This window comes from Pseudomonas sp. PVC-3-1 (genome assembly GCF_057444315.1).
Genome location: NZ_CM172023.1, coordinates 1482564 through 1713249 on the forward strand (window position 1 = coordinate 1482564; position 230686 = coordinate 1713249).

Annotated in this window: 190 protein-coding genes and 2 riboswitches; of the genes, 108 read left to right on the top strand and 82 right to left on the bottom strand. The window is 65.3% G+C overall.

Annotated elements, in window-relative coordinates:
* Nucleotides 1-222 precede the first annotated feature (222 nt).
* On the top strand, nt 223-978 hold the full coding sequence (locus AC2T4A_RS06960; protein WP_416749146.1) for a substrate-binding periplasmic protein: 756 nt from the start codon (nt 223-225) through the stop codon (nt 976-978).
* Nucleotides 979-1130: 152 nt separating this feature from the next.
* The gene (locus AC2T4A_RS06965) at nt 1131-1886 is read left to right on the top strand and encodes a substrate-binding periplasmic protein (RefSeq protein ID WP_416749148.1); all 756 of its coding nucleotides are present in this window, start codon (nt 1131-1133) and stop codon (nt 1884-1886) included.
* Nucleotides 1887-2002: 116 nt separating this feature from the next.
* Here the strand turns inward: AC2T4A_RS06965 and AC2T4A_RS06970 are convergent, their stop codons facing one another.
* The 4 genes from AC2T4A_RS06970 to gpmI all read right to left on the bottom strand — a co-directional run bounded on the left by AC2T4A_RS06970 (nt 2003) and on the right by gpmI (nt 7090).
* Nucleotides 2003-2785: a divergent polysaccharide deacetylase family protein gene (locus AC2T4A_RS06970; protein ID WP_486742968.1), complete on the bottom strand. Its 783-nt coding sequence runs from the start codon at nt 2783-2785 to the stop codon at nt 2003-2005.
* A 3-nt stretch (nt 2786-2788) separates the two neighbouring features.
* Complete coding sequence (locus AC2T4A_RS06975; RefSeq protein ID WP_416749098.1) at nt 2789-4099, bottom strand: S41 family peptidase; 1311 nt, start codon at nt 4097-4099, stop codon at nt 2789-2791.
* Between the two features lie 27 nt (nt 4100-4126).
* Nucleotides 4127-5416: a murein hydrolase activator EnvC family protein gene (locus AC2T4A_RS06980; RefSeq protein ID WP_416749100.1), complete on the bottom strand. Its 1290-nt coding sequence runs from the start codon at nt 5414-5416 to the stop codon at nt 4127-4129.
* Nucleotides 5417-5554: 138 nt separating this feature from the next.
* The gene (gene gpmI / locus AC2T4A_RS06985) at nt 5555-7090 is read right to left on the bottom strand and encodes a 2,3-bisphosphoglycerate-independent phosphoglycerate mutase (protein ID WP_486742969.1); all 1536 of its coding nucleotides are present in this window, start codon (nt 7088-7090) and stop codon (nt 5555-5557) included.
* A gap of 145 nt (nt 7091-7235) precedes the next feature.
* Here gpmI and AC2T4A_RS06990 point away from each other — a divergent pair, with 145 nt between their 5' ends.
* The 3 genes from AC2T4A_RS06990 to secB are packed head-to-tail and all read left to right on the top strand — an operon-like array spanning nt 7236 to nt 8434.
* A complete protein-coding gene (locus tag AC2T4A_RS06990) occupies nt 7236-7658 on the top strand; it encodes a rhodanese-like domain-containing protein (protein ID WP_024762248.1) in 423 nt (140 codons plus the stop codon).
* A 1-nt stretch (nt 7659) separates the two neighbouring features.
* Complete coding sequence (grxC, locus tag AC2T4A_RS06995; protein WP_045215790.1) at nt 7660-7914, top strand: glutaredoxin 3; 255 nt, start codon at nt 7660-7662, stop codon at nt 7912-7914.
* A gap of 37 nt (nt 7915-7951) precedes the next feature.
* Entirely contained in the window at nt 7952-8434 is a 483-nt protein-coding gene (secB, locus tag AC2T4A_RS07000) for a protein-export chaperone SecB (RefSeq protein WP_416749105.1), read from the top strand.
* 856 nt (nt 8435-9290) lie between these two features.
* Here the strand turns inward: secB and AC2T4A_RS07005 are convergent.
* Entirely contained in the window at nt 9291-9689 is a 399-nt protein-coding gene (locus tag AC2T4A_RS07005) for a hypothetical protein (RefSeq protein ID WP_486742970.1), read from the bottom strand.
* A 52-nt stretch (nt 9690-9741) separates the two neighbouring features.
* Between AC2T4A_RS07005 and trmL the strand changes: the two genes are divergently transcribed.
* Nucleotides 9742-10203, top strand: coding sequence for a tRNA (uridine(34)/cytosine(34)/5-carboxymethylaminomethyluridine(34)-2'-O)-methyltransferase TrmL (trmL, locus tag AC2T4A_RS07010; RefSeq protein ID WP_081515348.1), 462 nt, complete (start codon nt 9742-9744; stop codon nt 10201-10203).
* A gap of 419 nt (nt 10204-10622) precedes the next feature.
* On the opposite strand, the gene ntrC is transcribed toward trmL, so the two are convergent.
* The 4 genes from ntrC to AC2T4A_RS07030 all read right to left on the bottom strand — a co-directional run bounded on the left by ntrC (nt 10623) and on the right by AC2T4A_RS07030 (nt 14462).
* Nucleotides 10623-12053, bottom strand: coding sequence for a two-component system response regulator NtrC (gene ntrC, locus AC2T4A_RS07015; RefSeq protein ID WP_416749109.1), 1431 nt, complete (start codon nt 12051-12053; stop codon nt 10623-10625).
* A gap of 2 nt (nt 12054-12055) precedes the next feature.
* Nucleotides 12056-13132 carry a nitrogen regulation protein NR(II) gene (gene glnL, locus AC2T4A_RS07020; protein ID WP_024766655.1) on the bottom strand — a complete coding sequence of 359 codons (1077 nt, stop codon included), beginning with the start codon at nt 13130-13132 and terminating at the stop codon, nt 12056-12058.
* A 206-nt stretch (nt 13133-13338) separates the two neighbouring features.
* Entirely contained in the window at nt 13339-13908 is a 570-nt protein-coding gene (locus tag AC2T4A_RS07025) for a DUF4124 domain-containing protein (protein ID WP_416749150.1), read from the bottom strand.
* An 11-nt stretch (nt 13909-13919) separates the two neighbouring features.
* Complete coding sequence (locus AC2T4A_RS07030; protein ID WP_478377742.1) at nt 13920-14462, bottom strand: DUF4124 domain-containing protein; 543 nt, start codon at nt 14460-14462, stop codon at nt 13920-13922.
* Nucleotides 14463-14656: 194 nt separating this feature from the next.
* Here AC2T4A_RS07030 and AC2T4A_RS07035 point away from each other — a divergent pair, with 194 nt between their 5' ends.
* Nucleotides 14657-16864 carry a mechanosensitive ion channel family protein gene (locus AC2T4A_RS07035; protein ID WP_486742971.1) on the top strand — a complete coding sequence of 736 codons (2208 nt, stop codon included), beginning with the start codon at nt 14657-14659 and terminating at the stop codon, nt 16862-16864.
* Nucleotides 16865-17058: 194 nt separating this feature from the next.
* Here the strand turns inward: AC2T4A_RS07035 and glnA are convergent, their stop codons facing one another.
* The gene (gene glnA, locus AC2T4A_RS07040) at nt 17059-18468 is read right to left on the bottom strand and encodes a glutamate--ammonia ligase (protein ID WP_045215805.1); all 1410 of its coding nucleotides are present in this window, start codon (nt 18466-18468) and stop codon (nt 17059-17061) included.
* Between the two features lie 332 nt (nt 18469-18800).
* Between glnA and thiI the strand changes: the two genes are divergently transcribed.
* The 9 genes from thiI (at nt 18801) to AC2T4A_RS07085 (ending at nt 32467) form a co-directional block, all read left to right on the top strand.
* Entirely contained in the window at nt 18801-20255 is a 1455-nt protein-coding gene (thiI, locus tag AC2T4A_RS07045; protein ID WP_486742972.1) for a tRNA uracil 4-sulfurtransferase ThiI, read from the top strand.
* Nucleotides 20256-20425: 170 nt separating this feature from the next.
* Entirely contained in the window at nt 20426-22246 is a 1821-nt protein-coding gene (typA, locus tag AC2T4A_RS07050) for a translational GTPase TypA (protein WP_024766660.1), read from the top strand.
* Nucleotides 22247-22596: 350 nt separating this feature from the next.
* Entirely contained in the window at nt 22597-26313 is a 3717-nt protein-coding gene (locus AC2T4A_RS07055) for a DUF2339 domain-containing protein (protein ID WP_486742973.1), read from the top strand.
* Nucleotides 26310-27674, top strand: coding sequence for a DUF3999 domain-containing protein (locus AC2T4A_RS07060; RefSeq protein ID WP_486742974.1), 1365 nt, complete (start codon nt 26310-26312; stop codon nt 27672-27674). Before AC2T4A_RS07055 ends, AC2T4A_RS07060 begins: the two co-directional genes overlap by 4 nt.
* 101 nt (nt 27675-27775) lie before the next feature.
* Nucleotides 27776-29683: an esterase EstP gene (estP, locus tag AC2T4A_RS07065; RefSeq protein ID WP_486742975.1), complete on the top strand. Its 1908-nt coding sequence runs from the start codon at nt 27776-27778 to the stop codon at nt 29681-29683.
* Nucleotides 29684-29916: 233 nt separating this feature from the next.
* The gene (locus AC2T4A_RS07070) at nt 29917-30930 is read left to right on the top strand and encodes a class 1 fructose-bisphosphatase (RefSeq protein WP_138523651.1); all 1014 of its coding nucleotides are present in this window, start codon (nt 29917-29919) and stop codon (nt 30928-30930) included.
* On the top strand, nt 30930-31535 hold the full coding sequence (locus AC2T4A_RS07075) for a DUF924 family protein (protein ID WP_416749121.1): 606 nt from the start codon (nt 30930-30932) through the stop codon (nt 31533-31535). Before AC2T4A_RS07070 ends, AC2T4A_RS07075 begins: the two co-directional genes overlap by 1 nt.
* 75 nt (nt 31536-31610) lie before the next feature.
* Nucleotides 31611-31865 carry an outer membrane protein assembly factor BamE domain-containing protein gene (gene bamE / locus AC2T4A_RS07080; protein ID WP_138523647.1) on the top strand — a complete coding sequence of 85 codons (255 nt, stop codon included), beginning with the start codon at nt 31611-31613 and terminating at the stop codon, nt 31863-31865.
* A 35-nt stretch (nt 31866-31900) separates the two neighbouring features.
* Nucleotides 31901-32467: a lipocalin family protein gene (locus tag AC2T4A_RS07085; RefSeq protein ID WP_416749123.1), complete on the top strand. Its 567-nt coding sequence runs from the start codon at nt 31901-31903 to the stop codon at nt 32465-32467.
* Between the two features lie 142 nt (nt 32468-32609).
* Here the strand turns inward: AC2T4A_RS07085 and AC2T4A_RS07090 are convergent, their stop codons facing one another.
* On the bottom strand, nt 32610-33974 hold the full coding sequence (locus AC2T4A_RS07090) for a formimidoylglutamate deiminase (RefSeq protein WP_416749125.1): 1365 nt from the start codon (nt 33972-33974) through the stop codon (nt 32610-32612).
* A 260-nt stretch (nt 33975-34234) separates the two neighbouring features.
* On the opposite strand from AC2T4A_RS07090, the gene hutC reads away from it, so the two are divergent.
* Together hutC and AC2T4A_RS07100 are read left to right on the top strand one after the other, a co-directional pair.
* Entirely contained in the window at nt 34235-34945 is a 711-nt protein-coding gene (hutC, locus tag AC2T4A_RS07095; protein WP_416749152.1) for a histidine utilization transcriptional repressor HutC, read from the top strand.
* Nucleotides 34942-35532, top strand: coding sequence for a HutD/Ves family protein (locus tag AC2T4A_RS07100; RefSeq protein WP_486742976.1), 591 nt, complete (start codon nt 34942-34944; stop codon nt 35530-35532). Before hutC ends, AC2T4A_RS07100 begins: the two co-directional genes overlap by 4 nt.
* 237 nt (nt 35533-35769) lie before the next feature.
* Here the strand turns inward: AC2T4A_RS07100 and hutH (AC2T4A_RS07105) are convergent, their stop codons facing one another.
* A complete protein-coding gene (hutH, locus tag AC2T4A_RS07105) occupies nt 35770-37299 on the bottom strand; it encodes a histidine ammonia-lyase (protein WP_478377748.1) in 1530 nt (509 codons plus the stop codon).
* Between the two features lie 236 nt (nt 37300-37535).
* On the opposite strand from hutH (AC2T4A_RS07105), the gene AC2T4A_RS07110 reads away from it, so the two are divergent.
* The 9 genes from AC2T4A_RS07110 (at nt 37536) to hutG (ending at nt 48820) form a co-directional block, all read left to right on the top strand.
* A complete protein-coding gene (locus AC2T4A_RS07110; protein ID WP_478377749.1) occupies nt 37536-38552 on the top strand; it encodes an ABC transporter substrate-binding protein in 1017 nt (338 codons plus the stop codon).
* Nucleotides 38553-39013: 461 nt separating this feature from the next.
* Nucleotides 39014-40681, top strand: a complete 1668-nt coding sequence (hutU, locus tag AC2T4A_RS07115) for a urocanate hydratase (RefSeq protein WP_486742977.1) — start codon at nt 39014-39016, stop codon at nt 40679-40681.
* Between the two features lie 111 nt (nt 40682-40792).
* Nucleotides 40793-42205 carry a purine-cytosine permease family protein gene (locus AC2T4A_RS07120; RefSeq protein WP_486742978.1) on the top strand — a complete coding sequence of 471 codons (1413 nt, stop codon included), beginning with the start codon at nt 40793-40795 and terminating at the stop codon, nt 42203-42205.
* A 142-nt stretch (nt 42206-42347) separates the two neighbouring features.
* Nucleotides 42348-43256: an ABC transporter substrate-binding protein gene (locus tag AC2T4A_RS07125; protein ID WP_486743655.1), complete on the top strand. Its 909-nt coding sequence runs from the start codon at nt 42348-42350 to the stop codon at nt 43254-43256.
* A gap of 206 nt (nt 43257-43462) precedes the next feature.
* Nucleotides 43463-44317, top strand: a complete 855-nt coding sequence (locus AC2T4A_RS07130; RefSeq protein ID WP_038803328.1) for an ABC transporter permease — start codon at nt 43463-43465, stop codon at nt 44315-44317.
* Entirely contained in the window at nt 44314-45129 is an 816-nt protein-coding gene (locus tag AC2T4A_RS07135) for a quaternary amine ABC transporter ATP-binding protein (protein ID WP_478379771.1), read from the top strand. The genes AC2T4A_RS07130 and AC2T4A_RS07135 overlap by 4 nt, the downstream gene beginning before the upstream one ends.
* 49 nt (nt 45130-45178) lie before the next feature.
* On the top strand, nt 45179-46711 hold the full coding sequence (hutH, locus tag AC2T4A_RS07140; RefSeq protein ID WP_486742979.1) for a histidine ammonia-lyase: 1533 nt from the start codon (nt 45179-45181) through the stop codon (nt 46709-46711).
* Nucleotides 46708-47904, top strand: a complete 1197-nt coding sequence (gene hutI / locus AC2T4A_RS07145) for an imidazolonepropionase (protein ID WP_486742980.1) — start codon at nt 46708-46710, stop codon at nt 47902-47904. Before hutH (AC2T4A_RS07140) ends, hutI begins: the two co-directional genes overlap by 4 nt.
* Before the next feature lie 112 nt (nt 47905-48016).
* A complete protein-coding gene (gene hutG, locus AC2T4A_RS07150; protein WP_486742981.1) occupies nt 48017-48820 on the top strand; it encodes an N-formylglutamate deformylase in 804 nt (267 codons plus the stop codon).
* Between the two features lie 98 nt (nt 48821-48918).
* Here hutG and AC2T4A_RS07155 read toward each other — a convergent pair whose 3' ends face one another.
* Nucleotides 48919-49899 carry a LysR family transcriptional regulator gene (locus AC2T4A_RS07155; protein WP_486742982.1) on the bottom strand — a complete coding sequence of 327 codons (981 nt, stop codon included), beginning with the start codon at nt 49897-49899 and terminating at the stop codon, nt 48919-48921.
* 63 nt (nt 49900-49962) lie between these two features.
* Here AC2T4A_RS07155 and AC2T4A_RS07160 point away from each other — a divergent pair, with 63 nt between their 5' ends.
* Genes AC2T4A_RS07160 through AC2T4A_RS07170 form a run of 3 tightly spaced genes read left to right on the top strand, consistent with a single transcriptional unit; the run spans nt 49963 to nt 52521 of the window.
* The gene (locus AC2T4A_RS07160; RefSeq protein WP_486742983.1) at nt 49963-51207 is read left to right on the top strand and encodes a D-amino acid dehydrogenase; all 1245 of its coding nucleotides are present in this window, start codon (nt 49963-49965) and stop codon (nt 51205-51207) included.
* 24 nt (nt 51208-51231) lie between these two features.
* Nucleotides 51232-51582: a RidA family protein gene (locus AC2T4A_RS07165; RefSeq protein WP_486742984.1), complete on the top strand. Its 351-nt coding sequence runs from the start codon at nt 51232-51234 to the stop codon at nt 51580-51582.
* Between the two features lie 39 nt (nt 51583-51621).
* A complete protein-coding gene (locus AC2T4A_RS07170) occupies nt 51622-52521 on the top strand; it encodes a transporter substrate-binding domain-containing protein (RefSeq protein ID WP_416751046.1) in 900 nt (299 codons plus the stop codon).
* A 4-nt stretch (nt 52522-52525) separates the two neighbouring features.
* Here AC2T4A_RS07170 and AC2T4A_RS07175 read toward each other — a convergent pair whose 3' ends face one another.
* Both AC2T4A_RS07175 and AC2T4A_RS07180 read right to left on the bottom strand, forming a co-directional pair.
* Nucleotides 52526-52990 carry an NUDIX domain-containing protein gene (locus tag AC2T4A_RS07175; protein WP_486743656.1) on the bottom strand — a complete coding sequence of 155 codons (465 nt, stop codon included), beginning with the start codon at nt 52988-52990 and terminating at the stop codon, nt 52526-52528.
* A 7-nt stretch (nt 52991-52997) separates the two neighbouring features.
* Nucleotides 52998-53426: a hypothetical protein gene (locus AC2T4A_RS07180; RefSeq protein ID WP_486742985.1), complete on the bottom strand. Its 429-nt coding sequence runs from the start codon at nt 53424-53426 to the stop codon at nt 52998-53000.
* A 178-nt stretch (nt 53427-53604) separates the two neighbouring features.
* On the opposite strand from AC2T4A_RS07180, the gene pip reads away from it, so the two are divergent.
* The 7 genes from pip (at nt 53605) to AC2T4A_RS07215 (ending at nt 62134) form a co-directional block, all read left to right on the top strand.
* Entirely contained in the window at nt 53605-54576 is a 972-nt protein-coding gene (pip, locus tag AC2T4A_RS07185; RefSeq protein WP_416751040.1) for a prolyl aminopeptidase, read from the top strand.
* Entirely contained in the window at nt 54573-55010 is a 438-nt protein-coding gene (dtd, locus tag AC2T4A_RS07190) for a D-aminoacyl-tRNA deacylase (RefSeq protein ID WP_416751037.1), read from the top strand. The genes pip and dtd overlap by 4 nt, the downstream gene beginning before the upstream one ends.
* Before the next feature lie 201 nt (nt 55011-55211).
* Nucleotides 55212-56780, top strand: a complete 1569-nt coding sequence (locus tag AC2T4A_RS07195) for a glucan biosynthesis protein G (protein WP_416751035.1) — start codon at nt 55212-55214, stop codon at nt 56778-56780.
* Nucleotides 56773-59346, top strand: coding sequence for a glucans biosynthesis glucosyltransferase MdoH (gene mdoH / locus AC2T4A_RS07200; RefSeq protein WP_416751033.1), 2574 nt, complete (start codon nt 56773-56775; stop codon nt 59344-59346). The genes AC2T4A_RS07195 and mdoH overlap by 8 nt, the downstream gene beginning before the upstream one ends.
* A gap of 227 nt (nt 59347-59573) precedes the next feature.
* Nucleotides 59574-60371: a transporter substrate-binding domain-containing protein gene (locus AC2T4A_RS07205; RefSeq protein ID WP_138213898.1), complete on the top strand. Its 798-nt coding sequence runs from the start codon at nt 59574-59576 to the stop codon at nt 60369-60371.
* Between the two features lie 73 nt (nt 60372-60444).
* Nucleotides 60445-61407, top strand: coding sequence for an amino acid ABC transporter permease (locus AC2T4A_RS07210; protein WP_486742986.1), 963 nt, complete (start codon nt 60445-60447; stop codon nt 61405-61407).
* Nucleotides 61400-62134 carry an amino acid ABC transporter ATP-binding protein gene (locus tag AC2T4A_RS07215; RefSeq protein ID WP_486742987.1) on the top strand — a complete coding sequence of 245 codons (735 nt, stop codon included), beginning with the start codon at nt 61400-61402 and terminating at the stop codon, nt 62132-62134. Before AC2T4A_RS07210 ends, AC2T4A_RS07215 begins: the two co-directional genes overlap by 8 nt.
* A 224-nt stretch (nt 62135-62358) precedes the next feature.
* Here AC2T4A_RS07215 and rhlE2 read toward each other — a convergent pair whose 3' ends face one another.
* The 6 genes from rhlE2 to AC2T4A_RS07245 all read right to left on the bottom strand — a co-directional run bounded on the left by rhlE2 (nt 62359) and on the right by AC2T4A_RS07245 (nt 70372).
* Nucleotides 62359-64431 carry an RNA helicase RhlE2 gene (rhlE2, locus tag AC2T4A_RS07220; RefSeq protein ID WP_486742988.1) on the bottom strand — a complete coding sequence of 691 codons (2073 nt, stop codon included), beginning with the start codon at nt 64429-64431 and terminating at the stop codon, nt 62359-62361.
* Nucleotides 64432-64585: 154 nt separating this feature from the next.
* Nucleotides 64586-65434: a methylenetetrahydrofolate reductase [NAD(P)H] gene (gene metF, locus AC2T4A_RS07225; protein ID WP_416751023.1), complete on the bottom strand. Its 849-nt coding sequence runs from the start codon at nt 65432-65434 to the stop codon at nt 64586-64588.
* A 54-nt stretch (nt 65435-65488) separates the two neighbouring features.
* Nucleotides 65489-66019 carry an HD domain-containing protein gene (locus AC2T4A_RS07230; RefSeq protein WP_486742989.1) on the bottom strand — a complete coding sequence of 177 codons (531 nt, stop codon included), beginning with the start codon at nt 66017-66019 and terminating at the stop codon, nt 65489-65491.
* A gap of 65 nt (nt 66020-66084) precedes the next feature.
* Complete coding sequence (ahcY, locus tag AC2T4A_RS07235) at nt 66085-67491, bottom strand: adenosylhomocysteinase (protein ID WP_416751019.1); 1407 nt, start codon at nt 67489-67491, stop codon at nt 66085-66087.
* An 8-nt stretch (nt 67492-67499) separates the two neighbouring features.
* Nucleotides 67500-67612: riboswitch (S-adenosyl-L-homocysteine riboswitch) on the bottom strand.
* Nucleotides 67613-67828: 216 nt separating this feature from the next.
* Nucleotides 67829-69052, bottom strand: coding sequence for a CaiB/BaiF CoA transferase family protein (locus tag AC2T4A_RS07240; protein ID WP_486742990.1), 1224 nt, complete (start codon nt 69050-69052; stop codon nt 67829-67831).
* A gap of 138 nt (nt 69053-69190) precedes the next feature.
* Nucleotides 69191-70372, bottom strand: coding sequence for an acyl-CoA dehydrogenase (locus tag AC2T4A_RS07245; protein WP_038803335.1), 1182 nt, complete (start codon nt 70370-70372; stop codon nt 69191-69193).
* 229 nt (nt 70373-70601) lie between these two features.
* On the opposite strand from AC2T4A_RS07245, the gene gcvA reads away from it, so the two are divergent.
* The 5 genes from gcvA (at nt 70602) to AC2T4A_RS07270 (ending at nt 74925) form a co-directional block, all read left to right on the top strand.
* Complete coding sequence (gcvA, locus tag AC2T4A_RS07250) at nt 70602-71510, top strand: transcriptional regulator GcvA (protein ID WP_486742991.1); 909 nt, start codon at nt 70602-70604, stop codon at nt 71508-71510.
* A 138-nt stretch (nt 71511-71648) separates the two neighbouring features.
* On the top strand, nt 71649-72056 hold the full coding sequence (locus AC2T4A_RS07255) for an acyl-CoA thioesterase (RefSeq protein ID WP_138213907.1): 408 nt from the start codon (nt 71649-71651) through the stop codon (nt 72054-72056).
* 195 nt (nt 72057-72251) lie between these two features.
* A complete protein-coding gene (locus AC2T4A_RS07260; protein ID WP_416751012.1) occupies nt 72252-73259 on the top strand; it encodes an ABC transporter substrate-binding protein in 1008 nt (335 codons plus the stop codon).
* 83 nt (nt 73260-73342) lie between these two features.
* Entirely contained in the window at nt 73343-74149 is an 807-nt protein-coding gene (locus AC2T4A_RS07265) for an ABC transporter permease (RefSeq protein WP_184588097.1), read from the top strand.
* Nucleotides 74149-74925 carry an ABC transporter ATP-binding protein gene (locus AC2T4A_RS07270; RefSeq protein ID WP_416751009.1) on the top strand — a complete coding sequence of 259 codons (777 nt, stop codon included), beginning with the start codon at nt 74149-74151 and terminating at the stop codon, nt 74923-74925. Before AC2T4A_RS07265 ends, AC2T4A_RS07270 begins: the two co-directional genes overlap by 1 nt.
* Nucleotides 74926-74938: 13 nt before the next feature.
* Here the strand turns inward: AC2T4A_RS07270 and AC2T4A_RS07275 are convergent, their stop codons facing one another.
* Both AC2T4A_RS07275 and AC2T4A_RS07280 read right to left on the bottom strand, forming a co-directional pair.
* Nucleotides 74939-75922 carry a TPM domain-containing protein gene (locus tag AC2T4A_RS07275; protein WP_486742992.1) on the bottom strand — a complete coding sequence of 328 codons (984 nt, stop codon included), beginning with the start codon at nt 75920-75922 and terminating at the stop codon, nt 74939-74941.
* Nucleotides 75919-76533 (bottom strand): LemA family protein, encoded by a 615-nt coding sequence (locus AC2T4A_RS07280; protein ID WP_416751005.1) that lies wholly within the window; start codon nt 76531-76533, stop codon nt 75919-75921. Before AC2T4A_RS07280 ends, AC2T4A_RS07275 begins: the two co-directional genes overlap by 4 nt.
* 146 nt (nt 76534-76679) lie before the next feature.
* On the opposite strand from AC2T4A_RS07280, the gene AC2T4A_RS07285 reads away from it, so the two are divergent.
* From AC2T4A_RS07285 to AC2T4A_RS07295, 3 genes are all read left to right on the top strand, one after another.
* Entirely contained in the window at nt 76680-77510 is an 831-nt protein-coding gene (locus AC2T4A_RS07285; protein WP_416751003.1) for an EamA family transporter, read from the top strand.
* A gap of 100 nt (nt 77511-77610) precedes the next feature.
* Nucleotides 77611-77997, top strand: coding sequence for an MAPEG family protein (locus AC2T4A_RS07290; RefSeq protein WP_478379566.1), 387 nt, complete (start codon nt 77611-77613; stop codon nt 77995-77997).
* A gap of 144 nt (nt 77998-78141) precedes the next feature.
* The gene (locus AC2T4A_RS07295; RefSeq protein ID WP_486742993.1) at nt 78142-78609 is read left to right on the top strand and encodes a c-type cytochrome; all 468 of its coding nucleotides are present in this window, start codon (nt 78142-78144) and stop codon (nt 78607-78609) included.
* A gap of 133 nt (nt 78610-78742) precedes the next feature.
* On the opposite strand, the gene AC2T4A_RS07300 is transcribed toward AC2T4A_RS07295, so the two are convergent.
* Nucleotides 78743-79141: a DUF1090 domain-containing protein gene (locus tag AC2T4A_RS07300; protein ID WP_416750997.1), complete on the bottom strand. Its 399-nt coding sequence runs from the start codon at nt 79139-79141 to the stop codon at nt 78743-78745.
* 178 nt (nt 79142-79319) lie between these two features.
* On the opposite strand from AC2T4A_RS07300, the gene AC2T4A_RS07305 reads away from it, so the two are divergent.
* Nucleotides 79320-80288 carry a CE1 family esterase gene (locus AC2T4A_RS07305; RefSeq protein WP_416750995.1) on the top strand — a complete coding sequence of 323 codons (969 nt, stop codon included), beginning with the start codon at nt 79320-79322 and terminating at the stop codon, nt 80286-80288.
* Here the strand turns inward: AC2T4A_RS07305 and AC2T4A_RS07310 are convergent.
* The gene (locus tag AC2T4A_RS07310) at nt 80285-81031 is read right to left on the bottom strand and encodes a metallophosphoesterase (RefSeq protein WP_416750993.1); all 747 of its coding nucleotides are present in this window, start codon (nt 81029-81031) and stop codon (nt 80285-80287) included. The two genes, AC2T4A_RS07305 and AC2T4A_RS07310, sit on opposite strands and share 4 nt — an antisense overlap.
* A gap of 173 nt (nt 81032-81204) precedes the next feature.
* On the opposite strand from AC2T4A_RS07310, the gene AC2T4A_RS07315 reads away from it, so the two are divergent.
* Nucleotides 81205-82509: a ferredoxin reductase family protein gene (locus AC2T4A_RS07315; RefSeq protein WP_478379563.1), complete on the top strand. Its 1305-nt coding sequence runs from the start codon at nt 81205-81207 to the stop codon at nt 82507-82509.
* Nucleotides 82510-82514: 5 nt separating this feature from the next.
* Here AC2T4A_RS07315 and ligB read toward each other — a convergent pair whose 3' ends face one another.
* The 3 genes from ligB to AC2T4A_RS07330 all read right to left on the bottom strand — a co-directional run bounded on the left by ligB (nt 82515) and on the right by AC2T4A_RS07330 (nt 86681).
* The gene (gene ligB, locus AC2T4A_RS07320; RefSeq protein ID WP_486742994.1) at nt 82515-84182 is read right to left on the bottom strand and encodes an NAD-dependent DNA ligase LigB; all 1668 of its coding nucleotides are present in this window, start codon (nt 84180-84182) and stop codon (nt 82515-82517) included.
* A gap of 289 nt (nt 84183-84471) precedes the next feature.
* Complete coding sequence (gene metK, locus AC2T4A_RS07325; RefSeq protein WP_486742995.1) at nt 84472-85662, bottom strand: methionine adenosyltransferase; 1191 nt, start codon at nt 85660-85662, stop codon at nt 84472-84474.
* 17 nt (nt 85663-85679) lie between these two features.
* A complete protein-coding gene (locus tag AC2T4A_RS07330) occupies nt 85680-86681 on the bottom strand; it encodes an ArsR/SmtB family transcription factor (RefSeq protein WP_478379561.1) in 1002 nt (333 codons plus the stop codon).
* 225 nt (nt 86682-86906) lie between these two features.
* Here AC2T4A_RS07330 and tkt point away from each other — a divergent pair, with 225 nt between their 5' ends.
* From tkt to AC2T4A_RS07370, 8 genes are all read left to right on the top strand, one after another.
* Entirely contained in the window at nt 86907-88904 is a 1998-nt protein-coding gene (tkt, locus tag AC2T4A_RS07335) for a transketolase (protein WP_486742996.1), read from the top strand.
* Between the two features lie 92 nt (nt 88905-88996).
* On the top strand, nt 88997-90043 hold the full coding sequence (epd, locus tag AC2T4A_RS07340) for an erythrose-4-phosphate dehydrogenase (RefSeq protein WP_478379560.1): 1047 nt from the start codon (nt 88997-88999) through the stop codon (nt 90041-90043).
* A 28-nt stretch (nt 90044-90071) separates the two neighbouring features.
* Complete coding sequence (locus AC2T4A_RS07345; protein ID WP_416750978.1) at nt 90072-91235, top strand: phosphoglycerate kinase; 1164 nt, start codon at nt 90072-90074, stop codon at nt 91233-91235.
* 423 nt (nt 91236-91658) lie between these two features.
* Entirely contained in the window at nt 91659-91994 is a 336-nt protein-coding gene (locus AC2T4A_RS07350) for an MliC family protein (protein ID WP_478379559.1), read from the top strand.
* A 119-nt stretch (nt 91995-92113) separates the two neighbouring features.
* Entirely contained in the window at nt 92114-93178 is a 1065-nt protein-coding gene (gene fba, locus AC2T4A_RS07355) for a class II fructose-bisphosphate aldolase (protein WP_024764154.1), read from the top strand.
* Nucleotides 93179-93246: 68 nt separating this feature from the next.
* The gene (locus tag AC2T4A_RS07360; protein WP_478379570.1) at nt 93247-93666 is read left to right on the top strand and encodes a hypothetical protein; all 420 of its coding nucleotides are present in this window, start codon (nt 93247-93249) and stop codon (nt 93664-93666) included.
* Between the two features lie 37 nt (nt 93667-93703).
* On the top strand, nt 93704-94474 hold the full coding sequence (locus AC2T4A_RS07365; protein WP_478379558.1) for a class I SAM-dependent methyltransferase: 771 nt from the start codon (nt 93704-93706) through the stop codon (nt 94472-94474).
* Between the two features lie 49 nt (nt 94475-94523).
* Nucleotides 94524-95018, top strand: coding sequence for a YgjP-like metallopeptidase domain-containing protein (locus AC2T4A_RS07370; RefSeq protein WP_017520518.1), 495 nt, complete (start codon nt 94524-94526; stop codon nt 95016-95018).
* On the opposite strand, the gene AC2T4A_RS07375 is transcribed toward AC2T4A_RS07370, so the two are convergent.
* Entirely contained in the window at nt 95012-95479 is a 468-nt protein-coding gene (locus tag AC2T4A_RS07375) for a hypothetical protein (protein WP_486742997.1), read from the bottom strand. The two genes, AC2T4A_RS07370 and AC2T4A_RS07375, sit on opposite strands and share 7 nt — an antisense overlap.
* A gap of 173 nt (nt 95480-95652) precedes the next feature.
* On the bottom strand, nt 95653-98082 hold the full coding sequence (locus AC2T4A_RS07380; RefSeq protein ID WP_416750966.1) for a penicillin-binding protein 1A: 2430 nt from the start codon (nt 98080-98082) through the stop codon (nt 95653-95655).
* Nucleotides 98083-98267: 185 nt separating this feature from the next.
* On the opposite strand from AC2T4A_RS07380, the gene AC2T4A_RS07385 reads away from it, so the two are divergent.
* The 11 genes from AC2T4A_RS07385 to hemE all read left to right on the top strand — a co-directional run bounded on the left by AC2T4A_RS07385 (nt 98268) and on the right by hemE (nt 114239).
* Nucleotides 98268-99332: a pilus assembly protein PilM gene (locus tag AC2T4A_RS07385; protein ID WP_017520515.1), complete on the top strand. Its 1065-nt coding sequence runs from the start codon at nt 98268-98270 to the stop codon at nt 99330-99332.
* Nucleotides 99332-99925 carry a type 4a pilus biogenesis protein PilN gene (pilN, locus tag AC2T4A_RS07390; RefSeq protein ID WP_416750964.1) on the top strand — a complete coding sequence of 198 codons (594 nt, stop codon included), beginning with the start codon at nt 99332-99334 and terminating at the stop codon, nt 99923-99925. Before AC2T4A_RS07385 ends, pilN begins: the two co-directional genes overlap by 1 nt.
* Nucleotides 99922-100584, top strand: a complete 663-nt coding sequence (gene pilO, locus AC2T4A_RS07395; RefSeq protein WP_416750962.1) for a type 4a pilus biogenesis protein PilO — start codon at nt 99922-99924, stop codon at nt 100582-100584. The genes pilN and pilO overlap by 4 nt, the downstream gene beginning before the upstream one ends.
* Nucleotides 100581-101105, top strand: a complete 525-nt coding sequence (gene pilP, locus AC2T4A_RS07400) for a type 4a pilus biogenesis lipoprotein PilP (protein WP_416750960.1) — start codon at nt 100581-100583, stop codon at nt 101103-101105. Before pilO ends, pilP begins: the two co-directional genes overlap by 4 nt.
* A 53-nt stretch (nt 101106-101158) precedes the next feature.
* Complete coding sequence (locus AC2T4A_RS07405) at nt 101159-103234, top strand: type IV pilus secretin PilQ (RefSeq protein WP_486742998.1); 2076 nt, start codon at nt 101159-101161, stop codon at nt 103232-103234.
* Between the two features lie 35 nt (nt 103235-103269).
* Nucleotides 103270-103761, top strand: coding sequence for a shikimate kinase AroK (gene aroK / locus AC2T4A_RS07410; protein WP_486743657.1), 492 nt, complete (start codon nt 103270-103272; stop codon nt 103759-103761).
* Between the two features lie 50 nt (nt 103762-103811).
* Nucleotides 103812-104918, top strand: a complete 1107-nt coding sequence (gene aroB, locus AC2T4A_RS07415) for a 3-dehydroquinate synthase (RefSeq protein ID WP_416750954.1) — start codon at nt 103812-103814, stop codon at nt 104916-104918.
* Between the two features lie 6 nt (nt 104919-104924).
* On the top strand, nt 104925-106613 hold the full coding sequence (locus tag AC2T4A_RS07420) for an AAA family ATPase (RefSeq protein ID WP_486742999.1): 1689 nt from the start codon (nt 104925-104927) through the stop codon (nt 106611-106613).
* A gap of 462 nt (nt 106614-107075) precedes the next feature.
* Nucleotides 107076-111521 carry a glutamate synthase large subunit gene (gene gltB, locus AC2T4A_RS07425; RefSeq protein ID WP_416750950.1) on the top strand — a complete coding sequence of 1482 codons (4446 nt, stop codon included), beginning with the start codon at nt 107076-107078 and terminating at the stop codon, nt 111519-111521.
* 27 nt (nt 111522-111548) lie between these two features.
* A complete protein-coding gene (locus AC2T4A_RS07430; RefSeq protein ID WP_045215981.1) occupies nt 111549-112967 on the top strand; it encodes an FAD-dependent oxidoreductase in 1419 nt (472 codons plus the stop codon).
* 207 nt (nt 112968-113174) lie between these two features.
* The gene (hemE, locus tag AC2T4A_RS07435; RefSeq protein WP_478379554.1) at nt 113175-114239 is read left to right on the top strand and encodes a uroporphyrinogen decarboxylase; all 1065 of its coding nucleotides are present in this window, start codon (nt 113175-113177) and stop codon (nt 114237-114239) included.
* A gap of 272 nt (nt 114240-114511) precedes the next feature.
* On the opposite strand, the gene gabP is transcribed toward hemE, so the two are convergent.
* Nucleotides 114512-115906 (bottom strand): GABA permease, encoded by a 1395-nt coding sequence (gabP, locus tag AC2T4A_RS07440; protein WP_486743000.1) that lies wholly within the window; start codon nt 115904-115906, stop codon nt 114512-114514.
* Between the two features lie 243 nt (nt 115907-116149).
* Entirely contained in the window at nt 116150-117493 is a 1344-nt protein-coding gene (locus AC2T4A_RS07445) for an MFS transporter (RefSeq protein WP_486743658.1), read from the bottom strand.
* 393 nt (nt 117494-117886) lie between these two features.
* Here AC2T4A_RS07445 and AC2T4A_RS07450 point away from each other — a divergent pair, with 393 nt between their 5' ends.
* Nucleotides 117887-118780: a LysR family transcriptional regulator gene (locus tag AC2T4A_RS07450; protein ID WP_486743001.1), complete on the top strand. Its 894-nt coding sequence runs from the start codon at nt 117887-117889 to the stop codon at nt 118778-118780.
* A 168-nt stretch (nt 118781-118948) separates the two neighbouring features.
* Here AC2T4A_RS07450 and AC2T4A_RS07455 read toward each other — a convergent pair whose 3' ends face one another.
* Genes AC2T4A_RS07455 through AC2T4A_RS07560 form a run of 22 tightly spaced genes read right to left on the bottom strand, consistent with a single transcriptional unit; the run spans nt 118949 to nt 137901 of the window.
* The gene (locus AC2T4A_RS07455; RefSeq protein WP_486743002.1) at nt 118949-119389 is read right to left on the bottom strand and encodes an excinuclease; all 441 of its coding nucleotides are present in this window, start codon (nt 119387-119389) and stop codon (nt 118949-118951) included.
* A 27-nt stretch (nt 119390-119416) separates the two neighbouring features.
* On the bottom strand, nt 119417-119815 hold the full coding sequence (locus AC2T4A_RS07460) for a hypothetical protein (RefSeq protein ID WP_486743003.1): 399 nt from the start codon (nt 119813-119815) through the stop codon (nt 119417-119419).
* A 60-nt stretch (nt 119816-119875) separates the two neighbouring features.
* On the bottom strand, nt 119876-121102 hold the full coding sequence (locus AC2T4A_RS07465) for a beta-ketoacyl-ACP synthase (RefSeq protein ID WP_486743004.1): 1227 nt from the start codon (nt 121100-121102) through the stop codon (nt 119876-119878).
* Nucleotides 121102-121830: a 3-oxoacyl-ACP reductase FabG gene (gene fabG / locus AC2T4A_RS07470; protein WP_416750936.1), complete on the bottom strand. Its 729-nt coding sequence runs from the start codon at nt 121828-121830 to the stop codon at nt 121102-121104. Before fabG ends, AC2T4A_RS07465 begins: the two co-directional genes overlap by 1 nt.
* Nucleotides 121823-122323 (bottom strand): hotdog family protein, encoded by a 501-nt coding sequence (locus AC2T4A_RS07475; RefSeq protein WP_416750934.1) that lies wholly within the window; start codon nt 122321-122323, stop codon nt 121823-121825. The genes fabG and AC2T4A_RS07475 overlap by 8 nt, the downstream gene beginning before the upstream one ends.
* Entirely contained in the window at nt 122320-123528 is a 1209-nt protein-coding gene (locus AC2T4A_RS07480; RefSeq protein ID WP_478379547.1) for a beta-ketoacyl-[acyl-carrier-protein] synthase family protein, read from the bottom strand. The genes AC2T4A_RS07475 and AC2T4A_RS07480 overlap by 4 nt, the downstream gene beginning before the upstream one ends.
* Complete coding sequence (locus AC2T4A_RS07485) at nt 123525-124016, bottom strand: hypothetical protein (RefSeq protein ID WP_478379546.1); 492 nt, start codon at nt 124014-124016, stop codon at nt 123525-123527. The genes AC2T4A_RS07480 and AC2T4A_RS07485 overlap by 4 nt, the downstream gene beginning before the upstream one ends.
* A 2-nt stretch (nt 124017-124018) precedes the next feature.
* Complete coding sequence (locus tag AC2T4A_RS07490) at nt 124019-124741, bottom strand: class I SAM-dependent methyltransferase (protein ID WP_478379545.1); 723 nt, start codon at nt 124739-124741, stop codon at nt 124019-124021.
* Complete coding sequence (locus tag AC2T4A_RS07495) at nt 124738-125994, bottom strand: NAD(P)/FAD-dependent oxidoreductase (protein WP_486743005.1); 1257 nt, start codon at nt 125992-125994, stop codon at nt 124738-124740. The genes AC2T4A_RS07490 and AC2T4A_RS07495 overlap by 4 nt, the downstream gene beginning before the upstream one ends.
* Entirely contained in the window at nt 125981-127150 is a 1170-nt protein-coding gene (locus tag AC2T4A_RS07500) for a cation:proton antiporter (RefSeq protein ID WP_486743006.1), read from the bottom strand. Before AC2T4A_RS07500 ends, AC2T4A_RS07495 begins: the two co-directional genes overlap by 14 nt.
* Nucleotides 127144-129474 (bottom strand): MMPL family transporter, encoded by a 2331-nt coding sequence (locus AC2T4A_RS07505; RefSeq protein ID WP_486743007.1) that lies wholly within the window; start codon nt 129472-129474, stop codon nt 127144-127146. Before AC2T4A_RS07505 ends, AC2T4A_RS07500 begins: the two co-directional genes overlap by 7 nt.
* Nucleotides 129464-130072 (bottom strand): outer membrane lipoprotein carrier protein LolA, encoded by a 609-nt coding sequence (locus AC2T4A_RS07510; RefSeq protein ID WP_486743008.1) that lies wholly within the window; start codon nt 130070-130072, stop codon nt 129464-129466. Before AC2T4A_RS07510 ends, AC2T4A_RS07505 begins: the two co-directional genes overlap by 11 nt.
* Nucleotides 130066-130503 carry an acyl-CoA thioesterase gene (locus tag AC2T4A_RS07515; protein ID WP_478379540.1) on the bottom strand — a complete coding sequence of 146 codons (438 nt, stop codon included), beginning with the start codon at nt 130501-130503 and terminating at the stop codon, nt 130066-130068. Before AC2T4A_RS07515 ends, AC2T4A_RS07510 begins: the two co-directional genes overlap by 7 nt.
* Nucleotides 130496-132037: an HAL/PAL/TAL family ammonia-lyase gene (locus AC2T4A_RS07520; RefSeq protein ID WP_486743009.1), complete on the bottom strand. Its 1542-nt coding sequence runs from the start codon at nt 132035-132037 to the stop codon at nt 130496-130498. The genes AC2T4A_RS07515 and AC2T4A_RS07520 overlap by 8 nt, the downstream gene beginning before the upstream one ends.
* Entirely contained in the window at nt 132021-132899 is an 879-nt protein-coding gene (locus tag AC2T4A_RS07525; RefSeq protein WP_486743659.1) for a lysophospholipid acyltransferase family protein, read from the bottom strand. Before AC2T4A_RS07525 ends, AC2T4A_RS07520 begins: the two co-directional genes overlap by 17 nt.
* A gap of 47 nt (nt 132900-132946) precedes the next feature.
* Nucleotides 132947-133690 carry a glycosyltransferase family 2 protein gene (locus tag AC2T4A_RS07530; protein ID WP_486743010.1) on the bottom strand — a complete coding sequence of 248 codons (744 nt, stop codon included), beginning with the start codon at nt 133688-133690 and terminating at the stop codon, nt 132947-132949.
* Nucleotides 133687-135363 (bottom strand): ApeI family dehydratase, encoded by a 1677-nt coding sequence (locus AC2T4A_RS07535; protein ID WP_486743011.1) that lies wholly within the window; start codon nt 135361-135363, stop codon nt 133687-133689. The genes AC2T4A_RS07530 and AC2T4A_RS07535 overlap by 4 nt, the downstream gene beginning before the upstream one ends.
* Entirely contained in the window at nt 135360-135905 is a 546-nt protein-coding gene (locus AC2T4A_RS07540) for a COG4648 family protein (RefSeq protein ID WP_478379536.1), read from the bottom strand. Before AC2T4A_RS07540 ends, AC2T4A_RS07535 begins: the two co-directional genes overlap by 4 nt.
* Complete coding sequence (locus tag AC2T4A_RS07545; protein WP_478379535.1) at nt 135902-136150, bottom strand: acyl carrier protein; 249 nt, start codon at nt 136148-136150, stop codon at nt 135902-135904. Before AC2T4A_RS07545 ends, AC2T4A_RS07540 begins: the two co-directional genes overlap by 4 nt.
* 11 nt (nt 136151-136161) lie before the next feature.
* Nucleotides 136162-136422, bottom strand: a complete 261-nt coding sequence (locus tag AC2T4A_RS07550) for a phosphopantetheine-binding protein (protein WP_205337846.1) — start codon at nt 136420-136422, stop codon at nt 136162-136164.
* Complete coding sequence (locus tag AC2T4A_RS07555; RefSeq protein WP_478379534.1) at nt 136397-137209, bottom strand: lysophospholipid acyltransferase family protein; 813 nt, start codon at nt 137207-137209, stop codon at nt 136397-136399. The genes AC2T4A_RS07550 and AC2T4A_RS07555 overlap by 26 nt, the downstream gene beginning before the upstream one ends.
* A complete protein-coding gene (locus AC2T4A_RS07560; protein ID WP_416750903.1) occupies nt 137185-137901 on the bottom strand; it encodes a beta-ketoacyl synthase chain length factor in 717 nt (238 codons plus the stop codon). Before AC2T4A_RS07560 ends, AC2T4A_RS07555 begins: the two co-directional genes overlap by 25 nt.
* Nucleotides 137902-138195: 294 nt before the next feature.
* Between AC2T4A_RS07560 and AC2T4A_RS07565 the strand changes: the two genes are divergently transcribed.
* Nucleotides 138196-138963, top strand: coding sequence for a ParA family protein (locus AC2T4A_RS07565; RefSeq protein ID WP_416750901.1), 768 nt, complete (start codon nt 138196-138198; stop codon nt 138961-138963).
* Nucleotides 138964-138967: 4 nt separating this feature from the next.
* Here the strand turns inward: AC2T4A_RS07565 and AC2T4A_RS07570 are convergent, their stop codons facing one another.
* The 10 genes from AC2T4A_RS07570 to AC2T4A_RS07615 all read right to left on the bottom strand — a co-directional run bounded on the left by AC2T4A_RS07570 (nt 138968) and on the right by AC2T4A_RS07615 (nt 154204).
* Nucleotides 138968-139777: a universal stress protein gene (locus AC2T4A_RS07570; RefSeq protein ID WP_486743012.1), complete on the bottom strand. Its 810-nt coding sequence runs from the start codon at nt 139775-139777 to the stop codon at nt 138968-138970.
* A 77-nt stretch (nt 139778-139854) separates the two neighbouring features.
* Nucleotides 139855-140301 carry a YiiD C-terminal domain-containing protein gene (locus AC2T4A_RS07575; RefSeq protein WP_486743013.1) on the bottom strand — a complete coding sequence of 149 codons (447 nt, stop codon included), beginning with the start codon at nt 140299-140301 and terminating at the stop codon, nt 139855-139857.
* An 83-nt stretch (nt 140302-140384) separates the two neighbouring features.
* Nucleotides 140385-140819, bottom strand: coding sequence for a thioredoxin TrxC (gene trxC, locus AC2T4A_RS07580; protein ID WP_478379532.1), 435 nt, complete (start codon nt 140817-140819; stop codon nt 140385-140387).
* 112 nt (nt 140820-140931) lie between these two features.
* The gene (locus AC2T4A_RS07585) at nt 140932-142851 is read right to left on the bottom strand and encodes a methyl-accepting chemotaxis protein (RefSeq protein ID WP_486743014.1); all 1920 of its coding nucleotides are present in this window, start codon (nt 142849-142851) and stop codon (nt 140932-140934) included.
* A 369-nt stretch (nt 142852-143220) separates the two neighbouring features.
* Nucleotides 143221-144498 carry a bifunctional O-acetylhomoserine aminocarboxypropyltransferase/cysteine synthase gene (locus AC2T4A_RS07590; protein WP_478378574.1) on the bottom strand — a complete coding sequence of 426 codons (1278 nt, stop codon included), beginning with the start codon at nt 144496-144498 and terminating at the stop codon, nt 143221-143223.
* Nucleotides 144499-144763: 265 nt separating this feature from the next.
* Complete coding sequence (selO, locus tag AC2T4A_RS07595) at nt 144764-146224, bottom strand: protein adenylyltransferase SelO (protein WP_486743015.1); 1461 nt, start codon at nt 146222-146224, stop codon at nt 144764-144766.
* A 58-nt stretch (nt 146225-146282) separates the two neighbouring features.
* On the bottom strand, nt 146283-149639 hold the full coding sequence (gene mscK / locus AC2T4A_RS07600) for a mechanosensitive channel MscK (RefSeq protein ID WP_486743016.1): 3357 nt from the start codon (nt 149637-149639) through the stop codon (nt 146283-146285).
* An 85-nt stretch (nt 149640-149724) separates the two neighbouring features.
* Nucleotides 149725-151467 (bottom strand): potassium/proton antiporter, encoded by a 1743-nt coding sequence (locus AC2T4A_RS07605; protein WP_138524004.1) that lies wholly within the window; start codon nt 151465-151467, stop codon nt 149725-149727.
* 98 nt (nt 151468-151565) lie between these two features.
* Nucleotides 151566-152216 (bottom strand): hypothetical protein, encoded by a 651-nt coding sequence (locus tag AC2T4A_RS07610; protein ID WP_416750885.1) that lies wholly within the window; start codon nt 152214-152216, stop codon nt 151566-151568.
* Nucleotides 152217-152401: 185 nt separating this feature from the next.
* On the bottom strand, nt 152402-154204 hold the full coding sequence (locus AC2T4A_RS07615; RefSeq protein ID WP_486743017.1) for an acyl-CoA dehydrogenase: 1803 nt from the start codon (nt 154202-154204) through the stop codon (nt 152402-152404).
* 178 nt (nt 154205-154382) lie between these two features.
* Between AC2T4A_RS07615 and AC2T4A_RS07620 the strand changes: the two genes are divergently transcribed.
* The gene (locus tag AC2T4A_RS07620; RefSeq protein ID WP_486743018.1) at nt 154383-155219 is read left to right on the top strand and encodes a 23S rRNA (adenine(2030)-N(6))-methyltransferase RlmJ; all 837 of its coding nucleotides are present in this window, start codon (nt 154383-154385) and stop codon (nt 155217-155219) included.
* Between the two features lie 300 nt (nt 155220-155519).
* Here the strand turns inward: AC2T4A_RS07620 and msrA are convergent, their stop codons facing one another.
* From msrA to aceE, 4 genes are all read right to left on the bottom strand, one after another.
* Nucleotides 155520-156167, bottom strand: a complete 648-nt coding sequence (gene msrA, locus AC2T4A_RS07625; protein ID WP_486743019.1) for a peptide-methionine (S)-S-oxide reductase MsrA — start codon at nt 156165-156167, stop codon at nt 155520-155522.
* Nucleotides 156168-156277: 110 nt separating this feature from the next.
* Nucleotides 156278-158977, bottom strand: a complete 2700-nt coding sequence (locus tag AC2T4A_RS07630) for a putative bifunctional diguanylate cyclase/phosphodiesterase (RefSeq protein WP_416750877.1) — start codon at nt 158975-158977, stop codon at nt 156278-156280.
* 265 nt (nt 158978-159242) lie between these two features.
* The gene (gene aceF / locus AC2T4A_RS07635; RefSeq protein WP_416750875.1) at nt 159243-160898 is read right to left on the bottom strand and encodes a dihydrolipoyllysine-residue acetyltransferase; all 1656 of its coding nucleotides are present in this window, start codon (nt 160896-160898) and stop codon (nt 159243-159245) included.
* 11 nt (nt 160899-160909) lie between these two features.
* Complete coding sequence (gene aceE, locus AC2T4A_RS07640) at nt 160910-163558, bottom strand: pyruvate dehydrogenase (acetyl-transferring), homodimeric type (protein WP_045216080.1); 2649 nt, start codon at nt 163556-163558, stop codon at nt 160910-160912.
* Between the two features lie 244 nt (nt 163559-163802).
* On the opposite strand from aceE, the gene glnE reads away from it, so the two are divergent.
* The 15 genes from glnE (at nt 163803) to AC2T4A_RS07715 (ending at nt 182114) form a co-directional block, all read left to right on the top strand.
* Nucleotides 163803-166748, top strand: a complete 2946-nt coding sequence (gene glnE, locus AC2T4A_RS07645; protein ID WP_486743020.1) for a bifunctional [glutamate--ammonia ligase]-adenylyl-L-tyrosine phosphorylase/[glutamate--ammonia-ligase] adenylyltransferase — start codon at nt 163803-163805, stop codon at nt 166746-166748.
* Nucleotides 166749-167050: 302 nt separating this feature from the next.
* Entirely contained in the window at nt 167051-168088 is a 1038-nt protein-coding gene (waaF, locus tag AC2T4A_RS07650; protein WP_416750870.1) for a lipopolysaccharide heptosyltransferase II, read from the top strand.
* A 266-nt stretch (nt 168089-168354) separates the two neighbouring features.
* A complete protein-coding gene (gene waaC / locus AC2T4A_RS07655; RefSeq protein WP_416750868.1) occupies nt 168355-169428 on the top strand; it encodes a lipopolysaccharide heptosyltransferase I in 1074 nt (357 codons plus the stop codon).
* Nucleotides 169425-170546, top strand: coding sequence for a glycosyltransferase family 4 protein (locus tag AC2T4A_RS07660; RefSeq protein WP_486743021.1), 1122 nt, complete (start codon nt 169425-169427; stop codon nt 170544-170546). The genes waaC and AC2T4A_RS07660 overlap by 4 nt, the downstream gene beginning before the upstream one ends.
* 105 nt (nt 170547-170651) lie before the next feature.
* Nucleotides 170652-171458: a lipopolysaccharide core heptose(I) kinase RfaP gene (gene rfaP / locus AC2T4A_RS07665; protein WP_486743022.1), complete on the top strand. Its 807-nt coding sequence runs from the start codon at nt 170652-170654 to the stop codon at nt 171456-171458.
* The gene (locus tag AC2T4A_RS07670; protein ID WP_478378582.1) at nt 171458-172192 is read left to right on the top strand and encodes a lipopolysaccharide kinase InaA family protein; all 735 of its coding nucleotides are present in this window, start codon (nt 171458-171460) and stop codon (nt 172190-172192) included. The genes rfaP and AC2T4A_RS07670 overlap by 1 nt, the downstream gene beginning before the upstream one ends.
* Nucleotides 172189-172944 carry a lipopolysaccharide kinase InaA family protein gene (locus tag AC2T4A_RS07675; RefSeq protein ID WP_416750859.1) on the top strand — a complete coding sequence of 252 codons (756 nt, stop codon included), beginning with the start codon at nt 172189-172191 and terminating at the stop codon, nt 172942-172944. Before AC2T4A_RS07670 ends, AC2T4A_RS07675 begins: the two co-directional genes overlap by 4 nt.
* On the top strand, nt 172941-174428 hold the full coding sequence (locus tag AC2T4A_RS07680; protein ID WP_486743023.1) for a lipopolysaccharide kinase InaA family protein: 1488 nt from the start codon (nt 172941-172943) through the stop codon (nt 174426-174428). Before AC2T4A_RS07675 ends, AC2T4A_RS07680 begins: the two co-directional genes overlap by 4 nt.
* Before the next feature lie 5 nt (nt 174429-174433).
* On the top strand, nt 174434-176191 hold the full coding sequence (locus AC2T4A_RS07685; RefSeq protein ID WP_054909987.1) for a carbamoyltransferase family protein: 1758 nt from the start codon (nt 174434-174436) through the stop codon (nt 176189-176191).
* Nucleotides 176175-177308, top strand: coding sequence for a glycosyltransferase (locus AC2T4A_RS07690; protein ID WP_486743024.1), 1134 nt, complete (start codon nt 176175-176177; stop codon nt 177306-177308). The genes AC2T4A_RS07685 and AC2T4A_RS07690 overlap by 17 nt, the downstream gene beginning before the upstream one ends.
* 86 nt (nt 177309-177394) lie before the next feature.
* Nucleotides 177395-178291 (top strand): lipopolysaccharide core biosynthesis protein, encoded by an 897-nt coding sequence (locus tag AC2T4A_RS07695; protein ID WP_416750851.1) that lies wholly within the window; start codon nt 177395-177397, stop codon nt 178289-178291.
* Entirely contained in the window at nt 178291-178845 is a 555-nt protein-coding gene (locus AC2T4A_RS07700) for a serine acetyltransferase (protein WP_486743025.1), read from the top strand. The genes AC2T4A_RS07695 and AC2T4A_RS07700 overlap by 1 nt, the downstream gene beginning before the upstream one ends.
* A 178-nt stretch (nt 178846-179023) precedes the next feature.
* Nucleotides 179024-179980 (top strand): glycosyltransferase family protein, encoded by a 957-nt coding sequence (locus AC2T4A_RS07705; protein ID WP_416750847.1) that lies wholly within the window; start codon nt 179024-179026, stop codon nt 179978-179980.
* A gap of 35 nt (nt 179981-180015) precedes the next feature.
* A complete protein-coding gene (locus AC2T4A_RS07710) occupies nt 180016-180882 on the top strand; it encodes a glycosyltransferase family 2 protein (RefSeq protein WP_416750844.1) in 867 nt (288 codons plus the stop codon).
* A gap of 11 nt (nt 180883-180893) precedes the next feature.
* Entirely contained in the window at nt 180894-182114 is a 1221-nt protein-coding gene (locus AC2T4A_RS07715; protein ID WP_486743026.1) for an O-antigen ligase family protein, read from the top strand.
* Here AC2T4A_RS07715 and AC2T4A_RS07720 read toward each other — a convergent pair.
* Nucleotides 182098-182748: a lipopolysaccharide kinase InaA family protein gene (locus AC2T4A_RS07720; RefSeq protein ID WP_478378587.1), complete on the bottom strand. Its 651-nt coding sequence runs from the start codon at nt 182746-182748 to the stop codon at nt 182098-182100. The two genes, AC2T4A_RS07715 and AC2T4A_RS07720, sit on opposite strands and share 17 nt — an antisense overlap.
* 100 nt (nt 182749-182848) lie before the next feature.
* Here AC2T4A_RS07720 and msbA point away from each other — a divergent pair, with 100 nt between their 5' ends.
* The 6 genes from msbA (at nt 182849) to AC2T4A_RS07750 (ending at nt 191553) form a co-directional block, all read left to right on the top strand.
* Nucleotides 182849-184681 (top strand): lipid A export permease/ATP-binding protein MsbA, encoded by a 1833-nt coding sequence (msbA, locus tag AC2T4A_RS07725; RefSeq protein ID WP_486743027.1) that lies wholly within the window; start codon nt 182849-182851, stop codon nt 184679-184681.
* Nucleotides 184682-184694: 13 nt separating this feature from the next.
* Nucleotides 184695-185591: a GNAT family N-acetyltransferase gene (locus AC2T4A_RS07730; protein ID WP_478378589.1), complete on the top strand. Its 897-nt coding sequence runs from the start codon at nt 184695-184697 to the stop codon at nt 185589-185591.
* A gap of 150 nt (nt 185592-185741) precedes the next feature.
* Nucleotides 185742-187154, top strand: coding sequence for a PIG-L deacetylase family protein (locus tag AC2T4A_RS07735; RefSeq protein ID WP_486743028.1), 1413 nt, complete (start codon nt 185742-185744; stop codon nt 187152-187154).
* Between the two features lie 87 nt (nt 187155-187241).
* Entirely contained in the window at nt 187242-188666 is a 1425-nt protein-coding gene (hldE, locus tag AC2T4A_RS07740; protein WP_416750834.1) for a bifunctional D-glycero-beta-D-manno-heptose-7-phosphate kinase/D-glycero-beta-D-manno-heptose 1-phosphate adenylyltransferase HldE, read from the top strand.
* A gap of 249 nt (nt 188667-188915) precedes the next feature.
* Complete coding sequence (locus AC2T4A_RS07745; protein ID WP_486743029.1) at nt 188916-190199, top strand: acyl-CoA dehydrogenase family protein; 1284 nt, start codon at nt 188916-188918, stop codon at nt 190197-190199.
* A gap of 148 nt (nt 190200-190347) precedes the next feature.
* On the top strand, nt 190348-191553 hold the full coding sequence (locus tag AC2T4A_RS07750; protein ID WP_486743030.1) for an acyl-CoA dehydrogenase family protein: 1206 nt from the start codon (nt 190348-190350) through the stop codon (nt 191551-191553).
* 142 nt (nt 191554-191695) lie between these two features.
* Here AC2T4A_RS07750 and AC2T4A_RS07755 read toward each other — a convergent pair whose 3' ends face one another.
* The 4 genes from AC2T4A_RS07755 to AC2T4A_RS07770 form a co-directional block, all read right to left on the bottom strand.
* On the bottom strand, nt 191696-192607 hold the full coding sequence (locus AC2T4A_RS07755) for a metal ABC transporter ATPase (RefSeq protein WP_486743031.1): 912 nt from the start codon (nt 192605-192607) through the stop codon (nt 191696-191698).
* Nucleotides 192608-192963: 356 nt separating this feature from the next.
* Nucleotides 192964-193767, bottom strand: coding sequence for an aldo/keto reductase (locus AC2T4A_RS07760; protein WP_486743032.1), 804 nt, complete (start codon nt 193765-193767; stop codon nt 192964-192966).
* Nucleotides 193764-194939 carry an NAD(P)/FAD-dependent oxidoreductase gene (locus AC2T4A_RS07765; RefSeq protein WP_486743033.1) on the bottom strand — a complete coding sequence of 392 codons (1176 nt, stop codon included), beginning with the start codon at nt 194937-194939 and terminating at the stop codon, nt 193764-193766. Before AC2T4A_RS07765 ends, AC2T4A_RS07760 begins: the two co-directional genes overlap by 4 nt.
* A gap of 165 nt (nt 194940-195104) precedes the next feature.
* Entirely contained in the window at nt 195105-195437 is a 333-nt protein-coding gene (locus AC2T4A_RS07770; protein ID WP_024764290.1) for a DMT family transporter, read from the bottom strand.
* A 142-nt stretch (nt 195438-195579) separates the two neighbouring features.
* Between AC2T4A_RS07770 and AC2T4A_RS07775 the strand changes: the two genes are divergently transcribed.
* Together AC2T4A_RS07775 and waaA are read left to right on the top strand one after the other, a co-directional pair.
* On the top strand, nt 195580-196464 hold the full coding sequence (locus AC2T4A_RS07775; protein ID WP_416750822.1) for a LysR family transcriptional regulator: 885 nt from the start codon (nt 195580-195582) through the stop codon (nt 196462-196464).
* A 225-nt stretch (nt 196465-196689) separates the two neighbouring features.
* On the top strand, nt 196690-197961 hold the full coding sequence (gene waaA, locus AC2T4A_RS07780; RefSeq protein ID WP_486743034.1) for a lipid IV(A) 3-deoxy-D-manno-octulosonic acid transferase: 1272 nt from the start codon (nt 196690-196692) through the stop codon (nt 197959-197961).
* 320 nt (nt 197962-198281) lie between these two features.
* Here the strand turns inward: waaA and AC2T4A_RS07785 are convergent, their stop codons facing one another.
* The 3 genes from AC2T4A_RS07785 to AC2T4A_RS07795 all read right to left on the bottom strand — a co-directional run bounded on the left by AC2T4A_RS07785 (nt 198282) and on the right by AC2T4A_RS07795 (nt 201517).
* Nucleotides 198282-198875 (bottom strand): helix-turn-helix domain-containing protein, encoded by a 594-nt coding sequence (locus AC2T4A_RS07785; protein ID WP_416750817.1) that lies wholly within the window; start codon nt 198873-198875, stop codon nt 198282-198284.
* A gap of 178 nt (nt 198876-199053) precedes the next feature.
* A complete protein-coding gene (locus tag AC2T4A_RS07790) occupies nt 199054-201003 on the bottom strand; it encodes an oxidoreductase (RefSeq protein WP_486743035.1) in 1950 nt (649 codons plus the stop codon).
* Nucleotides 201004-201166: 163 nt separating this feature from the next.
* Entirely contained in the window at nt 201167-201517 is a 351-nt protein-coding gene (locus AC2T4A_RS07795; protein WP_416750813.1) for a cupin domain-containing protein, read from the bottom strand.
* A gap of 335 nt (nt 201518-201852) precedes the next feature.
* On the opposite strand from AC2T4A_RS07795, the gene AC2T4A_RS07800 reads away from it, so the two are divergent.
* On the top strand, nt 201853-202926 hold the full coding sequence (locus AC2T4A_RS07800) for an ABC transporter substrate-binding protein (protein ID WP_416750811.1): 1074 nt from the start codon (nt 201853-201855) through the stop codon (nt 202924-202926).
* A gap of 66 nt (nt 202927-202992) precedes the next feature.
* The gene (locus tag AC2T4A_RS07805) at nt 202993-203781 is read left to right on the top strand and encodes a class II aldolase/adducin family protein (RefSeq protein WP_045216149.1); all 789 of its coding nucleotides are present in this window, start codon (nt 202993-202995) and stop codon (nt 203779-203781) included.
* A 392-nt stretch (nt 203782-204173) separates the two neighbouring features.
* Here the strand turns inward: AC2T4A_RS07805 and AC2T4A_RS07810 are convergent, their stop codons facing one another.
* Nucleotides 204174-205628 carry a TolC family outer membrane protein gene (locus AC2T4A_RS07810; protein ID WP_486743036.1) on the bottom strand — a complete coding sequence of 485 codons (1455 nt, stop codon included), beginning with the start codon at nt 205626-205628 and terminating at the stop codon, nt 204174-204176.
* Nucleotides 205629-205800: 172 nt separating this feature from the next.
* Nucleotides 205801-205908: riboswitch (TPP riboswitch) on the top strand.
* A gap of 112 nt (nt 205909-206020) precedes the next feature.
* Here AC2T4A_RS07810 and thiC point away from each other — a divergent pair.
* The gene (gene thiC / locus AC2T4A_RS07815) at nt 206021-207901 is read left to right on the top strand and encodes a phosphomethylpyrimidine synthase ThiC (protein ID WP_486743037.1); all 1881 of its coding nucleotides are present in this window, start codon (nt 206021-206023) and stop codon (nt 207899-207901) included.
* Nucleotides 207902-208035: 134 nt separating this feature from the next.
* Nucleotides 208036-209322, top strand: coding sequence for a putative hydroxymethylpyrimidine transporter CytX (gene cytX, locus AC2T4A_RS07820; RefSeq protein ID WP_486743038.1), 1287 nt, complete (start codon nt 208036-208038; stop codon nt 209320-209322).
* A gap of 180 nt (nt 209323-209502) precedes the next feature.
* Here cytX and AC2T4A_RS07825 read toward each other — a convergent pair whose 3' ends face one another.
* Nucleotides 209503-210255, bottom strand: coding sequence for an RsiV family protein (locus AC2T4A_RS07825; protein WP_416750802.1), 753 nt, complete (start codon nt 210253-210255; stop codon nt 209503-209505).
* Between the two features lie 216 nt (nt 210256-210471).
* On the opposite strand from AC2T4A_RS07825, the gene AC2T4A_RS07830 reads away from it, so the two are divergent.
* From AC2T4A_RS07830 to AC2T4A_RS07880, 11 genes are all read left to right on the top strand, one after another.
* A complete protein-coding gene (locus tag AC2T4A_RS07830) occupies nt 210472-211089 on the top strand; it encodes an NUDIX domain-containing protein (RefSeq protein ID WP_416750800.1) in 618 nt (205 codons plus the stop codon).
* On the top strand, nt 211080-211538 hold the full coding sequence (locus AC2T4A_RS07835) for a DUF1249 domain-containing protein (RefSeq protein WP_045216166.1): 459 nt from the start codon (nt 211080-211082) through the stop codon (nt 211536-211538). Before AC2T4A_RS07830 ends, AC2T4A_RS07835 begins: the two co-directional genes overlap by 10 nt.
* 159 nt (nt 211539-211697) lie before the next feature.
* Nucleotides 211698-212507 (top strand): 3',5'-cyclic-AMP phosphodiesterase, encoded by an 810-nt coding sequence (cpdA, locus tag AC2T4A_RS07840; protein WP_478378598.1) that lies wholly within the window; start codon nt 211698-211700, stop codon nt 212505-212507.
* A gap of 75 nt (nt 212508-212582) precedes the next feature.
* A complete protein-coding gene (locus AC2T4A_RS07845; RefSeq protein ID WP_416750795.1) occupies nt 212583-213212 on the top strand; it encodes a YqiA/YcfP family alpha/beta fold hydrolase in 630 nt (209 codons plus the stop codon).
* Nucleotides 213213-213223: 11 nt separating this feature from the next.
* Nucleotides 213224-215119 carry a DNA topoisomerase IV subunit B gene (gene parE, locus AC2T4A_RS07850; RefSeq protein ID WP_416750793.1) on the top strand — a complete coding sequence of 632 codons (1896 nt, stop codon included), beginning with the start codon at nt 213224-213226 and terminating at the stop codon, nt 215117-215119.
* On the top strand, nt 215119-216159 hold the full coding sequence (locus AC2T4A_RS07855; protein ID WP_416750791.1) for an esterase-like activity of phytase family protein: 1041 nt from the start codon (nt 215119-215121) through the stop codon (nt 216157-216159). Before parE ends, AC2T4A_RS07855 begins: the two co-directional genes overlap by 1 nt.
* Entirely contained in the window at nt 216156-216680 is a 525-nt protein-coding gene (locus tag AC2T4A_RS07860) for a retropepsin-like aspartic protease family protein (protein WP_486743039.1), read from the top strand. The genes AC2T4A_RS07855 and AC2T4A_RS07860 overlap by 4 nt, the downstream gene beginning before the upstream one ends.
* 7 nt (nt 216681-216687) lie before the next feature.
* The gene (parC, locus tag AC2T4A_RS07865; RefSeq protein ID WP_486743040.1) at nt 216688-218952 is read left to right on the top strand and encodes a DNA topoisomerase IV subunit A; all 2265 of its coding nucleotides are present in this window, start codon (nt 216688-216690) and stop codon (nt 218950-218952) included.
* Between the two features lie 151 nt (nt 218953-219103).
* Nucleotides 219104-219826, top strand: coding sequence for a PqiC family protein (locus tag AC2T4A_RS07870; RefSeq protein WP_416750785.1), 723 nt, complete (start codon nt 219104-219106; stop codon nt 219824-219826).
* Between the two features lie 244 nt (nt 219827-220070).
* The gene (locus AC2T4A_RS07875; RefSeq protein ID WP_486743660.1) at nt 220071-221627 is read left to right on the top strand and encodes an ArnT family glycosyltransferase; all 1557 of its coding nucleotides are present in this window, start codon (nt 220071-220073) and stop codon (nt 221625-221627) included.
* Nucleotides 221627-222865 carry a metallophosphoesterase family protein gene (locus tag AC2T4A_RS07880; protein WP_416750783.1) on the top strand — a complete coding sequence of 413 codons (1239 nt, stop codon included), beginning with the start codon at nt 221627-221629 and terminating at the stop codon, nt 222863-222865. Before AC2T4A_RS07875 ends, AC2T4A_RS07880 begins: the two co-directional genes overlap by 1 nt.
* A 1-nt stretch (nt 222866) precedes the next feature.
* Here AC2T4A_RS07880 and AC2T4A_RS07885 read toward each other — a convergent pair whose 3' ends face one another.
* Together AC2T4A_RS07885 and AC2T4A_RS07890 are read right to left on the bottom strand one after the other, a co-directional pair.
* The gene (locus AC2T4A_RS07885; protein ID WP_486743041.1) at nt 222867-223403 is read right to left on the bottom strand and encodes a metal-dependent hydrolase; all 537 of its coding nucleotides are present in this window, start codon (nt 223401-223403) and stop codon (nt 222867-222869) included.
* Between the two features lie 49 nt (nt 223404-223452).
* A complete protein-coding gene (locus AC2T4A_RS07890; protein ID WP_416750779.1) occupies nt 223453-225009 on the bottom strand; it encodes an AhpA/YtjB family protein in 1557 nt (518 codons plus the stop codon).
* Between the two features lie 234 nt (nt 225010-225243).
* Between AC2T4A_RS07890 and serB the strand changes: the two genes are divergently transcribed.
* Nucleotides 225244-226464, top strand: a complete 1221-nt coding sequence (serB, locus tag AC2T4A_RS07895; protein ID WP_416750777.1) for a phosphoserine phosphatase SerB — start codon at nt 225244-225246, stop codon at nt 226462-226464.
* A 179-nt stretch (nt 226465-226643) separates the two neighbouring features.
* On the opposite strand, the gene AC2T4A_RS07900 is transcribed toward serB, so the two are convergent.
* Both AC2T4A_RS07900 and AC2T4A_RS07905 read right to left on the bottom strand, forming a co-directional pair.
* The gene (locus AC2T4A_RS07900; protein WP_478378601.1) at nt 226644-228728 is read right to left on the bottom strand and encodes an EAL domain-containing protein; all 2085 of its coding nucleotides are present in this window, start codon (nt 228726-228728) and stop codon (nt 226644-226646) included.
* 65 nt (nt 228729-228793) lie between these two features.
* Nucleotides 228794-230602, bottom strand: coding sequence for a molecular chaperone (locus tag AC2T4A_RS07905; protein WP_416750773.1), 1809 nt, complete (start codon nt 230600-230602; stop codon nt 228794-228796).
* Nucleotides 230603-230686: the final 84 nt, after the last annotated feature.

Genomic DNA, 230686 nt, shown 5'->3' on the forward strand with positions numbered 1-230686 from the left:
CCGGGGTTCTCCCGGCCCGATGGCTCTAATCCGGGCGGTCCTTCTCCCTGCGTCCGGTGGCCGCATACCCTTTCTGCGCACGAAGCTTGCTAGCCGAAGGCTTCAGTCAAGGTAATGGCAGTTCCATGTCCCATTGCCACATTCATAGGGTTTATTGGCGTCAATTCTCCGAGTAAGCTCTGCGCCTTCTCAGAAATGTCATACGCAGGAAATATCTCGATGCTGAAGCGCATTCTGCTTGCATGGCTAGGCTGCGGCCTGCTTCTGGCCAGCGCGGCAAGGGCTGAAACGGATTCTTCGGACTACAGCGTGGTGCTGCTCACCGAGAACTTCCCTCCCTACAACATGGCCATCAACGGCAAGAACTTCGCGCAGGAAGACAGCATCGACGGCATCGCCGTGGATATCGTCAAGGAGATGTTCAAGCGCGCCGGCGTGCAGTACAGCCTGACTCTGCGCTTCCCCTGGGACCGTATCTACAAGCTGGCGCTGGAGAAGCCCGGCTACGGTGTGTTCGTCACCGCGCGCCTGCCCGAGCGCGAAAGCCAGTTCAAGTGGGTCGGCCCGATCGGTCCGGACGACTGGGTTCTGCTGGCCAAGGCCGATAGCCCCATCAGCCTGAACAACCTCGACGAAGCCAGGAAATATCGCGTTGGCGCCTATAAGGGCGACGCCATGGCTCAGTACCTGGGCGAGCACGGCTTCGAGCCGGTGCTGGCGCTGCGCGACCAGGAGAATGCCGCCAAGCTGCGCGACGGCCAGATTGACCTCTGGGCCAGCGGTGACCCGGCGGGCCGCTACCTGGCCAAGCAGGTCGGCGTCACCGGCCTGAAGACCGTGCTGCGTTTCAACAGCGACCAGCTGTTCCTCGCGCTGAACCGCGAGACCCCGGACGCCGTGGTGCAGAAGCTGCAAGGGGCGCTGGACAAGATGCGCGCCGAAGGTTTCGTCGACGACGTGCTCAACAGTTACCTGTAACACCCGAAGGCCGGCCACTCGCCGGCCTTTGTGTTTGGCGCCGACATCCCTCGGCGCCGGTTTTGCCACGGAAGGCAGACGAGCGAAGTATTCCGTCCCCTCTGCAGGGATGCCGCAAGCCCAATAACGATAACCAAGCGAGCGGTATGACCATGCTGAAAGTCCTGATCAAGACCCTGACCCTGGGTCTGCTGTTGGGGGCCGCCACGGCCCGCGCCGAGTTGCCCGCCGATTACAAGATGGTGCTGCTCACCGAGAACTTCCCGCCCTTCAACATGGCGGTGGACGACAAGAACTTCGCCCGCGACGAGGGGATCGACGGCATCAGCGCCGACATCGTCCGCGAGATGTTCAAGCGCGCCGGCATCCAGTACAGCCTGAGCCTGCGTTTCCCCTGGGATCGCCTCTACAAGCTGGCCCTCGACAAGCCTGATTACGGGCTGTTCTCCACCACCTACACGCCCGAGCGGGTGCCGCTGTTCAAGTGGGTCGGGCCGATCGCCAAGACCAACTGGGTCCTGCTGGCGCCGCCAGGCAGCACCATCAAGGTCAAGGACCTCAAGGACGCCGCGAAGTACAAGCTCGGCGCCTACAAGAACGACGCCGTCAGCCAGAACCTGGAAAGCCAGGGTATCCCGGTGCTCAACGCGCTGCGCGACCAGGAAAACGTGAAGAAGCTGACCACCGGCGAGATCGACCTGTGGGCCACCACCGACCCGGTGGGCCGCTACCTGGCCAAGCAGGAAGGCGTGTCCGGCCTGCAGACCGTGCTGCGCTTCAACGAGGCCCAGCTGTACCTGGCGATCAACAAGGACACCCCGGACGAGGTGGTGGCGAAGCTGCAGAAGGCGCTGGATGAAATGCGCGCCGACGGCTTCATCGAGCAGGCGACCAATAACTACCTCTAAGGCCGGCTTTTCGTTGTAGGAGCGAGCTTGCTCGCGAACCATGCCTCCGGGGATTTCGGTGCCGGGCGTCGTTCGCGAGCAAGCTCGCTCCTACAAACGGCTCATCCTGATTGCATCTATCGGTAGATACCGTTCCGCCCATGCCCCGCCATGGCGCGGTTGCCGCGCTCGGCGATCATCAATGGCGGTTGCACCAGCTCGAAGCCCTGGGCCTTCAGGGTCGGCAGCACGCGCTTGAGCACGGCCAGGGTCGCCGGCTTCGGGTGGCCGATCATCACCACTGTGCCCTGCTTGCGCGCCAGTGCCAGGCCGCGCTGCATTTGCTCCATCACCGCCGCTTCGCTCGGGTCGTCGTCGAGGAACACATCCCGCGACAGGCTGGCGAGCCCGATCTTCTGCGCCTCGGCGGCAGCCACGGTGGCCGCGCTGGTACGGCTGTCGAGCAGGAACAGGTGGCGCCGCTGCAGTTCGGCGGCCAGCCAGGCCATGGCCGGGCGGTCGGCCGTCATGCGGCTGCCTTCGTGGTTGTTCAGGCCCTGCACATAAGGCACCTTCGCCAGCGCGGCGTCGAGGCGGCGCGCGCGTTCTTCCTGGGTCAGCTCCGGGCGCCAGGCGAAATCGCCGCCGGCCGGGTCCATGGGCATGTGCAGCATCACGGTGCGCCCGCGCTGGTGCGCCTCGCGCGCCAGTTCGGCGGCGTGGGGTGTGTCAGGAATGATCGCCAGGGCGATAGCGGGGGAGATGTCGAGCACCTGGCGGTCGCGCGCCAGGTTCTGCCCGAGGTCGTCGATGACGATGCTGACCAGCGGCTTGCTGCTGTCCGGCCGGGGCGCAGCGGCCACCGGCAGGCACAGCAGTGCGCCCAGGCACAGGCTCAGTAGCAGCCGGGCCGGGCGCATCGGTCAGTTGTTGCCGCGGCTGACGCTGAGTCCTTTCAGCAGGCTGAGGGCTTGGCTGAGCTGGTAGTCGCCATCCTGCGGGCGATCCACCGGGGGCTTGCCGGAAGTGGTCGGACGATCCTGGCCGCCATTGCCGTTGGCCAGGTGGCCCTGCAGGTCGGCTTCCTTGAAGCCGTCGAACTCGCTCTTCTCGCGCGTCACCTTGGCACGTTCCACCTCGATATCCGGGGTGATGCCCTGGGCCTGGATGGAGCGGCCGTTGGGGGTGTAGTACAGCGCGGTGGTGAGCTTGAGGGCGCGGTCGTTGTTCAGCGGCAGCACGGTTTGCACCGAACCCTTGCCGAAGCTGTCGGTGCCCATGAGGATCGCGCGCTTCTGGTCCTGCAGGGCGCCGGCGACGATTTCTGCCGCCGAGGCGCTGCCGCCGTTGATCAGCACCACCAGCGGCACGCCGTCGCTCGGGTCGGCCGGGTCAGCGGAGAAACGCAGCTCGGAGTTCGGGATGCGGCCCTTGGTGTAGACGATCAGCCCCTTGGTGAGGAAGGCGTCTGCCACCTCAACCGCGGACTGCAGCACGCCACCGGGGTTGTTGCGCAGGTCCAGCACCAGGCCCTTGAGCTTGCCCTTGTTGTCGTTGCGCAGCTTGGACAGTGCCTTGACGGTTTCTTCGCCGGTGTTCACCTGGAACTGAGTGATGCGCAGGTAGCCGTAACCGGGTTCCAGCATCTGGCTCTTGACGCTCTTGACCTTGATGATGGCTCGCTTGAGCGTCACGTCGAACGGCTTGCCGCCGCCGCGCACGATGGTCAGGGTGATTGGCGAGCCGGCCTTGCCGCGCATGCTGTCCACCGCCTCGTTCATCGACTGGCCCTTGGTCGGCTTGCCGTCGATCTTGACGATCAGGTCGCCCGGCTGGATGCCGGCGTTGGCCGCCGGGGTGTCGTCGATCGGCGAGATCACCTTGACGAAGCCATCCTCGCTGCCGACTTCTATGCCCAGGCCGCCGAATTCGCCGCTGGTGCTTTCCTGCAGTTCGGCGAACTCTTCCGGGCCGAGGTAGGCAGAGTGCGGGTCGAGGTTGCTGAGCATGCCCTTGATGGCATTTTCCAACAGCGTCTTGTCGTCCACGGGTTCGACGTAGGCCGCCTTCACCCGGTCCAGGACCTCGGCAAAGGTGCGCAGCTCGTCGAGCGGCAGCGGAGCCTCCTTGCCGTTGGCCGCGGGGGATGCGGCCGGCGCGTCGGCGGCCTGGACCGCACCGACACCGAGCAGCAAGGCCAGGGCCAGGGTAGTGAGACGGAAAGCTTGCGACATGTTTGGCTCCTAATGCGTGTTCGCCGCTTATCCCTGCGTGCGACACCAGGTCGAAGGGTCCGCCGGGCGGCCCTGATGGCGAATGGCAAAATACACCGCCGGGGTACTCTGACCCCCGCTGGCTCCCACGGTTGCAATGGGATCGCCCGCTTTGACGGTATCGCCGGCGTCCTTCAGAAGACTTTGATTATGCCCATAAAGGCTGAGGTAGCCACCACCGTGGTCGAGAATCACCAACAGCCCTGAGCCGCGCAGCCAATCGGCAAAAACCACTCGGCCGCCATGCACGGCACGCACGGTGCTGCCGGCCGAAGCGCCGATCAGCACACCGTCCCAGGTGGCGCGGGGGTCGTCGCCGCGCGGGCTGCCGTAGCGCGCCAGGACGCGACCATCCACCGGCCAGGGCAGCTTGCCCTTGGTGGCGGCAAAGGCGCCACCGAAGCCAGCGCCGCTGGAGACCAGCGGGCCGCTGTAGTCGGCGCGCTTGGACGGCGTTTCGGGCTTCTCGCCGCGAGCGGCCAGCTCCTGCTCACGCTTGACCCGCTCGCGCTCGGCGGCCAGGGCGCGCTGGCGCGCTTCCTCGGCTTCGCGGGCCTGGCGGGCGAGGGTTTCCTCGATGGTCTTGAGGACCTTGTTCAGGTCTTCCTGGCTCTGCTCGCGATCCTTGAGCTTGCTGCTGCCGTCCTTCAGGTCGCTGTTGAGCTTGGCCAGGGTCTCCTGGCGCGCCTTGCGGGCATCGGTCAGTTCCTGGCGGCGGGCTTCGAGAGCGCTCTGCTGGGCGACCTGCTCGTCCTTCTGCGAAGTGATTTCCTGCTCGACGTTGCTCAGCTGGCGCAGCGTTTCGTTGAATGCCGAGAGCTGCTCCAGGCGCGCCTTGTTGATGTAGTCGTAGTAGGTGAGGGTGCGGCTGAACTTCTCAGGGTGTTCCTGGTTCAGCAGCAGCTTGAGGTATTCCTGCCGGCCGCTCTGGTAGGCGGCGCGGGCCTGGATGGCGATCAGGCGCTGCTGCTCAAGGCGCGCGCCCTGGAGTTTTTTTTTCTCCCCGTCGAGGCGCTGCAGCTCTTCCTCGTTCTTCTTCATCTCGTCCTGGATCTGCTTGATCTGCTTTTCCAGGTCGCCCATCTGGGTCTCGGTGGACTTGAGCTGCTTCTGCACCCCGGACTTTTCGTCCTGGATGCTCTTCAGGTTTTTCTTCAGCTCATTGATGTCTTTCTGCGTCTGTTCCAGCTGACGCTGGGCGTCGGCGCGTTCGTCGGCAACGACCGCGAGCGGGCTCAGGAGGCAGATCAGCAGCAGCGGGAGGAGGGCGCGAGGCATTGGGCGGCGGGGACCTGAAGTCTGGACGGCCTAGTATGCCCGTGGCGGACATTAAAAAAAACGCCCCAGGCCGCATGGCGTGGGGCGTTTGCTCTGACCGGCGGGAGACGGCTCACGTTCCCGCCAAATCGATACCCATTAAAGCAGGGTAACGATGGATTTGCCGGTCATCTCTTTTGGCTGCTCCAGACCCATCAGGTTCAGCAGGGTCGGGGCCACGTCGGCGAGTACGCCGCCCTCGCGGATGCTCAGCTTGCGCTTGCCGACGTAGACGAAGGGCACCGGCTCGCAGGTGTGCGCGGTGTGCGCCTGGCCGGTCATGGCGTCTTCCATCTGCTCGACGTTGCCGTGGTCGGCAGTGATCAGGGCTTCGCCGCCGACCTTGTCCAGCGCCTCGGCGATCCGACCGACGCAGGTATCCAGGCACTCGACGGCTTTCACCGCCGCTTCGAACACGCCGGTGTGGCCGACCATGTCACCGTTGGCGTAGTTGACGATGATCACGTCGAAACGCTGGTTCTCGATGGCGTCGACGATCCTGTCGGTGACTTCCGGCGCGCTCATTTCCGGCTGCAGGTCATAGGTGGCGACCTTGGGCGAAGGAATGAGGATGCGCTCTTCGCCTTCGAACGGCTCTTCGCGGCCGCCGGAGAAGAAGAAGGTCACGTGGGCGTATTTCTCGGTCTCGGCGATGCGCAGCTGGGTCTTGCCGTTCTTGGCAAGGTATTCGCCCAGCACATTGTCCAGGGACTCGGGCTTGAACGCGCTGGGCGCCGGGATGCTTGCCGCGTACTGGGTCAGCATCACGTACTCGGCCAGGTGCAGTTCGCGCTGGCGCGGGAACTCCTTGAAGCCCGGCTCGACGAAGGCGCGCGACAGTTCGCGGGCACGGTCGGCACGGAAGTTCATGAAGACCACGGCGTCGCCGTCTTCCACGCGTACCTGTTCGCCAATGCGGGTTGCCTTGACGAATTCGTCGCTCTCGCCGCGCTCATAAGCGGCGTTCAGCGCGCCCACGGCAGTGTCGGCAGTGAATTCGGCGGCGCCATCGGTGATCAGGTTGTAGGCGGCTTCGACGCGGTCCCAGCGGTTGTCGCGGTCCATGGCGAAGTAGCGGCCAATGATGCTGGCGGTGCGTCCCTTGCCGATGCGGGCGAAGGCGTCGTCGAGCAGTTTCAGCGAAGGCTCGGCGCTCTTGGGCGGCGTGTCGCGGCCGTCGAGGAAGGCGTGCAGGTAGATTTTCTCGGCGCCACGCTGGGCGGCCAGCTCGGCCATGGCGATCAGATGGTCCTGGTGGCTATGCACGCCGCCGTCGGAGAGCAGGCCGAGGATGTGTACGGCCTTGCCGGCATTCGCGGCCTTGTCGACCGCGCCGGTCAGCACGGGGTTCTGGAAGAACTCGCCGTCGCGGATGGCCTTGGTGACGCGGGTGAAGTCCTGATAGACGACGCGGCCGGCGCCCAGGTTCATGTGACCGACCTCGGAATTGCCCATCTGGCCGTCGGGCAGGCCGACGTCCATGCCGGAGCCGGAGATCAGGCCATTGGGCTGGCTGGCCAGCAGGCGGTCCCAGTTGGGCTTCTTCGCGGCATAGATGGCGTTGTATTCGGGGCTCTCGCTATGGCCGAAGCCGTCCAGAATGATCAGGACCAGCGGTTTGGGCGTTGCAGTCATAGTTACGGCTCTTTCCGAGAATAGGGGTCAGAAAAGGACACACATTTTACCTTTTGGTGCCGACAGACGCCATGATCCCTAGGGTTCAGCCGTCAGATACGCGCGTGTATACTGGCCGGCATTTTTACGTCTGGATGTCCTGCGCATGTCTTCGTTTCTTCCTCGTCTGATCGAATTCGCCACCCACCACTACCTGCTGGTTGGTGCCCTGGTCATCCTGCTGGTGCTGCTGGCGCTGCACGAAATGCGCAAGGGCGGCCGCGCGCTGTCCACCCGCGAACTGACCGCCATGGTCAACGCCGAACAGGCCGTGGTGCTGGATATCCGCCCGACCAAGGAATTCACCACCGGCCACATCGTCGGCGCGCTGAACATCCCGGCGGACAAACTGAACGCCCGCATGAGCGAGCTGGACAAACACAAGGCCAAGACCATCATCGTGGTCGACGGCATGGGCCAGCACTCGGGCACCTGGTGCAGCGTGCTGCAGAAGGCCGGCTACACCGCCGCGAAACTCTCCGGCGGCATCGGCAGCTGGCGTGGCGATAACCTGCCCTTGGTGAAGTGAGATGTCGTCGACCTTGATCTACACCAGCGCGTGGTGCCCTTATTGCATCCGCGCCAAGGCCCTGCTGGACAAGAAGGGAGTCGCCTACGAGGAAATCTCCGTGGACGGCAAGCCTGGCGTACGCGCCGAAATGGCCAGCAAGGCGGGTCGCACTTCGGTGCCGCAGATCTGGATCGACGGAACCCACATCGGCGGCTGTGACGATCTTTACGCGCTGGAACGCGCGGGCAAGCTGGATACGCTGCTCTCGGCGTGATCCCACATTCTGAAACGATGCACAAGAAGGTCCCGAAATGACTGAACAAGCCAGCAACGGCGCAGCCGAGCAAGACAACAACCCGCAGTTCTCGCTGCAGCGCATCTACGTGCGCGACCTCTCCTTCGAGGCCCCCAAGGCTCCGGAAATCTTCCGTCAGGAGTGGCAGCCGAGCATCGCCATGGACCTCAACACCCGTCAGAAGCAGCTCGATGGCGACTTCTACGAAGTGGTCCTTACCGTTTCGGTAACCGTGAAGAACAACGAAGAAACCGCTTTCATCGTTGAAGTGCAGCAGGCCGGCATCTTCCTGATCAAGGGCCTGGACGCTTCCAGCATGAGCCACACCCTGGGTGCCTTCTGCCCGAACATCCTCTTCCCGTACGCCCGTGAAACCCTGGACAGCCTGGTTGTCCGTGGTTCCTTCCCGGCGCTGATGCTGTCCCCGGTGAATTTCGATGCGCTGTACGCGCAGGAAATCGCCCGCATGCAGGCTTCCGGCGAAATCCCGACCCCGTAATCGCTGCGGTCGTGGAATAAAGGCGCCCTCGGGCGCCTTTTTCTTTGCCCGCAGATTGGCGCGGCGCCGAACGTAGGGCGGATAACGTTCGACGTTATCCGTCGATTGACCTCGGTTTCCGACACCTCGGGATTGGCTTGGACACTCGTTCCAGCGTGCTCCGGGGGGCGGGCATGGAGCGGCGATATCGGCGTACAACCGCGAACGGTTGTACGCCCTACGTTTCGCAAATGCTCAAGCGTGAAAGGGTGAAGCTTTTTGTAGGAGCGAGCTTGCTCGCGAACCGTTTGTGGTGATGCGCTCGATGCCACGACTGTTCGCGAGCAAGCTCGCTCCTACAGGGGCGGTGAAGCCACCGTCCCACGTTCAAGTTTGGTGCGTGCGCACTAGAGGGGCGCAGGCGGGTGGCACTCCGCCGCCTCGGCATTTGCCCTTCGGATGCCGCCATGCGGATGCTTGATAAATCGCCGAAAGCCCCGCCATTACAGGTCTGTAGCCGTTCGATTGGTGTGCCGTTCGAGGTCGGCAGCGACTTTGGCACGCCCTCTGCAATACCCCTGGTAACAGCAATTTCAGGGGCCTCGGTACAGGCAGGCTGGGGAACCCCTCTTTTACATCTTGCGAGCGCGCCGCCCGAAGCGGTGGCCGTCGCAGCCGGTTCGGGGGTCCTGGTACAGGCAGGCCGGGAAAGCCCCCTTTTTATGCCCGCAGGCGCGCCACGGCGCGCCGCGCACCCGTTAGGGGTCCTGGTACAGGCAGGCCGGGTAAACCCCTCTTTTATGCCGCGATTCTCCGTCTGGAGGACTCGCTTCCCGCTTCGGGGCCCCGGACCAGGCAGGCCGGGAAAACCCCGCTTTTATTCGGGCCGCGCGCTGACGTTCAGGCGCCACCGGCCCTGGACCTCTGCGCTGTCCCAGGTGCCCTGCAGGCGCCGGGTCGACAGCAGCGTCAGCAGAACCCCCTTGTCCCGTGGCTCCAGTTTCCAGCGCACTGGCGCGTCGCCGATTCGCAACTGGCCCTGCTGTGCCGCGCCGCTGGCGTCGATCTGCAGCGCCAGGGCGCCGTCCAGCTGGCCGGCGCGCACGGCGGGCTGGGCGTTCAGGGTGAGCATCAGACCATCCGCCGAAGGCTCTACAGCAAGGATTTGCGGCGGCCCCTCGTGCGGTGGATTGAGCAGGCGGCCGAGCATCAGGCCCAGCAGCAGGCCGAGCACGCACAGCGAAACCATCACCTTCAGCCAGGGCCTGGGCCGCATTTGCTCCTGCGCGGGGGTAGAATGCCCGCCGTTCTCAGGCTCGGAGCGCTGCATGTTCCACGTAATCCTTTTTCAACCGGAAATCCCCCCAAACACCGGCAACATTATCAGGCTGTGCGCCAATGCGGGCTGCAGCCTGCATCTGATCGAACCGCTGGGCTTCGAGCTGGACGACAAGCGCCTGCGCCGCGCCGGGCTGGATTACCACGAGTACGCCAGCGTGCGCCGCTACGCCAGTCTCGAGGAGTGCCTGGAGCAGCTCGGCCAGCCGCGCCTGTTCGCCTTCACCACCAAGGGCTCGCAACCGTTCCATGAAGTGGCCTACGAGCGCGGCGACGCCTTCCTGTTCGGCCCGGAAAGCCGTGGCCTGCCCGAAGAGGTGCGTGACGCCCTGCCGCCCGAGCAGCGTGTACGCCTGCCGATGCGCCCCGGCTGTCGCAGCTTGAACCTGTCCAACACCGTGGCGGTGACTGTCTACGAAGCCTGGCGCCAGCACGGCTTCGCCATGGATTGAACGTTTTCTGATCGATCCGCGCAAACCCGCGCCCGGCGCGGAGCGCAGCGGCTTGCCCCAAGCTTATCCACAGGCGGGCGCACAGTGGATGTGGGCAAGCCGGAAATTCCTGCACAGAAACCAGGCAAACCCGCAGACCGCGCGTGCTCTGGGCTGTAGCACGTTCCTTCCCCGTTCCGTGCACAGTGTTATCCACAGGTTTTGGGGATAGATGTTGCCAAGGCATGACAGGGCTGGCCTGCACACAGTTGCGCCCTTGTAGGAGCGAGCTTGCTCGCGAACAGCATCACCGGATGGCACGGAAGTTGGGGCGTTCGCGAGCAAGCTCGCTCCTACAGGGGGTGTCGGCAGAGAACGCGTTTCGGGTAATGGTTGGGTATGAAAAAGGGGCCTTTCGGCCCCTTTTTCATGGAAGGACTTCAGTCCTCGCCATCCTCGTCGGGGCCGTCGATCTTCATGCCCAGCTCCTTGATCTTGCGGGTCAGGGTGTTGCGCCCCCAACCCAGCAGCACCGCTGCATCGCGACGGCGGCCGGCGGTATGCTTGAGCGCGGTCTCGATCATGATCCGTTCGAAGGCCGGCACGGCGGTATCCAGCAGGCTCGACTGCCCGCGCCCCAGCGCCTGGTCGGCCCAGTGGCGCAGGGCCTGTTCCCAGTTCGCGGCCGGCACACTGTCCTGTGGCTGGGTCATCAGCTCCGGCGGCAGGTCATCGATGTGCACTTCGCGGCCGGAGGCCATGACGGTGATCCAGCGGCAAGTGTTCTCCAGCTGGCGCACGTTGCCCGGCCAGCCGAGGTTCTTCAGGTATTCCTCGGTTTCCGGCTTGAGCAGCTTGGGCTCCACCGCCAGTTCCTGTGCAGCGCGGGAGAGGAAGTGCCGGGCCAGCGCCGGGATGTCCTCGCGGCGGTCGGCCAGGCGCGGAATATGTACGCGGATGACGTTCAGGCGGTGGAACAGGTCTTCGCGGAACTTGCCCTCGCGCACCAGGTTCTCCAGGTTCTGGTGGGTCGCGGCGATGATCCGCACATCCACTTTCACCGGGGTGTGCCCCCCCACGCGGTAGAACTCGCCGTCGGCCAGCACACGCAGCAGGCGAGTCTGGGTATCGGCCGGCATGTCGCCGATTTCGTCGAGGAACAGCGAGCCGCCGTCAGCCTGTTCGAAGCGGCCGCGGCGCTGGTTGGCCGCACCGGTGAAGGCGCCTTTCTCGTGGCCGAACAGTTCGGACTCCATCAGGTCCTTGGGGATCGCCGCCATGTTCAGCGCGATGAACGGCGAGGCTGCGCGCGGGCTGTGGCGGTGCAGGGCGTGGGCCACCAGCTCCTTGCCGGTGCCCGATTCGCCGTTGATCAGCACGGTGATGTTGGAGTGCGAGAGACGGCCGATGGCGCGGAACACCTCCTGCATCGCCGGCGCTTCACCGATGATTTCCGGGGTACGCGTCTGGTTGGTCGGCGCTTCCAGGCCCTGCTGCTCCTGGGCGTGCTGGTTGGCGCGCTTGACCAGGGAGACGGCCTCGTCGACGTCGAAGGGCTTGGGCAGGTATTCGAAGGCACCGCCCTGGTAAGAGGCCACGGCGCTGTCCAGGTCCGAGTGCGCGGTCATGATGATCACCGGCAGGCGCGGGTGCACCTCGCGGATCTGCGCCAGCAGGTCCAGGCCGCTGGAGCCGGGCATGCGGATGTCACTGATGATCACGTCCGGCTGCTGCCGGCCCAGGCGACTCATCACACTGTCGGCGCTGTCGAAGCTGACGGTGGTCATGCCTTCCTGCTGGAGGGCTTTTTCCAGTACCCAGCGGATGGAGCGGTCGTCGTCGACGATCCAGACAGTCTCTGATCGGCTCATGGTCAATGCACTCCTTGTTCCAGGGGCAGGAACAGACTGAACACGGTGTGGCCGGGATGGCTCTCGCATTCGATCAAGCCCTGGTGCTGGCTGATGATGTTCTGGGTGATGGCGAGGCCCAGGCCGGTGCCGTCGGCACGGCCGCTGACCATGGGATAGAAGATGGTGTCCTGCAGTTCAGCCGGAATGCCTGGGCCGTTGTCGATGATCTCGACCTTGCACACCAGACGATGGCGCGTGTGGCCGATGGTGAACTGGCGCAGGGTTCGGGTGCGCAAGGTGATGCGCCCCAGCTTGAGTTCGTTCTGCGCGGCGATCGCCTGCATGGCGTTGCGCACGATGTTGAGCACCGCCTGGATCATCTGCTCGCGGTCGATCAGCAGGTCAGGGATGCTCGGGTCGTAGTCGCGCACCAGCGGGATGGTGCCCTGGGTCTCGGCCTCCACCAGGCTGCAGACGCGCTCCAGCACTTCGTGGACATTGGTCACCGAGAGCTGCGGCAGCTTGTTCGAGCCGAGCATGCGATCCACCAGGTTCCTCAGGCGGTCGGCTTCTTCGATGATGACGTTGGTGTAGTCCTTGAGCGATTCATCCGGAAGCTCGCGGGAAAGCAGCTGTGCCGCGCCACGAATACCACCCAGTGGGTTCTTGATCTCATGGGCCAGGCCGCGCACCAGCAGCTTGGTGGTTTCCTGCTTGGACAGCTGCGCCTCTTCCTTGGTGATCCGCAGCAGCCGGTCGCGTGGGTGGACTTCGAGCAGCAGCAGGGTATCGCGGCGGTCGAGGATCGGCGTCACCGCGTAATCGACGGTGATGGTCTGGCCGGTCAGCGAAGTCAGGGTCGCCTCGCGCTTGGTGAACGGATGCGCCTCTTCCACCGCTTGGCGCAGCGACTGCAGCGCCTCGGGCGATTCGGTGAACAGCTCGCTGATGAACTGCCCGTGGCTGCGCTGGCCGCTGACCGCCAGGAGCATTTCCGCCGCCGGGTTCATGTACTCCAGGCGCAGCTCGGCATTGAGCAGGATCACCGCCGTGGTGAGGTTGTCGAGCAACAGGCGGAGCTGGGTTTCTGTAGGCATGGCGTAAGGAATGTCCCAAGACTGTGCGGGAAAATGCAAAAAGCAAACCAGGCCCTGAAAAGACGCGTATTTCGCGGCATTGCGCTGATTTGCTGCGCGCAGACGGCCAGATTGGCCAGCAGGAGTGACCTGAAATGGGGAGAGTATAGAAAGTGGTGCAGGCATATGCACCGATATGGTGCATTTGTACCGGCCGCCGCACGGACTCAGCGGCTGGCGGCGTTGAACTCTGGCGTGGCGTCCAGGGTGGCCGCTTCGGCGACCGAGACGCGGAACATGTGGAAGGGCTGGTTGGGCGTCTGCTCGATGGTGCGGCCGAGGGTGTCGACGATCTCGATCGACAGCTGGTGAGTCCCGCGATCGATGTTGTAGAGCGGGAATACCGGGCTGCGGCCGGGATCGCCCACCGGCTTGCCGTCCAGCAGCAGGCGGTAGAGATGGCCGGGGAGCAGCGCCGGGTCGCTGGTGGCGGAAACGATCAGCGCACCATCGTTGGCGCGCACGGTGGCATCGGGCTCCGGCACGATGATGCGCAGCAGTTGGTACGCCGGCGGGCCGGCCGGCAGCGCGGGTGTTGTCGGTGCGTAGAGCGGCGGCGGCATACGCACGCCGTTGGGCGAACCGGGCTGGGAGTTGATCGGCGCCAGTTGCAGCTTCTGTGCGTTGCCGCGCGGTGGCTGATCGGTGAAGACGCGATTACCTTCCTTGTCGATGTAGGTGTAGACCTCGGCGCTGGCCGACAGGCAGAACAGCGCCGACAACAGGAGCATCACCAGATAGCGCATCGTCAGCCGCCCGTCCTGGGTTGGACCTTGGGCCGTTGCGGGCTGTTGGTGCTGATACGTTGCAGAGTGAAACTCACCGGCGAGCTGGCCTGGATCACGCGACTGCCCTGCAGCACCTGGACCGCCAGGGTGTGGTCGCCGCGGTCAATTTCCTGCAGGCCGATGCTGGTGCTGCTGGTCGGTGCACCGTAGGGCTGGCCGTCAAGCACCAGTTGCAGCAGATGGCCGCCCGCCAGGGCTGGCTGCACCACGACATTCACGGTGAAGGTGCCGTTGTTCTGGCGCAGCGATTCGTCGTCCGGCAGGTTGCTCAGGGCGAGAATCTGGTAGGTCGTGGTCGCCTGGCTAGTGCTGTCGGCGGGCGCGGCGACGGGCGCCTGCGGGCCGACGGTGTTGGTCGGCGGCAGTTCCACGGGCTTGGCGTCGACGTTGGTCGGCGGCTGGTTGGTGAACACCGTCTTGCCGTTGGCGTCGGTGTACTTGTAGATCTGCGCGCTGGCTGGCAATGCGGCGGCGAGCAGCAGGGCGGTGAGGATCAGGCGCATGAAGAATCTCCGGATGGTCATGCCAAGCCTTGCACCGCCGACGGCGGCTGGCAAGTTGCCTATTGTCTTTCAGCAGGGCGCTGCGCGTTGTGCGCTGCTGCTCGCGCAAGGACCTTTCCTGCGCAGGACGGGTCCGAGCCTGGCGTCGGCGTCTGTATGATGCGGGCGAGCGTCATTTTCCATCGTTGTGGGGTGTGCCTGTGATTCCAATTCGTTACCTGCTTCGTCAGTGGCTGCTGCTGTGCTGCCTGGGCCTCGGCTTGTCCGTCGCCGGGCCCGCACTGGCGGCGCTTCCCGGGCCGCTGGCCGGGGTGACGGGTGGGGGCGAGGCCAAGGTCAGCGACGCCCAGCTGGAGCAGTCGCTGAACCAGGTGATCAAGACCCTGGAGAGCGACCAGCAGCGTGCCGATCTGCTGAAGAAGCTCAAGCAGCTGCGCGATGCGACGAAGAAGAGTTCGGACGAGCAGGGCGGCGTGCTCGGCCTGATCGGCGACACCCTGGGCAGCCTGGAGAAGCAGTTCGAAGGGGCCAACAGCCCGATGGTGCGCTGGGCCGAGCTGTTCCAGGGGGCGGGTTTCGAACTGGAGGCGCGCACGCCGTCGCTGGCGGAATGGCCGGGAATGATCCTCGACTTCGCCCTGGTCATCCTCATCTGGGCCTGCGTTGCCCTCGGCCTGCGCTGGTTCGCCGGGCGCATGCGCAAGCGCTTCGGCCTGGAAGACGAACTGCCGCAGCATCCCAAGACCCGCGACCTGTTGCTGTTCGCCCTGCGCAAGCTCGGCCCCTGGCTGGTCGCCTTCCTGATCACCGTCTACCTGTCCGTGGTGTTGCCCAGCTCGCTCGGCAAGCTGGTGGCCATGGTGATCGCCTACACCCTGGTGTGCGGCACCCTGTTCTCCGCGCTGTGCGTGATCTCCCTGTCGCTGCTCAGCGGCCCGCACCGCATGCGTGCGCTGGATATCCTGCGCCGCCGCGCCTTCCGCCCCCTCTGGCTGATCGGCAGCCTTGCCGCGCTGGGTGAGGTGATGCACGACCCGCGCGTCATCGAGAGCCTGGGGATGAACATCTCGCTGTTCGTCGGCTCGGTGGCGAACATCTGCGCGGCACTGCTCACTGCACTGTTCGTCCTGCAGTTCCGCCGGCCCATCGCCCACCTGATTCGCAATCAGCCGCTGGAACGCCGCCTCAAACGCCGCGGGCTGAGCGACCTGGTCGAACTGATCGGCTCGATCTGGTTCCTGCCGGTGCTGGTGCTGGTGGGCATTTCGCTGTTCGCCACAATAGTCACGGCCGGCGACAGCAGCTATGCCCTGCGCCGCGCCCTGGTCTGCGCCGTCGTGGCAGTGGTGGCGATGACCGCCAACGGCCTGATCCGCCGCGCCCACCAGCGCTCTACCCGGCGCGGTGCCCGCCGCCACGCGCCGTACATCGAGCAACTGCAGAGCTTCGGCTACACCCTGCTGCACATCGCCAGCCTGCTGTTCTTCCTGGAGATCGGCCTGCGCGTCTGGGGCATGTCGCTGGTGCGCTTCGCCGAGGGCGACGGCTCGCAGATCAGTCTCAAGTTGTTCAGCTTCGGCACCACCCTGCTGGTCGCTTGGCTGGTCTGGATTCTCACCGACACCGCGGTGCAGCACAGCCTCGGCCTGGGCGGCAAGAAGAGCGCCAACACCCGTGCGCTGACCATGCTGCCGCTGATCCGCAACGTGCTGTTCGTGACCATTGCGGTGATCGCCCTGATCGTCGCCCTGGCCAACATGGGGATGAACGTCACGCCGCTGCTCGCCGGTGCCGGCGTGATCGGCCTGGCGATCGGTTTCGGCGCGCAGTCGCTGGTGGCGGACCTGATCACCGGTCTGTTCATCATCATCGAGGATTCGCTGTCGATCGACGACTATGTCGATGTTGGCGGCCATCTCGGTACGGTGGAAGGCCTGACCATCCGCACTGTGCGCCTGCGCGACCTGGATGGCGTGGTGCACACCATCCCGTTCAGCGAGATCAAGAGCATCAAGAACTACTCGCGGCAGTTCGGTTACGCCATGTTCCGCTGGCCGGTGCCGGCGAGCATGCCGATCGACGATGCGCTGGCGCTGGTCAAGGAAGTTTCCGGCGAGCTGCGCACCGATCGCACCATCAACCGCGCCATCTGGTCGCCGCTGGAAATCCAGGGCATCGAGAGCTTCGACGCCGGCCAGGCGATCCTGCGCTTCCGCTTCAAGACCGCGCCGATCCGTCAGTGGGAAGTGCAGCGCGCCTTCAACCTGCGCTTGCGACAGAAGCTCGACAAGGCCGGGCTGGAACTCTCCATGCCGCGCCTGAATGTGCAGCTCTCGCGCATGCGCAAATCGCGCCGCGAGGACGACGAGGAGCAAGGCGCACCGGCCGACGGCGGGATCTGAAACCGGCCTTCCGTTGTAGGAGCGAGCTTGCTCGCGAACGAGTTATCCGGTGACTCCAGTGCTGTGCGATTCGCGAGCAAGCTCGCTCCTACAGGCACAGGCACAGGCACAGGCGCCAGCGGTTTTCTCCAGCCCATAAAAAAGGCCTCCCGAAGGAGGCCTTAATGCTGTCGCTATTTATAGGTATTCGTGGATCAGACGCTGTAGTACAGGTCGTATTCCAGCGGGTGCACGAAGGTGCGCACCTTGATTTCTTCTTCCGACTTCAGCTCGATGTAGGCATCGATGAACTCGTCGGTGAACACGCCGCCCTTGGTCAGGAACGCACGGCCCTTGTCGAGTTCTTCCAGCGCCTCTTTCAGGCTGCCGCAAACCTGCGGGATTTCCTTCGCCTCTTCCGGCGGCAGGTCGTACAGGTTCTTGTCGGCGGCGTCGCCGGGGTGAATCTTGTTCTGGATGCCGTCCAGGCCCGCCATCAGCAGCGCGGCGAAGCACAGGTAGGGGTTGGCAGCCGGGTCCGGGAAGCGCGCTTCGATGCGGCGGGCTTTCGGGCTGGATACGTACGGAATACGGATCGAGGCGGAACGGTTGCGGGCCGAGTAGGCCAGCATGACCGGGGCTTCGAAGCCCGGAACCAGACGCTTGTAGGAGTTGGTGGCCGGGTTGGTGAAGCCGTTCAGCGCCTTGCCGTGCTTGATGATGCCGCCGATGAAGTACAGGGCGGTATCGGACAGGCCGGCATAGCCTTCGCCAGCGAAGGTGTTCTTGCCATCCTTGGAGATGGACATGTGAACGTGCATACCCGAGCCGTTGTCGCCGTACAGCGGTTTCGGCATGAAGGTCACGGTCTTGCCGTAGGCGTCGGCGACGTTGTGGATGCAGTACTTCAGGGTCTGAACTTCGTCAGCCTTGGCAACCAGGGTGTTGAACTTCACGCCGATTTCGTTCTGGCCGGCAGTCGCCACTTCGTGGTGGTGAACTTCGATGACCAGGCCCATTTCTTCCATGGCGTTGCACATGGCGGTACGGATTTCGTGGTCGTGGTCGACCGGCGGTACCGGGAAGTAGCCGCCCTTGACGCCCGGACGGTGGCCTTTGTTGCCGGTCTCGATGTCAGCGTCGGTGTTCCAGGAAGCCTGCTCGGAGAAGATCTTGAACATCGAGCCGGAGATGTCGGACTTGAACTTCACTTCGTCGAAGATGAAGAACTCCGGCTCCGGGCCAACGAATACGGTGTCACCGATACCGGTGGACTTCAGGTATTCCTCGGCGCGCTTGGCGATGTTGCGCGGGTCGCGCTCGTAGCCTTGCATGGTGCTCGGCTCGATGATGTCGCAAACGATGATCAGGGTCGGCTCTTCGGTGAACGGGTCGAGCACGGCGGTGCTGTCGTCCGGGAGCAGGATCATGTCGGAGGCTTCGATGCCCTTCCAGCCTTCGATGGAGGAACCATCGAACATCTTGCCGGCTTCGAAGAACTCGTCGTCCAGCGCGTCGCGGGCGGGCATGGTGACGTGCTGCTGCTTGCCTTTGGTATCGGTGAAGCGCAGGTCAACCCACTTCACGTCATGATCTTTGATCAGTTGTTGCGACTTGTACGACATGCTGTCCTCCAGGAGGGATTAGAGCTGGGAGCTTTTTCGTGCCCCAGTATCGGGTGATGCCGGCCGGAATACTCCGCCAGGGCAACCTGCCTCACAAGAGAGCAAGTTGCGTGCCAGTGCCCGTAAACGGGCAGGGGCCCTGAAATCACGGGCTCTGGCGTGTGTTACGGACAATTGCACGGAAATAGTGCACCGCTTTGGTGCTCCGTCGTGGTGCATAAGTCCATTTTGGTGCACCAAAAAGAAAGTCTCCGATTTCTGCTCAAGTCTTGAGCAATTTCGGATATAATTCCGCCCCTTTTTTTCAGTCCCATGGCAATCGGCCGGTTCGCATGAAACTCATCGTCAAGGTCTTCCAGGAAATCACCATCAAGAGCCGGCCGGTGCGCAAGCGCTTCATCCGCCAGCTGGCGAAGAACATTCGCACGGTGCTCCGCGATCTCGACCCTGAGTTGCTGGTCGAGGGCGAGTGGGACAACCTCGAGGTCGAGACCAAGGTCACCGACCCGAAAGTCCTGCGCGAGATGATCGAGCGCCTGACCTGCACGCCAGGCATCGGCCACTTCCTGGAAGTGCACGAATACCCGCTGGGCGATTTCGACGACATCCTCGAGAAGTGCAAGGCCCACTTCGGCGACAAGCTGCCGGGCAAGGTCTTCTCCATGCGCTGCAAGCGCGCCGGCAAGCACCCCTTCACCTCTATAGATGTGGAGCGTTACGTCGGTGGCGGCCTGCGCCAGCACTGCGGTGCGGCGGGCGTCTCGCTGAAGAACCCGGAAGTGGAAGTGCGCGTGGAAATCCGCCACGACCGCCTCTACGTGATCCACGCCCAGCACGATGGCCTGGGCGGCTACCCGCTGGGCGCGCTGGAGCAGGTGCTGGTGCTGATGTCCGGTGGCTTCGACTCCACCGTGGCGGCCTACCAGATGATGCGCCGCGGCATGATCAGCCACTTCGTGTTCTTCAACCTCGGCGGCCGTGCCCACGAACTGGGCGTGATGGAAGTCGCGCACTACCTGTGGAAGAAGTACGGCAGTTCCCAGCGCGTGCTGTTCGTCAGCGTGCCCTTCGAGGAAGTGGTCGGCGAGATTCTCACCAAGGTCGACGACAGCTACATGGGCGTGACCTTGAAGCGCATGATGCTGCGCGCCGCCAGCCGCGTGGCCGAGCGCCTGGAGATCGACGCGCTGGTGACCGGCGAGGCGATTTCCCAGGTGTCCAGCCAGACCCTGCCGAACCTCTCGGTGATCGACCGGGTGACCGACACCCTGGTGCTGCGTCCGCTGATCGTCAGCCACAAGCAGGACATCATCGACACCGCCACGCAGATCGGCACCGCCGAGTTCGCCAAGCACATGCCAGAATATTGCGGCGTGATTTCGGTGAACCCGACCACCCAGGCCAAGCCGTACCGCGTCGACCACGAAGAAACCAAGTTCGACATGGCCGTGCTCGACCGCGCCCTGGAGCGTTCCACCCAGATGACCGTCGACCGCGTGATCGACGAGCTGGGCAAGGACCTGGCGGTGGAAATGGTCGACGAAGTGCTGGCCGGCCAGATCGTGGTGGACATCCGTCACCCGGATGCCCAGGAAGATGAACCGCTGGCCATCGAGGGCATCGAAGTCCTGGCCATGCCGTTCTATGCGATCAACAGCAAGTTCAAGGAACTGGACGCCAACCGCCAGTACCTCCTGTATTGCGACAAGGGCGTGATGAGTCGCCTGCACGCCCACCACCTGGTCAACGAAGGGCACACCAATGTGCGTGTTTACCGTCCGCAATAAAGGCGCGGACCAACGCCGCCAGCCCGGACTGTTCGGCGGCAGTATCCGCCACCGACCTCCCGACACATTCGGTGCGTAGGCTCACGCCCTGACCTTTTGCACCGCCGCGCCACGGCCCGGCCCCCGCTGCCGACAACGGCAGCCGAAGATTCACTATCGAGACTGACACTGTGATCGAAAAACTGCGCAACATCGCCATCATCGCCCACGTCGACCATGGCAAGACCACCCTCGTAGACAAGCTCCTGCGCCTGTCCGGCACCCTCGACCGCAAAGAAGCGGAAAACGAGCGCGTAATGGACTCCAACGACCAGGAAAAAGAGCGTGGCATTACCATTCTGGCGAAGAACACCGCCCTGAAATGGAACGACTACAGCATCAACATCGTCGACACCCCCGGCCACGCCGACTTCGGTGGCGAGGTTGAGCGCGTAATGTCCATGGTCGACTCCGTACTGCTGGTGGTCGACGCCCAGGACGGCCCCATGCCGCAGACCCGCTTCGTGACCCAGAAGGCGTTCAAGGCCGGCCTGCGTCCGATCGTCGTGGTGAACAAGATCGACCGTCCGGGCGCGCGCCCTGACTGGGTCATCGACCAGATCTTCGACCTGTTCGACAACCTCGGCGCCACCGACGAGCAGTTGGACTTCCCGATCGTCTACGCCAGTGCCCTGAACGGCATCGCCGGCATGGACCACGAGAAGATGGACGACAACATGGACGCGCTGTTCCAGGCGATCATCGACCACGTTCCGGCGCCGAAAGTCGACGTCGACGGTCCGTTCCAGATGCAGATCTCCCAGCTGGACTACAACAGCTTCCTCGGCGTGATCGGTATCGGCCGTATCGCCCGCGGCAAGGTCAAGACCAACACCCCGGTCGTGGCCATCAGCGACGACGGCACCAAGCGCAACGGTCGTATCCTGAAGATCATGGGTCACTCGGGCCTGCAGCGCATCGAAGTCGCTGAAGCCGAAGCCGGCGACATCGTCTGCGTCTCGGGCATGGACGAGCTGTACATCTCCGACACCCTGTGCGACCCGCAGAACGTCGAGGCCCGCCCGCCGCTGACCGTTGACCAGCCGACCGTGAGCATGACCTTCCAGGTCAACGACTCGCCGTTCGCCGGTAAAGAAGGCAAGTTCGTCACCAGCCGCAACATCAAGGACCGTCTGGACAAGGAACTGCTGCACAACGTGGCCCTGCGCGTCGAGCAAGGCGACTCCCCGGAGAAATTCAAGGTTTCCGGCCGTGGCGAACTGCACCTCTCGGTACTGATCGAAACCATGCGCCGTGAAGGCTTCGAGCTGGCCGTAGGCCGTCCGGAAGTGGTCATCATCGAGACCGCCGAAGGCGAGAAGCAGGAGCCGTACGAGAACGTCACCATCGACATCGAAGAGCAGCACCAGGGCTCGGTGATGGAGCAGATGGGCCTGCGCAAGGGCGATCTGACCAACATGATCCCCGACGGCAAGGGCCGCGTCCGCCTGGAATACACCATCCCGGCGCGTGGCCTGATCGGCTTCCGTAACAACTTCCTGACCCTGACCTCGGGCACCGGCATCCTGACCTCGACCTTCAGCCACTACGGCCCGATCAAGGCAGGCGAAGTGACCAACCGTCAGAACGGCGTACTGGTCTCCATGGCCACCGGCACCGCGTTGACCTACTCGCTGGAAACCCTGCAGAGCCGCGGCAAGCTGTTCCTCGGCCCAGGCGACGAGATCTACGAAGGCCAGCTGGCCGGCATCAACAGCCGCGACAACGACCTGGTGATCAACCCCACCAAAGGCAAGAAGCTCGACAACATGCGCGCTTCGGGCAAGGACGAAGTCATCGCCCTGGTTCCGCCGATCCGCTTCACCCTGGAGCAGGCGCTGGAATTCATCGCCGATGACGAGCTGGTGGAAGTGACGCCGAAGTCGATCCGTCTGCGCAAGAAAATGCTCAACGAGAACGACCGCAAGCGCTACGAGCGCGCCAAGGTCTAACTCGACCAGCAGTACGAAAAAAGCCGGGCATCTGCCCGGCTTTTTTTTGCCCTTCTTCCGCGCTGGAGAGTTGTTCTTCGTAGGAGCGAGCTTGCTCGCGAACGAGTGACCCTAAAACGCCGAAGCCGGGCGGTTCGCGAGCAAGCTCGCTCCTACAGCTAAATGTCACCCTTTAGGAAATTTCTGACTTTTTCATGGAGCGTGGCCGAATTACCACCTTCTGACGTCTTATCCTTCGAAGCTGTGAGATCGTGGACGCAGGCCAGGGAGCCGGGCCGATATACTCAGCTTTCCGGGCGCTCGCGTCCGGTTCGGGATGGATTCGCAAAGAACCTCAAGGATTCGAAAGCATGCAATGGATTTTCATGCTGGTCGGCCTGGTCATCGGCGCCGCTGCGGGCGAGTCGATCACCGGGGCGGTGTTGGGCGCGGTAGTGGGCCTTGCTCTGGGGCAGACACTCGCGCTGCAGAGCCTGCAGCGGGAGAACGCCAGCCTTCGAGCTGAGCTGAAGGCCTTTGGCGAGCGCTTCGACCAGGGCACCAAGGCCCTCTACGAACGGTTGCTGCAGGTGGAGCGTGGCGCCGCCGCGCAGTCACTGCCGCCCAGCGTCGAGTCCGTTGCGCCGGAAACCACGGTCGCGCCGGTTGAAGCCGAGCCCGAGGTCGAAGCTCCCGCCAGCGAAACCGCAGCTACCGAACTGGACTGGAACATCGAACTGCCCGCTGACGAGCTGGCGCCGGCCCCTGCGGCGGCTGCGCGTGTCGAGGCGCCCATCGAGTGGTCCGACCTGGTGCTCGAGCCGATGGAGAGGCCCGCTGCCCAGGCCCGCGTCGAAAAGCCCGAAGTCCAACCGCCGCAGGTCCCTGCTGCGCCTCCGGTTCCGCCGTCTCCACCCGTTCCGTCACTGTTCGACCGTGCCTTCGGCGCCGCCCGCGACTGGCTGCTGGGCGGCAATACCGTGCTGCGCGTCGGCGTGGTGCTGCTGTTCCTCGGCCTGGCTTTCCTGCTGCGCTACGCCACCGAAGGCATGACCATGCCGCCGCAGGGGCCCTATATCGGCACCGCCGCTGCTGCGCTGGCGCTGCTGGGCCTTGGCTGGTGGCTGCGTCACCGGCGCCCGGCTTATGCATTGATTCTCCAGGGTACCGGCATCGCCGTGCTCTACCTGACCGTGTTCGCCAGCATCAAGCTGTACCCGGCGATGAACCACGGCGAAGTGCTGATCGACCCGAAGGCCGGCTTCGTGCTGCTGGTGGCGGTCACCCTGTTTTCCGCGATCCTCGCCATCCTGCAGGACGCCCTGGGTCTCGCCGCTGCGGCGGCGCTGGGCGGTTTTGCCGCGCCGATCCTGGCGTCCACCGGTGGCGGAAGCCATGTCGCGCTGTTCAGCTACTTCGCCCTGCTCAACGCCGGCATTTTCGCCATCGCCTGGTTCAAGGCCTGGCGACTGCTCAATCTGATTGGCTTCTTTGGCACCTTTGGCATCGGCCTGGCGTGGGGGTTGCGCTCGTACAAGCCTGAGCTGTTCGCCAGTACCGAACCGTTCCTGCTCCTGTTCTTCCTGACCTACGTCGCCATCGGCCTGCTGTTCGCCCGCCGTCGTCTGCGCGAGGCAGCCGGGGCGCCGGAGGATGATTCCCGCGAAGCCATGCTGCGCTGGTCGGCACGGCAGACCGACTACGTCGACGGCACGGTGCTGTTCGGCACGCCGCTGGTGGGCTTCGGCCTGCAGTACGGAATCATCCAGCACCTGGAATTCGGTGCGGCGTTCAGTGCCCTGGCGCTGGGCCTGTTCTACATGGTGCTCGCCCGCCTGCTGGCCGGGCGCACCGCCGGCCGTGCGCTGCTGCTGGTGGAAACCTGCCTGGCGCTGGGCGTGGTGTTCGGCACGCTGGCGATCCCGCTGGGCCTGGACGCACGCTGGACCTCCGCCGCCTGGGCCGTGGAAGGCGCCGGTATCTTCTGGCTCGGCTTGCGCCAACAGCGGCCCCTGGCGCGAATTTTTGCGCTGCTGCTGCAAGGCGGAGCGGCTTGGGCCTTTGTCACCAGCCTGGGCTGGACGCCGTGGATCACGTCCCCCTTGCTGGATGGCGCGCCGCTCGGCGCCCTGATGCTCGGTGCCGCACTGCTGTTCAGCTTCTGGAATCTGCGCACTGTTGATCCGCTGGTGCTACGAAGCTGGGAACCGACGGTCCGCCCACTGCTGGCGACGCTGGGCTTGGCCTTCCTCTACCTGATTGCGCCGTTGTGTCTGGGCACGGAGGGTACCGCCATCGCCTGGGCCCTGGCGGGGCTCGCCACGCTCTTCGCCGGTCTGCGCCTGCGTTCGCGGACCTTCCTCGCTTGCGCTTTTGCCGTGCAATTGCTGGGAGGGGCAATCTTCCTGCTACGGCTGCACGGCGCGGACTCCGGTAGCGGTGTGCTCGGCTCAGGCTGGCGCGGGCTGGTCACGGCCTCCCTGATTGGCCTCGCGCTGATCGCTGGCATGCTGATCGCTGCTCGCGATTCGATGGTGCGAGATGACCGCCGACTGATGCTCGGCCTGAGCGTGGTCCTGCTGCTGGGCCTGGCCTTCGTCAACCTCGCAGTGCTCTTCGTGCTGCCGTGGCAAACGGCGGCGGCGGTGTGGGCGGGCAGCGGCCTGCTGATCCTCTGGCTGAGCCTGCAATTGCAGCAGCGCGCGGCGTTCGTCTTCGGCCTGGTGCTGCAGGTGGTCGGTGCGGGCGCTTTCCTCTTCGGTGGCGCGGCGCTGTTCGGTGACCTGCCCAGCGAAGGCCTGAAGCCTCTGGCACACATGGGCTTCTGGACACCCGCCGTGCTGGCACTGGCGGCGCTGGTCGGCGCCTGGCGCCTGCACCGGGCCAGCGAGCGCGAACGCAATCTGGCATTGGCTGGCCTGGGCCTGGAGCAGCTGTCGCAACTGCTGCTGGTCTGGGGCGCCGGCTGGTGGGCGTTGACCGCGGTCTGGGAGATTACCCGCTTCGTTCCCGGCGAGATGCGCGAACATGTGGCGCTGCTGGTGGCGGCGATCAGCGTCGGCCTCTGGTCGCTGCTGGCGCGCCGCGAGCAATGGCGCGCGCTGGCGCTGCTTTGCCTGGCGCTGGTGCCGGTGTCGCTGGTGGCCCTGGCCAGTGCCTGGAACCTGCAATACCACCCACTGGCGGAGTTGGGCTGGCTTGGCTGGCTGGCCGTGTTCGCCGCGCACTTCCTCGTGCTGCGCCGCCTCGATGCGCTGCTGCCGCGCCTTGCTGCGCGGGCGGCCCATGTGCTGGGCTGTTGGCTGATCCTCGGCGTGCTGGCGCTGGAGCTGCGCTACCTGTTCTTCGCCCTGGCCGAGCATTACAACGCCTGGCGCTGGCTGGGCTGGGCGCTGGTGCCGAGTCTGTTCCTGATCCTCATGGGCGGCGTCGCGCGGCTACCGTGGCCGGTGGCGGCCTTTGAGCGCGAGTACCGTGCTATCGCTGCCGCTCCCGTGGCCGTGGCGCTGCTGGGTTGGTTCTGGCTGGTCAACCTGTTCAGCAACGGTGCGGCCGACCCGCTGCCGTATCTGCCGCTGGTGAACCCGCTGGAATTGGGCATGCTCATCGTGCTGGCGGCGATCTTCCAGTGGACGCGCCTTGGCCTGCCGCAACTGGGCGTGGCCGAATCCACCCTGCGCCTGCCGGTGCAGGCGCTGTTGGGCGCCTCGCTGTTCGCCCTGCTGACCATGGCGGTATGCCGCACCGCGCACCACTGGGGCGGTGTGCCGTTCGAGTTCGACGCACTGAGCCAGTCCATGCTGGTGCAGGCCGGGCTGTCCATCGTCTGGGCGCTGATTGCCCTGGGCCTGATGATCGTCGGGCACCTGCGCGGTCGTCGCGATTTCTGGCTGGTCGGCGCGGTGTTGCTGGTCGTGGTGGTGATCAAGCTGTTCCTGGTCGACCGCGCCAGTGGCGGCAGCCTGGAACGCATCATTTCCTTCATCGGCGTCGGCGTGCTGATGCTGATCGTCGGCTACTTCGCGCCGCTGCCGCCGCGCCGGTCGGCGCCCGAAGAGCCATCGCAACAGGAGCAACCCTCCGCATGAAGCTCAATACCCTCGTCCTGCTCGCCGGTGCGTGCCTGCTGGGCAACCAGGCCAGTGCCGCACCCACTCCGGCGGACTTTGCCCATCGCGTGCCACTGGAAGTTTCCGGCAACGGCCCCTGGTACCGTGCGCAACTGCCCATCGAAGTGTTGTTCGCCGCACGCCATGGCGACCTGCGCGATGTGCGCGTCTTCAATGCCGAGGGTCAGGTGCTGCCCTACAGCCTGCGCAGCAGCGCGGCGAGCGAGAAGGAGGTGCGCAGCGACGTGCAGGCGCGCATCTTCCCGTTGCGCGGTGCCTCTGGCAGTGCCGCCGGGGACAACCTGAAGATCGTCCGCAGCACCACCGGCACCATCCTGGAAATCGCTCCGAATAATCCGGCGCAGGACAAGACCCAGGTTCTGCGCGGCTGGCTGCTGGAGACCGGTTCCGGCGACCTGCCGCTGGACCGCCTGCGGCTTGACTGGACCGCCGACAGCGACGGCTTCCAACGGCTGCGCATCGAGGCCAGTGATGACCTGGAGCATTGGCGTTCCCTGGGCGAAGGGCAACTGGCGCGGCTGGACTTCAACGGCCAGCGCATCGAGCAGAACGATATCGCGCTGCCTGGCACGACAGCGCGCTATCTGCGCCTGTGGTGGGAGTCGCCTGAGCAGGCGGCGCAACTGGTGGGCGCCACGCTCAGCGGCAGCCGCAGCAGTACCGGTCCGGTGCCGATGCTCTGGTCCGAGCCGCTGGCGGCCAAGGCCGACAGCAATGGTGATTTCAGCTGGAGCCTGCCGTTGTCGCTGCCGGTGGAGCGCGTGCGGATTCCGCTGCAACAGGACAACACACTGGCGCCGGTAGTGATCTCCGGTCGTCACGACGGCAACGTGCAGTGGACGCCGCTGGCGCGTGGCGTGCTGTATCGCCTGCCGGGGCAGGGCGGTGAGATTACCCAGGAAGAGCTGGAGCTGCCTGGCACCACGCTGGGTCAATTGCGCCTGCAGGTAGATTCGCGCGGCGGTGGCCTGGGCGGCTCGACCGCGCACCTGAGCGTGGGTGTGCGTGCCAGCGAGCTGGTGTTCCTCGCGCGCGGCGGCGCACCTTACGAATTGGCAGTGGGCAGTGGTTCGATCACCGATGGCAGCCTGCCGCTGAGCACCCTGGTGCCGGGCTACGAGCCCAAGCGGCTGGCGAGCATGGGCGAGGCGCGGCTCAAGGGCACCTTGCAGGCGCCGCTGACACAACCGCCGGCGAATGCGGCCACGGCCGATACAGACTGGAAACGCTACGGTCTGTGGGCACTGCTGCTGGCGGGCGTCGGTCTGCTCGCGCTGATGGCGCTGAGCTTGTTGCGGAGTAATCGTCAGGCGAGCTGATCGGCGCGGATCGCCGCAAGATAGGGGTGTCGCCTGTAGAAATTCTGATACTGTCTTGGTTGTTCTGATTACCGAATAACAACAAAGCATGGAGTAGCAGAATGATCAGAAAGGCGCTCACCCCGCTGGCGGCTGCGTGCGCGATGGCCATTGCCACACAGGCCTCCGCAGCCCCTTCGCCGTATTCCACCATGGTCGTCTTCGGCGACAGCCTGAGCGATTCCGGACAGTTCGCCGATGCCGGCGGCCCCGCCGGTGCCAGCACCCGCTTCACCAACCGCGTCGGCCCGACCTACCTGGACGGCAGCGGCGAGATGTTCGGCCCCACCGCGCCGATGATCCTGGGCGGCAAGCTGGGTATCAGTGGCACCGACCTGAACCCCTCGACCTCGTTGGTCCCCGGCACCGTGGACGGTAACAACTGGGCTGTCGGCGGCTATCGCACCGACCAGATCTACGACTCCATCACGGCTGCAGGCGGCTCGGTGGTCACCTCCGGCTCCAGCAGCCGTACCCGCGACGGCTACCTGGTGAACAACCGCGCCGACCCGAACGCGCTCTATTACCTTACCGGCGGCGGCAACGACTTCCTCCAGCTGCGCATCACCAACGACCCCACCGCCCGCGCGGCGGCCGGCCGTCTGATGGACAGCGTGGATGCGCTGCACAACGCCGGCGCGCGCTACATCATGGTCTGGCTGCTGCCCGACCTCGGCCAGACGCCGGCCACCAACGGCACCGCGCTGGAGTCCTTCGGCACTCAGCTGTCGGGCATCTTCAACGAGGAACTGGTCACCCAGCTGGCCGCCTCCGATGCCGACGTCATCCCGCTGAACATCCCGGCGATGTTCAAGGAAGTGCTGGCCAACCCGGGCGCCTATGGCCTGGCCACCGGCCAGAACCTGATCGGCACCTGCTTCAGCGGCAACAGTTGCCCCGAAAACGCCGTGTACGGTCGTCACGGCACCAATCCCGATCCGACCAAGCTGATCTTCAACGATGGCGTGCACCCGACCATTGCCGGCCAGAGCCTGATCGCCGACTACGCCTACTCGGTGCTCTCCGCCCCGTGGGAAGCGACCATGCTGCCGGAGATGGCCCTGGGCACGTACAACGCCTACCAGGACCAGCTGCGCAGCCAGTGGCTGGCGGACTGGGAAAACTGGCAGGGGGTGAACCAGTGGCGCGGCTTTGTCACCGGTGGCGCACAGCACCTGGACTACGACGACCAGGACAGCGCGGCCGACGGCTCCGGCTATGGCGCCAACCTGACCCTGGGCACCAGCTACCGCCTCGATGACGCCTGGCGCGTCGGCGGCTCGCTGGGCTTCTACCGGCAGAAGCTGGAGCTGGGCTCGGACGACTCCGACTACAAGCTCAACAGCTACCTGGGCAGCCTGTTCGTACAGTTCCAGCAGAACCGCTGGTGGGCCGATGCTTCGGTGACCGGCGGCAAGCTCGACTACGACGAGGCCAACCGCAAGTTCAGCATCGTCAACCACGAGGTCGAGGAGAAGGCCGACACCGACGGCAGCCTGCTGGCCTTCAGCGGTCGACTGGGCTACGACATTGCCCAGGGCGGCGAGAACTGGCACCTGTCGCCCTTCGTCAGCGCGGACTGGGCGCGGGTGAAGGTCGATAGCTACGAAGAGGACAGCGGCCGCTCCACCGCGTTGGCCTTTGAAGAGCAGAATCGCTACTCACGCCGCCTCGGCGTCGGCCTGCAGGGCAAGCTGGACCTGTCCCAGGAAACCCAGCTGTTCGGTGAGGTCGCCGTGGAGCGTGAATACGCCGACGACACCCAGAACGTCGGCATGAACTTCACCAGCCTGCCGGACGTCGGCTTCAGCCTGCAGGGCTACACCCCGCAGAGCCACCTGCAGCGCGCCACCATCGGCTTCGCCCAGAAGCTGACTCCGGAGCTTTCGCTGCGCGGCGGCTACAGCGCGCACCGCAGCAGCGATGATCTGGCGCAGGGCGTGAACCTGGCCCTGAGCCTGGACTTCTGATCGTCTGATGCGAGCGTCGCGGGGTGACGGGCGGTGGCGGCCGTCACCCCGCTTTCTTTCCAGTGGAGTGCTCGCCGCGCGGCCGAAGGTCGCGGGGCCGGTCGTCTCTGGGGAACTGCCCGTGCACGGCGGGCTCCAAGCATTCGGTGAGGCCTGCGCACAAGGAGGCATCGCCCTCGTTTCCACGCTAGAATGCGCCCTGATTTTTTCTATCTTCTCCCCCGGAGCCTTCCATGTCCCGCGTTACCCTGAGCCGCTACCTGATCGAGCAGACCCGCAGTCACAACACCCCGGCCGACCTGCGTCACCTCGTGGAAGTGGTGGCCCGCGCGTGCAAGGAAATCAGCCACGCCGTGTCCAAGGGTGCGCTGGGTGGCGTGCTCGGCAGCATGGAAACCGAGAACGTGCAGGGCGAGGTGCAGAAGAAGCTGGACGTGCTGTCCAACGAAATCCTCCTGGAAGCCAACGAGTGGGCTGGCAACCTGGCCGGCATGGCCTCCGAGGAAATGGACCACCCCTACCAGATTCCGGGCAAGTACCCGAAAGGTGCTTACCTGCTGGTCTTCGACCCGCTGGACGGCTCCTCCAACATCGACGTCAACGTCTCGGTCGGCACCATCTTCTCCGTGCTGCGTTGCCCGCAGGAATACCTGAGCCAGAACGACAGCCTGCGTGAAGAGGCTTTCCTGCAGAAGGGCACCACCCAGGTCGCCGCCGGCTACGCCATCTATGGCCCGCAGACCATGCTGATCCTGACCCTGGGCAATGGCGTGAAAGGCTTCACCCTGGACCGCGAGCTGGGCAGCTTCGTGATGACCCACGACAACATCACCGTGCCGACCAGCACTGCCGAATTCGCCATCAACATGTCCAACCAGCGCCACTGGGAAGCTCCGGTGAAGCGCTATGTCGACGAGCTGCTGGCCGGCAAGGAAGGCCCGCTGGGCAAGAACTACAACATGCGCTGGATCGCCTCCATGGTGGCCGACGTGCACCGCATCCTGACCCGCGGTGGCGTGTTCATGTACCCGCGTGATTCCCGCGAGCCCGAGAAGCCCGGCAAGCTGCGCCTGATGTACGAAGCCAACCCGATGTCCTTCATCATCGAACAGGCCGGCGGCGCTGCCACCAACGGCCGCCAGCGCATCCTCGACATCCAGCCCGACAGCCTGCACCAGCGTGTTGCGGTATTCCTGGGCTCGAAGGAAGAAGTCGAGCGCGCCACCGCCTACCACCAGGAAGGCTGATGACCACCACGCCCTGGCAGAGCCTGCTCGACTGGTGGTTCGGCAACGCGCTGGATGCCAACGACGTCGCTGATCAGCGCAATGCGCTTTGGTTCGGCAAGAGCGCCTGCCAGGACATGGACTCGGAAAACCGTTTCGGCGGCCTGGTGCGCCAGGCCCTGGACGGTGGTCTGCAGGAGTGGGAGCGCGAGCCGCAGAGTTGGCTGGCGCTGATCCTGCTGCTGGACCAGCTGCCGCGCATGATCTTCCGTGATTCGCCGCGCGCCTACGCCGGCGATGCCCGCGCCCAGCAACTGGTGCGCCAGGGGCTGGAGGCCGGTTTCGATCGCCAGTTGCCGCGCATCGAACGAGTGTTCGTCTACATCGTGCTGGAGCACGCCGAGAACCTGGCCAGCCAGAATGAAGCGGTGCGCCTGTATGAGGAATTGCAGGGCGAATCCAGCGAGAGCGAGAAGGTGCTGTTCGCTGGTTACCTCGCCTATGCGCGCAAGCACCAGGTGGTGATCGAGCGCTTTGGCCGCTTCCCCCACCGCAACGCCATTCTCGGCCGCGAATCCACGGTCGAAGAAGTACAGTTCCTCACGGAACCTGGCTCACGTTTCTGACTCCAACCCGGCGGCCGAACCGGTCGCCCTGTGCCAAGCTTGTTGGCCTGCCCCCCCAATACAATGGAGTTGTCGATGTCCTTCCGCCGCCTCGCGCTCGTCGCGTTCTGTGTCGTCCTGGCCGCTTGCAGCAAAGTGAACCAGGAGAACTATTCCAAGATCAAAACCGGCATGACCAAGGCCGAAGTCGAGGACCTGCTCGGCAAGCCTGCCGAATGCTCCGGCGCACTGGGCGTTTCCAGCTGCACCTGGGGTGACGACAAGGCCTTCATCAGCATCCAGTATGCCGGCGACAAAGTGCTGCTGTTCTCCGCCCAGGGCCTGAAGTAACTGCCCTGGCAGGGCCGGCGGCCAAGGAGGAGCGAATGCGTCGATACATCAATCGATCCATGACCTGGCTGGCCTGCCTCGCCGTTCTGAGTGGCTGCGCGGGCTCTGCCCAGCAGCCGCCGGAGACCGTTCAGGTCGACCTCAAGCGCTATGAAGGCACCTGGTACGAGCTGGCGCGCAAGCCGATGTTCTTCCAGCGTCACTGCGCGCAATCCGAAGCTCATTACCAACTGCAGACTGACTCCAGCATCGCGGTGACCAATCGCTGTCTGACCACCGACGGCGAATGGGACCAGGCCACCGGTCGCGCCGAAGCACAGGTGGCGGGCCGTACCGACAAGCTCTGGGTGCGTTTCGATAACACCTTCTCGAAGATTTTCCCCGGTATCGCCAAGGGCGATTACTGGGTGCTCTACGTCGACGACGATTACCAGACGGCGCTGGTGGGCAACCCCAACCGCGAGTATCTCTGGCTGCTCTCGCGCAAGCCGGTGGTGCCGGATGCGACGCGGGACAAGATGCTGGAGCTGGCGCACGCGCGGGGTTATCAGACTGATGACCTGATCTGGCGGGCAGCCGATTCCACTTCAGCGGCCCAATGAAAAAACGCCCCAAGGGGCGTTTTTTCGTGGCGGCTATTTCGCTGGTACTGCCTGTGTGGGCTGTTTGTAGGAGCGAGCTTGCTCGCGAACCAGCCCCGCTGCGGAGATTGTTCGCGAGCAAGCTCGCTCCTACAGGGGCCTGTCAGTCCAGCAGTTCGCGCAGCACGCCAGCGAACGCCTGGGTGCTTTGCTCCTCAAGAGCATGCCGGCCTTCGCGCACCCGCCATTGTCCGGCGACCATCACATCGCGCACCTGGCGATCCCCGCCGGCGAACAGCCAGCGGTTGAGAATGGCGTCACCACGGGCGGTCTGCAGGTAAGGGTCGCCGCCGTCGAGCACCAGCAGGTCGGCGCGCTTGCCCACCGCCAGCTCTCCGGTGGGCTGGCCGAGGGCCTGGGCGCCGCCGGCGAGGGCGGCGTCGAACAGGGTGCGCCCGACCATGGGTTGATCCTGCCCGTACAGGCGATTGCGACGCTGGTCGCGCAGGCGCTGGCCGTATTCCAGCCAGCGCAGTTCCTCCACCACGCTCAGTGACACGTGGCTGTCCGAACCGATACCGAAGCGACCGTGCTGGGCGAGGTAATCCACCGCCGGGAAGATGCCGTCGCCCAGGTTCGCCTCGGTGGTCAGGCAAAGGCCGGCCACCGCTCCGCTGCGGGCCATGGCGGTGACTTCGTCGGCTTCGGCATGGGTGGCGTGGACCAGGCACCAACGCTCATCCACCGCCACGTTCTCGTACAACCACTGCAAGGGCCGGCGGCCGCTCCAGGCCAGGCAGTCGTCGACTTCCTTCTGCTGCTCGGCGATGTGGATGTGCACCGGGCAACCGCTGGAATCGGCGCCCAGCACCTCGGCGATCTGCTGCGGCGTTACCGCGCGCAGGGAGTGGAAGCACAGGCCGAGACTCTGCTGCGGTTGTGTGGCCAGGTGTGCGCGTAGCCTGTCGATCAGCTTCAGGTAATTCTCGGTGCTGTTGATGAATCGGCGCTGGCCTTCGTTGGGGGCCTGGCCGCCGAAACCGGCATGGGAATAGAGCACCGGCAGCAGAGTCAGGCCGATACCGGCTTCAGTCGCGGCCTGGCTGACGCGCAGGGCCAGTTCCGCCGGGTTGGCGTAGGGCTTGCCATCGACGTCGTGGTGCACGTAGTGGAATTCGGCAACGCCGGTGTAACCGGCCTTGAGCATCTCGATGTACAGCTGGCGGGCGATCACCCCGACCTGCTCGGGCGACAGGCGGCCGACCAGGCGATACATCAGGTCGCGCCAGGTCCAGAAGCTGTCGTTGGGGTTGCCGGCGACTTCCGCCAGGCCCGCCATGGCGCGCTGGAAGGCGTGGGAGTGGAGGTTCGGCATGCCCGCCAGGACCGGCCCGGCGAGGCGCTCGGCGCCCTCTGCGACGGCATCCGGGATGATCGCGGTGAACAGGCCGTCGGCATCGATCTCGAAGCGGACATTGCGCGCCCAGCCGGAGGGCAGCAGGGCGGATTCGGCGAACAGGACGGACATGCGCGGGGCCTCGCGGGTTTCTTGTGATAATAAGCGGGGAATTTGTATATACATATACAGACGTTTGCCGGGACCGTAAACTGCAAGACAACCCGGCGGTCGTCAGAGGGCTTGTATGCACCGGTCGAATCCGGTACATGCCGGAGTCAGACCGCAGTCGCCCTCCAAAGAAAGAATACCGTCGCCACGACAAGGAGTTTCCCGTGCCCGCATCGCCCACGCCTACCCCGCCCGCCGAGGGTTCGTCGCTCGCCGCGCAGATGGGGGAAATTCCCGCGCCGCTGTATGCCCGGGTCAAACAGCTGATCATCCAGCAGATCCAGTCCGGCACCTGGCCGCCGCACCATCGTGTGCCGTCCGAAGCGGAATTGGTCGATGAGCTGAGCGTCAGCCGCATGACCATCAACCGGGCGCTGCGCGAGCTGACCGCCGACGGCCTGCTGGTGCGCATGCAGGGCGTGGGTACTTTCGTTGCCGAGCCCAAGGGCCAGTCCGCGCTGTTCCAGGTGCAGAACATCGCCGAGGAAATCACAGCACGCGGCCACAAGCACCACCTGGTGGTGGTCAGCCTGGTCGAAGAGCTGGCCAGCGCCGAGCGTGCGTTGGCGCTGGACGTGCGCGAAGGGCAGCGCATCTTCCACTCGGTGATCGTGCACTACGAGAACGATATCCCGGTGCAGATCGAGGATCGCTACGTCAACGCGGCCGTGGCGCCGGACTACCTCAAGCAGGATTTCACCGGGCAGACGCCGTTCGCCTACCTCACCCAGGTCGCGCCGCTGAGCGAGGGTGAGCACGTGGTCGAGGCGGTGCTGCCCAGCCCCGAGGAATGCAAACTGTTGTCCGTCGACCGCCACGAGCCGTGCCTGCTGATCCGTCGGCGCACCTGGTCGGGACGCAATACCGTGACCAGCGCGCGCCTGCTGTATCCGGGCTCGCGCTACCGCCTGGAAGGACGTTTCAGTTCATGAGTGAAGTGCGAATTCTGCGCGCCGCCGACTATCCGGCGATGCCCTGGAAGAACGGCGCGGGCACCACCCGCGAGATCGTCCGTGACGCCGGCGACGGCCTGGAAGGTTTCGGCTGGCGCGTCTCCATTGCCGACGTTGGTGCCCCGGGCCCATTCTCCGCGTTCACCGGCTACCAGCGCGTCATCAGCGTGCTGGAAGGCGAAGGCATGCGGCTGAAGGTAGATGGCGTCGACTCCCGCGACCTGCGCGCACTCGATGCCTTCGCCTTCGATGGCGCCAGTGCGGTGGACTGCACGTTGTTGGGCGGTGCGATCCGCGACTTCAACCTGATCTATTCGCCCACTCGCTATCGGGCACGCTTGCAGTGGCTGCGGTTGGACTGCGAGACGCATTTCTTCAGCAGCGCGTCGACAGTACTGCTGTTCAGTGCGGGTGAGGGGATTCACGCCCGTCTGAACGGCACGGCCGCCGGTGTGCTGGGCCTGCATGACACCTTGATCGCAGAGGGCGAAAGCTCGCTGCGGGAGTGGCGATTGAAGGTGGCGGGCAAGGCGGATATCTGTGTGATCGAACTTCAAGCAGGTTAAGCAGGAAAGGGCGCCTTCGAGGTGCCCTTTGTATTTTTGGTCAGCTCCAACATTGTGCTTGGCGCCGACCTTCCCCTCTCCCTAACCCTCTCCCTGAAGGGAGAGGGGACCGCTCGGCGCAGGATAAAACGTTGGCGTCAGCCGGTACGGACAGCGCCCTCTCCCTTCGGAGCGGGGCGCGCAGCCAGGGCGGGGGAGAGGGGCCTTTGTGGCTTGGTCGCGACAATTCCGGCCCCGTTACTCGTACAACCTCGAGTAATTGATCCACCGACTCATCACCCCCTCTTCGACCCATGCCCGCGCCGCGGCAATGTCCGGGGCGAAGTAGCGGTCCTGCTCGTAGTGCGGCACTTCGCTGCGTATCAGCGTGCGCACTTCCTGCAGCTGCGGCGAGCTTTGCAGTGGTGCGTGGAAGTCCACGCCCTGCGCGGCGGCCAGCAGTTCGATGGCGACCACCCCGGCGCTGTTGCCGGCCATGTCCTGCAGGCGGCGGGCGGCGAAGGTAGCCATGGAGACGTGGTCTTCCTGGTTCGCCGAAGTCGGCAGGCTGTCCACCGAGGCCGGGTGCGCCCAGGTCTTGTTCTCCGAGGCCAGCGCCGCCGAGGTGACCTGGGCGATCATGAAGCCGGAGTTCAGCCCGCCTTCCTTGACCAGGAACGCCGGCAGGCCGGACATGGCCGGGTCCACCAACTGGGCGATGCGCCGCTCGGACAGCGCGCCGATCTCCGAGATCGCCAGCGCAAGTACATCCGACGCCATGGCCACCGGCTCGGCATGGAAGTTACCGCCTGACAGAACATCGCCGTCAGCGCTGAATACCAGCGGGTTGTCGGAAACCGCATTGGCCTCGCGCAGGAAAACGCCTGCAGCGAAACGCAAATGATCCAGGCAAGCACCCATCACCTGCGGCTGGCAGCGCAGCGAATACGGATCCTGCACGCGCTTGCAGTCGATGTGCGACTGGTTGATAGGACTGTCGTGGAGCAGCTCGCGGTACAGCGCGGCCACCGCGATCTGCCCCGGCTGGCCACGCACTTCCTGGATGCGTGCATCGAAGGGCACGAACGAGCCTTTCAGCGCTTCCACGGTCAGGCTGCCGGCGACCACCGCCGAGATGAACAGCCGCTCTGCCGCGAACAGCCCGCGCAGGGCCAGCGCGGTGGAGACCTGGGTGCCGTTGATCAGCGCGAGCCCTTCCTTGGGGCCCAGCACCAGGGGTTCGGCGCCAGCGATGGCGAGACCTTCGCGGGCCTCGAGGATACGTCCTTCGTGGCGCACCTGGCCGACGCCCAGCAGGGTCGAGGACAGGTGCGCCAGCGGCGCGAGGTCGCCCGAGGCCCCCACCGAGCCTTGCGACGGGATACATGGGTAGACCCGCGCCTGGTACAGCTTGAGCAGCGTTTCGATGACCGGCAGGCCGACGCCGGAGAAGCCGCGCGCCAGGGAGCCGATCTTCAGCGCCATGATCAGTGCCACGCTGGCGTCGTCCAGCAGCGGGCCGGTGCCGGTGCAGTGGGAGAGGATCAGGTTGCGCTGCAGGGTGGCGAGCTGGTCCTCGGCGATGGAGGTGCGCGCCAGCAGGCCGAAGCCGGTGTTGATGCCGTAGACGGTGCGTTGGTCGGCGATGATCTGGCTGACCGTCTGCGCGCTGCGCAGGATGGCGTCGCGGCACTCTTCGGCGAGCTGCAGGTCGGGTTGGTGCTGGTAGATGGCGCGCAGTTGGTCGAGGTCGAACTGGCCGGGCGTCAAGAGCAGGGTTTCGGACATTTCAGCATCCTGGATTCGGTGAAGTGTTACCGTGGATTGTGTTCCTGTATATACAGGTATAGCAATCGCTGTGCCATGGCGCGCCAGGGCCGGTTCCACGGTGATTCACTTGGCTGTGCGGCGGTTCAGGGTTGAGTGAATGTCACCGCCGGTGGCATTTCCAGTCCGATGGTCGTGGGCAAACCGTGGATCGGCGGCTAAACCCATAGGGACATCGCCGCGCCTGGAGCTACCCAATGCCTGCCATCCGTTGCCTGTTCGCCCTGCTGCTGGCCTTCGGGCTCTGTGCCCAGACCTTCGCCGCCGGCTGTCCCTATCCGAAACCCGTGGTATTCGCCGGGTTGAACTGGGAAAGCGGCATGTTCACCACCGAGGTGCTGCGCTTCATCCTGGAGAAAGGTTACGGCTGTGAGACTGATGCCGTGCCGGGTAACACCGTGACCATGGAGAACGCGCTCAAGCAGAACGACATCCAGGTCACCGGCGAGCAGTGGGCCGGGCGCAGCACCGTGTGGCAGGAGGCGGAGAAGGCCGGCCAGGTGTTCTCCGTCGGCGAAACGGTGAAGGGCGCCAGCGAAGGCTGGTGGGTGCCCGACTACGTGGTGCACGGCGATGCCAAGCGCGGTATCAAGGCCTTGGCGCCGGGGCTGAAGTCCGTCAGCGATCTGCCCAGGTACAAGGCGCTATTCAAGGATGACGAGGAGCCGGCCAAGGGCCGCTTCTATAACTGCCCCACCGGTTGGACCTGCGAAATCGTCAACACGCAGAAGCTCAAGGCCTACGGGCTGGACGACAGTTACGTGAACTTCCGTACCGGCGCCGGGCCCGCGCTGGACGCAGCGATCAGTTCGGCCATCGCCCAGGGCCGGCCAGTGCTCTTCTATTACTGGGCGCCGACGCCGCTGCTGGGGCGCTTCAAGCTGGTGCAGTTGGAGGAACCACCGTTCGACGAGGCGGCATGGAAGACCCTGACCGATGCCAACGACCCTAACCCCAAGGGTTCGCGCTCGCTGCCGGCGAAGATCAGCATTGGCGTGTCCCGCGACTTCCACGACAAGGCGCCGGCGCTGGTGCAGGTATTCGAAAAGGTCGAGCTGCCCTTGCCGATGTTCAACGCGCTGCTGGCAGACATGGCCGAGCACCACCGTGATGTGGCGGACGTGCGGGCGACGTTCTTCCGCGAGCACCGGGAGTTGTGGTCGAAGTGGGTGACGGCGGAGGCGGCGGGGAGGATCGATGCAGCGTTGAAGTAGGCACCGGGTTTGCAGAGGTTCGCGAGCAAGCTCGCTCCTACATAAAAGCGCTACCCCCGAACCTGTAGGAGCGAGCTTGCTCGCGATCATCGCCGCCGCGAACTTCCCATTCCTGCGCAAGAAGAGCTTGTCTATACAACCTGTGTCCCTTCGTAGCGAGCGGTGTTACCGAACGCAACGAAACGGTGCACGCAAGCCTTCTTCTGGTGCGCTTGTCTGTCAGACGGCAGTTTCTGTCAGTCGCCCGAGCTTTCCGCTATTTCGTTTTTTATCCTTACAAATCAAGTAGTTGATTATTGGCCTGGGTGAGCGAAAGGCTCCGTCAGGCAAGGTTGGCCTTTCCTTTGCTTATACTTGTACATACAAGCATAGACATGATGGTGGCGAGTCCCTCGGCACCGTCCAACGAACCGCCAAAGCCCTCACCGGCTTAACGATCCGAGCAAGCGAAGGAGCCTTCCGTGACCAAATTCCGCGACGTCGAAATCCGTGCCCCGCGCGGCACCCAACTGAACGCCAAGAGCTGGCTGACCGAAGCGCCGCTGCGCATGCTGATGAACAACCTCGACCCGGAAGTCGCCGAGAACCCGAAGGAGTTGGTGGTGTACGGCGGCATCGGTCGTGCTGCGCGCAACTGGGAGTGCTACGACAAGATCGTCGAGACCCTGAAGCAACTGAATGATGACGAGACCCTGCTGGTGCAGTCCGGCAAGCCGGTCGGCGTGTTCAAGACTCATTCCAACGCCCCGCGCGTGCTGATCGCCAACTCCAACCTGGTGCCGCACTGGGCCAACTGGGAACACTTCAACGAACTCGATGCCAAGGGCCTGGCCATGTACGGCCAGATGACCGCAGGCTCGTGGATCTACATCGGCAGCCAGGGCATCGTTCAGGGCACCTACGAAACCTTCGTCGAAGCCGGCCGCCAGCACTATGACGGCAACCTGAAAGGCAAGTGGGTGCTCACCGCCGGCCTCGGCGGCATGGGCGGCGCCCAGCCGCTGGCCGCGACCCTGGCCGGTGCCTGCTCGCTGAACATCGAATGCCAGCAGAGCCGCATCGACTTCCGCCTCGCCAGCCGCTACGTCGACGAGCAGGCCAAGGACCTCGACGACGCCCTGGCGCGCCTCGCGAAATACACCGCCGAAGGCAAGGCCATCTCCATCGCCCTGCTGGGCAACGCCGCAGAAATCCTCCCGGAACTGCTCAAGCGCGGTGTGCGCCCGGACATGGTCACCGACCAGACCTCCGCCCACGACCCGCTCAACGGCTACCTGCCGGCCGGCTGGACCTGGGAACAGTACCGCGACCGCGCGCAGACCGACCCGGCCGCCGTGGTGAAGGCCGCCAAGCAATCCATGGCCGTGCACGTCCAGGCCATGCTGGAATTCCAGAAGCAGGGCGTGCCGACCTTCGACTACGGCAACAACATTCGCCAGATGGCCAAGGAAGAAGGCGTCGCCAACGCCTTTGACTTCCCCGGCTTCGTCCCGGCCTACATCCGCCCGCTGTTCTGCCGTGGCGTCGGTCCGTTCCGCTGGGCGGCGCTGTCCGGTGATGCCGAGGACATCTACAAGACCGACGCCAAGGTCAAGGAACTGATCCCGGACGACGCCCATCTGCACAACTGGCTGGACATGGCCAAGGAGCGCATCAGCTTCCAGGGTCTGCCGGCACGCATCTGCTGGGTCGGCCTGGGCCAGCGCGCCAAGCTCGGCCTGGCGTTCAACGAGATGGTCCGTCGCGGCGAGCTGAAGGCGCCGATCGTGATCGGCCGCGACCACCTCGACTCCGGCTCGGTGTCCAGCCCGAACCGCGAAACCGAAGCCATGCGCGACGGCTCCGACGCCGTGTCCGACTGGCCGCTGCTCAACGCCCTGCTGAACACCGCCAGCGGCGCCACCTGGGTCTCGCTGCACCACGGCGGCGGCGTGGGCATGGGCTTCTCCCAGCACTCGGGCATGGTGATCGTCTGCGACGGCACCGACGAGGCCGCCGCGCGCATCGCCCGTGTGCTGACCAACGACCCAGGCACCGGCGTAATGCGCCATGCCGATGCCGGCTACCAGATCGCGATTGATTGCGCCAAGGAGCAGGGCCTGAACCTGCCGATGATCACCGGCAAGTAATCCAGCAGTTCAGGACCAGGGAGAGGGCCGCCGCACGGCGTGGTGCGGCGGCCCGGTCCGTAAAGCAGCAGTACATCGACCGACAAGAATCCCTTCGGGAGAACAATAACGATGTCCCAGGCCAGTGATAGCTCCAAACCCCTGATCGAGGTGCGCTCGATCAACTACATCCCCGAGGCCGAGCGCCACGGCAAGCTGTACAGCCAGTTCACCCTGTGGCTGGGCGCCAACCTGCAGATCACCGCCATCGTCACCGGCGCCCTGGCCGTGGTGCTGGGCGGCGATGTGTTCTGGTCGCTGATCGGCCTGCTCATCGGTCAACTGCTCGGTGGTGGCGTGATGGCGCTGCACGCCGCCCAGGGACCGAAGCTCGGCCTGCCGCAGATGATCTCCAGCCGTGTGCAGTTCGGCGTCTACGGCGCGGCCATCCCGATCGTGCTGGTATGCCTGATGTACCTGGGCTTCACCGCCACCGGCACCGTGCTGTCCGGCCAGGCGCTGGGCCAGCTGTTCGGCGTCAGCGACAGCGTCGGCATCCTGATGTTTGCCAGCGTCATCGTGCTGGTGACCGTGCTCGGCTATCGCGTCATCCACGTCATCGGCCGCATCGCCAGCGTCATCGGCGTGATCGCCTTTGTCTACCTGTTCAGCCGCCTGATGAACCAGACCGATGTCAGCGCGCTGCTGCAGATTCGTCATTTCAGCTGGAGCAGCTTCCTGCTCGCGGTGTCCCTGGCCGCGTCCTGGCAGATCGCCTTCGGGCCGTATGTCGCGGACTACTCGCGCTACCTGCCGAGCAAGACATCGTCGGTGAAAACCTTCCTCGCCGTGGGCGCAGGCTCGGTGATTGGCGCGCAAGTGGCGATGATCTTCGGCGTGTTCGCCGCGGCCGGGGCCAACGGCCAATTCGCCGGCCATGAAGTGGCCTACATCGTCGGCCTGAGCGGCAGCGGCGCCGTCGCCGCGCTGCTGTACTTCAGCATCGCCTTCGGCAAGATCACCATCTCGACGCTCAACTCCTACGGCAGCTTCATGTGCATCGCCACCGTGATCAGCGGCTTCCGTGGTCACCTGGAAGTGAGCCGTGTGCAACGCCTGGTGTTCGTCCTGTTGATCGTCGGCGCCGCGACCCTGATCGCGCTGCTCGGCCAGCATTCGTTCCTCGGCGCGTTCAAGTCCTTCATCCTCTTCCTGCTGGCCTTCTTCACCCCGTGGAGCGCGGTCAACCTGGTGGACTACTACTGTGTCACCCGCGAGCACTACGACGTGCCGGCGCTGGCCGATCCCGACGGCCGCTACGGCCGCTGGAACGTTGCCGGCATCGGCGTCTATGTGATCGGTGTGCTGGTGCAGTTGCCGTTCATCTCCACCAAGTTCTACACCGGCCCGCTGGTGGAAGCCCTGGGTGGCGTGGATATCTCCTGGATCATCGGCCTCGTGGTTCCGGCCGTTCTCTATTACTTGGTCGCCCGCCGCGTCACGCGGGCAGTACCGGACCGGCTGATCCTGCCGGCCCGCACCTGAACAGACCGGCCCGGCCGCGCGGCCACAAGCCCGCGCGGCCCTTGCACTGCCCAACCTCATTCACGTTTAGGAGCATCAGATGAACAACACCAAGAAGACGCTGCTGGGCCTGTTCCTGTCCGCCGGTCTGCTGGGCGGCACCATGGCATCGGCCCAGGCCGCCGGCTGGTGCGAGAGTGGCAAGCCGGTGAAATTCGCCGGGCTGAACTGGGAGAGCGGCATGCTGCTCACCGACCTCATGCAGATCATCCTGAAGAACGGCTACGGCTGCGAAACCGACAGCCTGCCGGGCAACTCCATCACCATGGAGCAGGCCCTGGCCAACAATGACATTCAGATCTTCAGCGAAGAGTGGATCGGCCGCAGCGACGCCTGGAACAAGGCCGCCGCCGCGAACAAGGTGGTCGGCGTGGGCGCGCCCATCGTCGGCGCCACCGAGGGCTGGTACGTACCGCGCTTCGTGATCGAGGGCGACAAGGCGCGCAATATCGAAGCCAAGGCGCCGAACCTGAAGGCCGTCACCGACCTTGCCCAGTACGCCGAAGTCTTCCGCGACCCGGAGGAGCCGGGCAAGGGCCGCTTCTACAACTGCCCGGCCGGCTGGACCTGCGAGCTGGAAAACTCCGAGATGCTGAAGAAGTACGGCCTCGAGGACAAATTCACCAACTTCCGCCCCGGCACCGGCCCGGCCCTGGATGCCGCCGTGCTGTCGAGCTACAAGCGCAAGGAGCCTATTCTCTTCTACTACTGGTCGCCGACGCCGCTGATGGGCCAGGCCGACCTGGTGAAGCTGGATGAGCCGGGCGTGAACAAGGACGTGAAGATCCAGGTCGGTCTGTCCAAGGCCTTCCACGATCAGGCGCCTGAACTGGTGGCGGTGCTGGAGAAGGTCAACCTGCCCATCGACCTGCTGAACCAGAACCTGGCGAAGATGGCCAAGGAGAAACTGACCTCCGAGCAACTGGCCAAGGCCTTCCTCAAGGAACACCCGGAAGTGTGGACCACCTGGGTCAGCGAGGACGCTGCGAAGAAGGTCCAGGCCGCGCTCTGAGCACCTGAGCCCTGATCGTCGCGAGCGACGGCCAGGCAAGGCGAAAGGCGGTGAGGACGCGGAGTTTACTCGCAGTAAATGAGCAGTCCGAACCGGCTTTCAACGCCGCCTGGCCTAGCGCAGCAGATCAGGGGCAGGTGCTCACGCTGCCGATTTCGGGGATGCACGATATCCCCGGTGATGCCCACTCCTGACGAGTACGTGCCATGTTTCCCGAACGCTTCACCTTCTCCATCGCCGACTGGGTCAACGGTTGGGTCGATGCCCTGGTTACCAACTACGGCGACGTGTTCCGCCATATCTCCGACACCCTGCTGTGGGCCATCGTCAACCTGGAGAGCGTGCTGCGGGCCACTCCCTGGTGGCTGATGCTGGCCATCGTCGCGGGCATCGCCTGGCATGCCACGCGGCGCATCCTGCCGACCGTGGTGATCGTCGGGTTGCTGTTCCTGGTGGGCGCCGTGGGCCTGTGGGACAAGCTGATGCAGACCCTGGCACTGATGATGGTCGCGACCATCATCTCGGTGCTGATCGGCATTCCGCTGGGCATTCTCGCCGCACGCAGCGACCGCTTCCGGGCGATCCTGCTGCCGCTCCTGGACATCATGCAGACCATGCCCAGCTTCGTGTACCTGATTCCGGTGCTGATGCTGTTCGGCCTGGGCAAGGTACCGGCGATCTTCGCTACCGTGATCTACGCCGCGCCGCCGCTGATCCGCCTGACCGACCTGGGCATCCGTCAGGTCGACCGCGAAGTGATGGAAGCCATCACCGCCTTCGGCGCCAACCGCCGCCAGCAGCTGTTCGGCGTGCAGCTGCCGCTGGCGCTGCCGAGCATCATGGCCGGCATCAACCAGACCACCATGATGGCCCTGTCGATGGTGGTCATCGCCTCGATGATCGGTGCCCGTGGCCTGGGCGAGGACGTGCTGGTGGGCATCCAGACCCTCAACGTCGGCAAGGGCCTGGAAGCGGGTCTGGCCATCGTCATCCTCGCCGTGGTCATCGACCGCATCACCCAGGCTTACGGCCGCTCGCGCCACCATGAGGCCAGCAAATGAGCAAGATCCAGGTCAAGAACGTCTACAAGATATTCGGCGCCAAGGCCGACCAGGCGCTGGCGATGATCCGCCAGGGCAAGAGCAAGGCCGAGGTGCTGGCCGCCACCGATTGCGTGGTCGGGGTGAACGACCTCTCGCTGTCCATCGAGGCCGGGGAAATCTTCGTCATCATGGGCCTCTCCGGTTCCGGCAAGTCGACCCTGGTGCGCCACTTCAACCGCCTGATCGACCCCACCAGCGGGCAGATCCTGGTCGATGGCGAGGACGTGCTCGGCTACGACGCCGCCGCGCTGGAGAACTTCCGCCGGCGAAAGATCAGCATGGTGTTCCAGAGCTTCGGCCTGCTGCCGCACAAGAGTGTGCTCGACAATGTCGCCTACGGCCTGAAGATTCGTGGCGAGAGCAAGGCGCTGTGCCAGGAGCGCGCGCTGCACTGGATCAACACCGTGGGTCTGAAGGGCTACGAGAAATCCTACCCGCACCAGCTCTCCGGCGGCATGCGCCAAAGGGTTGGCCTGGCCCGCGCGCTGGCGGCGGATACCGACATCATCCTCATGGACGAAGCCTTCAGCGCCCTCGACCCGCTCATCCGCGCCGACATGCAGGATCAGTTGCTGGAGCTGCAGAAGACTCTGCACAAGACCATCGTCTTCATCACCCACGACCTCGATGAAGCCGTGCGCATCGGCAACCGCATCGCCATCCTCAAGGACGGCCAGTTGATCCAGGTCGGCGCGCCGACCGACATCCTGCACAAGCCTGCCGACGAGTACGTCGACCGCTTCGTTCAGCGCCGCGTCGCCGCTATCTAACGCCATTCACCGGCGGGGAAGGGGGCTTCCCCGCCTACAGGAGTTCTGCATGTCGTCCTCTTCCACCATCACCCTCGGCAACGGCCCGCTGCGCTGGCAGGACCTGGTCGCGGTGGCGCGCCACGGCGCGCGCCTGCAACTGTCGGCGGCGGCCTGGGCGCGTATCGACAACGCCCACGGCATCGTCGAACGCATCGTCAGCCGAGGTGAACGGGCCTATGGCATCAGCACCGGCCTGGGCGCGTTGTGCAATGTGGTGCTGCAGGGCGAGCAACTGGCGCAGCTGTCGCGCAACACCCTGCTCAGCCATGCCTGCGGTGTGGGCGAACCGCTGAAGGTTGAGCAGACCCGCGCGATCATTGCTGCCGCCATCACCAACTACAGCCACGGCAAATCCGGCCTGCACCGCCGAGTAGTGGAAGCGCTGCTGGCGCTGCTCAACCACGGCATCACCCCGCGCGTGCCGTCCCAGGGTTCGGTCGGCTACCTGACCCACATGGCCCACGTCGGCGTGGCGCTGCTGGGCATTGGCGACGTGAGCTACCGCGGAGAGATCGTTCCTGCTGCCCGCGCGCTGGCCGCCGAAGGACTGGAACCGGTGCAGCTGGGTGCCAAGGACGGGCTCTGCCTGGTCAATGGCACGCCGTGCATGACCGGCCTGAGCTGTCTTGCCCTCGACGACGCAACGCGCCTCTCGCAGTGGGCCGATGTCATCGGCGCCATGAGCTTCGAAGCCCTGCGCGGGCAGATCGATGCCTTCGACGCCGAGATCATCGCGCTCAAGCCACACCCGGGCATGCAGAAGGTCGGTGCCAACCTGCGGGCGCTGCTCGAAGGCAGTGAGGTCATCGCCAGCAGCAAGGGCATTCGCACCCAGGACGCCCTGAGCATTCGCTCCATGCCGCAGATCCACGGTGCGTGCCGCGACCAGCTGGAGCACGCGGCCAAGCAGATCGAGACCGAACTCAACTCCGCCACCGACAACCCGCTGGTGCTGGGCACGCCGGACGACTACCGCGTCGTCTCCCAGGCCAACCCCCACGGCGAATCCGTCGCCATGGCCGCCGACCTGCTGGCGATCGCCGTGGCCGAACTGGGCGGCGTTGCCGAGCGCCGCCTGGACCGTCTGATCAACCCGCTGGTCAGCGGCCTGCCGGCTTTCCTGGTCAGCCAGCCGGGCGTCAACTCGGGGATGATGATCGTGCAATACGTCGCCGCCTCCCTGGCCGGCGAGAACCGCCAGCTGGCGCAGCCGGCGGTGGTGGACAACTTCGTCACCTCCGGCCTGCAGGAGGATCACCTGAGCCTGGGCACCAGCGCCGCTCTCAAGCTCGGCCGCGCCATCGACAATACCCGGCGCATCTTCGCCATCGAATACCTGCTGGCTGCCCAGGCCTTTGAATTCCTCAAGCCACAACGTTTCGGCGCCGGCACCGACTGCGCCTGGAGCCTGTTGCGCGAACAGGTGCCGGCCTATGACAGCGACCGCTGGCTGGCGCCGGACATCGACCGTGCCACCGCACTGCTGGCCGACCCGGCAGCGCTGGAGAGCATCGGCGCGAGCATCGGGAGGCTGCAATGAAACACCTCTGGCACCACTGCCACGCGGCGACCATGAAGGATGGCCGCTACGCCATCATCGAGGATGCCGCGATCATCACCGAGGGCGAGCGCATCAGCTGGATCGGTCCGCGCGCCGAGCTGCCCGAGCGCCCGGTACAGAGCACTGACCTGGGCGGCGCCTGGGTCACGCCCGGATTCATCGACTGCCACACCCACCTGGTGTTCGGCGGCGACCGCAGCGGTGAGTTCGAGCAGCGCCTGAACGGCGTCAGCTACGCGGACATTGCGGCGGCCGGCGGCGGCATCGCCAGCACCGTGCGCGCCACCCGCGAGGCCAGCGAGGAAGCGTTGTTGGCCAACGCCATCAAGCGCGCCCGCCCATTGCTGGCCGATGGCGTGACAGTGCTGGAAGTGAAATCCGGCTACGGCCTGGACCTGGACAGCGAACGCCGCATGCTGCGCGTGGCACGCCGCCTGGAACAGGAGCTGCCAGTGACGGTGCGTACCACTTGCCTGTCCGCCCACGCGCTGCCGCCGGAATACGCCGGGCGTGCGGATGAGTACATCGATCAGGTCTGCAGCCACATCCTTCCGGCCCTGGCCGAGGAAGGTCTGGTGGACGCGGTGGATGCCTTCTGCGAGCACCTGGCGTTTTCCCCGGCGCAGGTCGAGCGGGTATTCCAGGCTGCCCAGCGCCTGGGCTTGCCGGTGAAATTGCATGCCGAGCAGCTGTCGTCGCTGCATGGCTCCAGCCTCGCCGCGCGGTATGGCGCACTGTCCGCCGACCACCTGGAGTTCATGGACGAGAGCGACGCCATTGCCATGGCCGAAGCCGGCACCGTTGCCGTGCTGCTGCCCGGCGCCTTCTTCGTCCTGCGCGAAACCCAGCTGCCGCCGATGGATGCCCTGCGCAAACACGGCGTGAACATTGCCATCGCCAGCGATCTCAACCCCGGCACCTCGCCAGCGCTGTCCCTGCGCCTGATGCTGAACATGGCCTGCACCGCCTTCCGCCTGACCCCGGAAGAAGCACTGGCCGGCGTGACCCTCAACGCCGCACGAGCGCTGGGCATGGCCGACAGCCACGGCAGCCTGGAAGCGGGCAAGGTCGCCGACTTCATCGCCTGGGACATCCAGCGTCCTGCCGAGCTTGCCTACTGGCTCGGTGGCGACCTGCCCAAACGCGTCATTCGTCACGGCGAAGAACTGTGAGTTTGGTTCTTGTAGGAGCGAGCTTGCTCGCGAACCTGGCTCCGCAGCGGATCTGTTCGCGAGCAAGCTCGCTCCTACAGGTTCTTCTTCGCCAGAGTTGGATATAGACCCCATGGATAACGTTCTCGAATTCAAACGCGGCCGCGTCCCGCTGCTGGTCAGCATGCCGCACCCCGGCATCCGCCTGACTCCGACTGTGGAAGCCGGCCTGGTGGATGAAGCCCGCGAGCTGGCCGACACCGACTGGCACATCCCGCGGCTCTACGCCTTCGCCGAGGAACTGGGCGCCAGCACCCTGGCTGCCGGCTTCTCGCGCTATGTCATCGACCTCAACCGCCCGGCCGACGACAAGCCGCTGTACAGCACCGCCACCACTGGCCTCTACCCGGACACCCTGTTCGACGGCCGCCCGCTGTTCAAGGACGGCCAGGCGCCGTCGCCGGAGGAGCGCGCGCGTTACCTTGCCGAAGTCTGGACGCCGTATCACCGCACCTTGGCCGACGAGCTGGCGCGCCTGAAGGCAGAATTCGGCTACGCGCTGCTGTGGGATGCCCACTCGATCGCCTCGGTGATCCCGCACCTGTTCGACGGCAAGCTGCCGGACTTCAACATCGGCACCAACAGCGGCGCCAGCTGTGACGTGGAGTTAGCCGAGCGACTGGTGGCGGTCTGTGCCGACGCACCGGCCTACCGCCACATCCTCAACGGCCGCTTCAAGGGCGGCCACATCACCCGTCAATACGGCCAGCCGCAGGACAACGTTCACGCGGTGCAGCTGGAACTCGCCCAGTGCAACTACATGGATGAGCACGCGCCCTTCGGCTACCGTGAAGACCTCGCCGCACCGACCGCCCAGGTACTCCGGCGCATGCTGGAAACATTCATCGCCTGGGGCCGCGAACGCTACGGTCGCTGAGTTTTACACAGCCTCCTGCCGCGCCAGGGCTTGTCGGCGCGGCGCCGCCGGACCACGCATCCCGGCGGCGCTTCCCTGGTTCGGCAGGGGGCTGTCTTTTATGCGAAGCGGTGCTGCGCCAGTTGTCCCTCGGCGTGACGCACCAGCATCTCCAACAGCAGCGCCTGGGTGTGTGGCGGCGTCTCGTCGGCGCGGGTGAGGGCGTAGAGCGTGACCTTCACCGGTGGTGACAGCGGGCGCAGCGCGGTGAGTTTCTCGTCCGCGCCCAGGGCGGTGAAGGGATCGACCAGCGCCAATCCCGTTCCGGCTTCCACCAGCGTGCGCGCCAACGCGTAGGTCTGTACCGCGATGCGCACGCGTGGCGGTGGTTCGACGTTGGCCAGGTGGCTTTCCAGACGTGCTGAGAGCGGGTCGGAGGTGGACAGGCCGATCATCGGCTCGCCGGCCAATTCGCCCAGCGTCAGCGCCTTGCCCAAGCGACCTTCCGGCCAGTGCCCGCGCGGCGCCAGGGCTACCAGCGGGCCGCTGGCGATGGGCTGCGAGCGCAGGCCGGGATGGTCGGTCTGCTGCAGGGTCAGGGCGAGGTCGAGCTCGCGCATCAGCAGGTTCTGGATCAGCTCGCGGGAATGCTGAGTGGCCAGTTCGCAGCTGCTCTGCGGGTAGCGGTCGGTCCATTCGCGGATCACCGGTGGCAGCAGCGACAGTGCCAGGGCTGGCGTGGCGCCCACGCGCAGGCGGTTCTCCGGCTGGCCGCGCAGGCTCTGTGCGAGGCGGCGAACGCCCTGCAGGCTTTCCGTCACTTTCGCTACCTCACGCTCCAGTTCCAGCGCTTCGGGCGTTGCCTGCAATTTGCCGCGCACGCGCAGGAACAGCGGGAAGCCCAGTTGCTGCTCGGCGTGCTGCAGCACCTTGGTCACCGCCGGCTGGGAGACGTGCAGCAGTTGCGCGGCGCCGCTGACCGAACCGGTCTCGCGGATGGCCTGGAACACTTCGATATGGCGCAGGCGCATGGTCGGCTTCCCTTGTGTGAATCTTCTGCGCGTATAACGCAAGGTTATGGGGTGCCCATGTTTATTCATTGTTCGCCGCCTGTCACCCGGGCCTAAGGTCGAGGCCAGGATTGAACGGGCAGTGAGGCGGCAATGGCACAGCGGGTTTGCATCATCGGCGCGGGCGTGGTCGGGCTGGCCACAGCGCATGCGCTGGTCCGGGAAGGCTTCGACGTCACCGTGCTGGAGGCGCGAGATCAGGCGGGGCTGGAAACCAGTTTCGCCAACGGCGGCCAACTGTCCTACCGCTATGTCGCGCCGCTGGCCGATGCCGGCGTGCCGCAGCAGGCGCTGGGCTGGCTGCTGCGCGGGGATTCGCCGCTGCGTCTGCGCCCGCGCCTGGACCCAGCGCAGTGGCGCTGGCTGATGGAGTTCACCGCGGCCTGCAGGCGTTCGGTAAACCAGGCCAACGCGAAGCACCTGCTGCGCCTCGCCCTGTTCAGCCAGACCACGCTGGCGCAGTGGCGCGAGGACGGGCTGGCGGGTTTCGACTGGCGGCGCAACGGCAAGCTGGTGGCCTTCCGTGACGAAGGCAGCTTCCGCAGCGCGCGGCAGAACCTGTCCGATCCTGCCGCGCAATTCGTGTTGTCCGCGCAACAGTGCCGCGAGCTGGACCCGGCGCTGGAGCGCGCGCCCTTCGTTGGCGGCATCCATACGCCGGACGAGGAGGTCGCTGACTGCTACCTGTTCTGCCAGCGGCTGGCCGAGGGGCTCCAGGCGTCCGGCCGTTGCCGCCTTGTCTATGGACATCCGGCATCGAAGCTGCTTCTGCGCAACGGCGCCGTGGCTGGAGTAGAGGCGGGCGGTCAGAGCTTCGAGGCCAATCATGTCGTCCTCGCCGCCGGCTATCGCAGCGCCGCGTTGCTGCCGGGCGGGCCGCGCCTGCCGCTCTATCCGCTCAAGGGCTACAGCCTGACCGCGCCGATCCGCGCCGGTGACCACGCGCCGGACGTGAGCCTGACGGACTACGACCGCAAGGTGGTCTACGCACGCATCGGCAACCAGCTGCGCATCGCCGCCATGGTCGACATCGTCGGTTTCGACCCGCGCCTGGAACCCAAGCGCCTGGCGCTGATCCGCCAGCAGGCGGCGGACACGTTGCCCGACGCCTGCGACTACAGCGCCGCCATCGAATGGGCCGGCATGCGTCCGGCCACGCCCACCGGCGTGCCGCTGGTGGGCGCCTGCGGGCCGCGCGGCCTGTGGTTGAACCTCGGTCACGGCGCGCTCGGTTTCACCCTGGCCTGTGGCAGTGCGCAACTGATCGCCGCGCAGATCGGTGGGCGCAAGCCCGGCATCGACACCAGTGGCCTGACGCCCGAGCGGCTGGCCGGCTGATTCCATCGAATTGGGAGACTCACCATGCAACTCACACGCATCGCCACCAACGACCGCCTTTCCGGCGCTATGGTCTTCGGCTCGCTGGTGTTCCTCTCCGGGCAGGTACCCGGTCAGGCCACCGATATCCAGGGCCAGACCCGCGAAGTGCTGGCGAAGATCGATGCACTGCTGGCTGAAGCTGGCACCGACAAGGCGAATATCCTCAGCGCGACCATTTACCTCAAGGACATCGGCGCCGATTTCGAAGCCCTGAACAGCGTCTGGTGCGCCTGGCTGCCCGAAGGCTGTGCACCGACCCGTACCACGGTACAGGCGCTGCTGGCGCGGCCGTCGGTGCTGGTGGAGATCACTGTGATTGCCGCGCGGCCCTGAACCTCAATCCGACTCACAACAACAAGAGGGATCGAACCGATGAAACGACTTGCACTGGGATTGCTGGCGGCGTCCAGCCTGGTTTGCGCTTTGGCGCAGGCGAACGAAGCACTGGACGGCACGCTGAAGAAGGTCGCTGACCGAGGTGCGATAACCCTGGGTTATCGCGATGCCTCGGTGCCATTCTCGTACCTGGGCGATAACAGCGGCCAGCCCATGGGCTACTCGGTGGACTTGGCCGGCAAGGTGGTCGAACGTATCAAGCAGAAGCTCGACAAGCCGGACCTTGCCGTGAAGTACAACCTGGTGACTTCGCAGACGCGCATCCCGCTGGTGCAGAACGGCACCGTGGATCTGGAATGCGGCTCCACCGGCGTGACCGCTGAGCGTCTGAACCAGGTCGCCTTCTCCTATGGTTTCATCTACGTGAAGGGCCAGTTGCTGACCGCCAAGGACAGCGGCATCCGGGACTTCGCCGATCTGAAGGGCAAGAACGTGGTGACCACCGCCGGCACCACCAATGAGCGCTATCTCAAGGCCTACAACGCCGAGCACAAGCTGGGCATGAACGTGGTCAGCGCCAAGGATCACGGCGAGGCCTTCCTCATGTTGCAGTCCGGCCGTGCCGTGGCCTTCTACATGGACGATGCGCTGCTCTACGGCGAAAAGGCCAAGGCGCGCGACCCGCACCACTGGGTGGTGGTGGGCGAGCCGCAGTCGCGGGAGATCTACGCCTGCATGGTGCGCAAGAACGATCCGCAATTCCTCGCACTGGTCAATGAGACGCTGGCGCAGTTGTACTCCTCGGGCGAGATCAAGGGCATCTACCAGCGTTGGTTCGAGCAGCCTATTCCGCCGAAGAACCTCAACCTGGAGTTCCCCATGACCGCCGAGTTGCAGGCGATCATCGCCAAGCCCACCAGCGAACCGGTGCAGTAATCCGCTAGCGTTGCAGGCCGAGGTGGCGGATCAGTGGTTGCGCCTCGGCCAGACGTTCCCATACATCGTCGAGCAATTCGGCGGGGTAGTAGGAGGGCAGGCGCGCCAGTTCCTGGCGCGGTACCCAGGCGACTTCGCGGATATCGAATTCGTCGCCACCCAGGCCGCGCAGGTTGTCCAGGCTGACGCGGCCATCCCAGGCATCCACGCGGTAGAACAGCTCCATGTGGAAGCGCCCGGCCACCGGCTCGGCGAACTCGCGCACATAGACCAGCGGGCCGACTTCCACGGCGAGCCCGGTTTCCTCCCGGCACTCGCGGCGCACCGTGTCGCGGGTGGATTGGTCCTTGTCCGACTCGAAGCCGCCGCCCGGCGGAATCCAGTACACATCGCCGGCGACCTCGTGGCGCACCAACAGGATTTCGTCGTCGCGCACCAGCAGCCCGGCTGCGCGGATACGATGTTGCAGGGGGAAGTCATTGCCAGTCGAGCCTCGCCAGTTTCCATTCCGATCCCTCGCGCCACCATTCCAGCTTTACCGAGTAATGCCCGGCGCTATCGGGGATGAGGTTCTCGGCGCCGGTAAGGGCGACCTGCGCGTCAGTATGTCCGCGGTTGGCATAGGTCGGGTCGATCCGGCTCTCGCTGCTGAGCAGGATCACCTTGACCTGCTGGTGACGCAGGAACATCAGCGTCATGGTGCGCCTGGCCCAGTCGCGGTCGAACTCGCCGTTGGCGCGGAAATCGCCGGCCAGCTGTTCGATCACGGCCCCGCTATTCTTGGCTTCGAGGTTGTCCTGCAATTGCTTGACGGCCGCGTCCAGTTGCGCGCGCGGGTCGTCCCGGCCGCAGCCGGCCAGGGTGAGCAGCATCAGCAATAGAGAAAGAAACAACTTCCGTGGCATGGCTCACTAACTCCCTTATCGGTTTTTCGCTGGCCCGAGTATCATGCCCGACACCGTGGGGGCCGAAGACTTTCAATGGAAGTTGCGCCGCGGCAACGCGACTTTCTATTAGGTGGCGACAGGCCCTAGGATGGTTACTGGTCCGGAGCGACCGTACGTACTGATCCAGGAGCGAGCCATGCAAACTTTGTATCCGGAAATCAAGCCTTACGCGCGCCATGAACTGGCCGTCGAGGAACCGCACGTCCTCTATGTGGACGAGAGCGGTACGCCCGACGGATTGCCGGTTCTGTTCATCCATGGCGGCCCGGGCTCCGGTTGCGATGCCATGTCGCGGCGTTTCTTCGATCCCAATATCTACCGCATCGTCACCTTCGACCAGCGTGGCTGTGGCCGCTCCACGCCCTACGCGAGCCTGGAGAACAACACCACCTGGCACCTGGTGCAGGATATCGAGCGCATCCGCGAACTGCTGGGTATCGACAAGTGGGTGCTGTTCGGCGGCTCCTGGGGCTCCACCCTGTCGCTGGCCTACGCCCAGACCCACCCTGAGCGCGTGCTGGCGCTGATCGTGCGCGGTATCTTCCTCTGCCGTCCGCAGGAAATCCGCTGGTTCTACCAGGAAGGCGCGAGCCGCCTGTTCCCCGATTACTGGGAAGACTACCTGGCGCCGATTCCCGCCGACGAACATGACGACCTGCTGCACGCCTTCCATCGCCGCCTGAGCGGCCCTGACCAGATCGCGCAGATGCACGCCGCTCGCGCCTGGTCCACCTGGGAAGGACGTACCGCCACGCTGCGGCCGAACCCGGCAGTGGTCGAGCGCTTCTCCGACCCGCATCGCTCGCTGTCCATTGCGCGCATCGAGAACCATTATTTCGTCAACGACGGCTTCCTCGAGCCCGACCAGTTGCTGCGCGACATGCACAAGATCGCCCACCTGCCGGGTGTGATTGTCCATGGCCGCTACGACGTGGTCTGTCCGCTGGACAACGCCTGGGCATTGCACAAGGCCTGGCCCAACAGCGAGCTGCAGATTGTCCGCGACGCCGGCCACGTGGCGGGCGAGCCGGGCATCACCGACGCGCTGGTGCGCGCCACCAACGAAATCGGCCGGCGCCTGCTGAACCTGCCGCCGGAGGCTGAATGAAGGGTTTGATCCAGCGGGTGCGTGGCGCCCGTGTCGAGGTCGAGGGCGAAATCGTCGGCGCCATCGACCATGGGCTGCTGGCCCTGGTGGGCGTCGAGCCCCAGGATGATGAGGCTTCAGTAAACCGTTTGTTGCACAAGCTGCTTAACTATCGAGTGTTTGGCGACGATGAAGGTAAAATGAACCTTTCATTGAGCGATGTCGGCGGCGGCCTGCTGCTGGTTTCGCAGTTCACCCTGGCCGCGGATACCCGAAAGGGGCTGCGGCCGAGCTTTTCCAGCGCGGCGCCACCTGAAAAGGGCGCCGCGTTGTTCGATCTACTCGTGGAACAGGCGCGAGAGCGTCATCCGCTGGTCGCCACTGGCCGTTTTGGCGCCAACATGCAGGTCCACCTGGTCAATGACGGCCCGGTGACCTTTCTACTGGAGGCTTGAACGCGCGGCAGCTTGTCATATCGCCGTGGGATGATGGTTAGGGCTTATGCACTTAGAACAATGCGCCTCCGGGAGCCGGAAGTACCCGTGGAAAATATCGGGGAATCATTCAGGCTCACCGGGGTCGGAATTCAATCGCCAGCAGATTGGCATCGCCTTTGCTGGCTTTAATCGTTTTGTGTTCACGGACGAGGGGGACTCGTGATTTTCCGTTCCGTTCAACAACCGCTTTCGCGCCAAATCCTTCGCGGACTGGTCGGCTCCGCCCTGTTGGCGTTGAGCGCTACCCATGCCTGGGCCTTCAATCTCGACGACGTTGGCGAAAAGGCCAAGGCGCTGGCTGCTGAGAAGTACAGCGCACCGACGAGCAACCTGCCATCGGAATTCAGCGAAATGAAGTTCGCCGATTACCAGCAGATTCGCTTCCGCAACGAGAAGGCTTACTGGGCCGACGAGAAGACCCCCTTCAAGATCAGCTTCTATCACCAGGGCATGCACTTTGACACCCCGGTGAAGATCAATGAAGTCACGGCAACCGACGTCAAGGAAATCAAGTACGATCCCTCCCGTTTCGACTTCGGATCGTTGAAGTTCGACGCCAATGCCACCAAGGATCTGGGCTATGCCGGCTTCCGCCTGCTGTACCCGATCAACTCCCCCGACAAGCAGGACGAGATCGCCACCTTCCTGGGCGCGAGCTACTTCCGCATCATTGGCAAGGACCAGTGGTGGGGCCTCTCCGCCCGTGGCCTGGCGCTGGACACCGCGCTGCCGTCGGGTGAGGAATTCCCGCGCTTCCGCGAGTTCTGGATCGAGAAGCCCAAGCCCAAGGACAAGCACCTGGTGATCTTCGCGCTGCTGGATTCGCCCCGTGCGACCGGCGCTTACCGCTTCACCATCCGTCCGGGCAACGACACCGTGGTCGACGTAAAGGCCCGCGTGTTCCTGCGTGACAAGGTGAGCAAGCTGGGCCTGGCGCCGCTGACCAGCATGTTCCTGTTCGGCTCCAACCAGCCGTCCGCGGAGCACAATTTCCGTCCGGAACTGCATGACTCCAACGGCCTGCAGATTCATGCTGGCAACGACGAGTGGATCTGGCGTCCGCTGAACAACCCGAAACACCTCTCCGTCAGCGCCTACAGTGTCGAGAACCCGCGTGGCTTCGGCCTGCTGCAGCGCGGTCGTGAGTTCTCCCGTTACGAAGACCTGGACGACCGCTACGACCTGCGTCCGTCTGCCTGGGTCGAGCCGCAGGGCGACTGGGGCAAAGGTACTGTCGAACTGGTGGAGATCCCGACTCCGGACGAAACCAACGACAACATCGTGGCCTTCTGGAACCCGGAGAAGCGCCCGGAAGCCGGCGAGCCGCTGGACTTCGCCTACCGCATGCGCTGGACCAAGGACGAGGAAGCCCTGCACGACGCGAAGAACGCCTGGGTCATGCAGACCCTGCGCTCGGTCGGCGACGTCAAGCAGAAGAACCTGATCCGTCAGCCTGACGGCAGCGTCGCCCTGGTCGTCGACTTCGTCGGCCCGACCCTGAAGGCGCTGGCCGGTGATGCCCCGGTAAGCACCCAGGTGAGCACCGACGACAATGCCGAGGTGAAGGAAAACGCACTGCGCTACAACGCAGTGACCAAGGGCTGGCGTCTGACCCTGCGAATCAAGGTCAAGGATCCGAAGAAGCCGACGGAAATGCGCGCTGCGCTGGTAAACGGCGGCCAGACCATTTCCGAAACCTGGAGCTACCAGCTGCCTGCCGATGAATAACTCCACCGCTACCACCGCGCCGGTGGCCGACTACCTCGCGCACCTGCCCCTTTCGGCGCAGGAGCGTGAGCGGCTGGCCCAGGCCGGTTCCATCAGCGAGCTGCATGAGCAGCTCGCTGGCGATGTACAAGGCGAAGACGCTGCGCTGGCTTCGGTCGGTGCGCGACTGCGCCATGGGTATGGCCAGGACCTCGACGATGCCCAGATGCTGGGCATGGACGACAACGGCCGCACGTACCTCAAGGCCGCGCCGCCGATTCAGCGCACCAAGGTGATCCCCGAACCCTGGCGGACCAACCCGATCATGCGCGGCTGGCGCCGCCTGACCGGACGCAGCAACCCCGCCAAGCCCTCCCGCGACCTGCCCAAGGCGCGCTGGCAGCGAGTGGGTTCGCTGCGCCGGTTCATTCTGGTCCTGCTCATGCTCGGCCAGACCACCGTCGCCACCTACTACATGAAAGGCATCCTGCCCTACCAGGGCTGGGCCTTCGTCGACCTGGAAGAAATCAATCGCCAGACCTGGCTGCAAACCCTGGAACAGGTGGTGCCGTACGCCATCCAGTTCGGCGTGCTGGCGCTCTTCGCGATCCTCTTCTGCTGGGTCTCGGCAGGCTTCTGGACCGCCCTGATGGGCTTCTGGGAGCTGCTCACCGGCCGCGACCGCTACCGCATTTCCGGCAGCAGCGCGGGTAGCGAGCCGATTGCCGCCGATGCGCGTACCGCCATCGTCATGCCGATCTGCAACGAGGACGTTCCGCGCGTCTTCGCCGGCCTGCGGGCGACCTACGAGTCGGTGGCAGCCAGCGGTGAGCTGGATCGCTTCGACTTCTTCGTGCTCAGCGACACCAACCAGCCCGATATCGCCATGGCCGAAGAAAAAGCCTGGATCGAGCTGTGCAAGGAAGCCCTGGGCTTCGGTCGCATCTTCTACCGCCGCCGGCGGCGCCGGGTGAAGCGCAAGAGCGGCAACATCGACGACTTCTGCCGTCGCTGGGGCGGCCAGTACAAGTACATGGTCGTCATGGACGCCGACAGCGTGATGAGCGGCGACTGCCTGACCAAGCTGGTGCGCCTGATGGAGGCCAACCCCGAGGCTGGCATCATTCAGACCGCGCCCAAGGCGTCGGGCATGGACACCCTCTATGCGCGCATGCAGCAGTTCGCCACCCGCGTCTACGGTCCGCTGTTCACCGCCGGCCTGCACTTCTGGCAGCTGGGCGAATCCCACTACTGGGGCCACAACGCGATCATCCGGGTGAAACCCTTCATCGAGCACTGCGCCCTGGCGCCGTTGCCGGGCAAGGGCTCCTTCGCTGGTGCGATCCTCTCCCACGACTTCGTCGAAGCTGCGCTGATGCGCCGCGCCGGCTGGGGCGTTTGGATCGCCTACGACCTGGAGGGCAGCTACGAGGAGTTGCCGCCCAACCTGCTGGACGAGCTCAAGCGCGACCGTCGCTGGTGCCACGGCAACCTGATGAACTTCCGCCTGTTCCTGGTCAAGGGCATGCACCCGGTGCACCGCGCGGTGTTCCTCACCGGTGTGATGTCCTACCTGTCGGCGCCGCTGTGGTTCTTCTTCCTGGTGTTGTCCACCGCACTGCTGGCGGTGCACCAGTTGATGGAGCCGCAGTACTTCCTGGAGCCGCGCCAGTTGTTCCCGATCTGGCCGCAGTGGCACCCGGAAAAGGCCATCGCCCTGTTCTCCACCACCCTGACCCTGTTGTTCCTGCCCAAGCTGCTGAGCGTCATGCTGATCTGGGCCAAGGGCGCCAAGGGCTACGGTGGCGTGATCAAGGTCACCCTGAGCATGCTCCTGGAGATGTTCTTCTCCGTGCTGCTCGCGCCGGTGCGCATGCTCTTCCACACCCGCTTCGTGCTGGCCGCGTTCCTCGGCTGGGAAGCGCAGTGGAAGTCGCCGCAGCGTGACGACGATGACACGCCGTGGAGTGAGGCGATCCGCCGCCACGGCCTGCAGACCCTGCTGGGCCTGTGCTGGGCGCTGCTGGTGGCATGGCTGAACCCGCGCTTCCTGTGGTGGCTGTCGCCCATCGTCGGTGCCCTGATGCTGTCGATCCCGGTCTCGGTGATCAGCAGTCGGGTCAAGCTCGGCCTGGCGTCGCGCGACGAGAAGCTGTTCCTGATTCCTGAGGAATACGACACCCCGCGCGAGCTGCGTGCCACCGACGAGTACACCTATCAGAACCGCTGGCAGGCGCTGAAGGACGGCTTCGTCCGCTCCGCCGTTGACCCGGTGCTCAATGCCCTGGCCTGCGCCATGGGCACTGCCCGCCACGGTCAGTCCGCCGCTATCGAATCGACCCGCACCGCGCTGGTCGAGAAGGCGCTGGAAGCCGGCCCCGAGCAGCTCGACGGCAACCGCCGCCTGGCACTGCTGAGCGACCCGGTGGCGCTGTCGCGCCTGCACCTGGCGCTCTGGCAAGGTGACAAGGAGCAGTGGATCGGTCCCTGGCGGCAATCGCTGAAGGCCGATGCCCATGCCCCGGCCGTACCCCTGGCTCCGGTCGCGGAGCAGGGCGCCATGGCGCTGCCCGCCGCGCAATCCTGAGCCGAGTCGCCCTCATCCCCGCTGCGGGGATGAGGGCGACTCGCCGGTTTCCCCTGTTTTCCCCGCGCACCGCTGCTGGTACCCTGCGCCAGCTATCCAGAAAAGATTGAGATATCCGCCGCATGGGGTACGCTTCGCACCCTTTTGCGCGCAGGGCATGCTTTGGCGCGCCCGGTTCGATCGCTGGAAAAAACAACAAGTTCTTTCACTTGCTTGGGAGTATGGGGATGAAAAAGTACCTGGCATCGCTGGTGATGGGCGTCTGCGCCCTGGTCAGCGTGAGCGCGGCTCAGGCCGGCGCCATCGATGAAGCGGCCAAGCGCGGCACCCTGCGCGTGGGCATGGACCCGACCTACATGCCGTTCGAGATGACCAACAAGCGTGGTCAGATCGTCGGTTTCGAAGTGGACCTGCTCAAGGCCATGGCCAAATCCATGAACGTCAAGCTGGAGCTGGTCTCCACCGCCTATGACGGCATCATCCCGGCCCTGCTCACCGACAAGTTCGACATGATCGGCTCGGGCATGACCCTGACCCAGGAACGCAACCTGCGCCTGAACTTCTCCGATCCCTTCATCGTGGTTGGCCAGACCCTGCTGATCCGCAAGGAGCTGCAAGGCGAGATCAAGTCCTACAAGGACCTGAATGACGCCAAGTACCGCATCACCTCCAAGATCGGCACCACTGGCGAATTCGTCGCCAAGAAGCAGCTGTCCAAGGCCCAGTACCACGGCTTCGACAACGAGCCCGAAGCGGTCATGGACGTGGTCAACGGCAAGGCCGACGCCTTCATCTACGACTCGCCCTACAACGTCGTTGGCGTGAGCAAGTTCGGCGCCGGCAAGCTGGTGCACCTGGACCAGCCGTTCACCTACGAGCCGCTGGCCTTCGGCCTGAAGAAGGGCGACTACGACTCGATCAACTTCATCAACAACTTCCTCAAGCAGATTCGTGAAGACGGCACCTACGATCGTCTGCACGACAAGTGGTTCAAGAGCACCGACTGGCTCAAGGACATGGAATAATCCACGTCTGACGCTGGTTGACCCGACGCGCAGGCCCTGAGCCTGCGCGTTCGCATTTTCACGGTAGAGATTCGTGGCTAGAACGAAACGCGCAACCTGGCCCTGGCACGGGCTGACCGGACTGATCCTGCTGTTGATCGGCCTGGCCCTCTGGTACTCCACTTCGCTGATCTCCTACGAATGGCGCTGGAATCGCGTCCCGCAGTACTTCGCCTACCAGGCCGAAGAGCCCCTGCGCGCGGACGCCATCTCGCGGGTAGAGAAGATCGAGGAACAGGGCGGCAACGCTCGCGTCACCCTGGTGGACGAAGACGGCAAGCAGCAGGTGCTGACGGTGGCTGCCGACAGCCTGCAGTTCTCCGAGAACGACGATGTCGCCGAAGGCGATGTGGTCGGCGCGACCCGCCACTGGGCCGCCGGCCCGCTGGCCTGGGGCCTGTGGACCACGGTGTGGATCTCTTTCGTCTCCGGCGCGCTTGGCCTGGTTATCGGCCTGTTCACCGGTCTCTGCCGGCTCTCGAAGAACCCGACCCTGCACGACCTTTCGACGCTCTACGTCGAACTGGTGCGCGGCACGCCGCTGCTGGTGCAGATATTCATCTTCTACTTCTTCATCGCCACCGTGCTGAACCTCTCCCGTGAGTTCGCGGGCGTGGCGGCGCTGGCGCTGTTCACTGGCGCCTACGTGGCCGAGATCGTCCGTGCCGGCGTGCAGTCCATTGCCCGTGGTCAGGACGAAGCTGCGCGCTCCCTGGGGCTGAACGCCGCGCAGTCGATGCGCCACGTGATCCTGCCGCAGGCCTTCAAGCGCGTGCTGCCGCCACTGGCCGGGCAGTTCATCAGCCTGGTGAAAGACACTTCCCTGGTCTCGGTGATCGCCATTACCGAGCTGACCAAGAGCGGCCGCGAGGCGATCACCACCTCGTTCTCCACCTTCGAGATCTGGTTCTGCGTCGCCGCGCTCTACCTCGTGATCAACCTGCCGCTGTCGCATCTGGCGGGGCGCCTGGAGCGGAGGCTCGGCCAAAGTGATTGAAGTCCGTAACCTGACCAAGGTTTTCGATACCCGCGGGCAGGTCGTGCGCGCGGTGGATGACGTCACCACCGGCGTAGCCAAGGGTGAAGTGGTGGTGGTGATCGGGCCGTCCGGCTCGGGCAAGTCCACCTTCCTGCGCTGCCTGAACGGCCTGGAAGAATTCGACGAAGGCTCGGTGAGTATCGATGGCCTCGATCTCGCCGATCCGAAGACCGACATCAACGCCTACCGCCGCGAAGTTGGCATGGTGTTCCAGCACTTCAACCTGTTCCCGCACATGACCGTGCTGGAGAACCTTTGCCTGGCGCAGAAAGTCGTGCGCAAGCGCGGCAAGGCCGAGCGCGAAGCCAAGGCAAAAGCATTGCTGGAGAAGGTCGGCATCGGCCAGAAGGCCAACGAATACCCGTCGCGTCTCTCCGGCGGCCAGCAGCAGCGCGTGGCCATTGCTCGTGCGCTGTGTATGGACCCGAAGGTGATGCTGTTCGACGAGCCCACCTCGGCGCTCGACCCGGAGATGGTCGGCGAGGTGCTGGACGTGATGAAGACCCTCGCGCTGGAGGGCATGACCATGGTCTGCGTGACCCACGAGATGGGCTTTGCCCGTGAAGTGGCGGACCGCGTGCTGTTCTTCGATCACGGCAAGCTGCTGGAAGACGCCCCTCCGGCGGAGTTCTTCGCCCAGCCCAAGGATGCGCGTGCGCAGACCTTCCTGCGGCAGGTGCTGTGAGGGCATCGTCAGCGTTAAAAAAGCCGCCTTCGGGCGGCTTTTTTGTGCTTGTTCGGTGTGCGAGGGCGCGGCTCTTGTAAGAGCGCGGTTGCTCGCGAACAAGCTCCGCTGCGGACCCGGTTCGCGAGCAAGCTCGCTCCTACCAAAAACCTTCCGGTATCCAGGGAGCCCCACAACTCCCAGGCAAAAAGAAACCGCCCCGAAGGGCGGTTTCTTTTACGGCATCACTCGCGGTTGCGGGTCAGCAGCGCGGGACGCTCGGTCTTGCGGCGCGGCTCCAGCTCTTCCAGCTGCTCCGGCGTCGGGAAGCGATCAGTGCGGACCAGGTCGCGCTTGTTGATCACCACCGGCTGGCGGGTCGGCTTGGCGGCGCCATATTCGCTCGGCTCACGCAGCGGGGCGTCGTTCATGCGGGAAGCCGGAGCCTTGCCACCGCGCTTGCGCTGGCCGGCCTTGCCCTGAGCGTTGCCGCCCTGGCCTTGGCCCTGAGGACGACCACCGCCGTTAGGCTTCTTGGCGGCGCGCCCCTGACCTTGTCCTTGACCCTGGCTACGGCCCTGGCCGCTTCCGCCCTGGCCACCGCCCTGGGCACCCTGGCTGCGAGGGCGCTGCTGGCCCTGGTTCTGGCCCTGGCCTTGCCCCTGGCCCTGACCGCCACGGCGGCGCTGGCCACGCTGCTGGTCCTTGTCCGGGAAGGGGCTGACGTAATCAGCGCGGTTGCCGAAGTTGTCGAAGTCGTCGTCGAGGAATTCTTCAGGGTCGCGATTGCCGTCGGCCTTCGGCGCGCGAGCCGGCCTGGCCTGCTGCTGACGACCCTGGCCCTGCTGGTCCTGCTGGCGGGGCTGGCGCGGTTGACGAGGCTCGCGCGGCTGATCGCTGGCGCTGGCGTTCGGCTGAGCATCACTGCCCTGGCCATCACCCTTCTTCTTGCCACGGCCGCCACGACGGCGGCGTTTGCCGGCGGGCTTGTCGCCGTCAGCGGATTCGCCTTCAGCGGCGGGGGCGGCGTTCTGTTGCTCTTCGCCCTGTGCCTGCTGCGGTTTGTCCTTGTTACGGTCCTTGCGCTCGCCGCGCTTGGCCTTGTCCTTGCGCGGCTGGCGCTGGGGAGCTTCCTTCGCTTCGGGCTGCTGGACTTCCGGCAGCACTGTGTCGGGGTCGAAGCCCTGCATGTCGCCATCGGGGATGCGCTGCTTGGTCAGGCGCTCGATGGCCTTGAGCAGCTTGTCCTCGTCCGGCGCCACCAGCGAGATGGCTTCACCGGTGCGACCGGCGCGGCCGGTACGGCCGATGCGGTGGACATAGTCTTCCTCGACGTTAGGCAGCTCGTAGTTGACCACGTGGGGCAACTGGTCGATGTCCAGGCCGCGGGCGGCGATGTCGGTGGCGACCAGGATGCGCACGTCGTTGGCCTTGAAATCGGCCAGGGCCTTGGTGCGCGCGTTCTGGCTCTTGTTGCCGTGGATCGCTGCAGACGGCAGGCCGTGCTTGGTCAGGTACTCGGCCAGGCGATTGGCGCCGTGCTTGGTGCGGGTGAACACCAGCACCTGCTCCCAGGCGCCCATGGTCACCAGGTGCGCGAGGAGGGCGCGCTTCTGCACGGACGGAATGCGGAACACACGTTGTTCGATGCGCTCGACCGTGGTGTTCGGCGGGGTGACCTCGATGCGCTCCGGGTTGTGCAGGAGCTTGTTGGTGAGGTCGATGATGTCCTTGGAGAAGGTCGCCGAGAACAGCAGGTTCTGGCGCTTGGCCGGAAGCTTGGCGAGGACCTTCTTGACGTCGTGGATGAAGCCCATGTCGAGCATGCGGTCGGCTTCGTCGAGGACGAGGATTTCCACGCGGGACAGGTCGACGCTGCCCTGGCCGATCAGGTCGAGCAGGCGACCGGGGCAGGCGACCAGGACGTCGACGCCCTTGGACATGGCCTGCACCTGCGGATTCATGCCAACGCCGCCGAAGATGCAGGCGCTTTTCAGTGGCAGGTCACGGGCGTAGACCTTGAAGCTGTCGTGCACCTGGGCAGCCAGCTCACGGGTCGGAGTCAGTACCAGGACGCGGGCCTGGCGTGGGCCATGGCGGTGTTCGCGGTCCGGGTGGCCTTCGGGGAACAGGCGCTCGAGTACCGGGAGGGCGAAGCCGCCGGTCTTGCCGGTGCCGGTCTGGGCGGCAACCATGAGGTCGCGGCCTTGCAGTACAGCGGGGATGGCGCGTTCCTGAACGGGAGTGGGGCGCGCGTAGCCAGCGGCTTCAACGGCGCCAGCCAGGGCCTCGGAGAGACCGAGGGAGGAAAAGGACATGCGGGGTTCCTGTAGGCCGGCGACCTGCCGGCTCGAGGGCGCGTGATTTCAAGCTCGGGGCGAGTGCTCGGCCGATGGCTGGAAGCACCCCGTCCACGATACGCCGGCGTTGCGCTGGCCGGGATCGCGGACGGTAAGCCCGGAGCAATGATCCTCAGCGGGGGAGCTTGAGGTTGTTCCAGAGCGCCAGGCTGGGTTCAGCCTGGTTCAGGGTGTAGAAATGCAGACCGGGTGCGCCGCCTTCGAGGAGGCGTTCGCACATGTCGGTGATGACCTGCTCACCAAAGGCCTGGATGCTGGCGATGTCGTCGCCGTAGGCTTCCAGCTGCTTGCGAATCCAGCGGGGGATTTCCGCGCCACAGGCGTCGGAGAAGCGGGCCAGTTTGGTGTAGTTGGTGATCGGCATGATACCCGGTACGACCGGAATGCTGACACCGAGTTTCTCCGCACGCTCGACAAAATGGAAGTAGCTGTCGGCGTTGAAGAAGTATTGTGTGATGGCAGAGTCGGCGCCGGCTTTGACCTTGCGCACGAAATTCGCCAAATCATCCTCGAAATTGCGCGCTTGCGGGTGAACTTCCGGATAGGCGGCAACTTCGATGTGGAAGTGATCACCGGTTTCGGCGCGGATGAACTCCACCAGTTCGTTGGCGTACCGCAGCTCGCCGCTGGCCATGCCCATGCCCGAGGGCAGGTCGCCGCGCAGGGCGACGATGCGACGGATGCCGGCGTCCTTGTAGTGCGCCAGCAAGGCGGAAAGCTCGGCCTTGGTGTCGCCGACACAGGACAGGTGCGGCGCGGTCGGCACCTGCACGTCGCCGTCCAGTTGCAGCACGGTGGTCAGGGTACGGTCGCGAGTGGAGCCGCCGGCACCGTAGGTGCAGGAGAAGAAGTCGGGCTTTTTCGCGGCCAGCTGGCGTGCGGTGGCCAGCAGTTTTTCATGGCCGGCTTCGGTCTTGGCGGGGAAGAACTCGAAGCTGAAACGGCGTTCTTTCTGACTCATGGTCGTTCCTTCGGCGCCGCGTCATCGCGTGGCTGCCGGCATGTGCCGTCGACTTCAGAAGTAACGGCGGTAGTGGTCTATCTTCGTGCGCAGTCGCTCGGCGCTGGGCTCGTGCGCATGGCCGAGGACGGCCAGGATGCGCTGCGACTGAACATGGTATTCGGCAATCTTGCTCCGCGCCCAGGTCGAGGGTGGCGGCTGCAGGTTGGTGATCCGGTCGCACAGCTTGACGATCGCATACTGCGAGGCGCCGGTCGCCAGCCTTTGGAGGTAGATGTCGAATGGCAGTTTCTCGCCATTCACCACCTTGCTCAGGCACTGGGCGCCTTCGGCAACGAACTCGCCGAAACGCGTCTGCAGTTCCTCGAAGGGCACCGGGGTGTCTTCGAGCACGTCGTGCAGCAGGGCGATCTGAACGGTTTCCGCCAGGCGCTCGATGGGCGCTTCGCGGTCGGCCGCCATCACTTCATTGGCCACCATTGCCAGGTGGACCGCGTAGGGCAGCGTCGAGGCGGTCAGGGTCTGCCCGGCGTGAGCGCCGGCGGCGAAGATCCAGGCCTGGCTGTAGCTGTCCTGCAGGTCCATGCAAGTTTTCCAATGACGCCCAATGGCAAAGAGGGCAGACGATTGCTCGTCTGCCCTCTGGCACATCAGTAGCGGTAGGTGTCCGGCTTGAACGGGCCTTCCACGGTCACGCCGATGTACTCGGCCTGTTTCGGGGTCAGCTGGGTGACGACGCCACCGAAGCCTTTCACCATCTCCAGGGCCACTTCTTCGTCCAGCTTCTTCGGCAGCACTTCGACGGTCAGACGCTCGGCTTTCTTCTCGGCGGAGAGGTCAGCGTACTTCTGCTCGAACAGGAAGATCTGCGCCAGCACCTGGTTGGCGAAGGAGCCGTCCATGATGCGGCTCGGGTGGCCGGTAGCGTTGCCCAGGTTCACCAGGCGGCCTTCGGCCAGCAGGATCAGGTAGTCATCGTTGGCCGGGTCGAAGTCGCCAGCGCCGGTGCGGTGAATCTTGTGCACCTGCGGCTTGACCTCTTCCCAGGCCCAGGTTTTGCGCATGAAGGCGGTGTCGATCTCGTTGTCGAAGTGACCGATGTTGCACACCACGGCGCGCTTCTTCAGCGCTTTGAGCATGCCGGCGTCGCAGACATTGACGTTGCCGGTGGTGGTGACGATCAGGTCGATCTTGCCCAGCAGGGCGGCGTCAACGCTGGCCTCGGTGCCGTCGTTCAGGCCGTTCTTGTAGGGGGAAACCAGCTCGAAGCCGTCCATGCAGGCCTGCATGGCGCAGATCGGGTCGATTTCGGAGACCTTCACGATCATGCCTTCCTGACGCAGGGACTGGGCGGAGCCCTTGCCTACGTCGCCGTAGCCGATCACCAGGGCCTGCTTGCCCGACAGCAGGTGGTCGGTGCCGCGCTTGATGGCGTCGTTCAGGCTGTGACGGCAGCCGTACTTGTTGTCGTTCTTGCTCTTGGTGACCGCGTCGTTGACGTTGATCGCCGGGACTTTCAGGGTGCCGGCCTTGAGCATGTCGAGCAGGCGGTGCACACCGGTGGTGGTCTCTTCGGTGACGCCGTGGATGCGCTCGAGCATCTGCGGGTATTTCTTGTGCAGGATTTCGGTCAGGTCGCCGCCGTCGTCCAGCACCATGTTGGCGTCCCACGGCTGGCCATCCTTGAGGATGGTCTGCTCGATGCACCACTCGTACTCGGCTTCCGTCTCGCCTTTCCAGGCGAACACCGGGATGCCGGCGGCGGCGATGGCGGCAGCGGCCTGATCCTGGGTGGAGAAGATGTTGCAGCTCGACCAGCGCACTTCGGCGCCCAGCGCAGTCAGCGTCTCGATCAGTACGCCGGTCTGGATGGTCATGTGGATGCAGCCGAGGATTTTTGCGCCTTTCAGCGGCTGGCTGGCGGCGTATTTGCGGCGCAGGCCCATCAGAGCCGGCATTTCGGACTCGGCGATGATCAGCTCGCGGCGGCCCCAGGCGGCCAGGGAAATGTCGGCGACTTTGTAGTCAGTAAAAGCAGCGCTCATGTGTAACTCCATTCGTTGTCTGCGAATGGGCGCCGTTGATGCGTTTGGCGATCGGCGGCAGCCGACCGTGACGCGCCCCGTCCGAGCCTGACAAGCCGAAGCGAATCGACCTGCTGCAGCGCCCCTCGGACAGGTGGCGGGAACGACCGGGCAGCGCCGGCCGTTATTGAAGCTCGCGGATTATAGCCATGGCGCATGACAAGCCAAAGGCTTTTGGTCGCGTTCGCGCAGTGAGTCGCGGCCAGGCTCCCCGTCGCGCCCGCGCCAGGGGCCGTGAAAACCCTGGCGCGGGCGTCGTTTCGGGGATCGTCGGGCACCCGCAGGGCACGGGTGCCGGTTGTCAGGAGGCTTAGATGACGCCGCCGTCGCGCAGTTTGCCAATGGCCGCCTGGTCCAGGCCCAGCACGCCTTCGAGGATTTCCTGCGTGTGCTGACCGAGGGTCGGCGGGGCGTTGCGGTATTCCACCGGCGTCTCGGACAGGCGGATCGGGCTGGCGACCTGCGGCACTGTGCCGGCCAGCGGGTGCGGCAGGTCCACGCGCAGGCCGCGGGCAATCACCTGCGGATCGGCGAACACCTGGGCCAGATCGTTGATCGGCCCGCACGGCACGCTGGCCTGCTCCAGCACGGTGATCCACTCGGCAGTGGTGCGCATCACGGTGGCCTGGCGGATCAGTGGGATCAGCACCTCGCGGTGCGCCACGCGCGCCTGGTTGGTGGCGAAACGCTCGTCGGTGGCCCATTCCGGGTGGCCCGCCAGTTCGGCGAACTTGCGGAACTGGCCATCGTTGCCGACGGTGAGGATCAGGTCGCCATCGGCGGTCGGGAAGTCCTGGTACGGCACGATGTTCGGGTGCGCGTTGCCCAGGCGACGCGGCGGGTTGCCGGTGGTCAGGTAGTTCAGGGTCTGGTTGGCCAGGCAGGCGACCTGCACGTCCAGCAGCGCCATGTCGATGTGTTGGCCGATGCCGCTGACGTCTCGGTGGGCGAGGGCGGCGAGGATCGCGGTGGACGAGTACAGGCCGGTGAGGATGTCGGTCAGCGCCACGCCGACTTTCACCGGGCCGGCGCCTTCCTCGGCGTCGGAGCGGCCGGTCAGGCTCATCAGGCCGCCCAGGCCCTGGATCATGAAGTCGTAGCCGGCGCGCTTGGCATAGGGGCCGAACTGGCCGAAGCCGGTGATCGAGCAGTAGATCAGCTTCGGGTTCAGCGCTTTCAGCGACTCGTAGTCCAGGCCGTAGGCTTTCAGGCCGCCGACCTTGAAGTTCTCCAGCACGATGTCGGCCTTGGCGGCGAGTTCGCGCACCAGGCGCTGGCCTTCGGGCTGGGTGAAGTCGATGGTCAGGGATTTCTTGTTGCGGTTCGCCGACAGGTAATACGCCGCTTCGCTGGTGTCGCGGCCGTCGGCGTCCTTGAGGAACGGCGGGCCCCAGGCGCGGGTGTCGTCGCCGCTGCCGGGACGCTCGATCTTGATCACTTCCGCGCCGAGGTCGGCGAGGATCTGCCCGGCCCAGGGGCCGGCAAGAACGCGGGAGAGGTCGAGGACACGGATGTGCGAAAGGGCGCCGGACATGCAATCACCTGCAACGTGAATAGGGGCGGGGAGGACGCGGTGCGGGGACTCCACGGTCCTCCCCGGGGCCTCTCGGGCGAGAGGTAAAGCGTGCGCTGACTCGCTCTCCCGATGAGGCGGGCCAGCGCGGGGCGTTACTTAGAAGAACGCCTGGATGCCGGTCTGGGCGCGGCCGAGGATCAGCGCGTGGACGTCGTGGGTGCCTTCGTAGGTGTTCACCACTTCCAGGTTGACCAGGTGGCGGGCCACGCCGAACTCGTCGGAGATGCCGTTGCCGCCGAGCATGTCGCGGGCCAGGCGGGCGATGTCCAGGGCCTTGCCGCAGCTGTTGCGCTTCATGATCGAGGTGATTTCGACGGCGGCGGTGCCTTCGTCCTTCATGCGGCCCAGGCGCAGGCAGCCTTGCAGGGCGAGGGTGATGTCGGTCTGCATGTCGGCCAGTTTCTTCTGGATCAGCTGGTTGGCGGCCAGCGGGCGGCCGAACTGCTTGCGGTCCAGGGTGTACTGGCGAGCGGTGTGCCAGCAGGCTTCGGCGGCACCCAGAGCACCCCAGGAAATGCCGTAGCGAGCGGAGTTCAGGCAGGTGAACGGACCACGCAGGCCGCGCACGTCGGGGAAGGCGTTTTCTTCCGGGCAGAACACGTTGTTCATCACGATCTCGCCGGTGATCGAGGCGCGCAGGCCGACCTTGCCGTGGATCGCCGGGGCGGACAGGCCTTCCCAGCCTTTTTCGAGGACGAAGCCGCGGATCTGGCCTTCGTCATCCTTGGCCCAGACCACGAAAACGTCGGCGATCGGGCTGTTGGTGATCCACATCTTGGCGCCGGTCAGACGGTAGCCGCCGTCGACTTTCTTGGCGCGGGTGATCATCGAGCCCGGGTCGGAGCCGTGGTCCGGCTCGGTCAGGCCGAAGCAGCCGATGTATTCGCCGCTGGCCAGTTTCGGCAGGTACTTCTGCTTGGTGGCTTCGTTGCCGAATTCGTTGATCGGCACCATCACCAGGGAGGACTGCACGCTCATCATCGAGCGGTAGCCGGAGTCGATGCGCTCGACCTCACGGGCGATCAGGCCGTAGCACACGTAGTTCAGGCCGCTGCCGCCGTATTGTTCGGGGATGGTCGCGCCGAGCAGGCCGGTTTCGCCCATCTCGCGGAAGATCGCCGGGTCGGTCTGCTCATGGCGGAAAGCTTCCAGCACGCGAGGGGCCAGCTTGTCCTGGGCGAACTGCTGGGCGCTGTCACGCACCATGCGCTCTTCTTCGGTGAGTTGCTGATCCAGCAGCAGCGGATCTTCCCAGTTGAAGCTTGCTTTGGTCGCCATGGAGAAACCTCGAACGCAGACAGTGAATGACCCGCACAAGTCTAGGCGGGCTCGGTGTGGGCCATCCTAGTCAGCCGTCGGGAAGCCGAGCAACCGACTAATTCGCACGCTGTTGTGCTATTTTGTCACTCCGTAATTGTGGGTTTGATGCATTTTTCTATAGGGATTGCCTCTATATCAGGCGTTCCTGGCGAATTCTGCGCATCACGATATTCCGAAGAGGCATTCGATGCGACGCAAGATCCCGACCACCGCGGCGCTTGTCGCCTTCGAATCCGCCGCCCGCCACGAGAGCTTCACCAAGGCCGCGGATGAGCTGTCGCTGACCCAGAGCGCGATCTGCCGGCAAATCGCCACGCTCGAGGATTTCCTCGGCGTCGAGCTGTTTCGCCGCTCGCGGCGCGGGGTGAAGCTGACCGAGGCCGGGCTCAACTACAGCCGTCGTGTCGCCCAGCGTCTGGATGCCGTGGAGCGTGACACCCTGGCGGTGATGGGCCAGCAGGGAGGCGGCACGCTGGAGCTGGCGGTGGTGCCGACCTTTGCCACCCAGTGGCTGCTGCCACGGCTGAAGGACTTCAAGCGGCTTCATCCGGAGGTCACGGTGAACATGACCAACCGCACGCGGCCTTTCCTCTTCGCCGACACCGAGTTCGATGCCGCGCTGTACTTTGGCGATGGCGTGTGGTCCGGCACCGTGGCCAACTTCCTCATGCACGAGAACCCGGTGCCGGTGTGCAGCCCGGAACTGCTGGGTGGGCACCGGGAGCTGTCTGCCGCGCAGATCGCCGAGCTGCCGCTGATGCAGCAGACCACCCGGCCCTATGCCTGGCGCCAGTGGTTCGGCTCGCTGGGGATGAGCGTGGCGCACGACATGAGCGGTACCCGCTACGAGCTGTTCTCCATGCTCGCCCAGGCAGCCATGCATGGCATGGGCGTCGCGCTGATCCCGCCGATGCTGATCCAGCAGGAGCTGGCCGACGGCAGGCTGATCGTGGCGATGCAACATGCCTATTTGAGCGAAAATGCCTATTACCTGATGATTCCCGAACGCAAGGTGGAGTCGGCGACCCTGGGCGCTTTCCGCGACTGGCTGGTGGATGAGGCGGCACGATACCGCGCCGAAGCCGGCCTCGGCTGAACATCTGCTCGCAAGATGTTGAATAGGCTCTGAGTCATGGCAAGGTCTCTGGCGCCGGCCAGGTCCACACTTGCATAGCCGGCGGGGCTTTCCCCGTCATCGCGCTCACGAGGCGCAACCTCCCAAGAAGGAGCTTCCATGAATTTCCATACCCGCAAATGGGTCAAACCTGAAGACCTCAACCCGAACGGCACCCTGTTCGGCGGTAGTCTTCTGAAGTGGATCGACGAAGAAGCGGCGATCTACGCCATCGTCCAGTTGGGCAACCAGCGTGTGGTCACCAAGTTCATTTCGGAGATCAACTTCGTCAGTTCCGCGCGCCAGGGCGACATCATCGAGCTGGGCATCACCGCCACCGAGTTCGGCCGCACCTCGATCACCCTGAGCTGCGAAGTGCGCAACAAGATCACCCGCAAGAGCATCCTCACGGTCGACAAGATGGTCTTCGTCAACATCGGTCCGGATGGCCAGCCGGCGCCGCACGGTCGCACCGAGATCCTCTACATCAAGGATCAGTTCAAGGACGACGCCATTCCCCAGCCCTGACGGCTGATTCGCCCAGGCGATTGCCAGCGTGCCCGGAGCCAAGCCGAGCCGCGGCGAAAGCCTTTGCATTTGCGTCGATTGAATGTGAGCCTGTGCCCGCCCACGGCGGGCATGGGCCGACGCGAGCTCCCCGCCGATCCTGCAGTACTTCATTCGCCAGGAATGCAGCTGCAAAACAATGACCGGGGAGAGATCATGCACACCACCTTCGCATCCGCGCTGCGCCAACTGGCCGTGGCCACCTGCGCCAGCCTGCTGCTGGCCGGCACCGCGCACGCCGCCGCGATCAAGGCCGACACCAAGCCCGAGGCCGGCACCTTCAAGATGGGCATGCAGCCCTGGCTGGGCTACGGCCAGTGGTACGTCGCCGAGCAGGCCGGAGCCTTCAAGGCCAATGGCCTGGAGCAGGTCGAGCTGGTCAACTTCACCGAAGACAAGGACATGAACGCCGCCCTGGCCAGCGGCCAGATCGACGGTGGCAACCTTGCTACCCACACCGCCATGGCCATGGTCGCCGCCGGGCTGCCGGTGAAGATCGTCCTGCTGCTGGACCAGAGCACCAGCGCCGATGCGCTGATCGTCGATCCGTCGATCAAGACCCTGACCGACCTCAAGGGCAAGCAGGTCGCCTACGAAGAAGGCACCACCAGCGACATCCTCCTGCACAGCGCCCTGCGCAAGGCCGGCCTGACCATCGCCGACGTGCAGCCGGTACCGATGCCCGCCGCCAACGCCGGCAGCGCGCTGATCGCCGGCCAGGTACCGGCCGCGGTGACCTACGAGCCTTACCTGTCCGCCGCCAAGCAGCAGAACCCCAAGGTCAACCTGCTGTACAAGGGCTCGGATGACCCGGGCATCATCAGCGACGTATTCGTGGTGCGCGACGAAGTCCTGAAGGAGCGTCCCGGCCAGGTGCTGGCGCTGATCAAGAGCTGGGAGGCGGGTCTCAAGCACTACAACGAGAAGAGCGCCGAAGGCCGTGCTGCCATCGCCAAGGGTGTGGGTGCCGACGAGTCCGAGCTGACCAGCGCCTTCGACGGCGTGCACTTCTACTCGGTGAAGGAGAACCAGGCCGAGCTGAAGGGCGCCTTCCAGAAGGGTTCCTTCGAGCACATCCAGAAGGCCGCCAGCGAAGCCGGCATCCTGCAGCAGCCGGTCACCCCGGCGCAGGCCATCGACGCGCGCTTCGTCGAGGCACTCTGATCCTCTGATGCCCTGATCTTCTGATACATGGCGCGCGCCGGCCCCGAGCCGGCGCGCGTCTTTCTCCGTTCGACGAGCCCGACATGAAAGCCCGTAAATCCAACCCGCTGTTCACCATCGGCAAGCCGATCGCGCAGCGCCATTTCCTGCTCATCGGCGGTGCCGTGTTCGTCCTGCTGGCACTGCTGTGGTGGCTGGCCGGCGCCAGCGGCGCGGTACCGAAGATCTTCCTGCCGGCGCCCGGCGATGTCTGGGCGCGCATGCTCAAACTGGCCGCTGATGGCACGCTGTGGTCGGACCTGAAGGTCAGCGTGTACCGCATTGCCGTGGCCTTCCTGGTGTCCTCGGCGATGTCCATCGTGATCGGCGTGTTCGCCGGCTGCTACGGCTTCTGGAAGGCCGCCACCGAGCCGCTGGTGGACTTCGTGCGCTACATGCCGGTGGTCGCCTTCGTCCCGCTGACCATCCTCTGGGCGGGCACCAGCGACTTCCAGAAATTCCTCATCATCTGGATCGGCACCTTCTTCCAGCAGGTGCTGATGGTGATGGACGCGATCAAGCGCGTGCCGGCGGACTTCGTTGGCCTTGGTCGTACCCTCGGCATGCCGGATCGCCGCATCCTCCTGAAGATCGTCCTGCCCAGTGCGCTGCCAGGCATCTGGGACGCCCTGCGGATCAGCCTTGGCTGGGCCTGGACCTGGCTGGTGCTGGCCGAGCTGGTGGCCGCGACCTCGGGCCTGGGCTACCGCATCACCGTGTCCCAGCGCTTCTTCCAGACCGACACCATCATCGGCTACATCCTCCTGCTCGGCTTCCTCGGGCTGGTCACCGACCAGGCCATGCGTGCCGGCGAGAAGGTTCTGTTCCGTTACAACCGGAGGCGCAGCTGATGGCGACTTTGGAAATTTCCGGCCTGAACAAGAGTTTCGCGGTCGGCAAGGAGCGCCGCGAGGTACTGCGCAACATCGACCTGACGTTGGCGGACAACGAGTTCGTTTCCATCGTCGGCACCTCGGGTTGCGGCAAGAGCACGCTGTTGTCCATCGCCGCTGGCCTGGAGGAATTCGACAGCGGCAGCGTGAAGGTCGACGGCGTGCCGATCACCGGGCCGGGTCTGGACCGCGGCGTAGTGTTCCAGTCCTATACCTTGCTGCCCTGGCTCACCGCGCGGCAGAACGTCGAGTTCGCCCTCAAGGCGGCCGGCCTGTCCCGCGCGCAATGCCGCGAGATCGCCGATGAGCACCTTGAACTGGTGAAGCTGACGAAGTTTGCCGACGCCTATCCGAACGAGTTGTCCGGCGGCATGAAGCAGCGCGTGGCGATTGCCCGCGCGCTGTCCTACCGGCCGAAGATCCTGCTGATGGACGAGCCTTTCGGTGCGCTGGACGCCATGACCCGCCACCAGATGCAGGAACTGCTGACGCGCATCTGGGAAACCCACCGTTTAACGGTGATGTTCGTCACCCACGACGTGGAAGAGGCGGTCTACCTGTCCGACCGCATCGTGGTGATGGGGCTCGGCCCTGGACGGATCAAGACCACCTTCGACGTGAAGCTCGGTCGCCCGCGCCACGAGGACATGGCCGCCAGTGCTGAGTTCATCGACCTGCAGCGCCAGGTGCTGCGCTCGATCCGCGAGGAAGAACAGGGCGTCGCCGCCCTGTAACTCTCAGCGGTCGTTACCAGCGGCCGGAGGCACCGCCGCCGCCGCTGGAACCACCGCCGCCCCGAAAGCCGCCGCCCCCTCCACCGCCACCGCGACCACCTCGGCCGATGGAGCTGAGGATGCTCATCAGCAGTTGCAGCACGCCCATGGTCAGCCACATCGGCGGCAGGAAGAAGATGTACAGCACCAGCGGGATCGAGAAGGCGCCGATCATCTGCTGTTGCAGCGCCGCAGGGTTCGCCTCGCTGAGCAGCAGCACGCCGGAGGCCGCCGCACCCACTACGGCGCTGCACAGCAGGTAACGGCCCATGCTGCGCTGGCGCATCCACGACACCGGCAGCAGCATGCCCAGCAGCGGTACGCCGATCAGCAGGCCGAACATCGCCGCCAGGCGCGTGGGCGGGATTTCCTCGCTGGCCGCGGCATTGCGGTTGGAGTAGGTGTCGCTGTAGTTCTCGGCCGGGCCGGTGCGCGGCAGCTCGTCATCGGTGCTGTCCGGTGCGGCAGCGTTGGCCGGAGGCTCGATCAGGGCGACCAGGCTGTTCACGCCGGCCTGGACGCCGCCTGCGAAGTCGCCTTTCTGGAAGAAGGGGACGATCTGTTCGCGAATGATCCGTCCGGCCTGCACGTCAGTGATGGTGCCTTCCAGCCCGTAGCCAACTTCGATGCGCAGCGTGCGGTCGTTCTTGGCGATCACCAGCAGCACACCATCATCCACACCTTTGCGGCCCAGCTTCCACTGCTCGAAAGCGCGTACCGCGTAATCCTCGATGCTGTCCTCGCCGGTGGTGGGAATCAGCAGCACGGCGATCTGCGCGCCCTTGCGTTGCTCCAGGCCAGCGAGCTGGCTTTCGAGCTGAGTGCGCTGGCCCGCGTCGAGGGTCTGGGTGAGGTCGGTGACACGCGCGCTGAGCGGCGGGATGGCGACCGGCGCGGCCTGCAGCACGGCCGCCCAGCACAGCAGCAGGGCGGCCAGCAGCCAGCGCGGCAGGGTCATTGCGCGGGCTGCGCCGGCGCGTTGCCGAAGTCCACTTTAGGCGCGGTGGAGATGGCGGCTTCGTTCTCGACGCTGAAGTTGGCCTTGGGTTTGTAGCCGAAGATCTTCGCGGTGATCACCTGCGGGAACTGGCGAATCATCACGTTGTACTCCTGCACGGCTTTCACATAGCGGCCCCGAGCGACGGTGATGCGGTTCTCGGTACCTTCGAGTTGGGTGAGCAGGTCCTTGAACAGGCCGTCAGCCTTGAGCTGCGGGTAGTTTTCCGAGACCACCAGCAAGCGTGACAGCGCGGAGCTGAGCTGGCCCTGGGCCTGCTGGAAGCGCTTGACGGCTTCCGGGTCGTCGAGCTGGTCGGCATTCAGGGTGGTGCTGCCGACCTTGGCGCGGGCCTCGGTCACCTGGGTCAGCACGCTGGCTTCGTGGGCGGCGTAGCCCTTCACAGTGCTGACCAGGTTGGGGATCAGGTCTGCGCGGCGCTGGTATTGGTTGAGCACTTCCGACCAGGCGGCCTTCACTCCTTCATCGCCGGACTGCATGGCGTTGTAGCCACAACCCGAGAGCAGAGTGACGAGGATGTAAGCGGTCAGGAATTTGAACAGGCGTGGCATGGCAGGCGCTCGTGCTGGTGAAAAGGCCCAGTCTAGGCCAGTTCCGGCTGAGGAGTCAGATGGAAATGTCCGAAACAGGCCGTGCTTGCCGGCAACGGGGTGGCTCGGGGTAGAATCTTCCTGGTCTATACCAGGAGTTCGCTTTCGTGCTCGCCACTACCCTGGTGCTGCTGGCCGCCCTGCTGCACGCCACCTGGAACACCCTCGTCAAATTCAGCAATGACCGCCTGCTGGTGGTCGCCTGCATGGACATGGTTGGCCTGGCCGCCGCGCTGGTCCTGCTGCCCTGGATCGAGATTCCCCCGGCCGAGGTCTGGCCCTGGCTGCTGGCCGCCGTGTCATTGCAGCTGGTCTACCGCGTGCTGCTGATCCAGGCCTACAAGGTCGGCGACCTGGGGCTGGTCTACCCGCTGATGCGCGGGCTGTCGCCGCTGGTGGTCCTGGCGCTGACTCTCTACTTCGGCGGCGAGCATCTGACCGACAAGCAGATCCTCGGCATCCTGCTGATCCCGGTCGGCATGCTGTTCCTGCTCAAGGGCGGCGGTGGCTCGAAGCTGCCCTGGATCGCCTATCCCACCGTGCTGCTGATGGGCCTGTGCATCGGCAGCTACACCTGGACCGACGGCAACGCGCTGAAGCTCTGGCCCAAGCCCCTGGACTACCTGGTCTGGCTCTCGCTGCTCTCCGGCTTGCCGTTTCCGTTGCTGGCGTTGTTTGGCCGGACGCGGGCCTTCGCCAAGTTCTGGATCAATGACTGGAAGCTGGGCCTGAGTGTTGGCTTCTGCGTGCTGCTCAGCTACGGGCTGGTGCTCTGGGCCATGCAATTGGGTTCCATCGCCGAGGCCGCCGCGCTGCGTGAAACCAGCGTGTTGCTGGTGGTGTTGTTCGGCATGCGCTTTCTCAAGGAACCCTTCGGCCTGCCGCGCCTGGCCGCGTGCAGCCTGGTACTGGCGGGCATGCTGGTGATGAAGCTCTGAGGATTGGCTCCGGCTACGGCGCACGCCGCCAAGCCGGTCAAGGACGCCGCGTGCGGCCATGGCCTAAGCTGCGGGCTTTCCCCACGACGAGACTTTCTCCATGCCCATTGCCTTCTGGTGCGTCCTGATCGCGATCTTCCTGCCCTACGTCGGCACCAGCATCGCCAAGTTCACCGGCGGCGGCTTCGGCCCCCGGCAGAACCACGACCCGCGCACCTTCCTCGCCACCCTGGAGGGCTACCGCAAGCGCGCCAACGCCTTCCAGATGAACAGCTTCGAGGTCACCCCGGCCTTCGCCGCTGCGGTGATCATCGCCTACCTGGTGAATAACGCCGATCCCGCCACTATCGACCGCCTGGCCATCGCCTGGGTCACCAGCCGGCTGCTCTACCTGATCTTCTACATCGCCGACCTGGCGCTGCTGCGCTCGCTGGCGTGGTTCCTTGGGATGGGGCTGATCATCGCGATCTTCGTCGTTTCGGCCTGACCCGAGCCCACCTGAACCGCAGCTGAACGAACGGCGTGGCGCTGCGGCGGATGGCCGCAGCGACCGGCGCGCGGTCTGGATCATTCGGGGAACGGGGCGGATAATCCGGCGCTTCCGTGTCCAGCCGTCCTACAAGAGTTCCCCATGAAGTTGAAGACCCTGCTCGTTCTGCTGCTTGCCGGCACGGCGCTCGCCGGCTGCCATCGCCAGGACCCCAACTCGCCGGAGTACAAGCGCCAGGCGGTGTTCAAGGAAATGCTCAAGACCAGCGAGGACATGGGCGGCATGCTGCGCGGCCGTATTCCGTTCGATGCGGACAAGTTCCGTGCGAACTCGACCAAGCTCGGTGAACTGGCCGACAAGCCCTGGCAGTACTTCCCCGCCACCCAGCCGCCGGCGGACCAGGTGGAAAGCGACGACACCCGCGCCAAGGCGGAAATCTGGCAGCGCCAGCTGGAGTTCCAGGCCGACGCCAAGACGTTCGAGCAGGCCGTCCGCGCGCTGGGCGAAAACACCCGCAACGCTGTGCCGACGCCTGAGGGCGTGCGCAAGGACTTCGCTGCGGTGGAAGATGCCTGCGAAGCCTGCCACAAGAAATTCCGCGCGCTCTGACAGACGCTTTTCGTAGGAGCGAGCTTGCTCGCGAACATGGCAGGCCCGTTTGCGGTCCTGCTAAGGCCTTGCTGCAAAGCGCTTCGCGAGCAAGCTCGCTCCTACAGTCAGCGCGATCCGCGAAGCAGGGTCTTTACTCCTCCAGCTCGCGCTTGGCCTGCTCCAGTTCGGCGCGGGCCTCGGCCAGCTTGTCCTTGCGCTTCTCGATCTTCTCCGCGTCGCCCTTGTTCATCGCCTTGCGCAGGTCCTTCTCGCGCTGGGCGACTTCCTTCTCGGCATCCAGCACGTTCTGCTTGCGCTCCTGCGTGAGGCTGGCGTCGGTGCAGTAAGTCTTCACCTTCTCCAGGGCGGTCTGCAGGCCGGCGACGCGATTGCCGTTGCCCTGGGCCTTGGCCTGTTCGAGCTGGGTTTCGATGGCGGCGCGCTTGGCGGCGCAGCCGGTCAGCGGTTGCATCGCGGCCTCGGCGGCAAACAGCGGAGTTGCGCAGCCAAAGGCGAGAACGGCGGCCATCAGGGCAGAGCTTCGGAACATTTTTGGATTCCTTGGTTACCAAACACTATGACGTCGGAGTCAACGGCTAGAGTGTGCCATGGACGGGAGGACCAGAGGCTGCCTCAGGACAATTGCCTCGGAACACCGGCATCAGGACAGGTGCAGCAGGACAGGGCCGGGACTCGCAAGGCTCGCCGGGCGGGCAAGGAGAAGCGGTATGCGGGTGGCGATACGTATCGTGCAGGCACTCATCGCGCTGTTGGTGCTCCTACTGCTGGTGGGCGGCTGGTGGTATGTGCCCGGCGAGCTCACGCAGCGGCCGCAGCTGAGTGGCAGCAGCGAAGATGCCTCGGTGCGCCAGGGCGAGCGGCGGCGTAGCTACGTGCTGTATGTCCCGCAGAAACTCGCCGAGCACCCGGCGCTGCTGGTGGTGCTGCACAGCTCGCAGAGCAATGGTGAGCGCATGCGCCGCGACAGCGGTTACCGCTTCGACGCCCTGGCCGATCGCGACGGCTTCCTGGTGCTCTACCCCGATGGTTTCGAGGGGCACTGGAATGACTGCCGGCGGGTCGCTTCCTACAGCGCACGGCGTCTGAATATCGACGATGTCGGCTTCCTCTCGGACATGATCGAACGCCTGCAACGCGAGCGCGGAGTAGACCCCGCACGGGTGTTCGTTACCGGCTACTCCAACGGTGGCCAGATGGCCCTGCGCATGGCTGCCGAAGCCCCGGACAAGGTCGAAGGCGTCGCCGCCGTGGCCGCCAGCCTGCCCAGCCCTGACAACAATGCCTGCCGCCCGGCCGAGCAGCCCAAGGCTGCGCTGTTGATGAACGGCACGCGCGACCCGATCAATCCCTACGCGGGCGGCCGGGTGACCCTGTTCGGCTTCGGCGATCGCGGCAACGTCCTCTCCGCTGAGGAGTCTGCGCTGGCGCTGGCCAGGCGCAATGGCCAGGACGGTGAGCCGCAGGTAGACAAGCTGACCCAGCCGGGGCCGGTGTGGACGCAGCGGCAGCGCTGGGCTGCCTCCGGCGGGCCAGCGGTGGAGCTGGTGACGGTGTTTGGCGGCGGACACCTGATCTCGCAGCCGTTGTACCGGCCGCCGCGTCTGCTCGGTCAGGTCGACCCGCAATTGGATGGGCCCGCTGAAATCTGGCGTTTCTTCAGCGAGCTGTCGCCTTAAAGCTGGATCACCCGGCAGGGGTCGAATCCACTGTCCTCGCCGGGATAGGCGCCTGGGTTGGCGATGATCCGCGCCTTGCCGATGCGGTAGTCAAGGCACTCATGGACGTGCCCGTGAATCCACAGGTCGCAGCGCTCGGCCAGGCCTTCCAGGTTCGAGGCGAAGGCAGGTGACAGGGCATCGCCGACATAGTGCGAGGGAATAGAGCGGGCGCTGGGCGCATGGTGCGTCACCACCACCGTCGGGCCCGCGAAGGGGTGGGCCAGCTCCGCGTCCAGCCATTCGCAGCTGGCGCCACACAGCTCGCGACTCATGTCCGGTGTAAAGGGCTGGGTAAAGTAATCCACCGTGTTGAAGTCGGGCATCAGCAACTGCGCCTGCTCACAGGCCAGCTCCGATGCGCGCTCGCCATAGAGCTGGAAATCCGTCCACAGCGTGGTGCCGAGGAAGCGCACGCCGCCCAGGACCACGGCATCCTTCTCGAGGAAATGGATATCCAGCGCCTGGGCCAGATTGCGCATGGCCTGGGTCAGCTCGGGCAGATCGGAGTGGTAGAACTCATGATTGCCGGCAACGTAGATGATCTCGCTGTCCGGGAACTCCTCGCGCGCCCAGTGCAGGCCTTGCAGGTGCTCGTGAATGTCGCCGGCCAGCACGACGACATCCGCAGCGGCATACGGCAATTCGCGGTGGCCGTTGGGGAAGTATTCGTGGTGCAGGTCGGAAAGCACTCGCAGGCGCATGGCAAATAACTGGTCTGTAGGAATGTGCCGAGCATAACGAAGGACGATGCATTTGACATGGGTCATGGCATTGCTGATGGCGGCCTAAAGACCCTTCGAAATTAAGGGATGATTCAGAAGTTTCCTTCAGCTTCCCGTCTGGGCTCGCTGCTTTGGCGCCCCAAGGAGGACTCATGAAACTGATCTGGATCGTACTCTTGGCCGTAGCGGCCACCTTCGGGTTGGCGTTGTTCGTCGACCCACCGGCAACGCTGGATATCTGGGTCGTGCGCAAGCAGGCCATTCTCTTCACCGGCGTCGCATCCTTCGCGTTGATGTCGCTGATCATGCTGCTGGCCGTGCGCCCGGTCTGGCTGGAAAAGCCCCTCGACGGCCTCGACCGCATGTACCGCGCACACAAATGGGCGGGCATCCTGGCCATTGTGCTGGGCCTGCTGCATTACCTGATGGAGCTGGGCGGGCCGCTGCTCGCCGAGTTCATCGCCAAGCCGGCCAAGGGGCCGCGGGTGGAAACCTTCCTCGACGCGTTCCGCGGTTCGGCCAAGGACCTGGGCGAGTGGTCGGCTTGGCTGCTGGCGGCGATGCTGGTCATCACCCTCTGGCAACGCTTCCCGTATCACCTGTGGCGTTACGTTCACAAAACCCTTGCGGTGGTTTACCTGGTGCTCGCCTTCCATGGCGTGGTGCTGGCGCCGGCGGGTTACTGGGCGCAGCCGGTCGGCTGGCTGGTGGCGCTCTGCGCCGCGGTGGGCAGCCTGTGTGCACTCTGGTCGCTGACCGGGCAGATCGGTCGCCGGCGCACCCATGAGGGTGTCGTGGTTGCAATTGAGCGCCCCGGCGAACGCATGCTGGAAGTGACCTGCAAGTTGCAGGGTCGCTGGCAGCATCGCGCTGGCCAGTTCGCCTTCCTCACCTGTGATCGACTCGAAGGGCAGCATCCCTTCACCCTTTCCAGTGGCGACCAGGGTAACGGCGAGGTGCGCTTCAGCATCAAGGCACTAGGGGACTACACCCAGCGCCTTCAGGACAGCCTGAAAATCGGTGATCCGGTGAAGGTGGAAGGGCCCTACGGGCGCTTCGACTTCCGCCGCGACAAGGGGGAACGGCAGGTCTGGATCGCCGGCGGTATCGGCATCACGCCGTTCCTGTCCTGGCTCGAGTCGTTGCAGGCGCGGCCGGATGACTGCCCGGAAGTGACGCTGCTGTACTGTGTGCGCTCACCGTCCGATGCAATTTACGCCGGGCGCCTGCGCGAGTTGTGCGCGAAGTTGCCGCGTATCGATCTGCGCGTGCATTACAGCGAGAGCGAAGGCTACCTGCAGGCGTCCGACCTGGGCCTGCAGCCCAGTGCGCAGGGGCGTTGGCCGAGTGTCTGGTTCTGCGGCCCGCAGGCGCTGGCTGAGCTGCTGCGCCGTGACTTGCGTCGCCAGGGCATGCCGAGCGGGCGCTTCCATCAGGAAGCCTTCCAGATGCGCTGATGCGCTCAGAAGCCGGCGACGCCGAGGTCGTGCAACCGCTCGCGCAGTTGCACGACCTCCGGCGCCTGGAAAAAGGCGACCCATTGCGCCGCACGCACCTTGCCGATGCCGGGTTGCTCCTGCCATTGCTGCGCGCTTCGGGCGGCGAGCGCGGCCCAGGTTTCTCCCGCTGGAAGGGTTTTGGTGGAAGGTGCGCCCAGAGCGCGCAACCAGGCAGCAAACGAGCGCTCGCGAGCCTGTTGAAACTGTTGGTGGAGACTGGCAGCGCTGCGCTCGCCCAGGCCGGGAACCTGGCTCAATTGTTCCGGTGTCAGTGTCATCCAGCCGAGCATCCCGCTCAGCAGTCCAGCCTCCTGCAGGCGCCGCCAGGTGCCTGGGCCAACGCCGGAGAGTGCAAGCCCGTTCTTGCCGCCGAGCCATTCCAGGCGGGCGAGAAATTGCTCCTCGCAGCCCGCCGTAGGCCGCCAGCAGGAGAGGGCGTCGTACTGCCCGTCCGTGGGGGCATCGACCTCGGACCGGTTCGGTGAGCGCCAGACCACGCCGTCCAGGCGCGGGATGGTCAGCCCGGCCAGGGCGATAGCGACCTGATCGCCGGGGCGGATGTCCAGGCTGCGCCAACGCTTGAGCGAGCCAACGCCGACGCGCTGGATGGTCCTTCCATCCAGCTCCACAGGGGCCAGGTACAGCACGGGGGTCACCCGCCCGCTGCGGCCGACCTTGAATGCCACGCGATGAACTTCGGCCAGCGCCTGCTGATGCGGATACTTCCATGCCACCGCCCAGCCGGGCGCCTGTGCGCTCCAGGCCTTACCCGACGGCCGCCGGCCCTGGCGGATGACGATGCCATCGCTGGCGAAGGGCAGCGGCTGGCGATACCAGCGCTCGCGCCACGTTTCGATTTCGCTCAGGTCGGTCACTGCTTCGGTCAGCTCGGCGCTATCGTTGAAGCCCAGTTGCCTCAGGCGTTGCAGTCGTTCGGGCATTTCCAGTGGGCCATCCGGCAGTTCCCAGACGAACAACCCGATCTGCGCCCCTTCATCGCCGAGCTCGTTGCGCGCCATCAGCCCCGCGACCTTGCCGCGCGCGCCCAGTCCACCCTGTTGCGCCTGCACGTGCTCCGGCAGGCGCCAGTAGAGCTCGCCTTGCAGCACCAAACGCCCGGACGCGTCGGGTAGCGTTGGGGGAATGGCGGCAATCTTCCGGGCGTTGGCCGTCCAGTCCTGGCCTGCGGTGCCATCGCCGCGACTGATCGCCCGGATGAGCCGGCCATCCTGATAGACAAGGCTCACGGCCACGCCATCCACTTTCGGCTGCACCCACAGATCGCTGCGGTGGGCCAGCCATTCGCCCACGGCTTGGGCATCGGACAGCTTGTCGAGCCCGGTGTGGGCGACAGGGTGACGGACTTCCCCGGCGCTACTGGCCAGCGGTGACGCGGGGATGGCCAGCACTTGCGGGAAACAGGCTTGCCACAATTGCAAGCGTTCGCGTGCCTGGTCGTAGAGTTCGTCGGCGACCGGGGATTTTCCTTCACGGTGGTAGGCGTCATCCCACTGCGCGAGTTGGGTCTGCAGGGTGCGCAGCTCGCTGGTGGCCCGTTCGGGCGTCCACGGCGGACACGCGAGCACGGCCAGCGGCAGGCAAAACAGTACGACGAGAATCAGGCGCGACATGGCGAAGGTCCGTGCTGCGGGGGCGCTCGTCAGCCTAGAGGGGCTTGCTGGTGAGGGATGCTGATCGACGTTGCGGATTGTTCGCTGTGATGGGTCGGAAGGCGGCAGTCGAGAGGGGCAATGGATCGCAGTCTGGCGCCGTTTCGGGAGCATCGGCCTGTAGGAGCGAGCTTGCTCGCGAGCCTTTCAGCTCCGGTGCCGAATCTGTTCGCCAGCAAGCTCGCTCCTACAAAAGCCTCCGGAAATGAAAAAGCCCCGCCGAGGCGGGGCTTTTTTCCTACTACCGGTCTTACAGGCCGGCGGCGTCACGCAGGGCGGCGGCCTTGTCGGTGCGCTCCCAGGTGAAGGCGGTGAAGGTGTCACCGTCGTAGGTCATTTCGAACGGGTTGCGACCGAAGTGGCCGTAGGCCGCGGTCGGCTGGTACATCGGGTGCAGCAGGTCGAGCATCTTGGTGATCGCGTACGGACGCAGGTCGAAGTGCTCGCGGACCAGCTGGATGATCTTCTCATCGCTGATCTTGCCGGTGCCGAAGGTGTTGATCGAGATGGAGGTCGGCTGGGCCACTCCGATGGCGTAGGACACCTGGATCTCGCAACGCTCGGCCAGGCCGGCGGCAACGATGTTCTTGGCGACGTAGCGGCCGGCGTAGGCAGCGGAACGGTCGACCTTGGACGGATCCTTGCCGGAGAACGCGCCGCCGCCGTGACGGGCCATGCCGCCGTAGGAGTCGACGATGATCTTGCGGCCGGTCAGACCGCAGTCACCCACCGGGCCACCGATGACGAAGTTGCCGGTCGGGTTGATGTGGAACTGGGTGTCCTTGTGCAGCAGCTCGGCCGGCAGCACCTGCTTGATGATCAGCTCCATCACGCCTTCGCGCAGGTCCTTGTAGCTGACTTCCGGGTTGTGCTGGGTGGACAGAACGATGGCGTCGATGCCGACGACCTTGCCGTTCTCGTAGCGGCAGGTGACCTGGGACTTGGCGTCCGGGCGCAGCCACGGCAGCAGGCCGGACTTGCGGGCCTCGGCCTGGCGCTCCACCAGACGGTGGGAGAAGCAGATCGGCGCGGGCATCAGCACGTCGGTTTCGTTGCTGGCGTAGCCGAACATCAGGCCCTGGTCGCCAGCACCCTGGTCTTCCGGCTTGGCGCGGTCGACACCCTGGTTGATGTCCACCGACTGCTTGCCGATGATGTTCAGCACGCCGCAGGTAGCGCCGTCGAAGCCGACGTCGGAGCTGTTATAGCCGATGTCGATGATGACCTTGCGCACCAGATCTTCCAGGTCGACCCAGGCGGAGGTGGTGACTTCACCGGCGATGATCGCGACACCGGTCTTCACCAGGGTTTCGCAGGCCACGCGGGCGTATTTGTCCTTGGCGATGATGGCGTCGAGCACCGCATCGGAGATCTGGTCCGCGATCTTGTCGGGATGGCCTTCGGAGACGGACTCAGAGGTGAAAACAGAGTATTCGCTCATCTAACGGTTCCTATCATTTACCGGTGGGTGAGGACGCTTCGCGAATCCGGCTTGGCGAAGTGCCGCACCTGGATCTGAAAGCCATTACGTAAACCGATGTACACACTTTCGCCGGACGCGAGCCCGGCGGCGTCGGCCCAGCGGGCCAGGTCTTCCTGTTCGAAACCCAGCCACAGATCGCCGCAGGCCTCGCGGGCCCAGCTCTGGTCGTGGCTGCAGAGTTCGGTCACCAGCAGGCTGCCACCGGGTTTCACCAGGTGCGCCAGCTGCTTAACGGCCTCCGCTGGTGCGGCGAAGTGGTGCAGCACCATGTTCAATACCACGCAGTCCGCCGCGTCTCCGACATCCTGCAGGGCGTCGCCCAGCCGCAGCCGGACATTGTTCAAGCCTTCGCTGGCGCAACGTTGCCGCGCCATGTCGAGCATGGTCTCGCTGTTGTCCAGCGCCGTGACCTGATCGAAACGTCGGGCCAGCTCGGGGAGGAAACCACCGTCGCCGGGGCCGACTTCCAGCGCCGTGGCACCGGGGGCGAAGCTCAGTGCATCGAGCAGCGCCAGCACGCTTTCGCGGTATTGCGGCAGTCCTGCGATCAGGTCCTGGGTCGCCTGGAACTTCTCCGCACTGCGGGCGAAGTAGTCGCGGCTCACGGCGGCACGCTGGGCATGCACGCCATCGATGCGGGCGCTGACGTCATCGGCCAGCGCCAGCTCGTCGACCTCTTCGAGCAACGCCCCGTGCAGCGTGCCACCCAGGCTTTCGCCCTGGGGCAGGGCGCGGCGATAGAAGATCGCGTTGCCTTCGCGGCGCGTAGCGACCAGGCCGGCCTGGGCCAGCACCTTGAGGTGGTGACTCATGCCCGACTGGCGCACGCCGAAGATATGCGCCAGCTCCAGCACGCCGAACGAATCGTTGGCCAGCACCCGCAGGACGTTCAGCCGCAGCGGATCGCCGCCGGCCTTGCACAGGGCAGCCAGCTGGTCGCAATCGTCGTGGCGGATTTCGGGCAGGCGCAGACTCATAGGTCGGGCAGTCTAGTCGCGGCTTTCAGGGCGATCAATAGCTGTATCAAAAAGTTTTGATATTGGCTGATGAGTGGTTTTTGACCAGTTGCACCACCCAAGCGCGTGCCTTGCATCAGGCATCTGCCGATCTGTCATTGCCCCGCAGGGCCAGGCTGGGCGAAAATACCGGCCTTTTTTCATTCCCTTCGATCTTTCGAAGCAGCCCCCGCAGGAGATTCAGCGATGCCCAGCCGTCGTGAGCGAGCCAACGCCATCCGCGCACTGAGCATGGATGCCGTGCAGAAAGCCAACAGCGGCCATCCTGGCGCCCCCATGGGCATGGCGGATATCGCCGAAGTCCTCTGGCGCGACTACCTCAAGCACAACCCGAGCAACCCGCAGTGGGCCGACCGCGACCGCTTCGTGCTGTCCAACGGCCACGGCTCGATGCTGATCTACTCGCTGCTGCACCTCACCGGCTACGACGTCACTGTCGATGACCTGAAGAACTTCCGCCAGATGCACTCGCGCACCCCGGGCCACCCGGAGTACGGCTACACCGCCGGCGTCGAGACCACCACCGGCCCGCTGGGCCAGGGCATTGCCAACGCCGTGGGCATGGCGCTGGCCGAGAAGGTGCTGGCTGCGCAGTTCAACCGCGACGGCCACAGCATCGTCGACCACTACACCTACGCCTTCCTGGGCGACGGCTGCATGATGGAGGGCATCTCCCATGAAGTCGCCTCGCTGGCCGGCACCCTGCGCCTGAACAAGCTGATCGCCTTCTACGACGACAACGGCATCTCCATCGATGGCGAAGTCCACGGCTGGTTCACCGACGACACCCCGAAACGTTTCGAAGCGTACGGCTGGCAGGTGATCCGCAACGTCGACGGTCATGACGCCGACGAGATCAAGACCGCCATCGACACCGCCCGCAAGAGCGACGCGCCGACCCTGATCTGCTGCAAGACCATCATCGGCTTCGGCTCGCCTAACAAGCAGGGCAAGGAAGAAAGCCACGGCGCCGCGCTGGGCGTCGACGAAGTGGCCGCCACCCGCGCCGCGCTGGGCTGGAACCACGCTCCGTTCGAAATCCCGGCGGACATCTACGCCGAGTGGAGCGCGAAGGACAACGGCGCCACCCGCGAAGCCGAGTGGAACAAGCGCTTCGCCGCCTACCAGGCCGCGCATCCGGAACTGGCCGCCGAGTTCGAGCGCCGTGTTGCCGGTGAACTGCCGGCCGACTTCGCCGAGAAGGCCGCTGCCTACGTCGCCGACGTCGCGCTGAAAGGCGAGACCATCGCCAGCCGCAAGGCCAGCCAGAATGCCCTGAACGCCTTCGGCCCGCTGCTGCCGGAACTGCTCGGCGGCTCCGCCGACCTCGCCGGTTCCAACCTGACCCTGTGGAAAGGCTGCAAGGGAGTGAGCGCCGATGACGCCAACGGCAACTACCTGTTCTACGGTGTGCGCGAGTTCGGCATGAGCGCCATCATGAACGGCGTGGCCCTGCACGGCGGTTTCATCCCCTACGGCGCAACCTTCCTGATCTTCATGGAATACGCCCGCAACGCGGTGCGCATGTCCGCCCTGATGAAGCAGCGCGTGCTGTACGTGTTCACCCACGACTCCATCGGTCTGGGCGAAGACGGCCCGACCCACCAGCCGATCGAACAACTGGCCAGCCTGCGCCTGACCCCGAACCTGGACACCTGGCGCCCGGCGGATGCCGTGGAATCCGCGGTGGCCTGGAAGTACGCCATCGAGCGCGCCGACGGCCCGTCGGCACTGATCTTCAGCCGCCAGAACCTGCCGCACCAGCCGCGCGACGCCGCCCAACTGGCCGACGTGGCCCGTGGCGCCTACGTGCTGAAGGACTGCGATGGCGAGCCGGAACTGATCCTGATCGCCACCGGCTCCGAAGTCGGTCTGGCCGTCCAGGCCTTCGACGAGCTCAGCGCCGAAGGTCGCAAGGTGCGCGTGGTCTCCATGCCGTCCACCAGCGTCTTCGACCAGCAGGATGCCGGCTACAAGCAGGCCGTGCTGCCGGTACAGGTTGGCGCGCGCATCGCCATCGAAGCCGCCCACGCCGACTACTGGTACAAGTACGTGGGCCTGGAAGGCCGCGTGATCGGCATGACCACCTTCGGTGAGTCGGCCCCGGCTCCGGCGCTGTTCGAGCACTTCGGCTTCACCGTCGAGAACGTGCTGGAAGTCGCCGCCGAGCTGCTCGAAGCCTGACGAGGCTTCATTGTAGGAGCGAGCTTGCTCGCGAACCGCTTCGCTCGACTCACGGGCAGGCCCGCTCCTATGAAGATCACCAAGGGATAACAATGTCCAAGCGCCCTTACCGAGTTGCCCTCAATGGCTACGGCCGGATCGGTCGCTGCGTATTCCGTGCCCTGCACGAACGCGGCGCCAATGCTGATTTCTCCATCGTCGCGCTGAACGACCTGGCGGACCTGGCCAGCCTGGAATACCTGACCCGCTTCGACTCCACCCACGGCCGCTTCCCCGGCGAGGTGAGCGTCGCCGACGGCTGCCTGCATGTCGGTGGCGACTGCGTGAAGGTGTTCCGCGAAGCCGAACCCGAGGCCATCGACTGGCGCGCCCTGGACGTCGACCTGGTGCTGGAATGCTCCGGTGTCTACAACACTCGCGCCGACGGGGAGCGCTTCCTCGCGGCCGGCGCGCCGCGGGTGCTGTTCTCCCAGCCGATGGCCAGCGAGGCGGACATCGATGCCACCGTGGTCTTCGGCATCAACCAACAGGGCCTTTCCGGCGCCGAGATGCTGGTTTCCAACGCCTCCTGCACCACCAATTGCAGTGTGCCGCTGCTCAAACTGCTGAACGAGGCGGTGGGCATCGAGTACGTCTCGATCACCACCATTCACTCGGCGATGAACGACCAGCCGGTGATCGACGCCTACCACCACGAAGACCTGCGCCGTACGCGCTCGGCCTTCCAGTCGGTGATCCCGGTGTCCACTGGTCTGGCGCGCGGCATCGAGCGCCTGCTGCCGGAACTCGCCGGGCGAATCCAGGCCAAAGCCATTCGGGTGCCGACGGTAAATGTCTCGGCCCTGGACATCACACTGCAGGTCTCCCGCAATACGTCCGCCGAGGAGATCAACCGCGTGCTGCGCCAGGCCGCCACCGAAGGCCCGCTGAAAGGCCTGCTGGCGTACACCGAGCTGCCCCACGCCAGCTGCGATTTCAATCACGACCCGCACTCGGCCATCGTCGATGGCAGCCAGACCCGCGTTTCCGGCCCCCGCCTGGTGAACGTGCTGGCCTGGTTCGACAACGAGTGGGGTTTCGCCAACCGCATGCTCGACACCGCAGGACACTTCCTGCGTGTCGCCGCTACCGAACGTTAATCAAACAGCCCCAACAGGACTGACTGTCATGACCGTGTTGAAGATGACCGACCTCGACCTCCAAGGTAAGCGCGTGCTGATCCGCGAAGACCTCAACGTTCCGGTGAAGGACGGTGTGGTCAAGAGCGACGCGCGCATCCTGGCCTCGCTGCCGACCATCAAGCTGGCCCTGGAGAAGGGCGCGGCGGTGATGGTCTGCTCGCACCTGGGCCGCCCGACCGAAGGTGAGTTCTCCGAAGAGAACAGCCTGCAGCCGGTTGCCGACTACCTGTCCAAGGCCCTGGGTCGCGCCGTGCCGCTGGTCAAGGACTACCTGGGCGGCGTCGAAGTGAAGGCCGGTGAAGTCGTGCTGTTCGAGAACGTGCGCTTCAACAAGGGCGAGAAGAAGAACGCCGACGAACTGGCCCAGCAATACGCCGCCCTGTGCGACGTGTTCGTCATGGACGCCTTCGGCACCGCCCACCGCGCCGAGGGTTCCACCCACGGCGTGGCCAAGTTCGCCAAGGTCGCTGCGGCCGGCCCGCTGCTGGCCGCCGAGCTGGACGCCCTGGGCAAGGCCCTGGGTAATCCGGCCCGCCCGATGGCTGCCATCGTCGCCGGCTCCAAGGTGTCCACCAAGCTCGACGTGCTGAACAGCCTGGCGCTGATCTGCGACCAACTGATCGTTGGCGGCGGCATCGCCAACACCTTTCTCGCCGCGGCGGGCCACAAGGTCGGCAAGTCGCTGTACGAGGCTGATCTGGTCGACACCGCCAAGGCTATCGCCGCCAAGGTCAGCGTACCGCTGCCGGTGGATGTCGTGGTTGCCAAGGAGTTCGCCGAGACCGCCGTCGCCACCGTCAAGGACATCGCTGACGTGGCTGACGACGACATGATCCTGGACATCGGCCCGAAAACCGCCGCCCAGTTCGCCGAGCTGCTGAAGACCTCCAAGACCATCCTGTGGAACGGTCCGGTCGGTGTGTTCGAGTTCGACCAGTTCGGTGAAGGCACCAAGACCCTGGCCAAGGCTATCGCCGAAGGCTCGGCCTTCAGCATCGCCGGCGGTGGTGACACCCTGGCCGCCATCGACAAGTACGGCATCGGCGAGCAGATTTCCTACATTTCCACCGGTGGTGGTGCCTTCCTCGAGTTCGTTGAGGGCAAGGTCCTGCCGGCCGTGGAAGTGCTGGAGCAGCGCGCCAAGGCCTGATCCAGGTGTCTGTCGGGCGACAGTAAAGCAAACCTCTGCGGCATCCCTGGGTCACAAGCCTTGTACGGATGCCAAGGAGAAAGGTCATGCGAGCTGTCACGCCCTTGTTGTCGTTTTGCCTGGTTCTGGGGGGATGCGCCGGTGGCGGTGGTTCCCCCAGTACCTGTGAAGTGATGAGCCCGCCCGCGGTCATGGTGCCTTCTGACCAGAACCGCGAGCGTGTGGAAAGCCAGAGCAGCGGCGATCCGACTCCTGACCAGAAGCCGGTGAATTGCCCCTGAGGCAGCACCCCGGTGGTCGGGATCACGATCTGACAGTGTCGCCCGCGCCTGAGCGTAGGCGACACTGGCGTTCCTGCGGCGGGACGGGCAATCTGGCGCATTGGATATCCGGCGGCGCGTCCGTCCGAAGGAGAGTCGCCCAATGCTGCGTTATCTCGTCCCGGCCCTGGCGCTCTCGCTGGTGGCGGGCTGCTCCAGTCAGTCGACAGGCGGCCAGTCCGCTTCGGGGAGTGGCTGGAACCACTGGGTCTGCGACAGCAAGGCCGAGGTACAGTGGCGCTACGTCGATCCCAGCAAGTCGGTCGTCGACCTGAAGCTGGGTGAGGACGACGTGGTGCATCACCTGGAAGAGGAACCCGGCGGCTCCGGCGCTTTCTATAGCGACGGGCTGATCGGCTTGAGCATCAAAGGCGACCAGGGCCTGGTCTACTGGGTCGAGAGCAACGACCTGATCGGCCGCGGTTGCAAAGCGCGCTGAGCGCCGATTGTCCGGCCTGTGCTGGAAGACTTGAACACGGCCTGCCCCTGCGGCAGGCTTCCAAACATGTAGTTAAGGGGCTCGTGCAACCGAGCCTGACTTCTGGAGAAGCGAAAACCATGGCACTCATCAGCATGCGCCAAATGCTGGACCACGCCGCCGAGTTCGGCTACGGCGTTCCGGCCTTCAACGTCAACAACCTCGAGCAGATGCGCGCCATCATGGAAGCGGCCGACAAGACCGATTCCCCGGTGATCGTGCAGGCCTCCGCCGGTGCCCGCAAATACGCCGGCGCGCCGTTCCTGCGCCACCTGATCCTCGCGGCCATCGAAGAATTCCCGCACATCCCGGTGTGCATGCACCAGGACCACGGCACCAGCCCTGATGTCTGCCAGCGCTCCATCCAGCTGGGCTTCTCCTCCGTCATGATGGACGGCTCGCTGAAGGAAGACGGCAAGACCCCGGCCGACTACGAGTACAACGTCCGCGTCACCCAGCAGACCGTTGCCTTTGCCCACGCCTGCGGCGTGTCCGTGGAAGGTGAACTGGGCTGCCTGGGCTCCCTGGAAACCGGCATGGCCGGCGAGGAAGACGGCGTCGGCGCCGAAGGCGTGCTGGACCACAGCCAGCTGCTGACCGACCCTGAAGAAGCCGCTGACTTCGTGAAGAAGACCCAGGTCGACGCCCTGGCTATCGCCATCGGCACCAGCCACGGCGCCTACAAGTTCACCAAGCCGCCGACCGGCGACGTGCTTTCCATTGAGCGCATCAAGGAAATCCACAAGCGCATCCCCAACACCCACCTGGTGATGCACGGCTCTTCCTCGGTGCCGCAAGAGTGGCTGAAGGTGATCAACGAGTTCGGCGGTGACATCAAGGAAACCTACGGCGTGCCGGTCGAGGAAATCGTCGAAGGCATCAAGCACGGCGTGCGCAAGGTCAACATCGACACCGACCTGCGCCTGGCTTCCACCGGTGCCATTCGCCGCATGATGGCCGAGCAGCCGAGCGAGTTCGACCCGCGCAAGTTCTTTGCCAAGACCATCGTCGCCATGCGGGATATCTGCATCGCTCGCTATGAAGCCTTCGGCACCGCCGGTCATGCCTCCAAGATCAAGCCGATCTCCCTGGAAGGCATGTTCCAGCGTTACGCCAAGGGCGAGCTGGTGTCGAAGGTCAACTGATCTCGAGCCCGGTACGTCCCTGAAGAGCCCCGCCCTGCGGGGCTCTTTCGCATCCGCTAGAAGGAAACATCCGGATGTTTCGTGCGTTGCTTCCCGCTTTGCTGTTGATCCTCCTGGCTGGCTGTTCATTGCGTCCGGTCGCCCCCTCCGGTCCGCCGCCCAAGCCGCCGCTGGATTTGCCGGCCGACGCGCAGAACTGCCTGACTCACCAGGAGTGCACGCTGAAGACTTCGCGCACCTTGCTGTTTGTCTTTGCCTATGCCGATGCTGGCGCGCCTCTGGTGGTAAACGACAACCGCGTGCTCAAGACCCCGGATAAGGTGCCGCGGAACAACTGGCCCGCGATCCGGATTCAGTTGGCTGATCCGGACGGCGGTCGCTTCGAATTTTCCAGCGATTGCTCGCAGAAGGGCTGCCGTATCAAGGCTTCTCGTCTGCTGGCCTGCTACCGTAGTTATCTCGAAGGCAAGGCCTGCCGGCTCCGCTGAGCGCTGGTGCTCGGGCCGGGCAGGCTCTGGAGGCACGATGACGGATGTACATGGCAGTGCGCAGGAGGGTTTCTCCCGCGAAGCGAAGGCCTACGCCCACGGCCGACCGGATTATCCCGACGAGCTGTTGGGCTGGCTCGGCGAGGAGTTGGAGATTGGTGCCGGCAAAGAGGTAGTCGACCTTGGTGCAGGCACCGGCAAGTTCACATCGCTGCTGCTGCGCACCGGTGCGCAGGTCACTGCCATCGAGCCAGTGGCGGCGATGCGTGAGCAGCTCAGCGCGTCGCTGCCCACGGTGAAGGTACTCAGCGGCACGGCCCAGGCGATGCCTCTGGCGGCGGAAAGCGTCGATGCGCTGACCTGCGCCCAGGCCTTCCACTGGTTCGCTGACGAGCGGGCGCTGGAGGAAATCCATCGCGTGCTGCGGCCGGGCGGCCATCTCGGGCTGGTCTGGAACGTGCGCGACGAACGGGTCGACTGGGTCGCCCAGGTGACACGCATCCTCGAGCGCTACGAAGGCAGTACGCCGCGCTTTCACACCGGGCAATGGCGCCGTGCCTTTGCCGGCTCGCGCTTCGAAGACCTGCGCCTGCGCGAATTCAGCTACCAGCACATAGGCCCGCCGGAGCAGGTGATTGTCGCGCGGACCCTGTCAGTGAGCTTCATCGCGGCACTGCCCGAGGAGCAGAAGCAGCGCGTCTCCCAACAACTGCGCGAGCTGATCGCCACACACCCTGCGCTGAAGGGGCGTAGCGAAGTCGCCTTCCCCTATCGCACTGAGGCCTACAGCACCCGCGCGCTGGCCTGATCGGGGAATGCGGTAGACTGGCGGACGTTTCCTCCGCCAGTCGTTTCCCATGCAGCCGCTTCGCTATCTCCAAGCCTATCCGCCACAACTCCAGGACCAGGTGCGTCAGCTCATCGAGCAGGACCGCCTCGGCGAGTACCTGGAGCGCCGCTATCCCGGTCGTCACGATGTGCAGAGCGACAAGGCACTGTACAGCTACGCAATGGACCTCAAGCAGCAGTTCATGCGCACCGCGCCGGCGGTCGACAAGGTGCTCTACGACAACAAGCTGGATGTGGTGCAACGCGCGCTGGGCCTGAACACGGCGATCTCGCGCGTACAGGGCGGCAAGCTCAAGGCGAAGAAGGAAATCCGTGTCGCCTCGTTGTTCAAGGATGCCGCCCCCGAATTCCTCCAGATGATCGTCGTTCACGAGCTGGCGCATCTGAAAGAACGCGACCACAGCAAGGCCTTCTACCAGCTCTGCGAGCATATGCTGCCCGGCTATCACCAGTTGGAATTCGACCTGCGCGTCTACCTGACCTGGCGCGACCTACCTCAGTAGTAGAGGCGTCCGAGGTAGAACAGCCCCAGGCACCACGGCAGCAGCAAGGCGAGCCCCAGGTAGCGCAGTGCCTTGCGCGGACCGCGCTCGCTTTGGTTCAGCCAGTGGATACCCGCCAATATCAGCGCATAGACCGCCAGGCCCGCCAGCAGCCACTCGTATTGCTCCGTCGTGGGCGAAACCGGGCCGAGATGGGTGTGGGTCAGATGCCACGCGCAAAGGATGATGGCCGGCACGAGCAGTACCAGTGCCACCAGGACTCGCCCGGCTAGGCGCAGCAGGAAGGCGATGAACAACCCGGCCAGGCCCGCGCTGGCAATCAGCACGGTAAACACTTGGTCCAGATAGACGATGTCGGGTGCTGGCTCGAGTGAGCGTGGCAGTGCAAGCAAGCGCAGCAGGGGCGCGCCGAGCAGAAGGGCGATCAGGCAGAACAGCCAGCCAAGCAGGGGGCGGGGCATCCGGAACTCCTGATGAAGTTGCTGCGGGAAGCCCCTGACGCGCCGGATGGGGTCGGTCGCCTGGGGTTGTTCGCCGCCGCAAAGCCCAGATTAATCAATGATTTGGCTAAATGCCATGATTTTGTGGGAAGGATTCTCGCAAATGAGAAGGCCCCTCCGGGAGGGGCCTTTCATCAGAACAGATCGATCGGCGCTTCTTCGTCCGCCGGCATGCCGCTGCCGGGAGCGCTGCCGGGCGCCAGTTCGTTGATCGAGGGCGGTGTGTCCTCGTTCTTGAACAGCTCGAAGTATGCACCCGGGGTGCCTGGAGGCGCCGCGCGGCCGGTGACCGGGTCGATGCGCAAGCTGACCAGGCCGGGCGGCTCGGGCAGCAAGTGCGACGGTTTGTCTTTCAGTGCTGCGCCCATGAAGCGCATCCAGATCGGCAGGGCGACGTTGCCGCCGTACTCGGCGCGGCCGAGGCTTTCGGGCTGGTCGAAGCCCACCCAGACGGTGGTCATGAAGTCGGCGTTGAAGCCGGAGAACCAGGCATCCTTCGATTCGTTGGTGGTACCGGTCTTGCCCGCCAGGTCGTCACGCTTGAGTGCCAGTGCGCGACGGCCAGTGCCGCGCTTGATGACGTCCTGCAGCATGCTGGTCATGATGTACGCGGTACGCGCATCGATGACGCGCTCGGCGGCGGCCGGCTCGATGGTGGTCTTGGCCTGGCTCGGGTCCTCGTTGCCGAATGCGTCGGTGGCGGCCGGTTGCGGCTGCGCTGGCACCTGTTCTTCGTTTTGCGGAATGCTCGGCGGGTTGGCCTGGTACAGCACCTGGCCGTCTCGGCTTTCGATTCGCTGCACGATGTAGGGCGAGACCTTGAAGCCTCCGTTGGCGAAGACGGTCCAGGCGCTGGCGATCTCCATCGGCGTCAGGGTTGCGGTGCCCAGGGCCATGGACAGGTTCGGCGGCAGGTCGTCCTTGTTCAGGCCGAACTTGCTGATGCAGTTGCGTGCGCGGTCAACGCCCAATGCCTGCAGGATGCGGATCGACACCATGTTGCGCGACTTGTAGAGCGCCTCGCGCATGGGGATCGGGCCGAGGAAGGTATTGGTGTCATTCTTCGGACGCCAGACCTTGTCCAGGTACTCGTCGTAGAACACCACCGGGGCGTCGTTGATCAGCGAGGCGGCGGTGAAGCCATTGTCCAGTGCGCAGCTGTAGATGAACGGTTTGAAGCTGGAGCCGGGCTGGCGACGGGCCTGAGTGGCACGGTTGTAGTTGCTCTGCTCGAAGGAGAAGCCGCCCACCAGCGCCATGATCGCGCCGTCCTGCGGATTCAGCGATACCAGGGCGCTTTGCGCGGCCGGCACCTGGGACAGGCGCAGCGAACCGTCGTCCTTGCGCTGCACGCGAATCACATCGCCGGCCTGCACCACGTCGCTGGGCTGGCTCGGCATGCGACCCATGCTGTTGTTGCTGAGGTACGGGCGGGCCCATTTCATGCCGTCCCAGCTCAGGGCTTCTTCCTTGCCGTCGCGGGTCATGACCATGGCGCCGCTCTTCTCGACCTGGATGACAATGGCCGGTTCCAGCCCGCCCAGCGGGCGCTGCTGGGCGATGGCCTGGCGCCAGGCGTCGCGGGTCTTGCCGGGAAGGCGGGTCTCGGGGCCACGGTAGCCGTGGCGCTGGTCGTAATCCTGGAGGCCTTCGCGCAGAGCGGCATTGGCGTCTTCCTGCAGGTCGCTGCGCACGGTGGTGTAGACGCGATAGCCCTCGGTGTAGGCATCGCCACCGAAGCGGCCGACCAGTTCGGCACGGGCCATCTCGGCGATGTACGGGGCTGCCAGTTCTGGAGTCTGGACGTGGTAGGACGCACCAACCGGTTCCTGGATGGCGGCCTGATAGCGCGGCTGGTCGATGAAGCCGAGCTTGAGCATGCGCTCGAGAATCCAGTTGCGACGTTCCAGGCTGCGTGCGGCGTTGGCCAGCGGGTTGTAGCGCGACGGCGCCTTGGGCAGGCCGGCGATCATCGCCATCTGCGCCAGGCTCAGGTCCTTGATGGACTTGCCGTAATAGACCTGGGCGGCGGCTTCGACGCCGTAGGCGCGGTTGCCCAGGTAGATCTTGTTGACGTACAGCTCGAGAATCTCATCCTTGGTAAGCGAGCGCTCGATCTGCAGGGCGAGCAATATCTCGTTGATCTTGCGCGAGAAACTGCGCTCGTTAGTGAGGAAGTAGTTCTTCGCCACCTGCATGGTGATGGTACTGCCGCCGGTCTGGATGTGTCCGGTCTTCAATAATTGCGCGGCAGCACGCATCAGGCTTTTGACGTCCACGCCATAATGGTTGGCGAAATTGTCATCTTCAGCCGATAACAGTGCGTGGGTGAAATCCGGGGGGATTTCAGCAAATCGAATCGGCGTTCGGCGCATCTCGCCAAACTCTGCTATCAATTTGTTATCAGCACTGTACACGCGCAGCGGCATCTGCAGCCGCACGTTGCGCAAGGCCTCCACGGAAGGGAGGTTCGGGCTGAGGTACAGATAGGCGCCGCTGAAACTGAGCAGCACTCCACAAATAATGGTGACGCAAGTCCACCACAGAAACTTCAGCAGGCGCATCGGAAGGTCTTGGATTTCCAGAGAAAAGAAAGAGTTAAGCGGATGGCGCGGTAAAAAGGGAAAAGCTGATCACATTATAAGCAGTTTTTTTGCTGGCGAGCCATTTGCGAAGCTGTCAAGTCTGGTATCTAATGTGGAAAAACATAAATCGTCCGTAAGTCTCGGATGCTGATAGGAAATCAGTCGTGCTAGGGCTCTTCAATAAGAAAGCGAACACGCTGCTGGGGATAGACATCAGTTCGACTTCGGTCAAACTTCTCGAATTGAGCCGCTCTGGAGGCCGCTACAAGGTAGAGGCCTATGCTGTCGAGCCGCTCCCGCCCAATGCAGTGGTAGAAAAGAACATCGCTGAGCTGGAGGGTGTCGGCCAGGCGTTGTCACGTGTGGTCGCCAAGGCGCGGACCGCAGTGAAGACGTCTGCGGTCGCGGTTGCCGGCTCGGCGGTCATCACTAAAACCATCGAGATGGACGGCGGACTCTCGGACGACGAACTGGAAAACCAGCTCAAGATCGAGGCCGACCAGTACATCCCCTATCCCCTCGAAGAGGTCGCGATCGACTTCGAGGTGCAGGGCACGTCCGCGCGCAACGCGGATCGCGTCGATGTTCTTCTCGCCGCTTGCCGGAAGGAGAACGTCGAGGTGCGCGAAGCTGCGCTGGCGCTCGCGGGCCTGACGGCCAAGGTCGTCGACGTTGAAGCCTACGCGCTGGAGCGAGCCTTCAGTCTGCTGGGAGACCAGTTGGGCGGCAATGCCGACGAGCTCACAGTTGCGGTGGTCGATATCGGCGCCACCATGACCACGCTGAGCGTCCTGCACCATGGCCGCACTATCTATACGCGCGAACAGCTCTTCGGCGGGCGTCAGCTGACCGAGGAAATCCAGCGTCGCTATGGCCTCTCGGTCGAGGAAGCCGGTCTTGCCAAGAAGCAGGGCGGTCTTCCGGATGACTACGACAGCGAAGTGCTGCAACCGTTCAAGGATGCCGTGGTTCAACAGGTTTCCCGTTCGCTGCAGTTCTTCTTCGCGGCCGGCCAGTTCAACGATGTGGACTACATCCTGCTGGCGGGCGGTACTGCGTCCATTCCCGACCTGGATCGCCTGATCCAGCAGAAGATCGGTACTCCGACCCTGGTGGCCAACCCGTTCGCCGACATGGTGCTCAGCGGCAAGGTCAACGCCGGTGCGCTGGCCAGTGATGCGCCCGCGCTGATGATTGCCTGCGGTCTGGCGATGAGGAGTTTCGACTGATGGCACGCATCAACCTATTGCCGTGGCGGGAACAGCTGCGCGAGGAGCGCAAGCAGCGCTTTCTGGTGATTCTGGGCGCGGTCCTGCTGGCTTCCGGTGCCGTGATCTTCCTGGGCGACCAGTACTTCAATTCGGCCATCGAGAACCAGGGCGCGCGTAACGATTTCCTGCGCAAGGAAATCGCCGTACTCGATGCGCGCATCAAGGAGATCAGCGAGCTGAAGACTCGCCGCCAGCAACTGCTGGAGCGGATGAAGATCATTCAGGATCTGCAGGGCAACCGTCCGATCATCGGTCGGGTCTTCGACCAACTGGTTCGTACCTTGCCCGATGGCGTGTTCTTCACCGAGTTGAAAATGTCCGGGAAGTCCATCGCCATTGCGGGGGCGGCCGAGTCCAACAACCGTGTTTCGAACCTCATGCGTAACCTGGATGCGTCGGAGTGGCTGACTTCTCCGAACCTGACCGAAGTCAAGGCGGTCACCCAGGGTGCACTGGATCAGGCGAATGTCTTCCAGTTGACGGTTCAGCAGACCCAGCCCGGCAGTGAAGATCAGGACAAGAAGAGCACCGCGCAAGGAGCCAAGAAATGAGTCTGGCCAGTTCTCTGGAGAGCTTGCGCAAGATCGACATCAACGATCTTGACCTGAACAACCTTGGTTCCTGGCCGGCGGCAGTCAAGGTCATCGCCTGCATTCTGCTGATGGCTGTGGTCCTGGCGCTTGGCTACAACTTCCACCTGAAGGACTTGCAGGACCAGCTCGACCGCAATCGCGAGGAAGAGCAGACCCTCAAGCAGCAGTTTTCCGCCAAGGCTTTCCAGGCGGCGAACCTGGAAGCCTACAAGGTGCAGATGAAGGAGATGGAAGAGTCCTTCGGCGCCCTGCTGCGTCAGCTGCCGAGCGATACCGAAGTGCCGGGTCTGCTCGAAGACATCACCCGCACCGGTCTGGGCAGTGGTCTGGAGTTCGAAGAGATCAAGCTGCTGCCGGAAGCGGCGCAGCAGTTCTACATCGAGCTGCCGATCCAGATCAGTGTCGTGGGTGGTTATCACGACCTGGCGACCTTCGTCAGTGGCGTGTCCAGCCTGCCGCGGATCGTGACGCTGCATGATTTCGACATCAAGCCGGCCAGCGCGGACAGCACGTCGAAGCTGCGCATGAGCATCCTGGCGAAGACCTACCGGTACAACGACAAGGGCGTGAAGGCTACTGGCCCGGCGGCTGCAGCGAAGACGGGAGCGAAGAAATGAGGGGGCGCCTGATCATTTGCAGTTTCCTGCTCCTGTCCTTGAACGGTTGTGGCTCGGGAGGCGATTTTGCCGACCTGCAGGCCTATATGGATGAGGTCCGCGCTCGCCCGAAAGGCACCATCGAGCCGCTGCCCAAGTTCCAGGCCTATGAGGCGTTCACTTACAGCGCCTCGTCCCTGCGTAGCCCGTTCCAGCCACCGGTGAAGATCGACCTGGCGGTGAAGCAGAAGGGCAACAAGGTCATCAAGCCCGACGAGACGCGGGTCAAGCAGTTCCTCGAAGGCTTCAACATCGAGACCTTCGAAATGGTCGGCACCCTGGCCAAGGACAGTCAGGTGTTCGCTCTCGTGAAAGGTGCAGGAGGGGTGCACCGGGTGCGAGTGGGTGACTACCTTGGGCGCAACGACGGCAAGATCGTTGCGATCAGCGAAGCCAAGATCGACGTGATTGAAATCGTTCCTGATGGTGAGGGTGGCTGGCTGGAGCGTCCGCGCAGCCTGACTCTCAAGGAACGCTCCTAAGGGCGGGGATGAACATGGATAATAAACAGCAGTCTGCACGACGGATTCAGACGATGAATAGAAAGCTTTCCCGCCTGGGCATTTCCGTGCTCGCGGCCGTATTTGCACCGACCCTGCTGGCTGCAAACCTGCAGAGTGTCGACGTGGCGGCCCTGCCGGGTGACCGCGTGGAGCTCAAGCTGGGCTTCGACGAGCCGGTGGCCGCGCCGCGTGGCTATACCATCGAGCAGCCTGCGCGCATCGCGCTGGACCTGCCGGGCGTGCAGAACAAGCTGGGCAGCAAGAACCGCGAGCTGGGTGTGGGCAATGCCCGCAGCCTGACCGTGGTCGAGGCGAAGGACCGTACTCGCCTCATCGTCAACTTGGGTACCCTGGTGCCTTACACCACCCGCGCGGAAGGTTCGAACCTGTACGTCGTGGTTGGTGGCGCCGGTGCGACCTCCAGCTCCTACGCTGCCGCTGCGCCGTCCTCGGCGCCGGTTGCCAAGCCCGCTCAGCCCAAGCCTTATGTGCCGGCTGGCAAGGCCATCCGCAATATCGACTTCCAGCGTGGCGAGCAGGGTGAGGGCAACGTCGTGATCGACCTGTCCGATCCGACCGTGAGTCCCGATATCCAGGAGCAGGGCGGCAAGATCCGCCTGGACTTCCCGCGTACCCAACTGCCGGACAACCTGCGTGTTCGCCTGGATGTGAAGGACTTCGCCACTCCGGTGCAGCTCGTCAACGCGTCCGCCGTCGGCGACAAGGCCAGCATCACCATCGAGCCAACCGGGCTGTACGACTACCTCGTCTATCAGACCGACAACCGCATGACCGTCAGCATCAAACCGCTGACCCAGGACGATGCCGAGAAGCGCAAGAAGGACAGCTTCGCCTATACCGGTGAGAAGCTGTCGCTGAACTTCCAGGACATCGACGTGCGCTCGGTGCTGCAACTGATCGCCGACTTCACCGACCTGAACCTGGTGGCTTCGGACACTGTTCAGGGCAACATCACCCTGCGTCTGCAGAACGTGCCGTGGGACCAGGCGCTGGACCTGGTGCTCAAGACCAAGGGCCTGGACAAGCGCAAGGTCGGTAACGTCCTGCTGGTCGCACCGGCCGACGAGATCGCGGCCCGCGAGCGTCAGGAGCTGGAAGCGCAGAAGCAGATTTCCGAACTGGCTCCCCTCCGTCGTGAGCTGATCCAGGTGAACTACGCCAAGGCGGCGGATATCGCCAAGCTGTTCAGTTCCGTCACTGGCGGCGCGGCAGCACCCGGCGTGGCTGCTGCAGCCCAGGGTGAGAACCGCGGTTCGATCACCGTGGACGATCGCACCAACAGCATCATCGCCTACCAGACCCAGGATCGCCTGGACGAACTGCGCCGCATCGTTGCGCAGCTGGACATCCCGGTTCGTCAGGTAATGATCGAGGCTCGCATCGTCGAAGCCAACGTCGATTACACCAAGGAGCTGGGTGTGAACTGGAGCGGTTCGCTGTCCGGCCACGGCAACTTCGATGTGTCCGGCGGCACCAACAGCACCGGCAATACCTTCGTTGACCTGGGCGCTTCGAATACCACTCCGACCTCGGGGATCAGCATCGGCTTCACCACCAGCAACACCATCCTGGATCTCCAGCTCAACGCCATGGAGAAAACCGGTAACGGTGAAGTGGTATCGCAGCCGAAGGTTGTCACCTCCGACAAGGAAACCGCGAAGATCCTCAAAGGTTCGGAGATTCCCTACCAGGAAGCCAGCTCCAGCGGCGCGACCTCGGTGTCCTTCAAGGAAGCGGCACTGTCCCTGGAAGTGACCCCGCAGATCACTCCGGACAACCGCATCATCATGGAAGTGAAGGTCAACAAGGATGAGCCGGACTACGCCAACGCCCTGAACGGCGTACCGCCGATCAAGAAGAACGAGGTGAACGCGAAAGTCCTGGTCAACGACGGCGAAACCATCGTGATCGGCGGTGTGTTCTCCAACACCCAGACCAAATCGACGGCTAAGGTGCCGTTCCTGGGCGACGTGCCGATGATCGGCCGCCTGTTCAAGAATGACTACGTGACCGACAGCAAGAACGAGCTGCTGGTTTTCCTTACCCCGCGGATCATGAATAATCAGGCCATTGCAGTCGGCCGTTGATCAATGTCGTGTCCAATTTGATTCTGGTAGGCCCGATGGGAGCTGGTAAAAGCACCATCGGGCGTCTTCTCGCCAAAGAGCTTCACCTCGTCTTCAAAGATTCGGATAAAGAGATCGAGCAGCGCTGCGGAGCCAACATCCCCTGGATATTCGATGTCGAGGGCGAGGCTGGCTTCCGTGAGCGTGAGCAAGCGATGCTGGCCGAGTTGTGCGATGAAGGGGGCATGGTCATCGCCACGGGCGGCGGCGCGGTCATGCGCGACGCCAATCGCCTCATCCTCAAGAATGGCGGCAAGGTGATTTACCTGCATGCTTCGGTCGAGCAGCAGATATCCCGCACGGCGCGCGACAAGAATCGCCCGTTGCTGCAGAAGCCCAATCCGGACCAGATCCTTCGTGATCTCATGCAGATGCGCGATCCGCTTTATCGCGAAATTGCCGACGTGATCATCGAAACCGACGAGCGGCCTCCGCGTCTTGTCGTTCTGGAGATTCTGGAGCGCCTGCGTGAGCTGGAGCGCCATTAACGGCGCTGCAATCTGCGGTATCCTAGTCCCCTTTCTTGACCGGGGGTTTCATGCGCACACTCAACGTCGATCTGGCCGATCGCAGCTACCCGATCTATATCGGTGAAGGGCTGCTGGATGATCTGCGCTACTTCGAGCCGCACATTCGCGGTCGCCAGGTAGCCATCGTCACCAACGAAACCATCGCGCCGCTGTACCTGGATCGACTGCAGAAGACCCTGGCCGGCTACAAGGTCACCACGGTCGTGCTCCCCGACGGCGAGGCCTACAAGCAGTGGGAAACCCTGCAACTGATCTTCGATGGCCTGCTGACTGCGCGCCATGACCGCAAGACCACCCTGATCGCTCTCGGTGGCGGCGTCATCGGCGACATGACCGGCTTCGCCGCGGCGTGCTATCAGCGCGGCGTCGACTTCATCCAGGTGCCGACCACGCTGTTGTCCCAGGTGGATTCCTCGGTCGGCGGCAAGACCGGCATCAACCATCCGCTGGGCAAGAACATGGTCGGGGCCTTCTACCAGCCCCAGGCTGTGGTCATCGATACCGCCACCCTGAAAACCCTGCCGCCTCGCGAGCTGTCGGCGGGGCTGGCGGAAGTCATCAAGTACGGCTTCATTTGCGACGAGCCTTTCCTCACCTGGCTGGAAGCGCACATGGGTGACCTGCTCGCGCTGGAATCGACAGCACTGACCGAAGCCATCGAGCGCTCCTGCGCGGCCAAGGCCCGTGTGGTCGGCGCCGACGAGAAGGAAACCGGCGTGCGCGCCACGCTCAACCTGGGCCATACCTTCGGCCATGCCATCGAGACCCACATGGGTTATGGCGTCTGGCTGCACGGTGAGGCCGTGGGTGCGGGAACCGTGATGGCACTTGAGATGTCGCATCGGCTGGGATGGCTGACAAAGGCCGAACTCGATCGCGGCATCCGTCTGCTGGCCGCGGCGAAGCTACCGGTGGTCCCGCCGCACGAAATGAACGCCGAGCATTTTCTCGAGCACATGGCTGTCGACAAGAAAGTGCTCGATGGCCGTTTGCGTCTGGTATTACTCCAAGGGCTGGGGGGCGCGGTCGTGACCGCCGAATTCCCCCGTGAGATTCTGGAAGAAACACTGCGCGCTGACTACCAGGCACTGGTCGGTCAGGCAGGAGAACACTGAGGTCCCATGTCCAGCTTGCATGCCGATGAGGCCTTCCTGGCCCACTACCAGTTCAGCCACGATCCGTTCGCACCGCGGGTTCCTGGCTTCAAGTTCTTCCCGGCGCAGCGCAAGCCCGTTCTGGGGCAGCTGCACCACCTGGCGCGCTACAGCCATCTGCTGCTGGCCGTAACCGGCCCGCTGGGCAGCGGCAAGACGTTGCTGCGCCAGGCCCTGGTGGCCAGCACCAACAAGGACGCCGTTTCCAGCGTGGTGATTTCCGGTCGCTCGGTGACCGACGAAGCCACTCTGCTGCGTCAGCTTGCGCAAGGCCTGGGCATTACTCAGACCAGCATTGAGGCGATCCTCGCCAAGGTCGCCCAGTTGGCGATCACCGGCCAGGACGTCTACCTGCTGGTGGATGACGCCGAGCAACTGCGCGACGACGCCCTCGAAGTCCTCCTGCTGCTGGCCGCCGGCAACTCAGAAGCGCGCCTGCACGTGTTCCTGTTCGGTGAGCCCGAGTTGCTGTCGCGCCTCGAAGTGCTGTCCGAGGGCGAGGAGCGCTTCCATGCCATCGAACTGCAGCCATACAGCGAGGAAGAGACCCGCGAGTACCTGGCGCAGCGCCTCGAGGGCGCTGGGCAGGGCATCGAGCTGATCTCCGCCGACCTGCTGGCCGACATCCACGAACAATCCGGTGGCTGGCCCGGCACCATCAACCAGACAGCCCGCGATGCCATGATCGAGGCGATGCTGGCCGACCGCAGTGGCGAGCGAAAAACGGCCGGTGCTGGCTTCAAACTGCCGAAGAAGCACCTGGCGATCCTCGGCGTGGTTGCCATCGGCGTCATCGCTGCCTGGTTCATGCAGGGCAAGACCACCAAGCCGGATACCGCGAGCAACACTGCCGCGCAGACTTCCTCGCAACTGCCACTGGGCGGCGCTGCTCCGCAGCCGAACGCCCAGCCGCAGCCGGATGCGCAGGGTAATGGCCCGTCGGTGGAATTCGCGGGCTCCAACCAGCCGCTGCCGCTGCCGCTGGTGGGCGAAAGCCAGCCGGTGATTCGCGAGCCGATGGCCCAGGCCGGCGGTCAGGAAGATAGCGATGAAGGCGGCATGCCGTCCGCGGCCATTCCGCCGACCGTGACGACCACTGCACCGCCGGTGACTCCGCTGGCCAACAACGGCCCGAAACCGCTGAACCCGGTGCCGGCGGCTCCCGTCCAGCAGCAGGCGGCCGTCCAGCCGGCTCCGGCCCCGACGCCCACTCCACGTCCGGAGCCGGTCAAGCCCGCCGCCACGGCGCCGGCCAAGCCTGTTCAGGCTGCCAAACCGGCAGCGGCCAAGCCTGCGACCACCGTTGCCAGCGCCAAGCCAGCCACTGCCGCGAGCAAGCCTGCGGCGTCGACCGGTAGCGCCGGTGGCAGCAGCTGGTACCAGTCCCAGGCCGGTTCGCGCTACTCCGTGCAGGTGCTGGGCACCGGCTCTGAAGCCAGTGCCAAGGCCTTCATCAGCCAGCAGGGCGGCGGCGACTACCGCTACTTCCGCAAGAACCTGCAGGGCAAGCCGTTCTACGTCGTGACCTACGGCAGCTTCGCCGACCGCGCTTCCGCGCAGGCGGCGATCAAGAAGCTGCCGGCGAAGATCCAGGCTTCCAAGCCCTGGGCTCGTCCGTTCTCCAGCATCCAGCAGGACATCGCCGGGGCGCGCTGAAAGGTCGCACTGTCGCAATACTGAAAAAGCCGAGCCCCATTTCCTGGGGCTCGGCTTTTTTATTGGGTTGTTTCTTTTGCCGCATTCTTATAAAAATGCGACATCGGGTGTCGGCAGTGCGTCAAAAAAATTCAGTGACGTCGCTTTCCCCGTGTGTACAATGACCTCCCTTTGCCTATCGGAAACTTGCCGCTTGAGCGAGTAGACAGGCGAAGTGCTTGAAGAGGGTCTGCTGACGTTTCGTCATGGCCAGGGCCGGAACCGCCGCTACGTTGGGTAAGACGTGGCACCTCGCGCGGAACGGTCATTCCAGGTGAACCAGGGGCTGCAACGGCGCTGCACGATAGATGCGGCCCGAGCCTTTAGGGTGCGCGGGAAACGAGCCTGCACGGCGAAACAGGGCGATGGCGAAACGTCAGCAGACCCTGGAATTTATAAAAGTTTTGCCGGTGAGAGTTCCCTATGAAAGCAGGTCTGTACCATCCTGAGACGTTCAAGGATAACTGCGGATTCGGTCTGATCGCCCATATGACGGGCGAGGCAAGCCACGAACTTCTGCAAACCGCCATCGAAGCACTGACCTGCATGACCCACCGAGGTGGGATCAACGCGGACGGGAAAACCGGGGACGGCTGTGGGTTGCTGATCCAGAAGCCCGACCAGTTCCTGCGCGCCGTGGCCAAGGAATCCTTCGCGACCGAACTGCCCGGCCAATATGCCGTGGGCATGGTCTTCTTCAACCAGGACCCGGTAAAAGCCGAAGCCGCCCGCGCGAACATGAATCGCGAGATCGAGCGCGCCGGCCTTTCGCTGGTCGGCTGGCGCAAGGTGCCGATCGACACCAGCGTCCTGGGTCGCCTGGCACTGGAGCGCCTGCCGCAGATCGAGCAGGTATTCATCGGTGGTGAGGGCCTGTCCGACCAGGAGTTCGCGGTCAAGCTGTTCAGCTCCCGTCGCCGCTCCTCCGTGGCCAACGCCGAGGACGCCGATCACTACATCTGCAGCTTCTCGCACAAGACCATCATCTATAAGGGCCTGATGATGCCGGCGGACCTCGCCGCCTTCTATCCGGACCTTTCCGACGAGCGCCTGAAGACCGCCATCTGCGTCTTCCACCAGCGCTTCTCGACCAACACCCTGCCGAAATGGCCGCTGGCCCAGCCGTTCCGCCTGCTGGCGCACAACGGCGAGATCAACACCATCACCGGCAACCGCAACTGGGCCCAGGCCCGTCGCGCCAAGTTTGCCAACGAATGGATGCCGGACCTCGACGAGCTTGGCCCGCTGGTCAACCGTGTGGGTTCGGACTCCTCCAGCATGGACAACATGCTCGAGCTGATGGTCACCGGCGGCATGGACATGTTCCGTGGCCTGCGCATGATCATCCCGCCGGCCTGGCAGAACGTCGAGACCATGGACGCCGACCTGCGCGCGTTCTATGAATTCAACTCGCTGCACATGGAGCCGTGGGACGGCCCCGCCGGCGTCGTGCTGACCGACGGCCGCTACGCCGTCTGCCTGCTCGACCGCAACGGCCTGCGCCCGTCGCGCTGGGTCACCACCAAGAACGGCTACATCACCCTCGCCTCGGAAATTGGCGTGTGGGACTACAAGCCCGAGGACGTCATCGCCAAGGGTCGTGTCGGCCCGGGCCAGATCCTTGCGGTGGACACCGAGACCGGCCAGCTGCTGCAGACCGAGGACATCGACAATCGCCTGAAGTCGCGCCACCCGTACAAGCAGTGGCTGCGCCAGAGCGCGCTGCGCATCCAGGCCACGCTGGATGATGATCAGGGCGTTGCCAGCTACGACGGCGATCAGCTCAAGCAATACATGAAGATGTTCCAGGTCACCTTCGAGGAGCGTGACCAGGTACTGCGTCCGCTCGCCGAGCAGGGCCAGGAAGCGGTCGGCTCGATGGGCGACGACACGCCGATGGCGGTGCTGTCCAAGCGCATCCGCTCGCCGTACGACTACTTCCGGCAGGTCTTCGCGCAGGTTACCAACCCGCCGATCGACCCGCTGCGCGAGGCGATCGTGATGTCCCTGGAGACTTGCCTGGGCATCGAGCAGAACATCTTCGAAGAGTCCCCGCACCACGCCAACCAGGCGATCCTGACCACCCCGGTGATCTCCCCGGCGAAGTGGCGGACCCTGATGAACCTGGAGCGTCCGGGCTTCGACCTGCACCACATCGACCTGAACTACGACGAGTCCGTCGGCCTCGAAGCGGCCGTGCGCAACATCGCCGACCAGGCCGAGGAAGCCGTGCGCGCCGGCAAGGTGCTGCTGGTGCTGTCCGACCGCCACATCGCCCCCGGCAAGCTGCCGGTGCACGCGGCCCTGGCCGTGGGCGCCGTGCACCATCGCCTGGTACAGACCGGCCTGCGTTGCGACTCCAACATCCTGGTGGAAACCGCCACCGCCCGTGACCCGCACCATTTCGCGGTGCTGGTGGGCTTCGGTGCGTCCGCGGTCTACCCGTTCCTCGCCTATGAGGTGCTGGCCGACCTGATCCGTACCGGCGAAGTGCTGGGTGACCTCTACGAGGTCTTCAAGTACTACCGCAAGGGCATCTCCAAGGGGATGCTGAAGATCCTCTCGAAGATGGGCATCTCCACCATCGCTTCCTACCGTGGCGCCCAGCTGTTCGAAGCCATCGGCCTGGCCGACGAAGTCACCGGCCTGTGCTTCCCGGGTACCCCGAGTCGCATCCAGGGCGCGCGCTTCCTCGACATCGAGAACGAGCAGAAGCTGCTGGCCAATGAAGCCTGGAACAACCGCAAGGCGATCCAGCAGGGCGGTCTGCTGAAGTTCGTCTACGGCGGCGAGTACCACGCCTATAACCCGGACGTGGTGAACACCCTGCAGGCCGCCGTGCAGCAGGGCGACTACGCCAAGTTCAAGGAATACACCGCGCTGGTGGATAGCCGCCCGGTGTCCATGCTGCGCGACCTGCTCAAGGTGAAGCCTGCCGAGCAGCCGCTGGGCCTGGACGAGATCGAGCCGCTGGAGTCCATCTTCAAGCGCTTCGACGCTGCCGGCATCTCGCTCGGCGCACTGTCGCCGGAGGCCCACGAGGCCCTGGCTGAAGCCATGAACCGCCTGGGTGGCCGCTCCAACTCCGGTGAGGGTGGCGAAGACCCGGCGCGCTACGGCACGCTGAAAAGCTCGAAGATCAAGCAGGTGGCCACCGGCCGCTTTGGCGTGACCCCGGAATACCTGGTTAACGCCGAAGTCCTGCAGATCAAGGTGGCCCAGGGCGCCAAGCCCGGCGAGGGCGGCCAGCTGCCCGGCGGCAAGGTCAACGGCCTGATCGCCCGCCTGCGCTATGCCGTGCCCGGCGTGACGCTGATTTCGCCGCCGCCGCACCACGACATCTACTCCATCGAAGACCTCGCCCAACTGATCTTCGACCTCAAGCAGGTCAACCCGCAGGCGCTGGTCTCGGTGAAGCTGGTTTCCGAACCGGGCGTCGGCACCATCGCCGCCGGCGTGGCCAAGGCCTATGCCGACCTGATCACCATCTCCGGCTATGACGGCGGTACCGGCGCATCGCCGATCACCTCCATCAAGTACGCGGGTTCGCCGTGGGAGCTGGGCCTCGCCGAGGCGCACCAGACCCTGCGCGGCAACGACCTGCGCGGCAAGGTCCGGGTGCAGACCGACGGTGGCCTGAAGACCGGCCTGGACGTCATCAAGGCGGCCATCCTCGGTGCCGAGAGCTTCGGCTTCGGCACCGCGCCGATGATCGCCCTGGGCTGCAAGTACCTGCGCATCTGCCACCTGAACAACTGCGCCACCGGCGTCGCCACCCAGAACGACAAGCTGCGCAAGGACCACTTCATCGGCACCGTGGACATGGTGGTGAACTTCTTCACCTTCATTGCCAGCGAAACCCGTGAGTGGCTGGCCAAGCTCGGCGTGCGCAGCCTGGAAGAACTGATCGGCCGCACCGACCTGCTGGAAATCCTGCCAGGCGAGACGCCCAAGCAGGGCAACCTCGACCTCACGCCGCTGCTGGGCAGCGACCTGATCCCGGCCGAGAAGCCGCAGTTCTGCGAAGTCGAGAAGAACCCGCCGTTCGACCAGGGCCTGCTGGCCGAGAAAATGGTCGAGCTGGCCCGTTCCGCCATCGAAGGCGCCAAGGGCGGCGAGTACGAGCTGGATATCTGCAACTGCGACCGTTCCATCGGCGCGCGGATTTCCGGCGAGATCGCCAAGGTCCACGGCAACCAGGGCATGGCCAAGTCGCCGATCACCTTCCGCTTCAAGGGCACTGCTGGCCAGAGCTTCGGCGTGTGGAACGCCGGCGGCCTGCACCTGTACCTGGAAGGCGACGCCAACGACTACGTCGGCAAGGGCATGACTGGCGGCAAGCTGGTCGTCACTCCGCCCAAGGGCAGCCCGTTCAAGTCGCAGGAATCGGCCATCGTCGGCAACACCTGCCTGTACGGCGCGACTGGCGGCAAGCTGTTCGCTGCCGGCACCGCGGGCGAGCGCTTCGGTGTGCGCAACTCCGGCGCCCACGCCGTGGTTGAGGGTACCGGTGACCACTGCTGCGAATACATGACCGGCGGCTTCATCTGCGTTCTGGGCAAGACCGGCTACAACTTCGGCTCCGGCATGACCGGTGGCTTCGCTTATGTCCTCGACATGGACAACACCTTCGTCGACCGCGTGAACCACGAGCTGGTGGAAATCCAGCGGATCAGCGGCGAAGCGATGGAAGCCCAGCGCAGCCACCTGCGCAAGGTGCTGGTCGAGTACGTGGCGGAAACCGCGAGCGAGTGGGGCGCAAACGTCCTGGAAAACCTGGACGACTACCTGCGTCGGTTCTGGCTGGTGAAACCCAAGGCGGCAAGCCTGGGCTCTCTCCTGACCAGCACCCGTGCCAACCCGCAATAAGCGCCTGAAGTTTGATGAGGTCTTGAAATGTCTGAACGTCTGAATAACGACTTCCAGTTCATCGAAGTCGGGCGCAAGGATCCGAAGAAGAAGCTCCTGCGCCAACGCAAGCGCGAGTTCGTGGAAATCTACGACCTGTTCAAGCCGCAGCAGGCGGCTGATCAGGCCCACCGTTGCCTGGGCTGCGGCAACCCTTACTGCGAGTGGAAGTGCCCGGTCCACAACTTCATCCCCAACTGGCTGAAGCTGGTCTCCGAAGGCAACATCCTCGCGGCTGCCGAGCTGTCCCACCAGACCAACACCCTGCCGGAAGTCTGCGGCCGCGTGTGCCCGCAGGATCGCCTGTGCGAAGGCGCCTGCACCCTGAACGACGGCTTCGGCGCGGTCACCATCGGTTCGGTGGAGAAGTACATCACCGACACCGCCTTTGCCATGGGCTGGCGCCCGGACATGTCCAAGGTCAAGCCCACCGGCAAGCGCGTCGCCGTGATCGGCGCGGGCCCGGCCGGCCTGGGCTGCGCCGACGTGCTGGTGCGTAACGGTGTAGCCCCGGTGGTCTTCGACAAGAACCCGGAAATCGGCGGCCTGCTGACCTTCGGTATCCCCGAGTTCAAGCTGGAGAAGCAGGTACTCTCGCGCCGTCGTGAAGTCTTCACTGGCATGGGCATCGAGTTCCGCCTGAACACCGAGATCGGCAAGGACGTGACCATGGAGCAGCTGCTCGATGAGTACGATGCCGTGTTCATGGGCATGGGCACCTACACCTACATGAAAGGCGGTTTCCCCGGCGAGGACCTGCCCGGCGTGCACGACGCGCTGGACTTCCTGATCGCCAACGTGAACCGCAACCTGGGCTTCGAGAAGTCGCCGGAAGACTTCGTCGACATGAAGGGCAAGCGTGTCGTGGTACTGGGCGGTGGCGACACTGCGATGGACTGCAACCGCACCTCGATCCGCCAGGGTGCGAAAGGCGTGACCTGCGCCTACCGTCGTGACGAAGAGAACATGCCCGGCTCGCGCAAAGAGGTGAAGAACGCCAAGGAAGAGGGCGTGAAGTTCCTCTTCAACCGCCAGCCCATCGCCATCGTCGGCGAGGACAAGGTGGAAGGCGTGAAGGTGGTCGAGACCCGTCTCGGCGAGCCGGACGCCCGTGGCCGTCGCAGCCCCGAGCCGATTCCGGGCTCCGAGGAGATCATCCCGGCTGAAGCCGTGCTGATCGCCTTCGGCTTCCGCCCGAGCCCGGCGCCGTGGTTCGACCAGCACCAGGTGGAGATCGACAGCCAGGGTCGCGTCATCGCTCCGGCTGCTTCGCAGTTCAAGCACCAGACCAGCAACCCGAAGATCTTCGCCGGTGGCGACATGGTCCGCGGTTCTGACCTGGTGGTGACGGCGATCTTCGAAGGCCGCACGGCCGCCGAAGGCATCCTGGACTACCTCGGCGTCTGATCGGGACCTTGTAGGAGCGAGGGGGACGCCTAGTTCTTGCTCGCGAACAATCCCCGTTGCGGGGCCCGGGTTCGCGAGCAAGCTCGCTCCTACGAAGATCAAAAACCACTGCGGCAGAATGCCGCGATGGACAAAAGGCACGGCACCCGCCGTGCCTTTTCTATTGGGCTTTGCGAAAATACCCGCACTTTTTTGCCGGATGCCGTTATGACTGCCTTGAAGAACGATCGCTTCCTCCGCGCCCTGCTCAAGCAGCCCGTCGATGTCACCCCCGTCTGGATGATGCGCCAGGCCGGCCGCTACCTGCCGGAGTACCGCGCCACCCGCGCCAAGGCCGGTGACTTCATGAGCCTGTGCATGAACCCGCAGATGGCCTGCGAAGTGACCCTGCAGCCGCTGGACCGTTACCCGCAGCTGGACGCGGCGATCCTCTTCTCCGACATCCTCACCATCCCCGACGCCATGGGCCAGGGCCTGTACTTCGAAACCGGCGAAGGCCCGCGTTTCAAGAAGGTCGTGACCACCCGGGCTGACATCGACGCTCTGCCGATCCCCGATCCGGAGAAGGACCTGGGCTACGTGATGGACGCTGTGCGCACCATCCGCCGCGAGCTGAATGGCCGCGTCCCGCTGATCGGCTTCTCCGGCAGCCCCTGGACCCTGGCCACCTACATGGTCGAAGGCGGCTCCAGCCGTGACTTCCGCAAGACCAAGGCGATGCTCTACGACAACCCGCAGGCCCTGCACGCCCTGCTGGACAAGCTGGCGCAGTCGGTCACCAGCTACCTGAACGGCCAGATCCTCGCTGGCGCCCAGGCGGTGCAGATCTTCGATTCCTGGGGCGGCGCGCTGTCGGCGGCGGCTTACCAGGAGTTCTCCCTGGCCTACATGCAGAAGATTGTCGACGGCCTGATCCGCGAGCACGAAGGTCGCCGCGTACCAGTGATCCTCTTCACCAAGGGTGGCGGCCTGTGGCTGGAATCCATGGCCAACTCCGGTGCCGAAGCCCTGGGTCTGGACTGGACCTGCGATATCGGCAGCGCGCGCGCCCGCGTCGGCGACAAGGTAGCCCTGCAGGGCAACATGGACCCGGCGGTGCTCTACGCCAAGCCGGACGCCATCCGCGCCGAAGTCGCGCGCATCCTCGGCGCCTTCGGTAACGGCAATGGCCACGTGTTCAACCTCGGTCACGGCGTCACCCCGGAAGTCGACCCGGCCCATGCCGGCGCCTTCTTCGAGGCGGTGCACGAGCTGTCGGCGCAGTATCACTGAGCCTGGCGCTGAACCGAAAAAGCCCCGCATCTGCGGGGCTTTTTCTTTTTCGGGTCTCGGTTTGCGTGAATCGCCGGTAGGTTCTGTGGTCAAGCGGGTTCGCGAGCAAGCTCGCTCCTACGCAGAGTGCGCCGTACTTACCGGCTACCTGTAGGAGCGAGCTTGCTCGCGATCGGCCTGACGGCAGGATATTTCACGACACAATGAAAAAGCCCCGCTCTGCAGCGGGGCTTTTCGTTCCCTCATGGAGCCTCAGGCCCCATCAGAGTGCCTCACGCGGCATCGCCCACCAGGCCGGCGGCGCGCTGGGCCTTGTTGCGGCGGTTCGACACCAGCAGGCCGGAGCAGACCACCACGACGGTCAGCAGGGTGGTAGCGACCACTTCCATGCGGTGATCCGGGCGGATCAGCATGATCACCAGGGCGCCGACGATGAAGAGGATCACCGCCCAGGTCAGCCAGGGGAACAGCCACATCTTCAGCTTCAGCTGGTGGCCCTGGGCGAGCAGCTTCTTGCGCATGCGCAGCTGCGACATGGCGATCACCAGGTACACCAGCAGGGCGATGGCGCCGGAACTGGCCAGCAGGAAGTTGAACACTTCGGCCGGGGCCAGGTAGTTGGCGAAGGTGCACAGGAAAGCCATGGCGGTGGACAGCAGCACGGCGTAGACCGGGGTGCGGCTGGCGCTGGTCACCTGGGCGATCTTCGGTGCGTCACCGCGCTTGCTCAGCGAGTACATCATGCGCGAGGCGGTGTAGAGCGCCGAGTTCAGGCAGCTGGTCACCGAGACGAGGACGATGATGTCGACGATCAGCTTGGCGTACGGGATGTGCAGGTGTTCCAGCACGGTCTGGTAGGAGCCCATGCTCACCAGGCGCGGGTCGTTCCACGGCACCAGGCAGACCACGATCAGGATCGACAGCAGGTAGAACAGCGCGATACGCCAGATCACCGAATTGGTGGCGCGGGTGATCTGCTGCTCCGGGTCCTTGGACTCGGTGGCGGCGATGGTGACGATTTCCGAGCCCATGAAGGAGAACATGGTGGTCAGCAGCGCTGCGAGCACGGCGCCCCAGCCTTTGGGCAGGAAGCCTTCGCTGGTCAGGTGGCCGATGCCGGAGACTTCGCTGTTGGGCGAGAAACCGAAGATGGCTGCGCAGCCCAGCACCAGGAAGGCGATGATCGAGACGACCTTGATCAGCGCCAGCCAGAACTCGAACTCACCGTAGTTCTTCACGCTGAACAGGTTGGTCACGGTCAGCGCGGAGGTGATCACGAAGGCCAGCATCCAGATCGGCGCGCCGGGGAACCAGGCGTGGATGATGGCTGCGGCGGCGTTGGCTTCCAGCGGGATCACCAGGACCCAGAACCACCAGTACAGCCAGCCGATGGTGAAACCGGCCCAGTGACCGATGGCGCGGTCGGCGTAGGTGGAGAAGGAGCCGCTGTCCGGCTGCGCGACGGCCATTTCGGCCAGCATGCGCATTACCAGGACCACCAGCAGGCCGGCGATCAGATAGGAAACCATGACGGCCGGACCGGCTTCGGCAATGGCATGGCCGGAGCCGACGAACAGGCCCGCACCAATGGCACCGGCGATCGAAAGCATCGTGACGTGACGATTTTGCAGGCCCTGGGAGAGCCCGGAAGATGGGGTACTGCTCATGCTTTACCTACAACTACGGAGGGAATTGCGTACTGCGGGAGTCGAGGTCCGTTTCAGGATTCCAACAAGTCGTTCGACATTATGAACGCAAGGATCGCGCCACATCTTGTTACGACTTAAGTCGTAGGTTGGGAATTTAACTCACAACGCCCGCCGAGCAGGCGTTGTCGGATCTGAGATTAATGTCTTTGTACGACCGTTCCATGTCGTTTTTAGGCATGCAAAGAGTTTTGTGTGTAGAAACTACCCAGCCTTGTTGAGCGCAGGTAGGTCGCGCGGTAACACCGGCAGGCGCGCCAGGTGCAGGGCCACCAGCAGACCGATGCCCAGCAGGCCGGCGATGAACAGGCCCACACCGTTCCAGCCGTACTGGTGCCAGAACAAACCGCCAGCGGTACCGGCGACGCTGGAGCCGACGTAGTAGCTGAACAAGTACAGCGACGATGCCTGGCCCTTGGCTTTCAGGGCACGACGGCCGATCCAGCTGCTGGCTACCGAGTGCGCGCCGAAGAAGCCGAAGGTGAACACCAGCAGGCCGATCAGCACGACCGGCAATGGTTCGAACAGGGTGATCAGTACGCCGCCGAGCATCATCGCGATCATCGCCCAGAGCACCTTGCGTCGGCCCAGCTTGTCGGCCAGCGAGCCAACCCATGCCGAGCTGTAGATGCCCGACAGGTAGACCAGCGAAAGCACGCCGACGATGGCCTGGCTCAGGTGATAGGGCTCTGCCAGCAGGCGGTAGCCGATGTAGTTGAACAGGGTGACGAAGGCACCCATCAGCAGGAATGCCTCGAGGAACAGCCAGGGCAGGCCGGCATCGCGGAAGTGCCCGGTGAAGCCCTCGATGAGCCTGCGCGGCTTGAGCGGCGCCGGGCGGAAGTTCTTCGATTCGGGAAGGATGCGCCAGAACAGCAGCGCCGCAGCCAGGGCCAGCACGCCCAGGGTGGCCAGCGCGACGTGCCAGTTCACGTAGTCCACCAGCACGCCGCTGATCAGCCGGCCACTCATGCCGCCGATGGCGTTGCCGCCGATGTACAGCCCCATGGACAGCCCGATGTGCTGTGGGTGGATTTCCTCGGAGAGGTAGGTCATGCCCACCGCCGCCAGGCCACTGAGTGACAGGCCGAGCAGCGCGCGCATGGCCAGCACGCCGTGCCAGGTCGGCATCAGCGAGCTGCCGATGGTGAACAGGGCGGCGAGGACCAGCGAGGCGACCATGATCGACTTGCGCCCGATGGCGTCGGAGATCGGCCCGGTGACCAGCAGGCCGAACGCCATGGTGATGGTGGAGATCGACAGCACCAGGCTGCTCTGCGCGGCGGTGAGGCTGAAGGCCTGGGACAGCACCGGCATCATCGGCTGTACGCAGTAGAGCAGCGCGAAGGTGGCGAAGCCGCCGGAGAACAGCGCAAGCGAGGTGCGCATGAATTCCGGGGTGCCTTTCTCGATGTAGGTTTCGATTTCTTCGACGACGCGCATCACGTCGCCGTTGGCTTCGCGCGCGCTCTCGCGCAGATCAGGCAGCGCCTCCGCCGGATCATTGGCGGCGGACGGCTCGTTTACGACGGACGGCCCGGCCGCCATGGAATGTTCTTCCCGCAAAGCCCGCAGGGCAGGTTGACTCACGACACACCTCAGGTTGGTAAAAGCAGGAGGGCCTGGAATGGCGGCAAGGGCCCGCGCGGCCAGGCAGGGAGCAGGTTGGTAGTCGTTATTGGGCTTGTGTGGAAAGGATAAGGAGCGCGCTTTATTATTTCCAATATATTAATCGACCCGTTTGATTCGTTTTTCGAATCGATTGGCGGTGACGTCGGTTCTATGCCTGGTTCGCGAGCAAGCTCGCTCCTACAAGTGGGCCCTGAACGCTCGTCGTAGGAGCGAGCTTGCTCGCGAACCGCACGGCACGGGGCTCAGCCTATCGCGGACAAAGTCCGCTCCTACCCAACCCGGAACACCAGCGCTCCAGCAGGGGGAAACATGGAACTGCGACACCTGCGTTATTTCATCGCCGTGGCGGAAGAGCTGCATTTCGGCCGCGCTGCCGAACAGTTGGGTATTTCCCAGCCGCCGCTGAGCCAGCAGATCCAGGCGCTGGAGGAGGAGATCGGCGCGCGCCTGCTGGAGCGCACCAACCGTCGGGTAGCGCTGACCGAGGCCGGCAAGCTGTTCCTCGAGGAGGCGCGCCAGGTGCTGCAGCAGGTGGACCGCGCCGTGCTGCTGGCACGGCGCGCGCATCAGGGCGAGATCGGCGAGCTGAAGGTCGGCTTCACCGCCTCCGCGCCCTTCACCTCCAGCATCCCACGCGCCATTCTGGCCTTCCGCCAAGCCTACCCGGATGTGCACCTGGACCTGCAGGAGCTGAGCAGCGGGCAGGCGGTGCAGGCGCTGTTGGAAGAGCGCGTGCAGGTCGGCCTGATCCGGCCGATCCCGCTGCCGGAAACCCTGGAAGCCGTGGAGCTGTTCAGTGAGCCGCTGGTGGCCGTGCTGCGCGCCGATCATCCGCTGGCACAGGCCAGCCAGGAGGGCCTGGAGTTCGCCGCGCTGGCGGACGAGCCTTTCGTGTTCTTCCCGCGTAGTTACGGCACGGGCCTCTACAGCCAGTTGATGGCGCTGTCGCGGCAGGCTGGCTTCAGCCCGCGCATCGCCCAGGAGGCGGGCGAGGCAATGACCATTATCGGTCTGGTGGCGGCGGGGCTGGGGGTGTCGATGCTGCCGGCGTCGTTCCGCCGGACGCGGGTGGATGGCGTGGTCTATCGCACCCTGAGCGATCCGGGCGCGACCAGTTCGGTGTGGCTGGTTCGGCGGCGCAACGAGACGTCACGCCTGGCGCAGTCGTTCTTCGACCTGGTGACCCAGGAAGTCCAGGCCTGACGAAGCGCCTCTGTCTCCCTGGCGGATAGCGCCTGAGGCGTTATGCGCCCTCCGGTCAGGAAGTCCCGGCGTAATACGGCGCCCGGTCGAGTAGGGCGCATAAAGCGGAACGCTTTATCCGCCGATACCCAAAGGCAGGCACGGCGGATAGTGCTGCGGGGTGGCGGCTTACTTGGCGTAGTCCGCCTTCAGCGCGACCCCTGCGATGACGGCACCGGCGTGGCACTCGAACTGCTGGGCGTCCTTGTACTCGTTGCGCTTGTAGTAGCTGACGATGTTGGTCACGGCGGTGGCGCCCGCCTTCTTCGCCGAATCCTGCAGGGTGATCAGCGCCGATTGCAGTGCCCAGCGGCAAGCTTCCTCGTCACTCTTGTTGAAGGCGTTGGTCTTCTTGTTGGTGATGGCGCCGGACTGGATCACATTCAGCTTGGCGCCCGCCGGGTTGCCCGCCAGGTAGAACTTCACGCTGCCATCGAGCTTGCCGGTCTTCACCGCCTCGGCGACGACGTCGTCGAAGGGCAGGTGCAGGGTGGTGTCACGAGCCTGGCTGACGCCTGGAATGGATGCGCAGAGCGCGAGGGCGAGCAGCCCGATGGTCTTGCGTTGCATGAATCGACTCCTTGTCGATGAGTGGGATCAGTTGCTCGGCGGGGCGAGGTGCAGGTTCTGCAGGATCTTGTTGTTGAGAATCGCGACCCACTTGTTGTAGTTGCGGTGGATCTGCCCGTCCTTCTCGTCCAGGCCGCGGCTGCTGCGCAGCTTGATGGAGTACTGCTGGCTGCTGTAGGGAATGCTGATCTCTGCATGGTGGCGTTCGCGTACTGTGATCGCGGCGTAGATGACGTTGCCTGAATCCTGCTGTACCTCCCACTTCTGTTCTTCCAGTGCGTCGCGGATGGCCGCCTGTACCTGCACGGATGTGCGGTTGCTATCGGGCGGCAGCGACTGGTCGATGTTCTCGACCGCCTTGGTGGTGCAGCCGACGGCCATCGCGGTGGCCACGCACAGCAGCAGGCTTCGGATCAGTCGGGACATGGGTTGCTCTCCTTGCAGTGTCGTTAGGCAGTATCGTTGCGCTTGGGTGGTGAAAATGCCTCAGCGCCAGCGGCGGAAGATCAGCGACGTGTTGATCCCGCCGAAGGCGAAGTTGTTGTTCATCACGTACTCGTGGCTCATCGCGCGTGGCTCGCCCCGCAGGTAATCGAGGTCGCCGCAGCGCGGGTCGATCTCGTCCAGGTTCAGGGTGTGCATGTAGCGGTCGCTGTTCATCATCTCGATGCTGAACCACGACTCCAGCGCGCCGCACGCTCCCAGAGTGTGGCCCAGGAAACTCTTCTGCGAGCTGATCGGCATGCGCTTTCCGAACAGTTCGCTGGTGGCCAGGGTCTCGGCGATGTCGCCCTGCTCGGTGGCGGTGCCGTGGCCGTTCACATAGCCGATGGCATCGGCGTGCAGGTTGGCGTCTTCCAGCGCCAGCTCCATCGCGCGGCGCATGGTCGTCTGCTCCGGGCGGGTGGTGTGCTGGCCATCGGCGTTGCTGCCGAAGCCGACGATCTCGGCATGGATGTGCGCGCCGCGGGCCAGGGCGTGCTCCAGCTCCTCGAGTACCAGCATGCCGGCGCCCTCACCGATCACCAGGCCATCGCGGCTGCTGTCATAAGGACGCGGTGTGCTGTGCGGGGCGTCGTTCTTCAGGCTGGTGGCGTAGAGCGCATCGAACACCATGGCTTCGGTTGGGCAGAGCTCCTCGGCACCGCCGGCGAGCATCAGCGGCAGGCGGCCGAAGCGGATCGCCTCGTAGGCGTAGCCGATGCCCTGGCTGCCGCTGGTGCAGGCGCTGGACGTGGGGATCACCCGGCCCTTGAGGCCGAAGAAGATGCTGATATTCGCCGCCGTGGTGTGCGGCATCATGCGTACGTAGGAGTTGGCATTGAGGCCGTCGGCCACCGAGTTCAGCAGCATGTTGCCGAACGCCTTGATCTCGTCGGTACTACCGGTGGATGAGCCGCAGGCCACGCCCATGCGACCGTCGCGGATGGAGTCATCGTCGAGTAGGCCGGCGTCAGCCAGCGCGCGCTCGGCGGCGCCCACCGACAGACGCGAGACGCGACCCATGCTGCGCAGCTGCTTGCGGGTCCAGTGCTTGGGCACGGTGAAATCCAGCACCGGGCCGGCCAGGCGGGTGTTCAGCTCGGTGAAGCGATCCCACTCGTCCATGCGGCGGATGCCGCTCCGGTTGGCGCTGAAGTTGGCCGCGATGCTCGCCCAGTCCGAACCCAGGGATGTGATGCCGGACATGCCGGTGATGACCACACGCTTCATCAGCACAACCCTCCGTTGACCGCCAGCACCTGACGGGTGATGTAGCCGGCCTCGGCCGACATCAGGAAATTCACCGCGCCGGCGACTTCTTCCGGGGTGCCCATGCGCTGGGCGGGGATCATCTTGAGGATTTCCTCCACCGGCACCTGCTCATCCAGCATGGCGGTGTCGATCAATCCCGGCGCCACGCAGTTCACGGTGATCCTGCGTTTGCCCAGTTCGATCGCCAGCGCCTTGGCGGCGCCGATCACGCCGGCTTTCGAGGCGCTGTAGTTGACCTGGCCGCGGTTGCCGATCAGCCCGGAGACCGAGGTGATGCAGACGATGCGCCCCGGCTGGCGGCGGCGGATCATCGGCATGATCACCGGGTGCAGGACGTTGTAGAAACCGTCGAGGTTGGTGCGCAGCACCTGGTCCCAGTCCTCCTCGGTCAGCGCCGGGAAGGCGCCGTCGCGGGTCAGGCCGGCGTTGCACACCACGCCGTAATAGGCGCCGTGGGTTTCCACGTCGGCTTCGAGGAGGGTGCGCGCGGCTTCGCGGTCGGCCACGTCGAATTGCAGCACGCGAGCGCTGCGGCCCAGGGCCTGGATTTCGCTCTGCACGGCCTCGGCTTCGGCGCGGCCGCTGCGGCAGTGCAGCACGATATCAAAGCCGGCCTGGGCCAGTCGCAGGGCGATGGCGCGGCCGATGCCACGGCTGGAGCCGGTTACGAGGATGGAGTCAGTCATGCGCTTGGCTCTTTCGGCTCCCGGCTCTCTGTTCTGGAGCCTCGGGAGCGGGTTCTTGTAGATAGCTTGCCACTTCCGGCGGGCGGAACACGGTCAGGCGCGCGAGCGCCTGGATGCCCGGCCCTTCCAGATGGCATTCGAAGACGCCCATGCCATTGTCGTCCTGCAGGGTGCGGATGGCATGGATGGTGATGTCGGCCCCGGCGGGGAAGCTCGCTACGTTGCACTGGTACTGGCGGGTGCCGAGGAGGAAGCCCAGCTCCGCCGGCTCTGCGCGCGAGCGCGCCTGGCAGCCGGCATAGGCGGCGACGCTTTGCGCCATCAGCTCCACGCCGACCCAGGCCGGCAGGCTGCCGTCGGCCTCGTTGAACAGCCCGCCCGGGCGCACCGTCAGGCGCGTGCGGATGTCCTCGTCGCCGAAGTCGAGCACTTCGTCGATGAGGATCATGTCGCCCGCATGGGGCAGCAGGGAGGCGATCGGCCAGTCGATCATCGGGTCACTCCAGACTCATTGCTCATCTCGCCCAGGATCAGGCTGATGTTGTTGCCGCCGAAGGCGAACGAATTGCTCATCAGGTAGAGCGGGCCAGTGGACGGCAGTCGCGGCGCGTCTTCGCCTACCAGTTGCAGTGCCGGCAGCAGCGGGTCGGTCACGCCGTCCCAGCGCTGCGGCGGCAGGCGCTTGTCCGGGTTGTGCTCGCCCAGCAGCAGCCAGCAGAACGCCGCTTCCAGCGCGCCGGCGGCGCCGAGGGTATGCCCGGAGAGCGGTTTGGTCGAGGAGCACGGCACTCCGTGGGGAAATTCGGCGCTGACGGCGAGGCTTTCCATGGCGTCGTTGTGGGTGGTCGCGGTGCCGTGCAGGTTCAGGTAGGCGATCTGCGTGGCGTCGAGTTTCGCCTCGGCCAGTGCCTTGCGCATGGCCTCACGGGCGCCCCGGCCTTGCGGCTCAGGCGCGGAAATATGGTGGGCGTCGGAGCTGGCGCCAGCGCCCAGCAGCGCCACGGCGCCGGGCTCGCGGGTCATCAGGAACAGTGCGGCGCCTTCGCCGATATTGATGCCCTTGCGATTGGCCGAGAACGGGTTGCAGCGCTCGTCGCTGACCGCCTCCAGCGCGCCAAAGCCATTGAGCGTCAGCTCGCACAGACTATCCACGCCGCCGCACAACACCGCGTCGCACAGCCCCAGGTTCAGCAGTCGACGCGCGCTCTGCAGGGCGCGGCCGCTGGACGTGCAGGCGGTGGAGATCACGTAGCTCGGGCCGGCCAGCGCATAGTGTTCGGCGAGGTAGACCGCCGGGTTCGACAACTCCTGGTGCGAGTAATGGAAGCCTTCGGGCAACTGACCGTGGAGGGTGTGATGACGGATGCCCTGGGTGGTTTCCTGGATTCCCGAGGTGCTGGTGCCCAGCACAACCGCCACGCGCGCGGCGCCATAGCGCTGGATGGCCGCGCGGATGGCCGGGTCGATCTGCGTCGCGGCGGCTAGCAGCAGGCGGTTGTTGCGGGTGTCGTGGCGCTGCTCGGCAATGGCTGCCAGGCGCGCCTTCACGCTGCCCACCGGCAGGCTCCTGCCCGGCACCCAGCCGGCCTGTACCTGCATGCCGGCAGACTCCCCGGCCAGCAGCGCGGCGGCTACTTCGCGGCGGTCGTTGCCCAGGGCGCAGATCAGGCCCAGCTCGTTCAGGTAGGTGGCGGTCATGGAGCGGCGCTCTCGGTGTTCAGGGGCGTCACCTGGTAACGGGTGTCGGCGGATTCCAGGGTGAAATCCTGCGCCGAGCGGTAAGTGATCTTCCAGCGCTGTTGCAGATGGCGCGTGGCGCCGTCCGTCCGGTAGTCATTGGCCCGATAGCGCGCGGCAAGCTGATCCTCCGGCGTCAGCGCGAACAGCAGCACGGCGAACAGTTCGCGCGCTTCGGGGTTGGGCGGCAGCAGGCCGTCGTTGCTCCATTCTCCGTCACGCAGCAACTGGCGCGACAGCGGGATGCCGAGCGGGTCGATCAGCGACCAGCGCAGCGCCCCGCCTTCCTGCTGGATCACCAGCAGCCAGTCCTGTGAAGAGTCCCCCTGTGCGCGCTGGATGTGCAACTGCAGCGGCGTCGCCAGCGGCGGCAATGCAGTCGGCAGCGGCGCGTGCTGGGCGCAACCGGCCAGCAGCAGGACGAAGGCGAGACTCAGCCAGCGGGTCATGTTCAGCGGCTCTCCGGCGGCTTGCGCACCACGGCGTTGACCAGGGTTTCCTCGCGCTGGCCGAACGGCTTGGGCTTGCGCAGACCCCAGCGTTCCAGCAGGCCGAAGTCCTTGGCGCGACTCCACCACAGGTAAGGGTAGGAGACGTTCTTCTCGCTGAATTCGAAGCCCTGCTCGCGGAGCATCTGCAGGTATTGCGCGGCGCTCTTCTGCACGTGCATCGGGTGGCGGAAGAACCAGCGGATCACCCAGGTATCGATGTACGCCTCGGTGGATTCGGCGAACAGCAGCAGGCCGCCCGGCTTGAGCACGCGCCAGAACTCTTCCAGGGCGCGCTCCTGCTCCACCAGGTGGTGGAAGGTCTGGTGGCAGAAGAGGATGTCGACGCTGGCCGAGGGCAGCATCAGGTCGGCGCAGTCGGCGCAGTTCAGCTCCACCTCGATGTTCTCCCGCGCGGCTTCCACCGCCGAGCAGTCGAGGCTGTGCGGATCGGCGTCGAGGCCGATCATGCGGCCCGGCCTGAAGGCATCGCGCAGCAGGCGGAACGAGCGGCCCTGGCCGCAGCCGGCGTCCAGCAGCACCGGGGTGGCCGGGATGTCCCAACTGACCAGGCGCTTGAGGTCATTGATCGCCACGCGCAGCACATGGTGCTGCCAGGTATGGCTCTGCAGGAACCAGAAACCGAAACGGGTTTCTTCGACGTAGGTGGAGGCGGGGCGGGTCATGACAGTCCTTGTCCTTGGCTGGCGCAGATTTCGGAGAGCACCCGCAGGCGGCGCTGCGGTTCGGCGACGAAGGGATTGCGCGTGTCCCAGGCGTAGCCGGCGAGGATGGAACAGATCATCCGGCGGATTTCCGGATCGGCCTTCTCGTAGAAGATCACGTCCTGGAAGCTGCCGTCGTACCAGCCCTCGACGTAGGCGCGGAAGGTGTCCACGCCACGCTTGAGCGGCCGGGAGAAATCACCTTCCCAGTCCACCGTCTCGCCCTTGAGCTGACGGTCGAGCAGGTTGGCCGCCATGCTGGAGGAGCGCATGGCGATGGTGACGCCGGAGGAGAACACCGGGTCGAGGAATTCCGCGGCGTTGCCCAGCAGGGCGAAGCCCGGCCCGGCCAAGCGCTTGACGTTCGCCGAGTAGCCGCCAAGGGTGCGCGCCGGGGTGTCCCACACGGCGTTCTTCAGCAGCGGACGCAGGTTCGGTGCGGCATCGAAGAAGCCTTTCAGGCAGGCGTCCAGGTCATCCAGCTTGCCTTCGAAGTGACGGTCTTCGGCGACCACGCCAATGGAGGTGCGGCCATCGCTGAAGGGGATGGTCCAGTACCAGATGCCGCGTTCTTCGGGATGGATGCTGATGAGGATCTTCTCGCGGTCGAAGTGCGGCGCGTCGATGCGGTCTTCGATGTGCGTGAATACCGCGCGACGTACCGGGAAGCCTGACGGTGCCTCCAGGTCGAGCAGGCGCGGCAGGACTCGCCCATAGCCGCTGGCGTCGAGGACGAAGGCGCATTCCACTTCGTACTCGCTGCCGTCCAGGCGGCGTACGCGCATGCGCGGGCAGGTGCCGTCGAAGTCAGCGCCGACGATCTCTTCCTCGTACCGGATTTCCACGCCCTGCAGCTCGGCCTGGTCAGCCAGCAGTTGGTCGAAGCGCGCACGCTGGACCTGGAAGGTGCTGCCCTTGCCCTCGGTGAATTTGTCGCGGAAGTCGAAGTCGGTGTAGCGCTCGCCCCAGCCGAACGCCGCGCCGTGCTTGGTCTGGAAACCAGCGGCCAGCACTGCGTCGAGCATCCCGGCCTCTTCGACGAAGTCCAGGCAGTGCGACAGCAGGCTCTCGCCGATGGAGAAGCGCGGGAAGCGCTGGCGCTCGAGCACCAGTACGTCGTGGCCCTTGCGCTTGAGCAGCGCGGCGGCGATGGCGCCGGAAGGGCCCGCGCCGATGACGACGACGGTGCGTTGTTGCAGTTCAGGGGCGGGCATCAGAAGGGCTCCTTGCCGGGGCGTGATCCTTGGAAACGGGAGTGGCATGCGGGCGGCGCACGCCGCAGAGAGCGGGCAGCAGGGTGGCGAACAGGCTCATCAGCAGCAGGCTGAAATACAGCAGCGAGTCGATGTGGCCCTGCTGGAACAGCAGGTTGAGAAAGACGATCTCGGTCAGCCCGCGAATGTTTAGCAGCAGGCTTTCCTTCCACAGCTCGGGGAGGCTTGCACCCGGCAGCGCCCAGCGCAGGCCGAGCCAGCTGCCGGCCAGCTTGCTGAGCACCGGCAACGCCAGCAGCGCGCCGAGGTACAGCCAGGAGTAACCGGAGAGCGCGTTGTGGAAATCGATCTGCAGGATGCCGAAGGCCAGCACCAGCGGCACCAGCAGGTAGTTCTGCAGCGCTAGCGCAACCTGCGGGGAAGTCGGCAGGCGGAATGGTTGGCGCACTGCTGCCTGGGCCATCAGCCAGGTGATGGCGAACACCAGGGTGTTCAGATGCCAGTGCTGGAAGGCGATCATCAGGCCGAAGAACGGCAGGCTGTAGGCCAGCGCGTGGCGCACTCGCAACAGGCGCAGCAGCAACGGCGCAACCCCCGCCAGCAGCGGCCAAACCAATTGGCTCGGATCGCTGCTGCCCTGCGCCAGCCCGAACAGGCTCCAGCACCACAGGTCCATCAGCACCGCCGCGTGCATCAGGCGGCGCGTGGCGTCCTCGGGATACTCGATATTGCGCAGGAACAGGTAGAGCACCGGGATCGCCGTGATCGAGAACAGCAGGCCGATGCCCAGTACGCTCATGCCTTCGCGCACGCCCAGCAGCCACCAGGCGCTGGCCATGCCGCAGGCCAGCGGTACGGCAAAGCTGGGCAGGGCGATCTTCAGGCTCTGGCGGCTGACGTCGAGGTCGATCACGTCGCTCAGGATGTGCCCCAGCAGCAGCGCAAAACCGATGTCATAGAGCGGCTTGAGCCAGGGCGCGGTGACCAGCGTGCGTACCTCGAAGCCATGGCTTTGCAGCACCACGAACAGCGCTGGCAACAGCAGGCCGGCCACCAGCAACTGGCTGACGATGGGCAGCAGGCGCAGGCGACGCCCGCCGATCACCGCGAGGGCGAACAGCGGCGGCATCGCCAGCCAGAACAGGACCGTCAGCACGCCGGGGCTCCTTCTCGGTGGCTTTCTTCCGCCCAGGGACAGAACAGGAAGCAGAACGCCAGGCCCAGGCCCACGGCCAGGCCGAAGTTGCTGATCACCGGTGTGCTGGACAGTGCCAGCAGGCCGAACGATAGCCAGGTGGTGATGGCCGCCAGCAGCACGCCGATCAGGCTCACCGCTGCACCGCCAACGCGCTCGCGCATGAGGATCGTGTAATCCACGCCAATGGCGGTCACCAGCAGCAGGCCGAACAGGCTGAACAGGGTCAGCGGCTGGCCCAGCCAGCCGAGGCTGGCGAGGCTGCACAGGGCCGCCAGCAGTGGTAGCAGGACGATGCGCAGGGCGCCGCGCGCGCCGAAGGGTTTGAGCAGGACGGCGAAAATCAGCACGCAGGAGAGCAGCTTGAGTTCGGTGGCGCTGACCTGGGTGGCGGCGAACAGGCGGTTCAGTTCGCCGAGTCGATCCACCAGCTGCACGCCGTCCAGTCCCGTCGCCTGCTCGGCCAGCACGCCGGCATCGGACAGCCCCTGCAGGCTCACCAGCCCGGCTACGCCGCCATCCGCCGTGCCCAGCCACAGCGGCCGCCAGGGTTCGCCCAGCGGGCCTTTCAGGGCCTGGTCGAGTGATTGCTCCGGGAGTTTTTCCAGCTGATCCAACTCGGCTTGCAGAGCGGCTTGCGGAATGCCCAGGTCGATCAGCGCCTGCCAGTGCTGCGGCAGCTGGCGCAGGGCTTCGCGAGCCTGCTGTTGCTGCTGTGCGGTGGCGAGCAGCTGGTTGAGCGCGAGATAGCCCGTGAGCTGGCCGGAGGCGACCAGCTTGTCCAGCCGCGCGGCCAGTTCGGCCTGACGCTGCAGCAACTGGGTTTCATCGGTGGCGCGCACCAGGAAGAACTGGCTGGTGGGCTGATACCCGGTGATGCGAGCGACGGCCTGGGCTTCGCTGAGCAATTGCGGCTGGCTGCCCAGCCATTGGCGCAGGTCGTTCTTGATCTGCAACTGCCACAGCCCGCCGGCGCAGAAGAGTGCGACCACGATGAGCAGCGACCAGCTGCCGGTGCGCTTGAGCAGTGCCTGACGCGCCTTGATCAGCCGGTCACCCAGCGACAGCAGCAGAGGTTGCGGGGCGATGGCGTTGCCGCTCAGCAGCAGCGGCAGCAGGCCGATCACGCAGAGGTAGGCGGCGAGCAGGCCGGCCACCGAGAAAGTCGCCACCTGGGTCAGCGCCGGGAAGGGCGTGCAGGCCAGGGCGAGATAGCCGATCAGGTTGGTCAGCAGGCTCAGCAGCAGCCCACGATGACTCAGCCGCAGCGCCTGCCATGGCTGCCACGGATTCAGATTCCAGGCTTTGGAGAGGTAATGCAGTGGGTAGTCCGAAGCGACGCCGATCAGGCTTGCACCGAGCACCAGAGTGAGCAGATTGACCTTGCCGAACAGCGCGATGCACGCGGTGGCGCCGGCCAGCACGCCGACCAGCACCGGCAGGAAGGCCAGCAGCGCGCGAACACGACGGAAGGCGAGCAGCAGCAGGAGCAACGTGCCCAGCGCCGCACCGCCGCCGACCCAGGTCATCTCGCGGCTGGCCTGGCGCTGGCCATCGGCGGCATACAGCAGACCGCTGGCGGCGACCATCTGCCCGCCCTCACCGGCCAGCAGTTCGCGGGCCTCGGCGATCTGCGCCGCCACGGCGCGCGGCAGGTTCATGTCGAAGGCATCGGCACGGGTGCGGGCGCGCAGCAGCACCCAACTGCGGCCGTCGGCTTCAGCGATCAGCGCGCCGCTGCCGATATCCAGCTGCACCTTGGCTGTCAGCGGCTGGTGATGCTGGATGCGCAGGGCGAGACCGAACCAGTCCTGGTCATTGGGCACCAGGCCGAAACCGGAGAAGGGATCGAAGAGTTGCTCCACGCGCTGCTGGATGAACGCGGCGGGGGCGCTTGTGAGCTGCTGGCGATCATCGCTGTTGAGCAGGGCGAGGCGGCCATCGCGCAGCTGTTCGCGCAGCGCCGGCAGGTCCGCCTGCACGCCCCACTGCACTTTCTCGTAGAGGCCGCTGGCTTGCCAGTGCTCGGCCAGCTTGCGGGCGCGGGCGATGGCGGTGTCGCGCTCGGGGTAGCCAACCAGCACGATCAGTTCGCGGTTGAGCGGCTCCTGCATGCGCTGCTCGGCCTGCTTCTGCAAAGCATCACGGCTGTTGCCGGGCACCAGTTCCAGCAGGTCGGTGCTCAGCGGCGGGCCGTGGTGCCATTGCCAGGCAGCGAGGGCGAGCAGCGCCAGCAGCCCGGCGATCACCAGGCGTGGCAGCCACTGCGGCCGCTCAGCGGGCAAAGTCTGCGCGCTCCGCTTCGGTCAGGCTGTCGCCGGGCTGGCTGCTGGTCATGCGCAGCACAGTGCGGTCGCCTTGGGCTTCGTGCAGTTCGATGCGCTGCACCAGTTCTCCGCCGGCGATCTCGATGCTGTCGAAGATCTGCTTGAGCAGCACGGCACGTGGCGTGAGGGTCAGTTTCCAGTCGTTCGACTCGCCGCTCAGGGCAAGGTCGAAGTCGCGTTGCAGGCCGCTGCTATCGCCTTCCAGCACGGTGAGGAACAGGCGGTTCTGCTGCGCGCTGGCGCTGCGTTGCGGCAGTTGCTGCCAGCCGCTGGCGTCGCGCCGGGCGATGCCCTTGTCGTCAATGCGGTAGTCCTGCTTCAACGGCGTCTGCAACAGCCAGAGCAAACCGTGCTGCTTGGCGAGGACGAAATGCCCCTTGCTCACCAGCGGTTGCGGCAGGGAGCGCAGGTGCTTCTCCTGGACGAACTCGCCACGCACCACCGATGGTTTGCCCAGCTGCGCGGCGAGTTGCGGCAGGTCGAAGGCGTGGGCCAGGGTGATGCTCTTGATGAAAAGCGTCAGCAGACCGCAGACCAGCAGGGCGCGCTTCAGCATGCTTCGGCCTCCAGCGCGCGCTGCACGGCGGCGATGAACACCGGCGGGGAAACCATCTGCATCTCGCGGCTGGCGATTTCCACTGCTACCTGGCTGCTGCTGGCGCGGGTCAGGCGCTCGCCGGTTTCGGCATCGCTGATCAGGTAGTTGATCTTCAGGCGGTTCTCCCACTCCACCAGGTCGGCGCGCACGCTGATGCGCTGGCCGAAGCGCGCGCCGCGCACGTAGCGCAGCTGCAGGTCGATCACCGGCCAGGCATAGCCCGCCTCGCGCATCTGCGAGTAGTTGTGGTCGAGCTTGTCGAGCAGTGCGCAGCGCGCCACTTCCAGGTATTTGACGTAATGGCCGTGCCAGACCACTTCCATCATGTCCACGTCGAAGAACGGCACGAGGATTTCCACCTCGGCCTGCAGTACACCGGCCTTACGCATAGAGCCTCCAGTGACGCGCGCGGATGCGCTCCAGGCACAGGCGCAGTTCGCCTTCGAGGGCGCGGTCCTCGATCAGCGGGGGGAAGTCCTTCGCCAATTGCTCATGCATGCCGCCCAGTGGTGCCGGCAGCGGGCGCGAGCCGGCTTCGTTGCAACGTAGCCAGACGCCCTGCTGCGCGGCCAGCAGCGTGGCGGCGGCGACCTGTTCGGTCAGCTCCAGGCTGCGCAGGGCATCGCGCGCGGCGATGGTGCCCATGCTCACCTTGTCCTGGTTGTGGCACTCGGTGGAGCGCGAGAACACGCTGGCCGGCAGGGTGTTCTTCAGCGCCTCGGCGGTCCAGGCGCTGGCGCCGATCTGCACGGCCTTGAAGCCGTGGTTGATCATTGCGCGGTCGGCCGGCGCCCCCGAAAGGTTGCTCGGCAGGCCGTGGTTGTAGCGGGTGTCCACCAGCAGCGCGAGCTGCCGGTCGAGCAGGTCGGCGACGTTGCCGACGAGGTTCTTCAGGCTGTCCATGGCGAAGGCGATATGGCCGCCGTAGAAGTGCCCGCCGTGGAGCACGCGCTCGTCCTCGGCGTCGATGATCGGGTTGTCGTTGGCGCTGTTCAGTTCGATCTCGATGAACTGTCGCAGCAGGCCCAGGCTATCGGCCAGCACGCCCAGCACGTGGGGCGCGCAGCGCAGCGAATAGCGATCCTGCAAGCGGTGCAGCGGCGGCGTTGGCGCATCGATGGCGAGGTCCTGGCGAATCCAGGCAGCGACCTGCATCTGCCCCGGATGCGGCTTGGCGGCGAACAGGCGCTCGTCGAAATGCTCCGGGTTGCCCTGCAGGGCGATCACGTTCAGCGCGGTGATGCGCGTGGCCAGCTTGAGCAGGTAGTCAGCGCGCACATAGGCGAGGCAGGCGAGGCCGGTCATCACCGCGGTGCCATTCATCAATGCCAGCGCTTCCTTGGGCCGCAGTACCAGCGGCTGCCAGCCCAGCTCGGCGTGCACGTCGGCGGCGCTGCGGCGCTCGCCGCGCCAGAGCACGTCGCGCTCGCCGGCGAGTGTGGCGGCGACGTAGGACAGCGGCGTGAGATCGCCGCTGGCGCCCACCGAGCCCTCTTCCGGGATCAGCGGCAGGATGTCGTGTTCGAGGAAGGCATGCAGACGCTCCAGCAGCTCCAGGCGCACGCCGGAAACCCCGTGGCTCAGCGAGCGCAGGCGCGCGGCCAGTACGGCGCGGGTAGCCTGTGGATCGAGCAGTTTGCCCAGGCCGCAGCCGTGGAAGGTGAACAGGTGCTGCGGCAGCGCCTCGACGTGCTCCAGCGGCACGGCTACCACGCAGGAATCACCGTAGCCGGTGGTCACGCCGTAGATCACGCCTTCCTTGTCCAGCAGGGTGTCGAGGAACTGCGCGCCACGGGCGATGCGCGCGCGGAACTCGTCGTCGTCGTCCAGGCGGCTGTCAACGCGGCGCTCGGCGAGGGCGACGATCTGCTCGATGCTCAGGTGGCCTTGGCCGAAAACCGGCGCTTCAGTGGCTGTCGTCATGGGCTTTCCAGAACGGATAGAAGTTGAACCACTGCTGCGGCGCGCGCAGGCAGTAGTGTTCCAGGCGTTGGGCATAGCGCTGGGTCCAGTCTTTCAGGACCGCGGCGCGGTCGCTGCGGCGCCACTGGATGCGCTCGGCAAAGGGTTCCAGGTGCACGCGGTAGCGGCCTTCTTCCTTGAGGCAGAACATCAGGTTGGCCGGGCATTGCAGGAGCCCTGCGAGCAGCCACGGGCCTTGCGGGAAGGCGGCCGGCGCACCGAGGAAATCCACCTCGACATTGCGCCCGCCATGCAGCGGAATGCGGTCGCCGGCGATCGCCAGCCATTCGCCAGCGTCCAGGCGCTGGGAGAGCTGCAGCATGATCGCCGGGTCCAGCTCGCTCACCTGGATCAGCCGCAGGTGGCTGGCGCCGGACTCGCCCAGTAGCTTGTTGAATTGCTCGGCGTGGCGGGTGTGCACCAGCACGTTCATGCGCACCTTCTCGCCCAGTTCGGCCAGCGCCCGACAGACTTCGAGGTTGCCCAGGTGCGCGCCCACCAGTAGCTGGCCACGGCCGCTGCGCAACTGCGTGCGCAGGTTGTGCGGGTCGTTCAGTTCGATGCTGGCGAGGTCCAGGCGGCCTGCCCAGACGTCCAGCTTGTCGAGGATTGCATCGGCGAAGGCCATGAACTGGCCGAATACGCGGCCGGTGGTCGGGCTCAGCGAAGCGTCACCGCTATGCTGCGCCAGACGCTGCTGGTACTCGCGAATGGCGCTGCGTGCGCGGGCGCCGAAGAGGAAGAAATACAGCACGATCAGGTGCAGCAGCGGCGACAGCAGGCGTCGGCCCAGCGTGCGCGCCGCCCAGGCGGTAAAGCGCATCAGCAACAGGCTGCCGCGTTCGCGCTGCTGCGCCCAGTGCTGCGCGCTCACGCAGCACTCCGCAGGCGGCGCCAGAGGATGGCCGGCGAGCGCCAGAGCATGCCGAAGAACAGCCGGGCATGCATGGAGGAAATCAGCGCGTTGTCGTGGAACAGGCGGAAGTGCGAGAGGCCGTCCAGCGGGTAGTGCACCCTGGTGGGCAGCCATTGCATCGGCTGGTTGCGCCAGGCCAGGCGGACGAGGATTTCCGGGTCGAAGTCCATGCGCTTGCCCAGCGTGGTGCTGTCGATCAGCTTGAGCGTCGGCGTGAGGGGATAAATGCGAAAGCCGCACATGCCATCGCGGATCGACAGCGACAGGCTGTTGATCCACACCCAGACGTGGGTCAGGTAGCGCGCGTAGAGACGGCCCTTGGGCACGCTCTCGTCGTACTGCGGATAGCCGCAGACCAGCGCCTCGGGGTGCTCGCGTGAAGTGCGGAGGAAGCGCTGCACGTCGCCCAGGTCATGCTGGCCGTCGGCGTCCACCTGCAGTGCGTGGGTGAAGCCCAGGCGCGCGGCCTCGCGCAGGCCGGCCATCACCGCACCGCCCTTGCCCTGGTTCACCGGCAGGCGCACCAGCCAGGTGTCATGAGCTTCGGCGAGTCGGTCCATGACTACTGCGCATTCGCGGCTGGAGGCGTCGTCCACCAGCACGCAGGGCAGCCCGGCAGTGAGCAGTTCGGCGACCACCTGCGGCAGCGCGTGCTCGTGGTTGTACACCGGGATCACTGCGCAGGGGCGGGTGTTCATGCGTCCGCTCCCAGCAGGATGCGCCCGGAGGAGCAGGTCGCCTCGCCGCGGGTGAAGGCGAAGTACAGCTTGCCGCGCTCGGCGTCCCAGCGCAGCGACAGCTGGCAGAGATCACCCGGCCGCAGCAGTTGCTGGAATTTCAGCACTTCCATGCCGCCGAAGCGTGGTGGCAGGTCGAACACCTGGCGACCCAGTTGCTGTGCCCACTGCACCTGCACCACGCCGGGCAGAACGGGCGCCTTGGGGAAGTGACCGGGGAAGTAGGCGAGGTCCAGCGGGATTTCCAGCTCAAAGCGCTGTTCGCCGTCTGCCTCATGATGCGCGAGCACCTCGGGGTCGCGGCTGCGCGGGGCGTGCAGCAATTCGTCCACCAGGCTTTGCGGCAGCTTGCCCTGGGCGTTGCCCGGCAGGCGCCGCAGCAGGCGCCAGCGGCGCGGCAGGGCGAGGGCTTCGCAGTGGTCGGCGAGGTGTTCGCGCAGGCGTTGGGTCAGCGCGCGGCGACCGCCATTGCGCAGCTCATGCAGGCCAACGTCGCTCAGGGCGACCAGTGCGCCGAGGCTGGCGCGGTTCTCCTGCACCACGCCCAGGCGCGCCTCGCTGACGAAGGGATGTTTCGCCAGCGCCGCTTCCAGTTGCGGCAGGGAAATGCGTTTTTCTTCCAGTTTGACGATGCGGTCCAGCCGGCCCAGCAGCTCGAAGCGGCCGTCGGCGCCGAGGCGCGCAGCATCGGCCGTTTGCTCGGTTTCGCCGGGCGGCAGGTAGGTCGATTCGATGCGCAGTGCGCCGTTTTCGTCCTGGCTCAAGGTCACGCCATCGAACGGCTGCCATAGCTGGCCACCCTGGCGCCAGGCGATGCCACCGGTTTCGGAGCTGCCGTAGATTTCCGTCGGGGCCTGGCCGAGGCGCTCATGCAGCAGTTCGGCGGCTTCGGCCGGCAGCGGGCCGCCGGAGGAGAAAACCCGCACTACCGGGCGCAGCGCCGGCCAGTCGAGGTTGTCGCCCATGCGCTTGAGCAGCGCCGGGCTGCCGACCCAGGCGAAGCGCGGTTGCGCGAGGCTGTGACGTTGCAGGTCTTCGGGGAAGGCGATCTGCCGGCGCAGGAAGGCGCGGCCGGCGGACAGCGGCCAGAGCACGCGGAACAGCAGGCCGTAGATGTGCTGCGCGGCGACGCTGCCGAGGATGTGCGCATCGCCCAGCTCCGCGCCCCAGAGGTTGTCCAGCACCCGCACTTCGTTGCTCAGCTGGCTCAGGGACTTGCCGATCAGCTTGGGCTCGCCGGTGGAGCCGGAGGTGCTGAGGACCAGCCGGCAATGGTCGAGGTCAAGCTCGGCGGGCGCAAGGGATGGCCCGTTCAGTTCGGCAAGATCGAGGTCGCCCGGCTGGTCGCCGATCCAGGCGTCGATCTGTGGGGCAAGGCGTTCGCGGCTGTGGGCGAGGTTGTCCGCCGGCAGCACCGCTTCGGCACCCGCCAGCCACGTCGCGTAGAGGGCAATTGCCAGTTCGGCGGCGTCTTCCAGGTGGATCGCCACGCATCGGGCATTGCGCTGGCGCAGGGCTCCGGCGACCGCGCAAACGCGCTGCACGAAGTTGCCGGCGAGCAGCGCCGGTTCCAGTGCTAGCGTGCGCTCGGCGGGCAGTTCCAGCAGCAGCCGGGCGAGGGAAATCGGTTTCATCCTTGACCTCTGACCCGTTGCCGCACCAGCCACTCGACGGCGAACAGCACGCCCATCAGCAGGTAGGAAATCAGGCCGTTGTACAGCGTCCACCAGGCCAGTGGCGCCCACAGCGTTAGGGCCGCGGCGATCAGGCCGTTGCCCAGGAAAAACAGCACCCAGACCTGCGTCACCTGGCGCGTGTAGCGCACCGCATGGGGCGGCAGTTCAGGCTCGCGCAGGCGCGCCAGGCGCTCCACCAGCGGCGGGCCGAACTTCAGGCTCAGGGCGAACAGGCACAGCAGGCCGGCGCTGATCAGCACCGGGTACCAGCGCAGCAGATGCGGCTCATTGACCAGCCACAGCGCGATACAGAAGAGCACGGCGGCCAGCGCCATCCAGCGTTGTCCCGGTCGCTGCCCGCTGCCCAGGCTGCGGGCGAACCACAAACCACCCAGCAGCAGGGCGAAGAACTTCGGCGACAGGTGATCGATGCCGAAGTAGATCGCAAACGGGTAGAGCAGCCCGGCCAGCAACAGGCCGAGCCCGACCAGGCGTGTCATGGGTTGGCCAGGCGATGGACTGCTTCGACTACATCGCCCACGGTGCGCACAGACTTGAACTCCTCGGCGGCGATCTTCTTGCCGGTGTGGCGTTTCAAGTGATCGATCAGGTCAACGGCGTCGATGCTGTCGATCTCCAGGTCCTCGTACAGGTTGGCGTCGAGGCTGATCTGCGCAGGCTCCAGTTCGAACAACTCGACCAGGGCGTCGCGCAGGGTGTTGAAAATGTCCTCACGGGTTTGCATGGTCGGCGATCTCAGGCGGCTTTCTGGGCGGTCACGAAGGCGGCCAGGCTTGCCACATTGGCGAAGTGCTGGCGGGTGTCCTTGGCATCGGCATCGATCTTGATGCCGTAGCGTTTCTGGATGGCCAGGCCCAGTTCCAGGGCGTCGACCGAGTCCAGGCCGAGGCCGTCGCCGAACAGCGCGTCGTCGGCGCCGATGTCATCAGGGCCGATATCTTCGAGGCCGAGGGCATCGATGATCAGCTGTTTAATCTCCAGTTGCAGATCGCTCATCTCTTGCGAGCTCCTTGGTGAAATACTGGTGCAGGAAGGCATTGAGCCGGCGTGAGGCAGCCGGGGCGGGGCCCTGGCTGGCAAAGACCTGTGGGTCCAGGTCGTCGCCGACGCGCAGCCGGAAGTGCACGCGCCGGGCAGGAATGCTGTACCAGGGCTCGGCCTTGGTCAGGGTGGTCGGGGTGACGGTGATGGTCACCGGGGTGATCGAGCTGGCGCCGCGCAGGGCGATGGACGCCGCGCCGCGGTGGAATTCGGGGGGCTTGCCTGGCGTGGTGCGGGTGCCTTCGGGGAAGACGATCAGGGTCTGCCCCTGCTGCAGGGCGCCCACGGCCTCATCGAACATGTCCATGCTGCCGTTGTTGCTGATGTACTGCGCCGCCGTCACCGGGCCGCGGGTGAAGGGGTTGGCGAGCAGGCTTTGCTTCACCACGCAGTTGGCGTCGCGGATCAGACCGATGAGGAACACTACGTCGATCAGTGAGGGGTGGTTGGCGATCACCATCTGCCCCGGCCGGCCCAGGCGCTCGATGCCTTCCACTTCGTAGGTGAGCACGCCGCTGCGCTGCATGATCTGCACGAACAGCCAGAACAGCCGGCTTACCGTGTGGCGCGCGCGGGTGCGGCGGCGCAGGGCGTCGCCAGGCAGCAATGCCAGCAGAGGGAATACCAGCACCCGCAGCAGCAGGCCGCCGACACCGAAAATGGCGAAGCACAGGCCGGTGGCGAACAGGCGCCACAGCCAAGCGTCGGCACGCTTGCTCAGTGGTTGCGTTGCCAGGTCCATAGACGCTTCTTCCAGGGGTGGTGGATCAGGCTGGTGTGCTCGATCAGCGCGCGCACCAGGTCCAGGGCATTGGGGTGGGACGGCGGAGCAAGGGCCGTGCCGTTTTCCGATAGCTCCAGCGACCAGTCGCTCCCCGGACGCAGGCGCAGGGCCACGGCGTAGGGGAAGGGCACGTCGTCGACCCAGGGCGAATACAGCTCCGGCAGCAGCTCCTCGGCCACCACCAGCAATACTTCCGGCGCGCCTTCGGCGAGCAGCGCGGCGGCTTCCAGAAGGCCGTGCTCGAAGCCGTCACGTTCGCCGGCGATCGCCGTCATTTCACTGCTGTCCTGCCGCAGGATCGACCATAGGCCTATCACCGCATTGTGTACGGAGAGACTGAACTGGGTCGGGGACAGCGGTTGTTCGACGGCCAGAGCACGCAGCAGTTCCAGGCTGCGGCCGGTTTCGCCGTGGCGGGAAACGAAGATCAGCGGCATCGGCGGCCGCCCGTCGGCCAGCGGCCAGGCGACACTGAACACCATGCGTGCCAGCGGGCTGAGGCGACGGCGCTGCATGGCGGGGAGAAAGGCGACATCCGGTTGGACGGCGGCGTCAGGAAGGCGCTCTTCCCGTACCCAGCTCTGCCAGTCGGAGATCGTGGACAGGCCCGGGGCCCAGGCGCTCCACTGGTCGATGTTGAATTGAGTCACGCGACGAGCTCTTGTTGGCCCTTGCGGGCGAATGGTCTTCCTTGATCCACCAAGAGCTGTGACGGCACGGGCTATGGCGTAGTGCCGGCATTATCCGGGTCAAGGTAGAGGCAGGCAAACCTTTGCTTACAAACATGTGAGTAAGACAGGACATTTTACCCTTCGCCTTCCCGGATTCCTCGCGATTCGTCGGAAGTCGTCTGACGGACAGGGTGCGGGGACTTTCCCGCTCGCCCTTGTCATGGGCTTTGCATAGAATCCCCCAGCACTCGAATGTTCCTGGAGGGATGGCTGATGCGACGCGTGGTGTTCAATCAGAAGGGCGGAGTAGGCAAGTCCAGCATCGCCTGCAACCTGGCGGCAGTGAGCGCAGCGGAGGGCTACCGCACTTTGCTGGTGGACCTGGATGCGCAGGCCAACTCCACGCACTACCTGACCGGACTGACCGGTGAGGACCTGCCGGTGGGCATCGCCGATTTCTTCAAGCAGACGCTGGCGTCCGGGCCTTTCAGTCGCAAGGGCAAGGTGGATATCTACGAGACGCCCTTCGACAACCTGCACATCGTCACCGCCAGCCCGGAGCTCGCGGATCTGCAGCCCAAGCTTGAGCAGAAGCACAAGATCAACAAGCTGCGCAAACTGCTGGACGAGCTGGCCGAAGATTACGACCGGATCTACCTGGATACGCCGCCAGCACTGAACTTCTATACCGTTTCTGCGTTGATCGCCGCCGATCGCTGCCTGATTCCCTTCGATTGCGATAGCTTCTCCCGCCAGGCGCTGTATGGCCTGCTGCAGGAGATAGAAGAGCTGAAGGAAGACCACAACGAGGACCTGGAAGTCGAAGGCATCGTGGTCAACCAGTTCCAGCCGCGTGCCACGCTGCCGCAGCAATTGCTCGATGAGTTGGTGGAAGAGGAGTTGCCGGTGCTGCCGGTGTACCTGATGAGCTCGGTGAAGATGCGTGAGTCGCACCAGGCGTGCACCCCGCTGATCTTCCTCGAGCCCCGCCACAAGCTGACCCAGCAGTTCGTCGAACTGCACAACCTGCTGGAAGCCTGAGCGATTACTGGCTGATCAGCACATCACAGGGCGGCCGCCGCAGGAAATAGCGCGTCGAGCTGCCCAGCACGGCCTGCTCGATGGCGCCGCGGCTGCGGCTGCCGAGTACCAGCAGGTCCGGTGTCCATTCCCGCAACGCCGTTTCCAGCGCCTGCTGGGCGGTGCCCTGTTGCACCGCGCAGAGCAGTTGCGGCCCATTGGGTGGTACGTGCGAGCGCTCGTCCTGCAGCGCCTGGCGCAGCAGTTCGCGCTGGGTGTCCAGATGGCTGCCGGCGCGATCGGCCTTCTTGCCCGGCTGGTAGGCGTTGAGCGCCAGCAGCTCGGCCGTCGGTGCCAGTAGGCGATAACCGGCGCGCCAGGCCTGGCAGGAGCAGTGCGACAGGTCCAGCCCGGAAAGAGCCTTCGCATACGGTCTGGCGGATTCGTCCACGGCCAGCAGGATCGGCGCGCGGCAATGGCGGGCGATGCGCTCCAGAGTGGTGCCATCGAAGCGCTCCAGCAACTGCTGGTGGTGCGCGCCGATCACCAGCAGGTCGGCGTTCAGCTCCTGTGCCGCCTCGGTGACGGTGTTCGCTGCACGGCCCTGGCGAATCATCAGCTGGTAGTCGGTGATGTCACTGGCGCGAGCCGCATCGCGCAGCGCCACTTCGGCGGCTTCGCGCACCGTGGCCATCATGCGGTCGGGGAAGAATTCCTCGATGACATGCAGCAGCGTGACGCTGGCGCCGTGTTGGCGGGCCAGTTGCGCGGCGCGGCGCACGGCAATATCCGCCTCGACGCTGAGGTCATGGGCGACGAGCAGGTTCCTGTACATGGTGGGCTCCCTCTGTGGCGCTTCCACTGTCGCGCCACGTAGGAAATTTCACCTTGATGTAGGGCAATGGCCCGCTTTCACCGACTCCGCAGCTGATAGATGGCGTGGCTTTCGGCGACGACGTTGCCTTCTTCGTCCTTCAACTGCAGATCAAGTGTGAACTCTGACTTGCCGTTGTGCGTGGCTTCCTCGCCGATGCGCTGGACTTCTTCCTCGCTGAGCCGCGCGTCGACCGTCACATCACTGGCGGCGGGGCGCAGGAAGCGCAGGCCGGCCTCCTTGACGATGGGGTAGAAACGCCGCGCGTCGAAGCTGGTCAGCATCAGCACACCACCGGGCAGTTCGGCCACGGTGAACAGCGCGCCGGCGTACATGTTCTGGATGTGGTTCTCGTTGCCCTTGAGCGGCATGCGCAGGCGCACGTGGCCAGGTTCCAGCACCTCGGCCTTGAGGCCGGTGCGCTTGACGAAGGTGATGTGTTCTTCGGTGAGCTGGCGGATGAACTCTTCGGGGTAGGAAGGCATGGGCGTACTCCGTTTTTCTGCCCAAGCCTAGCCTGCGTGTGCGGTCTGGCAATGACCGCACCGATTGACCGAAACGCTCGCGATCAGATGCCCTGGCGGGACAGCCAGTCGAGCAACTGCGGCAGCGGCATTGCCCCGCTCTGGCGCGCTACTTCCTGACCATTGCGCAGCAGGATCAGGCTGGGAATCGAGCGAATCCCCAGGCGGGTGGAGAGGTTCGGGTTGGCGTCGCTGTCCAGCTTGGCCAGCCGCACCTTGCCTGACAGCCGCGCGGCGGCTTGTTCGAACACCGGCGCAAAGCCCTTGCACGGCCCGCACCAGTCGGCCCACACGTCCACCAGCAACGGCAGATCGCCCTTGGCCTGGGCGGCGAAACCGGCTTCATCAAGGTCGAACGGCGTATCCAGCACGATCGGCGACTGGCAGCGCCCGCAGCTGGGCGAGTCAGCCAGGCGCGCGGCGGGCACGCGATTGAGGCCGTTGCAGTTCGGGCAGGGGATGATCAGGGAATCGGACATGGCGGGGCTCCAGAGGCTATGAAGCAAAGATGGAGCCTCGCAGGTCCGATCTCAACGGTACGTTGAATGCTTTTCCGAAGATGGGCCGACGTCGAGCGCCGGCCCATGCGCATTACACCCGGAAATGACTCACCAGCGTTTGCAACTGTCCACCCAGGCGGGCGAGTTCGACGCTGGAGGCGGCGACTTCTTCGTTGGCGGAGGCCGTCTGCTCGGAGACGTCGCGCACGTTCACCACGCTGCGGCTGATTTCCTCGGCGACGGCGCTCTGCTCTTCGGCGGCGGTGGCGATCTGCTGGTTCATCGCCTGGATGTTGGAGACGGTGCGGGTGATCTCGCCGAGGGAATCGCCGGCCTGGCGACTCAGGGCGACGCTGCTGGCGGTGAGCTCGCGGCTGCCGAGCATGACGCTGGAGACCTGGCGAGTGCCGCTCTGCAGGCCGGCGACCAGGGCTTCGATCTCTTCGGTGGATTGCTGGGTGCGCTGGGCCAGGCCGCGTACTTCGTCGGCGACCACGGCGAATCCGCGTCCGGCCTCGCCCGCGCGGGCAGCTTCGATGGCGGCGTTGAGGGCCAGCAGGTTGGTCTGCTCGGCGACCGACTTGATCACGTCCATGACCTTGCCGATCTTCTCGCTCTCCTGCTCCAGGCGCTGCATGGCTTCGGCGGAGCGTTCGACTTCCTCGGCCAGGCGCTCGATCTGCTCCACGGCCTTGTTCACCACGCGGTCACCGTCCTGGGCCTGATGGTCGGCGGCGGAGGCGGCCTGGGAGGCCTGCTCGGCGTTGCGCGCGACTTCCTGCACGGTGGCGGACATCTCGTGCATGGCGGTGGCGACCTGATCGGTCTCGACCTTCTGGGTATTGGCGCCGGCGCTGGTCTGCTCGGTGACGGCGGAGAGTTCCTCGGCGGCGCTGGCGATCTGGGTGACGCCATCGCGGATGCCGCCGATCAGCTCGCGCAGGCTCTGGCTCATGCGCTGCATGCTCTGTTGCAGGCGGCCGAGCTCGTCGCGGCGAGTGACCTGGATGGTCTGCGACAGGTCGCCAGCGGCGATGCGGTCGACCACCGCCATGGTGTCGTGCAGTGGGCGGGTGATCTGGCGGGTGATGATCAGCGCGGCGATGCTGCCCAGCACCAGTGCAAGCAGGGTGACCAGGGTCTGCAGGCTGCGGGCTTTGGCACTTTCGGCGTCGCGGCGATCAAGCTGCAGTTGGTAGAGATTTTCGCTGATCTTGACGATGTCCTGGCCCTGGTTCGTCATTTCCTTGCGCGCCTGGACGATCGCGGCCATGTTCTGGCGCAGGGTCTGCACGGCGTCGCGGTAGGTGCGCAGGGCGGTACCGAGCTGCTGAACGTATGGCGCTTCGGCGACACCGAGCACGCTTTCCAGGGCTGGCAAGCCGGCGATGCTTTCGTCCAGGCCGCGGGTTACGCCGTCGCCGTTGCTGGTGAGGGCGGTGGCGAGGTAGTCGCGCACGTCATAGCGCGCCTGCAGCAAGTCCTCGCGGGTGCCGCTGATGGCCTGGAAGCGGGTGGCGCGCTCTTCGTCGGCCGGCGCCTTGAGGATGTCCTGCTGGATCTGCGCGGTCAGCTCGTTGGCGCGGGCGGCGTTGTCCTGCAGGGTGCGGCGGGTGATGCCCGCGCTCTGGTAGCCGGCGCGCATGGCGGCCAGGGACTTTTCGTAGTCGGCGATGATCCCGCCGAGCTGGTCGAGCATGCGCACGTTCTCGGGACTGACGAAGGACGCGCGGAGTTTCTGCTGCTGGGCCTTGAAGTCGGCGAGGGTGCTCATGACGTTGGCGGCTTCCTGTTCGGCGCCGTCGGCGATCATGTACTGCAGGCGAGTGATGCGCAGCTTGGTGAGGCGCGAGTTCAGCTCGGTGATGTCGCTCATCCAGTTGCTGCGGTCGATCAGCGAGCCCAGGCCAACCCAGCTGACTATGGCGAGGATGGCGGTGAAGGCGAGGACCAGGCCGAAGCCCAGGGCCAACTTGAGGTTGACGCTCAAGTCGGAAATCCAGCGGTTCATTGACGATCTCCAGGAAAGGTTGTGTGAAGTCAGGCCGTTCGGAGATTGTTCTTGTTGGGGGCCAGGCGGGCGGACCGCGCCAAGACCCTATCGGCAGGTCTGGGCAGAACCGTATGGTCACGGGCGAAAAAAGTTGGCCACCGGCCGGCGCCGTAGGGCGGGTCGGAGGTCAGGGGGCGGGGAAGGCGGACGAATCCCTGTTCGCTGGTGTGTCGTTCGGTGTGGTGGCGCGCTGGCTGTCGGCGCTGGGCGGGATTGTACGGAAAGGCCCGGTACGGCGTCTGCAAAATGATGGCAAAGAGATATTGCCGAGGTCCGCTGACGCGCGAATGAGGCGCCGGTCTGGCGCCTCATTCGGTTTTCACAGGATCAGGCCCTGGCGGAGTCCAGCGCCTGGGCGAGGTCGGCGAGGATGTCGTCGATGTGCTCGATGCCGATGGACAGACGCACCATGTCGCGCGGCACGCCGGCCTTCTCCAGTTCTTCGTCGTTGAGCTGGCGGTGGGTGGTGGAGGCCGGGTGGCAGGCCAGGGACTTGGCGTCGCCGATGTTCACCAGACGCACCACCAATTTGAGCGCGTCGATGAAGCGCGCGCCCGCTTCCTGTCCGCCCTTGATGCCGAACGAGAGGATCGACGCGGGCTTGCCGCCCATGTAGCGCAACGCCAGTTCCTGCTCGGGGTGATCGGCGAGGCCGGCGTATTTCACCCAGCTGACTTGCGGATGGTCCTGCAGGTACTGCGCGACCTTCACCGCGTTCTCGCAATGGCGCTCCATGCGCAGGGCGAGGGTTTCCAGGCCCTGCAGGATGAGGAAGGCGTTGAACGGCGAGAGTGCGGCGCCGGTGTTGCGCAGCGGCACGACGCGGCAACGGCCGATGAAGGCGGCCGGACCGAAGGCTTCGGTGTAGGTCACGCCGTGGTAGGACGCGTCAGGCGTGTTGAGCAGCGGGAAACGCTCTTTGTTGTCGGCCCAGGGGAATTTGCCAGAGTCGACGACGATGCCGCCGATGCTGGTGCCGTGGCCGCCGATGTACTTGGTCAGTGAGTGCACGACGACGTCCGCGCCGTGTTCGAACGGACGGCAGAGGATCGGCGTGGCGACGGTGTTGTCGACGATCAGCGGCACACCGTGGCGGTGTGCGGCATCGGCCAGGGCCTGGAGATCGACGATGTTGCCTGCCGGGTTGCCGATGGATTCGCAGAAGACGGCTTTGGTGCGCTCGTCGATCAGCGCTTCGAGAGCGGCGATGTCATCGTGCGGCGCGAAGCGGGTCTGGATGCCGAAGCGCGGCAGGGTGTGGGCGAACAGGTTGTAGGTGCCGCCGTAGAGCTTGGCCACCGAGACGATATTGTCGCCGGCCTCGGCGACGGTCTGGATGGCATAGGTGATGGCGGCCATGCCAGAAGCCACGGCCAGTGCTGCCACACCGCCTTCCAGCGCGGCCACGCGCTCCTCCAGCACCGCGTTGGTGGGGTTCATGATGCGCGTGTAGATGTTGCCGGCGACCTTCAGGTCGAACAGGTCGGCACCGTGCTGGGTGTCGTCGAAGGCGTAGGAGCTGGTCTGGTAGATCGGCACGGCCACGGCCTTGGTGGTCGGGTCGGGGCTGTAGCCGGCGTGGATGGCCAGGGTTTCCGGTTTCATTGTTCGAGCGTCCTTGTGGCAGAAAGCCCCGAGGATGCGAGCGGCGCCCAGCCCCGGTCAATGACCGGGAGCAATGCCGGCTGGGCGCCGCTAGATCGCTTTTCGCTGAGCTTAGAACCTGTTTGCGAGATTGCGAGCTAGAGCCGAAGTAGGCGGAGCGCGCCCCAAGAGCGGAGTTTACGTGCTGTAAATGAGCATCTGAGGGCGCGTTCCAACGCCCTACGGCCGACGCGCAGCAGATCGCAAGCAGGTTTTTGTAACCGGCTCACGAGGAACAGCTGATCTCCAGGTGCTTGCCCCAGTCCGGCGGACGGCGGGTGAAGACCTCGGCGTCGGGCTGCTCTTCGAAGGGCTTGCTGAGCACTTCGTGCAGACGACGCACCACGCTGAAGTCGCCCTGTTCAGCGGCTGTGATGGCTTGCTGGGCGAGGTAGTTGCGCAGTACGTAGAGCGGGTTGACCGCGTGCATGCGGGCGCGGCGTTGGTCCTGGCTGCCGCCTTCGCGTTCGGCACGGGCCTGGTAGTCGGCGGCCCAGGCGTCGAAACCGGCGAGGTCGACGAAGTCCTCGCGGACCACGGCCAGTGCTTGCTCGGGTGCCTGTTCGCCGAGGCGGCGGAAGAACAGCGAGTAGTCCACCGCGCCCTTCTGCATGGTCTGCAGCAGGCGCTGCACCAGTTCCAGATCACCCTCTTCGGCAGTGGTGAGGCCGAGGCGTTGGCGCATCAGGTGCAGGTAGTTCGCCTGGTAGAGCGGCAGGAACAGGTCCAGCGTGGCGCGCAGGTCGTCCACTTCGACGAAGGGCGTCAGCGCCTGGCCGAGCGCGGCGAGATTCCAGTGGGCGATGGGCACCTGGTTGCTGAAGGAATAACGACCGGTGTCGTCGGAATGGTTGCAGATGTGGTTGGCGTCGAAGTCGTCGAGGAAGGCGTAGGGGCCGTAGTCGAAGGTGATGCCCAGGATCGACATGTTATCGGTATTCATCACGCCGTGGCAGAAACCGTAGGCCTGCCAGAAGGCGATCATTTCGGCGTTGCGCTCGACCACTTCGCGGAAGAAAGCCAGGTACGGCTTATCGTCGTCCAGGCACTGCGGGTAGTACGACTTGAGGACGAACTCGCCGAGGCTGCGCAGGTGGTCTTCCTGCTTGGTGTAGTAGAAGTATTCGAAGTGGCCGAAGCGCACATGGCTGGGGGCCATGCGCAGCAGCATCGCGCCGGTTTCCTTGGTCTCGCGCCATACCGTGGTGCTGGAGCCGGTCACACACAGGGCGCGGCTGCTGGGGATGCCCAGGGCGGCGAGGTATTCGCTGGCGAGGAACTCGCGGATCGATGAACGCAGCACGGCGCGACCGTCGCCCATGCGCGAGTAGGGCGTCTGGCCGGCGCCCTTGAGGTGCAGGTCCCAGTGCTCGCCGGCGTCGTTGACCACTTCGCCCAGCAGTAGGCCGCGGCCGTCGCCCAGGCGGGGGTTGTAGGAGCCGAACTGGTGCCCGGAATAGACCATCGCGCGCGGATCGGCTTCTTCCCAGAGCTTGTGGCCGGCGAAGATTTCCGCGAACAGCGGGTTGTCTGCCTCGCTCGGGTCGAGGTCGAGCAGGGCCATGGCGGCTGGGCTGGCGACGACCAGGCGCGGGTCGGCGATAGGATCGGGCAGGACCTGGGTGGAAAACACGTCGCCCAGGCGGGCGAAGCGGTTATCGAAGGTCAGTTCGTCGAGCTTTTTCACGCGCATCTCCGGTACAAGTCCGAGCATTGTGCTCGGACTTCTCCGAAGGCGTCCACCCTCAGGCCTTGTCGCCGCTGGGCTTGTCCTGGGGAGCGGGCAGCTTCACCGGCGTGGCGGCGGGTTGCTGCTGGCCGACGATGACCTGGGCTTCCTGGCCCTGGAAGTTTTTCAGGAACACGTCGACCTGGTTGAAGGCCATATCGATGCCGGCTTCGCGGAAGGCCAGGGCGATGCGGGTGAGGGTCTCATCGACCGCCGGGTTGCGGTCGCCCAGCTCGCGCACGTGGAAGCGCAGTTCATAGTCGAAGGTGCTGGCGCTGATGGTGGTGAAGTACAGCACCGGCTCCGGGTCGCGGAGGATGCGCGGGTTGGCGTGGGCAGCCTCCAGCATGATCTTGCGCGCCAGTGGCAGGTCGCTCTCGTAAGCCAGGCCGATCTTGATGGTGACCCGCGTGACGGTATCGCTCAGCGACCAGTTCACCAGTTGCCCGGTGATGAAGGTCTGGTTGGGGACGATGATTTCCTTGCGGTCGAAGTCGGTGATGGTGGTGGCGCGGATGCGAATCCGGCTGACGGTGCCGGACAGTGTGCCGATGGTGACCACGTCGCCGATCCGCACCGGACGCTCGAAGAGGATGATCAGGCCGGAGACGAAGTTGGAGAAGATCGCCTGCAGGCCGAAACCGAGGCCGACCGACAGCGCGGCCACCAGCCATTGCAGCTTGTCCCAGCTGACCCCGAGGGTGGACAGCGCGCTGACGAAGCCGATGCCGCTGATGGTGTAGGACAACAGGGTAGTGATGGCGTAGGCACTGCCCTGGGCCAGGGTCAGGCGCTGCAGCACCAGTACTTCCAGCAGGCCGGGCAGGTTGCGCGCGAGGGCGACGGTCACGGCGGCGATCACCAGCGCCATGATGAAGTCGCTGAGGCTGATCGGCGTGGTGGATGCCGCGTCGCCGGTGCCGCTTGTGTACTGGTAGAGGGTCACGTTGTCGAGGTAGGAGACCACGCTGATCAGGTCGGCCCAGACCCAGTACAGGGTGACCACGAAGCCGATCAGCAGGCCCAGGCGGATCAGGCGCATGGACTGTTCGTTGATCTGCTCGATGCCCAGGGTCGGTTCCTCGACCACCTCGGTGCCTTCCATGCCTTCCTTGGGCGCGTTCTGCCGCTTCGACAGCGCGCGCTGGTAGGCCAGGCGGCGGGCGGCCACGCCCATGCCGCGAACGAAGGTGGCTTCCACCACCATCCAGAACATCAGCAGGAACAGGGTATCGATCAGCCGGTCGGTGAGCTTGAGCGCGGTGTAGTAGTAGCCGAAGCCCACGGCGAGGAACAGCGCCACCGGCAGGGCGGTGAAGCCCAGGCCGACGATCATCTTGATCATCGATGGGCGCTCGCTGGACGGGCTGTTGAACAGCAGCTGGGCGAGCAGCCAGGTCATGGCGCCATAGCCGAACAGCACCACGGCGATCCCGATCACGTCATCGGCCAGCGATGCCGGGGCATGTTCGGCCACGGTGACGACTGCGACCAGGGACATGACCACAAGACCCAGTCGGCGCATCAGCTTGCCGAGGAACTGCACCTGCGGCTGGCTCCAGTGGAAGTGCCGCTCGGCGATGCCGCCGGGACGCAGGATGCGGTGTGCGGTGTAGAACACCAGCCAGACCTGCGCCATTTCCAGCAGTGCGCTACCCAGGGTGGCGTTCTGCCCGCGGGCGTCGAGCAGCAGGGCGAGGCCGGCAATGGCCAGGGCCAGGGTGCCGGGCAGTGCCAGCAGCACGGCGAGCAGCAGGGCCAGCGGCGTGTGGGCCTGGCTGTCGCGTTTGAAGTGGCCGATGTCGTCGTTCAGCGATTCCAGCTTGTCGTAGAGGAACCGGCGCTTCCACAGCAGCGCAGCGACCAGCAGGAGCAGCGGCAGGAACAGGAAGGGGCGGTCGATCAGTCCCTCGCCCAGCTCCTTCACGCCCGAGCCCCAGGGTACTTCTGCGAGCTGGTGGTGCAGCAGCGTTGGAGTCATCTTGAACCAGGACAGGTCGAGCGGCCGGTTACTGGGAATCCAGAACATCTGCTCGTCGAGGGTGGCGCGCAGGCTGTCGCTGGTCTCCTTCAACTGCTTCTGGTTCAACTGCAGGGTGATGGCTTCGTTGAGCAGTGCGTTCAGCTCGTGGTTAAGGCGCTCCATCAGCTCCAGGCGGGTGTCCACCAGCTCGCCCAGGTCGTGGCGCAGCTGCGGGGTGATGCTTTCCTGCGGTTGCTGGGCCAGCAGGTTGTCGAGATAGACCTGGGTGTTGTTGATCTCGTCGCGCTTCTGGTTCAGCTCAAACTGGTACAGGCGAAGGTCGGCGATTTCGTCGGCGAGGTCCTGGTCGGTCCTGATGACCGGCAGTGACTGCTTCTGCTGATAGAGAATCTTGGCCAGCAGCAGGCTGCCGCGCAGCACGTTGATCTGCTCGTCCAGGGCCTGTTCGCCCTGGGTCAGGTTGTCCAGTTGCTGCTTGGCCTCCAGGTTGCGCCGGGTCAGTGTATTGAGGCGATCGGTGGTGCGCAGCAGGTAATCCGAGAGCTTGAGGTTGGCAGCGCTCTGTTGGCTCAGCAGGCTGTCGGTGCCGGCGGCCTGGCTATCCTTGGACAGCTCGGCGACGGTCTTCTCGGACTGTTCGCGGCGCTTGTCGCTGATCATCGCCTGCAGTTCGAGGGTCTCGCGTTCCTCGCGGCCGATGCGCTCGGCCAGCAGGTCGCGCTGGCTCGAGGCGAGGTCGAGCAGCAGGTTGTTGCCGGCCAGTTGCTGGCGCAGCAGGAGGTTCTGCGAAGTGAGCATGGCCTGTTCGGCCAGCAGTTCGTTGCGGCGCTCGTCGGCGATCGGCTTGGCGCCTTCCTTGCCGGCCTTGACCAGCCCGGCGATTTCCAGCAGGCGTGTCTGGTTCTTGCTCAGGTCGGCCTGGGCCCGCTCGGGGCGAGTCTGCGCGGTGAGAATCTCGCTCTTGGCGTCGACCATCTCCTTCTGCCAGGCGGCGAGCTGGGTGGATTGTTCGTTGAGCAGCATTTCCAGCTGGGTGGCGCTGGAGTCCTTGTAGCGCTGGCTGGCGGGCTTCTCGCTGCTGGCCTTGAGGCGGCTGAGCGCTTTCTGGTTCTCGTTGATCAGCTTGGGCGCATCGGCCAGCCGGCCCTTTAGCTCAGCCAGCTGTTTTTCGCTGTCGGCCTTGGCCGACAGCAGCTTCAGGGTGTTTTCCAGGCTCGCCTTGATCGGCTTGGCCTCGGCGTCGGCCAGCTTGCGGTCGGCAAGGCTGTCGAGGCTCTGTTGCACCTTTTCGGCGCTCGGTACAGAGGTATCGGCGGCCAGGGCGGGCAGGCCGATGAGAGAGCCGCCCAGCAGGACGGTGGTCAGAAGGGTACGCAGCAGGAATGACATGGTCGCGTTCAGCGGCTCGTGCGAAAAAAGTGGAGTGAGGGTAGTGCTGGCTGGCCGGCACCCGCAAGCGGGCACCGGTGGGCGGTCAGAGGAAGAGCCCCGGACCGGGACGACCTTCCGGGAATTTGACCCCGACCTTGCGGATCTTGTTCCCGTCCAGGGCGGCCACGGTCCAGGTCAGGCCGTTCCATTCCACCTGGTCGCCGATGATCGCCTGGCCGCCGATTTCGTGGGCGATGAAGCGGCCCAGGTTCTGCTCGCCGTCGACGCCTTCGAGCTTCAGGCCATAGAGCGAAGCCACGGCGGACAGCTGGGCGTCGCCTTCGAGAACGAAGTCGCCGAAGAAGCGCGCACTCAGACCGCGGTCCGGTGCCTGGCTGAACAGCTTGCCCAGGGCGGAGAGGTCATGCTCGTGGCCGATCACGCAGAGAATGTCGTCGGCTTCGAGGATGGTACTGCCCGACGGGTGCAGCAGTTGAGTGCCGCGGAACAGCGCGGCGATGCGGGTGCCTTCTGGCATCTTCAGCTCGCGCAGGGCGGCGCCGATGCACCACTTTTCCTTGCTGAGGTGGTAGACGAACAGCTCCCACTCGCTGGTCGGGTGGACTTCCAGGCCAGCACGGGAGATCGGCGCGGGGTCCGGCGGTACCACCACGCGCAGCAGCTTGGCGGCCCAGGGCAGGCTGGTGCCCTGCACCAGCAGCGAAACCAGCACGATGAAGAAGGCCACGTTGAAGAACAGCTGCGCATTGGGCAGGCCGGCCATCAGCGGGAACACGGCGAGGATGATCGGCACCGCGCCGCGCAGTCCGACCCAGGCAATGAAGGCTTTCTCGCGGCCGTGGAAGGCGCGGAACGGGAACAGCCCGACCAGCACCGACAGCGGGCGGGCGAAGAGGATCATCCATAGCGCCAGGCCCAGGGCGGGCAGTGCGATGGGCCAGAGGTCGTGGGGCGTGACCAGCAGGCCCAGCACCAGGAACATGCCGATCTGCGCCAGCCACGCCATGCCGTCGAGCATGTGCATGATGCCGTGGCGCGAGCGGATCGGTTGGTTGCCCAGCACCAGGCCGCACAGATAGATGGCAAGGATGCCGCTGCCGTGCACCGCGTTGGCCAGGGCGAAGATCAGCAGGCCACCGCTGATCGCCAGCAGCGGATAGAGACCGTTGGCCAGGTGGATGCGGTTGATTACCTGCAGCAGCAGCCAGCCGCCGGCCAGCCCCAGCACCGAGCCGATGCCGAACTCGCGCAGGAAGTGCCAGAGGAAGCTCCAGGACAGGCCACTCTCGCCATGGGCGAGCATGTCGATCAGGGTGACGGTGAGGAACACCGCCATGGGATCGTTGCTGCCGGATTCGATTTCCAGGGTCGCAGTGACCCGCTCGTTCAGGCCCTTGCCGCCCAGCAGCGAGAATACTGCCGCGGCGTCGGTGGAGCCGACGATGGCGCCAATCAGCAGGCCTTCCATCCAGCTCAGCTTGAACAACCAGGCGGCGGCGATGCCAGTGAGCCCTGCGGTGATCAGCACGCCGGCGGTTGCCAGTGAGAGCGCCGGCCAGAGGGCTACGCGGAAGCTCGATACCCGTGTGCGCAAACCGCCGTCCAGCAGGATCACCGCCAGCGCCAGGTTGCCCACCAGATAAGCCATGGGGTAGTTCGAGAAGCCAATGCCGCCGGGGCCGTCGGTGCCCGCGATCATGCCCACGGCGAGGAAAATGACCAGGATCGGGATGCCCAGGCGCGAGGACAGCGAGCTGACCAGGATGCTCATGCCGATCAGCACAGCAGCGATCAGGAAATAGCTGTTGATGGCCACGGCATCCAAGGTGTCGACCTCCTGGGGAATGGGGGAGTGGCGACGCTACGTGATTGAGGATGCAGGCCGCATGCCAATTGATTCTAACCTGCGGATTTACAAGGCTGTCAAAGGTTAGTTGCTGGCCAGCCCGCGGCGCTGTCGGACCAGCCGACGGTGTGCTCCCAGTCAGGCAACGGGCTGCTCTGGATCAGCGGCTCGGGCGTCCAGGTCAGCCCCTCTTCAGGGAGTGGGTGAGCGGCATCCAGGCAGTTGTCGCGGTCCCGCTGCAAGGTGGCCAGCGCCTTGCGGACTTCGCTGACGGTTTTGTTGTCGGCTGGGCTGTTTGCTGAACGAATCTGCGCATGCCATACGTTGCGGGCCGAACTGCCGGCGGCCCCGCAACTGCCCAATGGCTCGTAGTACGAGGAGCCGAACTGGGCGTAGCCGGCGTTCACCAGGGCGTTGAAGTAGCGGCTCTGTGCCTGGATCGATGTGCCATCAGCGCCGCGCAGCAGTTCCACGCCATTGCCGATTGCCTTGTCGATGGCGTCGAGAAAGTCCCTGGCGTGCTGGTGCGCCTCGGCGCCCGGCTCGCTATAGATCGGCGCGGTATCCAGTGCGTGGTCCATGCGTTGTGGCAAGGCGGCGGTGGTTGGCAGGTCGTCCATCGAGGTCGGCCGGAACAGAAAGACCACGCAACCGAGCGCGATGGAGGTGGCGAGCAGGGGCAAAAGGAATCGGGGGGCCAGGTATTGGCGAGTCGACAGAGGTGGCATGGCAAGGCTCGTTGAGGACGGACGCGGGCGCCATTCAACGGAATGCGGATGGATTTATCTGTCAGGCAAATCGGATGGTTAAAGCGGGCGCTTCCTCAATGAAGGGCGAAGTTGGCGCTGGATGCACTGCGACGGGCATAAAAAAGCCCCGGACGTGACCGGGGCATAAGGGACATACGAGACGCTTAGAACCAGGCGTCCTGCATGGTGGAACAGGTGTCGTCGCGGGCTTCGAGCAGCGCCAGGTCATGGTGGCAGGACGGCACTTCCCAGGTCAGGAAGTAGCGCGCGGCCTGCAGCTTGCCGCGGTAGAAGTCGGTGTCCGAAGCATCGCCTCGTGCAAGGCCCTCTTCGGCGCGGATGGCCTGCTCCAGCCAGCGCCAGCCGATCACGGCGTGGCCGAAGACCTTCAGGTACAGCGCGGAGTTGGCCAGGCCCTGGGCTACGCGGCCCTGCATCAGGTCGCCGAGCAGGCTCAGGGTGGTCGCGGACAGGCGCGCCATCAGTTGCTCCAGCGGCTCGCGCAGCTTGTCCAGCGAGGCATGCGCCTGGGCGCGCTCGCAGGTCTGGTTGATCAGGCGGGTCAGCTGCTTGAGGCCGGCGCCGTTGTTCTGCGCGAGCTTGCGGCCCAGCAGGTCCAGCGACTGGATACCGTGGGTGCCTTCGTGGATCGGGTTCAGGCGGTTGTCGCGGTAGTACTGCTCCACCGGGTATTCGCGGGTGTAGCCGTGGCCGCCGAGGATCTGGATCGCCAGTTCGTTGGCCTTCAGGCAGAACTCCGAGGGCCAGGATTTGACGATCGGGGTCAGCAGGTCCAACAGTTCGTGGGCCTGTTTGCGTTCTTCCTCGGTCGCCAGCGTCTCGCAGTCGTCCACCAGTCGCGAGGTATACAGGCCGAGGTCGAAGGCGCCCTCGACATAGGCCTTCTGGGTCAGCAGCATGCGCTTGACGTCGGTGTGCTGGATGATCGAGACCGGCGCGGAGGTGGGGTCCTTGGCGTCCACCGGGCGGCCCTGTGGGCGCTCGCGGGCGTATTCCAGCGAGTACAGGTAGCCGGCGTAGCCGAGCATGATCGCGCCCATGCCGACACCGATGCGCGCCTCGTTCATCATCTGGAACATGTAGGCCAGGCCGTAGTGCGGCTTGCCCACCAGGTAACCGACGCACTCGCCCTTGTCGCCGAAGTTCAGCGCGGTGGAGGTGGTGCCGCGCCAACCCATCTTGTGGAACAGGCCGGCCAGGGTCACGTCGTTGCGCGCGCCGAGGGAGCCGTCGTCGTTGACCAGGAACTTGGGCACGATGAACAGGCTGATGCCTTTCACGCCGGGTGGGGCGTCCGGCAGCTTGGCCAGGACCATGTGCACGATGTTGTCCGACAGCGGATGGTCGCCGCCGGAGATGAAGATCTTGTTGCCCTTGATCCGGTAGCTGCCTTCGGCTGCCGGTTCTGCGCGGGTGCGGATGTCGGCCAGGGACGAGCCGGCGTGCGGCTCGGTGAGCGCCATGGTGCCGAAGAAGCGCGCCTCGATCATCGGTTGCAGGAACAGGCGTTTCTGCTCCTCGCTGCCGAAGGTCTCGATCAGGTGGCTGGCGCCCATGCTCAGCATCGGGTAGGACGAGGTGGCGATGTTGGCCGACTGGAAGTGCGCGAAGCAGGCGCGCGACAGCAGGTGCGGCAACTGCATGCCACCCTGTTCGAAGCTGCGCGAGGCATTCTGGAAACCGGCCTCGTTGAAGGCGTCCACCGCCGGCTTCACTTCCGGGATCAGCACCGCGCCGCCGTCGACGTACTGTGGTTCGTTCTCGTCGTTCTTGCGGTTGTGCGGAGCGAACAGCTCCTCGGCGATGCCGCGGGCGGTGCCCAGGGCGGCGTCGAAGGTCTCGCGGTTGTGGTCGGCGAAGCGTTCGCGCTGGGTCAGGGCCTCGGCGTCGAGCACTTCGTAGAGTTCGAAAGCGAGGTTGCGGGAGCTGAGCAGGGTCTCGGACATGGATCGACCTCCGTGGGAATCGCCGCAGTCTAGTCTGGTGAATGAAGCGCGCACAGAATCATCCACGAGCGTGATAAAGGGCTAAAACGCCCGGCTTCCCGGCGGGCCCCGGCGACGGCGGACTCGCACCACACCCGCCCCAGGACCTAAACTGCGCGCCTTGAGGAGCCTGCTATCCATGAACTACCGCCACGCCTACCACGCCGGCAACCACGCCGACGTGCTGAAACACATCGTTCTCGCCCGCATCTTCGCGCTGATGGCGCGCAAGGACACGCCCTTCGCCTACCTCGACAGCCATTCCGGCATCGGCCTCTACGACCTGCTGGGCGACGAAGCCAGCCGCACCGGAGAGTGGGAGTCGGGCATCGGCCGCCTGTACGAGCGCGATGACCTGCCGGAGCTGCTGCAGGACTACCTGGGCGTCGTCAGTGCGCTGAATCCCGATGGTGGCCTGGAGTTCTACCCAGGCTCCCCGGAGCTGGCGCGCCGCCTGACCCGTCCGCAGGATCGGGTGATGCTCAACGAGCTGCATCCTGAAGATGGTCGTCTGCTCAAGGCCAACATGGCTGGTGAGCGCCGCATCTCGGTGCATCAGGGTGACGGTTGGTTGCTGCCTCGTGCCTTCCTGCCGGTCGCGGAAAAGCGCGGCGTTCTGCTGATCGACCCGCCCTTCGAGCAGCCGGATGACCTGGAGCGCTGCGTGAGCGCGCTCGACGAAGCGATCGGCCGCATGCGCCAGACCGTGGTCGCGATTTGGTACCCGATCAAGGACCGTCGCCAGCTCAAGCGTTTCTACCAGCGCCTGGAAAAGAGCTCGGCGCCGAAGATGCTGCGCGTGGAGCTGTGTGTGCATCCGGCCGATACGGCTGACCGCCTGAACGGCTCGGGGCTGGTGATCGCCAACCCGCCGTGGCCACTGGATGAAGAGCTGCGCGGCCTGCTGCCGTGGTTGGCGGATACCCTGGCGCAGAGTGAAGGCAGCAGCCAGGTGGACTGGCTGATCGCCGAATGAAAAAAGCCCCGGCAGTGCCGGGGCTTTTTCATGATGATCCCGAGACATGGCGCGGGGCGGGGCGATCGCGGACGGAGTCCGCTCCTACATGAGATATCGTGCCGGCCCACCCTCTCCCTTCGGAGCGGGGCGCGTAGCCAGGGTTAGGGAGAGGGAAGAACCCAGGTGCGGATTCTCAGATGAAGACAGTTGCCCCTACGTTACCGTTGGGCACGCTGTTCCCTGTAGGAGCGAGCTTGCTCGCGAACCGGCCTCGCAGCGGGGCTGTTCGCGAGCGAGCTCGCTCCTACCAAAGCAGGGTCACGCCGGCAGGCAGACGCCGGTGCCACCCAGGCCGCAATAGCCGTTGGGATTCTTCGCCAGGTACTGCTGGTGGTAGGCCTCGGCGTAGTAGAACGGCGGCACTTCGCGAATCTCCGTGGTGATCGCGCCGTAGCCCTTGGCGTCGAGCTCCTTCTGGAAGGCTGCGCGGCTAGCGTCGATGGCGGCTTTCTGCGCCTGGTCGAACCAGTAGATCACCGAGCGGTACTGGGTGCCGGTGTCGTTGCCCTGGCGCATGCCCTGGGTCGGGTCGTGGGATTCCCAGAACACCTTCAGCAGTGCTTCGATGCTGGTCTCACGCGGATCGTACGCCACCAATACCACTTCGCTGTGCCCGGTCAGGCCGGAGCAGACTTCGTCGTAGGTCGGGTTCGGTGTGAAGCCGCCGGCATAACCCACCGCGGTGACCCACACGCCGGGTTGCTGCCAGAAGCGCCGCTCGGCGCCCCAGAAGCACCCCAGGCCGACCAGGATCTGCTGCACGCCGGCGGGGAAGGGCGCGGACAGCGGGTGGCCATTGACGTAATGCGCTTCGGGCACTGGCATCGGGCTTTCACGCCCCGGCAGGGCCTGGGCGGAGCTGGGCAGTTCCAGCTTGTGGGCAAGTATTTGCGAGCGCAGGGTCATGGCATTCGTCTCCTCTGAATAGGGGCGGCAATAGACTCGGGTACTCGTCGAAGATTACAGCGTTTTTTCCAGCAGCGGGGATGGCTGCGGGCACGCCGTGCCAGCGCGGCTCAATGCGGGCGGCAGGGGTAGCGCTGCAGGCTGGAGGACAGGTCGTGGCTGGGGATGGGCTTGTCGAACAGGTAGCCCTGGCCGATGTCGCAGCGGTTGCGCCGCAGGAAGGCCAGCTGGGCGGCGGTCTCGACGCCTTCGGCGACCACCTGCAGCTTGAGGTTGTGGGCCATGGCGATCACTGCCGAGGTGATTTCCATGTCGTCCTGGTTGTCCGGGATGTCCTTGATGAAGCTGCGATCGATCTTGATCACGTCGATGGGGAATTTCTTCAGGTAGCTCAGCGACGAGTAACCGGTGCCGAAGTCGTCCATCGCCAGGGTCAGGCCCAGGCTCTTCAGGCGTTCCAGCTGCTGGCGGGTGTCGTCGGTGGCGTCGAGCAGCAGGCTTTCGGTGAGTTCCAGCTCGAGCTGGCAGGCCGGAATGCTTTCCTCGTGCAGGATCGCGGCGATGGAACCGACCAGGTCCGGGTCGCTGAACTGCTTGGGCGACAGGTTGATTGCCATGTGCAGCTCGCCCAGGCCCTTGGCGGCCAACTCGCGCACCTGGCGGCAGGCCTGGCGGATCACCCATTTGCCGATGGGGATGATCAGCCCGGTTTCCTCGGCGACGCTGATGAACTGGTCCGGGCGGATCATGCCCTTCTCCGGGTGCTGCCAGCGCAGCAGTGCCTCCAGGCCGAGCAGCGCGCCGCTGCGCAGGCACAGCTTGGGCTGGTAGTGCACCGCCAGTTCGTCCTGCACCAGCGCGCGGCGCAGGTTGCTTTCCACGAACAGCTTGTAGCTGGCCTCGGCGGTCATCGCCTCGGTGAAGGTCTGTACCTGGTGCTTGCCGTTGGCCTTGGCCTTGTGCAGCGCCAGACCGGCGTGCTTCATCAGGGTCTGCGGGTCCTGTCCGTGCTGCGGCGCGTAGGCGATGCCCACGGAGCCGGTGATGCTGATCAGCTGGTTGTCGACGAACAGCGGCTTGTCGAGCACGTCGAGGATCTGCGCGGCGACCTTCTCGCCACGACCGGCGACGGATTCCTCCAGCAGGACGGCGAACTCGTTGCTGGCGAAGCGTGCCAGGGTGGCGCTGTCGCTCAGGCTGCTGCGCAGGCGGCGGGCGAGGTTGGCCAGCAGCTTGTCGCCGGTCTGGTGGCCGAGGCTGTCGTTGATCCGCTTGAAGTTGTCGATGTCCACCAGCAGCAGGCTCAGCGAATGTTCGCTGCCCACCTGCAGGCGTTCTTCCAGGGCATTGATGAAGAAGTGCCGGTTGGCCAGGCCGGTGAGGTTGTCGCGGTAGGCGAGTTTCTCGATGTGCTGCTGGGCCAGCTTGCTCTGGGTGATGTCTTCGTAGATGCCGATGTAGTGGGTCAGCTCGCCCTTGTCGTCGTAGACCTTGGACAACGACAACTGGCCCCAGTAGGGCTCTAGATTCTTGCGCCGGCTGCGGAATTCGCCCTGCCAGCTGTTCTGCGTGACCAGGGTGGAGCGTGCGTCGAACAGCAGTTCGCTGAGATTCGCCAGCGCTGGCAGTTCGGGCAGGCGGCGGCCGCGCACTTCGTCGGCGCCGTATTGGGTAATCGCGGTAAAGCTCGGGTTGACGTACTCCACCAGGCCGTCGCGGTCGATCAGCAGGAAGGCGCTGGCGCTCTGCTCGACGGCGCGCTGGAACAGGTGCAGGGCGCTGGAGACGTTGCGCCGCTCGTGATTCATCAACACCTGGGCGTACTGGTCGGCCAGCTCGCCGGCGAAGGCGATCTCGTCGCTCTGCCACATGCGCACTTCGCCGACATGCTCCAGGCAGAGCACGCCGACCACTTCGCCGCCGACGCGGATGGTGGCGTCGAGCATGGCGCTGATGCCCTGCGGGCGCAGGTAGCGTGCCGCCAGCTCCTGGGTGCGCGGGTCCTGCTGGGCGTTGTGGGCGTCGATGGCGCGGCCGCTGTGGACTGCGTCGAGGTAGTTGGGGAAGTTGCTGGCGTCGATGTCCTGCGGCTTTTCGTACTGGTCGGTGTCGCGGCGGTAGATGGTCACCGCTTCCAGGCGATGGTCCGGGTGCAGGCGCCAGATGCCGGCGCGGGCCACGTCGTAGGCCTCACAGGCGGCCTGGGCGATCAGCTGGGCAGCTTCGAGCAACGGGTCGCTGGACAGGTAGCGGTGCCGCGCCAGGCGCACGATCAGGTTCTGCTGGGTGCGCGAGCGCACCAGGTGCTGCAGGTGTTCGTCCTGGGAGCGCTGGTACATCTCCAGGGACATCTTCAGGCGGATGTTCTGGGCTTCCAGGTCCAGCAGCCGTGGGTCCAGTTCGGTCTCGTGCTCGTCCGCCTCGGTCTGCAGCAGATAGCCGTGCAGCAGTTGGCGGCCGTGCTGCTGGAAGGCTTCGCCGACCTCCAGCACGTTCAGCGTGCCGCGCGGCGAGTGGAGCAGGTAGCGCACCCGGTAGCGGCCGTCCTTGAGCAGTTGCTGCTGCACCTGTTCATGCAGGCGATGGCGCGCTTCGGGCTCCATCAGGCTGGCGTAGGGGGCGTCGAGGATGCCGCAGAGGTCCTGGGCCGGCACGCCGATCTGGCGTTCGCAGCCGGGGTCGAGGAACAGCAGGGTCCAGCTGGGTTCGTTCAGGCGCTCGAAGCGCAGCATCCCGAGCCTCGAAGGGACGGGAAGCTGCGTGACAACCTCGGCCGCCTGACGGCTGGCGGCATCGGGATGACTCTTCATGCGCGGGAGATTTCCAGGGTGCTGGATGGGGTACTTCGCCCCACCCGACTTCTATGGGCGTTGGCAAGATTTGCATGAGGCACGGGGCCATGACAAGCCAAGACTGTATCGGCCGTCACAGTGGGAAGTTGAGCCAGGGGCGGGGGCCGGGCGTGACCGCCGGTCCGGACAAAAAGAAGCCCCGCCATCCGGCAGGGCTGGAGAGTACGAGCGTGGCGTGCTCGTCGAGAGGAAAGGCCGGCGCAGGGCCGGCCTTCTACAACACTTACAGCAGCAGGGTGCGGATATCGCCCAGCAGGTCGGACAGGCGCTTGGTGTAGCGCGCGGCGGCTGCCCCGTTGATCACGCGGTGATCGTAGGACAGCGACAGCGGCAGCATCAGGCGCGGCTGGAAGGCCTTGCCGTCCCACACCGGCTGCATGGTTGCCTTGCTGACACCCAGGATCGCCACTTCCGGCGCGTTGACGATCGGCGTGAAGCCGGTGCCGCCAATGTGGCCGAGGCTGGAGATGGTGAAGCAGGCGCCCTGCATGGCGTCGGCGGAGAGCTTCTTGGTGCGCGCTTTCTCGGCCAGTTCGGCGGCTTCGGCGGCGAGTTGCAGGAGGCTCTTCTGGTCGACGTTCTTGATCACCGGGACCAGCAGACCGTCCGGGGTGTCCACGGCGAAGCCGATGTTCACGTACTTCTTGCGGATCAGCGCTTTACCGCTGGGCGCCAGCGAGCTGTTGAAGTCCGGCATTTCCTTGAGCAGGTGGGCACAGGCTTTCAGCAGGATCGGCAGTACGGTCAACTTGACGCCAGCCTTCTCCGCGACGGCTTTCTGAGCCACGCGGAAGGCTTCCATCTCGGTGATGTCGGCCGAATCGAACTGGGTCACGTGCGGCACGTTCAGCCAGCTGCGATGCAGGTTGGCAGCGCCGACCTGCATCAGGCGGGTCATCGGCACTTCTTCCACTTCGCCGAACTTGCTGAAGTCGACTTCCGGAATCGGCGGGATGCCCGCGCCACCGGTAGCGCCAGCCGGCGCGCCGGATTTGGCGCGCTGCAGTTGCTCTTTGACGAACAGCTGCACGTCTTCCTTGAGGATACGGCCTTTGGGGCCGGTGCCTTTCACTTCGGACAGTTCGACGCCGAACTCACGGGCGACCATGCGCACGGCGGGGCCGGCGTGAACCTTGGTGCCGTCACGGCTGGGCGCGCCGACCGGAGCGGCTTCGGGGGCAGCTCCAGAAACTTTGCCCGGAGCTGCGGCAGCCGGTGCGGGAGCTGCGGCAGGAGCAGCAGCGGCCGGAGCCGGAGCAGCAGCCGGAGCTTCAGCGGCGGCCGGGGCCGCTGCGCCCGCGACCTTGAGCTTGAGGATCAGGTCGCCGGTGCCGACTTCGTCACCGATCTTGATCGACACGCTTTCCACCACGCCGGAAGCCGGCGAGGGGATTTCCATGCTGGCCTTGTCCGACTCCAGGGTGATCAGCGACTGGTCAGCTTCGACCGTATCGCCGGCTTTCACCATGACTTCGATGACGTTGGCCTTGCCAGCCGAGCCGATGTCCGGGACGTGGATGTCCTGGACGCTGGCCGCGGCGGGCGCGGCAGCCGGCGCCGGAGCAGCGGCCGGAGCCTCTGCCTTCGGTGCTTCGGCGGCCGGTGCCGGAGCTTCGGCCTTGGGCGCTTCGGCGGCAGCCGAGCCACCCTCGACTTCCAGCTCGAGGATTTCGTCGCCTTCCTTCAGGGTGTCGCCCACCTTGACCTTCAGGCTCTTCACCACGCCGGCTTTCGGCGAGGGGATTTCCATGCTGGCCTTGTCGGATTCCAGGGTCAGCAGGCTCTGGTCGGCCTCGACGGTGTCGCCGACCTTGACCAGCAGTTCGATGACTTCACCCTGACCATTGCCGATGTCGGGTACACGAATCAGTTCGCTCATCGTGCCTCTCCTCAGCAGTCCAGCGGGTTGCGTTTTTCGGGGTTGATGCCGAACTTGGCGATGGCCTCGGCCACCACTTTGGGTTCGATATCACCGCGATCGGCCAGGGCTTCCAGCGCGGCCAGCACGACCCAGTGGCGGTCGACTTCGAAGAAGTCGCGCAGCTTGCGGCGGCTGTCGCTGCGGCCGAAGCCGTCGGTACCCAGGACCTTGAATTCCTTGCTCGGAACCCACTGGCGGATCTGCTCGGCGTAGAGCTTCATGTAGTCGGTGGAGGCAATGACCGGGCCCTTGCGGCCGGACAGGCACTCTTCGACGTAGCTCTGCTTGGGCTTCTGACCCGGGTGCAGGCGGTTCCAGCGCTCCACGGCCAGGCCGTCGCGGCGCAGTTCGTTGAAGCTCGGAACGGACCAGACGTCGGCACCGATGCCGAAGTCTTCGCGCAGGATTTTCGCGGCGGCTTCGACTTCGCGCAGGATGGTGCCCGAACCCAGCAGCTGCACGTGATGCGCGGCGTCCTTCTTGTCCTCATCGAGCAGGTACATGCCCTTGATGATGCCTTCCTCGGCGCCCTTGGGCATGGCCGGCTGGACGTAGTTCTCGTTCATCACGGTGATGTAATAGAAGATGTCCTGCTGCTCTTCGATCATCTGCCGCGAGCCTTCGCGGATGATTACCGCCAGCTCGTAGGCATAGGTCGGATCGTAGGTGCGGCAGTTCGGGATGGTCGCCGCCAGCAGGTGGCTGTGACCGTCTTCGTGCTGCAGGCCTTCACCGTTCAAGGTGGTACGGCCGGCGGTGCCGCCGATCAGGAAGCCGTGCGCGCGGCTGTCGCCAGCGGCCCAGGCCAGGTCGCCGATACGCTGGAAGCCGAACATCGAATAGAAGATGTAGAACGGCAGCATCGGCTGGTTGTGCGTGGAGTACGAGGTACCCGCGGCGATCCAGCTGGACATGGCGCCGGCTTCGTTGATGCCTTCCTCGAGGATCTGACCTTTCTTGTCCTCGCGGTAGAACATCACCTGGTCCTTGTCAACCGGCTCGTACAGCTGGCCGACGGAGGAGTAGATACCCAGCTGACGGAACATGCCTTCCATACCGAAGGTACGGGCTTCGTCCGGCACGATCGGGACGATGCGCGGGCCGAGTTCCTTGTCCTTGACCAGCTGCGAGATGATCCGCACGAAGGCCATGGTGGTGGAGATTTCGCGGTCGCCCGAGCCGTCGAGCATGGCCTTGAGGGTTTCCAGCGGGGGAACCGGGACCTGGAAGCTCTTCTCGCGGCGAACCGGCATCACGCCGCCCAGCGCGGCACGGCGGGAAGCCAGGTACTTGGCTTCGGCGCTGCCTTCCTCGGGGCGGTAGAACGGCAGGTTTTCCAGGTCGGCATCCTTGATCGGGATGTCGAACTTGTCGCGGAACGACTTCAGGGACTCGACGTCGACCTTCTTGACGTTGTGCGCGATGTTCTTCGCTTCGCCCGAACCGGTACCGTAGCCCTTGATGGTCTTGGCCAGGATGACGGTCGGCTGGCCCTTGTGGTTGACCGCCTGGTGGTAAGCCGCATAGACCTTGTAGGGGTCGTGGCCGCCACGGTTGAGTTTCCAGACCTCTTCGTCGGAGAGGTCCTTGACCATCTCCAGCAGTTCCGGACGCGCACCGAAGAAGTGTTCACGCACGTAGGCGCCGTCTTTGGCCTTGTAGTTCTGGTACTCGCCGTCGATGACCTCGTCCATGCGCTGCTGCAGCAGGCCGGCGGTGTCCTTGGCGAACAGAGGGTCCCAGAAGCGACCCCAGACCACCTTGTTGACGTTCCACTCGGCGCCACGGAATACGCCTTCGAGTTCCTGGATGATCTTGCCGTTGCCGCGAACCGGGCCGTCGAGGCGCTGCAGGTTGCAGTTGATGACAAAGATCAGGTTGTCCAGCTTCTCGCGGCCGGCCAGGGAGATCGCGCCCAGGGATTCGGGCTCGTCGCACTCGCCGTCGCCCATGAAGCACCAGACCTTCTGCTTGCCGGCAGGGATGAAACCGCGGCTTTCCAGGTACTTCATGAAGCGTGCCTGGTAGATCGCCTGGATCGGGCCCAGACCCATGGAAACGGTCGGAAACTGCCAGAAGTCCGGCATCAGCCAGGGGTGCGGGTAGGAAGACAGGCCGTTGCCGTCCACTTCCTGGCGGAAGTTGTTCAGCTGGTCTTCGCTGATGCGGCCTTCGAGGAAGGCGCGGGCGTAGACGCCGGGAGAGGCGTGGCCCTGGAAGAACACCAGGTCGCCGCCGTGCTCGTCGGTCGGGGCCTGGAAGAAGTAGTTGAAGCCAACGTCATACAGGGTCGCCGAGGAGGCGAAGGAGGAGATGTGGCCACCCAGATCCGGGTCGTTCTTGTTGGCCTTCATCACCATCGCCAGGGCGTTCCAGCGCACCAGGGAGCGGATGCGGCGTTCCATGAACAGGTCGCCGGGCATACGGGCTTCGTGGGTGACCGGGATGCTGTTGCGATACGGCGTGGTGATCGCGTAGGGCAGTTGGGTGCCGGACCGGCTGGCCAGCTCGCCCATACGGGTCATCAGGTAATGGGCGCGGTCTTCACCTTCACGGTCCAGGACCGATTCCAGGGCGTCCAGCCATTCCTGGGTTTCGACGGGATCGAGGTCTTGCATGGCTTGCTCCAGGGCGGAAAGGCTTCCAGAATCGGAAGCCAGTAGATCGTTGCCGATAGCTGCGCCAACCTCGTGGGCGACGCGGCGAATTCTTGGAAGTGCTCCGGGGGTACGCCCGGCGGGTTGTAGTTTTACTACAAATCGCCAGCGGATACATCCCTCCACCAGAAAAAGTTAGTAGTAAAACTACAGGGGCGCGAAAAGACAGGAATGCCGGCGCCTCGCCGACCACTCAGGATAGACCATGAGCCTGCCGTCCCTGGCCGCTTTGCCGGCTACTCTCAAGCCCCTCGCCGAGCGGGCTGAGCAGAATTTCCGCACCGCCATCGCCGCGTTTTCTCCCGAGCAGATCGCCAGTTTCGAGAGCTGGTCCGACGAGCGGCATGCCGATTTCGCCCGCGTCACCGCTGGTAGCGATTTCGTCGCCGAGCAGGTCCAGCGTGATCCTGCCTTTCTATTGGAGCTCGCCGCGACCGGTGAGCTGGAGCGGGGAATGCAGCCCGGCGAGATGGGCGCGCAGCTGGAAGCGCTGCTGGCCGACTGCGCCGACGAGGATGAACTGGGCCGCCGCCTGCGCCGTTTCCGCCGGCGCCAGCAGATGCGCATCATCTGGCGCGACCTGACCCGCCGCAGCGACCTGGCCGGCACCTGCCGCGACCTGTCGGACCTCGCCGACGCCTGCATCGACCAGTCCCTGTCCTGGCTATACCAGCGCCACTGCCAGCAGTTCGGCGTGCCCATCGGCAACCGTTCGGGCCTGCCGCAGAAGATGATCGTGCTGGGCATGGGCAAGCTGGGCGCGGGCGAGCTGAACCTGTCTTCGGACATCGACCTGATCTTCGGCTACCCCGAAGGCGGCGAGACTCAGGGCGCCAAGCGCGCACTGGATAACCAGGAGTTCTTCACCCGCCTGGGGCAGAAGCTGATCAAGTCGCTGGACGCGATCACCGTCGAAGGCTTCGCCTTCCGCGTCGATATGCGCCTGCGCCCCTATGGCTCCAGCGGCCCGCTGGTGCACAGCTTCGCCGCGCTGGAACAGTACTACCAGGATCAGGGGCGCGACTGGGAACGCTACGCGATGATCAAGGCTCGCGTGGTTGGTGGCGACCAGGAAGCCGGCCAGCGGCTGCTGGAGCTGCTGCGTCCGTTCGTCTACCGCCGCTACCTGGACTTCTCCGCCATCGAGGCGCTGCGCACCATGAAGCAGCTGATCCAGCAGGAAGTCCGGCGCAAGGGCATGAGCGAGAACATCAAGCTGGGCGCCGGCGGCATCCGCGAGGTGGAGTTCATCGCCCAGGCCTTCCAGCTGATCCACGGCGGTCGCGACCTCAGCCTGCAGCAACGGCCGTTGCTGCGCGTGCTGGCCATCCTCGAAGGGCAGGGCTACCTGCCGCCGCAGGTGGTCGCCGAGCTGCGCGAGGGCTACGAGTTCCTGCGCTATGCCGAGCATGCGCTGCAAGCCATCGCCGACCGGCAGACGCAGATGCTCCCGGAGGACGAGTTCGAGCGTATCCGCGTGGCCTTCATCATGGGCTTCGCCAACTGGTCGGCCTTCCATCAGGCCACCAATCAGTGGCGGGAACGCATCGACTGGCATTTTCGTCAGGTCATCGCTGATCCGGACGAGGACGAAGACGGCCAGGTCGACACCACCATCGGCGGCGAGTGGATTCCGCTGTGGGAAGAGGCGGTGGACGAGGAGTCCGCCTGCCGGCAGTTCGCCGATGCCGGGTTCGCCGAGCCTGCGCAGGCCTGGAAGCGCCTGACCGACCTGCGCCATGGTACGCAGGTGCGGGCCATGCAGCGCCTGGGGCGCGAGCGGCTGGATGCCTTCATGCCGCGGCTGCTGAACATGATTGCCGAGCGCGGCCCAGCGGACGTGCTGCTGGAGCGCACGCTGCCGCTGATCGAGGCAGTGGCGCGGCGCTCGGCCTATCTCGTGCTGCTCACCGAGAACCCCGGCGCGCTGGAACGCCTGCTGACACTCTGCGCGGCGAGCCCGATGGTGGCCGAGCAGATTGCCCGCTTCCCCATCCTGCTCGATGAACTGTTGAATGAAGGACGGCTGTTCCGTCCGCCGCGGGCTGCCGAGCTGGGCGCGGAGCTGCGCGAACGGCTGATGCGCATCCCCGAGGACGATCTCGAGCAGCAGATGGAAACCCTGCGCCACTTCAAACTGGCCCACGCCCTGCGCGTGGTCGCCTCGGAGATCGCCGGGACGCTGCCTTTAATGAAGGTCAGCGACTACCTGACCTGGCTGGCCGAGGCGATCCTCGAGCAGGTGCTGAGCCTGACCTGGGACCAACTGGTGCAGCGTCACGGGCGACCGACCCGCGTGGATGGCACGCCCTGCGATCCGGACTTCATCATCATCGGCTACGGCAAGTCCGGCGGCCTGGAGCTGGGCCACGGCTCGGACCTGGACCTGGTGTTCATCCATGACGGCGACCCGCAGTGCGAGACCGACGGCGAGAAGTCCATCGATGGCGCGCAGTTCTACACGCGACTGGGGCAGAAGATCATCCACTTCCTCACCGCGCAGACGCCGTCCGGCATGCTCTACGAGGTGGACATGCGCCTGCGTCCGAGTGGCGCTTCCGGCCTGCTGGTCAGTTCGTTGCGCGCTTTCGAAGCCTATCAACTGGGCGAGGCCTGGACCTGGGAGCACCAGGCGCTGGTGCGCGCCCGCGTGCTTGCGGGCTGCCAGCGGGTGGCCAAGGCTTTCGAGGCGATCCGCGCGAAAGTCATCGGCCAGCAGCGTGATCTGGCCGAGCTGCGCAAGGAAGTCAGCGAGATGCGCGCGAAGATGCGCGACAACCTCGGCACCCCGAGCACAGCTGCCGGCACTGCGCCGAACGCCTTCGAGGCCGCGGCCCCGTTCGATCTCAAGCAGGATGCCGGTGGTATCGTCGATATCGAATTTATGGTGCAATACGCGGCCCTGGCCTGGTCGTGGCAGCATCCGGAGCTGGTGGAGTTCACCGACAACATCCGCATTCTGGAAGCGCTGGAGCGGGTCGGGTTGATGTCCGGCGAGGATGTCCTGAAGTTGCAGGACGCCTACAAGGCCTACCGGGCGGCGGCTCACCGATTGTCCCTGCAGAAGCAGCCGGGCGTGGTGGGCGGCGACCACTTCCATGCCGAGCGACGCATGGTGATGCAGATGTGGAAGGCCTTCGAGCTGACCTGATTCGCTGCGATTTCCCTTCCCTGGCCTTTTTGAACAGTGGAGCCAGCATCCGGCGGATGATGTTCGCCGGAGCGCCCCGCGCTGTCGGTTGAGTTGCGCGGGTCTATAGATGTCAGGAGCGAGGCGCATGATGCCATTGCGCCAGGTCACAGGGAGTGACGAAATCCGCCCGGCCGGCTGATCGGCTGGGCTAGACTGCCGGCATTCGATGCTCGGCACCCGATCGTGAGGGCACGCGCCACACGGTTGGATGAATGGAGTACGGGGAGGCGAGAGCCTCCCCGGTCGTTTCTGGAAAAGGCATGAGAATTCTGATCGTAGGCCCCTCCTGGGTGGGCGACATGGTGATGGCGCAGACACTCTTCCAGTGTCTGAAGCAGCAGCATCCGGACTGCGTGATCGACGTGCTGGCGCCCGACTGGAGCCGGCCGATCCTCGAGCGCATGCCCGAGGTGCGCCAGGCCCTGAGCTTCCCGCTCGGCCACGGCGTGCTGGACATCGCCTCGCGCCGCCGTATCGGCAAGACTCTCAAGGGCCAGTACGACCAGGCTATCCTTCTGCCCAACTCGCTGAAGTCGGCGCTGGTGCCGTACTTCGCCGGTATTCCCAAGCGCACCGGCTGGAAGGGCGAGATGCGCTACGGCCTGCTCAACGATATCCGCACGCTGGATAAAGAGCGTTACCCGCTGATGATCGAGCGCTTCATGGCGCTGGCATTCGAGCCGGGTGCCGAGCTGCCGCAGCCTTATCCACAGCCACGCCTGGCCATCGACCCGCAGAGCCGCGAGGCCGCGCTGGCCAAGTTCGGCCTGAGCCTGGACCGCCCCGTGCTCGCCCTGTGCCCCGGCGCCGAGTTCGGCGAGGCCAAGCGCTGGCCGGCCGAGCACTACGCCAAGGTCGCCGAGGTGAAAATTCGCGCCGGCTGGCAGGTGTGGATCTTCGGCTCGAAGAATGACCATCCCGGTGGCGAAGACATCCGCATGCGCCTGATTCCGGGCCTGCGCGAGGAGTCGGTGAACCTTGCCGGCGAGACCGCGCTGTCCGAGGCCATCGACCTGATGTCCTGCGCCGGCGCCGTGGTGACCAACGATTCCGGCCTGATGCATGTGGCCGCCGCGCTGAACCGCCCGTTGGTGGCCGTCTACGGTTCTACCTCGCCGCAGTTCACTCCTCCTTTGGCCGATCAGGTGGAAATCGTCCGCCTCGGCCTGGAATGCAGCCCCTGCTTCGATCGTGTGTGCCGCTTCGGCCACTACAACTGCCTGCGCGAGCTGAAGCCGCGCCCGGTGATCGAAGCGCTGGACCGACTGGTCGCTGACCCGGTGGACGTGGAAGGGTAGGGGCGATGGCATTTGGTTGCGGCCGCGACGTCGGCCAGTTTGGCGCAGCACAAGGCGCGAGGAGAGAGGTTTGGTAGTTCCAAATAAACGACGAGTAACGCAGGGCTGCGCCAAACTGGCCACATCCCTTCGGGTTGCGTGCAAGATTGCGCCATGCAGCGTTGCGGAATTTGACAAGGGGAGCGCCCTTGCCTGCATTCCGCGCCTTGCCTGGCGCAATCTGGCCCAGCAACGCGGCTCGCAACGAAATGCCATCCGCCCCTAGTATGAGGGTCCTGCTGATCAAGACTTCGTCCCTGGGCGATGTCATCCATACCCTGCCGGCGTTGACCGACGCTGCCCGTGCCATTCCCGGCATCCAGTTCGACTGGGTGGTGGAGGAGGGCTTCGCCGAGATTCCCGCCTGGCATCCGGCCGTGGCGCAGGTGATCCCGGTGGCGATCCGCCGCTGGCGCAAGAATCTCTGGCAGACGATCAAGAGCGGCGAGTGGAGTCGCTTCAAGCGCCGCTTGAAGGAAGTCGATTACGACCTGGTGATCGACGCCCAGGGCCTGCTCAAGAGTGCCTGGCTGACCCGTTACGTACGCCGCCGCACGCCAGTCGCCGGGCTGGACAAGGAGTCGGCGCGCGAGCCGGCCGCCAGCCGCTTCTATAACCGTACCTACCCGGTTGCCTGGGGGCAGCACGCCGTCGAGCGCGTGCGCCAGCTGTTCGCCCAGGCGCTGGACTATCCGCTGCCCGCCGGCACCGGCGACTACGGCTTGGACCGCAATCGCCTGCTGGACTCGGTGGAGAGCGAGCCCTACCTGGTGTTCCTCCACGGCACCACCTGGGTGACCAAGCACTGGCCCGAGGTCTACTGGCGCGAGCTGGCCCAGCGCATGGGCGAGCGCGGCTGGCAGGTTCGCCTGCCGTGGGGCAACGACGCCGAGCGGCAACGCGCCGAACGGCTCGCCGAAGGCTTGGAAAACGCCTCGGTGCTCCCCAAATTAAGTCTCGCAGGCATGGCCAAGGTACTGGCCGGCGCTTCCGCCTGCGTGGCGGTCGACACCGGGCTCGGACACTTGGCCGCCGCCCTGGACGTGCCGACGCTATCGCTGTTCGGCCCGACCAACCCCGGTCTGACCGGCGCCTACGGGCGCTCGCAGGTGCACCTGGCCAGTGATTGGCCCTCGTGCGCGCCCTGCCTGCAGAAGACCTGCACCTACCAGCCGACGGCCGAAGACAAGCGCCAGTTCGACCTGCGGCATGAACAGCCTCTGTGCTTCACGCGCCTGAATCCCCAGCGTGTGGCAACTCAGCTGGAGGCACTGCTGCTGGCCCCGGAGACGCTTCGATGACCCTGGCTTTCGTCCTCTACAAGTACTTCCCGTTCGGCGGGTTGCAGCGCGACTTCATGCGCATCGCCCTGGAATGCCAGCAGCGCGGCCACGCCATCCGCGTCTACACGCCCATCTGGGAGGGCGAGGTGCCGCCTGGTTTCGACGTGCGCGTGGCGCCGGTGAAGTCGCTGTTCAACCACCGCCGCAACGAGAAATTCAGCGCCTGGCTGGCGGCGGACCTCGCGCGTTCGCCGGTGGACCGGGTGATCGGTTTCAACAAGATGCCCGGCCTGGACGTCTATTACGCCGCCGACGGTTGCTTCGAGGACAAGGCGCAGACCCTGCGCAATTCCTTCTACCGTCGCTGGGGCCGCTACAAGCACTTCGCCGACTACGAGCGGGCGGTGTTCGCGCCGGAGTCCAAGACCGAGATCCTGATGATCTCCGAGGTCCAGCAGCCGCTGTTCATCAAGCATTACCGCACCCCCGAGGCACGCTTCCACCTGCTGCCGCCGGGCATCGCCCAGGACCGCCGCGCGCCGGCCAACGCCGCCGAGATCCGCGCCGAATTCCGCCACGAGTTCAAGCTGGCCGACGATGACCTGCTGCTGGTGCAGATCGGCTCCGGCTTCAAGACCAAGGGCCTGGACCGTAGCCTCAAGGCGCTGGCCGCGCTGCCGCGCTCGCTGCGCAAGCGCACCCGGCTGATCGCCATTGGCCAGGACGATCCCAAGCCGTTCCTGCTGCAGGTGAAGGCGCTGGGGCTGTCGGACAACGTGCAGATCCTCAAGGGGCGCAGCGATATTCCGCGTTTCCTGTTGGGTGCCGACCTGCTGATTCATCCGGCCTACAACGAAAACACCGGCACCGTGCTGCTGGAAGCGCTGGTCGCGGGCCTGCCGGTGCTGGTCACCGACGTCTGCGGCTACGCCCACTACATCGACGAGGCAAACGCCGGGCGCGTGGTGCCGTCGCCCTTCGAGCAGGAGCGCCTGAACGCCATGCTCAAGGACATGCTGGAAGACGACGTGGCGCGTGCCGACTGGTCGCGCAATGGCCTGGCCTTCGCCGACAGCGCCGATCTCTACAGCATGCCGCAACACGCCGCCGACCTGATCCTGCGGGAGCGCGCATGAACGCTTTTGCTCTCGTAGGAGCGAGCTTGCTCGCGAAGAATTTTTCGGCATGCCGCAGCGTCACGCGGGTTCGCGAGCAAGCTCGCTCCTACAAAGGCGCTGACCATGAAGCTTGAGCTGCACGAACCGTTCAAGCGCCTGTGGGCCGGCAAGGACCCGTTCGCCGAAGTCGAACGCCTGCAAGGCAAGGTCTACCGCGAGCTGGAAGGCCGCCGCACGCTGCGTACCGAAGTCGAGGGGCGCGGTTTTTTCGTGAAGATCCACCGCGGCATCGGCTGGGGCGAGATCGTCAAGAACCTGTTCAGTGCCAAGCTTCCGGTGCTGGGGGCGGGCCAGGAACAGCGCGCCCTCGAGCGCCTGCACCAGGCCGGCGTGGCGACCATGACCGCGGTGGCCTATGGCGAGCGTGGCGGCAATCCGGCTGCGCAGCACTCCTTCATCATCACCGAAGAGCTGGCGCCGACCACCGACCTGGAAGTCCTTTCGCTGGACTGGCTGCAGACGCCGCCCGAGCCGCGCCTGAAGCGCGCGCTGATCGCCGAAGTGGCGAAGATGGTCGGCACCATGCACCGCGCCGGGGTCAATCACCGCGACTGCTACATCTGCCACTTCCTGCTGCACACCGACCGCCCGATCAGCGCTGATGACCTGCGCCTGTCGGTGATCGACCTGCACCGCGCCCAGACCCGCGCCGCCACCCCGCGCCGCTGGCGCGACAAGGACCTGGCGGCGCTGTATTTCTCCGCGCTGGACATCGGCCTTACGCGCCGTGACAAATTGCGCTTCCTGCGCGGTTACTTCCTGCGCCCGCTGCGTGACATTCTCAGGGAGGAGGCCGCGCTGCTGGCCTGGATGGAGCGCAAGGCAGCCAAGCTCTACGACCGCAAACAACGATACGGAGACCTGCTCTGATGGCCGGCTGGGTACTCGAAGCCGACTACCAGCATCTCGCCGCCGAATTCGGCAGCCTCGATGCCGTGTTCGCCCTCGAAGGCGAGCGCATCACCAAAGACGCCATGTCCGACGTCGTGCGCATCGAGCGCGATGGCGTGCGTTATTACGTCAAGCGCTACCGCAAACCGGGCAAGGGTTTCCGCCGCTATCTGCCGCGCCCGCGGGTGAAGGCCGAGTGGCAGAACCTCAAGCAGTTCGCCAAGTGGGGCATTCCCACGGCGCAGGTGGTGGCTTACGGCCTGGAACGCGTCAACGGCGGCTTCTCCCGCGGTGCGATCATCACCCGCGAGCTGGTCGGCACCGAGGACCTGCATGCCCTGGCCAAGCAGGACGATCCGCGCCTGAAGGATCGTGCCTGGGTCGAGCACGTCATGCGCCAGTTGGCCGACTACACCCGGACCATGCATGACCACCACTTCACCCACAACGACCTGAAGTGGCGCAACATCCTGGTGGACGGCGAGGGCACCGTGTACTTCATCGACTGCCCGATCGGTGATTTCTGGGTCAGCTTCATGCTGCGCTACCGCATCACCAAGGATCTGGCCACCCTCGACAAGGTCGCCAAGTACCACCTCTCCTACACGCAGCGTCTGCAGTTCTACCTGATGTACCGGCGCCGCGAGCGATTGAACGCGTCGGACAAGAAACGTGTCCGACAGATCGTCCATTTCTTTGAGGGACGCGAGTGAAGGATTTCATTGCCGAGGGCGACCAGGCCCTGCTGGAAAACAATGCCCTGGCCGATTTCGACGCCCTCTGGGCACTGCAGCTGGAAGCCGTGGACGAGCCCAATACCGAGCGCGGCGGCTGGAGCAGCGTGTACCGCCTGGAGCTGGACGGCACCGCCTACTACCTCAAGCGCCAGAGCAACCACCTGACCCGCAGCCTGAAACGCCCGCTCGGCGAGCCGACCTTCAGCCGCGAGTTCCGCAATATCCAGCGCTACCACCAGCTCGGCATTCCGTCGATGCAGGCAGCGTTCTTCGGTGCGCGGCAGGTCGGCGGCGAGCGCCGGGCGATCCTGATGACCCGCGCCCTGGACGGCTGGCGCGACCTCGACAGCCTGCTGCAGGGCTGGTCGAGCCTGCCTGCCGAGCGTCGCCAGGCCATCCTGCGCGCCTGCGGCATGCTCGCCCGTCGTTTGCACGAGGCTGGGCAGATGCATGGCTGCTTCTACCCCAAGCACATCTTCCTGCGCGAAACCGACGACGCCTTCGAGGCAACCCTGATCGACCTGGAGAAGACCCGCCCGCTGTGGTTTGGCCAGCGCGACCGCGTGCGCGACCTCGAGCCGCTGCTGCGCCGCGCGCCGGACTGGAACGAGACCGACGTGCGCAACCTGCTGGCGGCCTACCTGGGCACCTCATCCACCGGTCCCGAGGTAGACGACTGGTATCGCCGCCTCGGCGCACGCCGCAAGAAGAAGGAAAACCGCGCATGAGGCTGTCGGCCCTGCGCGATGCCGGTCGCGCTCCCGCGCTGCCCCTGCGCATCGAGCTGGAAGACGGCGCCGGCCCGGCCGAGCTGCGCCTCGACCGACTGCTGCGCGTACTGCCCGGCCAGCGCTACGTCGGTGCGGCCAATTGGCGCGGCCGATCGGTGCTGGCCAAGCTGCTGGTCGGCAGCAAGGCTGCGCGGCACTTCCAGCGTGAGCGCGAAGGCGTGCGCCTGCTCGCCGAGCAGGGCCTGACCACGCCGCAACTGCTGGCCGATGGGCTGAAGGACGGCGAGGGCGGCTGGCTGCTCTTCGAGTTCCTCGATAACGCCGAAAGCCTCTGGGACGCCTGGCGCGCCGTGGAAGGCGAACCGTTGTTGTCCGATGGGCAGACCACGGTCATCGCCGAAGCGCTGACCGCCATTGCCCAGTTGCACCTCAAGGGCCTGTGGCAGGAAGACCTGCACCTGGACAACCTGCTGCGCCACGCCGACCAGCTTTACCTGATCGACGGTGCCGGCATCCGTGCGGAAACCCCCGGGCAGCCGCTGTCGCGCAAGCACGTGCTGGAAAACCTCGGCGTGTTCTTCGCCCAACTACCGGCCAGCCTCGATCCTTATCTCGAGGAATTGCTGATCCATTACCTGCTGGCCAATGGCGAGCATGCGCTGCCGCTGGAGGCCCTGCAGAAGGAAATCGCCAAGGTTCGACGCTGGCGCGTCGGCGATCTGATGAAGAAAATCGCCCGTGACTGCAGCCTGTTCAGCGTGTTCAAGGGGCCGTTCGGCCTGCGCGCGGTGCGCCGCGAGGAAGAAGAGGGCCTGCAACCGCTGCTGGACGATCCGGATTCCTACATAGATCGCGGACACCTCTACAAGACCGGCGGCGCCGCGACTGTCGCTCGCGTGGAGCTGAATGGCCGGCCGCTGGTGGTCAAGCGCTACAACATCAAGAACCTGCTGCACTGGTTCAAGCGCTTCTGGCGCCCCAGCCGCGCCTGGGCTTCCTGGCGCGAGGGCAACCGCCTGGACTTCCTCGGCATCGCCACACCCAAGCCGCTGGCAGTGATCGAGCGGCGCTGGCTGTGGCTGCGCGGCCCGGCCTTCCTGATTACCGATTACCTGGCCGGTCAGGATATAATCGCCCGTTTCAAACCCTACCTGGACCAACCGGAGGGGGGCGGCCTGCCGCCGGAATCGGATCTTGTGGCCCTGGACAGACTGTTCGTGGCGTTGGTGCGCGAGCGCATCAGCCACGGCGACCTGAAGGGGCACAACCTGTTCTGGCAGGAGCAGGGCGAAGGCGGGCAATGGTCGCTGATCGACCTCGATGCCATGCAGCGCCACTCGCGAGAAGCGAGCTTCGCCCGCGCCTATGCCCGCGACCGTGCGCGCTTCCTGCGCAACTGGCCAGAGGGCAGCGCACTGCACAAGCTGCTCGACGAACGTTTACCGCGGGTGCCTGGCACCCGCCCAGATGAAAGAGGCTAGACCCTGTGGCATTGACCATCCTCGGCCTGTCCGGCGCCGTAAGCCATGACCCTTCCGCCGCCCTGTACATCGACGGCAAGCTGGTCGCGGCCGTCGAAGAAGAGCGCTTCGTCCGCGACAAGCACGCGAAGAACCGCATGCCCTACGAGTCGGCCAAGTTCTGCCTGGAGCAGGCCGGGATCAAGCCGTCGGACGTTGACGTGGTGGCTATTCCCTTCGCCCCCATCAGCATTTTCGACAAGGCCCGCTGGCACTATGCCAAGCGTTACGCCTACGCGCCGGACCGTGCGCTGGACGCCATCCTGCTCGGCAACCGCCGCTACCACCGCTACTACAAGCGTATCCAGTGGTGCCTGCAGCAGTTGGGCTTCGACCTGAAGAAGGTCAAGATCCAGCCGGTCGAGCACCACCTGGCCCACGCCTCCAGCGCCTATCACTGCTCGGGCTTCAAGGAGAAGACCGCGATCCTCGGGATCGACGGCAAGGGCGAGTACGCCACCACCTTCTTCGGCTACGGCGAGAACGGCAAGATCCACAAGATCAAGGAGTTCTACGACCCGGACTCCCTGGGCGGCCTGTACGGCGCACTGACCGAATACCTCGGCTTCGACATGCTCGACGGCGAGTTCAAGGTCATGGGCATGGCGCCCTACGGTGATGCCAGCAAGTACGATTTCTCCCGTCTCGCCAAGTTCGAGAACGGCGAGCTGATCATCAACACCGACTACGCCAACGTCATCGGCTTCCGTCGCTACAAGGAAAAGGGCAAGGGCTACTACTTCTCGCCCAAGCTGATCGAGTGGCTCGGCCCGAAACGTGAAGGCGATATCGCCGACGATCCCTACATCCACTATGCCGCCAGCATCCAGGCACTGTTCGAGAAGCTGGCGCTGGAGATGATGGATTACTACCTGGGCGACATCATCCGCGAGACCGGCAAGATCGCCTTCGCCGGCGGCTGCGCGCTGAACGTCAAGCTCAACCAGAAGATCATCGCCCGCCCCGAGGTCAAGGAGCTGTACGTACAGCCCGCGGCCAGCGACGCCGGCACCGCCGTTGGCGCCGCCGCGTACGTGTCCTGGGAGCGCGGCGTACCGGTCGAGAAGATGGAACACGTCTACCTCGGCCCGGAATACAGCAACGAAGACGTCATCGCCGCCTGCGCCCGCCACGAGGCCAAGCCGCAATGGCGCAAGATCGACAACGTGCCCGAGCACATCGCCAAGGTGCTGGTCGAAGGCAACCCGGTGGCCTGGTTCCAGGGCCGCCTGGAGTTCGGCCCGCGCGCCCTCGGTGGCCGTTCGATCATCGGCTGCCCGAGCATTGCCGGCGTGGCTGATCGCATCAACGCGCAGATCAAGTTCCGCGAGCGCTGGAGGCCCTTCTGCCCGTCGATGCTCGATACCGTCGGCCCGCAGATGTTCAAGATCGACCACCCGGCGCCATTCATGACCTTCACCTTCGAAGTCAACGAAGAGTGGAAGACCCGCGTGCCGGAAGTCGTCCATGAAGACGGCACCTCCCGCGCCCAGGTCTTGAAGCGCGAGTTCAACCCGCGCTACTACGACATGATGAAGGAACTGGAGAAGCTCACCGGCAACGGCGTGGCGCTCAATACCTCGCTGAACCGCCGCGGTGAACCGATGGTCTGCTCGCCCACCGACGCGCTGAACATGTTCTACGGCTCGGACCTGCAATACCTGATCATGCAGGACATCCTGGTGGTCAAGGACGGCGTGGAGTCCCATGACTCGGTCGGCTGAACCGCGCGTTCTGCAGTTCTGCCATGGCTACGACGGGCCGTTCCTCGACTGCGCCCGTCAGTACGCCAGCCTGTTTGCCGGCACCGGTTACCGGGTTACGACGGTGTTCCTCACCGGCGCGCCCGATCCGGAAGTCGTGGCCGGTTGCGCCAGCGACGAGGTGCTCTTCCTCGACTACAGCTCGCGAGACATCCGCGGGCTGAAGCTCAAGGCGATCCGCGACCTGCGCGAGATCGCCCGATCCCGCGATTTCCGCTTCTGCATCGCTCACCGCTTCAAGCCGACCTGGATCGCCATGCTCGGCACCAAGCTGCCGATCATCGGTGTGCACCACGGTTTCGGTGATTTCCAGCGCCTGGGGCGCAAGCTGTTCGCGCGCTTCTTCGCCGAGCGCTTGAGTCTGCTGGGTGTATCCAATGCGGTGCGTGACGAAATACGCGCCTGCCTGCCGGCCTGGCCGCACGAACGCATCGAGACCCTGTACAACCGGGTCGACGTCGACGCGCTGCAGGCTCAGCAGGTTGAACGCTATCCCGCTCGCCAGCACCTGGGGCTGGCAGACAATGCCTGGGTGGTCGGCAACGTCGGCCGCCTGCATCCGGACAAGGACCAGGCCACCCTGCTGCGTGGCTTCGCCCGCGCACTGCCGCGCCTGCCGCACAACAGCCTGCTGGCAATCCTGGGCAAGGGCCGTCTGGAAGAAGACCTCAAGGACCTCGCGCGGGAGTTGGGCATCGCCGATCGCGTGCTGTTCCTCGGCCAGGTCCCGGACGCCAAACGCTACTTCAAGGCCTTCGACGTGTTCGCCCTGACCTCCGACCACGAGCCGTTCGGCATGGTCCTGCTGGAGGCCATGGTCGCCGGTGTGCCGCTGATCTCAACCGCTGGCGGCGGTGCCGGAGAAATCGTCGAAGGGCTGGGGATTCTCTTCCCGCTTGGCGACGATGCGGCGCTGGCCGAAGGCCTGCGGCACCTGTCGGTGCTGGACCGTGAGCAGCGGGTGATGTGCGTGGAGCAGATGGAGCAGCGCCTGCAGACGCGCTTCTCCGATGGCGCGGTGCGCCGGGAATTCTGGAGTCTGCCGCTGGTGAAGGCGCTGCTCGCCTCTTCCCGCTGACGGGCCTGCAGATATCCTTTTCTCTCTACCAGCCCGGACGCTGGTTTTGCCCTTTTGGCGATTCATTGACGAGCGCGCGATTGCAAATGTTGGAACTCAAGCTGGAAGAAGGCCGGCGCTGGCTGAGCGATGGAAATGTACAGGTTCCCATCGTCCCCTTCGGAGAGTGCCGCGGGCGTTATCAGGGCAGCGTCTTTGTGCTGGCCTCCGGTCCCTCTGCGGGAGAGTTTCCGCTGGCCCGTTATGCGGATTGGCCGATCATCGCGATGAATGGCTCCATCGTTCGCTGTGTCGACGAGCAGATCACGCCCTTCTTCTATATCTGCGATGATCCCGGCTTCGTGCGTGATAGGCCCGATCTCGCCCGCTTGGGCGCCCGCAGCGCCACGCACCTGGCGATGAGCCTGAACTGCTTCCAGGAACTGCATCGCCATGATCCGACCGTGTTGGCGCAGCGAGCGAACGTCCTGCTGCTGGAGCGGGTCAATCGTCGCCATGGCATGGCCGTGCTCTCGGACCGTTCCTATGCCTGGTCGATCCGCAAGGACCCGGACCTGATCTGCGGTTTTTCCTTATTGCGCAAGAAGACCAATCGCATCGGTTTCAGCTGCGACATGAGCAAGGGCTACTTCGGCGCGCGCACCATCCCCTTTGCTGCGACGCAACTGGCCTGTCACCTTGGGTTCAGCCAGGTATTCATCATCGGCATGGACCTGAACAAGAGCATCGGGCGTTTCTACGAAACCGGGGCAGCGGCGCTGCCCAGCAGCCTCGATGAAGATTTCGAGGACTACATCCTGCCCAGCTTCCGGATCGTTGCCGAGCAGGTGTCGTCCCGCTACCCGTTGCGGCTGTTCAATCTGTCGCCGGACAGCCGGTTACCGGCCAGTGTTGTGCCGAAAGTCCAACCCACCCAGCTGGATGCATTACTCGAGGCAGAAATGACTGTGACGGGTGGCAAATGCCTGCGAGGGAGATCGTGATGGATCTGCAGCAACTGATTGAATGCTGGAAGTGCGAAGTTTCGAACAAGAAGAAGCCCGGTAGTCGCATTGGCCTGTTCAGCAACATCGTGAAACGCGCCTACAAGAGCAACGTGCTGCGCTACCTGCTGCAGTTTCGTCTGGCCCAGTTCCTTTACGCCAAAGGCGGAATGCGCCGACGTTACGCGCTGCGCCTGCAGCGCAAGTTGAACCGGCGCTATGCGGTGGACATCAGCGTTGCCGCGCAGATCGGCCCCGGTTTCCGGATCGCTCACCTGCCGGGAGTGGTCATCACCGGCTACGCGCAGATCGGCAGGAATTTCTTCATTCGGCAGAACTCCACGGTGGGCATCAAGACGTTGGGGCTATCGCGTTACGCGCTGGTGATCGGTGACGATGTGAGCCTCGGTGCGCACAGTTGCATCATCGCCGATGAACTCGAGATTGGCAGTGGTGTCACCATTGGGGCGATGTCCTTCGTCAACAAGGACCTCCCGGCGGGTTGCACCTATTACAACGTTCGTCAGAGCCAGATTCTCCACGCCCCATCCTGAGACGCCATCGCCTTGACCGGGCTGTTCAGCGTCCCCTAATCTTCGCGGCGCATTGTCTTTCGCCGGCCCGCTTGTGGGTGGTGAGGGGGCCGGGTGCAGGGATGCCGCGCGATAGCCGAGTCCGGGCCGGGATGCACGCTAAATTCGAATGCCGCCCTCTGGGATGTAAAGGTGAGTCTTGAGAGTTCTGTTCCTGGTTCAGAAAGAGCAACGTGCCATTCTCGATCGCCTGTATGACGGTGTCGCGGAGCATTGCGGCTGCGATCTGCGCTGGCTGAGCAGCGATGAGCAGGCCAATCTGCGCCGTTACTTCCGCGAGCACGTGGATGTCTCGAAGTACGACCGCATTCTGTTCTTCCTGCGCTTCAAGAAGGAAATACGCCAGGCGTCGTTCATTCGCAGCGTGCCGAACCTGGTCATTCTCGAACACGATGCCTACCAGAACTACATTCCCTGCAAGTACACCGGGAAGTTCAGCGCGCACTATCGCCGCCTGCCCTGGGTCAGGGTGATCAGCTCTGGTTTCATGGTCAGCGAGCGTCTGCGCCAGGAAGGCTTCGATGCGGTCTTCGTGCCCAAGGGCTATGACCAGAATCTGCTGCATGATCTGGGGCGGGAGCGGGACATCGAACTGGCCTTCGTCGGCAGCACTGGCAGCGTGGCCTACAGCGGACGCAAGGCACTGCTGGACGAGCTGGGGCAGGTGGAAAACCTGCTGGTGACCAAGACCAACTCGGGCGAGGACTACCTCAATACACTCAACCGCATCCGCTTTTTCGTCAGCGCAGATGTCGGCATGGGCGAGTACATGATCAAGAATTTCGAGGCCATGGCCTGTGGCTGTGTGCTGCTGGCGTATGACCAGGGTGAAGCGGAGAACCGCGCGCTGGGGCTGCAAGATATGCACAACGTGGTGCTCTACCGTGATGTGGCGCAGCTACGCAGCAAGCTGCAGCTGCTCAGGGAAGACCCGCAACGTGCCGCGCGTATCGCCGAGGCCGGGCGCGCACTGGCTGTGGCAGGCTTCGGGTTCAGCCAGATCGGTGCGCGGATCGTTGCGGCGATGGCTGCCCCGCTGCGCGAACGGCCCCGGCCCGGTATGCTGGAGCGCTTGCGCCTGGCCCTGGGAATCTGACCCGTGGCCATTTCCTGTCGGTTATTGAGGTGTCTGTGGAATACCCGCTGATTTCCGTGCTGGTGCCTTGCTATAACCGCGAACGCTATATCGAAGAGACGCTGCTGAGCATTCTTCGGCAGGACTACCCGAACTTCGAGCTGATCGTGGTGGATGACGGGTCCCGGGACAACAGTGTCGAGAAGGTCGAGGCACTGCAGCAACAATATGGCTTCCAGTTCTACCGTCAGGCCAACCAGGGCGTCAGTGCTGCGCTCAACACGGCCCTGAGCCACGCCCGGGGCGAGCTGGTGGCGACGCCGGACTCCGACGACATCATGATGCCGGGGCGACTGAGTCTGCAGGCGAGCTACCTGTGCGAGCACCCCGAGGTCGGTTGCCTGGGCGGGCGCGCGGTGTATATCGACGCCAATGGCCAGCACCTGAAGGGGGGGCCGGGGAACGGCGTGCGCCATTACAGTTTCGACGAGTTGCTGGGGCAGGCCATCGCCATTGGTGCGACCGTGGCCATGTACCGGCGCGAGGCCATGGACCGGGTTGGCGGATATGATCCGCAGATCCGCATCCAGGACTTCCAGATGACCCTGAAGATCGCCCACCTGGGCTACCGGGTAGAAGTGCTCCCGGAGGTGGTCAGCGGTTACCGTCGTCATGAGGGCAACCTGTCGAGGACGGCGTACAAGAGGCAGCTCGATTACGACTGCATGGCGGTCGCGTCTTATCGTGATCACCCAGCCTACGCCGCCGGCCTGACCTGTATTTTCAACAAGGCGCTCAAGCAGTCGGTTGTCTGTGACAAGCGCTACGCCTGGTCTCTGCTGTTGCAACTGCCGCCGTGGCGCTGGAATCGCGTTACCCTGCGGCGGATTCGCCATTTGCTGTTCAAATTCGGGCGGGAATAAGAAGTTTGTCGATGAAGGATGTGATTGCCCAGGCCTGGAATGCCTGGTGCCCACGCTTGACTCCCATGGGCGCCAGCCAGCGCAGGGGCAGCCGGATAGCCGAGGCCATGCTGGGCGTCGGCGTGCTGTGGAGCATCGCTGGCGTGATGCTGACGCCAAGCATGAAGTTCTACTTCCAGATGGTCGCGCTGTTCGTCTATTTGCCGTCGCTGTGGTTGTGCATCTCCCGCCGGCAGGAGCTTGGACACCTGCTGCGGGCCCATCGGGAAATGTGGATTCTCCTGGCGCTGTTCGGCTGGGCGGTGCTGTCGCTGCTTTGGTCGACCTCTGGAAAGCCGCTGGGCCAGTTCAAGACGACCTCGCTGTTCATGCTGTTCACCTTCGGCTGGGTGCTTTGGGCTCGCGCAGACGAGCGCCGGTTGCGCTTGACCATGCTTTCCATGGGGCTGGTGGTCGGGCTCTATAGCCTGGCGGCCCTGTCGTTCGCACCGCAATACGGTGGAGGGCGTCTCAACGGGTTTGGCGGCTTCCTCGACAATCCCAATGCAGCGGCCTACTCGATCGCTTTTGTCACGGTGATGTGCGTGCCGTTATTGCCTCGGCGCGGCTGGCGACAACTGCCCTGGGTGGTCCTGCTCGCGCTCTCGCTGGTCTACGTTGCACTGTGCGGCAGTCGTGGAGCCCTGCTGGCGCTGATGGTCACGGCGATTTTCAGTCTCGGGCTGGTGCCCGGCCGGATTGCCAAGCTCCTGCCCCTGCTTCTGCTGGTGGGTGGAGTGACGTTGGTTATCGTTGAGCCGGGGCTGATGGAGCGTGGCGATGCCGAGCGATTCGAACTGCTGCGCCATGCCTGGCCACAGATTCGCGAACATTTCTGGATTGGTGTAGGCCTGGGGGCTGACTATACGGTGAGCAGTGGGAATGCCGTTTACGAAAACGGCGCCCACAACTTCCCGGTGCACACTGCCATCCAGTACGGCGTGCCGGCGCTGGCGGCTTTCCTGTTGCTGTGGGGCATGATCGGCTTCCAGGCCTGGCGTTGCCGCTCGCGGGCGCTGGGGCTGTCGGTGATGCTGCTGTGGGTGTTCTCCAGCGTCGCCATGCAGTTCGACGTGTTCAGCCTGTGGGAGCGCACGCGCGCCATGTGGCTGATGCCCTGGGTCGTGATCCTGCTGGGGCTGAGTCTGGAACGCTGGCCGCAGGTGCGGCCGGCGGTCATGGAGCCGAGTTGAGGAACTGCTTGAGCTCGGGCAGCGGCCAACGCACCTGGCTGCGCGCGAGATAGGCCTGCGACAGGCTGTCGAGGTTGCCGGCCAGGAGCCACTGGCGATCGCCGGTGTAGCGCAGCATGTGGGCGAAGTTGCGCTTGCGCTGCTGGCGCGAGAGCGCCCGGCGCTGCTTCTTCATGTCGGCGAGGTCGATCAGGCCCAGCGTGCCTTCCGGGGTCTTCACCACGTTGCCCAAGTGCAGCGAGCGGAAGTACACGCCCTGATCGTGCAGGTCCGCGATCAGCGTGCCCAACTGCGCAGCGAGCTGCTGGTCGGCCTCGCCAGCGGCGATCACCTGGCGCAACGTGTCCCCCGGCAGCGGCTGGTAGTGCACCGCGTCACGGGCGATTTCCGCGATGCGATAGACCTCGATGATCAGCGGGCAGGGCACCGCCAGGCGCTGCAGCGTTGCGGTGTTGTCGGCGAAGCGCTGCGCATAGGGATAGAGCGCCGCCGAGGAGATCAGCCGTTTGCGCCGGAACAGTTTCAGGAAGTTGCCGTCCGCCAGACGCAGGACCTTATCGCCATGCTTGTCGGCTTCCAGCACCTGGGCGCCGGCGCGCAGCGCTTCGTAGGCGGAGAGAGCGAGGTCTTGCATAGCGGGTCCCTGAATCGATAGCCGGCTATAGTAGCCCAGCCGCCGGGCAAACGAGAGCGCTGTGTTATAATCGCCGACCTTTTAAGCGTGCGATTCCTACATGTCCGGTAAAGAACCCCAGGCAACTTCCAGCCTGAAGATCTACTTCCGACTGCTGTCCTATGTGCGCCCGTACATCGGGATGTTTCTGCTCAGCATCGTCGGCTTTCTGATCTTCGCCGCGACCCAGCCGATGCTGGCGGGCATCCTCAAGTATTTCGTCGACGGCCTGGCCCATCCGGATGCCAAGCTGTTCCCCAATTCCTCCGTGGACTGGCTCCGCGACCTGTCGCTGCTCTACGCCGTGCCGTTGCTGGTAGTGCTGATCGCCGTCTGGCAAGGCGTCGGCTCCTTCCTCGGCAACTACTTCATCGCCAAGGTATCCCTGGGGCTGGTGCAGGACCTGCGCATCGCGCTGTTCAACAATCTGCTGACCCTGCCCAACCGCTATTTCGACAGTAACAACTCCGGCCACCTGATCTCGCGGATTACCTTCAACGTGACCATGGTCACCGGCGCGGCCACCGACGCCATCAAGGTGGTGATCCGCGAAGGCATGACCGTGGTCTTCCTGTTCCTCTCGCTGCTGTGGATGAACTGGAAGCTGACCCTGGTGATGCTGGCGATCCTGCCGATCATCGCGGTGATGGTGACGACCGCCAGCCGCAAGTTCCGCAAGCAGAGCAAGAAGATCCAGGTGGCCATGGGCGACGTGACCCATGTGTCCTCCGAGACCATCCAGGGCTACCGCGTGGTTCGCAGCTTCGGCGGCGAGCCCTACGAGCGTGAACGCTTCCGCCATGTGACCAGCGAGAACACCAGCAAGAACCTGCGCATGAACAAGACCTCGGCGATCTACACGCCGATGCTGCAGCTGGTGATCTACAGCGCCATGGCCGTGCTGCTGTACCTCGTACTGCTGCTGCGTGGCGATGCCACCGTCGGCGACCTGGTGGCCTATATCTCCATGGCCGGCCTGCTGCCCAAGCCGATCCGCCAGCTGTCCGAAGTCAGCTCGACCATCCAGAAGGGCGTGGCCGGCGCGGAGAGCATCTTCGAGCAGCTCGACGAGCAGCCCGAGGTGGACAACGGCACCATCGAGCGTGACCGTGTGCAGGGCCGCCTCGAAGTGAAGAACCTCAGCTTCACCTACCCGGGCACCGAGAAGAAGGTCCTCAACGACCTGAACTTCAGCGTCGAGCCCGGCCAGATGGTGGCGCTGGTCGGCCGCTCCGGCAGCGGCAAGTCGACCCTGGCCAACCTGATCCCGCGCTTCTACGACCACAGCGATGGGCAGATCCTGCTCGATGGCACGGACGTCGAAGACTACAAGCTGAGCAACCTGCGCCGGCACATCGCGCTGGTGACCCAGCAGGTCAACCTGTTCAACGACAGCGTGCTCAACAACATCGCCTATGGTGACCTTGCCAGTCGGCCGCGCGAAGCGGTGGAAAAGGCTGCCGATGACGCCTTCGCCCGCGAGTTCATCGACCGCCTGCCCGAAGGTTTCGAGACCGAGGTCGGCGAGAACGGCGTGATGCTTTCCGGCGGCCAGCGCCAGCGCCTGGCGATTGCCCGCGCGCTGCTCAAGGACGCCCCGGTGCTGATCCTCGACGAGGCCACCTCGGCGCTGGACACCGAGTCCGAGCGGCACATCCAGGCCGCCCTGGAAAAGGTCATGGAAGGTCGCACCACCCTGGTCATCGCCCACCGCCTGAGCACCATCGAAGCGGCGGACCTGATCCTGGTGATGGACCAGGGCCATATCGTCGAGCGCGGTACCCACGACCAACTGATCGCCCAGAACGGTTACTACGCCCGCCTGCATGCCCGCCAGTTCGCCGACGATCCCGTCGACGGGACTGAAGAAGCACCGGTCGGGCAGCCGGTATGACGCAGACTCCGACATGCTGAACCGTCTGCGAGTCTTCCGCGAACGTGGCTGGACGCCCATCGCGGCGGCCGACTATGCCGCCGCCTGGCAGCGCTTCGGCGGTAGCGTCGCCACCCACCCGGAGGTGGTCGAGCGTCTCGCCGCCCTGGCTGGAATCCCGGTGCGCTACCTGGGCTGGTTCGAAGGCGATGAACTGCGCGCCGCCGTGCCGACCTGGGGGCGCAACCTCGCGCTGTCCAAGGATGTGCTCAAGCGCGAAGGCAAGAAGGCGCTGTTCGACCTGGGCAACGCCGAGATCATCCTGCCGATCGCCGAAGGTGCTCGTATCGAGTTGCGCCATCAGGTGCGCTACCTCTCCGAGCTCAACCGCGAGCAGGTCAGCGACGCCCGCGAACAGCCTGAGCAACTGGCGATGAACCGCGCCCCGGCCGACTTCTCGAAGAAATTCCGCTACAACCAGCGCCGCGAACAGCGACTGCTGGAAGAGGCGGGCGGCGTGTTGCAGCCCATGAGCGAGCTGAGCCCAGAGGAGCAGGCAGGTATCTATGCCGACCTGTTCCAGCGCCGCTGGGAGTTCGAAGTGCCGGGCAAGGCGCGGCTGGCCGAAGTGTTCGGCCTGATGCGCGAATTCATGCGGGGTTCGCTGGTGCGCCTGGACGGCGAGCCGGTGGCGATCCAGATTCTCTATCGGGTCGAAGCGCCGAAGTGGGTCAGCGTCGAGTACATCAACGGCGGCGTGGCTCCGGAAAATCGCGAGTTCAGCCCCGGCAGCGTGCTCAGTTTCGTCAATACCCAGGAAGCCTGGGCTGACGCCGAGGCGCTGGGCAAGCCGCTACGCTACTCCTTCGGCCGTGCCGATCGCGAGTACAAGGACCGCTGGTGTCACCGCGTGCCGGTGTTCCAGGTCTGACCCCGCTTTTCGTAGGAGCGAGCTTGCTCGCGAACAGCCCCACCGCGAGGATGGGTTCGCGAGCAAGCTCGCTCCTACCGTTCGTGCACGGCCCATGAGCCTGTGCGTAGGAGCGGACTCCGTCCGCGATCGGTGTCCACGGAGAACCACATGACCGCCCGCAAACAGCACCTGCTCAAACAGCACCGTCGCAAGAAGCGCGTGGTCCTGCTCGTCGCCCTGCTGGCGCTGATCCTGCTGGGTATCTTCGCCCCCTGGTGGAGCGTGCCGCTGGCACTGCTGCTGGGCTGGGTCGCCCACGAAGCCTGGTTCGCCGACCACCTGTTCTATTCCCCGCGTGACGACTACCGCTACGACTTCCCGCCGGGCTCCATTGCCTTGCCGGTCTCCCTCGGCCGGCACGGCCTGCACGTCGCCAACGGCGCGCTGCCAGAGCAGGAAGAGACCCTGGTACTGGAAATCGAGGTAAAAGCCTCCTTGCTCGGTCGCTGGCTTGATCCGCAGGTGCTGATCGAGGGCGTCGAGCCTGACCGCCAGGACTTCGAGCGTGGCGTCAGCGGCAAGCGCTATATCAACCTGTCCGGCCAGGGCGAGGCGCTGCGCTCCGGGCATCTGCGCATCCGCAGCCGCCATTGCCGGCTGGCACAGCAGGGCGTGCTGCACGCCTTCGACAACCCCGATTACGCCCAGCAACGCCTGCTGATCATTGCGCCTCACTCCGACGATGCCGAGCTGGCTGCCTTCGGCCAGTACAGCCGCTGCCCGGACGCCTGGATAGTCACCCTCACCCAGGGCGAGATCGAAGCCGAGCACTACGAACGCCTCGGGCTGGGCAAGGCCGAGGCGGCCAGGCTCAAGGGCCGCCTGCGCACCTGGGACAGCATTGCCGCGCCGCTCTGGGGTGGCGTGCCGGCCGAGCGCTGCGTGCAACTGGGCTACTACTGCCTGCAACTGCCGGCCATGGCTGCCGAGCCGAGCCAGGCATTCGGCTCGAGGGAGTCCGGCGAGGTCGACGTCCGCAGCGTGCGTGGCCTGAATCCTTTCGCGCTGCCGGCGGACGGCGACGGCGCGCCGACCTGGCTCAATCTGGTGGCCGATCTCACGGCGCTGATCGAGCGCATCCGCCCCGAGGTGATTCTCACCGCCCATCCGGAACTGGACCCCCACGCCGACCATGTGCACGCCACCCGTGCGACGCTGGAGGCGATCGAGCGCAGCAGTTGGAAGCCGCAGACGCTGCTGCTCTACGCCAACCACCTGCACGACAATGATCGCTGGCCGATGGGCCCTGCCGACGGCGGCATTGCCCTGCCACCTTGTATCGAGGCATTGCCGGCCGACCCACTGTGGAGCCCCGTGCTCAATGCCGCGACGCGCATCGACAAGGCCCAGGCGCTGGCCCTGCAGCACGACCTGCAGACTCCCCTCACCGGCAAGAAGCGCCTGCGTCGGCTGATCCAGCGCGTGCTCGCCGGGCGTCAGTGGCCAGCTACCGGTGACGACGAGTTCTTCCGCAAGGCGGTACGCCGCCATGAGCTGTTCTGGGTCCGCAAAGTCCCGTAGAGATTGCCGTGACCGCCCGGTGCCCGGCGCAAGTCGCAGCGGGCGGCTATGGTATTATCCGCGGCGATTTCGACCTGCGGAGTTCCCATGAAATTGACCATGCCCCGATTCGATCAGGCCCCCGTTCTAGTAGTCGGCGACGTAATGCTCGACCGCTACTGGCACGGCGCGACCTCGCGCATCTCGCCCGAGGCGCCGGTGCCCGTGGTGCGGGTCGAGCAGCATGAGGACCGCCCCGGTGGCGCCGCCAACGTCGCGCTTAACCTGGCCGCCCTCGGGGCTCCGGCCTTCCTGGTCGGCGTTACCGGCGTCGATGAAGCGGCCGACAGCCTGAGCGACAGCCTGCAGGCGGTAGGCGTGACCACCCGCTTCCAGCGCATCGCCGGCCAGCCGACCATCGTCAAGCTGCGGGTCATGAGCCGCCACCAGCAGTTGCTGCGCGTGGACTTCGAGGAAGCCTTCCGCACTGACGCCGTGGCTTTGTCCTCCGACGTCGAGGCGCTGCTGGACCAGGTTCGCGTACTGGTGCTCTCCGACTACGGCAAGGGTGCGCTGAAGAACCACCAGCAACTGATCCAGGCCGCCCGCAAGCGCGGCATCCCGGTGCTGGCCGACCCCAAGGGCAAGGACTTCGCCATCTACCGTGGTGCCAGTCTGATCACCCCGAACCTTTCCGAATTCGAGGCTATCGTCGGTCGCTGCACCGACGAGGCCGACCTGGTCGCCAAGGGGCAGCAACTGATGACCGAGCTGGAGCTCGGCGCGTTGCTGGTCACCCGTGGCGAGCACGGCATGACCTTGCTGCGCCCCGGCCACAGCGCCCTGCACCTGCCGGCCCGCGCCCGCGAAGTGTTTGATGTCACCGGTGCCGGCGACACCGTGATTTCCACCCTGGCCGGCGCCATCGCCGCCGGTGAGGACCTGCCACAGGCCGTGGCCCTGGCCAACCTCGCTGCCGGCATCGTCGTCGGCAAGCTCGGTACTGCTGCCATCAGCGCCCCGGAACTGCGCCGCGCCGTGCAGCGCGAGCAGGGCTCCGAGCGTGGCGTGCTGAGCCTCGACCAACTGCTGCTGGCCATCGAAGACGCCCGCGCCCACGGCGAGAAGATCGTCTTCACCAACGGCTGCTTCGACATCCTCCACGCTGGCCACGTGACCTACCTGGAACAGGCGCGCGCGCAGGGTGACCGCCTGATCGTCGGGGTCAACGATGACGGCTCGGTGACCCGCCTGAAAGGCCCGGGACGTCCGATCAACAGCGTCGACCGCCGCATGGCCGTGCTCGCTGGCCTTGGCGCGGTGGACTGGGTCGTCAGCTTCGCCGAAGACACCCCTGAGCGCCTGCTCACCGAAGTCCGCCCGGACGTGCTGGTGAAGGGCGGCGACTACGGTGTCGAGCAGGTGGTCGGCGCCGACATCGTCAAGGCCTACGGCGGCGAAGTCCGCGTGCTGGGTCTGGTGGAAAACAGCTCCACCACCGCCATCGTCGAGAAGATCCGCCACCAGGGCTGATCTGCCTTCTCTTGCCTGGATGCCGAGGGTCTGGGCCTCTCCGGCAGGGAACGCCTTTTGTAGGAGCGAGCTTGCTCGCGAACAAACCCCGCTGCGGATTCGTTCGCGAGCAAGCTCGCTCCTACAGATTCCCCCATCCGCCCCGGCCCACTGACCGCTCTGCCAGTGACCGGCGGCAAAGCGGTCATGGTCCCTGCGGCATTTTGCAGCGCATGATCGGGGCATCCACCCTCCGCGGAGCGAGATGCCATGACCACCGACGTGCAGGGCCGCGCCCTGGCCGTGCTCAACCGTGTCGCCCAGGCCGACTGGCCGGATCGACTCAAGCTGCGCAAGCCCTTCGAAAGACTGCTCTACAGCGGCAGCCGCACCGGCTTCCGGCTGGCCAGCGAGCGTGCCGCCAAGCAACCCAAGACGCCACGCAAGGCCGACCCTGACGGGCTGTTCGACCTGTCCCTGTCCGACGAGCAGCAGATGCTCGTGGAGATGCTCGAAGGTTTCGCCGCCGAAGTACTGCGCCCGGCTGCTCATGAGGCTGACGCCAAGGCCGGCCTGAGTCTTGAGCTGCTGGCCCAGGCGCAGGAACTGGGCCTGACCCACTATGGCGTCAGCGAAGTGCACGGCGGCATGGCCGGCGAGCGCACAGTAGTGACCAACGCGCTGATCGCCGAATCCCTTGCCCGTGGCGACCTGAGCCTGGCCGCCGCGCTGCTGGTTCCGCTGTCGGCGGCCAACTGTATTCGTCGCTGGGGCTCGCCGGAACAACAGGCGCGCTGGTTGCCGGAGTTCGTCGCCGAAGAGCCCCCGCCGCTGATCGCCATTGCGGTCAACGAACCGCAACTGTTGGCCGATCCGCTGCGGCAATCCACCAAGGCGCGCAAGCGCGGTTCGAGCTACACGCTGTCCGGCGAGAAATGCCTGGTGGTGCGGGGTGTCGATGCGCAGAAGCTGATCGTTGCGGCGGATGCTGGCGACGGTCCGGCGCTGTTCCTCGTCGATACCCGTGCCAAGGGTGTTGAAGTGCGCGCCGAACCGGCCATGGGCCTGAGGGCCACCGGCACTGCGCGGGTTCGCTTCAAGGGGGTGAAGGTTCCGGCCGAGCAGCGGCTGGCGGCGGAGCGCTTTGACTTCCAGGCCTTCCTCGATCACACCGCGCTGGCCTGGTGTGCGCTGGCCGTGGGTACGGGGCAGGCAGCCCTCGATTACGTGATCACCTACTGCAACGAGCGCGAGGCTTTCGGTGAGCCGATCAGCCATCGCCAGGGCGTGGCCTTCATGGTCGTGGACATCGCCGTCGAGCTGGACGCCATGCGCCTGATGGTCTGGCGCGCCTGCGCGCTGGCTGAGCGCGGCCAGGTGTTCCACCGCGAGGCCTATCTGGCGAAGCTGCTCTGCGCCGAAAAGGCGATGAAGATCGGCACCGACGCGGTGCAACTGCTCGGCGGCCACGGTTTCACCCAGGAACACCCGGCCGAGCGCTGGTACCGCGACCTGCGCGCCGTCAGTTTGATGGCCGGCGGTCTACACCTGTAACGCGGGCTCATCGCTGCTGCGCTCGCCCAGCCGGCGTTGGAAACGAACTCGGAATGCTCATTTACAACTGTAAACTCCGCTTCCTCGTCCGTTTCCGCCTTGGCTGCGCTTCGCTCGCGACGCGATGAGCTCCGCTTAGGAGCCTTCCATGTACCTCGAGACACCGAAGAAATTCCGCACCCTGCAGAACCAGGCCCGTCAGGTGGCCGAGAACTACCTGCGGCCGATTTCGCGCAAGTACGACAAGGCCGAGCACGCCTATCCCAAGGAACTGGACCTGCTGGCAGCGTTGCTGGACGGCATGAACGCCGGCTCGCCGGACGCCGTCGGCGCCACCTCGGCGAGCAAGCGCAAGGCCGGCGCGGAGGAGGGTGTGAAGAACGGTGGCAACCTCTCTGCCTGCCTGGGCGTGATGGAAATGTGCTGGGGCGACACCGGCCTGCTGCTGGCCATGCCGCGCCAGGGGCTGGGCAACGCCGCCATCGCCGCGGTGGCCAATGAGGAGCAACTCAAACGCTTCTCCGGCACCTGGGCGGCCATGGCCATTACCGAACCGGGCTGTGGCTCGGACTCGGCAGCGATCCGCACCACTGCTACCCGCGATGGCGATCACTATCTGCTCAACGGCGAGAAGATCTTCGTCACCTCCGGCGCCCGCGCCGACGCGGTGGTGGTCTGGGCGACCCTGGACAAGAACCTGGGGCGCGCGGCGATCAAGTCCTTCGTGGTGGAGAAAGGCACCCCGGGCATGACCGTTACCCGCCTGGAGAAGAAGCTCGGCATCAAGGCCTCGGACACGGCCTCCATCAGCTTCAGCGACTGCCGCGTGCCGGCTGCCAACCTGCTGGGCAATGCCGAGATCGATGTGCAGAAGGGCTTTGCCGGGGTGATGGAGACCTTCGACAACACCCGCCCCCTGGTGGCCGCCATGGCCATCGGTGTGGCCAAGGCTTCGCTGGACCGCACCCGCGAGCTACTGAAGAAGGCCGGTTGCCGCTTCGACTATCGCCAGCCGCTGCTCACTGCCAGCCACGCCGAGGCCACGCTGTACCGCTTGGAAGCCGAGTGGGAAGCGGCGCGCCTGCTGACCCTGAAGGCCGCCTGGATGGCCGACAACCGCCTGCCCAACTCGAAGGAAGCTTCCATTGCCAAGGCCAAGGCTGGTCGAGTAGCCAACGAGGTGACGCTCAAGTGCGTCGAGCTGGCGGGGGCGCTGGGTTATGGAGAAGAAGAGTTGCTGGAGAAGTGGGCGCGGGATTCGAAGATCCTCGATATCTTCGAGGGTACCCAGCAGATCCAGCTACTGATCGTGGCGCGGCGGCTGTTGGGCAAGAGCTCCAGCCAACTGAAGTAACCGCGGGTTCTTGTAGGAGCGAGCTTGCTCGCGAATCGCCCAATGACTGCTTGGCCGGTGTGCACCGTTCGCGAGCAAGCTTGCTCCTACAGTGAGTCAGGTTCTGATCCGGCCGTCAGGATGGCCGGATCAGGTTACGGCCTCAGGCCGTGCGCCGCCCGCTACCGGCATTGCCGGCGGCGGGCGGCCACTGCTCCATCCATTCGCGGAAGCGGATGCGTTCCTCGCGTACGAGCCAGCCATCCTGCTCGGCGAAACTCTCGGACAGCCACAGGCCACGGGTGCTGGCCTTGCACAGCTCGCCCTTGCTCAGGGTGAACAGTTCGCCAGTCGGCTGGCCATGGTCCAGCGGCAGAAGGTAGATGTCCGGGCGACGGCGATCGAGGCGCGCCACCAGCGGGCCGCTTTCGAGCTTCTCGTCGACATGGAACAGGCTGACCTCGCGGGCATCCTTGGGCAGCTCCATGCGCAGGTCGTAGACCAGCTGCAAAGAAGCCGTCGGCAGGTGCACATAGGCCTGCGGGCGCTCCAGCAGACGCAGTGCGCCGGCCTGCACCGGGCGTGAGGCGCCTGACAGCGGGGTCAGGGAGAAGTGGCTGCTCTCGCGGTAGCGCAGGATGCCCTCGTAGGGCGTCGGCAGCCAGGTGTCGCCGAAACGCCCGCCGAGCCAGCCGTCGGCGGTTTCCACCAGGCATTCCTCGGCCACTTCCTGGATCGCGGTGAGCAGCGGCAGATTCAGTTCGTGGGCCGGCACGTAGCCGGAAATCAGCTTGAGCACCGTGTCGCCACGGTCCAGGCGGCGCTGGCGCACCAGGATCCAGTGGTCGCGCCCCTGGTAGTTCAGGGTCAGGCGCACCGAGACGCCGAGGTTGGCCAGTTCGGTGGTGAAACGTTCGGTTTCGGCGATCTCGATGGGGCGGCGCTTTTCCAGGACCTGGGCGAAGTTCAGGGGCTTGCCGAGGGTCTGGTAGATAAGACTTTCCGCACTGGCTTCCACCAGCAGCGGCAGGGTCTTGAAGGCGGTCGGGTCCTTGCGGGCGAGCGTACGGGGCATAGAGGGGCTTCCTTCTCGTACAGGGCGCCGGGTTGCGTTGGCGCGTCCTTCTTCGGTGCATGCTCTTGATGCATGGCTAGCGGACGACGCCGACGCGAACGCTGACCGTCTGGTAAGGGACGGTCCGGCCGATCGGTCTTTACGGGGTCGCTACAACCTAGACAGCCTGACACCGATCCTGGCGTCATCGAAAATCAAAAGGATTTCCGGATTTTTCCCTGAAAGGCTTGGCGATTCCGAGATTTTTGCAGGGGAATCGCCGGCTGGCGACAGTTTCTGTGCCCGCGGTTTTCGCCGGGGGAGTTGGAGCATGGCACAGGAATACGCAATCCACATGACCGTACGGCGTCTGCCGATCAGCGGTCGAGAACCTCAGCGGCGATGTTCACGTTGTGGCTCAGGTGCAGCGGATTGATGGTGCCGACGATGGCGCTGGCGACGCCGGGATGCCCCAGCACCAGCTCGAAGCTGGCGCGTACCGGGTCGACGCCGGGGGCGAGGGTGGCGTGGCCGCTGGCCAGGGCTTTCTTGATCAGGATGCCGCGGCCATGGGCCTGAGCGTGGTCGATCACCGACTTTTCCGCCTGCTCGTTGAGGTTGTAGGTGACCATCGCGCAGTCGCCGCGTTCCAGGGCCAGCAGGCCGCCGTCGGCGGTCTTGCCGGAGAAGCCGAAGCCGCGGATCAGCCCTTCGTCCTTCAGGCGTTCGAGGGTCGCGTAGACCTCGGTGCCGCGCAGGATGTCGAGGTCGTTGCCGTCCGAATGCACCAGCACCAGGTCGATGTAGTCGGTCTCCAGGCGCTGCAGGCTGCGCTCGACCGACCGGCGCGTGTGGGCGGCGCTGAAGTCGAACTGCGACTGGCCGCCGACGAATTCTTCGCCGGTCTTGCTGACGATTACCCACTGGTCGCGCTGGCCGCGCAACAGCGGGCCGAGGCGTTCCTCGCTGCGGCCGTAGGCCGGCGCGGTATCGATCAGGTTGATACCCAGGTCGCGGGCCAGCGCGATCAGGTCGGCGGCCTCGCGGTCATCGGGAATGCGGAAACCGGCGGGGTACTTCACGCCCTGGTCGCGGCCGAGCTTCACGGTGCCCAGGCCCAGCGGCGAGACGTTCAGGCCGGTGCTGCCCAGCGGGCGGTGCAGGTGATGCAGGGTTTTCATCCGAGCAGTTCCTCCCACACCGGGCGGGCCATGGAGGGACGCGGCAGAGCGGGAAGGGCGGCTGTTGCCTGTGGGCTCACGCCGGCTTTTGCCAGGGACTCCAGCACGCGATCGGCGAAGTTCGGCGCTAGGGCCAGCTTGGTCGGCCAGCCGACCAGCAGGGCGCCGTCCTCGGCGAGGAAGGCGCTGTCCGGGCGCAGCAGGTTGTTCTGCGAGGGCTCCGCGCGGTCCACGCGCAGGGTGGCCCAGCGGGCGGCGGAGAGATCGATCCACGGTACCAGCTTGTGCAGTTCGCGCTGCGCCTCGGCGATCTGCTCGGCTTCGTTGCGCGCTACGCCGCTGGCTTCGGCGATGTCACCGCCCAGGTACCACACCCAGTCGCCGTTGCTCAGCGGGTGAGTGGTGACGGTGACGCGCGGCTTCGGCCCGCCGCCGAGGCAGTGAGCGTACAGCGGTTTCAGGGTCGGCGCGGTGACCAGCACCATGTGCAGCGGGCGGCGCTGCATCTCCGGGCGCTCCAGGCCCAGTTCGCGCAGCAGTGCCTCGTTGCCCGCGCCAGCGCTGAGCACCACGCGCTGGGCGCGGATGTCGCGGCCGTCCACGCGCAGGCCGACCAGTTTGTCGCCTTCGCGCAGTGCTTCGATGCGTTCGCCCGCCAGCAGGCTGTCACCGGCCAGTTCGGCCAGGCGGGCGATCAGGCTGGGCACGTCCAGCACCAGCTCGGTGAGGCGGTAGGCCTTGCCCTTGAAGGCTTTGTCCTGCAGCGCCGGCGGCAGGTCGCTGCCCTTTACCTGGGCGACGCGGCTGCGCACTGCCTTGCTGGCGAAGAAGCTGGTGAGGTTGCCGGCCAGGCCGCCGGGCGACCACAGGTAATGAGCATCGGACAGTACGCGCACGCCGCGCAGGTCCACTTCGCCGGTGCCGGCCAGGCAGTCGCGCCACAGGGCGGGCATATCGGCGATAGCTTCCGAGGCGCCGGTCAGCGCGCCGTGCAGGGCGTATTTGGTGCCGCCATGGATGATCCCCTGCGAGCGCATGCTCTGCACGCCGCCCAGCGCGGTGTTCTCCACCAGTACGGTGGAAAAGCCGGCGCGCCGCAGGCGGGCATTGAGCCAGAGACCGGCGATACCGCCGCCGACGATGAGGATGTCGGTGCTCAGGGATTCGGACATGAAAGCGCCTCGAAGGGAAAAACGAAGCGCGCAGTATAACGCTTGAGGGCAGCGGTAAACGTCCGTCGCCTCAGGCTGACTTGTAGGAGCGAGCTTGCTCGCGAACCAGCTTGAGGAAGGCTTTCGCGAGCAAGCTCGCTCCTACAAAGTGCCGAGGGCGCCGCATCAGTGGCCCGCGTTGCCGGAGAACAGCTGGATCACAACGACCCCGCTGACGATCAGGCCCATGCCCAGCAGCGCGGCGGTATCGAGTTTCTGCTGGTAGAGCACCAGGGCTGCAATGCTGACCAGCACGATGCCCAGGCCCGCCCAGATGGCGTAGGCGATGCCCACCGGGATGCTGCGCACCACCAGGGTGAGCATCCAGAAGGAAATGGCGTAGCCGACGATCACCAATACCAGTGGCAAAGGCGTAGACAGGCCCTTCACCGACTTGAGCGAGGCGGTAGCGATGACTTCGGCGACGATGGCAATGGCGAGGTAGAGATAGCCGGGCATGGTGGGTGCTCCCCGGAACGACACGCCGCTCGTTGTGAGCGACACGCAGCTGACGTTCGATTCTGGCGGCCATTCTAGTCCCGTGGTTGATGGGATAAAGTCATTACCTATCTGATTTAGAGATGGGTGGTGGGGATAGACCATGCAATGGAACCTGGACCAGTTGCGCCTGTTCGTCAGCGTGGCCGATCAGTCGTCATTTTCCGCTGCCGCGCGGCAGCTGAAGCGGGTGCAGTCTGCCGTGAGTTCCTCCATCGCGCTGCTGGAGAGCGACCTGGGCGTGACCCTGTTCGAGCGCAGTAGCGGCCGGCAGCCGGTGCTGACCGTCGAGGGGCGTGCTCTGCTGGACGAGGCGCGCGAGGTGCTGCGCCAGTGTGAGCGGCTGGAGAGCCGCGCTCTGTCGCTGGTGCGTGGCACCGAGCCTTTGTTGCGGCTGGCACAGGATGAGGCGATGCCCTACCAGCCGGTACTTTCCGGCTTGCAGGCGCTGGCGCAGGAGTTCCCTACGGTGGAGGTGCAGCTGTCCAGCAGTGCCCAGGGCGATGTGGCGCGCAAGCTGTTGGAGCGGCGCGCCGACCTCGGCCTGCTTTTCCATCATGAGGGCATGCCCGAGCAATTGGAGCGGCAGCGCCTGGGCACCATCGAGATGGTCACCGTATGCGGCGCCGGGCACGAGCTGGCCAAGCTGGACTACGCCGACCGGCGCGAGCTGGCGCGGCATCGCCAACTGTTGATGGCCCCGCAGGACAGCCACTATCCCGGCGGCGAGCAGATCAGCCCGCTGGTGTGGCGTGCCGACAGCTTCTACGCCATGGCAGAGCTGCTGATGCGCGACCTCGGTTGGGCCTGGTTGCCGACTCACGTGGCGCAATACCCGGCTTACCAGCCGTTGCTGGTTGAGCTGGCCAGCGACTGGACGCCGCCGCCGCTGGTGGTGGAGCTGGTCTGGCGTCGCGACGAGCCGCTGGGGCCAGCGGCGAACTGGTTGGGCGAGTGCTTCGCCGAGCACCTGGCCGCACCGGTGTGACGTGCTTTTCGTAGGAGCGCGCTTGCTCGCGAATCGCCTGATAGCAGAGCGGCCGGCAAGCGCTGTTCGCGAGCAAGCTCGCTCCTACAAGGTCAAAAGCTTCGGGGAGCGAGGATTGCCACCCATGCGTGGCGGATAGCGCTGGCGCGGTATGCGCCCTACGAAAGCGACCCGGTAGCGGATTCTGCGGCGGGGCGCCGGGGGAATTTGCTACTCTCCGCCGCCATGAACCGGACCCTCTATACCCTGCTGTTCCACCTGGGCCTGCCGCTGGTCGCGCTGCGCCTGTTCCTGCGCTCGCGCAAGGCGCCGGCCTATGCCCTGCGCGTCGGCGAGCGCTTCGCCCTTGGCCTGCCGGCGCTCAAGCCCGGCGGCATCTGGGTGCACGCGGTCTCAGTGGGCGAGAGCATCGCCGCCGCGCCGATGATCCGCGCGCTGATGCAGCGCCATCCCGGCCTGCCGATCACCGTCACCTGCATGACACCCACCGGCTCCGAGCGCATCCGCGCACTGTTCGGCGACCAGGTGCAGCACTGCTACCTGCCGTACGACCTGCCCTGGGCCGCGGCGCGTTTCCTCGACCGTGCACGGCCGGTGCTGGGCGTGATCATGGAAACGGAGCTGTGGCCCAACCATATCCACCAGTGCGCCAAGCGCGGCATTCCGGTGGCGCTGGCCAATGCGCGGCTGTCCGAGCGCTCGGCGCGCGGTTATGCGCGCTTCGCCGGGCTGACCCGGCCGATGCTGGAAGAGATGAGCTGGATCGCCGTGCAGACCGAGGCCGAGGCCGAGCGCTTCCGGCGGCTTGGCGCACGCCCAGGCTGCGTGAGCGTGACGGGCTCGATCAAGTTCGACCTGACTATCGACCCCGAATTGCGGGTGCGCGCCAGTGACCTGCGCGGCCAGTGGCAGGCGCAACAGCGGCCGGTCTGGATTGCCGCGAGCACCCATGCCGGGGAAGACGAAATCATTCTGGCGTCCCATCGCCAACTGCTGGAAAAGCATCCGGACGCATTGCTGATCCTGGTGCCGCGCCACCCGGAGCGCTTCGGCCCGATGTTCGAGCTGTGCCAGCGTGAAGGCTTCCGAACCCAGCGTCGCTCCACCGGCGAGCCGGTCACGGCGGACACCCAGGTTCTGCTGGGCGACACCATGGGCGAACTGCTGTTCCTCTATGCGCTGGCCGACGTCGCTTTCGTCGGTGGCAGCCTGGTGCCCAACGGCGGGCACAACCTGCTGGAGCCGGCGGCGCTGGGCAAGCCGGTGCTGTCCGGCCCGCACCTGTTCAACTTCCTGGAAATCGCCGCGCAATTGCGTGAGGTCGGGGCGTTGCGCGAAGTAGCCGATGCGCCTTCGCTGGCGGTGGCCGTGGCGGCGTTGTGGGACGAGCCTGCTTCGGCGGAGCGCATGGCTGAGGCTGGGTTGGGGGTGATGAAGGCCAACCAGGGCGCTTTGGAGCGGTTGCTGGATGGGTTGGGGCGCTTGGTCAGGGGCTGATGCGGACTGCGGTGCAGAGACGTTCCCTCACCCTGCCCCTCTCCCGGTGGGAGAGGGGACCGATCGGTGTCGGCTGACACACTGAGCCCGCCGGACAAAGCAGTTTTAAAAGGCTCGCCAACAGGTTGCCTGCCTCCCCGCCAGCGCCGACCCACCCCCTCTCCCTCAGGGAAAGGGCTGGGGTGAGGGGAGAGCCTGGGCTCCAGAGTTTCCCAGGACCTCGACTGTAGGAGCGAGCTTGCTCGCGAACCTGTCTGCCCCCGGTACTCCTGTAAGAGCGTTCGCGAGCAAGCTCGCTCCTACAAAAAACTCCGAAGCTCTCAGAACGTCGGCGGCGTAATCACCCAGAGCACCACGGCATCCACATCCCCCGGGTTGCCATAGCGGTGCGGCTCCTGGCTGGAATAGCTGAAGCTGTCGCCTTCATTGAGCAGGAAATAGCGCTCGCCTACCCACAGCTCGAATGTGCCGCTGAGCAGGTAGCCGGCTTCTTCGCCTTCGTGGCTGTAGCTCTGCTGGCTGTAGGTTCCGGGCGGGAACTTCGAATGGAGGATTTCCAGCTGGCGGCTGGGCTGCGGGCTGAGCAGTTCGTCGACGATGCCATCTTCGTAATGCACGCTGGTGCGCGCATTGCGCCGTACTACGTAACCGGCGTCGCCAGGGTCGACCTGCACTTCGCTGGCGAAGAACCACTGGATGGTCACGCCCAGGCTGCGGGCGATGTTGAACAGCGCCGGGATCGACGGATACGCCAGGTTGCGCTCCAGCTGGCTGATGTAGCCGGCGGTGAGCCCGCTCTGCTCGGCCAGCTCCGCCAGGGTCATGCCGCGCCGTTTGCGCAGGCCGCGGATGCGGGTGCCGAGGAACTGCGCTTCGGCGTTGGCGGGTGCTTCCTGCGGGGCTTTGCGGCTCATGCGAAGAGGTCCTGGGGATGGGCGTCGTGGGGCATTCTAAACAATGCGCCGGGGCTGTGGACCGATTGCTTTTCTTGTAGGAGCGAGGGGGACGCCCAGTTCTTGCTCGCGAACACGCTTTCCGGCGACTTTGGCGCTGGGCGGTTCGCGAGCAAGCTCGTTCCTACAAACAAGGGCCTCAGATTGCCCAACCCGCCTTGAGACCCTCGTAGATCGCTTCCTCCGCCGTGCGCGGCGCCAGGCAGTCGCCGATACGGCGTACCTCGGCGAGGTCGACGATCTCATCGGCCAGTTCGTCCACCGGCTGGTGGCCCTGGCAGAGCACCAGGGTGTCGATATTTTCCACCAGCATCGGCTCGCCGCTGGCGGTGTGCTGCAGGTAGACGGTGCTGTCGTCCACGCCGTACAGACGGGCGTAGGGGGTAATGGTGATGCCCAGGCGGTGCAGTTCGCCGGCCAGGTGGTCGCGTACGTAGAGCGGCAGGCTTTCGCCGGCGTGGGTGCCGTTCACCGCCAGGTGCACCTGGTGGCCGTCGCGCATCAGGCGCTCGGCGATGCCGGGGGCGATCCAGTCGGCGCGCCAGTCGGTGACCAGCACCGAGCGACCGAGCTTCACTTCACCGCGCAGTACCTGCCAGGCGTCCACCACCTGCAACTCACCAGCCTCCTCGTATGGCGGGCGATAGGGCTTGGCGCCGGTGGCGACGATCACCACATCGGGACGCTCGGCTTCCACCAGCGCGCGGTCGACGCGAGTATTGCGGCGCACTTCGACGCCGGCCAGCTGCATCTCGCGCTGCAGGTTGGTGGAGGCGCCGCCGAACTCCGCGCGACGCGGCAGCAGCTGGGCGAGGTTGACCTGTCCACCAAGCTGGCCGCTGGCCTCGCAGAGCGTCACGTCATGGCCGCGCTGTGCCGCGACAGCAGCCGCTTTCATGCCTGCCGGCCCGCCACCGACGACCAGCACGCGCTTGCGCTGGGCGGCCATCGTGCGTTCTGCGTAGATCAGTTCGCGGCCGGTTTCCGGATGCTGGATGCAGGAGATCGGGTAGCCGCGGTGGAAGTGGCCGATGCACGCCTGGTTGCAGGCGATGCAGGCGCGTACGTCCTCGACATGGCCGCTTTCGGTCTTGCTCGGCATCTGCGGGTCGCAGATCAGCGCGCGGGTCATGCCGCAGACATCGGCCTGGCCGCGGGCGACGATCAGCTCGGCTTCCTGCGGCTGGTTGATGCGCCCGGTGACGAACAGCGGAATGTCCAGGTTGCGCTTGAAGGTGCCGGCCTCGTTGGCCAGGTACGCCGCCTCGATGGCCATGGGCGGCACGATGTGGATGGCGCCGCCCAGCGATGCCGAGGTGCCGGCGACGATGTGCACGTAGTCCAGGTCTTTCTGCAGCCCTTTGACGCCCTGCAGCGATTCGTCTTCGGTGAGGCCTTCGGGATCGCGTTCGTCGGCGGAGATGCGCAGGCCGATGATGAAGTCTTCATCGGTGGCGGCGCGGATGGCGGTGATCACTTCGCGGGTGAAGCGCAGGCGGGCGTCGAGGTCACCGTTGTAACCGTCGCTGCGGCGGTTCACCCGTGGGTTGAGGAACTGTGCCGGCAGGTAACCGTGGCTGGCGACCACTTCCACGCCATCGATGCCGGCAGTGTGCAGGCGGCGTGCGGCGGCGGCGTAGCCTTCGATGATTTCGTCGATCATCGCCTGGCTCAGCTCGCGGGGCATCACCCGGAAACGTTCGTTGGGCGAGGCGGACGGTGCGTAGGCCACGGCCAGCAGGCCGTCGCTGGACTCCATGATCTCCCGGCCGGGGTGGAACACCTGGGACAGCACCACGGTGCCTTCGGCATGGCACGCCTCGGCGATGCGACGGTAGCCGGGGATGCAGGCGTCATCGGTGGCCATCAGCACGTGCGAGGTGTAGCGGGCGCTGTCATGCACGCCGGCGACCTGCAGCACGATCAGGCCGACGCCGCCCTTGGCGCGGGCGGTGTGGTAGGCCACCAACTGGTCGTTGACCAGATTGTCGGTGGGCATCGAGGTGTCGTGCCCAGTGGACATGATGCGGTTCTTCAGCGCTTTGCCGCGGATGCGCAGCGGGCTGAACAGGTGGGGAAACTGGCTCATCGGGCAACTCCGGATTCTTGTTGTAAATACAGCGCTAAACATCGACCGCGCGAGGTAGAGCGCAACAAGGCGGAGACCGGAGAGGCAGCGGAATTTACTTCAGTAATGAGCATGCCGAGCCGGTTTCCAACGCCGTTGCGCCGCCGCGCAGCCGGTCGACCAGCTAGGCGTTGCGCGCCTGCCAGTCCACCGGGTAGAGGGCGTAGAACACGCAGGCCTTCTCGCCTTCGTAGGCCAGTGGTGTGCGCTCGGGCACCCAGATCACGTCGCCGGGCTTGGCGTCGATTACCTGGTCGGCCAGGCGCAGGCGGAAGTTGCCTTCGAGCACCACGATCAGTTCGTCGTAGAGCACGGTCCACTCGATGGACACCCCGTCGAAGCGAGCGAGGCCCGCACCCATGGTTTCGCTGTCGGCCGGGCCGATCAGCCGGCAGATGGCGGCGCGTTCGATGTCCTGCCCACCATAGGACTGGAACTGCAGGGCGGATTGCTGGAAGTGGCGGACCTGGGACACGGCGGCTTCTCCTGAGTCGGGCAATGTTGTCTAGGCAAGTGTTGCTTAAGTTATGTCTATGGAAATTTACCGCCAGTAAAAAATCAACTTGTTTTTTTAAAAGTGACTGGGTAGTTTCGAAGCCGCTCCCGGAGTTTTCCGGAGCAACCGCGACGTGCTCCACAACAACTACAAGAGGAGAGGCGCATGAACCGTCCCGTACGGTCCCCCCTCGCATGGCGGGCCCACCCGCTGGCAATCGATTTCCCTCTGCCCGTTGTTCCGGCGCGCCCGTCCAGCGTGCGCGCGGCCATCCCGGCTGCGCCCATTGCCACCTACGACTGGGGGTATGCTCGATGACTTTCCACCGCAACAACTTCCACAAGCGCTCCTTCCTCAAGACCGTCACCTCACCGCTGCTGCTCGCCCTCGGGCTGAGCTGCGGCGCCGTCCAGGCCGCCGAGAACATGGTGGTGGTCGGCTACGGCGGTGCTGGCCAGAAGGCGCAGGATGCCGCGTTCTTCCAGCCTTTCAGCAAGCAGTCCGGGGTGGGCGTGACCCAGACCGAGTACAACGGCGAGATGGCACGCATCAAGGTGATGGCCGACACCGGCCACGCCGACTGGGACGTGGTGCAGATCGAGGGCCCGGACCTGGCCCGCGGCTGCGACGAGGGCCTGTTCGTGCCGCTGGACTGGCAGCAGATCGGCAACAAGGATCAGCTCATTCCCAACGCCGCCAAGGACTGCGGCTCGGCCGCGCTGGTGTGGGGCGTGGCCATCGCCTATGACGCCGACAAGCTCAAGCCGGCGCCGCAATCCTGGGCGGACTTCTGGGACGTGCAGAAATTCCCTGGCAAACGCGGTCTGCGCAAGCGCGCGATCTACAACCTGGAGTTCGCCCTGATGGCTGACGGCGTGAAGCCGGCGGACGTCTACAGGACGCTGGGCACCAAGGCCGGCGTCGACCGCGCCTTCGCCAAGCTCAACCAGATCAAGCCGTACGTGCAGTGGTGGGAAGCCGGTGCGCAGCCTGCGCAGTGGCTGGCCGCCGGTGACGTGGTGATGACCACCACCTACACCGGGCGCATCGCCGATGCCTACAAGGGCGGACGCAACCTGCAACTGGTCTGGCCGGGCAGTCTCTACGGCATGGACTACTGGGCGATCATCAAGGGCTCGCAGCACGTCGATGCGGCAAAGCGTTTCATTGCCTTCGCCAACCAGCCCGATGCCCAGGTCGACTACGTGAAGCACATTGCGTATGGTCCGACCAACAAGCAGGCCGCCGAACGCCTGCCGTCCGACCTGGCCGGCTGGGTGCCGACCTCCACGCAGAATCTGCCCCAGGGCCTGGCGATGGACGATGAGTTCTGGGTTGACCACGGCGAGGAGCTGGAAGAGCGCTTCAACGCCTGGGCCGCCCAATGACCAGAATGTGACCGTGACGCCGGGGCCTGTGCCCCGGCGTCCTTTTGCCTTGAGGAGAAGTGCACCATGACGTCGCTGCAGGCGCCCAGTCGCGCCACCTGTTCGCCCGAGGAATGGAAACTGCGCGAGGAACTGGCGGCCTGCTACCGCCTGATCGCGCACTACCGCATGACCGACCTGATCTTCACCCACATCTCGGTGCGCATCCCCGGTCCCGACCACCATTTCCTGATCAATCCCTATGGCCTGATGTTCGACGAGATCACCGCGTCGAGCCTGGTGAAGATCGACCTCAGCGGTCATGCGGTCGAGCCGTCGCCCTACAAGGTCAACCCGGCCGGCTTCGTGATCCACAGCGCCATCCACGGCGCCCGCGAAGACGCGCAGTGCGTGCTGCACACCCATACCCGCGCCGGTTGTGCGGTGGCGGCGCAGGCCTGTGGGTTGCTGCCGCTGAACCAGATTTCCCTGGAGTTCTACGGACGCCTGGGCTACCACGACTACGAAGGCATCGCCCTGTCGATGGACGAGCAGGAGCGTCTGGTGCGCGACCTGGGCGACCACTACGGCCTGATGTTGCGCAACCACGGCCTGTTGACCGTGGGTCAGACGGTGCAGCAGGCGTTCCTGCGCATGTACTACCTAGAGAAGGCCTGCGACATCCAACTGGCGGCCCAGGCCGGCGGTGAGCTGGTGATTCCACCGGAGGAGGTGTGCCGTCACACCGAGCAACAATTCAATGCCCCGGCGCGGCCGCTGGCGGAGGGGGAGCTGAGCGATCCGGATGGTTACGACCTGGCGTGGAGCGCGTTGCTGCGCATGCTGGATCGGGTGTCGCCCGGTTACCGTGATTGAGCAATCGGTCGTTGTGTTGACCGGCTCCGCGCATGGCTCGACCCATCGCGGACGGAGTCCGCTCCTACGTGAAAGTTCTGCGCTCGGGTTGGCCCTCACCCTAACCCTCTCCCAGGAGGAGAGGGGACCGTTCGGTGCAGGATGAAACCTTGGCGTCAGCCGGATCGGATTGCTCCCTCTCCCTGAGGGAGAGGGCTGGGGTGAGGGGGATGAATGGGTACGGACTCCCCAGAAAAAGACAGTTGCTCCTACCTCCGAGCTGGGCGTAGGAGCGGACTCTGTCCGCGATCGGCTTCACTTCATGCAGGACCTTCCAGGACCTGCGAACCACTGGCCGCACTGACCCGCCAAAGAAAAAGCCCCGCGATGCGGGGCTTTTTCATGGGGCCGGATCAGTACTGCGGATTGGACTTGAGCTGTTGCTCGGCGGCCTTGGCCAGGTCCGGCGGCAGGAAGTCCTTGTCCGGGTTGTAGTCCGGCTTCAGGTACGAGCTCAGCGCCTGCAGGTCGGCCGGGCTGAGGGTGCCGGCGGTCTGCTTCAGGCGCAGGTTGTCGAGGATGTAGTCATAGCGGCTGTTGTTGTAGTCGCGCACCGAGTTGTACAGCGAACGCTGGGCGTCCAGTACGTCGACGATGTTGCGGGTACCGACCTGGTAGCCGATCTCGGTGGCTTCCAGCGAGCTCTGGTTGGAGATGATCGCCTGGCGACGGGCTTTCACGGTCTCGACGTCGGTATTGACCGCGCGGTGCTGGTTGCGCGCGTCCTGCACCACCTGGCGGCGCTGGCTCTCGCGCAGTTGCTCGCTCTGGTTCAGGCGCTGGTAGGACTCGCGCACTTGCGAACTGGTCAGGCCGCCGCTGTAGATCGGCACGTTCAGTTGCAGGCCGATGCTGCTCTGGTCGACCCACTTGCCGTAGTGCGTATCACCCGGCGCGCCGGAGTTGGTGAAACCCAGGGCGTCGTTGTCGCCCTTCTGGTACTGGGCCACGGCGTCGACGGTCGGCAGGTGGCCGGCCTTGCGCTGGCGCAGGGTTTCTTCGGCGGCGTCGACGGCGTAGTTGCTGGCCTGCAGGCGCAGGTTCTGCTGGACCGAGGTGTCCACCCAGGCCTTGGCGTCGTTGGGAATCGGCACCACGACCGGCATCGAATGCAGGATGCCTTCGATGGAGCTGTACTCGCGGTTGGTCAGCGTGACCAGCGCCTGGAAGGCATCATCCACGCGCTGCTCGGCGACCAGGCGGTTGGCCCGCGCGGTGTCGTAGCTGGCCTGGGATTCGAGGACGTCGGTCTTGTCGGACAGGCCGACGTCGAAGCGCTCGTTGGACTGGTCGAGCTGGCGCTTGAATGCCGCTTCCTCGGCCTTGCTGGCGGCCAGGTTGTCCTGGGCGCGCAGTACGCCGAAGTAGTTCTCGGCCGACTGCAGGATCAACTGCTGCTGGGTTGCGGAGAATTCCAGCTGGGCCTGTTCGGTGGTGTTTTCCGCCGCCTTGAGCTGGAACCAGCGGTCGGCGCGGAACAGCGGCTGGCTCAGGGTCGCCTGGATCACCTGGCTGCTGCGGTTCAGCGTGACGTTCGGGGTGTCCAGCGACGTGCGACTGTTACCGACATCGGCACCGGCGTTGATCTGCGGCAGCAGGCCGGAGCGTGCCTGGGGCACGGCTTCCTTGCGCGCCAGGTAATCGGCCTGGGCGGCGGCGAGGTCGGCGTTGTTGTCGACGGCATCTTTATAGACGCTGATCAGGTCGGTCTTGGTGGGCAGCGGAGAAGCAGCCGGAGCGGGCTGTGCAGCCCAGGCAAAGCCTGTCGTTGCGGCTACAGCGACAGCCAGAGAGAGTCTGCGCAGCATTCGTTCATCCTGGAAAGTGATGCGAGGTGGGGCAAGGCTACGGTCGCCGCCGGTGGCGGTCAAGGCACGTTCGTACGAGCCTTCCGAGGCAGGAGTGTAGCTGCGTGTAAGCAATTGCGCGTTTTCGGCCGGGCGGCGTTGGCTTATCCGCGCGCACTTGATTAGACTGCGGGCGTTCTTGTCGGGGTGCCCCATTGCGAGGGGCTGAGATCGGATAGTTCCGGATCCCGTTGAACCTGATCGGGTTAAGACCCGCGTAGGGAACAAGAAGTACGCATCCCGCGGCGCATTCCGCCCCGGCCCCAGCCCTCTCCGGGATGCGTCCCTTCGCTGCAGCAAGCAGCTCCTCTCGTCCCAGGTTCTCCCCGGCAATCAACCCCAGGAGAGCCAGGATGAGCACCCAGAAAAACAACGTCACCCGCCTTGAGCAGCTGGATCGCCAGTCGACCCAGCCCTTTCCGAATTCGAAGAAGGTCTATCTGACCGGCTCGCGCCCGGATATCCGCGTCCCCGTGCGGGAAATTTCGCTCGCCGACACCCCGACCGCCTTCGGCGGCGAGAAGAACGCCCCGGTGATGGTCTACGACACCTCCGGCCCCTACACCGACCCGGACGTGCGCATCGACCTGCGCAAGGGCCTGCCGGACGTACGCTCGTGCTGGATCGACGAGCGCGGTGACACCGAAATCCTCCCCGGCCTGACCTCCGAGTTCGGTCAGTCGCGCCTGGCCGACGCCAGCCTCGACGCCCTGCGTTTCGCCCATGTACGCACCCCGCGCCGCGCCAAGGCCGGCAAGAACGTCACGCAGATGCACTACGCGCGCCAGGGCATCATCACGCCCGAGATGGAATACATCGCCATCCGCGAGAACATGAAACTGCAGGAAGCCCGCGCCGCCGGCCTGCTGGATGCCCAGCACCCGGGCCAGAGCTTCGGTGCGAGCATCCCCAAGGAAATCACCCCCGAGTTCGTCCGCGAGGAGGTGGCCCGCGGCCGCGCGATCATCCCGGCAAACATCAACCACACCGAACTGGAACCGATGATCATCGGCCGCAACTTCCTGGTGAAGATCAACGGCAACATCGGCAACAGTGCGCTGGGCTCCTCCATCGAGGAAGAAGTGGAGAAACTCACCTGGGGCATCCGCTGGGGCGCCGACACGGTGATGGACCTGTCCACCGGCAAGCACATCCACGAGACCCGCGAGTGGATCCTGCGCAACAGCCCGGTACCGATCGGCACCGTGCCGATCTACCAGGCGCTGGAGAAGGTCAACGGCATCGCCGAGGACCTGACCTGGGAAATCTTCCGCGACACCCTGATCGAACAGGCTGAGCAGGGCGTGGACTACTTCACCATCCATGCTGGCGTGCTGCTGCGCTACGTGCCGCTGACCGCCAAGCGCGTCACCGGCATCGTCTCCCGTGGCGGTTCGATCATGGCCAAGTGGTGCCTGGCGCATCACCAGGAGAATTTCCTCTACACCCACTTCGAAGAAATCTGCGAAATCATGAAGGCCTACGACGTCAGCTTCTCGCTGGGCGATGGCCTGCGTCCGGGCTCGATCGCCGACGCCAACGACGCCGCGCAGTTTGGTGAGCTGGAAACCCTCGGCGAGCTGACCCGCATCGCCTGGAAGCATGACGTCCAGGTGCTGATCGAGGGCCCCGGCCACGTACCGATGCACCTGATCAAGGAAAACATGGACAAGCAGCTGGAGTGCTGCGACGAGGCGCCGTTCTACACCCTCGGCCCGCTGACCACCGACATTGCGCCGGGATACGACCACATCACCTCCGGCATCGGCGCGGCGATGATCGGCTGGTTCGGCTGCGCCATGCTCTGCTACGTCACGCCCAAGGAGCACCTGGGACTGCCGAACAAGGATGACGTGAAGACCGGCATCATCACCTACAAGATCGCCGCGCATGCCGCCGACCTCGCCAAGGGCCATCCGGGCGCGCAGATCCGCGACAACGCGCTGTCCAAGGCGCGCTTCGAGTTCCGTTGGGAGGACCAGTTCAACCTCGGCCTCGACCCGGACACCGCGCGGGCCTTCCATGACGAGACGCTGCCCAAGGACTCGGCCAAGGTCGCGCACTTCTGCTCCATGTGCGGACCGAAGTTCTGCTCCATGAAGATCACCCAGGAGGTCCGCGACTACGCCAAGGAGAACGGTCTCACCGATGAGCAGAAGGCCATCGAGGCCGGGTTCCAGGAGCAGGCCGCGCGCTACAAGGACGAGGGCTCGGTGATCTACAAACAGGTGTGAGCCCGCAGTACCTGTAGGAGCTAGCTTGCTCGCGAACCGCCCGGCAGCAGAGTCATCGGCGAGCTGGGTTCGCGAGCAAGCTAGCTCCTACGAAAAACAAAAACCTAATTCAACCTTCGAGCCCTGCACGCATCGTGACCACTACCGCCATCGACTATTCACCGACTTCCGCCGTGGGCAGCGCCCAGCGTGTGCTCGGCCTGCGCGACCTGTTCTCCCTCTGGTTCTCCCTGGGCATCGGCCTGATGGTTCTGCAGACCGGTGCATTGCTGGCGCCAGGCCTGGGCCTGGCCGGTGCACTCGGCGCGATCCTGCTCGGCACCCTGGTCGGCGTGCTGCTACTGGCCAGCGCCGGGGTGATCGGCACCGACACCGGGCTGTCCGCCATGGCCTCGCTCAAGCTCAGCCTGGGTAGCCACGGCGCCGCATTGCCGGCGCTGCTGAACCTGATGCAGCTGATCGGCTGGGGCGCCTTCGAGATCATCGTCATGCGCGACGCCGCCAGCCTGCTGGCCACTCGCGCCTTTGGCGAAGGCAGCACCTGGAACAACCCGGCCCTGTGGACCCTGGTGTTCGGCGCGCTGGCGACCCTGCTGGCGGTTGCCGGCCCGCTCGCCTTCGTGCGTCGCGTGCTGCGCCGCTGGGGTATCTGGCTGCTGATTGCCGCCTGCGTCTGGCTGACCTTCGACCTGTTCCATCGCGCCGACCTGGCGGCAATCTGGGTCAAGGCGGGCGACGGCTCGCTGTCCTTCGCCGTGGGCTTCGACATCGCCATCGCCATGCCGCTGTCCTGGCTGCCGCTGATCGCCGACTACTCGCGCTTCGGCAAGCGCGCCGGGCAGACCTTCACCGGCGCGGCGCTGGGCTTCTTCATCGGCTGCTTCTGGCTGATGGGCCTGGGTGTGGCCTACACCCTGGCATTCGCCCAGGGCAGTGATGCCAACGCGCTGCTGCTGGCGCTGGCCGGCGCCGGCATGGGCATCCCGCTGCTGCTGATCCTGCTGGACGAGTCGGAGAAGGCCTTCGCCGACATCCACTCGGCAGCGGTCTCCAGCGGCATCCTGTTGCCGTTCAAGGTCGAGTTGCTGGCGCTGGCCATCGGCGTGATCTGCACCCTGATCGCCTGGTTCGCGCCGCTGGCGCAGTACCAGAACTTCCTGCTGCTGATCGGCTCGGTGTTCGCGCCGCTGTTCGGCGTGGTGCTGATCGATCACTTCGTCCTGCGCCGCCGCGCGCCGGCCGCGATTCCCCATGGACTGCGCTGGGGCTCGCTGCTGGCCTGGGGTGGTGGCGTGGTGGTGTATCACCTGCTGGCGAACTACCAGCCGGACCTGGGCGCGACCCTGCCGGCGCTGGTGGTGGCAGCGGTGCTGCAGTTGCTGCTGGGGCGGGTTGGGGTGAAGGTGCCGGCTTCGGCGTGAGGCGATTTGCGAGCAAGCTCGCTCCTACGCGAGCCGTTGCGCCGGCATTGGCCTGTAGGAGCGAGCTTGCTCGCGAACCCGCCCAATGCCGGCCTTGCCGGCTGATCGCATGCAGGTGCCGATATCCGGCGTAGGAGCGGACTCCGTCCGCGATGATTTCCCGGCCACTCTCGCGCTGATCTACTGCGTCCCGCGCCCCGGGAAGTAGTAGGTCTTGACGATGCCGTTCAGGCGCGGATACGGAATCTTCAGCTCCGGATGCCCGACCGAGTGCGGGGCGATGCGGTCGATGTCGTACTTGAGCGTCAGTGCGCCGAAGGTCAGGGCGAAATGCTCGGTCGGCTGGAACGGCCAGTCCTTGGAGAAATTCGGGTCCTGCTCGTCCAGCTTGTTCTGCAGAATCCAGGCCTGGTGCGCCATCCGTGCGACCTTCCAGAAATTGTCCTCCTGGCCGGGCAGGAGAATGTCCTGCAGGGTAAGCACCTTGTGGATACGTCGATCATAATTGATGAACGCGCGGCCGGGCTGGCCGTACTCTCCGCCGGTGAAGCGATAACTGGACAGCTCGATGATCACCAGACCGTCATGCTGTTCGCGGATCTTCGCTTGCAGGTAGGAGCTCCAGCCGGGTTGGGCCGAATCGAGGAAGCGTTTTTCGTAGACGTCCAGGCTCGCAGGTGCCGCACCATCACCCTCGCGGGCCAGTTGCAGCAGTTGCGCGTTGATCGCTTCGTTGAGCACCGGCTCATCGTCGAAGCTCAGCGTGTCGAGGTTGAACAGCGGGCACTGTTCGCCCTGGCAACCGGGTTTGGCATGTTCGAACGCGGTGTGGCTCGCGCTCAGCGGCTCGTCGAGCGAGGGCTTGAACAGACCCTGGCACGCCCCCAGTAACAGGCAGATGCTGCCCAGGGCGGCAAGTTTCAGAAGTCGCATGGGAATCCTTGTCGTTGACGTTCGCCGGCAATGGAGTGGTTCGACCGCCATCGGTGCTGCCGGTTCGGCGGGTGAGTATGAACCACTTTGGTGGAACGGCGGCAGTGTGCGACGGTCACAGCAGTCCGGACGCCCGGCGGCCCGCGAAAGAGGCTGCGCCTGCTCCGGCGGCGCGATAGGATGGCGCGAAGTTCAACGCAGAGTGAGTGGAACGGGATGTCGGAAACGTTCAAGCCAGGCCCCCAGGACATCGAGATCCAGAAGCGCGAACAGTGCTTCAAGGGCTTCTACAAGGTCGACCGCCTGCACCTGCGGCACCGCCAGTTCGCCGGCGGCATGGGCCCGGTGCTGACCCGCGAATTGTTCGTGCGTCACGATGCCGTGTGCGTGCTGCCCTACGATCCGCAACGCGATGAAGTGGTGCTGATCGAGCAGTTCCGCGTCGGCGCCATGGATGCCGGGGTCAATCCCTGGCTGATGGAGCTGGTCGCCGGCCTGATCGACAAGGACGAGGAGCCCGAGGAAGTCGCCCGCCGCGAAGCGGTGGAAGAAGCCGGCCTGACCCTCGGCGCACTCTGGCCGATCGCCCAGTACCTGCCGTCACCTGGCGGCAGCAATGAGCTGGTGCACCTGTTCGTCGGCCGCTGCGACAGCAGCACCGCTTCGGGTATCCACGGGCTGGAGGAGGAGGGCGAGGACATCCGCGTCCACGTCATGCCGTTCGAGGAAGCGCTGCAGGGCGTGCGTGACGGCCGCATCAACAACGCGGCGAGCATGCTCGCCCTGCAATGGTTGGCGCTCAATCGCGCCGAGGTAAGGGGGTTATGGGTGTGAATCTGTTGCGCGAGCGCTATCGCGTCGACCTGGCGGGTCTGCAGGCGACCTGCGAAGCGAACTACTTGCGCCTGATGCGCCTGTTGCCCGAGATGCGCGAAGCCCAGGTCTCGCGCCGCGTGGCGCTCAGCGAAGGCGAGCGGCTGCTCGGCGTGCTGGCGCTGGACGTGATCGAAGCTTGCCCGTACACCACCGTGCTGCAGGTGCGCCAGGAACTGGGCCTGCCCTGGCTGCCGGCGCCCAAGCTGGAAGTACGGGTGTACCACGACGCGCGCATGGCCGAAGTGGTCGGCGCCGAGCAGGCGCGCCGCCTGCTGGCGATCTACCCCTATCCGAACCAGGCGATGCACCAGCCGGACGAGAAGAACCAGCTCAACCAGTTCCTTGGTGAATGGCTGAGCCACTGCCTGTCCTGCGGGCATGAGCTGGAGCCGGTGCTGCAACGCTGAAGGCGCGATAGTGGCGGCGTGCCATGATATCCTGCCCGCCCATCGCAGACTCGTGTCCCTAACTGTGATCTGTGACGCTTTCCCGGTTTGCTCAGGGGGGCGCCTGTCACCATACTTCGTCACGAATCCCCGCACGCCCGCCTCACAGGAGAAGGCGCATTGCCCACCCAGCCCACCGCTTCCGATTCCGTCCTGGTCGTCCAGCTTTCCGACAGCCACCTGTTCGCGCAAGAGAACGGCCGGCTGCTGGGCATGGACACCGCTGACAGCCTGACCCAGGTCGTTCGCCTGGTCGGCGAGGAGCAGCCGGCGATCGATCTGGTGCTGGCCACGGGTGATCTCTCCCAGGATGGCTCGGTCGAGTCCTACCAGCGTTTTCGCAGCATTACTGCGCCGATCACCGCGCCGATCCGCTGGTTCCCCGGCAATCACGACGAGATGGAGCCGATGCGCGAAGTCGCCGCCGGCAGCGACCTGCTTGATCCGGTGATCGACCTGGGCGCCTGGCGGGTGATCCTGCTGGATTCCACCATTCCCGGTGCCGTGCCGGGGCAGGTGACCGACGAACAGGCCGCGCTGCTGGAAAGCGCCATCCAGGCCGCGCCGGACAAGCACCTGCTGATCAGCTTCCATCACCATCCGGTGCCCATCGGCAGCCAGTGGATGGACCGCATCGGCATCTACAACCCGGAAAAACTCTTCGCCGTGCTGGACCGCTACCCGAACGTGCGCTGCCTGCTCTGGGGACACGTGCACCAGGAAATCGATCGCATGCGCGGTGACGTGCGCCTGCTGGCCTCGCCGTCCACCTGCGTGCAGTTCACGCCGGGCAGCGAGGACTTCTGCGTCGACAGCCCGGCCCCCGGTTATCGCTGGCTGCGCCTGCTGGCGGATGGGCGCGTGGAGACCGGTGTATCGCGGGTGACCGACATCGAGTTTGAAGTCGACTACAGCATCAAGGGTTATTGATCGGTCACGCTTCGAACGCCTTGCGACGCTGACCCACTTGCGGCATGCCACTTGCAGCTTGTAGCCTCCCGGCCCATGACCGCATTCCTCTATATCCACGGATTCAACAGCTCGCCCGGCTCGCAGAAAGCGCGCCAGTTCACGGCCGCCATGGAGCGCCTGGGCCTGGCCGAGCAACTGCGCGTGCCCGCGCTGCACCACCATCCGCGCCAGGCTTTGGAACAACTGGAATCTGCCGTCGCCGAACTGGGCCAGCCGCTGCTGATCGGCAGTTCCCTGGGCGGCTACTACGCGACTTACCTGGCCGAGCGCCATGGCCTCAAGGCCGTGCTGATCAATCCGGCCGTGGCGCCTCACCGGCTGTTCGACGGCCAACTCGGCCCGCAGACCAACTATTACAGTGGGGAGACCTGGGAACTGACCCTTGATCACGTCGCTGCGCTGGCAGAACTGGAAGTCCCGGCTCCGACCGACGGATCGCGCTACCAGGTATGGCTGCAGACCGCCGACGAAACCCTCGACTACCGCGCCGCCGAGCGTTACTACCGCAGCGCCGCGCTGCGCATCGAGTCCGGCGGCGACCACAGTTTCCAGCGCTTCGTCAGCCACTTGCCGACGCTCCTGGCTTTCGCCGGAGTGCCGTCCAGCCAGTGGCGCGACATCGACTTTTCCGCCTTTGAAGCCATCACCTCTTCGACTGATTAAGCAGGAACCCCATGGCCCAGCAGAACGCCTATAACGCAGACGCCATCGAGGTTCTTTCCGGCCTCGATCCGGTGCGCAAGCGCCCGGGCATGTACACCGACACTACCCGGCCCAACCACCTGGCCCAGGAAGTCATCGACAACAGCGTCGACGAAGCCCTCGCCGGCCACGCCAAGAGCGTGCAGGTGATCCTCCACGAGGACAACTCGCTGGAAGTGATCGATGACGGCCGCGGCATGCCGGTGGACATCCACCCCGAAGAGGGCGTGCCCGGCGTCGAGCTGATCCTCACCAAGCTGCACGCCGGCGGCAAGTTCTCCAACAAGAACTACCAGTTCTCCGGCGGCCTGCACGGTGTGGGCATCTCGGTGGTGAACGCGCTCTCGACCACGGTCGAGGTGCGCGTCAAGCGTGACGGCAACGAGTACCGCATGACCTTCGCCGACGGTTTCAAGTCCAGCGACCTGGAAGTGATCGGCACCGTCGGCAAGCGCAACACTGGCACCAGCGTGCACTTCTGGCCGGACGCCAAGTATTTCGATTCGCACAAGTTCTCCGTCAGCCGCCTCAAGCACGTGCTCAAGGCCAAGGCCGTGCTCTGCCCGGGCCTGCTGGTGACCTTCGAGGACAAATCCAGCGGCGAGCGCATCGAATGGCATTATGAGGACGGCCTGCGTTCCTACCTGGTCGACTCGGTTTCCGAACACCTGCGCCTGCCTGACGAGCCGTTCTGCGGCGCGCTGGCCGGCAACAAGGAAGCGGTGGACTGGGCTCTGCTGTGGCTGCCCGAGGGCGGCGAATCGCTGCAGGAAAGCTACGTCAACCTGATTCCCACCGCCCAGGGCGGCACCCACGTCAACGGCCTGCGCCAGGGCCTGCTGGATGCGATGCGCGAGTTCTGCGAATTCCGCAACCTGCTGCCGCGCGGCGTGAAGCTGGCCCCGGAAGACGTCTGGGAGCGCATCGCCTTCGTCCTCTCGATGAAGATGCAGGAGCCGCAGTTCTCTGGCCAGACCAAGGAGCGCCTGTCGTCCCGCGAGGCCGCCGCGTTCGTCTCCGGCGTGGTCAAGGACGCCTTCAGCCTGTGGCTCAACGCCCATCCCGAACTGGGCCTGCAGCTGGCCGAACTGGCCATCAGCAACGCCGGCCGCCGCCTCAAGGCCGGCAAGAAGGTCGAGCGCAAGAAAATCACCCAGGGCCCGGCGCTGCCCGGCAAGCTGGCCGACTGCGCGGGGCAGGACCCGATGCGCGCCGAGCTGTTCCTGGTGGAAGGTGACTCCGCCGGCGGCTCGGCCAAGCAGGCGCGCGACAAGGAATTCCAGGCGATCATGCCGCTGCGCGGGAAGATCCTGAACACCTGGGAAGTGGACGGCGGCGAAGTGCTCGCCAGCCAGGAAGTCCACGATATCGCCGTCGCCATCGGCGTCGATCCGGGCGCGGCCGACCTGTCCCAGCTGCGCTACGGCAAGATCTGCATCCTCGCCGACGCCGACTCCGACGGCCTGCACATCGCCACCCTGCTGTGCGCGCTGTTCGTCCGTCACTTCCGCCCGCTGGTGGAAGCCGGCCACGTCTACGTCGCCATGCCGCCGCTGTTCCGTATCGACCTGGGCAAGGAAGTCTTCTACGCCCTGGACGAAGCCGAGCGCGACGGCATCCTCGATCGCCTGGCCGCCGAGAAGCGCCGTGGCAAGCCGCAGGTCACCCGATTCAAGGGCCTGGGCGAGATGAACCCGCCCCAGCTGCGCGAGACCACCATGGACCCGAACACCCGTCGCCTGGTCCAGCTGACCCTGGAAGACGCCGAAGGCACGCTGGAAATCATGGATATGTTGCTGGCCAAGAAGCGCGCCGGCGATCGCAAGTCCTGGCTGGAAACCAAGGGCAACCTGGCGGACTTCGCCTGATGCGCTGGCTGCTGGCCTGCTCCTGGCTGTTCGCTGGCCTCGCCGTTGCTGCCCAGGCACCCGAGCAGGCGTCGAAGGATGTCGCACCGGTCGCAGCGCCGCTGGCGCCGGCGTCGCTGCAGTTCGTCGCGGAGCATCCGGTGGAGGGCATGCCCAGTGGCAACCTGTCCGGGCTGGCGCTGTGCGGCAATGAGATGTGGACGGTGTCCGACCGCGACGACGACCGTATCTATCGCCTGCTGATCGACGAGACGCCGGGCAAGGCCTGGCAGGCCTCCGCCGAACCCTTCGTGGTTCCGGGTACGCCCGATAGCGGCCTGTCCTGGGGGACTCGTGCGCGGGTCACCGTGGGCGGCCTGCTGCGCGGTGGCGCCATGGATTTCGAAGGCATCAGCTGTGATCAGGCGGGCAACCGCTATGTGGTCAGCGAAGGTTATGCGGCTGTCCTGCTGTTGCCTGCCGTTGGTGAGCCGAGTTGGTTGCCGCTGCCGCAGAACCTGCTGCGCCAGGCGCGCGCCAGTGGCCTGCTGATGGAATTCAACGCGCTCTACGAAGGCATCGCCATCAGCGCCGACGGCAAGCAGCTGTGGCTGGCCGCCGAGCGCCAGCGCCGCGGTCTGCTCAAGGTGCACAGTGAAAATGGCACTTGGAAGTGCGAAGGCAACTGCGTGATGCTCAGCGAAGGTGGCACCGCGCTGCCGCCGCCGGAGCTGGGCGCCGAGCGCGCCCTGCCGATCGATTTCTCCGACCTGGCGCTGTACAAGGACAAGCTGTTCACCCTGGAACGCCTGGCGCACCAGATCTGCCGACGCGATCCGAAGACTGGCGCGCAGGAGCTGTGCTGGTCCTTCGCCGCCGGTGCGCTGGCCCCTGAGCGGCGCTACGAACTGCCTTACGGCGTGGCCGAAGCGCTGATACTCGACGACCAGGGCGCCTGGATCGGTCTGGACAACGGCGAGCACGCTCGCGCCGACGGTGACAGTCGCCCCTACGTACTGCGCTTCGCGGCGCCGGCCGGCGGCTGGCTCGGTGGCAAATGAGCGACGCGATGCCGGGCAAGCGGATCGGCAAGATCATGATGCTCCTCGCCTGGGGCGCGGGCATCCTGCTCGCCACCCACTATTTCGGCGCCTGGGAAACTCGCCAGCACAATCCCAATCCGCAGCCGCAATCGACTCGCGCCAACGGCGAAGTGGAAGTGCGGCTGGTGGGCAACCGCGCCGGCCACTATGTGGCGGACGGCCGGATCAATGGCGAGGCGGTGACCTTCATGCTCGATACCGGCGCCACCCAGGTAGCCCTGCCGCAGCGTCTGGCCGACCGCCTCGGCTTGCCGCGCGGGTTGCCGATCACTCTGGACACCGCCAACGGCCGCAGCCAGGGCTGGCGTACGCGCCTGCCCAGCCTGCAGCTTGGCGACATCCGCCTGACCGATGTGCCGGCGCTGATCGCGCCGGGCATGGAAGGCGACGAGGTGCTGCTCGGCATGAGCGCACTCAGACAACTGGATTTCACCCAGCAGGACGGCACCCTGGTGCTGCGCCAGCGATCTACACCGTGAGGCACGCATGAGCGAAACCCTCGATCTGAGTCTGGAGGGCGTGGAGCGCCGGTCACTGGCCGACTTCACCGAACAGGCTTACCTGAACTACTCCATGTACGTGATCATGGACCGCGCCCTGCCGCACATCGGCGACGGTCTCAAGCCCGTGCAGCGGCGCATCGTCTACGCCATGAGCGAGCTGGGCCTGGACGCCGACTCCAAGCACAAGAAGTCGGCGCGTACCGTCGGCGACGTGCTGGGCAAGTACCACCCCCACGGCGACTCGGCGTGCTACGAAGCCATGGTGCTGATGGCGCAGCCGTTCTCCTACCGCTACCCGCTGGTGGATGGCCAGGGCAACTGGGGTGCTCCGGACGATCCCAAGTCCTTCGCCGCCATGCGTTACACCGAGGCCCGTCTGTCGCGCTATGCCGAGACCCTGCTGTCCGAGCTGGGCCAGGGCACCGCGGACTGGGTGCCGAACTTCGACGGCACGCTGGACGAGCCGGCCGTGCTGCCGGCGCGGCTTCCCAACCTGCTGCTCAACGGCACCACCGGCATCGCCGTGGGCATGGCCACCGACATTCCGCCGCACAACCTGCGCGAAGTGGCCGCTGCCTGCGTGCACCTGCTGGATAACCCGGGCTCCACCGTCGCCGACCTGATCGATTTCGTGCCGGGCCCGGACTTCCCCACCGAAGCGGAAATCATCACCCCGCGCGCCGACCTGCAGAAGATCTACGAAACCGGCCGCGGCTCGGTGCGCATGCGCGCCGTGTACCGCGTCGAGGACGGCGACATCGTGGTCACCGCGCTGCCGCACCAGGTCTCCGGGGCCAAGGTGCTGGAACAGATCGCCGGCCAAATGCAGGCCAAGAAGCTGCCGATGGTGGCCGACCTGCGCGACGAGTCGGACCACGAGAACCCGACCCGCATCGTCATCATCCCGCGCTCCAACCGCGTGGATGCCGAAGAGCTGATGACCCACCTGTTCGCCACCACCGACCTGGAAAGCTCGTACCGGGTGAACATGAACGTCATCGGCCTGGACGGCAAACCCCAGGTCAAGGACCTGCGCCAGGTGCTCAGCGAGTGGCTGACCTACCGCACCGACACCGTGCGCCGCCGCCTGCAGTTCCGCCTGGACAAGGTCGAGAAGCGCCTGCACCTGTTGGAAGGCTTGCTGGTCGCCTTCCTCAACCTCGACGAAGTCATCCATATCATCCGCACCGAGGACCAGCCCAAGCCGGTCCTGATGCAGCGCTTCGAGCTCTCCGAACTGCAGGCCGACTACATCCTCGATACCCGCCTGCGTCAGTTGGCGCGTCTGGAAGAGATGAAGATCCGCGGTGAGCAGGACGAGCTGGCCAAGGAGCGCGCCAAGCTGCTGGCGATCCTGGGTTCCAACGCCAAGCTGCGCAAACTGGTGCGCGACGAGCTGATCGCCGACGCCGAAACCTACGGCGACGAACGCCGTTCGCCCATCGTCGCCCGCGCCGAAGCCCGTGCCCTGTCGGAAACCGAGCTGATGCCGACCGAGCCGGTGACTGTGGTGCTGTCCGAAAAGGGCTGGGTGCGTTGCGCCAAGGGCCACGACATCGACGCCACGGGGCTTTCGTACAAGGCCGGCGACGGCTTCAAGGCGGCTGCGCCGGGCCGTTCGAACCAGTACGCGGTGTTCATCGACTCCACCGGCCGCAGTTACTCGCTGGCTGCCCACAGCCTGCCGTCTGCGCGCGGCCAGGGTGAGCCTCTGACCGGCCGTCTGACGCCGCCGCCGGGCGCCTCCTTCGATCGCGTCCTGCTGCCGGAGGATAATGCGCTGTATGTGCTGGCCTCCGACGCCGGCTACGGCTTCGTCGCCAAGGGTGAGGACATGCAGGCCAAGAACAAGGCCGGCAAGGCACTGCTGAGCCTGCCCAATGGCGCGCAGGTCATGGCGCCCAGGCCGGTGAATGATCTGGAACAGGACTGGATCGCCGCGGTCACCACCGAGGGCCGCCTGCTGCTGTTCAAGGTCTCGGATCTGCCGCAACTGGCCAAGGGCAAGGGCAACAAGATCATCAGCGTGCCGGGCGACCGCGTGGCGAGCCGCGAGGAGTACCTCACCGACCTCGCCGTTCTTCCGACGGGCGCGACCCTGGTGCTGCAGGCCGGCAAGCGGACGCTCTCGCTCAAGGGTGACGACCTGGAGCACTACAAGGGCGAGAGGGGCCGCCGCGGGAATAAACTGCCGCGTGGTTTCCAGCGAGTGGACGCGTTGCTGGTAGAATCGCTGTTTCAGGATTGAAACGCGGCCCGATACATTCTGCCTCTGGAGCTGAGGCGCCGGTTAAGGGATGATACGTCCCTTTGGGTAACCGGCGCCTTGGCGCGTTGCCTGTAGTCATATTGGTTTTGTTGGAAGTAGCGCCGAAATTCGGCGAATGACGGTGATCCAGATGAGCGCATTGCGCGCCTTGGCCTATCTTTCCCTCGTCAGCCTCCTCGGGCTGGCGGGTTGCACGGTGAATCGACCGACCCAGCTGTACCAGCTGGATGCGGGCGCGGTTCCCGTCCCGACCCGTGACAACGGTGTCGCAGTACTGCTCGGTCCGGTATCCCTGGCCGATTACCTGAAGCGCGAGACCATGGTCCAGCGCCAGGCCGACGGTATCCTCAATCTGTCGACCGAAGCCCGCTGGGCCGGCAGCCTCGAGACCAACGTCAGCCAGCAGCTGATGCGCCTGCTCTCGGGCGAGCTGGACAGCACGCGCCTGGCGCTGTTCCCGGAGAAGCCCGGCTTCACCCCGCAGGTTCAGGTCATGCTGACCATCAGCCGCCTGGACTCCGGCCCCAAGGAGCCGGCGGTGCTGGAAGCGCGCTGGCGCCTGCTCGACCAGAAGGGCGAGCTGCGTGACAGCCGCGTCTTCCGTGAGGAAGAGGCGCACTCCGGCAGCGTGCAGGATCAGGTGCGCGCCCAGGGTGACCTGCTGCGCAAACTGTCCGCGCAATTGGCCCGTGATGTGCGACCGGTCGCTGCAGCAGTTGCCGAGCAGCAGGCTGCTCCGCCGCGCAAGCCGCAGGTGGCCAATACCGATCAGGCGGTCAAGCCCAAGGAAGAAGGGCCGAAGATCCCGTTGGTGGTGCCGATCCGCACTGATGTCGAGGTCTACCGCTTCTAGGTCGCAGCCGACCATCGCAGTATTCACGGCCCGCAAGGCATAGCTTTGTGGGCCGTTTTGTTTCTGCCTTGGCCGGTTTTGACATCTTCTTGACGGTCTGCGTGGTATCTACGGGCGCTTGTGCAGGCTATTGGCGCCCGGACGTTTCCGCGCGGAGTCTGCGAGAGATTCGCGCGTGTCGTCATTCCCCCCCACCTCCAGTGTTCAGGCGGATTCCGCCCTGAGGCGTCAGACACTTTGCGTCATGCTGGCGGCGCTGGTGCTGTTCCTGCTCGGCGTGCAGGGTGATGCCTTCGTTGGCTTCGACTCGCGGTTCGTGCTGTTCGCCCGCGAAATGCTGCGCCACGGGCCGGGTTGGTTCCCGACCACCTACGGCGCGCCCTATCCGGATTATCCGGCTACCTCGACCTTCCTGACCTACCTGCTGTCGCTGCCACTGGGGCGGGTCACCGAGCTCACCGCCTGGCTGCCGACCGCGCTGGCCGGGGCAATCTGCACCGGGGTGGTGTATCGCCTGGTGGCGCCATTCTCGCGCTCCTGGGCGCTGATCAGCGTGGCGATGCTGCTGCTGACCGCCACCTTCGTCAGCGAGACGCGCGCCGTGTCCCTCGACCTGATGGTCGCCGCCGTGGGGCTGCTGGCCTTCTACGTTGCCTTCCACGCCGATCGCCATGGCGTGCCGGGCATGCTGCTGCGCCTGCTGCCGCTGCTGTTCGTCGGCTTTGCGCTGCGCGGCCCGCTGGGGCTGGTGGTACCGGCGGGCATGGTGTGCAGCCAACTGTTGCTGGACCGGCGCTGCAGGCCCCTGTTCGCCTTCTCGGCGAGTGCGGCAGCGCTGCTGGTCCTCTGCGTGTTCGTGCTGATCACCCTGGCGCGCTCGGCGGGCGGCGAAGCTTTCGTCCAGGATGTCCTGCAGATGCAGGTGATCGGCCGTCTGGACGGTTCCGCCGGTTCCAGCGATGCGCTGTATTACTTCCGCAGTTCCCTGGGCAACTACGCACTGGCCTTCCCACTGGCGCTGCCGGCGCTCGTGCTGCTCTGGCAGCGTCGCCGCGAGCCAGCGTTCCGGCTGGTGGCAGGATGCGCCCTGGCGGCGCTGGTGGTCATGGCCGGTCTGTCGGTGCCGCAGGCGAAGAAGGCCCGCTACATTGTCGCGCTGGCACCGCTGGCGGCGATCGTCGCGGGCTACCCCTTCATGGTCGCCGGCAGTCGACTGGCGCAGGTCCTGCGTGGCTTGCTGCGTGGGCTGTGGCTGGCATTGCCGGCCCTGCTGCTGGCTGGCTTGTGGCTGGCCTGGAAGCGCTATCCGCAGGAGCTCGCCGAGCTGGGATGGCGGCTGCCGGCCTGCATCGTGGCGCTCGCCGCGCTGCTGGCGTTCGGCGCGCTGCGCTGGCGCCGGCCGGCGGGGCCGGCTTTGGGCGCCGCGCTGGCGCTGTGGGCCAGCTACATCCTGGTCTTCGAGCCGGTGGAGCACCGTCTGTACGACAGCCAGGCGTTCTCCCGCGAGCTGCTCCGTCAACTCGATGCGCAGCCTGAACCCCTTGCGCTGTATGGGATGGCGCCGGATGCGCGGGCAATCAAGCTGATGGTCAACCTCGATCGTGACCTGCAGCCGCTGTTCCTGGATCGTCCCGAGCAGCTGGCGGCGCAACGGGGACCGCTCTACCTGATGATCCAGGCGCGCGATGCCGAGCGTATCGCGGCTGCCCTGCCCACGGCCTCGCAGCAGCTGTTCGAAGGCCGTTTCGACAATGACACCTACCGCCTGCTGCGCCTCCCCGGAGCGGGCAATACGCCGTGATGAAAGCACTGACTTCCCTACTTGCCTGCTGCTTGCTGCTGGGCGGCTGCGATGATTCCGATACCCAGGGTGTGGTCGAGCGGGACCAGGCGTTCTTCCGCCAGCACCCGCTGCCGCCCCTGGAGATCGTCTCCGGCGGGGGCAGCTTCGTGCTGCCGCTGCTGCCGGACACCCAGTTCTATGCGGAGAACAACCACCGCAAGCGCCACCTGTTCCGCAGTGAGCAGCGCTTCCCCGACCTGCCGTACCAGCCGGCGCTGGCTTTCTTCGCCCAGACTTTCTGGCTGGCCAAGCATGCCGAGGTGCTGCAGGTTCCGCTGGTGGTGCACCTGGGCGACGTGGTGGAAAACGCCGGGGTCGCCACCCAGTGGCAGACCGCCAGCGGCGCCATGCGCACGCTGGAGGAGCGTGGCGTGCCCTACAGCATCGCCACCGGCGAGCGCGACGTGCACGAAGAAGCCAGCACGGATGACCGTCGCTCCTTCCTCGACCGCTTCAAGGATCACTTCGGCCCCGAGCGCGCTGCCTGGCAGAGCACTTATGTCGGCAGTGACCCGAAGGGGCTGAGCCAGGTGCACCTGTTCCAGCGCTACGGCCAGTCGTTCCTGCTGCTGGCCCTGGACTGGAGTCCCTCTGAGGCGACCCTGGTGTGGGCGCAGAGCGTCCTCGACGAGCATCCCCATGTGCCGGTGATCCTCGCTTCCCACAGCATCCTGCGGCGCAGCGCCGCCGGTGTGGCGGAGCTGTCCCGCGAGGACAACGCCAGTGGCACGCTCCTGTGGGACCGGCTGATCCGCCGCAACGACCAGGTGTTCCTCACCTTGAATGCCCACGCCGACGGCGCTGCGCACACGCGGATGCTCAACGACCTGGGGCACAGCGTGGACATGGTGATGGTCGACTACCAGCACCAGTATCTGGGCGGGAACGGCCTGATGCAGTTGCTGGAATTGGACCTGCGGCGCAACCGCCTTGCCGCCCTGTCGCTGTCGCCCTGGGTGCTGTGGAAGCGCCAGGTCTACCCGCAGGCCTATACGCCCTGCGAATCGCCCCAGGTGCTCCGTGACTGTGACCAGTTGATGCCGGCGAACTCTCCTGGTTGGGAGAACCGCTTCCAGATCGAGCTGGACTACCAGAAGCGCTTCGGCAGCTTCCAGGGCTACAGCGCCCAGTTGCCGGTGGAGGGCATGCAGGCGTCGTTGCTGGAGCAGCTGCAGGTGCAGCTCGGCAAACGCTGAGTCAGGCGTTGCGCCAAAGCAGCCGGCGCAGGCCGATGCCTGCCAGCGCCACAGCGAGGCAGGGCAGCCAGACCCAGCGCGCCTCGGACATCAGCACCTCCAGCCCGCGTGGGCTGAGGAAGCGCGACAGGCCAATGGGCGAAACCTCGATGGGATGCAGCGGCAGGAAGTAGCGCTGGTCGCTCCAGGGCCAGAACCAGGCGACGCCCAGGCCGCCGTCGGTCATGGCATCCAGCACGCTATGGGAGGCGGTCGCCAGGCCGATCCATAGGCCGGCTTTCAGTGGGCCGCTGCCCAGCAGGCGGCTGCACAGCGCCCCGAGCACCCCCATGCACGCCGCGAACAGCAGGGAATGGCTGAAGCCGCGATGGCCGAAGGCGTCGTGGTAGGCAATGCCCAGCTTGAAGGCGACTACATCGAGGTCGGGCAGGCAGGTGGCGATCATGCCGGCCAGCAGCAGGCGCGGCGGGATGAGGCGTGAGCCGAGCGCAAGCCCAATGGCCAGCGCGGGCAGGGGGTGGGTGATCAGGGTGGTCATGGAATCCTTTCCACGAGGGGCCTGGCGGCCCCCTTTCTTTCTATTGGGGTCAGGTGGTGCGCAGGGCGCGCATGCGCGACAGCTGGCGCTCGAGCATGGAAGGATAAGGCTCTTTCAGCCACTCCACGCAGCAGGCATTTTCCGGGCTGGCGATGGGGCGAATACGTGCGCGCTCGCGGACTTTCTCATCGTCGCCGATGGTTTTTTCCACCAGCAGCAGATTGCGGCTGTGCTGGCTCAGCGCCAGGGCGTCCTGCGCGGCGGAGTCCTGCAGCAGCTCGGCCTGTTCCAGGTCGGCGACGTCCTCGCCCAGCACCAGGCCCAGTTGCAGTTGCAGGGTGATGCCGCTGTCGGCCACTTCGATCTGCAGGGCATGGCCCAGGGCGCGCATCAGCTCGCCGCAACACAGCGCGTTGGTGAGGAATTCCTCGTCCTGGTCGCGGCTGTGGAAGAGGATCAGGCTGCCGCCGTCGCTGAGGGTGTAGAGCGTGCCTTTGTACAGGCGTGCGGCCTGCTCCAGGCAATCGCGGTAGCGTTCCAGCAGGTCGACCAGGCGCGCGCGCGGCAGGCGGCGCAGTTGTTCCTGGGCGCCCAGTTGCACGGCCAGCACGGCGCTGGTGCCGGCGGAAACCGGCTCCGGCTCGGCCTCGGGCTCTTCCTCGACGCCGATCTCGTCTTCGGCTTCCTCTTCCACCACGGCCTCGAACTCTTCCTCGGGGAAGTCATCGTCAGCGTCGGCCTTGCGGCGTGCGGCAGGGGTGAGCAATTCTTCGTCGGAGAAGATGTTCTCGTCGAACTCGTGTTCGTCAGCGGTGCCGGCTTTTTCCAGCAGCGGTTCCTTGGCGGCGTTCTTGGCGGGCGCTTTCGCGCGCGGTGCGGGGGCGCTGACCACCGGCTCGGGGGCCGGCGGTTTCTCCGGCGCCAGGCGCGCCTGCAGCTGGCGGGCGAGGTCGCCGATCTCGTTCTGCAGGCCGGCGCCCGGCGCGCTGTCGTCCGGGTCGCGCAGCCAGACACGAAGCTGTAACAGCGGCGTGGAAATCTGCCGCCCCAGACGCAGGCCGAAAGTCAGCGTGAGCAGCAACAGGATCAGGCTGATCAGCCCCATGCTCTGCAGGCTGACAGTCATCGGCTGCTCGAACTGGTGCATGTCGAGGCTGATGCGCAGGTGGCCGGCGATCACTTCCTGGAAGGTGATGGGCGTGGAGTACAGGCCTTCGGCGTCACCCAGCAGGCCCTGCTTGGGCCGCGTGCCGGATTCGGCAAGGATGCGGTTGTCCACGCTGTAGATCGCCGCATGGGCCACCAGCGGGTTCTTGGTCAGGTTGTTGAGCAGCACGTTGAGGCTGAGGATGTCGTTGGACACCAGCAACTCGGTGGCTGACTGCGCGGTCTGCGTGGTCAGGCTCTGGCCAAGGGCGTCGGCCTGCTGCTGCATGGCCTGCTTGAACTGCAGGCCCATCACGCAGGCGTAGATCACCAGGGCCGTCGCCACCAACAGCAAGCTGTGGACGGCGATGCGCAGGGCGATCGGCACGCGGCGCTGGCGCAGGGCGTGGAAGAGCAGCAGGAAGAAATTGTCGGGCTTGACGGAGGTGGGCCGGGTCACAGCGGGCTCGGTCTTCTCTAGGGCAGATGCGGGGCAGTATAACGAGGCCCTACCGGGGGGCAAAGCGCCGCAGGCGCAGTCAAGGCGGCGAAAGTCCGCGCGGTGTGTCGATCTGCCGTGCATTCCGATCGGCGGTGGCGTCCCTTGATCGGTGGGCGGACGGGCGAGCGGAGCATCCGCAGGCGGTGAAAGCAGGTAGAATGACCGCCTTTTTTCCATGGCGGAGGCAGCGCCTTGCGCGAGATCGTCCTGATCAACATCACCGGGGAAGACCGCCCCGGCCTCACCGCGGCCATTACCGGCGTCCTGGCGCAGGGTGGCGTGAACATCCTCGACATCGGCCAGGCGGTGATCCACGACACCCTGTCCTTCGGCATCCTGGTGGAAATCCCGGATAACGAGCGGGCTTCGTCGGTGCTCAAGGACGTGCTGTTCACGGCCTACGAACTCGACCAGCAGGTGCGTTTCACCCCGGTGTCCGAAGACGATTACCGCCAGTGGGTCGGTGGCCAGGGCAAGCCGCGCCACATCGTTACCCTGCTGACGCGCCGGGTGACCGCCGAGCAACTGCAGCGGGTCAGCTCGATCACCGCCAAGTACGGCTTGAACATCGACCAGATCGACCGCCTGTCCGGGCGTATGCCGCTGGACATGCCGGCCGACGAGGGCAAGGGCTGCATCGAGTTCTCCGTACGTGGCGAACCCGCTGACCCGGCCGCGCTGCGTGCCGAGTTCCTCAGCGTGGCCCAGGAACTGAACGTCGACATCGCCTTCCAGCAGGACTCGGTGTTCCGCCGTAATCGCCGCCTGGCGGTGTTCGACATGGACTCGACGCTGATCGAAGCCGAAGTGATCGACGAGCTGGCCAAGGCCGCCGGCGTTGGCGAGCAGGTCTCCGAGATCACCGAGCGCGCCATGCGCGGCGAGCTGGACTTCCGTGCCAGCTTCAAGGAGCGCCTGGCGCTGTTGCAGGGGCTGTCCGAGGACGTGCTGGAAGAGATCGGCGCCTCGCTGCGCCTGACCGAAGGCGCCGAGACTCTGTTCGCCGAGCTCAAGCGCCTGGGCTACAAGACCGCGATTCTCTCCGGCGGCTTCAGCTACTTCGCCAAGCAGCTGCAGGCGAAACTGGGCATCGACTATGTGTTCGCCAATGAACTGCAGATCGTTGATGGCAAGCTGACCGGCGTGGCCATCGAGCCCATCGTCGACGCCCAACGCAAGGCCGACCTGCTGCGTGAACTGGCAGCGAAGGAAGGCTTGCAGCTGGAGCAGACCATTGCGGTGGGGGACGGCGCCAACGACCTGCCGATGCTGGGCCTGGCCGGCCTGGGCGTGGCCTTCCGCGCCAAGCCGCTGGTCAAGCAGTCGGCCAAGCAGGCGATCTCCACCCTGGGGCTGGACGGCATCCTCTATCTGCTCGGTTTCCGCGACCGCGAAGGTGCTGACGAACGCTGAGTTGTCGCCCTAACAAAAAAGCCGCCCCTAAGGGCGGCTTTTTTGTTGCGGTCGTTCCTGTCTCGCAGGCTCGAGTGCGCTTTTTGTAGGAGCGAGCTTGCTCGCGAACACGCCCAGCATGTGTGGTGCGGGTTGACTCTGTTCGCGAGCAAGCTCGCTCCTACAGGTTCCGTTCCGGCTTATTCGTCCGAGGCGAAGTCGTAGTCCATCGCCTGGCTCGGGCCCTGCAGGTAGCGACCCTGGATGTAGTTGGCGCCGGCCTGCCACAGGGTGGCCAGCGCGGTGGCGCTTTCCACCATGGGCACGATGGTCAGCTTGGCCTGGGCATGCAGGCTGGCCATCAGGGTCTTGAGGTTTTCCTGGTTCTCCGCGCTGTTGAGGTCCTGCACGTAGGAGCCGTCGACCTTCACGAAGTCGACGTTCATGTGCTTGAGCGTGTTGAACGGGTTGAGTGCGCAACCGAACTGGCACAGCGCGATCTGGCAGTGCAGCTCGGCCAGGCCCTGGCTCAGCAGCTTGGCCTGGCGCAGGTAGGCGATGGCGTCCGGCTCGCTGATCTGGATGATCAGCGCGTCGGCCGGCAGGCGCGAGGCCTTCAGTGCGACGCTGAGCCACGGCAGCAGTTCCGGGTCCTGCAGGCTCGGGCCGGAGAGGTGCACGAAGAGCTTGGTTTCGTGACCCTTGGCGCGGTGCTCGGAGAGCAGCTTGATGGAGTTGAGCAGTACCCAGCGGTCGATCTTCTCGGCCAGGCCGCTGCCCTTGGCGGCATTGAGGAAGTCTGCCGGCGGCACTTCCTCGCCCTGCGGGTTGAGCAGGCGCAGCAGCACTTCGTAGTGCTCGTGGGTGTCGCCGCGCAGGCTGATGATCGGCTGGAACAGCAGGCGGAAGCTGTTCTGCTCCAGCGCCTGGCGGATGATCGCGCTGATGTCGCCACGGTAGGCGGCGGCGGCCAGCTCATCGGCCGGGTTGTAAACCTTCAGGCCATTGCCGTCCTTCTGCGCGACGTCATCGGCGCCGCGGTGGGCGCGCTCGATGACGTCCTGGGCGCGGGTGGTCTTCTCGTCCAGCCCGGCGGTGCCGATGGACAGGGTGACCTGCGCGGTGCGGCCATGGATGTCGAACAGGTGGCCTTCGACCTTCTTCAGCAGCGAATTGAAGCGCGGGGCGGACTGCTCGGGGTCTTCGCCCGGCAGCAGCACGGCGAAGACGTCGTCGCTCAGGCGGGCAAGCTGGGCCTGTGCGGGGAACTGCCCGCGCAGCAGGTTGCCCAGGTCCGCCAGCAGCAGGTCGATGCTGGCGACGCCGAGGTCGAGCTGCAGCGCCTGGGCGCGGTCGAGCAGCATGTAGGCGAAGGTCGCCGGCTGCCCGGCGGTCACCGCGCGCTCCACGGCGCTGTCCATCAGGTCGAGGAAGTGCGCGCGGTTGAAGAGGCCGGTGACCAGGTCCTGGCTGCTGACTTCGCGCAGCTTTTCTTCGAGCTGGGCATTGCCGGTTTCGGCGCGGATCACCACCTGGATGCACGGCTCGCCGTCGTAAGTGGCCGGCGAGAAGGTCATGCGTGCGGCGAAGGCCTGGCCGTCGCTGCGGATGCCGCTGCAGGCCAGGTCCGCGTTGTCCTCGGTGCTTTCCTTGGTGAGATGGTAACCCTTGAGGAAGTCCTTGAAGTTGGCCTGGTCGCAGCCGGCGATCAGGTCGATCATCGGCATGCCTTCCAGTTCCTCGGCGTCTTCGTAGCCGAACAGGCCGACGTAGGCGCGGTTGGCGTAGATGTGCATGCCGTCGTGGACGTAGGTGATGGCATCCACCGAGCTGTCCAGCAGCAACTGGCAGCGTTTCTCCGCTTCGCGCAGGGCGACTTCGGCGGAGCGGCGGGCGCGACGCTCTTCGAGGTTGGCCAGCTCGCGGTTGGCCACCAGGATCAGTCGTTCGTCCTCGCCCTGCGGCAGGGCGTCCTGCGCGCCGAGGGCCAGTGCCTCGGTCACGGCGTCAGAATCGTTGCCGCTGACCAGCTGGATGAAGGGGATGTCCTTGGCCTGGCGGCGGATGGCGCCCAGCGCTTCGCTGGGGTCCAGTGCCTCGGCTTCGGGAGCGGCGATCAGCAGGTCCCAGCCCTGGGGCAGGATGTCCGTCAGGTCTTCGCTGGAGGTAATGCGGTGGACGCGGGTCGCACGACCGGCGTTGCGGAACAGGCTGACCAGGCGCTCGGCTTCGTTCTGCGAGTCTTCCAGGATCAGCAGGCGGATGGTTTTCTTTTCATTGGCCATGAGGAAGGCTGCTTATACCGTGCTGGACGGCAGCAAAAAGGCGACGAAAGGGAATCTTCCGGAATCTACAGAGACTTCCAGAGCGAGTCAAAGTCTTCCTCCCCGCCAGCGCCACGAGCATTCGGTGCTGTGATGGGCTTATCGCTCGTCGTGCCGGCTGCATCCTGTGCCTGGTATTCGAACTGGGTGAAGCTGGCCGTGGCGGTGACCTTGCGGGTCAGGGTGGCGCGACGCTCCTCCCCGTGCAGGTTCAGTTGCACGCGATTGCCTTCCTGGAAAGGCAGGCGCGGGGTAATGACGGTGGCCGGGCGGGAGATCGCGGAAATCTCCGGCAGCAACAGGGCGCGCAGGTACTGGCTGCCCTGCTCGGTCTTGCGCAGCAGTTGCAGGCCGCAAGGTTGGGCGAGCGGGGCGATCAGCTCAATGCCCATCTGCGTGCCGCCGCCGCGGACCTGGCGGATCCAGCGCACCACGGCAACGCTCCAGCTGTGCTCGGGGGTGTCCTGGATGCCGAGCAGTTCGCCGGCCTGCAACTGGCTGGGGATTTCCTTCGGCCAGGTCAGGCAGTAACCGCCGGGGCTGTGGTTGACGATGTTGAGGGTGAACACCGGGTAGTCGTCGCGCGGGGTTTCCGAAGCGATGCCCAGGCCGCTGTCGTCAGGGGCGCGCGGCGCGCTGTATTCGATTTCCTCCAGCGGCATGCCGGGCTGCCAGTCGTTGACCTTCTGCGCATCGAAGGCGCCGGACCAGGCGTCCTTCACTTCGGCCTTGAAGGTCGGTACCTGCTCCTGCACCTGGATCTTGAGCACATCGTTGAAGCTTCTGCGCCCGGCAAGGAAGTAGTGCAGGGCGCTCATGCCGATGCAAAGGGTCAGCTGACCCTGGCCGGGAGTACGGTGGAAGGTGCGCTCGGCGATGTCGCCCCAAGCGGCGGCGAGGTGTTGCAGCAGGTCGACGCTGATGCCCTCGGGCACCTTCAGGCGGGCCTGCGCGCGGTTTTCCGGCGGCAGCAGGAGGTATTCGCGGATCACATCCACCAGCGGCTGCGGGTCGATGCCCAGGGCGCCAGCGAGGTCGCTTTCCTTGAACAGGGTGCGATAGCGCGGCGGGCCATCCACCTGCGGCACCACCACGAACAGGGTGGAGGGCGCATCGGCCGCCTGCACTTTCACCTGTGCCGCCCAGCCTTCGAGGGCTTCGGCGACGCGGGCAATGTTGTTCTGGCGCATCTGGTTGCAGCGCGCCGAGCCGAGCATCAGCGCTACCAGGTACGAATGCTCGATGGACAACCCCTGTGACTGGCGCGCCAGCGCATCGCGTACCGGGGTGTGCTGTAGCCCGTGCTGGCGGGCCAGCTGGTAGAGCTGATGGAGTTCCAGCCAGAGGTTTTCCGGCACCGGGCAGTACAACTGCGAGGCACGCACCAGCGGGCCGCAGAGGCTGCGGATGGCGCGCTGGATGGCGGCGGTCATCACCTGCGCACGCTCGCGGGTGAAGCGCGAGGCTTCGCGCACGACGATCAGCTTGTAGCCGATGGCCAGGTGGTTCTGCAGGGCCTGGCAGAGGTTGGCGACCTTGCGCGGACGCTCGTCCAGGACGATGGACTGGTTGAGGAAGTGCCGTTCCAGGTTATGGCAGACGAAGTGGACTTCCGGGCGGAACAGTTCCAGCAATTGCAGGCGCGTCTCGACCGGCAGCTTGAGCTGGTTGAGTTCGATCAGCCCCTGGTAGAGCTGGCGGGCGGTCTCCCCGAGGTTGGCCTTTGGCAGGTGATCCAGCCAGTTTTTCAGCTCGCGCGCATTGGCGTTGCAGAAGCTCAGGCTCTCGTGCGTCGGGGTGGGGACACGTAGAAACTGCTGGGGACTGTTGTCCATGGCGGGAATGGTTTCTCCACAATCCGGCTCGTTGTACGAACTGGTTGGTCATAACTGTCGGCTTTTTCCGAACTCTAGCAGCAT

Excerpts from the sequence above, each read along its gene's own strand:
- AC2T4A_RS06965 (WP_416749148.1), top strand. The coding sequence starts at position 1,131 with ATGCTGAAAGTCCTGATCAAGACCCTGACCCTGGGTCTGCTGTTGGGG.
- AC2T4A_RS06970 (WP_486742968.1), bottom strand. The coding sequence starts at position 2,785 with ATGCGCCCGGCCCGGCTGCTACTGAGCCTGTGCCTGGGCGCACTGCTG.
- AC2T4A_RS06975 (WP_416749098.1), bottom strand. The coding sequence starts at position 4,099 with ATGTCGCAAGCTTTCCGTCTCACTACCCTGGCCCTGGCCTTGCTGCTC.
- AC2T4A_RS06980 (WP_416749100.1), bottom strand. The coding sequence starts at position 5,416 with ATGCCTCGCGCCCTCCTCCCGCTGCTGCTGATCTGCCTCCTGAGCCCG.
- gpmI (WP_486742969.1), bottom strand. The coding sequence starts at position 7,090 with ATGACTGCAACGCCCAAACCGCTGGTCCTGATCATTCTGGACGGCTTC.
- AC2T4A_RS06990 (WP_024762248.1), top strand. The coding sequence starts at position 7,236 with ATGTCTTCGTTTCTTCCTCGTCTGATCGAATTCGCCACCCACCACTAC.
- grxC (WP_045215790.1), top strand. The coding sequence starts at position 7,660 with ATGTCGTCGACCTTGATCTACACCAGCGCGTGGTGCCCTTATTGCATC.
- secB (WP_416749105.1), top strand. The coding sequence starts at position 7,952 with ATGACTGAACAAGCCAGCAACGGCGCAGCCGAGCAAGACAACAACCCG.
- AC2T4A_RS07005 (WP_486742970.1), bottom strand. The coding sequence starts at position 9,689 with ATGCGGCCCAGGCCCTGGCTGAAGGTGATGGTTTCGCTGTGCGTGCTC.
- trmL (WP_081515348.1), top strand. The coding sequence starts at position 9,742 with ATGTTCCACGTAATCCTTTTTCAACCGGAAATCCCCCCAAACACCGGC.
- ntrC (WP_416749109.1), bottom strand. The coding sequence starts at position 12,053 with ATGAGCCGATCAGAGACTGTCTGGATCGTCGACGACGACCGCTCCATC.
- glnL (WP_024766655.1), bottom strand. The coding sequence starts at position 13,132 with ATGCCTACAGAAACCCAGCTCCGCCTGTTGCTCGACAACCTCACCACG.
- AC2T4A_RS07030 (WP_478377742.1), bottom strand. The coding sequence starts at position 14,462 with ATGCGCCTGATCCTCACCGCCCTGCTGCTCGCCGCCGCATTGCCAGCC.
- glnA (WP_045215805.1), bottom strand. The coding sequence starts at position 18,468 with ATGTCGTACAAGTCGCAACAACTGATCAAAGATCATGACGTGAAGTGG.
- thiI (WP_486742972.1), top strand. The coding sequence starts at position 18,801 with ATGAAACTCATCGTCAAGGTCTTCCAGGAAATCACCATCAAGAGCCGG.
- AC2T4A_RS07055 (WP_486742973.1), top strand. The coding sequence starts at position 22,597 with ATGCAATGGATTTTCATGCTGGTCGGCCTGGTCATCGGCGCCGCTGCG.
- AC2T4A_RS07060 (WP_486742974.1), top strand. The coding sequence starts at position 26,310 with ATGAAGCTCAATACCCTCGTCCTGCTCGCCGGTGCGTGCCTGCTGGGC.
- estP (WP_486742975.1), top strand. The coding sequence starts at position 27,776 with ATGATCAGAAAGGCGCTCACCCCGCTGGCGGCTGCGTGCGCGATGGCC.
- AC2T4A_RS07070 (WP_138523651.1), top strand. The coding sequence starts at position 29,917 with ATGTCCCGCGTTACCCTGAGCCGCTACCTGATCGAGCAGACCCGCAGT.
- AC2T4A_RS07075 (WP_416749121.1), top strand. The coding sequence starts at position 30,930 with ATGACCACCACGCCCTGGCAGAGCCTGCTCGACTGGTGGTTCGGCAAC.
- bamE (WP_138523647.1), top strand. The coding sequence starts at position 31,611 with ATGTCCTTCCGCCGCCTCGCGCTCGTCGCGTTCTGTGTCGTCCTGGCC.
- AC2T4A_RS07085 (WP_416749123.1), top strand. The coding sequence starts at position 31,901 with ATGCGTCGATACATCAATCGATCCATGACCTGGCTGGCCTGCCTCGCC.
- AC2T4A_RS07090 (WP_416749125.1), bottom strand. The coding sequence starts at position 33,974 with ATGTCCGTCCTGTTCGCCGAATCCGCCCTGCTGCCCTCCGGCTGGGCG.
- hutC (WP_416749152.1), top strand. The coding sequence starts at position 34,235 with ATGGGGGAAATTCCCGCGCCGCTGTATGCCCGGGTCAAACAGCTGATC.
- AC2T4A_RS07100 (WP_486742976.1), top strand. The coding sequence starts at position 34,942 with ATGAGTGAAGTGCGAATTCTGCGCGCCGCCGACTATCCGGCGATGCCC.
- hutH (WP_478377748.1), bottom strand. The coding sequence starts at position 37,299 with ATGTCCGAAACCCTGCTCTTGACGCCCGGCCAGTTCGACCTCGACCAA.
- AC2T4A_RS07110 (WP_478377749.1), top strand. The coding sequence starts at position 37,536 with ATGCCTGCCATCCGTTGCCTGTTCGCCCTGCTGCTGGCCTTCGGGCTC.
- AC2T4A_RS07120 (WP_486742978.1), top strand. The coding sequence starts at position 40,793 with ATGTCCCAGGCCAGTGATAGCTCCAAACCCCTGATCGAGGTGCGCTCG.
- AC2T4A_RS07125 (WP_486743655.1), top strand. The coding sequence starts at position 42,348 with ATGGCATCGGCCCAGGCCGCCGGCTGGTGCGAGAGTGGCAAGCCGGTG.
- AC2T4A_RS07130 (WP_038803328.1), top strand. The coding sequence starts at position 43,463 with ATGTTTCCCGAACGCTTCACCTTCTCCATCGCCGACTGGGTCAACGGT.
- AC2T4A_RS07135 (WP_478379771.1), top strand. The coding sequence starts at position 44,314 with ATGAGCAAGATCCAGGTCAAGAACGTCTACAAGATATTCGGCGCCAAG.
- hutH (WP_486742979.1), top strand. The coding sequence starts at position 45,179 with ATGTCGTCCTCTTCCACCATCACCCTCGGCAACGGCCCGCTGCGCTGG.
- hutI (WP_486742980.1), top strand. The coding sequence starts at position 46,708 with ATGAAACACCTCTGGCACCACTGCCACGCGGCGACCATGAAGGATGGC.
- hutG (WP_486742981.1), top strand. The coding sequence starts at position 48,017 with ATGGATAACGTTCTCGAATTCAAACGCGGCCGCGTCCCGCTGCTGGTC.
- AC2T4A_RS07155 (WP_486742982.1), bottom strand. The coding sequence starts at position 49,899 with ATGAATAAACATGGGCACCCCATAACCTTGCGTTATACGCGCAGAAGA.
- AC2T4A_RS07160 (WP_486742983.1), top strand. The coding sequence starts at position 49,963 with ATGGCACAGCGGGTTTGCATCATCGGCGCGGGCGTGGTCGGGCTGGCC.
- AC2T4A_RS07165 (WP_486742984.1), top strand. The coding sequence starts at position 51,232 with ATGCAACTCACACGCATCGCCACCAACGACCGCCTTTCCGGCGCTATG.
- AC2T4A_RS07170 (WP_416751046.1), top strand. The coding sequence starts at position 51,622 with ATGAAACGACTTGCACTGGGATTGCTGGCGGCGTCCAGCCTGGTTTGC.
- AC2T4A_RS07180 (WP_486742985.1), bottom strand. The coding sequence starts at position 53,426 with ATGCCACGGAAGTTGTTTCTTTCTCTATTGCTGATGCTGCTCACCCTG.
- pip (WP_416751040.1), top strand. The coding sequence starts at position 53,605 with ATGCAAACTTTGTATCCGGAAATCAAGCCTTACGCGCGCCATGAACTG.
- dtd (WP_416751037.1), top strand. The coding sequence starts at position 54,573 with ATGAAGGGTTTGATCCAGCGGGTGCGTGGCGCCCGTGTCGAGGTCGAG.
- mdoH (WP_416751033.1), top strand. The coding sequence starts at position 56,773 with ATGAATAACTCCACCGCTACCACCGCGCCGGTGGCCGACTACCTCGCG.
- AC2T4A_RS07205 (WP_138213898.1), top strand. The coding sequence starts at position 59,574 with ATGAAAAAGTACCTGGCATCGCTGGTGATGGGCGTCTGCGCCCTGGTC.
- rhlE2 (WP_486742988.1), bottom strand. The coding sequence starts at position 64,431 with ATGTCCTTTTCCTCCCTCGGTCTCTCCGAGGCCCTGGCTGGCGCCGTT.
- metF (WP_416751023.1), bottom strand. The coding sequence starts at position 65,434 with ATGAGTCAGAAAGAACGCCGTTTCAGCTTCGAGTTCTTCCCCGCCAAG.
- AC2T4A_RS07230 (WP_486742989.1), bottom strand. The coding sequence starts at position 66,019 with ATGGACCTGCAGGACAGCTACAGCCAGGCCTGGATCTTCGCCGCCGGC.
- ahcY (WP_416751019.1), bottom strand. The coding sequence starts at position 67,491 with ATGGAGTTACACATGAGCGCTGCTTTTACTGACTACAAAGTCGCCGAC.
- AC2T4A_RS07240 (WP_486742990.1), bottom strand. The coding sequence starts at position 69,052 with ATGTCCGGCGCCCTTTCGCACATCCGTGTCCTCGACCTCTCCCGCGTT.
- AC2T4A_RS07245 (WP_038803335.1), bottom strand. The coding sequence starts at position 70,372 with ATGGCGACCAAAGCAAGCTTCAACTGGGAAGATCCGCTGCTGCTGGAT.
- gcvA (WP_486742991.1), top strand. The coding sequence starts at position 70,602 with ATGCGACGCAAGATCCCGACCACCGCGGCGCTTGTCGCCTTCGAATCC.
- AC2T4A_RS07255 (WP_138213907.1), top strand. The coding sequence starts at position 71,649 with ATGAATTTCCATACCCGCAAATGGGTCAAACCTGAAGACCTCAACCCG.
- AC2T4A_RS07260 (WP_416751012.1), top strand. The coding sequence starts at position 72,252 with ATGCACACCACCTTCGCATCCGCGCTGCGCCAACTGGCCGTGGCCACC.
- AC2T4A_RS07265 (WP_184588097.1), top strand. The coding sequence starts at position 73,343 with ATGAAAGCCCGTAAATCCAACCCGCTGTTCACCATCGGCAAGCCGATC.
- AC2T4A_RS07270 (WP_416751009.1), top strand. The coding sequence starts at position 74,149 with ATGGCGACTTTGGAAATTTCCGGCCTGAACAAGAGTTTCGCGGTCGGC.
- AC2T4A_RS07275 (WP_486742992.1), bottom strand. The coding sequence starts at position 75,922 with ATGACCCTGCCGCGCTGGCTGCTGGCCGCCCTGCTGCTGTGCTGGGCG.
- AC2T4A_RS07280 (WP_416751005.1), bottom strand. The coding sequence starts at position 76,533 with ATGCCACGCCTGTTCAAATTCCTGACCGCTTACATCCTCGTCACTCTG.
- AC2T4A_RS07290 (WP_478379566.1), top strand. The coding sequence starts at position 77,611 with ATGCCCATTGCCTTCTGGTGCGTCCTGATCGCGATCTTCCTGCCCTAC.
- AC2T4A_RS07295 (WP_486742993.1), top strand. The coding sequence starts at position 78,142 with ATGAAGTTGAAGACCCTGCTCGTTCTGCTGCTTGCCGGCACGGCGCTC.
- AC2T4A_RS07300 (WP_416750997.1), bottom strand. The coding sequence starts at position 79,141 with ATGTTCCGAAGCTCTGCCCTGATGGCCGCCGTTCTCGCCTTTGGCTGC.
- AC2T4A_RS07305 (WP_416750995.1), top strand. The coding sequence starts at position 79,320 with ATGCGGGTGGCGATACGTATCGTGCAGGCACTCATCGCGCTGTTGGTG.
- AC2T4A_RS07310 (WP_416750993.1), bottom strand. The coding sequence starts at position 81,031 with ATGCGCCTGCGAGTGCTTTCCGACCTGCACCACGAATACTTCCCCAAC.
- AC2T4A_RS07315 (WP_478379563.1), top strand. The coding sequence starts at position 81,205 with ATGAAACTGATCTGGATCGTACTCTTGGCCGTAGCGGCCACCTTCGGG.
- ligB (WP_486742994.1), bottom strand. The coding sequence starts at position 84,182 with ATGTCGCGCCTGATTCTCGTCGTACTGTTTTGCCTGCCGCTGGCCGTG.
- metK (WP_486742995.1), bottom strand. The coding sequence starts at position 85,662 with ATGAGCGAATACTCTGTTTTCACCTCTGAGTCCGTCTCCGAAGGCCAT.
- AC2T4A_RS07330 (WP_478379561.1), bottom strand. The coding sequence starts at position 86,681 with ATGAGTCTGCGCCTGCCCGAAATCCGCCACGACGATTGCGACCAGCTG.
- tkt (WP_486742996.1), top strand. The coding sequence starts at position 86,907 with ATGCCCAGCCGTCGTGAGCGAGCCAACGCCATCCGCGCACTGAGCATG.
- epd (WP_478379560.1), top strand. The coding sequence starts at position 88,997 with ATGTCCAAGCGCCCTTACCGAGTTGCCCTCAATGGCTACGGCCGGATC.
- AC2T4A_RS07345 (WP_416750978.1), top strand. The coding sequence starts at position 90,072 with ATGACCGTGTTGAAGATGACCGACCTCGACCTCCAAGGTAAGCGCGTG.
- AC2T4A_RS07350 (WP_478379559.1), top strand. The coding sequence starts at position 91,659 with ATGCTGCGTTATCTCGTCCCGGCCCTGGCGCTCTCGCTGGTGGCGGGC.
- fba (WP_024764154.1), top strand. The coding sequence starts at position 92,114 with ATGGCACTCATCAGCATGCGCCAAATGCTGGACCACGCCGCCGAGTTC.
- AC2T4A_RS07365 (WP_478379558.1), top strand. The coding sequence starts at position 93,704 with ATGACGGATGTACATGGCAGTGCGCAGGAGGGTTTCTCCCGCGAAGCG.
- AC2T4A_RS07370 (WP_017520518.1), top strand. The coding sequence starts at position 94,524 with ATGCAGCCGCTTCGCTATCTCCAAGCCTATCCGCCACAACTCCAGGAC.
- AC2T4A_RS07375 (WP_486742997.1), bottom strand. The coding sequence starts at position 95,479 with ATGCCCCGCCCCCTGCTTGGCTGGCTGTTCTGCCTGATCGCCCTTCTG.
- AC2T4A_RS07380 (WP_416750966.1), bottom strand. The coding sequence starts at position 98,082 with ATGCGCCTGCTGAAGTTTCTGTGGTGGACTTGCGTCACCATTATTTGT.
- pilN (WP_416750964.1), top strand. The coding sequence starts at position 99,332 with ATGGCACGCATCAACCTATTGCCGTGGCGGGAACAGCTGCGCGAGGAG.
- pilO (WP_416750962.1), top strand. The coding sequence starts at position 99,922 with ATGAGTCTGGCCAGTTCTCTGGAGAGCTTGCGCAAGATCGACATCAAC.
- pilP (WP_416750960.1), top strand. The coding sequence starts at position 100,581 with ATGAGGGGGCGCCTGATCATTTGCAGTTTCCTGCTCCTGTCCTTGAAC.
- AC2T4A_RS07405 (WP_486742998.1), top strand. The coding sequence starts at position 101,159 with ATGAATAGAAAGCTTTCCCGCCTGGGCATTTCCGTGCTCGCGGCCGTA.
- aroK (WP_486743657.1), top strand. The coding sequence starts at position 103,270 with ATGGGAGCTGGTAAAAGCACCATCGGGCGTCTTCTCGCCAAAGAGCTT.
- aroB (WP_416750954.1), top strand. The coding sequence starts at position 103,812 with ATGCGCACACTCAACGTCGATCTGGCCGATCGCAGCTACCCGATCTAT.
- AC2T4A_RS07420 (WP_486742999.1), top strand. The coding sequence starts at position 104,925 with ATGTCCAGCTTGCATGCCGATGAGGCCTTCCTGGCCCACTACCAGTTC.
- gltB (WP_416750950.1), top strand. The coding sequence starts at position 107,076 with ATGAAAGCAGGTCTGTACCATCCTGAGACGTTCAAGGATAACTGCGGA.
- AC2T4A_RS07430 (WP_045215981.1), top strand. The coding sequence starts at position 111,549 with ATGTCTGAACGTCTGAATAACGACTTCCAGTTCATCGAAGTCGGGCGC.
- hemE (WP_478379554.1), top strand. The coding sequence starts at position 113,175 with ATGACTGCCTTGAAGAACGATCGCTTCCTCCGCGCCCTGCTCAAGCAG.
- gabP (WP_486743000.1), bottom strand. The coding sequence starts at position 115,906 with ATGAGCAGTACCCCATCTTCCGGGCTCTCCCAGGGCCTGCAAAATCGT.
- AC2T4A_RS07445 (WP_486743658.1), bottom strand. The coding sequence starts at position 117,493 with ATGGCGGCCGGGCCGTCCGTCGTAAACGAGCCGTCCGCCGCCAATGAT.
- AC2T4A_RS07450 (WP_486743001.1), top strand. The coding sequence starts at position 117,887 with ATGGAACTGCGACACCTGCGTTATTTCATCGCCGTGGCGGAAGAGCTG.
- AC2T4A_RS07455 (WP_486743002.1), bottom strand. The coding sequence starts at position 119,389 with ATGCAACGCAAGACCATCGGGCTGCTCGCCCTCGCGCTCTGCGCATCC.
- AC2T4A_RS07460 (WP_486743003.1), bottom strand. The coding sequence starts at position 119,815 with ATGTCCCGACTGATCCGAAGCCTGCTGCTGTGCGTGGCCACCGCGATG.
- AC2T4A_RS07465 (WP_486743004.1), bottom strand. The coding sequence starts at position 121,102 with ATGAAGCGTGTGGTCATCACCGGCATGTCCGGCATCACATCCCTGGGT.
- fabG (WP_416750936.1), bottom strand. The coding sequence starts at position 121,830 with ATGACTGACTCCATCCTCGTAACCGGCTCCAGCCGTGGCATCGGCCGC.
- AC2T4A_RS07475 (WP_416750934.1), bottom strand. The coding sequence starts at position 122,323 with ATGATCGACTGGCCGATCGCCTCCCTGCTGCCCCATGCGGGCGACATG.
- AC2T4A_RS07480 (WP_478379547.1), bottom strand. The coding sequence starts at position 123,528 with ATGACCGCCACCTACCTGAACGAGCTGGGCCTGATCTGCGCCCTGGGC.
- AC2T4A_RS07485 (WP_478379546.1), bottom strand. The coding sequence starts at position 124,016 with ATGACCCGCTGGCTGAGTCTCGCCTTCGTCCTGCTGCTGGCCGGTTGC.
- AC2T4A_RS07490 (WP_478379545.1), bottom strand. The coding sequence starts at position 124,741 with ATGACCCGCCCCGCCTCCACCTACGTCGAAGAAACCCGTTTCGGTTTC.
- AC2T4A_RS07495 (WP_486743005.1), bottom strand. The coding sequence starts at position 125,994 with ATGCCCGCCCCTGAACTGCAACAACGCACCGTCGTCGTCATCGGCGCG.
- AC2T4A_RS07510 (WP_486743008.1), bottom strand. The coding sequence starts at position 130,072 with ATGCTGAAGCGCGCCCTGCTGGTCTGCGGTCTGCTGACGCTTTTCATC.
- AC2T4A_RS07515 (WP_478379540.1), bottom strand. The coding sequence starts at position 130,503 with ATGCGTAAGGCCGGTGTACTGCAGGCCGAGGTGGAAATCCTCGTGCCG.
- AC2T4A_RS07520 (WP_486743009.1), bottom strand. The coding sequence starts at position 132,037 with ATGACGACAGCCACTGAAGCGCCGGTTTTCGGCCAAGGCCACCTGAGC.
- AC2T4A_RS07525 (WP_486743659.1), bottom strand. The coding sequence starts at position 132,899 with ATGCGCTTTACCGCCTGGGCGGCGCGCACGCTGGGCCGACGCCTGCTG.
- AC2T4A_RS07530 (WP_486743010.1), bottom strand. The coding sequence starts at position 133,690 with ATGAACACCCGCCCCTGCGCAGTGATCCCGGTGTACAACCACGAGCAC.
- AC2T4A_RS07535 (WP_486743011.1), bottom strand. The coding sequence starts at position 135,363 with ATGAAACCGATTTCCCTCGCCCGGCTGCTGCTGGAACTGCCCGCCGAG.
- AC2T4A_RS07540 (WP_478379536.1), bottom strand. The coding sequence starts at position 135,905 with ATGACACGCCTGGTCGGGCTCGGCCTGTTGCTGGCCGGGCTGCTCTAC.
- AC2T4A_RS07545 (WP_478379535.1), bottom strand. The coding sequence starts at position 136,150 with ATGCAAACCCGTGAGGACATTTTCAACACCCTGCGCGACGCCCTGGTC.
- AC2T4A_RS07550 (WP_205337846.1), bottom strand. The coding sequence starts at position 136,422 with ATGAGCGATCTGCAACTGGAGATTAAACAGCTGATCATCGATGCCCTC.
- AC2T4A_RS07555 (WP_478379534.1), bottom strand. The coding sequence starts at position 137,209 with ATGGACCTGGCAACGCAACCACTGAGCAAGCGTGCCGACGCTTGGCTG.
- AC2T4A_RS07565 (WP_416750901.1), top strand. The coding sequence starts at position 138,196 with ATGCGACGCGTGGTGTTCAATCAGAAGGGCGGAGTAGGCAAGTCCAGC.
- AC2T4A_RS07570 (WP_486743012.1), bottom strand. The coding sequence starts at position 139,777 with ATGTACAGGAACCTGCTCGTCGCCCATGACCTCAGCGTCGAGGCGGAT.
- AC2T4A_RS07575 (WP_486743013.1), bottom strand. The coding sequence starts at position 140,301 with ATGCCTTCCTACCCCGAAGAGTTCATCCGCCAGCTCACCGAAGAACAC.
- trxC (WP_478379532.1), bottom strand. The coding sequence starts at position 140,819 with ATGTCCGATTCCCTGATCATCCCCTGCCCGAACTGCAACGGCCTCAAT.
- AC2T4A_RS07585 (WP_486743014.1), bottom strand. The coding sequence starts at position 142,851 with ATGAACCGCTGGATTTCCGACTTGAGCGTCAACCTCAAGTTGGCCCTG.
- AC2T4A_RS07590 (WP_478378574.1), bottom strand. The coding sequence starts at position 144,498 with ATGAAACCGGAAACCCTGGCCATCCACGCCGGCTACAGCCCCGACCCG.
- mscK (WP_486743016.1), bottom strand. The coding sequence starts at position 149,639 with ATGTCATTCCTGCTGCGTACCCTTCTGACCACCGTCCTGCTGGGCGGC.
- AC2T4A_RS07610 (WP_416750885.1), bottom strand. The coding sequence starts at position 152,216 with ATGCCACCTCTGTCGACTCGCCAATACCTGGCCCCCCGATTCCTTTTG.
- AC2T4A_RS07615 (WP_486743017.1), bottom strand. The coding sequence starts at position 154,204 with ATGTCCGAGACCCTGCTCAGCTCCCGCAACCTCGCTTTCGAACTCTAC.
- AC2T4A_RS07620 (WP_486743018.1), top strand. The coding sequence starts at position 154,383 with ATGAACTACCGCCACGCCTACCACGCCGGCAACCACGCCGACGTGCTG.
- msrA (WP_486743019.1), bottom strand. The coding sequence starts at position 156,167 with ATGACCCTGCGCTCGCAAATACTTGCCCACAAGCTGGAACTGCCCAGC.
- AC2T4A_RS07630 (WP_416750877.1), bottom strand. The coding sequence starts at position 158,977 with ATGAAGAGTCATCCCGATGCCGCCAGCCGTCAGGCGGCCGAGGTTGTC.
- aceF (WP_416750875.1), bottom strand. The coding sequence starts at position 160,898 with ATGAGCGAACTGATTCGTGTACCCGACATCGGCAATGGTCAGGGTGAA.
- aceE (WP_045216080.1), bottom strand. The coding sequence starts at position 163,558 with ATGCAAGACCTCGATCCCGTCGAAACCCAGGAATGGCTGGACGCCCTG.
- glnE (WP_486743020.1), top strand. The coding sequence starts at position 163,803 with ATGAGCCTGCCGTCCCTGGCCGCTTTGCCGGCTACTCTCAAGCCCCTC.
- waaF (WP_416750870.1), top strand. The coding sequence starts at position 167,051 with ATGAGAATTCTGATCGTAGGCCCCTCCTGGGTGGGCGACATGGTGATG.
- waaC (WP_416750868.1), top strand. The coding sequence starts at position 168,355 with ATGAGGGTCCTGCTGATCAAGACTTCGTCCCTGGGCGATGTCATCCAT.
- AC2T4A_RS07660 (WP_486743021.1), top strand. The coding sequence starts at position 169,425 with ATGACCCTGGCTTTCGTCCTCTACAAGTACTTCCCGTTCGGCGGGTTG.
- rfaP (WP_486743022.1), top strand. The coding sequence starts at position 170,652 with ATGAAGCTTGAGCTGCACGAACCGTTCAAGCGCCTGTGGGCCGGCAAG.
- AC2T4A_RS07670 (WP_478378582.1), top strand. The coding sequence starts at position 171,458 with ATGGCCGGCTGGGTACTCGAAGCCGACTACCAGCATCTCGCCGCCGAA.
- AC2T4A_RS07680 (WP_486743023.1), top strand. The coding sequence starts at position 172,941 with ATGAGGCTGTCGGCCCTGCGCGATGCCGGTCGCGCTCCCGCGCTGCCC.
- AC2T4A_RS07690 (WP_486743024.1), top strand. The coding sequence starts at position 176,175 with ATGACTCGGTCGGCTGAACCGCGCGTTCTGCAGTTCTGCCATGGCTAC.
- AC2T4A_RS07695 (WP_416750851.1), top strand. The coding sequence starts at position 177,395 with ATGTTGGAACTCAAGCTGGAAGAAGGCCGGCGCTGGCTGAGCGATGGA.
- AC2T4A_RS07700 (WP_486743025.1), top strand. The coding sequence starts at position 178,291 with ATGGATCTGCAGCAACTGATTGAATGCTGGAAGTGCGAAGTTTCGAAC.
- AC2T4A_RS07715 (WP_486743026.1), top strand. The coding sequence starts at position 180,894 with ATGAAGGATGTGATTGCCCAGGCCTGGAATGCCTGGTGCCCACGCTTG.
- AC2T4A_RS07720 (WP_478378587.1), bottom strand. The coding sequence starts at position 182,748 with ATGCAAGACCTCGCTCTCTCCGCCTACGAAGCGCTGCGCGCCGGCGCC.
- msbA (WP_486743027.1), top strand. The coding sequence starts at position 182,849 with ATGTCCGGTAAAGAACCCCAGGCAACTTCCAGCCTGAAGATCTACTTC.
- AC2T4A_RS07730 (WP_478378589.1), top strand. The coding sequence starts at position 184,695 with ATGCTGAACCGTCTGCGAGTCTTCCGCGAACGTGGCTGGACGCCCATC.
- AC2T4A_RS07735 (WP_486743028.1), top strand. The coding sequence starts at position 185,742 with ATGACCGCCCGCAAACAGCACCTGCTCAAACAGCACCGTCGCAAGAAG.
- hldE (WP_416750834.1), top strand. The coding sequence starts at position 187,242 with ATGAAATTGACCATGCCCCGATTCGATCAGGCCCCCGTTCTAGTAGTC.
- AC2T4A_RS07745 (WP_486743029.1), top strand. The coding sequence starts at position 188,916 with ATGACCACCGACGTGCAGGGCCGCGCCCTGGCCGTGCTCAACCGTGTC.
- AC2T4A_RS07750 (WP_486743030.1), top strand. The coding sequence starts at position 190,348 with ATGTACCTCGAGACACCGAAGAAATTCCGCACCCTGCAGAACCAGGCC.
- AC2T4A_RS07755 (WP_486743031.1), bottom strand. The coding sequence starts at position 192,607 with ATGCCCCGTACGCTCGCCCGCAAGGACCCGACCGCCTTCAAGACCCTG.
- AC2T4A_RS07760 (WP_486743032.1), bottom strand. The coding sequence starts at position 193,767 with ATGAAAACCCTGCATCACCTGCACCGCCCGCTGGGCAGCACCGGCCTG.
- AC2T4A_RS07765 (WP_486743033.1), bottom strand. The coding sequence starts at position 194,939 with ATGTCCGAATCCCTGAGCACCGACATCCTCATCGTCGGCGGCGGTATC.
- AC2T4A_RS07770 (WP_024764290.1), bottom strand. The coding sequence starts at position 195,437 with ATGCCCGGCTATCTCTACCTCGCCATTGCCATCGTCGCCGAAGTCATC.
- AC2T4A_RS07775 (WP_416750822.1), top strand. The coding sequence starts at position 195,580 with ATGCAATGGAACCTGGACCAGTTGCGCCTGTTCGTCAGCGTGGCCGAT.
- waaA (WP_486743034.1), top strand. The coding sequence starts at position 196,690 with ATGAACCGGACCCTCTATACCCTGCTGTTCCACCTGGGCCTGCCGCTG.
- AC2T4A_RS07785 (WP_416750817.1), bottom strand. The coding sequence starts at position 198,875 with ATGAGCCGCAAAGCCCCGCAGGAAGCACCCGCCAACGCCGAAGCGCAG.
- AC2T4A_RS07790 (WP_486743035.1), bottom strand. The coding sequence starts at position 201,003 with ATGAGCCAGTTTCCCCACCTGTTCAGCCCGCTGCGCATCCGCGGCAAA.
- AC2T4A_RS07800 (WP_416750811.1), top strand. The coding sequence starts at position 201,853 with ATGACTTTCCACCGCAACAACTTCCACAAGCGCTCCTTCCTCAAGACC.
- AC2T4A_RS07805 (WP_045216149.1), top strand. The coding sequence starts at position 202,993 with ATGACGTCGCTGCAGGCGCCCAGTCGCGCCACCTGTTCGCCCGAGGAA.
- AC2T4A_RS07810 (WP_486743036.1), bottom strand. The coding sequence starts at position 205,628 with ATGCTGCGCAGACTCTCTCTGGCTGTCGCTGTAGCCGCAACGACAGGC.
- thiC (WP_486743037.1), top strand. The coding sequence starts at position 206,021 with ATGAGCACCCAGAAAAACAACGTCACCCGCCTTGAGCAGCTGGATCGC.
- AC2T4A_RS07825 (WP_416750802.1), bottom strand. The coding sequence starts at position 210,255 with ATGCGACTTCTGAAACTTGCCGCCCTGGGCAGCATCTGCCTGTTACTG.
- AC2T4A_RS07830 (WP_416750800.1), top strand. The coding sequence starts at position 210,472 with ATGTCGGAAACGTTCAAGCCAGGCCCCCAGGACATCGAGATCCAGAAG.
- AC2T4A_RS07835 (WP_045216166.1), top strand. The coding sequence starts at position 211,080 with ATGGGTGTGAATCTGTTGCGCGAGCGCTATCGCGTCGACCTGGCGGGT.
- AC2T4A_RS07845 (WP_416750795.1), top strand. The coding sequence starts at position 212,583 with ATGACCGCATTCCTCTATATCCACGGATTCAACAGCTCGCCCGGCTCG.
- parE (WP_416750793.1), top strand. The coding sequence starts at position 213,224 with ATGGCCCAGCAGAACGCCTATAACGCAGACGCCATCGAGGTTCTTTCC.
- AC2T4A_RS07855 (WP_416750791.1), top strand. The coding sequence starts at position 215,119 with ATGCGCTGGCTGCTGGCCTGCTCCTGGCTGTTCGCTGGCCTCGCCGTT.
- AC2T4A_RS07860 (WP_486743039.1), top strand. The coding sequence starts at position 216,156 with ATGAGCGACGCGATGCCGGGCAAGCGGATCGGCAAGATCATGATGCTC.
- parC (WP_486743040.1), top strand. The coding sequence starts at position 216,688 with ATGAGCGAAACCCTCGATCTGAGTCTGGAGGGCGTGGAGCGCCGGTCA.
- AC2T4A_RS07870 (WP_416750785.1), top strand. The coding sequence starts at position 219,104 with ATGAGCGCATTGCGCGCCTTGGCCTATCTTTCCCTCGTCAGCCTCCTC.
- AC2T4A_RS07875 (WP_486743660.1), top strand. The coding sequence starts at position 220,071 with ATGCTGGCGGCGCTGGTGCTGTTCCTGCTCGGCGTGCAGGGTGATGCC.
- AC2T4A_RS07880 (WP_416750783.1), top strand. The coding sequence starts at position 221,627 with ATGAAAGCACTGACTTCCCTACTTGCCTGCTGCTTGCTGCTGGGCGGC.
- AC2T4A_RS07885 (WP_486743041.1), bottom strand. The coding sequence starts at position 223,403 with ATGACCACCCTGATCACCCACCCCCTGCCCGCGCTGGCCATTGGGCTT.
- AC2T4A_RS07900 (WP_478378601.1), bottom strand. The coding sequence starts at position 228,728 with ATGGCCAATGAAAAGAAAACCATCCGCCTGCTGATCCTGGAAGACTCG.
- AC2T4A_RS07905 (WP_416750773.1), bottom strand. The coding sequence starts at position 230,602 with ATGGACAACAGTCCCCAGCAGTTTCTACGTGTCCCCACCCCGACGCAC.